Origin of the sequence: Cellulosimicrobium protaetiae (assembly GCF_009708005.2) — a bacterium.
GTDB classification, from domain to species: Bacteria; Actinomycetota; Actinomycetes; order Actinomycetales; family Cellulomonadaceae; genus Cellulosimicrobium; species Cellulosimicrobium protaetiae.
Map to the genome: position 1 here is coordinate 3,904,872 of NZ_CP052757.1, position 230,686 is coordinate 4,135,557.

The 230,686-nt window shown below is 74.0% G+C and carries 181 protein-coding genes and 3 tRNA genes (2 of these 184 only partly in view); 75 read left to right on the top strand and 109 right to left on the bottom strand.

Annotated features, from left to right (window positions below):
• The 4 genes in view from FIC82_RS16880 to FIC82_RS16895 are tightly spaced (at most 48 nt apart) and all read left to right on the top strand, a layout consistent with a single transcriptional unit that may run on beyond the window.
• Positions 1–765: the 3' portion of an adenosine deaminase gene (locus FIC82_RS16880; RefSeq protein WP_168732028.1), read on the top strand. Its footprint begins 255 nt before the window's first position; 765 of the gene's 1,020 nt are visible here — the last part of the coding sequence; its start codon lies beyond the left edge, outside the window; it ends in the stop codon at positions 763–765.
• A 48-nt stretch (positions 766–813) separates the two neighbouring features.
• On the top strand, positions 814–1,110 hold the full coding sequence (locus tag FIC82_RS16885; protein WP_154799260.1) for a hypothetical protein: 297 nt from the start codon (positions 814–816) through the stop codon (positions 1,108–1,110).
• Positions 1,107–2,777 (top strand): sensor histidine kinase, encoded by a 1,671-nt coding sequence (locus FIC82_RS16890; RefSeq protein ID WP_253691238.1) that lies wholly within the window; start codon positions 1,107–1,109, stop codon positions 2,775–2,777. Before FIC82_RS16885 ends, FIC82_RS16890 begins: the two co-directional genes overlap by 4 nt.
• Positions 2,774–3,433, top strand: coding sequence for a response regulator transcription factor (locus FIC82_RS16895; protein WP_168732029.1), 660 nt, complete (start codon positions 2,774–2,776; stop codon positions 3,431–3,433). Before FIC82_RS16890 ends, FIC82_RS16895 begins: the two co-directional genes overlap by 4 nt.
• Positions 3,434–3,536: 103 nt before the next feature.
• On the opposite strand, the gene FIC82_RS16900 is transcribed toward FIC82_RS16895, so the two are convergent.
• Together FIC82_RS16900 and FIC82_RS16905 are read right to left on the bottom strand one after the other, a co-directional pair.
• Complete coding sequence (locus FIC82_RS16900) at positions 3,537–3,911, bottom strand: hypothetical protein (protein WP_154799261.1); 375 nt, start codon at positions 3,909–3,911, stop codon at positions 3,537–3,539.
• A gap of 64 nt (positions 3,912–3,975) precedes the next feature.
• The gene (locus FIC82_RS16905; protein ID WP_154799262.1) at positions 3,976–5,280 is read right to left on the bottom strand and encodes an aminoglycoside phosphotransferase family protein; all 1,305 of its coding nucleotides are present in this window, start codon (positions 5,278–5,280) and stop codon (positions 3,976–3,978) included.
• Between the two features lie 128 nt (positions 5,281–5,408).
• On the opposite strand from FIC82_RS16905, the gene FIC82_RS16910 reads away from it, so the two are divergent.
• From FIC82_RS16910 to FIC82_RS16920, 3 genes are all read left to right on the top strand, one after another.
• Positions 5,409–6,386, top strand: a complete 978-nt coding sequence (locus FIC82_RS16910) for a hypothetical protein (RefSeq protein WP_154799263.1) — start codon at positions 5,409–5,411, stop codon at positions 6,384–6,386.
• Positions 6,373–6,774, top strand: coding sequence for a GntR family transcriptional regulator (locus tag FIC82_RS16915; RefSeq protein ID WP_168732030.1), 402 nt, complete (start codon positions 6,373–6,375; stop codon positions 6,772–6,774). Before FIC82_RS16910 ends, FIC82_RS16915 begins: the two co-directional genes overlap by 14 nt.
• Positions 6,775–6,981: 207 nt before the next feature.
• Positions 6,982–7,992: a L,D-transpeptidase family protein gene (locus FIC82_RS16920; protein ID WP_253691239.1), complete on the top strand. Its 1,011-nt coding sequence runs from the start codon at positions 6,982–6,984 to the stop codon at positions 7,990–7,992.
• 80 nt (positions 7,993–8,072) lie between these two features.
• Here the strand turns inward: FIC82_RS16920 and FIC82_RS16925 are convergent, their stop codons facing one another.
• The 3 genes from FIC82_RS16925 to FIC82_RS16935 form a co-directional block, all read right to left on the bottom strand.
• Entirely contained in the window at positions 8,073–9,326 is a 1,254-nt protein-coding gene (locus tag FIC82_RS16925; protein ID WP_418884362.1) for a UDP-N-acetylmuramate dehydrogenase, read from the bottom strand.
• A gap of 67 nt (positions 9,327–9,393) precedes the next feature.
• Positions 9,394–10,704, bottom strand: a complete 1,311-nt coding sequence (locus tag FIC82_RS16930) for an MFS transporter (RefSeq protein WP_154799264.1) — start codon at positions 10,702–10,704, stop codon at positions 9,394–9,396.
• Complete coding sequence (locus FIC82_RS16935; protein ID WP_154799265.1) at positions 10,701–12,356, bottom strand: MFS transporter; 1,656 nt, start codon at positions 12,354–12,356, stop codon at positions 10,701–10,703. The genes FIC82_RS16930 and FIC82_RS16935 overlap by 4 nt, the downstream gene beginning before the upstream one ends.
• Before the next feature lie 72 nt (positions 12,357–12,428).
• Here FIC82_RS16935 and FIC82_RS16940 point away from each other — a divergent pair, with 72 nt between their 5' ends.
• Entirely contained in the window at positions 12,429–13,568 is a 1,140-nt protein-coding gene (locus FIC82_RS16940) for a LacI family DNA-binding transcriptional regulator (RefSeq protein ID WP_154799266.1), read from the top strand.
• Positions 13,569–13,590: 22 nt separating this feature from the next.
• Here FIC82_RS16940 and FIC82_RS16945 read toward each other — a convergent pair whose 3' ends face one another.
• The 7 genes from FIC82_RS16945 to FIC82_RS16975 all read right to left on the bottom strand — a co-directional run bounded on the left by FIC82_RS16945 (position 13,591) and on the right by FIC82_RS16975 (position 17,026).
• The gene (locus FIC82_RS16945; RefSeq protein ID WP_154799267.1) at positions 13,591–15,126 is read right to left on the bottom strand and encodes a Tat pathway signal sequence domain protein; all 1,536 of its coding nucleotides are present in this window, start codon (positions 15,124–15,126) and stop codon (positions 13,591–13,593) included.
• A 210-nt stretch (positions 15,127–15,336) separates the two neighbouring features.
• On the bottom strand, positions 15,337–15,783 hold the full coding sequence (locus FIC82_RS16950) for a MaoC family dehydratase (RefSeq protein ID WP_154799268.1): 447 nt from the start codon (positions 15,781–15,783) through the stop codon (positions 15,337–15,339).
• On the bottom strand, positions 15,780–16,241 hold the full coding sequence (locus FIC82_RS16955; RefSeq protein ID WP_154799269.1) for an FAS1-like dehydratase domain-containing protein: 462 nt from the start codon (positions 16,239–16,241) through the stop codon (positions 15,780–15,782). Before FIC82_RS16955 ends, FIC82_RS16950 begins: the two co-directional genes overlap by 4 nt.
• A 28-nt stretch (positions 16,242–16,269) precedes the next feature.
• Positions 16,270–16,440 carry a 50S ribosomal protein L33 gene (gene rpmG / locus FIC82_RS16960; RefSeq protein ID WP_021482899.1) on the bottom strand — a complete coding sequence of 57 codons (171 nt, stop codon included), beginning with the start codon at positions 16,438–16,440 and terminating at the stop codon, positions 16,270–16,272.
• Between the two features lie 85 nt (positions 16,441–16,525).
• A tRNA-Met gene (locus FIC82_RS16965) sits at positions 16,526–16,602 on the bottom strand.
• Between the two features lie 62 nt (positions 16,603–16,664).
• Positions 16,665–16,737 (bottom strand) — tRNA-Thr (locus FIC82_RS16970).
• A gap of 207 nt (positions 16,738–16,944) precedes the next feature.
• Positions 16,945–17,026: transfer RNA gene (locus FIC82_RS16975), tRNA-Tyr, on the bottom strand.
• Between the two features lie 130 nt (positions 17,027–17,156).
• Here FIC82_RS16975 and rarD point away from each other — a divergent pair.
• From rarD to FIC82_RS16990, 3 genes are read left to right on the top strand one after another with little or no spacing between them, the layout of a single operon-like run.
• Positions 17,157–18,182: an EamA family transporter RarD gene (rarD, locus tag FIC82_RS16980; protein WP_154799271.1), complete on the top strand. Its 1,026-nt coding sequence runs from the start codon at positions 17,157–17,159 to the stop codon at positions 18,180–18,182.
• Positions 18,183–18,239: 57 nt separating this feature from the next.
• Positions 18,240–18,734 (top strand): YajQ family cyclic di-GMP-binding protein, encoded by a 495-nt coding sequence (locus FIC82_RS16985; protein ID WP_154799272.1) that lies wholly within the window; start codon positions 18,240–18,242, stop codon positions 18,732–18,734.
• An 8-nt stretch (positions 18,735–18,742) separates the two neighbouring features.
• Positions 18,743–19,708 carry an HAD family hydrolase gene (locus tag FIC82_RS16990; RefSeq protein WP_154799273.1) on the top strand — a complete coding sequence of 322 codons (966 nt, stop codon included), beginning with the start codon at positions 18,743–18,745 and terminating at the stop codon, positions 19,706–19,708.
• Here the strand turns inward: FIC82_RS16990 and FIC82_RS16995 are convergent.
• The 32 genes from FIC82_RS16995 to FIC82_RS17150 all read right to left on the bottom strand — a co-directional run bounded on the left by FIC82_RS16995 (position 19,661) and on the right by FIC82_RS17150 (position 68,516).
• Entirely contained in the window at positions 19,661–21,418 is a 1,758-nt protein-coding gene (locus tag FIC82_RS16995) for an L-aspartate oxidase (protein WP_154799274.1), read from the bottom strand. The genes FIC82_RS16990 and FIC82_RS16995 overlap by 48 nt on opposite strands.
• A 260-nt stretch (positions 21,419–21,678) precedes the next feature.
• Complete coding sequence (gene htpX / locus FIC82_RS17000; protein ID WP_168732031.1) at positions 21,679–22,563, bottom strand: zinc metalloprotease HtpX; 885 nt, start codon at positions 22,561–22,563, stop codon at positions 21,679–21,681.
• Between the two features lie 250 nt (positions 22,564–22,813).
• The gene (locus tag FIC82_RS17005; RefSeq protein WP_253691240.1) at positions 22,814–24,226 is read right to left on the bottom strand and encodes an FAD-dependent oxidoreductase; all 1,413 of its coding nucleotides are present in this window, start codon (positions 24,224–24,226) and stop codon (positions 22,814–22,816) included.
• 215 nt (positions 24,227–24,441) lie between these two features.
• A complete protein-coding gene (locus tag FIC82_RS17010) occupies positions 24,442–24,915 on the bottom strand; it encodes an LpqN/LpqT family lipoprotein (protein WP_154799276.1) in 474 nt (157 codons plus the stop codon).
• Between the two features lie 173 nt (positions 24,916–25,088).
• Positions 25,089–25,361 (bottom strand): WXG100 family type VII secretion target, encoded by a 273-nt coding sequence (locus tag FIC82_RS17015; RefSeq protein ID WP_253691241.1) that lies wholly within the window; start codon positions 25,359–25,361, stop codon positions 25,089–25,091.
• A 135-nt stretch (positions 25,362–25,496) separates the two neighbouring features.
• Entirely contained in the window at positions 25,497–29,969 is a 4,473-nt protein-coding gene (locus FIC82_RS17020; RefSeq protein ID WP_168732032.1) for an FtsK/SpoIIIE domain-containing protein, read from the bottom strand.
• A 113-nt stretch (positions 29,970–30,082) separates the two neighbouring features.
• Positions 30,083–30,784 carry a hypothetical protein gene (locus FIC82_RS17025; RefSeq protein WP_168732033.1) on the bottom strand — a complete coding sequence of 234 codons (702 nt, stop codon included), beginning with the start codon at positions 30,782–30,784 and terminating at the stop codon, positions 30,083–30,085.
• Positions 30,781–32,592 (bottom strand): serine/threonine-protein kinase, encoded by a 1,812-nt coding sequence (locus FIC82_RS17030; protein ID WP_168732034.1) that lies wholly within the window; start codon positions 32,590–32,592, stop codon positions 30,781–30,783. Before FIC82_RS17030 ends, FIC82_RS17025 begins: the two co-directional genes overlap by 4 nt.
• On the bottom strand, positions 32,589–34,286 hold the full coding sequence (locus FIC82_RS21120; protein WP_253691242.1) for an FHA domain-containing protein: 1,698 nt from the start codon (positions 34,284–34,286) through the stop codon (positions 32,589–32,591). The genes FIC82_RS17030 and FIC82_RS21120 overlap by 4 nt, the downstream gene beginning before the upstream one ends.
• Complete coding sequence (locus FIC82_RS17040; protein ID WP_168732035.1) at positions 34,283–35,146, bottom strand: PP2C family protein-serine/threonine phosphatase; 864 nt, start codon at positions 35,144–35,146, stop codon at positions 34,283–34,285. The genes FIC82_RS21120 and FIC82_RS17040 overlap by 4 nt, the downstream gene beginning before the upstream one ends.
• Positions 35,143–36,753 (bottom strand): RDD family protein, encoded by a 1,611-nt coding sequence (locus FIC82_RS17045; RefSeq protein WP_154799277.1) that lies wholly within the window; start codon positions 36,751–36,753, stop codon positions 35,143–35,145. The genes FIC82_RS17040 and FIC82_RS17045 overlap by 4 nt, the downstream gene beginning before the upstream one ends.
• Positions 36,750–39,251 (bottom strand): transglutaminase-like domain-containing protein, encoded by a 2,502-nt coding sequence (locus FIC82_RS17050; RefSeq protein WP_154799278.1) that lies wholly within the window; start codon positions 39,249–39,251, stop codon positions 36,750–36,752. Before FIC82_RS17050 ends, FIC82_RS17045 begins: the two co-directional genes overlap by 4 nt.
• On the bottom strand, positions 39,251–40,591 hold the full coding sequence (locus tag FIC82_RS17055) for a DUF58 domain-containing protein (RefSeq protein ID WP_154799279.1): 1,341 nt from the start codon (positions 40,589–40,591) through the stop codon (positions 39,251–39,253). The genes FIC82_RS17050 and FIC82_RS17055 overlap by 1 nt, the downstream gene beginning before the upstream one ends.
• A 98-nt stretch (positions 40,592–40,689) precedes the next feature.
• Complete coding sequence (locus FIC82_RS17060; RefSeq protein WP_154799280.1) at positions 40,690–41,664, bottom strand: AAA family ATPase; 975 nt, start codon at positions 41,662–41,664, stop codon at positions 40,690–40,692.
• Positions 41,665–41,719: 55 nt separating this feature from the next.
• Positions 41,720–47,746 carry an Ig-like domain-containing protein gene (locus FIC82_RS17065; protein ID WP_253691243.1) on the bottom strand — a complete coding sequence of 2,009 codons (6,027 nt, stop codon included), beginning with the start codon at positions 47,744–47,746 and terminating at the stop codon, positions 41,720–41,722.
• A 355-nt stretch (positions 47,747–48,101) separates the two neighbouring features.
• Positions 48,102–49,148: a polyprenyl synthetase family protein gene (locus tag FIC82_RS17070; RefSeq protein ID WP_253691244.1), complete on the bottom strand. Its 1,047-nt coding sequence runs from the start codon at positions 49,146–49,148 to the stop codon at positions 48,102–48,104.
• The gene (gene nuoN, locus FIC82_RS17075; protein WP_168732036.1) at positions 49,145–50,917 is read right to left on the bottom strand and encodes an NADH-quinone oxidoreductase subunit NuoN; all 1,773 of its coding nucleotides are present in this window, start codon (positions 50,915–50,917) and stop codon (positions 49,145–49,147) included. Before nuoN ends, FIC82_RS17070 begins: the two co-directional genes overlap by 4 nt.
• Entirely contained in the window at positions 50,914–52,584 is a 1,671-nt protein-coding gene (locus FIC82_RS17080; protein ID WP_154799281.1) for an NADH-quinone oxidoreductase subunit M, read from the bottom strand. The genes nuoN and FIC82_RS17080 overlap by 4 nt, the downstream gene beginning before the upstream one ends.
• Before the next feature lie 13 nt (positions 52,585–52,597).
• On the bottom strand, positions 52,598–54,628 hold the full coding sequence (gene nuoL, locus FIC82_RS17085) for an NADH-quinone oxidoreductase subunit L (RefSeq protein ID WP_154799282.1): 2,031 nt from the start codon (positions 54,626–54,628) through the stop codon (positions 52,598–52,600).
• A 13-nt stretch (positions 54,629–54,641) separates the two neighbouring features.
• Complete coding sequence (gene nuoK / locus FIC82_RS17090) at positions 54,642–54,941, bottom strand: NADH-quinone oxidoreductase subunit NuoK (protein WP_047234414.1); 300 nt, start codon at positions 54,939–54,941, stop codon at positions 54,642–54,644.
• A complete protein-coding gene (locus FIC82_RS17095) occupies positions 54,941–55,879 on the bottom strand; it encodes an NADH-quinone oxidoreductase subunit J (RefSeq protein WP_168732037.1) in 939 nt (312 codons plus the stop codon). The genes nuoK and FIC82_RS17095 overlap by 1 nt, the downstream gene beginning before the upstream one ends.
• Positions 55,876–56,589, bottom strand: a complete 714-nt coding sequence (gene nuoI, locus FIC82_RS17100) for an NADH-quinone oxidoreductase subunit NuoI (protein ID WP_171445714.1) — start codon at positions 56,587–56,589, stop codon at positions 55,876–55,878. The genes FIC82_RS17095 and nuoI overlap by 4 nt, the downstream gene beginning before the upstream one ends.
• The gene (nuoH, locus tag FIC82_RS17105; RefSeq protein ID WP_154799283.1) at positions 56,582–57,994 is read right to left on the bottom strand and encodes an NADH-quinone oxidoreductase subunit NuoH; all 1,413 of its coding nucleotides are present in this window, start codon (positions 57,992–57,994) and stop codon (positions 56,582–56,584) included. The genes nuoI and nuoH overlap by 8 nt, the downstream gene beginning before the upstream one ends.
• Positions 57,991–60,669 carry an NADH-quinone oxidoreductase subunit G gene (locus FIC82_RS17110; RefSeq protein WP_154799284.1) on the bottom strand — a complete coding sequence of 893 codons (2,679 nt, stop codon included), beginning with the start codon at positions 60,667–60,669 and terminating at the stop codon, positions 57,991–57,993. The genes nuoH and FIC82_RS17110 overlap by 4 nt, the downstream gene beginning before the upstream one ends.
• Positions 60,669–62,036 (bottom strand): NADH-quinone oxidoreductase subunit NuoF, encoded by a 1,368-nt coding sequence (nuoF, locus tag FIC82_RS17115; protein WP_154799285.1) that lies wholly within the window; start codon positions 62,034–62,036, stop codon positions 60,669–60,671. The genes FIC82_RS17110 and nuoF overlap by 1 nt, the downstream gene beginning before the upstream one ends.
• A complete protein-coding gene (gene nuoE / locus FIC82_RS17120) occupies positions 62,033–62,914 on the bottom strand; it encodes an NADH-quinone oxidoreductase subunit NuoE (RefSeq protein ID WP_154799286.1) in 882 nt (293 codons plus the stop codon). The genes nuoF and nuoE overlap by 4 nt, the downstream gene beginning before the upstream one ends.
• Positions 62,911–64,302: an NADH-quinone oxidoreductase subunit D gene (locus FIC82_RS17125; protein WP_168732039.1), complete on the bottom strand. Its 1,392-nt coding sequence runs from the start codon at positions 64,300–64,302 to the stop codon at positions 62,911–62,913. The genes nuoE and FIC82_RS17125 overlap by 4 nt, the downstream gene beginning before the upstream one ends.
• Complete coding sequence (locus tag FIC82_RS17130) at positions 64,299–65,000, bottom strand: NADH-quinone oxidoreductase subunit C (protein WP_154800477.1); 702 nt, start codon at positions 64,998–65,000, stop codon at positions 64,299–64,301. The genes FIC82_RS17125 and FIC82_RS17130 overlap by 4 nt, the downstream gene beginning before the upstream one ends.
• 71 nt (positions 65,001–65,071) lie before the next feature.
• Positions 65,072–65,623 (bottom strand): NuoB/complex I 20 kDa subunit family protein, encoded by a 552-nt coding sequence (locus tag FIC82_RS17135; RefSeq protein ID WP_154799288.1) that lies wholly within the window; start codon positions 65,621–65,623, stop codon positions 65,072–65,074.
• A 56-nt stretch (positions 65,624–65,679) separates the two neighbouring features.
• Positions 65,680–66,042 (bottom strand): NADH-quinone oxidoreductase subunit A, encoded by a 363-nt coding sequence (locus FIC82_RS17140; RefSeq protein WP_047234407.1) that lies wholly within the window; start codon positions 66,040–66,042, stop codon positions 65,680–65,682.
• A gap of 106 nt (positions 66,043–66,148) precedes the next feature.
• Positions 66,149–67,450, bottom strand: a complete 1,302-nt coding sequence (locus FIC82_RS17145; protein WP_253691245.1) for a geranylgeranyl reductase family protein — start codon at positions 67,448–67,450, stop codon at positions 66,149–66,151.
• A gap of 370 nt (positions 67,451–67,820) precedes the next feature.
• Positions 67,821–68,516: a demethylmenaquinone methyltransferase gene (locus tag FIC82_RS17150; RefSeq protein WP_154799290.1), complete on the bottom strand. Its 696-nt coding sequence runs from the start codon at positions 68,514–68,516 to the stop codon at positions 67,821–67,823.
• A 98-nt stretch (positions 68,517–68,614) separates the two neighbouring features.
• On the opposite strand from FIC82_RS17150, the gene FIC82_RS17155 reads away from it, so the two are divergent.
• Positions 68,615–69,991 carry an isochorismate synthase gene (locus tag FIC82_RS17155; RefSeq protein ID WP_154799291.1) on the top strand — a complete coding sequence of 459 codons (1,377 nt, stop codon included), beginning with the start codon at positions 68,615–68,617 and terminating at the stop codon, positions 69,989–69,991.
• A 151-nt stretch (positions 69,992–70,142) separates the two neighbouring features.
• Positions 70,143–70,652 carry a GNAT family N-acetyltransferase gene (locus FIC82_RS17160; RefSeq protein WP_154799292.1) on the top strand — a complete coding sequence of 170 codons (510 nt, stop codon included), beginning with the start codon at positions 70,143–70,145 and terminating at the stop codon, positions 70,650–70,652.
• Positions 70,653–70,867: 215 nt separating this feature from the next.
• On the opposite strand, the gene FIC82_RS17165 is transcribed toward FIC82_RS17160, so the two are convergent.
• From FIC82_RS17165 to pdxR, 5 genes are all read right to left on the bottom strand, one after another.
• A complete protein-coding gene (locus FIC82_RS17165) occupies positions 70,868–72,532 on the bottom strand; it encodes a S1C family serine protease (protein WP_154799293.1) in 1,665 nt (554 codons plus the stop codon).
• A 157-nt stretch (positions 72,533–72,689) separates the two neighbouring features.
• Positions 72,690–74,567: a 2-succinyl-5-enolpyruvyl-6-hydroxy-3-cyclohexene-1-carboxylic-acid synthase gene (gene menD, locus FIC82_RS17170; protein ID WP_418884363.1), complete on the bottom strand. Its 1,878-nt coding sequence runs from the start codon at positions 74,565–74,567 to the stop codon at positions 72,690–72,692.
• A gap of 74 nt (positions 74,568–74,641) precedes the next feature.
• Entirely contained in the window at positions 74,642–75,646 is a 1,005-nt protein-coding gene (locus FIC82_RS17175; RefSeq protein WP_418884331.1) for an o-succinylbenzoate synthase, read from the bottom strand.
• A gap of 59 nt (positions 75,647–75,705) precedes the next feature.
• The gene (locus FIC82_RS17180) at positions 75,706–76,452 is read right to left on the bottom strand and encodes a TetR/AcrR family transcriptional regulator (protein ID WP_154799295.1); all 747 of its coding nucleotides are present in this window, start codon (positions 76,450–76,452) and stop codon (positions 75,706–75,708) included.
• 58 nt (positions 76,453–76,510) lie between these two features.
• Positions 76,511–77,929 (bottom strand): MocR-like pyridoxine biosynthesis transcription factor PdxR, encoded by a 1,419-nt coding sequence (gene pdxR, locus FIC82_RS17185; RefSeq protein WP_154799296.1) that lies wholly within the window; start codon positions 77,927–77,929, stop codon positions 76,511–76,513.
• A gap of 66 nt (positions 77,930–77,995) precedes the next feature.
• On the opposite strand from pdxR, the gene FIC82_RS17190 reads away from it, so the two are divergent.
• Positions 77,996–79,027, top strand: coding sequence for a DMT family transporter (locus FIC82_RS17190; RefSeq protein WP_216609924.1), 1,032 nt, complete (start codon positions 77,996–77,998; stop codon positions 79,025–79,027).
• 5 nt (positions 79,028–79,032) lie between these two features.
• Positions 79,033–80,061, top strand: a complete 1,029-nt coding sequence (locus FIC82_RS17195; protein WP_168732041.1) for a 1,4-dihydroxy-2-naphthoyl-CoA synthase — start codon at positions 79,033–79,035, stop codon at positions 80,059–80,061.
• Between the two features lie 79 nt (positions 80,062–80,140).
• Here FIC82_RS17195 and FIC82_RS17200 read toward each other — a convergent pair whose 3' ends face one another.
• Together FIC82_RS17200 and FIC82_RS17205 are read right to left on the bottom strand one after the other, a co-directional pair.
• Complete coding sequence (locus FIC82_RS17200) at positions 80,141–80,398, bottom strand: hypothetical protein (protein ID WP_154799297.1); 258 nt, start codon at positions 80,396–80,398, stop codon at positions 80,141–80,143.
• A gap of 152 nt (positions 80,399–80,550) precedes the next feature.
• Positions 80,551–81,606 (bottom strand): DUF3048 domain-containing protein, encoded by a 1,056-nt coding sequence (locus FIC82_RS17205; protein ID WP_168732042.1) that lies wholly within the window; start codon positions 81,604–81,606, stop codon positions 80,551–80,553.
• 98 nt (positions 81,607–81,704) lie between these two features.
• Here FIC82_RS17205 and FIC82_RS17210 point away from each other — a divergent pair, with 98 nt between their 5' ends.
• Both FIC82_RS17210 and FIC82_RS17215 read left to right on the top strand, forming a co-directional pair.
• Positions 81,705–82,946, top strand: coding sequence for an AMP-binding protein (locus FIC82_RS17210; RefSeq protein ID WP_253691246.1), 1,242 nt, complete (start codon positions 81,705–81,707; stop codon positions 82,944–82,946).
• A gap of 50 nt (positions 82,947–82,996) precedes the next feature.
• The gene (locus tag FIC82_RS17215) at positions 82,997–83,866 is read left to right on the top strand and encodes a 1,4-dihydroxy-2-naphthoate polyprenyltransferase (protein WP_154799299.1); all 870 of its coding nucleotides are present in this window, start codon (positions 82,997–82,999) and stop codon (positions 83,864–83,866) included.
• Between the two features lie 30 nt (positions 83,867–83,896).
• Here the strand turns inward: FIC82_RS17215 and FIC82_RS17220 are convergent, their stop codons facing one another.
• The gene (locus tag FIC82_RS17220; RefSeq protein ID WP_168732043.1) at positions 83,897–84,235 is read right to left on the bottom strand and encodes a DUF4229 domain-containing protein; all 339 of its coding nucleotides are present in this window, start codon (positions 84,233–84,235) and stop codon (positions 83,897–83,899) included.
• A gap of 31 nt (positions 84,236–84,266) precedes the next feature.
• Here FIC82_RS17220 and FIC82_RS17225 point away from each other — a divergent pair, with 31 nt between their 5' ends.
• Positions 84,267–84,731, top strand: a complete 465-nt coding sequence (locus FIC82_RS17225; RefSeq protein ID WP_154799301.1) for a PLD nuclease N-terminal domain-containing protein — start codon at positions 84,267–84,269, stop codon at positions 84,729–84,731.
• 43 nt (positions 84,732–84,774) lie between these two features.
• On the top strand, positions 84,775–85,203 hold the full coding sequence (locus FIC82_RS17230; protein WP_154799302.1) for an SRPBCC family protein: 429 nt from the start codon (positions 84,775–84,777) through the stop codon (positions 85,201–85,203).
• Between the two features lie 37 nt (positions 85,204–85,240).
• Here FIC82_RS17230 and ccsB read toward each other — a convergent pair whose 3' ends face one another.
• The 6 genes from ccsB to FIC82_RS17260 form a co-directional block, all read right to left on the bottom strand.
• Positions 85,241–86,281, bottom strand: coding sequence for a c-type cytochrome biogenesis protein CcsB (gene ccsB / locus FIC82_RS17235; RefSeq protein ID WP_154799303.1), 1,041 nt, complete (start codon positions 86,279–86,281; stop codon positions 85,241–85,243).
• A 3-nt stretch (positions 86,282–86,284) separates the two neighbouring features.
• Positions 86,285–88,213, bottom strand: coding sequence for a cytochrome c biogenesis protein ResB (gene resB / locus FIC82_RS17240; protein WP_154799304.1), 1,929 nt, complete (start codon positions 88,211–88,213; stop codon positions 86,285–86,287).
• 1 nt (position 88,214) lies between these two features.
• The gene (locus FIC82_RS17245; protein WP_154800481.1) at positions 88,215–88,970 is read right to left on the bottom strand and encodes a cytochrome c biogenesis CcdA family protein; all 756 of its coding nucleotides are present in this window, start codon (positions 88,968–88,970) and stop codon (positions 88,215–88,217) included.
• A gap of 110 nt (positions 88,971–89,080) precedes the next feature.
• A complete protein-coding gene (locus FIC82_RS17250; protein WP_168732044.1) occupies positions 89,081–89,713 on the bottom strand; it encodes a TlpA family protein disulfide reductase in 633 nt (210 codons plus the stop codon).
• Between the two features lie 127 nt (positions 89,714–89,840).
• Positions 89,841–90,512, bottom strand: a complete 672-nt coding sequence (locus tag FIC82_RS17255) for a histidine phosphatase family protein (protein ID WP_154799305.1) — start codon at positions 90,510–90,512, stop codon at positions 89,841–89,843.
• Positions 90,513–90,606: 94 nt separating this feature from the next.
• Positions 90,607–91,134 carry a MarR family winged helix-turn-helix transcriptional regulator gene (locus tag FIC82_RS17260; protein ID WP_154799306.1) on the bottom strand — a complete coding sequence of 176 codons (528 nt, stop codon included), beginning with the start codon at positions 91,132–91,134 and terminating at the stop codon, positions 90,607–90,609.
• 172 nt (positions 91,135–91,306) lie between these two features.
• Here FIC82_RS17260 and FIC82_RS17265 point away from each other — a divergent pair, with 172 nt between their 5' ends.
• Entirely contained in the window at positions 91,307–91,858 is a 552-nt protein-coding gene (locus FIC82_RS17265; RefSeq protein ID WP_154799307.1) for a YceI family protein, read from the top strand.
• Positions 91,859–92,018: 160 nt separating this feature from the next.
• Here the strand turns inward: FIC82_RS17265 and FIC82_RS17270 are convergent, their stop codons facing one another.
• Both FIC82_RS17270 and FIC82_RS17275 read right to left on the bottom strand, forming a co-directional pair.
• Positions 92,019–92,693 (bottom strand): redox-sensing transcriptional repressor Rex, encoded by a 675-nt coding sequence (locus FIC82_RS17270; RefSeq protein WP_253691247.1) that lies wholly within the window; start codon positions 92,691–92,693, stop codon positions 92,019–92,021.
• Positions 92,694–92,752: 59 nt separating this feature from the next.
• Complete coding sequence (locus FIC82_RS17275) at positions 92,753–93,046, bottom strand: glutaredoxin family protein (protein WP_168732045.1); 294 nt, start codon at positions 93,044–93,046, stop codon at positions 92,753–92,755.
• Positions 93,047–93,114: 68 nt separating this feature from the next.
• On the opposite strand from FIC82_RS17275, the gene FIC82_RS17280 reads away from it, so the two are divergent.
• Entirely contained in the window at positions 93,115–93,981 is an 867-nt protein-coding gene (locus tag FIC82_RS17280) for an HAD family hydrolase (RefSeq protein ID WP_154799308.1), read from the top strand.
• A 480-nt stretch (positions 93,982–94,461) separates the two neighbouring features.
• On the opposite strand, the gene FIC82_RS17285 is transcribed toward FIC82_RS17280, so the two are convergent.
• Both FIC82_RS17285 and FIC82_RS17290 read right to left on the bottom strand, forming a co-directional pair.
• A complete protein-coding gene (locus FIC82_RS17285) occupies positions 94,462–94,560 on the bottom strand; it encodes a 30S ribosomal protein bS22 (RefSeq protein WP_003792170.1) in 99 nt (32 codons plus the stop codon).
• Positions 94,561–94,794: 234 nt separating this feature from the next.
• A complete protein-coding gene (locus tag FIC82_RS17290) occupies positions 94,795–96,024 on the bottom strand; it encodes an acetoin utilization protein AcuC (protein ID WP_154799309.1) in 1,230 nt (409 codons plus the stop codon).
• 165 nt (positions 96,025–96,189) lie between these two features.
• Between FIC82_RS17290 and FIC82_RS17295 the strand changes: the two genes are divergently transcribed.
• Together FIC82_RS17295 and FIC82_RS17300 are read left to right on the top strand one after the other, a co-directional pair.
• Positions 96,190–97,566, top strand: a complete 1,377-nt coding sequence (locus FIC82_RS17295; protein ID WP_154799310.1) for a TrkH family potassium uptake protein — start codon at positions 96,190–96,192, stop codon at positions 97,564–97,566.
• Positions 97,567–97,724: 158 nt separating this feature from the next.
• The gene (locus FIC82_RS17300) at positions 97,725–98,429 is read left to right on the top strand and encodes a potassium channel family protein (RefSeq protein ID WP_168732339.1); all 705 of its coding nucleotides are present in this window, start codon (positions 97,725–97,727) and stop codon (positions 98,427–98,429) included.
• A 485-nt stretch (positions 98,430–98,914) separates the two neighbouring features.
• Here FIC82_RS17300 and FIC82_RS17305 read toward each other — a convergent pair whose 3' ends face one another.
• Positions 98,915–99,490 carry an ArsR/SmtB family transcription factor gene (locus tag FIC82_RS17305; RefSeq protein WP_154799311.1) on the bottom strand — a complete coding sequence of 192 codons (576 nt, stop codon included), beginning with the start codon at positions 99,488–99,490 and terminating at the stop codon, positions 98,915–98,917.
• A 77-nt stretch (positions 99,491–99,567) separates the two neighbouring features.
• Here FIC82_RS17305 and FIC82_RS17310 point away from each other — a divergent pair, with 77 nt between their 5' ends.
• Positions 99,568–100,887 (top strand): MFS transporter, encoded by a 1,320-nt coding sequence (locus FIC82_RS17310; RefSeq protein ID WP_154799312.1) that lies wholly within the window; start codon positions 99,568–99,570, stop codon positions 100,885–100,887.
• A gap of 30 nt (positions 100,888–100,917) precedes the next feature.
• On the opposite strand, the gene FIC82_RS17315 is transcribed toward FIC82_RS17310, so the two are convergent.
• Positions 100,918–101,541, bottom strand: a complete 624-nt coding sequence (locus FIC82_RS17315; RefSeq protein ID WP_154799313.1) for a hypothetical protein — start codon at positions 101,539–101,541, stop codon at positions 100,918–100,920.
• Positions 101,542–101,693: 152 nt separating this feature from the next.
• Positions 101,694–102,296 (bottom strand): TetR/AcrR family transcriptional regulator, encoded by a 603-nt coding sequence (locus FIC82_RS17320; RefSeq protein ID WP_168732046.1) that lies wholly within the window; start codon positions 102,294–102,296, stop codon positions 101,694–101,696.
• A 44-nt stretch (positions 102,297–102,340) separates the two neighbouring features.
• On the opposite strand from FIC82_RS17320, the gene FIC82_RS17325 reads away from it, so the two are divergent.
• The gene (locus tag FIC82_RS17325; RefSeq protein ID WP_154799315.1) at positions 102,341–103,255 is read left to right on the top strand and encodes an SDR family NAD(P)-dependent oxidoreductase; all 915 of its coding nucleotides are present in this window, start codon (positions 102,341–102,343) and stop codon (positions 103,253–103,255) included.
• Between the two features lie 170 nt (positions 103,256–103,425).
• Here FIC82_RS17325 and FIC82_RS20875 read toward each other — a convergent pair whose 3' ends face one another.
• The 17 genes from FIC82_RS20875 to FIC82_RS17415 form a co-directional block, all read right to left on the bottom strand.
• The gene (locus tag FIC82_RS20875; protein ID WP_154799316.1) at positions 103,426–105,999 is read right to left on the bottom strand and encodes an immunoglobulin-like domain-containing protein; all 2,574 of its coding nucleotides are present in this window, start codon (positions 105,997–105,999) and stop codon (positions 103,426–103,428) included.
• 116 nt (positions 106,000–106,115) lie between these two features.
• On the bottom strand, positions 106,116–111,053 hold the full coding sequence (locus FIC82_RS21125; protein WP_253691248.1) for a family 43 glycosylhydrolase: 4,938 nt from the start codon (positions 111,051–111,053) through the stop codon (positions 106,116–106,118).
• A gap of 358 nt (positions 111,054–111,411) precedes the next feature.
• Positions 111,412–113,829, bottom strand: a complete 2,418-nt coding sequence (locus tag FIC82_RS17345; RefSeq protein WP_154799317.1) for a family 43 glycosylhydrolase — start codon at positions 113,827–113,829, stop codon at positions 111,412–111,414.
• 121 nt (positions 113,830–113,950) lie between these two features.
• Positions 113,951–116,848 carry a beta-xylosidase family glycoside hydrolase gene (locus FIC82_RS17350; protein WP_154799318.1) on the bottom strand — a complete coding sequence of 966 codons (2,898 nt, stop codon included), beginning with the start codon at positions 116,846–116,848 and terminating at the stop codon, positions 113,951–113,953.
• Positions 116,849–117,002: 154 nt separating this feature from the next.
• Positions 117,003–121,181: a beta-L-arabinofuranosidase domain-containing protein gene (locus tag FIC82_RS17355; protein WP_154799319.1), complete on the bottom strand. Its 4,179-nt coding sequence runs from the start codon at positions 121,179–121,181 to the stop codon at positions 117,003–117,005.
• A 250-nt stretch (positions 121,182–121,431) separates the two neighbouring features.
• Positions 121,432–125,304: an alpha-L-arabinofuranosidase C-terminal domain-containing protein gene (locus tag FIC82_RS17360; protein WP_154799320.1), complete on the bottom strand. Its 3,873-nt coding sequence runs from the start codon at positions 125,302–125,304 to the stop codon at positions 121,432–121,434.
• A gap of 269 nt (positions 125,305–125,573) precedes the next feature.
• Positions 125,574–126,551, bottom strand: coding sequence for a galactofuranose ABC transporter, permease protein YjfF (gene yjfF, locus FIC82_RS17365; RefSeq protein WP_154799321.1), 978 nt, complete (start codon positions 126,549–126,551; stop codon positions 125,574–125,576).
• 80 nt (positions 126,552–126,631) lie between these two features.
• Positions 126,632–127,690 (bottom strand): ABC transporter permease, encoded by a 1,059-nt coding sequence (locus FIC82_RS17370; RefSeq protein WP_154799322.1) that lies wholly within the window; start codon positions 127,688–127,690, stop codon positions 126,632–126,634.
• Entirely contained in the window at positions 127,687–129,228 is a 1,542-nt protein-coding gene (locus tag FIC82_RS17375) for a sugar ABC transporter ATP-binding protein (protein ID WP_154799323.1), read from the bottom strand. Before FIC82_RS17375 ends, FIC82_RS17370 begins: the two co-directional genes overlap by 4 nt.
• 238 nt (positions 129,229–129,466) lie before the next feature.
• Positions 129,467–130,483, bottom strand: coding sequence for an ABC transporter substrate-binding protein (locus FIC82_RS17380; protein WP_154799324.1), 1,017 nt, complete (start codon positions 130,481–130,483; stop codon positions 129,467–129,469).
• 382 nt (positions 130,484–130,865) lie between these two features.
• Positions 130,866–132,374, bottom strand: coding sequence for an L-arabinose isomerase (araA, locus tag FIC82_RS17385; RefSeq protein ID WP_154799325.1), 1,509 nt, complete (start codon positions 132,372–132,374; stop codon positions 130,866–130,868).
• A 140-nt stretch (positions 132,375–132,514) separates the two neighbouring features.
• Positions 132,515–133,285, bottom strand: coding sequence for an L-ribulose-5-phosphate 4-epimerase (locus tag FIC82_RS17390; RefSeq protein ID WP_154799326.1), 771 nt, complete (start codon positions 133,283–133,285; stop codon positions 132,515–132,517).
• Positions 133,282–134,952 (bottom strand): xylulokinase, encoded by a 1,671-nt coding sequence (locus tag FIC82_RS17395; protein ID WP_154799327.1) that lies wholly within the window; start codon positions 134,950–134,952, stop codon positions 133,282–133,284. The genes FIC82_RS17390 and FIC82_RS17395 overlap by 4 nt, the downstream gene beginning before the upstream one ends.
• 117 nt (positions 134,953–135,069) lie before the next feature.
• Entirely contained in the window at positions 135,070–136,122 is a 1,053-nt protein-coding gene (locus FIC82_RS17400) for a LacI family DNA-binding transcriptional regulator (protein WP_154800484.1), read from the bottom strand.
• 35 nt (positions 136,123–136,157) lie between these two features.
• On the bottom strand, positions 136,158–137,036 hold the full coding sequence (proC, locus tag FIC82_RS17405) for a pyrroline-5-carboxylate reductase (protein WP_154799328.1): 879 nt from the start codon (positions 137,034–137,036) through the stop codon (positions 136,158–136,160).
• A gap of 148 nt (positions 137,037–137,184) precedes the next feature.
• Positions 137,185–137,922 carry a hypothetical protein gene (locus FIC82_RS17410; protein ID WP_154799329.1) on the bottom strand — a complete coding sequence of 246 codons (738 nt, stop codon included), beginning with the start codon at positions 137,920–137,922 and terminating at the stop codon, positions 137,185–137,187.
• 146 nt (positions 137,923–138,068) lie between these two features.
• Positions 138,069–138,593 (bottom strand): potassium channel family protein, encoded by a 525-nt coding sequence (locus FIC82_RS17415; RefSeq protein ID WP_154799330.1) that lies wholly within the window; start codon positions 138,591–138,593, stop codon positions 138,069–138,071.
• A gap of 75 nt (positions 138,594–138,668) precedes the next feature.
• On the opposite strand from FIC82_RS17415, the gene FIC82_RS17420 reads away from it, so the two are divergent.
• Positions 138,669–140,132: a DNA repair protein RadA gene (locus FIC82_RS17420; protein WP_168732047.1), complete on the top strand. Its 1,464-nt coding sequence runs from the start codon at positions 138,669–138,671 to the stop codon at positions 140,130–140,132.
• 42 nt (positions 140,133–140,174) lie between these two features.
• Here FIC82_RS17420 and FIC82_RS17425 read toward each other — a convergent pair whose 3' ends face one another.
• Together FIC82_RS17425 and FIC82_RS17430 are read right to left on the bottom strand one after the other, a co-directional pair.
• Positions 140,175–140,843: an NUDIX domain-containing protein gene (locus tag FIC82_RS17425; RefSeq protein ID WP_168732048.1), complete on the bottom strand. Its 669-nt coding sequence runs from the start codon at positions 140,841–140,843 to the stop codon at positions 140,175–140,177.
• Positions 140,840–141,229, bottom strand: a complete 390-nt coding sequence (locus FIC82_RS17430) for a DUF4406 domain-containing protein (protein ID WP_168732049.1) — start codon at positions 141,227–141,229, stop codon at positions 140,840–140,842. Before FIC82_RS17430 ends, FIC82_RS17425 begins: the two co-directional genes overlap by 4 nt.
• A gap of 51 nt (positions 141,230–141,280) precedes the next feature.
• Here FIC82_RS17430 and FIC82_RS17435 point away from each other — a divergent pair, with 51 nt between their 5' ends.
• Positions 141,281–142,033 carry a DeoR/GlpR family DNA-binding transcription regulator gene (locus FIC82_RS17435; RefSeq protein ID WP_154799331.1) on the top strand — a complete coding sequence of 251 codons (753 nt, stop codon included), beginning with the start codon at positions 141,281–141,283 and terminating at the stop codon, positions 142,031–142,033.
• On the opposite strand, the gene FIC82_RS17440 is transcribed toward FIC82_RS17435, so the two are convergent.
• Complete coding sequence (locus tag FIC82_RS17440) at positions 142,002–142,997, bottom strand: COX15/CtaA family protein (protein WP_253691249.1); 996 nt, start codon at positions 142,995–142,997, stop codon at positions 142,002–142,004. The genes FIC82_RS17435 and FIC82_RS17440 overlap by 32 nt on opposite strands.
• Positions 142,998–143,011: 14 nt before the next feature.
• A complete protein-coding gene (locus tag FIC82_RS17445; protein WP_154799332.1) occupies positions 143,012–143,854 on the bottom strand; it encodes an alpha/beta hydrolase in 843 nt (280 codons plus the stop codon).
• A gap of 63 nt (positions 143,855–143,917) precedes the next feature.
• Between FIC82_RS17445 and FIC82_RS17450 the strand changes: the two genes are divergently transcribed.
• The 3 genes from FIC82_RS17450 to FIC82_RS17460 all read left to right on the top strand — a co-directional run bounded on the left by FIC82_RS17450 (position 143,918) and on the right by FIC82_RS17460 (position 146,373).
• Positions 143,918–144,406: a MarR family winged helix-turn-helix transcriptional regulator gene (locus FIC82_RS17450; RefSeq protein ID WP_154799333.1), complete on the top strand. Its 489-nt coding sequence runs from the start codon at positions 143,918–143,920 to the stop codon at positions 144,404–144,406.
• Positions 144,407–144,526: 120 nt separating this feature from the next.
• Positions 144,527–145,612, top strand: a complete 1,086-nt coding sequence (gene disA, locus FIC82_RS17455) for a DNA integrity scanning diadenylate cyclase DisA (RefSeq protein ID WP_168732050.1) — start codon at positions 144,527–144,529, stop codon at positions 145,610–145,612.
• A gap of 38 nt (positions 145,613–145,650) precedes the next feature.
• Positions 145,651–146,373 carry a class I SAM-dependent methyltransferase gene (locus FIC82_RS17460; protein ID WP_168732051.1) on the top strand — a complete coding sequence of 241 codons (723 nt, stop codon included), beginning with the start codon at positions 145,651–145,653 and terminating at the stop codon, positions 146,371–146,373.
• Between the two features lie 72 nt (positions 146,374–146,445).
• On the opposite strand, the gene FIC82_RS17465 is transcribed toward FIC82_RS17460, so the two are convergent.
• Positions 146,446–147,264 (bottom strand): hypothetical protein, encoded by an 819-nt coding sequence (locus FIC82_RS17465; RefSeq protein ID WP_154799335.1) that lies wholly within the window; start codon positions 147,262–147,264, stop codon positions 146,446–146,448.
• 207 nt (positions 147,265–147,471) lie between these two features.
• On the opposite strand from FIC82_RS17465, the gene FIC82_RS17470 reads away from it, so the two are divergent.
• A complete protein-coding gene (locus tag FIC82_RS17470; RefSeq protein WP_154799336.1) occupies positions 147,472–148,401 on the top strand; it encodes an HhH-GPD family protein in 930 nt (309 codons plus the stop codon).
• Here FIC82_RS17470 and FIC82_RS17475 read toward each other — a convergent pair.
• A complete protein-coding gene (locus FIC82_RS17475; RefSeq protein ID WP_171445715.1) occupies positions 148,383–148,967 on the bottom strand; it encodes an amino-acid N-acetyltransferase in 585 nt (194 codons plus the stop codon). The two genes, FIC82_RS17470 and FIC82_RS17475, sit on opposite strands and share 19 nt — an antisense overlap.
• Positions 148,968–149,037: 70 nt before the next feature.
• Complete coding sequence (locus tag FIC82_RS17480; RefSeq protein WP_154799338.1) at positions 149,038–149,988, bottom strand: sugar-binding transcriptional regulator; 951 nt, start codon at positions 149,986–149,988, stop codon at positions 149,038–149,040.
• A gap of 230 nt (positions 149,989–150,218) precedes the next feature.
• Here FIC82_RS17480 and FIC82_RS17485 point away from each other — a divergent pair, with 230 nt between their 5' ends.
• The 6 genes from FIC82_RS17485 to FIC82_RS17510 all read left to right on the top strand — a co-directional run bounded on the left by FIC82_RS17485 (position 150,219) and on the right by FIC82_RS17510 (position 157,585).
• The gene (locus tag FIC82_RS17485; protein ID WP_154799339.1) at positions 150,219–151,967 is read left to right on the top strand and encodes a glycerol-3-phosphate dehydrogenase/oxidase; all 1,749 of its coding nucleotides are present in this window, start codon (positions 150,219–150,221) and stop codon (positions 151,965–151,967) included.
• Between the two features lie 177 nt (positions 151,968–152,144).
• Positions 152,145–152,906 (top strand): MIP/aquaporin family protein, encoded by a 762-nt coding sequence (locus FIC82_RS17490; RefSeq protein ID WP_154799340.1) that lies wholly within the window; start codon positions 152,145–152,147, stop codon positions 152,904–152,906.
• Positions 152,907–153,039: 133 nt separating this feature from the next.
• On the top strand, positions 153,040–154,557 hold the full coding sequence (gene glpK, locus FIC82_RS17495) for a glycerol kinase GlpK (RefSeq protein ID WP_154799341.1): 1,518 nt from the start codon (positions 153,040–153,042) through the stop codon (positions 154,555–154,557).
• Between the two features lie 162 nt (positions 154,558–154,719).
• Positions 154,720–155,229, top strand: coding sequence for a pyridoxamine 5'-phosphate oxidase family protein (locus FIC82_RS17500; RefSeq protein ID WP_154799342.1), 510 nt, complete (start codon positions 154,720–154,722; stop codon positions 155,227–155,229).
• A 67-nt stretch (positions 155,230–155,296) separates the two neighbouring features.
• The gene (locus FIC82_RS17505) at positions 155,297–156,262 is read left to right on the top strand and encodes an NAD(P)-dependent alcohol dehydrogenase (RefSeq protein WP_168732052.1); all 966 of its coding nucleotides are present in this window, start codon (positions 155,297–155,299) and stop codon (positions 156,260–156,262) included.
• 18 nt (positions 156,263–156,280) lie between these two features.
• A complete protein-coding gene (locus FIC82_RS17510) occupies positions 156,281–157,585 on the top strand; it encodes an alpha/beta fold hydrolase (protein ID WP_168732341.1) in 1,305 nt (434 codons plus the stop codon).
• A 51-nt stretch (positions 157,586–157,636) separates the two neighbouring features.
• Here FIC82_RS17510 and FIC82_RS17515 read toward each other — a convergent pair whose 3' ends face one another.
• Positions 157,637–159,157: an XRE family transcriptional regulator gene (locus tag FIC82_RS17515; protein WP_154799343.1), complete on the bottom strand. Its 1,521-nt coding sequence runs from the start codon at positions 159,155–159,157 to the stop codon at positions 157,637–157,639.
• 115 nt (positions 159,158–159,272) lie between these two features.
• Here FIC82_RS17515 and FIC82_RS17520 point away from each other — a divergent pair, with 115 nt between their 5' ends.
• The gene (locus FIC82_RS17520; RefSeq protein WP_154799344.1) at positions 159,273–161,237 is read left to right on the top strand and encodes a phosphoenolpyruvate carboxykinase (GTP); all 1,965 of its coding nucleotides are present in this window, start codon (positions 159,273–159,275) and stop codon (positions 161,235–161,237) included.
• A 100-nt stretch (positions 161,238–161,337) separates the two neighbouring features.
• Here FIC82_RS17520 and trpS read toward each other — a convergent pair whose 3' ends face one another.
• Together trpS and FIC82_RS20890 are read right to left on the bottom strand one after the other, a co-directional pair.
• Positions 161,338–162,483 (bottom strand): tryptophan--tRNA ligase, encoded by a 1,146-nt coding sequence (trpS, locus tag FIC82_RS17525; RefSeq protein ID WP_154799345.1) that lies wholly within the window; start codon positions 162,481–162,483, stop codon positions 161,338–161,340.
• Between the two features lie 145 nt (positions 162,484–162,628).
• Positions 162,629–162,898 (bottom strand): hypothetical protein, encoded by a 270-nt coding sequence (locus tag FIC82_RS20890; protein WP_216609925.1) that lies wholly within the window; start codon positions 162,896–162,898, stop codon positions 162,629–162,631.
• Between the two features lie 136 nt (positions 162,899–163,034).
• Between FIC82_RS20890 and FIC82_RS17530 the strand changes: the two genes are divergently transcribed.
• On the top strand, positions 163,035–163,913 hold the full coding sequence (locus FIC82_RS17530) for an SMP-30/gluconolactonase/LRE family protein (RefSeq protein WP_336240099.1): 879 nt from the start codon (positions 163,035–163,037) through the stop codon (positions 163,911–163,913).
• Between the two features lie 33 nt (positions 163,914–163,946).
• Here FIC82_RS17530 and FIC82_RS17535 read toward each other — a convergent pair whose 3' ends face one another.
• Positions 163,947–164,801 (bottom strand): fumarylacetoacetate hydrolase family protein, encoded by an 855-nt coding sequence (locus FIC82_RS17535; protein ID WP_168732053.1) that lies wholly within the window; start codon positions 164,799–164,801, stop codon positions 163,947–163,949.
• Between the two features lie 80 nt (positions 164,802–164,881).
• Entirely contained in the window at positions 164,882–165,886 is a 1,005-nt protein-coding gene (locus FIC82_RS17540; RefSeq protein ID WP_154799347.1) for a C-terminal binding protein, read from the bottom strand.
• A 70-nt stretch (positions 165,887–165,956) separates the two neighbouring features.
• On the opposite strand from FIC82_RS17540, the gene FIC82_RS17545 reads away from it, so the two are divergent.
• The 3 genes from FIC82_RS17545 to FIC82_RS17555 all read left to right on the top strand — a co-directional run bounded on the left by FIC82_RS17545 (position 165,957) and on the right by FIC82_RS17555 (position 167,749).
• The gene (locus tag FIC82_RS17545; protein WP_154799348.1) at positions 165,957–166,769 is read left to right on the top strand and encodes an SDR family NAD(P)-dependent oxidoreductase; all 813 of its coding nucleotides are present in this window, start codon (positions 165,957–165,959) and stop codon (positions 166,767–166,769) included.
• A 42-nt stretch (positions 166,770–166,811) separates the two neighbouring features.
• Positions 166,812–167,144, top strand: a complete 333-nt coding sequence (locus FIC82_RS17550) for a nuclear transport factor 2 family protein (RefSeq protein WP_154799349.1) — start codon at positions 166,812–166,814, stop codon at positions 167,142–167,144.
• 119 nt (positions 167,145–167,263) lie between these two features.
• Positions 167,264–167,749, top strand: a complete 486-nt coding sequence (locus FIC82_RS17555) for a GNAT family N-acetyltransferase (protein WP_154799350.1) — start codon at positions 167,264–167,266, stop codon at positions 167,747–167,749.
• Between the two features lie 27 nt (positions 167,750–167,776).
• Here the strand turns inward: FIC82_RS17555 and FIC82_RS17560 are convergent, their stop codons facing one another.
• The 4 genes from FIC82_RS17560 to FIC82_RS17575 are packed head-to-tail and all read right to left on the bottom strand — an operon-like array spanning position 167,777 to position 172,351.
• On the bottom strand, positions 167,777–168,616 hold the full coding sequence (locus FIC82_RS17560) for an SDR family NAD(P)-dependent oxidoreductase (protein WP_168732054.1): 840 nt from the start codon (positions 168,614–168,616) through the stop codon (positions 167,777–167,779).
• Positions 168,613–169,935, bottom strand: coding sequence for an enolase C-terminal domain-like protein (locus FIC82_RS17565; protein WP_253691250.1), 1,323 nt, complete (start codon positions 169,933–169,935; stop codon positions 168,613–168,615). The genes FIC82_RS17560 and FIC82_RS17565 overlap by 4 nt, the downstream gene beginning before the upstream one ends.
• Positions 169,932–170,729, bottom strand: a complete 798-nt coding sequence (locus FIC82_RS17570) for an SDR family NAD(P)-dependent oxidoreductase (RefSeq protein WP_053369887.1) — start codon at positions 170,727–170,729, stop codon at positions 169,932–169,934. The genes FIC82_RS17565 and FIC82_RS17570 overlap by 4 nt, the downstream gene beginning before the upstream one ends.
• Entirely contained in the window at positions 170,726–172,351 is a 1,626-nt protein-coding gene (locus FIC82_RS17575) for a hypothetical protein (RefSeq protein ID WP_154799351.1), read from the bottom strand. Before FIC82_RS17575 ends, FIC82_RS17570 begins: the two co-directional genes overlap by 4 nt.
• A 150-nt stretch (positions 172,352–172,501) precedes the next feature.
• Between FIC82_RS17575 and FIC82_RS17580 the strand changes: the two genes are divergently transcribed.
• From FIC82_RS17580 to FIC82_RS17645, 14 genes are all read left to right on the top strand, one after another.
• Complete coding sequence (locus tag FIC82_RS17580) at positions 172,502–173,188, top strand: GntR family transcriptional regulator (protein WP_053369535.1); 687 nt, start codon at positions 172,502–172,504, stop codon at positions 173,186–173,188.
• 111 nt (positions 173,189–173,299) lie between these two features.
• Positions 173,300–174,049 (top strand): SDR family oxidoreductase, encoded by a 750-nt coding sequence (locus FIC82_RS17585; RefSeq protein ID WP_053369534.1) that lies wholly within the window; start codon positions 173,300–173,302, stop codon positions 174,047–174,049.
• 154 nt (positions 174,050–174,203) lie between these two features.
• Positions 174,204–175,301: a GNAT family N-acetyltransferase gene (locus tag FIC82_RS17590; protein ID WP_154799352.1), complete on the top strand. Its 1,098-nt coding sequence runs from the start codon at positions 174,204–174,206 to the stop codon at positions 175,299–175,301.
• A gap of 112 nt (positions 175,302–175,413) precedes the next feature.
• Positions 175,414–175,932 carry a hypothetical protein gene (locus FIC82_RS17595; RefSeq protein WP_154799353.1) on the top strand — a complete coding sequence of 173 codons (519 nt, stop codon included), beginning with the start codon at positions 175,414–175,416 and terminating at the stop codon, positions 175,930–175,932.
• 127 nt (positions 175,933–176,059) lie between these two features.
• Positions 176,060–176,314 (top strand): hypothetical protein, encoded by a 255-nt coding sequence (locus FIC82_RS17600; protein WP_053369531.1) that lies wholly within the window; start codon positions 176,060–176,062, stop codon positions 176,312–176,314.
• 477 nt (positions 176,315–176,791) lie between these two features.
• On the top strand, positions 176,792–178,957 hold the full coding sequence (locus FIC82_RS17605) for a peptidase C14 (RefSeq protein WP_253691251.1): 2,166 nt from the start codon (positions 176,792–176,794) through the stop codon (positions 178,955–178,957).
• Between the two features lie 85 nt (positions 178,958–179,042).
• The gene (locus FIC82_RS17610) at positions 179,043–181,259 is read left to right on the top strand and encodes a peptidase C14 (RefSeq protein WP_216609926.1); all 2,217 of its coding nucleotides are present in this window, start codon (positions 179,043–179,045) and stop codon (positions 181,257–181,259) included.
• Between the two features lie 267 nt (positions 181,260–181,526).
• Complete coding sequence (locus FIC82_RS17615) at positions 181,527–182,912, top strand: Gfo/Idh/MocA family protein (RefSeq protein ID WP_168732055.1); 1,386 nt, start codon at positions 181,527–181,529, stop codon at positions 182,910–182,912.
• Between the two features lie 113 nt (positions 182,913–183,025).
• Complete coding sequence (locus FIC82_RS17620; protein ID WP_087471177.1) at positions 183,026–184,300, top strand: ABC transporter substrate-binding protein; 1,275 nt, start codon at positions 183,026–183,028, stop codon at positions 184,298–184,300.
• Positions 184,301–184,376: 76 nt separating this feature from the next.
• The gene (locus FIC82_RS17625) at positions 184,377–185,330 is read left to right on the top strand and encodes a carbohydrate ABC transporter permease (protein WP_082140951.1); all 954 of its coding nucleotides are present in this window, start codon (positions 184,377–184,379) and stop codon (positions 185,328–185,330) included.
• Entirely contained in the window at positions 185,327–186,241 is a 915-nt protein-coding gene (locus FIC82_RS17630; RefSeq protein WP_253691252.1) for a carbohydrate ABC transporter permease, read from the top strand. Before FIC82_RS17625 ends, FIC82_RS17630 begins: the two co-directional genes overlap by 4 nt.
• 8 nt (positions 186,242–186,249) lie before the next feature.
• Positions 186,250–187,308, top strand: a complete 1,059-nt coding sequence (locus tag FIC82_RS17635) for an NAD-dependent epimerase/dehydratase family protein (RefSeq protein WP_216609927.1) — start codon at positions 186,250–186,252, stop codon at positions 187,306–187,308.
• Complete coding sequence (locus FIC82_RS17640; protein ID WP_154799355.1) at positions 187,308–188,492, top strand: dihydrodipicolinate synthase family protein; 1,185 nt, start codon at positions 187,308–187,310, stop codon at positions 188,490–188,492. The genes FIC82_RS17635 and FIC82_RS17640 overlap by 1 nt, the downstream gene beginning before the upstream one ends.
• Entirely contained in the window at positions 188,489–189,553 is a 1,065-nt protein-coding gene (locus tag FIC82_RS17645) for a hydroxyacid dehydrogenase (protein WP_154799356.1), read from the top strand. Before FIC82_RS17640 ends, FIC82_RS17645 begins: the two co-directional genes overlap by 4 nt.
• Positions 189,554–189,631: 78 nt before the next feature.
• Here the strand turns inward: FIC82_RS17645 and FIC82_RS17650 are convergent, their stop codons facing one another.
• On the bottom strand, positions 189,632–190,657 hold the full coding sequence (locus tag FIC82_RS17650) for a DMT family transporter (RefSeq protein ID WP_253691253.1): 1,026 nt from the start codon (positions 190,655–190,657) through the stop codon (positions 189,632–189,634).
• 82 nt (positions 190,658–190,739) lie between these two features.
• On the opposite strand from FIC82_RS17650, the gene FIC82_RS17655 reads away from it, so the two are divergent.
• From FIC82_RS17655 to FIC82_RS17665, 3 genes are read left to right on the top strand one after another with little or no spacing between them, the layout of a single operon-like run.
• On the top strand, positions 190,740–191,657 hold the full coding sequence (locus FIC82_RS17655; RefSeq protein WP_154799357.1) for a LysR family transcriptional regulator: 918 nt from the start codon (positions 190,740–190,742) through the stop codon (positions 191,655–191,657).
• A gap of 47 nt (positions 191,658–191,704) precedes the next feature.
• The gene (locus FIC82_RS17660) at positions 191,705–192,124 is read left to right on the top strand and encodes a YciI family protein (RefSeq protein ID WP_154799358.1); all 420 of its coding nucleotides are present in this window, start codon (positions 191,705–191,707) and stop codon (positions 192,122–192,124) included.
• Positions 192,121–193,467, top strand: coding sequence for an RNA polymerase sigma factor (locus tag FIC82_RS17665; protein WP_418884332.1), 1,347 nt, complete (start codon positions 192,121–192,123; stop codon positions 193,465–193,467). The genes FIC82_RS17660 and FIC82_RS17665 overlap by 4 nt, the downstream gene beginning before the upstream one ends.
• A gap of 4 nt (positions 193,468–193,471) precedes the next feature.
• Here the strand turns inward: FIC82_RS17665 and FIC82_RS17670 are convergent, their stop codons facing one another.
• Both FIC82_RS17670 and rraA read right to left on the bottom strand, forming a co-directional pair.
• On the bottom strand, positions 193,472–193,867 hold the full coding sequence (locus FIC82_RS17670; protein WP_168732057.1) for a YybH family protein: 396 nt from the start codon (positions 193,865–193,867) through the stop codon (positions 193,472–193,474).
• On the bottom strand, positions 193,864–194,358 hold the full coding sequence (gene rraA / locus FIC82_RS17675; RefSeq protein WP_168732058.1) for a ribonuclease E activity regulator RraA: 495 nt from the start codon (positions 194,356–194,358) through the stop codon (positions 193,864–193,866). Before rraA ends, FIC82_RS17670 begins: the two co-directional genes overlap by 4 nt.
• Positions 194,359–194,574: 216 nt before the next feature.
• Between rraA and FIC82_RS17680 the strand changes: the two genes are divergently transcribed.
• Positions 194,575–195,036, top strand: coding sequence for a tRNA (cytidine(34)-2'-O)-methyltransferase (locus FIC82_RS17680; protein ID WP_154800497.1), 462 nt, complete (start codon positions 194,575–194,577; stop codon positions 195,034–195,036).
• A gap of 119 nt (positions 195,037–195,155) precedes the next feature.
• On the top strand, positions 195,156–195,488 hold the full coding sequence (locus tag FIC82_RS17685; protein ID WP_154799359.1) for a hypothetical protein: 333 nt from the start codon (positions 195,156–195,158) through the stop codon (positions 195,486–195,488).
• Between the two features lie 96 nt (positions 195,489–195,584).
• Here FIC82_RS17685 and FIC82_RS17690 read toward each other — a convergent pair whose 3' ends face one another.
• Both FIC82_RS17690 and xylA read right to left on the bottom strand, forming a co-directional pair.
• Complete coding sequence (locus FIC82_RS17690; protein WP_168732060.1) at positions 195,585–197,180, bottom strand: xylulokinase; 1,596 nt, start codon at positions 197,178–197,180, stop codon at positions 195,585–195,587.
• 1 nt (position 197,181) lies between these two features.
• Positions 197,182–198,372 (bottom strand): xylose isomerase, encoded by a 1,191-nt coding sequence (gene xylA / locus FIC82_RS17695; protein WP_171445716.1) that lies wholly within the window; start codon positions 198,370–198,372, stop codon positions 197,182–197,184.
• A 102-nt stretch (positions 198,373–198,474) separates the two neighbouring features.
• Here xylA and FIC82_RS17700 point away from each other — a divergent pair, with 102 nt between their 5' ends.
• On the top strand, positions 198,475–199,716 hold the full coding sequence (locus FIC82_RS17700; protein WP_253691254.1) for an ROK family transcriptional regulator: 1,242 nt from the start codon (positions 198,475–198,477) through the stop codon (positions 199,714–199,716).
• Positions 199,717–200,635: 919 nt separating this feature from the next.
• On the opposite strand, the gene FIC82_RS17705 is transcribed toward FIC82_RS17700, so the two are convergent.
• On the bottom strand, positions 200,636–201,709 hold the full coding sequence (locus FIC82_RS17705) for a LacI family DNA-binding transcriptional regulator (protein WP_154799361.1): 1,074 nt from the start codon (positions 201,707–201,709) through the stop codon (positions 200,636–200,638).
• A 175-nt stretch (positions 201,710–201,884) separates the two neighbouring features.
• Here FIC82_RS17705 and FIC82_RS17710 point away from each other — a divergent pair, with 175 nt between their 5' ends.
• From FIC82_RS17710 to FIC82_RS17740, 7 genes are all read left to right on the top strand, one after another.
• Positions 201,885–202,823 (top strand): carbohydrate ABC transporter permease, encoded by a 939-nt coding sequence (locus FIC82_RS17710; RefSeq protein WP_053369523.1) that lies wholly within the window; start codon positions 201,885–201,887, stop codon positions 202,821–202,823.
• A 2-nt stretch (positions 202,824–202,825) separates the two neighbouring features.
• Positions 202,826–203,794: a carbohydrate ABC transporter permease gene (locus FIC82_RS17715; protein WP_418884333.1), complete on the top strand. Its 969-nt coding sequence runs from the start codon at positions 202,826–202,828 to the stop codon at positions 203,792–203,794.
• Positions 203,795–203,874: 80 nt separating this feature from the next.
• Positions 203,875–205,215, top strand: a complete 1,341-nt coding sequence (locus FIC82_RS17720) for an ABC transporter substrate-binding protein (RefSeq protein ID WP_154799362.1) — start codon at positions 203,875–203,877, stop codon at positions 205,213–205,215.
• A 138-nt stretch (positions 205,216–205,353) separates the two neighbouring features.
• Entirely contained in the window at positions 205,354–207,510 is a 2,157-nt protein-coding gene (locus FIC82_RS17725; protein ID WP_154799363.1) for a beta-galactosidase, read from the top strand.
• Positions 207,511–207,704: 194 nt separating this feature from the next.
• A complete protein-coding gene (locus FIC82_RS17730; protein ID WP_253691255.1) occupies positions 207,705–211,325 on the top strand; it encodes an Ig-like domain-containing protein in 3,621 nt (1,206 codons plus the stop codon).
• A gap of 181 nt (positions 211,326–211,506) precedes the next feature.
• A complete protein-coding gene (locus tag FIC82_RS17735; protein ID WP_253691256.1) occupies positions 211,507–211,839 on the top strand; it encodes an STAS domain-containing protein in 333 nt (110 codons plus the stop codon).
• The gene (locus FIC82_RS17740) at positions 211,836–212,309 is read left to right on the top strand and encodes an ATP-binding protein (protein WP_216609928.1); all 474 of its coding nucleotides are present in this window, start codon (positions 211,836–211,838) and stop codon (positions 212,307–212,309) included. The genes FIC82_RS17735 and FIC82_RS17740 overlap by 4 nt, the downstream gene beginning before the upstream one ends.
• A gap of 45 nt (positions 212,310–212,354) precedes the next feature.
• Here FIC82_RS17740 and FIC82_RS17745 read toward each other — a convergent pair whose 3' ends face one another.
• Positions 212,355–214,637, bottom strand: a complete 2,283-nt coding sequence (locus tag FIC82_RS17745) for a SpoIIE family protein phosphatase (RefSeq protein ID WP_253691257.1) — start codon at positions 214,635–214,637, stop codon at positions 212,355–212,357.
• 259 nt (positions 214,638–214,896) lie between these two features.
• On the opposite strand from FIC82_RS17745, the gene FIC82_RS17750 reads away from it, so the two are divergent.
• The 3 genes from FIC82_RS17750 to FIC82_RS17760 all read left to right on the top strand — a co-directional run bounded on the left by FIC82_RS17750 (position 214,897) and on the right by FIC82_RS17760 (position 217,619).
• Positions 214,897–215,694 (top strand): ABC transporter ATP-binding protein, encoded by a 798-nt coding sequence (locus tag FIC82_RS17750; RefSeq protein ID WP_154799364.1) that lies wholly within the window; start codon positions 214,897–214,899, stop codon positions 215,692–215,694.
• Between the two features lie 127 nt (positions 215,695–215,821).
• Positions 215,822–216,259 carry a YciI family protein gene (locus FIC82_RS17755; RefSeq protein ID WP_154799365.1) on the top strand — a complete coding sequence of 146 codons (438 nt, stop codon included), beginning with the start codon at positions 215,822–215,824 and terminating at the stop codon, positions 216,257–216,259.
• 25 nt (positions 216,260–216,284) lie between these two features.
• Positions 216,285–217,619: an RNA polymerase sigma factor gene (locus FIC82_RS17760; protein ID WP_154799366.1), complete on the top strand. Its 1,335-nt coding sequence runs from the start codon at positions 216,285–216,287 to the stop codon at positions 217,617–217,619.
• A gap of 1,088 nt (positions 217,620–218,707) precedes the next feature.
• On the opposite strand, the gene FIC82_RS17765 is transcribed toward FIC82_RS17760, so the two are convergent.
• Positions 218,708–219,757, bottom strand: coding sequence for an aldo/keto reductase (locus FIC82_RS17765; RefSeq protein WP_154799367.1), 1,050 nt, complete (start codon positions 219,755–219,757; stop codon positions 218,708–218,710).
• Positions 219,758–219,789: 32 nt separating this feature from the next.
• Positions 219,790–220,836 carry a LacI family DNA-binding transcriptional regulator gene (locus tag FIC82_RS17770; RefSeq protein WP_171445717.1) on the bottom strand — a complete coding sequence of 349 codons (1,047 nt, stop codon included), beginning with the start codon at positions 220,834–220,836 and terminating at the stop codon, positions 219,790–219,792.
• Positions 220,837–221,158: 322 nt separating this feature from the next.
• Between FIC82_RS17770 and FIC82_RS17775 the strand changes: the two genes are divergently transcribed.
• The 3 genes from FIC82_RS17775 to FIC82_RS17785 all read left to right on the top strand — a co-directional run bounded on the left by FIC82_RS17775 (position 221,159) and on the right by FIC82_RS17785 (position 227,737).
• Complete coding sequence (locus tag FIC82_RS17775) at positions 221,159–223,441, top strand: discoidin domain-containing protein (protein ID WP_154799368.1); 2,283 nt, start codon at positions 221,159–221,161, stop codon at positions 223,439–223,441.
• Positions 223,442–223,588: 147 nt separating this feature from the next.
• A complete protein-coding gene (locus tag FIC82_RS17780) occupies positions 223,589–224,998 on the top strand; it encodes a DUF1996 domain-containing protein (RefSeq protein ID WP_154799369.1) in 1,410 nt (469 codons plus the stop codon).
• Positions 224,999–225,100: 102 nt separating this feature from the next.
• Positions 225,101–227,737, top strand: a complete 2,637-nt coding sequence (locus tag FIC82_RS17785) for a discoidin domain-containing protein (RefSeq protein WP_154799370.1) — start codon at positions 225,101–225,103, stop codon at positions 227,735–227,737.
• 781 nt (positions 227,738–228,518) lie between these two features.
• Here FIC82_RS17785 and FIC82_RS17790 read toward each other — a convergent pair.
• Positions 228,519–229,544 carry a beta-ketoacyl-ACP synthase 3 gene (locus FIC82_RS17790; protein WP_154799371.1) on the bottom strand — a complete coding sequence of 342 codons (1,026 nt, stop codon included), beginning with the start codon at positions 229,542–229,544 and terminating at the stop codon, positions 228,519–228,521.
• 52 nt (positions 229,545–229,596) lie between these two features.
• Positions 229,597–230,686: the 3' portion of a UxaA family hydrolase gene (locus FIC82_RS17795; protein ID WP_168732061.1), read on the bottom strand. The gene runs 461 nt beyond the window's last position; only the last 1,090 of its 1,551 coding nucleotides appear in the window; the start codon falls outside the window, past its right edge — the gene reads right to left on this strand; its stop codon occupies positions 229,597–229,599.

Below are 230,686 nucleotides of genomic sequence, written 5' to 3' on the forward strand. Positions count from 1 at the left end.
GACGCCGCGGAGGGGTCGGGCCGGCTCGAGATCCAGGTGGACCCGACGTCGTACGCGCCGTTCGTCGGCGGCATCACCCCGGCGGTGGAGATCGTGCTCGACGCGGCGCGGTCCGCGAGCGCCGCGACGGGGACGGAGGTCGCGGTGGTCGTCGCGGCGTCGCGCATGCGGCACCCGCTCGACGCGCGCACGCTCGCGCGGCTCGCGGCGCAGTACGCGGGCGAGGGTGCGGGCGAGGTCGTCGGGTTCGGCCTGAGCAACGACGAGCGCCGCGGGGACACGGCGGAGTTCGCGCGCGCGTTCGCCATCGCGCGGCGGGCGGGGCTCGCGTCCGTGCCGCACGGGGGCGAGCTGCTGGGGCCGGCGCACGTGCACGAGGTCGTGCGCGAGCTCGTCCCGGACCGCCTCGGCCACGGCGTACGGTCCGCGGAGGACCGGCGCGTGCTGGACGACGTCGTGGACCGCGGGATCGCGCTCGAGGTGTGCCCCGCGTCGAACGTCTCGCTCGGCGTCTACGAGGACGCGGGTCAGGTGCCGCTCGGGGCGCTGGTCGACGCCGGGGCCCGCGTCGCGCTCGGCGCCGACGACCCTCTGCTCTTCGGCTCGCGGCTCGTCGCGCAGTACGAGACGGCGCGGCACGAGCACGGCTTCTCCGACGACGAGCTCGCCGGGCTCGCGCGGTCGTCGATCCGGGCGAGCCGCGCGTCGTCGGGCACGAGGCAGCGCCTGCTGGCCGGCGTCGACGACTGGCTCGCGGCCGGCTGACACCCGTTCTCTCATGTGCGTCTCATCCGCCTCTCGGATACTGAGGGCATGACTCGCCGGACCGTCGCGTGGCTCGTGGGAGCGCTCGTGCTCGTGCTCGGGGGCGCCGCGGCGGCCGGCGCGATCGCGTCGCGCCCGGCGGACCGCGAGGTCGGGGGCGCCGTGGTCGTGACCCCGGCCCCCGCGACCCCCTCGGAACCGGGGACGCCGACGGCCACCCCCGATCCCTCGCAGCCGACCGGCCCGCCCGACGACGACGATGACGACGACGACCGCGTCTCCCCCGCCCCGCCGTCGAGCGACGACGACGATGACGACGGGGACGACGACGGGGACGACGGATGAGCGGCTCGCAGCGCCGCGCCGGGCTGACCGTCCGCACGCGCATGCTCGCCGCGTTCCTCGGCCTGTCCGCCCTGGCGCTCGCCCTCGCCGGAAGCGCCGCCTGGTTCCTGCAGCGCGGGCAGATCGACGACCGCATCGACGAGAGCCTGACCCGCAGCGCGAACGAGCTCGCGACGCTCGCGTCGTCGGGCGTCAACCCCGTCTCGGGCGAGCCGTTCACGTCGCCCGAGGACGTCGTCGTCGCGTCCATGCAGCTGACCGTGCCCGCCCACCACGAGGGCGTCCTCGGGCTGCGTCAGGGCCGCACCCCGCTCGTCTCGCAGCAGGACGTCCGGCTGCGGCTGGAGGACGACGCCGAGCTCGTGGCCGCGGTGTCGCCGCTCGTGGGCGGCGACGACGTCGTGCTGCGCTCGCCGCGGACCGCGACGGCCGACTACCGCGTGCTCGTCGCGCCCGTCCGGTCGGTCGGCGGCGGCCCGGCGGCCCCCGCCCAGGAGCCCGCCGCCCTCGTCCTCGCCTACGACCGCTCGGCCGAGCACGCCGAGTTCGCGCAGGTCTTCCGGACGTACGCCGTCGTGGCGCTCGGCGCGCTCGTGCTCATCGGGGTGGTCGGGTGGGTCGTCGCCGGCCGCCTGCTCCAGCCGATCCGGACCCTGTCGCGCACGGCGCAGCGCATCGGCGAGACGGACCTGTCCGCCCGCATCCCCGTCACCGGCAACGACGACCTGTCCGACCTGTCGCGCACGGTCAACGGCATGCTCGACCGGCTCGAGGGGTCGTTCGACTCCCAGCGGCGGCTGCTGGACGACGTCGGGCACGAGCTGCGGACGCCGCTCACGGTCGTCCGGGGGCACCTCGAGCTCATGGACCCGCACGACGCCACGGATGCGTCCGAGACGCGCGACCTCGCGCTCGACGAGCTCGACCGCATGAACCGTCTCGTCGACGACCTCGTGACCCTCGCGACCGTCGGGCGACCCGACTTCGTCCGTCCCCTGGACACGGACCTCGGCCGGCTGCTCGACGACGTGCACGACAAGGTCCGGACGCTCGGCGACCGGCGCTGGCTCGTCGACGCGCGCGCCGACGTCGCCGTGCGCGCCGACGCGCAGCGCCTCACCCAGGCGCTCCTGCAGCTCGCGGCGAACGCCGTGAAGTTCTCGACGCCCGGGTCCGTCGTCGCGCTCGGCTCCGCGGTGTCCGACGACGGCGCGCGCGTGCGCGTGTGGGTCCGCGACGAGGGGGTCGGGATCGCGCCCGAGCAGCAGGGGCGGATCTTCGACCGGTTCGCCCAGGCGACGACGCCGGGCGCGGCCCACCCCGAGGGCGCCGGGCTCGGGCTCGCGATCGTCGCGGCGATCGCCGAGGGCCACGGGGGCCGGGTGCACGTCGCGTCGACTCCCGGCGTCGGGTCGACGTTCACGCTCGACCTCCCGCTCGTCCCCGTCGAGGCGCTGTCCGGGCGCCCGGACGCGGCCGACGACGCACCCGGCGGGGACGCACCGGGGTGGGTGGCGCCGACGGCGCCGACCGTGCCCAGCGTGCCGTCCGCCGCCACCCCGCACCTGCCCCCGCCGCCACCCGGCGACGACCCGGGCCCGCCGCCGACCGGACCGACCGCCGGCAGGCCCCCGCACACCGACCCCGACGGAAGGACCACCCGGTGAGCCAGATCCTCGTCGCGGAGGACGAGACCCGCATCGCCTCGTTCGTGGCCAAGGGCCTGCGCTCCGCAGGCTACGCGAGCACGACCGTGGCGACCGGGCGCGAAGCGTTCGACCTCGCCAGCACCGGCGACTTCGCGCTGCTCGTGCTCGACCTCGGCCTGCCCGACCAGGACGGCTTCACCGTGCTCCGCCGGCTGCGGGAGACGGGCAACGCCATCCCGGTCATCATCCTCACCGCGCGCACCTCGGTCACCGACACCGTCGCCGGGCTCGAGGGCGGCGCCGACGACTACATGGCCAAGCCGTTCCGCTTCGAGGAGCTCCTCGCGCGCATCCGCCTGCGCCTGCGCGGCGAACCCGCGGGCGAGGTCACCGTGCTCACGCACGGCGCCCTGAGCCTGGACCTGCGCACCCGCCGAGCCCGCACCACCGACCGCGAGGTCGACCTCTCGGCGCGCGAGTTCGCGCTCGCCGAGGCGTTCCTGCGCAACCCCGGGCAGGTGCTCAGCCGCGAGCAGCTCCTGTCGCGCGTGTGGGGGTACGACTTCGACCCCGGCTCGAACGTCGTCGACGTGTACGTGCGCTACCTGCGCAACAAGCTCGGGGCGGAGCACTTCATGACCGTGCGCGGCATGGGCTACCGGCTCGCCGGGTAGCGGCGCCGACCAGCCCCGCCGCGCGAGACCCCCGCACGGACGGCGACGCCCGGCCGCCCCACGACAGGTGGGGCGGCCGGGCGTCGCTGTCCCGGTGGGTCGGTCAGTCCGCCGACTGCGGCGACGGCGGCGTGACCGGGCTCGGCGGGGTGTTCGGCGTCTGCGGCGTGTTCGCCGAGCTCGCCGTGTTCGCCGTCGGCGGGGTGTTGGGGGTGTTCGGCGTCTGGGTCGTCACCGCCGACCCCGACGTCTCGGCCGTGACGGTGGTGATCGACGACCCGTTCTGGACGTCCGTCGGGCTCGGGGTGCTCGAGGCGGGGGCCGACGTCGGCGAGCCCGACGACGTGCTCACCTCGACCGACGGGGACACCGTGGCCGGCTCGGGGGCGTCGAACGCGCCCTGCGCCGAGGCGACCGTGGCCCCGATCCCGACGGCGCCGAGCGCCCCGGTGACGATCCACACGCTGCGTGCCTTCATGGTCCTGCTCCTTCGTCCGGTGGTGCGCACGACCCCTCGGCCGTGCATGGCTCGAGCCTCCCGCTCACGCGTGAGACGTCGAGGAGGTCCCGATGAGAGTGCTCTCAGAGAGCGGCGCGGCCGCGAGCAGCCGCTCCGCGACGCCCAACCAGGCGTCGCCGAGGTCGCGCGTCGTCGCACCCGACGCGAGCGACAGCACGACACCTGCCGCGCGCGCCCGCAGCGCACCCGGGTCGACGCGCTCGTCGAACACCGCGAGGCACCGCTGGACGAGCGCGCCCACGCCGCCGTAGACCGTCGGCGCGAGCGACGGGAGGACGGCGAGGTGCGCGACGAGGCACGCGAGGTCGTCCACGCGGTGCCCCGGGCCGAGCGTGTCGACGTCGAGAAGCGTCCCGACCCCCGTCCGGCCCGCGTCGAGCAGGACGTTCGCCTCGTAGAAGTCGCCGTGGGTCGCGACGACCGGTCCCGGGTCGCGCGTCGCGACCGCCTCGCGGACGGCGCCCACCACCCGGGCCACGCGCGCCGCGTCGAGCGCGTGCACCGCGAGCGCGGCCTCCCCGTAGTGCTCGACGCGCTCGGCCCAGCCCGGGCGGCGGCGCAGCGTCGTCGCCCGCAGCGGGAGCGCGTCGAGAGCGCGCACGAGGGCGTGCGGGTCGATCGCCGTGGGCTGCCCGGCGGGTCCGGCGGCAGCGAGGTGCTGGGCCAGCGACACGCCGTGCGCCTCCTCGAGGACGACGACGCCGTCGTCGCCCCAGTCGAGGCAGCGCGGGGCGCGCACCGGGGTCTCGCGCAGGAGGTCGTGGCGCCGCACGAGCGAGCGCACCCGGTCGGGCCGCACGACCTTCACGTAGAAAGTGCGGATCGACGTCCGGGCACGGACCACCGCGCGGCGCAGCGGGCGGTAGGCGACCATCTCGGCCGCCTCCACGGCCTCGCCGGGCTTGAGCACGTCGGCCGCGGCGAGCCGGCGGGTGAGCGCGTCGCGGTCGCACGCGGCGGCGAGGCCGGGCAGCAGCGGGTCGGCGGGGTGCCGCCACACGTGGACGACGCGCGGGCCGTCCGCGAGGCGGACCACGCCCGGGCCTGCGGCGTCGGGCGACAGGGGCGCCGTCGTCGCGAGCAGGTACTCGGCGGCGTCGACGGCGCCGGGCCCCGCGCCGGGGCGGGGCGCGAGCGCCCGGCGCGCGACGACGTCGTACCCGACCGTGACCTCGGCGCCGGGGCGCGCGTGCACCTGGTGGACGCGCCACGTGTCGAGGCTCGCGCCGTCGGCACCGAGCGCCACGGCGAGCAGCTCCCCCGCCTCGGGAGCGGTGAGCAGGTCGAGCCAGGCGCGCTGGTCGGGCGCGGGAGGGGCGAGCGTCATGGCGCCAGGGAACCTCGCTCGCGTGGCTCGGTTGTGAGACCGGGATGAGAGAGCTCTCATCCGGTCGGACGGTCCGGGGAGCGGGGGTCTTGACGGGGGCGAGGACCGCATGCCAATGTATCGATGTGTTGATACAAACGTCGGAGGAACCGCAGGGCGTCGACCTCTTCCTCCCTGCGGCCTACGACCTCGTGTGGACCGGCGCGGTCCTCGCCGTGCTCGTGGCGCTGGGCGCCGCCGTCGTGCTCGCCGTGCGGGCAGCGACCCGCACCCCCTCGCTCCACGGGCTCGCCGGGGACGACCCGGTGCGCCGCGCCGCCCGGCGCCACGCGACGACCGTGAGCGTCGCGGCGGCGACGGCCGCGGTCCTCGCCGGCGCCGTCGTCGCGCAGGCCGTCACGACCGCCGTCGGGGGCCTCGCGGAGGGCGTGCTCGTCGGCCTCTCCCCCGCGGTCGTCGGGCTGACGTTCCTCGGCGCGCACGCCGTGGGGGAACGCACCTGGCCCCGGCAACGGACCGCCGTCCGCGCGGCCACGCTCCGGCCCAGGACCGTCGACGACGTCGCGCCCCGGGGCCTGCGGCGCCTCACCTGGTCGCTCGGTGCGCTCGTCGTGCTGCTCGCCGGCGTCGGCGCGCTGACCGCCGGCGACGACGGCAGGTCGGTGACGCGCGTCCTCGGGGACACCACCTCGACGGCGAGCCCCTACCCCGGCGAGTTCTACGGCGTCTGGCTCGCGCTCGCGGCCGTGCTGCTCGTCGCGGGCGCCGAGGGCGTGCTGCGGCTCGTCGCGCGCCGCCCCGCCGTCGCCCAGGTCGACGAGACGTGGGACGTCGCCCTGCGGCGCGCGTCCGCGCACCGCGTGCTGCGCGGCGCCCAGCTCGCGCTCGGCCTCACCGCCGCCGGGACGGTCGGCGTCGGCGCGAACGCCGCGGCCCGGGCGGGCTACCCGGGTGCCGTCGTCCTCGTGGTCGCCGCGGTGGGCCTGGCGCTGGCAGCCGTCGCGGTCGTCGTGCAGCCCGCCCCGGAACCGGACGACCGGGCCGACGAACGGGCGGACGGGCGGACGGGCGTGCCGACGGCAGGGGCGGGCCGTGCCGCCCGCTGAGCTGCGCGTCGAGATCGACCTGCGGTCGGGGCTCGCGCCGTACGAGCAGATCCGGTCGCAGGTCGTCGCGCACGTCGCGGCCGGTCGGCTGGTCGTCGGCGACCGGCTCCCGACCATCCGCGCCCTCGCCACGGACCTCGGGCTCGCGCCCGGGACCGTGGCCCGCGCGTACCGCGAGCTCGAGGCGGCCGGGGTCGTCACGACGCGGCGCCGCGCCGGGACGGTCGTCGCCGACGGGGTCTCCCCCGGCGACGTCGCGGCGCGCCACGCCGCGCACGAGCTCGTCCGCGCGGGCCGGGAGGCGGGGCTGTCCGACGACGCGATCCTCGACGTCGTGCGCGGGGCGCTCCTCCACGATCCCCCCGGCGCCGCACCGACCGCGCGCTGAGGCCGACCCTGCCATGCCGGGCCCCGCTCCCCGACCGGCGCGGGCCACCCAACGGTCCGAGGCCGCCGAGCGTTCTCACGGACGACGGGTCACGTCACGACAGGGTCACGATCCGCCACCGGGCGCCGACACGAGCCTTCCGGGACCGGGACGCGGCGCATGATGATTCTCCGCGGTGGACGCCGCGGAGGCGCAAAGGGGGATCAGGTGGAGGACGGAGCCAACCGGGCGGGCGCGCGGGCGCGCGCGACTGCGGGGACGCGCACAGGGATCGCGTCGCACGACGCGCCGGCGGCGCGGTCGCAGAGCCGTGGTCCGGCACGGCACGGTGCACGGGCGGCGTCGCGCGCCGTCGTGACCGCGCTCGTCGCCGCGCTCGTGCTGGCGGGCTGCCAGGCCGGGCTGCCCGACCTCGAGCCTGGCCGGACGCCGTCCGCCACCGCCGACGGTCCCGCGACCACGGAGCCCGCGAGCCCGAGCCCGACGACGACCACGCCCGAGCCGGCCGAGCCACCGGCGGCCGAGCCGACCCCCGCCGAGACCCCGGCCCCCGAGCCGAGCACGCCGCCACCCGCACCGGAGCCGACCCCCGAGCCGCCGCCCGCTCCCGTCGAGCCCGCGGAGCTCGCCCGCGGCGCGACCGGGGAGCGTGTCGTCGCGCTCCAGCAGCGCCTCGCCGACCTCGGCTACTTCATCGGCGCGCCGGACGGCGACTTCGGCGGCGGCACGCAGCAGGCCGTGTGGGCGTTCCAGAAGGCCGCCGGCCTCTCGCGCGACGGCGTCGTCGGCCCCGCGACGCAGGCCGCGCTCGACCAGGGGGTCACGCCGCAGCCGCGCAGCGGGTCGGGCAAGGTCATCGAGATCGACCTCGACCGCCAGCTCCTCCTCGCCGTCGAGGACGGCCGGGTCGTCACGGTGGTCAACGCGTCGTCGGGCAACGGGGAGTCGTACGAGGCGAAGGGCCGGATCTACCGCGCGAGCACGCCGCGCGGCACGTTCCAGGTCGGCCGGCAGGTGGACGGCAACCACTCGTCCAGCCTCGAGCTCGGCGACATGTGGCGCCCCAAGTTCTTCACCGGAGGCATCGCGGTGCACGGGTCGGGCTCGATCCCGCCGTGGCCCGCCTCGCACGGCTGCGTGCGCGTCGCGAACTCCGCGATGAACTGGCTCTGGGACTCCTGGCACGCCGACCCAGGCACCACGGTCCTCGTCTACTGACCCACCACGCGCTGAGTGCGTGAAATAGTCGCGCCGACGGGGCCCGGACGCGACTATTTCACGCACTCAGCGGGGGAGCGTCAGAGGGAGACGCCGACGAGGACGGGCTCGGGGACGAGCTCGACGCCGAACGCGTCGACGACACCGTCGCGCACCGCGCGCGCCAGCTCGACCAGGTCGCCCGCGCTCGCGCCACCACGGTTCGTGAGCGCGAGCGTGTGCCGCGTCGACAGCCGCGCGAGGCTCGACGGACCGTGCACCCCGAAGCCCTTGGTGAACCCCGCGTGCTCGATCAGCCACGCCGCCGACGTCTTGACGAGGGTCGGGTCGATCTCGCCCAGGCTCGGGCCGGTCGTGCGGGCCGGCGTCGCCGAGCGCACCGGGTAGCGCGGCGCCTCCGCCGGGAGGAGGTCGGCCTGGTCCGCCGGGACGACGGGGTTGGTGAAGAACGACCCGGCGCTCCAGCGGTCGTGGTCGGGGGCGCCCTCCCCCGGCGTGGCGTCGGGCGAGCCGGGCTCACCGTCCGGGCCCACGCCGTCGAGCAGCATGCCCTTGCGCGCGCGGAGCGTGAGGACCGCGTCGCGCACGTCGGCGCTCGGGGCGCGGTCGCCGACCTGGACGCCGAGCGTGCGCGCGAGCTCCGGGTAGCCCACCGGCGCGGAGAGCGACCCGAGACGCGCCTGGAAGCCCACGTCGAGCACCACGTACCGCGGCGACGGGTACCACGGTCCGCCCCCCTCGTCGTCGTCCCCGGCTTGAACCGCCGCCGTCGCGTGCATGGTGCGCTTGAGCAGCGACGTGCGGTAGCCGAACGCGAGCTCGCCCAGCGCGAGCGTGCGCACGCGGGACCGCAGGCGGTCCCAGACGCGCACGGTCGAGACCACGCCCGCGACCTCCTGGCCGTACGCGCCGATGTTCTGGACGGGGGCGGCGCCGACCGTGCCTGGGATGCCCGAGAGCGCCTCGACGCCCACCCACTCCTCGGCGACGGCCCGCGCGACGAGCTCGTCCCAGTCCTGACCCGCCGGGGCGTGGAAGCTCGCGCCACCGCACGAGTCCTCCGCGTCCACCGTGATCCCGCGCCGCAGGTCGCGCACGACGACGCCGCCGAACCCCTCGTCGCCGACGAGCAGGTTCGACCCGCCGCCGATCACGAGGAGCGGTTCCCCGGCGTCGTCCGCGGCGCGCACCGTGTCGATCAGCTCGGCCTCGCTGTGCGCCTCGACGTACCGGTCCGCCGCGCCGCCCACGCGCAGCGTCGTCAGCTCGGCGAGGGACGGCGTGCCGACGGCCTCGGGGCGCAGCCCCGGCGCGGTCCGGACGATCTCGGGCAGGTCGCGCTCGACGGGGGCGGTGGGTTCGCAGGTCACCGCCCCAGCGTAGTTCGCCGCCGACCCGGGGTCAGTGGTCGGGCGTCTCCTGGGGGCGCTGGGCCGCCTGCTGGCCGGCCGAGCCGGCGGCGGTCGGCAGGGGGCGCGTCACACCGACCACGAGCAGCCCGACGACCACCGGGGCCGCGATCACGAGGAGCGCGGCGCGGTAGCCGACGTGCTCGGCGAGGAACCCGATGAGCGGCGGGCCCATGAAGAACGCGGAGTACCCGATCGTCGCGACGACGCTCACGCGCGCGGCCGCGCGCGCCGGGTCGTCGGAGGCCGCGCTCATCCCGACGGGGAAGCCGAGCGCGGCACCCATGCCCCACGCGACGACGCCGACCAGCGCGAGCCAGATGTTCGGCGAGAGCGTGAACAGCAGCAGCCCCACGAGCGCGAGCGCCCCTGATGCCCGCAGAACCACGACGCGCCCGTACCGGTCCAGCAGCCCCGTGCCGAGCAGGCGCATCCCGGTCATGGCCGTGAGGAACACGGCGAGACCGACGGCGCCCATCGCGTCGGACGTCTCGAACCCGTCGACGACGGCGAGGCCGACCCAGTCGTTCGCGGCGCCCTCGGTGAGCGCGGCGGCGAGCACGACGAGCCCGATGAGCAGCGTCCGCGGCTCCGTCCACGCGCTCAGGGCGCCGCGCGCGTTCTGCGACGCCGTGAGCGGAGCCCCGCTGCCGGCCGCGGCGGCGGGGTCCGCGCCCGCGGCGTCCTGGGACGCGTCGACGGCGACGTGGTCCACCTGACCGGCGGGGAGGAAGAACCGGACGCACCACAGGACGCCGAGGAGGCTCAGGACCACGGCGGCCGTGAGGTGCGCCTGGACCGGGACGTGCAGCGCGGCCATGAGGGCGCCGACGCCCGCGCCGGCCATCGTGCCGAAGGAGAAGCCGGCGTGGAAGCGCGGCATGATCGCCTTGCCGAGCCGTTGCTCGACCGCGGCCCCCTCGAGGTTCATCGCGGCGTCCCACACGCCGGTGCCGATCCCGGCGAGGAAGAGGCCGACGCGCACGACGACGTCCTCCCCCGTCGCCACCCCGGTGACGGCGGTGACGAGCCCGACGACGTTCGCGACCGCGAACAGCGTGACGGCCCTCGACGCGCCGAGCCGCTGGACGACCATGCCGGAGAGCGGGAGCGCGAGCAGCGACCCGACGGCCATGAAGAGCAGCAGGAGGCCCATCTGCGCCTCGGTGAAGCCGAGCGAGTCGCGGACCGCGGGCAGGCGGGACGCCCAGGTCGCGAAGTTGAACCCGTTGAGGAAGAAGACGGCGAAGACCGACCAGGTGGCGAGGGCGACGACGCGCTGGTCGGTGCGGGCGGGGGTCATGCGGAGGTCTCCTCGCGACGGTGCGACGGGCGGGTACGGGCACGGCGTGCGGCGCCGCGGTGGGTGCCGACGGCCGCCGAGGTGCGGGCCGAGGTCCGCCGCCGGAGCGGGCCGCGCGCGCGACGTGCGTCGTCACGACCGTCCGGGCCCGCTCCGTCCGAGGCCTCGCTCGGGTCGTCGGACGGGGCGTCGGCCGGGTGGTCGACGGCGGTCGGGGCGCCCACCGGTCCATCCTGCACCCCGGGCGCGCCCTCGTCGGCCGGACCCGACGCCGGGCGGGGCGCCCGTGCCCCGGGCGCGGCCGGGGTGCGCAGGGGCGCGACCTGGCGCGCGAGGAGGACGCTGACGACCATCGCGACCACGATGAGCACGAGCGCGTGGCGCGCGCCCATCGCCTCGGCGGCGAGACCGAGCAGCGGCGGGGCGGCGAGCGACGCCATCGACGCGAACGCCGAGACGACGGACACGCGGCTCGCGGCGCGCAGCGGCTCGTCGGACGCGGCGGCGATGCCGACGGGCACCGCGAGCGCCGCGCCGAAGCCCCAGAGCACGACCCCGACCCCGGCGAGCGGGAGCGTGGGCGCGAACCCGAAGAGCAGCAGCCCGGCGATCGAGGCGACGCCCGAGGCGCGGAGCACGGTGACGCGCCCGAAGCGGTCGATGAGGCGGGTGCCCGCGAGGCGCATGACGGTCATGGCCGCGACGAACGTGCCGAACACGACCGCGCCGACGGCCTCGGTCTGCGCGAACCCGTCGACGACGGCGAGCGAGAGCCAGTCGTTGGCAGAACCCTCGGACAGCGCGGCGGACAGGATGACGAGGCCGATGAGCAGCGTGCGCGGCTCGCGCCACGCCGAGAGCGCAGCCCCGAGCCGGGCTCCGCGGCGCGCGAGCCGGGCACGGAGCCCGGCCGTCTCGACGTCGACGACCGCGTCGCCGAGCGCCTCGACCGGGGCCGGCGAGACGGCACCCGGCGCAGGGGTCCGGGCGGGAAGGGTGTCGTGGACCGTGGCGGGGATCGCGGCGAGTCGCCAGACGGTCGCGATCGTGCCGGTCGCGACGAACTGGACGAGGACCGGGACCTGCGCGTGGGCGCACGCGGCTCCGACGAGCGAGCCGACGACGGCGCCGATGGAGAACGCGGCGTGGAACTGGGGCAGGATCGTGCGCCCGACGCGCCGTTCGATGCCCGCGCTCTCGACGTTCATCGGGACGTTGCCGAGGGAGAACGCCATGCCGTTGACGAAGATGCCCGCCGCGAGCAGGGCCACGGATCCGGTGGCGGGGCCGAGGCCGAGCAGCAGGAACGCCACCCCGAACAGCACCGCGGACACGCCGAACGCGACCCGACCGCCGAAGCGCGTGACGAAGGGCCCCGCGGCGGTGACCGTCGCGAGCGCGCCGACGGCCCCGGCGAGGAGCACGACGCCGAGGTCGGCGGGGGTGAGCCCGAGGGCGTCGCGCACCGAGGGGATGCGCGCGAGCCAGCTCGACATCATCACGCCGTTGAGCGCGAAGACGCCCAGCAGGACCCAGCGGGCCCGGGTCAGGGCGCGGGGGTCGGACAGGAGGTCGGTCGGTGACGGCGCAGCACCTCCTCGAATCGATTCGATCCGACGGACGAGGGTGCGCTTCGAATCGATTCGAGGCATGGTCACCAGTGTGCGGGTACGCTGGCCGCGCGTCAATCGAGAATCCCGCGCGCGCGGGAGGCAGGGAGCGTGATGAGCGACACCCCCGGGAACCGGGAGCCCGCGGCGGGACAGCCGGCCCACCGCCCCACGCTCGCGAAGGTCGCCGAGCTCGCGGGCGTCTCCGTCTCGACCGCGTCGCTCGCCTTCTCCGGCGCGGGGCCGATCACCCCGGAGACGCGGGCGCGCGTGCTCGACGCCGCGAAGGAGCTCGGGTACACCGGCCCCAACCCGCTCGGCCGCCAGCTCCGGTCCGGCCGGTCTGGCGTCGTCGGCGTCGTCGTCGGCGACCAGCTCCGCCGCGCGTTCCGGGACCCCGTCGCCGTCCAGGTGCTCGACGGCCTCGTCTCGACCCTCGGCGAGAACGGGCTCGGGGTGCTCCTCATCCCCGGCATCCCGTCCGACGACCCGGCCCGCGCCGTCGACCCCCTCGTCGAGAGCGCCGCGATGGACGTCGCCGTGCTCGTCTGGGGCGTGGGTTCGGACGACGCGACGCTCGCCGCCCTCCAGCGCCGCGGCGTGCCGGTCGTCATCGGGGAGGGGCGCGCCGTCGAGGGCACCCCGCTCGTCGCGATCCGCGACCGCGCCGGGACGGCCGACGTCGTGCGGCACCTCGTCGACCTCGGCCACACGCGCGTCGCGGAGGTCTCGCTCCCCCTCGACAACTCCGACCGCAGCGGCCCGATCGACGCGCAGCGGCTCGCCCAGGTGGACCGCACGCCGACGGCCAACCGGCTCGCGGGCGTGCGCGACGTCGTCGAGCCCGTCGCGAGCTGGGAGACCGAGGCGTCGCTCGTCGAGCACGGCCGCTCCGCCACGCTCGCCCTGCTGGGCAGCACCGCCGCGGACGGGACGACCGAGGCCGCCGACCCCGCGACGCGCCCGACCGCCGTGATCGCCCACTCCGACCTGCTCGCCGCGGGCGCGCTGCTCGCCGCGCGCGAGCTCGGCCTGCGCGTGCCCGACGACGTCTCGGTCGCCGGGTTCGACGGGCTCGACCTCCCGTGGCTCGCTCCCGACGTCCTCACGAGCGTCCACCAGCCGCTCGCCCGCAAGGGCTCCGAGCTGGGCCTCGCCGTGATCCGCCAGCTCGCGGGCGAGGCGCCGACGACGGTCGAGCTCGACGTGGAGCTGGTGGTGGGGACGACGACCGGCCCCGCCCCCACCACCTGACCCCGGACACCCAGGACCCGGGTCAGCCCAGCCGGCCGGGCTGCAACGGGTTCGCCCCCGCCGCGGCCATGAGGTACCACGACGTCGCGCCGACGTGCTGCACCTGGAAGTACCCGAACCCGAAGCCCGAGTCGATCAGGCTCGACGCCGCGACGACGCCCGACCGCTCCGGCAGCACGGCGCCACCGATCGTCTGACCTGCGCCGACCCCTTCTTGCGCGCCCTGCACCTCGCGCAGCAGGCCCTCGGCGCGGACCCGGTCGTCGTCCCGCTCGCAGCCCCGGCGCCCGCGCCGCCGGTCGTCGCGGTTCCCGCGCCCTCGTGCCCCGCGGTCCGCGAGCGCCGACGCGAGCTGCGCCGTCCCCTCGAGCCACACCCCCTGCTGGTGCACCGGCAGCCCGTTGTACGACGCGGTCGACGTGAGGCTCGCGCTCGAGAACGTCACGCCCTCGACGACCGTGCCCGCGGGGAGCTGCGACAGCCCCTCACCTGCGACGTCGCGCGCGGCCAGCGCGTCGTCCGCCCAGTCGAGCGCGCGGGCGTAGCGCCGCTCGCGCAGCGCGAGCCACCCCCACGTCTGCGGGTCCAGCGGGAGCGGGTCCCGGTTGATCTCGGTGCCGTCGTTCGTGCCGGTGTACAGGTAGCCGCCGTCGGGCTCCCACATGCGGTCGACGAACGCGCGCGCGTGCTCGGCGGCACGGCTCCAGCGTCGGTCGCGCGTCGCGGACCCGAGCTGGCGGAAGAACGCGACGCAGTCGACGTTGTGCTCGGTCGAGCCGTTGGGTATCGGGGCGTTCGCGCCGTCCACCCCGAACGAGAACCCGCCGAGGGGCGCCTGCGACCACGTGTTCGCGACGATCCACTCGCCGATCCGCCGCGCGGCGGCCAGGTAGCGCCGCTCGCGCGTCACCGCGTGGAGGTGCAGCAGGGCGATGCCCGGCCAGGCCATGTCTCCCACCGCCGTCCCGAGGAAGCCGAACTGCCACCCGACGTTCGCCGTGCCGTCGGGCAGGACGAGACCGTGCTCCTGCGGCGTGCCGTCGTAGAAGGTGTACGGCCCGACGTTGTACGCCTGGCGCAGCCGGCCGTCGTCGTGGTCGGGGTCGTTCTCGAGGGCGAACACGAGCCCGTCGCCGAGCGCCCGCGCGCGATCGAGGTGGCGCCGGCCCGCGGTGAGCGTCGCGAGCACCGCGAGGGCGTTGTCGTAGACGAACGCCGTCGAGAACAGGCCGAGCTGGTCGGCGTACGACTGGGCGAGGCGCGGGCCGGGGTTGACGTCGGGGTAGGCGTCGGTCGCCGCGGCGAGGAAGCCGTGGGCGCGCTGGACCGACGCCGCGCGGCCCCGCGCAGGGCCGCCGGCCGTCTGCCCGACGGCGCCCCTCACCGCGGGCAAGGTCGCGCCCGGTCGTGCTGCCGCCGGGCTCGCCGTGAGCCCGGCGAGCGCGAGCGCCCCGCCGAGCGCGAGGACCGTGCGCCGGTCGACGCCGCGAGCGAGCGCGGGGGCGTTCTCGCGACGGCCGGGTGCATGGGGTGCGGGTGGGCCGGCGTGCTGGGTCATGAGCGTCTCCTTCGACGTCGTCAGTGCGGCACGACGCACGCTAGTGGGAGCGTTCCCACGACGGAAGGGGGCATGCCGAGCTGAACCGTGCCGAATCTCCCGCCGCGCGTGCGTGCCGCACGTCTCGACCGGGACGACGAGGGCGCCGCACCCGGGGGTGCGGCGCCCTCGTGACGTCAGAAGTGCGTGGTCACCCAGGGCGACCGCGGTTCAGAGGCGGACGACCGCCTGCGTCTTGCCGAGCACGCGCGCGCCCTCGAAGGTGACCGTGAGGTCGACGCGGACGGTGCCGGCGTCGGCGTCGATCGTACCGACGGTCCCGGTGACCTCGAGCGTCGCGACGCCGGGGTTCGGCACCGGCACGGGGCGCGTGAAGCGCGTCTGGTAGTCGACGACGGCGCCCGGGTCGCCGGCCCAGTCCTCGACCAGCGCCACGGCGGCGCCCATGGTGAACATGCCGTGCGCGATGACGCCCGGCAGGCCGACCTCGGCCGCGAAGGCGTCGTTCCAGTGGATGGGGTTGAAGTCGCCGCTCGCGCCGGCGTATCGCACGAGGCGGGCGCGGTCGACCTCGACCGTGCGCGTACCGATCACGTCGCCGACGGTCAGATCGGTGAGAGCCGGGCGCGTGGGCGTCGGGGTCGCGTCGGTGCTCATGCGCCCTCCCCGCGGACGGCGAGGGTGGAGGTGACGGTCGAGACCGGCTCGGTGCCGCCGTCGGGCAGGGCCGCGGCGATCTCGCAGCGCGTGGTGACCATCGCGAGGCCGGCCCGCTCGACGATCGAGTCCACGTGCAGCACGGTCACGAGCTCGTCGCCCGCGACGATCGGCCGGTGGTGCGTGAAGCGCTCGTCCGCGTGGACGACGCGCGAGAAGTCGATGCCCGCCTCCGGGTCCTCGATGAGCTGCCCCTCCGCCCGCTGGGCGACGACGACCGCGAAGGTCGGAGGTGCGACGAGGTCCGGATAGCCCGCACCCCGCGCCGCCACGAGGTCGTGGTGCACGGGGTGGGTGGCGCCGACGGCGCCGGAGAACTCCCGCAGCTTCTCGCGTCCCACCGAGTACGGCGCGTTGGCGGGGTACTCGCGGCCGACGTAGGCCAGGTTGACGCTCACTGCGGGGCGCGGGCGCGGAGCCGGAGGCTCAGCGGGTCTCGCGGTGCGCGGTGTGCTTGCCGCAGCGCGGGCAGAACTTCGCGAGCTCCAGGCGGTCCGGGTCGTTGCGACGGTTCTTCTTCGTGATGTAGTTGCGCTCCTTGCAGTCCACGCAGGCCAGCGTGATCTTGGGGCGAACGTCAGCGCTCTTGCTTGCCACGGTTGTGAGCCACCTCTCGCGCCTCCGGAGGGCGCATGTGCTGTGCAGGTCGCACGACGCCGGCCGCCGTGCGAGTTGTCGAAAGTGGTAGCGGAGGCGGGGATCGAACCCGCGACCTCACGATTATGAGTCGTGCGCTCTAACCATCTGAGCTACCCCGCCGCGTGACTGAACGCGAGGCCGTCTCGCCAGTATTCCAGCAAGACGACCCCGCGTCACCACAGAGCCCCGAAAGGGAATCGAACCCTTGACCTTCTCCTTACCATGGAGACGCTCTGCCGACTGAGCTATCGGGGCAGCGCGGAAAACTTTACACGGAACACGGCGCCGAACGAAATCGGCGCCGTTCCGCCGTTCCTGGGCCTTCCATCACCGCTCCGCGCCGGCGTCGCGCACCCGTCCGACGACGTCGGGGGTTGCGCGCGACGCGGAGAGGCGTGGTGACGACGGACCCGAGCAGACGACGACGGGGCGCCACCCGCAGGTGACGCCCCGTCGCTCCGGTGGCAGGTGAGGGATTCGAACCCCCGAAGGCTGAGCCGTCTGATTTACAGTCAGATCCCTTTGGCCGCTCGGGCAACCTGCCGTGTGGAGTTGTCGCTCGCCGGGACGGACTGCACGTGGTGCAGCCCCTGCCGTGCGGGCGAGCCAACGATACAGCCCCGCCGGACCAGGTGCGAAATCCGGGTCCCGGCGACCGTCCGTACAGTGGTGCGGTGACCCACCCCTCCCCCGCGCCGGACCACCTCCCCGGCACCGGGAACCCCGGCCCCGCGCCCACCGGCGCACCGTCCTCGCCCGCCCCGGCCGCGCCGTCGGGCAGCCCGCGCGGCGCACCCGCCCCGACCGACCGCTGGGGGCTCCTGCTCGGCGCCGGAGCGTTCTTCCTCTGGGGCGCGATGCCCCTGTACTTCCCGCTCCTCGAACCCGCCGAGCCGCTCGAGATCATCGCGCACCGCGTCGTCTGGAGCCTGCTCTTCTGCCTCGTGCTCCTCGCCGCGACGCGCCAGCTCGGCGGGTTCGTCACCGCGCTGCGCACCCCCCGCACGCTCGGCGTCCTCGCCGTCGCGGCCGTCCTCATCGTCACCAACTGGACCGTCTACGTGTACGGGGTCCTCAGCGGGCACGTGCTCGACGCCGCGCTGGGGTACTTCATCAACCCGCTCGTCACGGTCCTGCTCGCCGTCGCGGTGCTGCGCGAGCGGCTGCGCCCCGCGCAGTGGGTGGCCGTCGGCATCGGCGTCGCCGCCGTCGTCGTCATCAGCACGGGCGCGGGCGGGCTGCCGTGGATCGCGCTCGTGCTCGCAGCGTCGTTCGGCCTCTACGGCCTCGTGAAGAACCGCGTGGGACGCACCGTCGAGGCCCTCCCCGGCCTCGCCGTGGAGACCGCCGTGCTCACGCCGCTGGCCCTCGGGTACCTGGTGTGGCTCTCCGCCACGGGGGTGGGCACGTTCGGCGCCGAGGGCGTCGGCCACGCGCTCCTGCTCGCGTCCGCCGGGATTGTGACGGCCCTGCCGCTGCTCCTGTTCAGCGCCGCCGCGCGCCGGCTCCCGCTGAGCGTCGTCGGCCTCCTGCAGTACCTGGGCCCCGCGCTCCAGTTCCTCTTCGGACTCCTCGTCTTCCACGAGCCCATGTCACCGACCCGCTGGGCGGGCTTCGGGCTCGTGTGGCTCGCGCTCGTCGTGCTCTCGGTCGACGGCCTGCAGGCGGCCCGTGCGACGCGCCTGGCGACCCGTGCCTGACCCTGCTCGACTACGGTAAGACCCGGCACCCGTTCCCGGCCCCGAGAGGACCCACCCATGGCCGACTCCTCGTTCGACATCGTCAGCAAGGTCGACCGCCAGGAGGTCGACAACGCGCTGAACCAGGCCGCCAAGGAGGTCTCGCAGCGCTACGACTTCCGCAACGTCGGCGCCTCGATCGGCTGGAGCGGCGAGAGCATCCTCATGGTCGCGAACTCGGCCGAGCGCGTGCTCGCCATCCTCGACGTCCTCGAGACCAAGCTCGTCAAGCGCGGCATCTCCCTGAAGTCGCTCGACACGGGTGACAAGGAGCCCAAGGCGTCGGGCAAGGAGTACCGCCTCGCGGCCACCCTCAAGGAGGGCCTGTCGAGCGAGAACGCGAAGAAGATCACCAAGATCATCCGTGACGAGGCGCCCAAGGCCGTCAAGACGCAGATCACGGGCGACGAGGTCCGCGTGACGAGCAAGTCCCGCGACGACCTCCAGACCGTCATCGCGCTGCTCAAGGGCGCCGACCTCGACGTCGCGCTGCAGTTCACGAACTACCGGTAGCCCTCGCCATGACCCTGCCCGACGGCGGCCCGCGCCCGGTCGCGCCGGGTCGTCCAGCCGCGCCGTCGAGCGGGCTCCCGCGCGTCGTCGCGACCGACCTCGACGGCACGCTCCTGCGCTCCGACGGGACCGTCTCGGAACGCACCCGCTCCGCCCTGCGCGCGGCAGAGCGTGCCGGCATCGAGGTGGTGTTCGTCACCGCGCGGCCGCCGCGCTGGCTCGACCAGCTCGCGGACGTCGTGGGCGGGCACGGGCACGTCATCTGCCTCGGCGGCGCGGCGGTGTGGGACCTCGCCACCGCGAGCCCGCTCGACGTGTGCGGCTTCACCGCGGACGAGGCGGCCTCGCTGGTCGCCGACCTGCGCGCCGCGGTGCCGGGCGTCGCGCTCGCGTTCGAGAGAGTCGACGGGCCGACGTTCGACCCAGGCTTCCGCTCGACGCCGGACGACGACGCGGACGTCGTCGCCGTGGTCGAGTCGACCCTCGCCGCGCCCGGCGCCGCCCCCGGGACCGACCCCCGGCAGCCCGTCGGCAAGATCCTCGCGCGCGACCCCGGGGTGCCGGTCGAGGACGCTCCCGCGACGCAGCCCGTCGTCGTCGCGGACGGGCAGACGAGGGCGCAGGAGACGTTCTTCGCCCGCGTCCGCGAGACCGTCGGCGACCGGGCTCACCTCGCGTACTCCGGCGCGGCGGGCCTCGCCGAGCTGCTGGCGCCCGCGGTGACCAAGGACGCCGCGCTCGCGCGCTGGTGCGCGCGACTCGGCGTGGGGCCGCGCGACGTCTGGGCGTTCGGCGACATGCCCAACGACGTGCCGATGCTGCGCTGGGCGGGCCGCTCGTTCGCCGTCGCCAACGCCCACCCCGACGTGCTCGCCGCGGCGACGGACGTCACCGCGGCGAACGACGACGACGGCGTCGCGCGCGCCCTACTCGACGAGCTTGCCCACCACGGAGTCGTCGTGGCGCACGAGTGACGCGATCTCGGCGGGCACGGGCGGGATCTCCTCGGTCGTGACCCCGGTGCCGGGCGACCACACGAGGTTCGCCTGCAGCGCCGGGTCGGTCTCCGGGAAGTCGGAGCGGTTGTGGCACCCGCGCGTCTCGCGGCGCGCGAGCGCCGAGTCGAGCGTCGCACGCGCGGCGAGCAGCGAGCCCTTGAGGTCGAACACGTGCGCGAGGTCGTCGTACCCGGCGATGTCCGGGTGCGCGACGACGGCCCGCGCCCGCTCCTCGACCTCCCCCAGGCGCCGCAGACCCTCCGTGAGGCCCTCGGCGGACCGGACCACGCCCGCGTGCTCGGTCATCACGTCGCGCACGGCGCGCTGCAGGCGCCGGGCGTTCTCCTGCGCCGCCGGTTCCGAGCCGACGGCGGTGCCCAGCCCGAGCGCGAGGTCCACCTCGTGCGCGGCCTCGGCGACGGCGTCACGGTCGCGCCGGGGCGCGTCCGACCCGACGGCGAAGTCCGCGGCGGCCGCGCCCGTCAGGCGCCCGTACACGAGCAGCTCGATGAGCGAGTTGCCACCGAGACGGTTGGCCCCGTGCAGCCCGCTGGCGGCCTCGCCGATGACGTAGAGGCCCTCGACGTCAGTCGCGTGGTCGGCCGCGGCGACCCGCACCCCGCCCATCGAGTAGTGGGCGGTCGGGGCGACCTCCATCGGCGTCGTCGTGATGTCGAGCATCTGGAGGTCGAGCATCATGCGGTAGACGCGCGGGAGCCGCTCCAGCACCTGCTCGCGCGGCAGGTGGGAGACGTCCAGGTACACGCCGCCCTTCGCGGTCCCCCGGCCCTCGGCGATCTCGGTGAAGTTCGCGAGCGCGACGCGGTCGCGCGTCGAGAGCTCGAGCCGCTCCGGGTCGTAGCGCTCCATGAAGCGCTCGCCGAGCGCGTTGCGCAGGACGCCGCCCTCGCCGCGCGCCGCCTCGGAGACCAGGGTCCCCGCCGCGTCGTCGGGCTCGAGGATGCCCGAGGGGTGGAACTGGACGAGCTCCGCGTCGCGCAGGCTCGCGCCCGCGTCGACGGCGAGGCGCCACGAGTCGCCCGTGTTCTCGTCCCGGCGGGACGACGTCCGGCGCCAGATCCGGGTGTGCCCGCCCGCGGCGAGGATCACCGCGTCGGCGTGGATCGTCACGCGCGTGCCGTCGGTGACGTCGAACCCGTACGCGCCGAACACGCGCCCGCCCGCCGTGAGCAGCCGCGTCACGTAGACCGTGTCGAGCACCGGCACGTGCAGCTCGCTCGCGCGTCGCACGAGCGTGCGCTGGATCTCGAGGCCCGTGTAGTCCCCCGCGAAGGCGGTGCGGCGGTACGTGTGCGCGCCGAAGAAGCGCTGGCTGATGCGCCCGTCCGCCTCGCGCGCGAACGGCATGCCCCACCGCGCGAGGTCCTCGATGCCGCGCGCCGCGTTCTGCGTGACGACCTGCACGACCTCCGGGTCGGCCAGGAGGTACGACTCCGTGATCGTGTCGGCCGCGTGCTGCTGCCACGAGTCCTGCGGGTCCATCGTCGCGAGCGCCGCGTTGATGCCGCCCGCGGCGAGGCTCGTGTGGGCGTCGTGGCGGCGGCGCTTGCCGACCGCGAGGACGTCCACGCCCCGCTCCGCGAGCTCGATCGAGGCGCGCAGCCCCGCGCCCCCCGTTCCGATGACCAGGACGTTCGTCGCGAGACGTCGATGACTCGACTGCATGGGGAGACCTCCGTCGGAGCACCGCGGGTCCCCGCGGTGCTCCGACCGCGGAGACGGGTCCGAGCGGGTCGGACCCACCTCTCACGCTAGGACGGCGGGACCGTCTCCGGACCGGGTCGTGAGGTGGCTCACGCGGCCGGTACGTCACGCTCCTCGGTCACGCCCCTGGGTCACGCTGGCGGGTCACGCTGGCGGGTCACACCGCTGGGTCACACCGACGGGCCGCACGGGTGGGTCGCACGGGTGGGTCGGACGGCGGCTCAGTGGTACGTGATGCCGCCGTACCCCGGCCCGTGGCCGGCCATCGACTCGAGGCGCTCGATGCGGTCCGCCATGGGCGGGTGCGTCGCGAACATCTTGGCGACCCCCGCCCCCCGGAACGGGTTGGCGATCATGAGGTGCGAAACGTCCACGAGGTCGCGGTTCTGCGGGAGCGGGGCCCGCTGGGTCCCCGCGTCGAGCTTGCGCAGCGCGGACGCGAGGGCGAGCGGGTCGCCCGTGAGCTTCGCGCCGTCCTCGTCGGCGTCGTACTCCCGGGTGCGGGAGATCGCGAGCTGGATCAGCATCGCCGCGACCGGCGCGAGGATCACCATGGCGATCGCGGCGAGCGGGTTGCCGCCGCGGTCACGGTCGCCGCCGAAGATCAGCAGGAACTGCGCGAGCGACGTGATCACGCCCGCCAGGGCTCCCGCGACCGACGACGTGAGGATGTCGCGGTTGTACACGTGCATGAGCTCGTGCCCGAGGACGCCGCGCAGCTCGCGCTCGTCGAGGAGGCGCAGGATGCCCTCCGTGCAGCACACGGCCGCGTTCTTGGGGTTGCGGCCCGTCGCGAACGCGTTGGGCGCCTGCGTGGGCGAGACGTAGAGGCGGGGCATCGGCTGGCGCGCCTCGGTCGAGAGCTCGCGCACGATCCGGTACATGGCGGGCTGCTCGAGCTCGCTCACGGGACGCGCGTGCATCGCGCGGATCGCGATCTTGTCGGAGTTCCAGTACCCGTAGGCCGTCGTCACGAGCCCGAGGCCCACGAACAGCCACAGCAGGTTCGCGCGGGCGCCGAACAGCGCCCAGAGCCCGAGGACGATGGCCCACATGACGCCGAACAGGCCGGCCGTCTTGAGACCGTTGAAGTGCTGTCGCCCCACGCTGTGCTCCCTTCCGCGCCACGGACGTCCGCGTGGTGCGGCGGGCGCCCGACGAGCGTCGGCCCCGCCGACGCCCACCTCGTGAACGCCCGAGGCGACCGTCCCGTTCCCGCGCGCGCCCCGCCGTCGGGCGGGCGCCACGACGACCCGCAGGCGCGCCCGCGGACGACGACGGCGCCCCACCCGGAGGAGGGGCGCCGTCGTCGTTCGGTGCTCGTGCGTGCTCGGGCGGGCGCGACGGCCCGCGAGGTCAGCCGACCTGCGACTCGCCGCGCGCGACGCGGATCATGTCCTCGCGCGGAACGACCTTGACGCGCTCACGACCGTGCGGCTCGCCGAGCGAGCGCTCGTACGCGTCGAGCAGCTCCCAGCCGGACCACTCGACGTGGTCGACGCCGCGCTCGCGGAGGAACTCCACGACAGCCTCGGGGTCGCCGAGCGGGGCGACGCGGCCGGCCGTGAGGTCGGCGGCCGCGACGTCGCCGCCGTCGCCCGCGCCCGTCACGTCCTCCACGAGGTGGCGGATCGTCTCGGATGCGTCCGACTTGGTGTGGCCGATGAGCCCGACCGGGCCGCGCTTGATCCAGCCGGTCGCGTACACGCCGGGGATGTGCTCGCCGTCGATGTCGATGACGCGACCCTCGCGGTTCGGGATGACGCCCTTGAGCTCGTCGAACGGGATCTCCGGCAGCGGCGAGCCGAAGTAGCCCACCGCGCGGTAGACGGCCTGGACGGGCCACTCCTGGAACTCGCCCGTGCCGGAGACCGTGCCGTCGCCGTTGAGCCGCGTGCGCTCGGTGCGCAGCGCCTCGACCTTGCCGTCGCCGAGGACCGCGGCCGGGGCGTGCAGGAAGTGCAGGTGGAGGCGGCGCGACGCCGTGTTCTCGCCCGGGTCCTTGAGCGTCCAGTCCGTGAGGGTCTTGACGACCTGCTTCGTCTGGTTCGAGGAGTTGATGGCCGCCATGGAGCCCTCGTCGAACTCGAAGTCCTCGGGGTACACGATGACGTCCACGTCCGGCACGTGACCCAGCTCGCGCAGCTCGAGGGGCGAGAACTTGGCCTGCGCCGGGCCACGGCGGGCGAAGACGTGCACGTCCGTGACGGGCGAGGCCTTGAGGCCCTCGTAGACGTTCTGCGGGACCTCGGTCGGCAGCAGGTCGTCCGCGTGCTTCGCGAGCACGCGAGCCACGTCGAGCGCGACGTTGCCCGCGCCGAGGACCGCGACCTGCTGCGCCTCGAGCGGCCACGTGCGCGGGACGTCGGGGTGGCCGTCGTACCAGGACACGAAGTCCGCGGCGCCGTACGAGCCCGGCAGGTCGATGCCCTCGATCGGCAGCGCCGCGTCCCGGATCGAGCCGGTCGAGAAGATCACCGCGTCGTAGTACTGGCGCAGGTCGTCCAGCTTGAGGTCGACGCCGTAGTCCACGTTCGCGAGGAGGCGGATGTCGCCGCGGCTCAGCACCTTGTGGAGCGCGACGATGATCTGCTTGATGCGCGGGTGGTCCGGCGCGACGCCGTAGCGCACGAGGCCGAACGGCGCGGGCAGGCGCTCGAACAGGTCGATGCTCACGTCGAGGTCGGTCTTGGACAGGATGTCCGCGGCGTAGATCCCGGCGGGACCAGCGCCGACGATCGCGACGCGCAGTGGACGGATGCTGCTCACAGGACAGGGCGCCTTCCGGTCGAGGACGGGGGTCTCTCCCGCGCGGCCGACGGGCCGTTCCGCGTCGACCGGTGGGTACCGGTCGCAGGAGACCTCTCGATTGTACGACTGGGGTGAGGGTTGCCTCACTCGGACCCTCTCCTCCATGACCAGGGTCTCACCGGTCTCGCCTGGTGGATACCCCGTCTTGTGATCCGGGCGAATGTAACGCCGCGTCAGCGGTCGAGCCGCAGGCTCTCCTGGACCGCGCGGATCTCCGCCGCGGCCCACGGGTGCTGGAGGAGGGTGCACGTCCCGGTCGTCTGGACGAGGTCCGCCACCGGCCCGCGCGGGACGACGACCGTCCGCACCGACTGGACCAGGACGGCACCGCCCCCGCCCTTGAACGACGCCTCGACCCAGCGGCCCGGTAGCCCGTCCACGTCGACGTCTCCCTCGTCGAGCCGGCGCATCCGCGGCAGCGGCTTGAGCTTGCGCAGCACCTCCGCGTGCGCGTCGTCCAGCGTCTGCTCGGCGCGGATGCGCGAGACGACGACGATGACGTTCGGGTTGAACTCCCCCTCCTCGACCTCGCGCCCGAGCGCGAGCGGCAGGGCGACGTGCGGCAGCGGGACCCAGCGGTCCGGCGCCTCCACCCGCACCCCCACCGGCGCGGGGAAGTCGTCGCTCGGGTAGCGCAGCTCGGTCATCCGTCAGGTCCTCTCGGTCGCTCTCGGGGGGGCGCTCCGGCAGCACGGGGCGCGCCAGCAGTCTCGCAGACCGGCAGGCCCGAGACCGCCCGGCCGTGCCGCGGCCCGGACCCGGACACACCGAGGGCGCGGGACCCGTCCCGGGTCCCGCGCCCTCGGTGGAGCTCAGCGGATCAGCCGTTCGAGGCCTGCTCCTGCTGCTGCGCGTTCTGCGTGGCCTTCTGGCCCGCGTCCGTCAGCGTCTGCGCGACGTTGTTGAGCTGCGTCTGCGCGGCCGGCCAGTCGCTGCCCTTGAACTGCTGGGCGTCGGGGCCCTCCCACGGCACGCCCTGGATCTGCGAGTTCAGGTTCTGCATGGTCGTGCGGATCTCGTCCGCCTTCTGCTGCAGCGTCTGACCGAGCCCACGCAGCTCCTCGACGTTCGCGCCCCACATGCCACCAGCCATGGTGTTCTCCTTCTGTGTCTCGACCCCCACCCTGCGTGGACGTCGTCCCGTTGTCGATGGCCCTACTCAACCATCGGCCCGCGAGGCCCGTCGATGGGGAGGTGTCCCCATGACGTCCCCGCGGGCGTCACGTCGCTACCGCGGGAGCGCGACGTGCAGCTTGCGTGCCCTCCCCGAGACCACGAGGAAGCCTCGTCCGGGCGGGAAGTCCGCCCGCCGGATCCGGCCGAGACCGGTCCCGAGCAGCGTGTCGCCGTCGAGGTCGCCCGGGGTGAGGAGCAGACCCGAGCGGCCGGCCTTGAACGGCTGCGCGAGCGCCCACGCCTGGCCCCAGGTCGACGACTCGGCCTCGCCCACGACGAGCTGCTCCGCGCGCGTCGCGGCCCGCACGAACGCCACCAGCGGCTGCTCGGCGGGCGTCCCCGTGAACTCCGTGACCGACTCGACGAGCACCGTGAGCGCGCCCGGACGCAGCGACCCGCCGTCGAGCGCCTGCGTGAGCGACTCGAGGAGCGTCACGACCTCCTCCGGCGACGTCGCCGCGGTGTCCCAGGCGTCGAGCGCCGAGATGCTCGTGCGCCGCGGCGACAGGTACACGACCCGACCCGCGCGCGCCCGCCGCACCGCCTGGGCGATCGTGACGAGCGCCGTCGTGCGACCGCCCCCGGGCGGGCCCGAGAGCATGAACGTCCCGCGCGCCGGCAGCGCCACGGGGGCGATGTCGAGGTCGTCCAGGCCGATCGTCGGCCGCCCGCCCGTGACCTCGGGCAGCGTGTCGAGCGCGAAGCCGTCGGGGAGCCGGTCGACGCCGGGCGCCTGCGGGATGCCGAGGCGCGTCATCGCGTCGCGCAGCTTGCCGAGCTCGCGGGCCTGGAGCGCGACGTTCGGGTCGCCGCCCAGGACCGCGATCTGGACCTCGTTCTTGTCGAGCACGCCGCGGCCCGGCGGGGACGTGAGCGACAGGACGTCTTTCGGCACGCCGAGCGTCAGGTAGTCGTCCTCGCTCGCGAGGCGCAGGACGAGCCGCTTCTGGATCGTCGAGCCCAGCGACGTCGGGACCGACGCCGCGCGGTCGCCCGCGACGACGACGTGGACGCCGACCTGGCGGCCGTCCGTCGCGATCGCGGTGAACGCGCCCCAGACCGGGAACGCGTGCGCCGGGCGGAACTCGTAGGACTCGCGGAACGCGCCGATCCCGTCGACGAGCAGCAGGATGCGGGGCTCGTCGGGCGCGTTCGCGAGGCGGCGGTACTCGTCGAGGCTGCCCGCGCGGACCGCGGCGTACCGGGCGGACCGCTCGTCGACGAGGTCGCGGAGCGTGCGCAGGATGCGCTGCACCCGCTCCTCGTCGTCGCCCGAGATGACGGCGCCGACGTGCGGCAGGTCCTCGAGCATGCGCAGACCGCTCGCCCCGGCGTCGATCGCGTAGACCTGGACGGGGCCGCCGCGCGCGGTGATCGCCGCGGACACCGCGATCGTGCGCAGGGTCGCGCTCTTGCCCGAGCCTCCCGTGCCGTAGATCGCCATGTTGCCGTCGCGGTCGGGCTCGTAGAAGACCGTGGGCTGCGCCTGCGACGTCGGGTCGTCCTCGACGCCGAGGAGCAGCATCGTGTCCGTGCGCGGGTTGGGCAGACGCGCGAGGTCGTACGTCGGGGCGAGCTCGGCCAGCCACGGCTTGCGCGGCACCGGGACCGCGGCCTCCGTCGCGGCCCGCGAGATCGTCGCGACGACGCGCGCGATGTCGTTGGGGCCGGGGTCGGTGACCTCCGCGACCTCGGGCTCGGGCAGCTCCCAGCGGATGTCGGAGCCGAACGCCATCTCCTGGATGTCGATGCGCGACCGCTCGGGCTCCGCCGTCGTCCAGCCGCCCGCGTAGCCGGTCTGGAACGGGGTGATCCGGCCCGGCCCGGTCTTGACCGCACCGCGGCCCGGGATCGACGGGTCGAAGTGCGCGGCCATCGGGATGCCGAGGATGTCGGTCGAGTCGTCCTCGTCCGCCATGCGCAGCGCGACGCGCAGGTTCGTGTTGGCGCGCAGGTTGTCCTTGATGACGCCCGCGGGCCGCTGGGTCGCGAGGATGAGGTGCAGGCCGAGCGACCGGCCGCGCTGGGCGACGTCCACGACGCCGTCGACGAACTCGGGGACCTCGTTGACCAGGGCCGCGAACTCGTCGACGACGATGAGCAGGCTCGGCGGGGCGTCCGGGTCCCCGGTGCGCTCCAGCGAGGCCAGGTCCTTGGCCTTCTTCCGGTTGAGCAGGTGCTCGCGGTAGCGCAGCTCGGCGCGCAGCGACGTCAGGGCGCGACGGACGAGGTGCGGCGAGAGGTCCGTGACGAGGCCGACGGTGTGCGGCAGGTTGACGCAGTCGGCGAACGCCGCGCCGCCCTTGTAGTCGACGAAGAGGAACGTCACGCGGTCCGGGCTGTGCGCGGCCGCCATGCCGAGCACCCACGACTGGAGGAACTCCGACTTGCCGGCACCCGTCGTCCCGCCGACGAGCGCGTGCGGCCCCTGGGTGCGCAGGTCGAGGTAGAGAGGCTCGGTGCCCGAGTGCCCGACGAGACCGCGCAGGTTCGTCGGCGCCTTGCGGCGCACGGGCGGGGACCCGTCGCGCGGGGTGAGGGAGCCGTTCTCGCGCCACGCGTCGATGAGTCGGCCCGGGTCCTCCGCGAGCGCCGTCCCGGCGAGCGTGAGGTAGGAGACCGACCGGGGGAGGTCGGAGTCGTCGTCGACCGGGGCGCCGACGTCGACCACGGGCGCGAGGATCCGCGCGACCTCGTGCGCCGTCGCGAGGTCCACCGTCTCGCACGCGACCGGGAACGTCAGGCGGCCCACGCGGACCTCCCCGCTCGTCGCGCCCGCGGTCCCGCCCGGCGCGGCGTCGGCCGCGTCCACGAGGACGAACGTGCGGCACGCGGCCGGGAGCTGCTCGACCGAGGGCGCGACCCACACGACGTGCACGCCGGCGTCCGCGCCGCGCTCCACGAGGCGCGTGAGGCGCGAACGGTCCACCGGGGCGTCGTCCTCCACGAGCACGACGACGGTCGGCAGCACCGGCTTGGGCGTGTCCTCGCCCTCCTCGGGGTCGATCGGCCCGCGCAGCTCGGCGTGCGTGTCGAGGTCCGCCCCCCGCAGCTCGACGAGGTCCTCGAGCTGCGACAGGAGCGCCTGCGCGGCGCCCGGGTTGTCGGCGAGGTGGTCGCCGCCCAGGGGGCTGTGCGGCGAACCCGTGTGCGGGAGCCACTCGAGCCACTCCCAGTCGGCGCGCGAGCGCTGCGACGTCACCGCCGCGAGCACGAGCTCCGACGGCGAGTGCAGGCCCGCGAGCTGGACGAGGATCCCCCGCGCGACGGCGTCGACGGCGGCCCCCGCGCCGGCGACCCCGACCGCGCCGTCGGTGCGCAGCCGGGCCACGACCGGCACGCCGGAGATCGTCGTGCACTGCGCGTGCAGCTTCTCCAGCTCGTTCCAGTACTCCGGCTGGGTGTTGTTCTCGCCCGGTTGCTCGAGCTGGGTGCGCGACGGCACCGACCCGAGGCCGATCCGGACCGAGAGGAACGCCTCGTGCTCGGGGCGGTGCGTCCACATGAGCCCGCCGAGGCGCCGGACGGCGTCGACCGTGTCGGCCACCGACGGCGCCTCCGAGAGGCGCACCGCGCGCTCGACCGCGTGCGTGCGGTCGATCGTCTCGCGCATCGCCGCGACCGCTGCCTCGAACTGCTCGCGCTGCGCCTTGAGCTTGCGCTTGGCCTGCACCTTCTGGTCGAGGTAGTTGCCGAGCATGAGGATCGGGCTGAGCCCGATGAAGACGATCGACAGGACGTTCTTCGTGACCGAGTAGAGGATCACGCCCATGAGCAGCGGCGCGACCATCGCGAGGTACGGGAAGCGCTGCGGCTCCGGCGGCTGCGGCGGCTTGGGGGCCTTGAGCTTGCGCTCCGGGAAGCGCGCGACGACCCGCGGCGACCTGTTGAACTCCACCACGGGGCTCGTCGGCGCGAGGCTCGTCGTGCGGTGCAGCGCCACCACGGACACGACGGAGCTCCCGATCGTCACCGTGTCCGAGGACGTGAGCGTCGAGCGCATCATGCGCTGGCCGCCCATGACGAGACCGTTCGCCGAGTTCGTGTCCGTGATCTCGATCGTCTCGCCGACCGTGAGGCGCGCGTGCCGCTTGGAGATCTGCGGGTCGCTCAGCCGGATGTCCATGTTGCGGTCGCGGCCGAGGTAGCTCGTGCCCACGGGCAGCGGGAACTCCCGGCCCGCGTCCGGGCCCTCGAGCACGCGCAGCACGGCGACTGCCGCGCCGCGGTCCTGGCCCGGGGCGTCGAACTGCTCCGAGACGCGGACGATCGAGACGGTCGACCCCGACCGGAGACCCGCCTCGACGAGGTCGCTCGTCGGGGAGAGCACGCGCCCCTGCCCGCTCCCGGCCGGCGACGTGCCGACCTGGAGCGTCAGACGGTCGGGGACGGCCGTCCCGGAGCGCGTCGGGTCGCCCGCGAACAGCGCCTCGGCGACGTCGCGCACGGTGGCCGTCGCGTCGGCCGTGACGGCGACGTTGGTCGTGCTCGCGTCGGGTCGGTGCAGCGTGAGCTTGATTCGCACGAAGGTTCCTGTTCAGGTCCGGGGAGGGGGACGGGCAGGGCGGTGGCGGCACGGGCCGGACGGCACGGTCGACCCGGGCGCGTCGAGGGGCGCGCCCGAGGGACCCGGCGTCGTCAGCCGTCGTCGGTGAGGTCGAGCAGGGGCAGGTCGGCCGTGGTGACGAGCCGGGACGCCACGGCGTACTCGACGAGGCGCGCGCGCCGGTTCGTCGCGAGCGCGCCGGGACCGCCGCGCAGTCCCTTGACCCCGATCCGGTCGAGCTTGTCGCACACGTTGTCGAGCTTGCGGTTGAAGCGCGTCGTCGCCCAGCCCAGCCGCGCGGCCGCCGCGGCCGACGACGGGATCTCCGACAGCCCCGTGCCGTCGCGACGCAGCATCGGCTCGGCGAGGGCCACGATGAGCTGCTTCTGGCTCGTCGTGAAGGTGATCATGCCGATCGTCGTCGCACCGCCCGAGTCCGTGTCCTCGGAGCGGATCTCCTGGTACGGCGCACCGTGGAGCTGCGCCGTGATCTCGTACGTCGTCGGGCCGGCGGTGAACACGATGGACGTCGTCGGGAAGACGATCGGAAGGCGGTTGCCCGGGGAGAGCCACGACTGCACGCCGCCGCCCGAGTCGCACACCGTCGCGGAGATGAGCGTCCCGACGTTGGCGAGCCACCAGATGCCGCCCTCGTGGGAGATGCGCAGGAAGCGGCGGTGCAGGTACGGGTTGTCCTCGATCGCGAGGTCGCCGTCCCGCCCGATGTCGAACGGGTCGCCGTCGGTGGACGGGCGGAACCACTCGCCGCAGAACTCGACCGCGAGCTCGCTCACGCGGCCTCCCCCGTCACGCAGGCCTTCTGCGGCGCCGCGGAGAACTTGCCGTCGCGGTCCACGATCACCTCGATGCAGACCTGCTCGCCCGGCTTGGCGCGGAGCTCGACGGTGGTCTCGTCGAAGTTGTCCTTGTACGGGGTGTTCTCGATCACGTCGAGCTTCTTCCAGGCGAACATGTCGCCCTCCTGCGCCTTGTCCGAGTCGTACGACCACGTGAAGGTCGCGACCTCGCGCGCGGGGTCGTACGTCCCCACGAGGTCGTTGACCGGCGGGACCAGGTCGCCCAGGTTGTCCGACGGCACGAAGTCGTCGTCCGTGGCGGCCGTCGCCTCGCCGCCCCCGCCGGTGTCCGTGTCGTCCACGGTGGCGTCCGGGCGCAGCAGGAAGAACCCGCCGACGGCGACCGCCACCCCGACGACGCCGGCGAGCGTCGCCCACAGCGCGCCACGGCCCGACCGTTCCTCCGACGGCGCGGCTGCCGGCTCGCCGTCGTCCGGCCCGGCGGGCCGGTGGACCGTGTCCTCGACCGGCGGCTGAGCCCAGACGCCCGGGCGCCCGGCGCCCGGGTACATCCGGGACGGGTCCGTGAGCTCCGCGACGGGCGCGTGCCCGCCCGGGCCGACGGCGGACGTCGGCGCGGTACCCGCGGTGTGCGCGGGCGCGCCCTGGTGCCAGGCCGCGGGCGCGTAGGGCTGCTGCGGGGCGCGCGGCCCCGGCTGCTGCTGCGGCGGGGCGGCCGGTCCGGGCGCGACGCTCTGGCCCGGCCACGGGGCGCCTGGCTGGCCCGGCCGCAGCGGCGTCGTGGGCTGGGTCGGCCGGCTCGGCGCGACGGGACCCGACGACGTCCCGCCCGGCCCCGACGGGTCGATCGAGACGACCTGGCGCAGGCGGGTGCCGGCGTCATCGTCCGGCTCCTCCTCCTGTACGTGCCCGGAGTCGTCGAGCAGGTCGATCGGCGTGACCGCGTACGACAGCTCGTTCTGCACCTGCTGGAGCGCCCGGGCGAACGCGAGGACCGTCGGGTAGCGCGACCCCGGGTTCTTCGCCATCGCCGTCGCGAGCACGCGTTCGAGCGACGCGGGGACGTCGGTGCGACCCGTCGGGGGCAGCGGCGAGGTCTCGATGCGCGAGATGAGGTTGGCGCTCGAGTTCGACCCGCCGGGGACCTCGAACGGGGTCCGCCCCGCGAGCAGCGTGTACGTCGTCGCGGCGAGGGCCCACACGTCGGTCGCGATGCCGCTGCGCGGCGGCTCGGCGAACGACTCTGGCGGCGACCACGGGATCGACATGCCCTCGGCGCGCGCGGCGTCGTCGACCGTGGAGGAGATGCCGAAGTCCGTGAGCGCCGGGTGGCCGTACTCGGTCACGAGGATGTTCGCCGGCTTGATGTCGCGGTGCAGGATGCCCGCGCGGTGCGCCGTCTCGACGGCGCCGGCGATCTGCACCGCCGTGCGCAGCGCCTCGGCGACCGACAGCCGCTCGGTGCGGTACCGCGCGCCCAGGTTGGGCCGCGAGCAGTACTCCATGGCGAGGTACGGGCGGCCGTCGTCGGCGATGTCCGCCTCGTACATCGTGACGATCGACGGGTGCGTCGAGAGCGTCGCCATGAGGTCGGCCTCGGCGTCGAACGCGGCGCGCTGCGAGTGGCTGGACCACTCGTGCAGCAGCACCTTGACCGCGACGCGGCGGCGGGGCCGCTGCTGCTGGTAGAGGAAGACGTCCGAGAACCCGCCCGAGCCGACCAGGGAGACGTACTCGAAGCCCGTGATCTCGGGCGGTGGGGACGGTGCGCGCTTGGTGCTCACCGGATCCCCTCGAAGACGAGGGTCACGCCGTCGCCGAGGTCGGCGACGTCGCCGTCGACGACGAGCACCGGCTCCGACGGGTGCAGGCGCCGCGGCGGCTGGCCCGCGCGCAGCAGCGTCGTGCCGTTCGTCGTCGCCATGTCGCTCACGAGCACGTGCCAGCCCTCGAGCGTGATCTCGACGTGCGAGCGCGAGATGTCCTGCTGCGGGCTGGGCACGGTGACCAGGCGCGGCAGCTCGGTCGCCTGCGTCCGGGGCGAGCGCGGACGCCGACCCACGACGACCGGGCGGTCGAGCTCGACGGTCTGCCCCGTCGAGACGACGAGCCGTCCGAGCGGCGGGCGGACCGCGAGCTCGGCGTCACCGTCCAGCGGACCGTCGCAGACCGCGCACACGTCGCGCGACGGCGGGTTCGCGTGCCCCTGGGCGCACGTCCGCGCGAGGATCTGCTGCTGTCCCGGCCCCGGCGGCGCGCTGAACGACGGGACCGGGGGCGGCGGCACGGGTGCTGCCTCGGGCTCCGCGTCCTGGGCGGCCGCGCGCAGGTCCGCGATCGCGGAAGACAGCACGGTGTGGCCGTCGTGGTCGAGGCCGGACGCCTGACCCGCCGAGGGCGCGTCCTGCTCGCCCTCGGGGTCGACGACCGTCGCCGCCCGGTGCGCCGCCGCGGGCGTGGCACCGGTCCACTCGCGCGGGACCCCGGCGATGAGCCCGTCGGCGGACGGGGGCGGTGCCGCAGGCTCGTCCGGGGTCGGTGGCACGGCAGGGACCGGCGGCAGGACCGGGACGGGGGCCCCGGGCACGTCGGGCTCCCCGTGCTCCTCGTCCTCCTCCGTCCGCACCGCGGCGTCCTCGACGGTCCGCAGGATCGTCGACCCCCACAGGTGGGCGTAGTCGTCGTCCGGCTCCTCGACGACCGGCGCGTCGTCCACCGGCTCCGGGGCGGCCGTGGGCGCCGGCGCCTGAGGTCCGTCGGCCTCAGGCTCCGGCGCGATGGTCTCCTCGGGGAGGCGGAGCGTCGCGCCGAGCGGCGCGGACCCCGGCTCGCCGACCGTCGTCGCCGCCGGCCCGTCCGCCCCGTCCGGTGCGGGCACCGCGAGGGCGGGTCCGGCGGCGAGGGCCCAGGCGGGGCGCTCCTCCGCCGATGGCGCGGCGCCGCCCTCGGCGGCGGTCTCGGCAGGGTGGTCTTCCGCCGCACGCGCGGGCCGCTCGACGAGCGGCCACGAGACGGCGCCCGCGAGGACGACGCCGGTGACCAGCGGGAGGGTCGTGACGCCCCCGAGCAGGGGCTCGCCCGCGGGCGGTTCGTCGAGCGGACCCGCGACGGCGCTGTCAGCACTCACGAGCAGCTCGACGACGTCGTCCAGGACGCGCTCCGACCACGTCGTGACGCCTTCGCCCTCGACCCGGACGCGCTCGCCCCCGTCGAGCTCGAGCGTCACCGTGACGCGACCGCGCGCGGCGACGTGGACCCGACGGTCCACGACGACGGCGACCACGAACGGCGGGACGGTCCGCAGGCTCGAGCCGAAGGCACCGGTCAGCACCTGGAGGACCTCGACGACCCCCGCGTCGGTGCCGAGCTGGTCCCACACCTGCTCGACGAGCGAGGCGTCCACCGGCCCCGGCAGCACGACGACCGTGCCGCCTCGCACGACGGCGCGTGCGGTTCCCGTGACGTAGCGCAGCGTCACGTCAGACCCCCGATCTGCAGACGAACATCCCTGGGCAGCGTGTCCTCGTCGACCTCGGCGACCGGGCGCGTGGCCCCGGCCTGGTCGCGCGGCGTCGTGCTCCCGCCGCTCGTGTCGTCGGACACGCCCGTCGCGTCGACGACGACGACTGTGATGTTATCCCGGCCACCGGCCGCGATGGCCTCGTGGACCAGCCGCTCGGCGGCCGCCTGCGGGTCCGGCGTCGCGAGCAAGAGCTCGGCGATGCGCTCGTCCGCGAGCTCGCCGGTCAACCCGTCGGAGCAGACGAGGACGCGGTCGTGCCGCTCGATCGGCAGGTACCAGAAGTCCACCTGGGGGGCGTTGCGCGAGCCGAGCGCGCGCGTCACGACGTGCCGACGCGGGTGGGTGAGGGCCTCCGCGGGCGTGAGAAGCCCGGCGTCGACCATCTCCTGGACCTCCGAGTGGTCCACGCTCACCTGCTCCAGCCGCCCACCGGCGAGGTGGTAGGTGCGCGAGTCGCCCACGTTGACGACGAGCCAGTACGGGTTGCCGTCCTGCTCGGAGACGACGACCCCGGTCACGGTCGTCCCCGCACCGCGGCCGGGCTCCGTGACGATCGCCTGGACGTTCTCCTGCGCGACCGCGATCCGCGCCCGCACCTCCTCCGGAGTGATCACGTCGAGCTCGGCGAGCGGGCGGAGCGCGTCCACGGCGGTGGAGCTCGCGACCTCCCCGGCCTCGTGCCCGCCCATGCCGTCGGCGACGAAGAAGACGGACCGGGAGACGAGGAAACGGTCCTCGTTGAGCAGCCGGCGCGCGCCCCGGTGCGACGCCGCGCCCCAGGCCAGGTGCACCTCGGCGGTCGGGTCGCTCGTCACGAGGCCCCCGGGTGGACGACGATGCGGCGGTCGCCGACGTGGATCGTCGCCCCGACGGGGACGCGCACGCGCGCTCCCGCCTCGGCGACGCGCGGCGGGGCGCCCGGCACGGACACGACCGTGCCGTTCGTCGAGCCGCGGTCGGTGAGCCACAGCCCGCTCGGGTCGACCCGGAGCTCGGCGTGGGTCTTGGAGACGGACCGCGTGGGGTCGTCCACCGCGACGAGGATCCACGGACCGTCGTCGGGCGCCTGAGGGTTGCGGCCGAGCAGCGTGGGCCGGTCGACGGCGCGACGCTCTCCCGACTCGAGCTCCAGGACGACCGCCACGTCGGGCGCGGGGTCCATCGCGCGGACGTCGCGCGCCGTCATCCGCGTGCTGTCCCACTCCGGCTCGGCGGGCTCGGCTGCGGGCGGCGCGGTCGCAGGGACGGGCGCCGGGGCCGGGGCTGGCGCCGGGGCTGCGGGTGCCGGGGCCGCGGGGGCCACCGCCGGCGCGGGGGCTCCCCCGGCGCCGGGGACGCCGGTGATGAGCCCGTCACCCGCGGGGGCGGGCGAGGACGGGAACGCCCAGGGGTCCGGGACGGACGGTGCCGACGTCGGGACGGGCGTGGGCGGGGCGAACGAGGCCGGGGCGCCCGGGACGGGCGGTGCGGCCGGTCCGGGCGCGACCGGGCCCGCGGGCGGGTACGGCGCGTACCCGGCCTGGGCCGCTGCGGGCGCGTAGCCGGGCTGGGCTGGTGCGTAGCCGGGCTGCGACGGCGCCGCGGGGTACCTGCCGGCGTGACCGGTGGGCGCTGGGGCGCCCGGCAGGAGCGACGCGACGCCCGCGTCGGCGGACGGTGCCGCGGTGATGCCGCGGACGTCGACGACGAGCGAGCGGCCCGCCTTGTCGTGCCAGCCCTGCGACCGACCCGACGAGTCGAAGCCGGGGCTGAGGAGCACCACGAGGATCCCCCCGGCGGGCACGACGCCCACGATGATCCACCGGAGCGCGGCCCGGCCGAAGCCGACCGGTCCGCGGGTCGCCGCGTCGACCGTGCGGATCCCGGTGGCGAGGTTGCCGAGCGTCTTGCCCGTCGAACCCTCCCAGAACCACACGCCGACCCACCACGCGAGGGCCAGCACGCCCGCCACCACGTAGACGACGAGCATCTTGCCGATCAGCGCAGCGGCCTCGTCCTGCGTCACGACCTGGACGTCGCCGAGCGGCGCGCCGACGATCGCGAGGCCCGCGACGACGACGACGAGCGCGAGGAGGCCCGGCACGGCGGCGTCGATCACGTACGCGAGGAAACGTCGGCCTCGCCCGGCGAACGGGGCGGACGCGAGCGAGGACGACGGCGGGGACGCGGGCTGGCCGAACGCCTTCTGCGTGGCCGCGTAGACCTCGGGCTCCGTCGTGGTGTCCGGTGCCGTGTGCGCGGGAGCCGCGTAGGGCAGGTCGGAGCCCGCGCGCGCGGCGACGGCCTGGACCCCGCCGAGCGGACCCGTCGGCGGAGCAGCGACCGGGCGCCCCGTCCGGGGGAAGGGCTGCCCGCACACCGCGCAGAACGCGGAGCCCGCGGACTGCGCGGACCCGCAGGCGGCGCACGTCACGTCGCTCATGACTGGTCTCCCTGTACTCTCCTCGGCCCCGACGACGACCCTGCCGCCGGGGGCACGGCGCCACCCTTCGTGCCGGCGCGGCGGCCGGGCAGCCACCGGCGCAGGCCCGAGGAACCGGAGGCCGCGCGGACGGACCGCAACGAGAGTGCGGCACGCACGCGAGCGCGACGGTTCACGGAGGAGCGTAGCCCCCCGACCACGGTGTCGACGTCCGCCCAGAAGGCCTCGATCTCCTGCTCGGTCGGCTCCCCGGCGCCGAACACGGTCGCGTCGGCGCGGTGCGCGAGCGGGATCGTGGCCGTCGCGCCGTACGCCTGGGACAGGAGCCCGGCCCCCTCGCGCCGGGTCGACCCCGCCGGGACGGGGGTGCCGAGGTCCGTGGCGGCGTCGAGCACCTCGCGCCAGCCGCCGCTCACCCGGTCGACGGGGCGCGCGGCCGCACGACGCCGGGCACGGCGGCGGGCCTTGTAGGCGAGCACCAGCACGACGGGGAGCGCGAGGAGCGCGAGCGGCACCACGACGGCGACACCGATGAGGACCGCCTGGCCCCAGTCGAAGCCGTCGCTCTCGGCCTCGTCCTTCTCCTCGTCGTCGATCTTCCCGGCCTCCGCCTCCGCGGGCTCCTCCGGCGGCTCCGGGTCCTCGAGGATCGGGGGCTTCGGCACCTGCAGGCTCTTGGGCTCGGGCTGGATCTTGTTGTCCTCGTCCGGGATCGCCGTGATCGGCACCCAGCCGTACCCGACGAAGGGCACCTCGGCCCACGCGTGCACGTCGGTCCCGGTCGCCGTGTACGGCTCGCCCGGCTCGAGCGGGTTCTTCTCCTCGTCGGGGTAGAACCCCATGACGACCCGCGCCGGGATGCCGGCCTGGTTGGCCATGAGGGCGAGGGCGACCGCGAACTGCTCGTCGTCGCCGACCATCTCCTCGTCGGCGAGCAGCGTGTCGATGCGCTCGGCCGAGTGACCGGGTCGCGACGGCGGCTGCGTGTCGAGACCGCTCGAGAAGACGCCGCTCGCGACGAGGCCGTCACGCAGCGCGAAGAGCTGGTCGACGGGCTCCGTCTCCTCGCCCATGAACTGCGCCGCCTTCCCGGCGAGGGCCGCCGGCAGCACGCCCTTGGGCGGCGTCGGGACCTCCACCGACTGGTCGACGGCCCCGGCGAGCAGGTCCTCCTCGCTGGGCTCGACGGTGACGAGCGTGTCGAGCGTGTACGAGTCGCCCGGGCGCAGCCCGGCGGTCGTGAGGGCCGTGCCCGTCGTCGAGTTGTAGTAGGTCGTCTCGCCGAGCTCGCGGGCCCGCTCCCCCCCGTAGGTGATGCCCGAGAGGTGGCCGACGTCGGGCACCCACACGCCCGTGTAGTCCCCGACCTGGACGTCGACCCGGGTCGGCGTCCCGGGCGCGACGGTCGCGATCTCCTCACCGGCACGCGTGTAGACGCCCGAGCCGGGCAGCCCGCTCGAGACGTCGTAGACGACGCCGTTGTACGTGTCGAGCGCCGCGAGGCGGACCTTCGCGCCCGCCGGGAGCCCGCGCACCGTGAAGAGCTCGTCCTCGCGCATGTCCTTCGCGTACTTGCGGAAGGCCGTCAGGGGGCTGACGTACTGGTGCAGGTCGAGCGGCGGGACGACGGTCTCGCGCAGCACCGTGCGCGGCGCGTCCGGCAGGAGCGCCGGGGCCGCGAAGACCGCGGCGACCGCGCCCACGACGAGCATCGCCGCACCGGTGCGCACCCGGTGCCACCAGAGGCGTCGGGTCGCCGCCCGGCTCGCCTCCGTCGTGATCTGGTGCGCCCCGAGCCGGGCGGCGGTGACCCGCCAGCCGGCCCACAGCAGGCCGACGCAGCCGACGACGAGGCCCTGCACGACGGGGACCGCCGCGATGACGGTGCCGAGGAGGATGACGCCGACGAACGCGGCCGCCACCGGGACGAGCGCCCAGGCGGCGCTGCGTGCGCGCCAGGCGATCGTGCCCGCGAGCAGCGCCGTCACGAGCATGAGCAGGTACGGCACGACCGCGAGCTCCGGGAAGGAGTGCAGCGGCGGGACCGTCGTGACGAACTCCTTCCAGCCCGTGACGGCCCCGTCGAGCAGGTCGGCGAGCGTCTGCAGGGACGGGACGACCCCGCCGATCGCGTCGGCGGGCAGCGCGAGCACGCCGCCGAGGAGCAGGTACGCGACGACGGCGACGGGGAGCACGACGAAGGCGGGCCAGCGGCGCCAGGCACCGAGCCAGGCGACGACGAGGCCGACGACGGCGCCGCCCACGGCGGGGACGAAGTAGCCGTTCGATCCCCAGACCGGGGCGAAGCCGACGGCCGTGGCGCCCAGGAGGAGGACGAGGGCGAGCGCGTCGACGGCGCCGAGCGCCGTGAGGGCGCGCGGGGTGTCGGCCCCGCGCAGCCGGGTCGTGTTGCGCTGGGACGTCCCGGAAGCCGGCGGCGGGGTGCCGACCGGGGTGGCGCGGCGCGAGCCGCGGGTCGTGGTGGAGGGGGCGCTCATCAGTCGTTCAGCCTCCGCAGGGCGAGGGGGAGCTCGCCGAGCTCGCCGATGGTGAGGACGACGAGCTCCGCGATGGCGTGCCGGCTGAGGGACGCACCGGGGACGCACTGGATCGCCATGACCCGCACGTCCTGCGGCAGGCGGGCCGACGCCGCGCGGAGCTCGGTCGGCGTGACCCGGCTGCCGACGATGAACGCCACCACGGACGCGTCGGAGATCGTCAGCCCGGCCACGCGCGCGACGTCGACGAGCGACGTGCGCTGCGCGCTCGTCTCGACCCGTGCGAGGTCGTCGAGGAGGCGCGTGCGGTGGTCGCCGCGCAGGTTCCCGTCGTTGACGAGGACCGTGACGCCGCGGTCCTCCTTGATCGCCTGGAGGCCGAGCGACCCGCACGCGCTCACCGCGAGCTCGAACTCGTCGTCGTGCGCGTAGTCCTCCGCGCGCGTGGAGAGGAGGACGGCGAGGTGCGACCGGCGCGTCTCCTCGAACTGGCGGACCATGAGCTGCCCGGTGCGGGCCGTCGTCTTCCAGTGGATGTGCCGGCGGTCGTCGCCCGGGACATAGTCGCGCAGCGCGTGGAACGACACGTCCGAGTTGGAGATGTCCGTCGTGACGCGGCCCTCGAGGTCCTTGAGGAACCCGGTGGACGAGCCGGAGAGGTTCTTCACGCGCGGGTGGACGAAGAGCTCCTCGGGCTCGGTCCAGACGACCTCGCGGCGCAGCAGCCCGAGCGGGTCGGCCCGCACCGAGCGGACCGGCCCGACCGAGATCACCGAGCGGCGGTGCGTCGGGACCGTGAAGATCTCCTCGTGGCTCGCCTGCGGGCGCAGGCGCGGGACCGGGAAGGTCGCCATGCCCTGCCCGACCGGCAGCTCCATGACCGACGGGAGGAGCGCACGGGCCGAGTCGTTGCGCACGTCGAGCCGGCCCACCGCGCGGTCGCCGACCGTCACGCGCTGCTGCGCGAGGTCGAGCACGACCGCGTAGCGGAACCGCCCGAGGACGAACGCGACGGCGGCGAGCAGAGAGACCGTGAGCAGGACCGCCACCACCAGCAGCTCGAGCCACGAGAAGGCCAGGCCGGCCCACCACGCGCCGACGGTCGCCACGAGCGCCGCCCAGCCGAAGGGGCTGACCGCCGAGGTGACCGGCTCGACGGTCCGGGTCACCGGCGCGAGCGCGCGACCGATCGGCGCGGCGACCCGGGCGAGGGGCGCCGCGAGAGATCGGAGCAGACCGGCGAGGGCCGACGACGGCGGTGGTCCGCCGGGGCTCCTGCCGCTCGGGCTGCCGGAGCGGACGCTCGGGCGGCCGGTCGAGGGGCCGTGTGAGGCGTTCATGCGATGAGCTCTCGATCGGTACGGGGGAGGACGGTCCGCCGGTCGGTAGGACGAGGGGCGGCACGGGGCGGGCGGCGTGGGGAGCGCCGCGCGTCCGGTCAGGCGGAGCGTCGCTCCTGCGGCGCCGCGACGTCGGCGAGGAGACGGCCGAGCACCGCCTCGTTCGTGGCGCCGGCGAACTCGGCCTCCGGGTCGAGGACGAGACGGTGCGCCCACGCCGGCTGCGCGAGCTCCTTGACGTCGTCGGGCAGCACGTAGTTGCGCCCGTGGGCGGCGGCCCAGACCTTCGCGCAGCGCACGAGAGCGAGCGCACCGCGGACCGAGACGCCGACGCGCACCTCCGGCGCGTTGCGCGTCTCCTCGGCGAGGCGGGAGACGTACTCGAGGACGGCACCGTCGACGTGGACCCGCGCGGCGAGCTCGGCCATCTCGGTCACGGCCTGCGTGGTGATGAGCGGCTGGAGCGTCTTGCTGCGGTCGCGCACGGCGGCGCCGGACAGGATCTCGACCGTCGACGCGTGGTCGGGGTACCCGATCGACGCCTTCATGAGGAAGCGGTCGAGCTGGGCCTCGGGGAGGCGGTAGGTGCCGGCCTGCTCGATCGGGTTCTGCGTCGCGATGACCATGAACGGGCGGCCGACCTCGTGGCCCACGCCGTCGACCGTGACCCGGCCCTCCTCCATGACCTCGAGGAGCGCCGACTGCGTCTTCGGGGACGCGCGGTTGATCTCGTCCGCCAGGACGATCGACGCGAAGATCGGGCCCTGGTGGAACTCGAACTTCCCGGTCTTCTGGTCGTAGATCGTCACGCCCGTGACGTCGGACGGGAGGAGGTCGGGCGTGAACTGGATGCGGTTGTTCGTGCCCTGGACGCTCGCCGCGAGGGCCCGCGCGAGCGACGTCTTGCCGGTGCCCGGCGCGTCCTCGAGGAGGATGTGGCCCTCGGAGAGCATGCACGTCAGGGTCAGGCGCACCACGTGCGCCTTGCCGAGGACGGCCTGGCCGACGTTGCCGACGAGGCGGTCGAAGGTCTGAGCGAACCAGGTGGCCTGCTCGGGGGTCATCGTGCTCATGGTGTTCCGTTTCTCGTGCGCGTGGTCGGTCGTGCGTCTCGGGGCGTGGGGGCCGCTACCAGGTGAACGCGGGTGTCTCGGTGCCGTCCTTGAAGACGATCTTGACCTGGTCGCCCGGTGCGCCGTAGTAGCACTGGACACGTTGGCGTCCGTTGCTCAGGTTGATCGTCCACCAGTAGGTCCCCTGCGCCTGGAAGCTGGCGCTGGGCGAGAAGTCGTGCCAGCCCCCGTCGGAGCCCCAGCACTGGTACTGCACCGTGCCGGTCGCCCCGTTGGGGTCGATCCCCAGCCACTGGCAGGAGCTGTGGCTGCACCCCTCGAGCCCCTGGGCGTTCGAGTGCTTGTAGACGGTCGGCACCGGGCGGGCGTCGGTCTTGGCGGAGTCGCACGCCTCGGCGGACGCGTTGCCCTCGCTGTCCTTCGCGACGGCGCACAGCCTGGCCGTCTCGCTGTAGCCGAGCCCGGTCGCGGTGTACGTCTTGGAGCCCGAGCCCGCGGACTCGGTGACGGTGAACGAGCCGGACTTCGCCCCGCTCACGCTGATGGTCACGTTGCGCCCGTTGGTCGAGCCCTTGACGGTGAACGTCACCTGCCCCTTGCCCCCGCTCGCCGAGACCGTGGGGCGCGGAGGCGGTCCGTACGGCGTCGCCGAGTTGGCCGACGACGCACCGCCGGCCTCGTTGGCCCCGTCGACGCCCGCGACGGCACGCACCTTGATCGAGTAGGCCTTTCCGTTGGTGAGCCCGCCGACGACCTTGTCGTCGGCCAGGCGCTGCCAGCCACCCCCGGCGTCGTACTGGTAGAAGATCTCGCTCGCCTTGACCCCGTTGCCGGAGGCCGCGCCGAACGACAGCTTCACCTGCCTGTTCGTCCCGGTCGCCGTCGCCCGGAGGTTCGACACCGTCCCGGGTGCGGCGAAGGCGCGGACCGGGTCGGAAGCGGGCGAGAACTCGGCGTCGCCGAACTTGTCGGTCGCCTTGTTGTGGGCCCGCACGCGGAACGTGTAGCCCGTCGTGTCTGCGGGGACTCCGAGGGTCGTCGACGTCGCGCCGCCGCCCGCCGTCGCGGTCTTCACGACGGAACCACCCTGGACCGCCTCGATCGTGTACTTCGAGATCGCCGCGCCGTTGTCGGACGGGGCGCCCCACGCGACCTGCATCTGCGACGTGCTGCCGATCGACGTGCGCTTGACGGTCGGCTTCGCCGGCGCGGCGGGCTTGCCCGCGGGCGTCTCCGCCGTCGAGTACTCGCCCCACTCCGAGGGGTCGGGGGCGAGGTTGTTCGCTCGGGCACGCACCTTGTACGCGACGCCGTTCTTCAGCCCGTCCCACGTCACGGACGTCCCGACGAGCGCGGTCTTCTGGACCGCTCCGCCCGGGGGCGCAGGAGAGATCTCCAGGTCGACGGTCTCGATCGCGGACCGGTCGGTGTAGGTCTTGTTCTCCCAGGTGACGATGAGGGACTGGTCGCCGAACTCGAGGGTGGGTGCGGCGGGCGGGTCGGGCTTCTCGTCGGGGCGTGCCTCGGCCGAGGGCGGGGAGGCGGGTCCGTCGCCGACCGCGTTGGTCGCGAACACGGTGAAGGTGTACTTCACGTTGTTGGTCAGGCCGTCGAGGGTGCAGGTGGTGGTGCCGCACTCCTTGGTGTAGCCGTTCTGGGAGCGGACGGTGTAGCCGGTGATGTCGGCGCCGTTGTTGTTCGGCGGGTCCCAGGACAGCACGACGGTCTTCGAGCGGACCTCGTCGACCTGCGGGGTGGCGGGCGCCTCGGGCTTGCCGAGCACCTTGAGCTGCACACGACCCTCGACCTCACGATCGGGGTCCTGGGTCGCGTCCTGCACCCGGTAGCGGACCACCATGACGCCCACGAAGTCGTCCTGGGGCGTGACCGAGACCTGGTCGCCCGCCACGTCGGCCGACCCCTGCCCGGTCTCGACGATCGCGTCCACGAGCCGGAGCGGGGTGTCGGGGAAGGGGTTGGAGTCGTTGGCGAGCACGTCGACCGTGGTGGCCTTGCCCTGGTGGGCGTCGTCGACGGTGTCCTGGTTGGCGCGGACGAGCGGGCGCGTGGAGGCCACGACGGTGAGGGTCGCGGTGCCCTCGACCGGGGGGTGCTCGCCGTCGGTGACGGTGATCGGGACCTGGACGACCGAGCCCTTGGGGACGTCCGGGGTGGCCTGGGCGTGCAGCGTGGTGCCCTCGAGGCTCACGGTGACGCCCTCGGCAGCACCGGACGTCCCGAACGTCAGGGGGTCGCCGTCGGCGTCCGTGGCGAACCGCGCGAGGTCGACCGAGGCCTCCTCGCCCGCCGCGACGTCGAGCGTCGGGGACCCGACGAGCTCGGGCGCGAGGTTCTCCGGCGGCAGGACCTGGACGGGGATGGTCAGGACGTTGGTCCGACCCTCGGGGTCGTCGGGGCCGGAGCCGTCGGTCACCTCAAACGACACCGACGCCGGGCCGGTGTACGCGGGGTCCGGCGTGTAGACGATCTCGGTGACGGACGGGATCTCGCGCGAGCCCTCCGTGACCTTGACGGTCTCCTCCGTCGTGAGGCGCGGGGTCTTCCCCTCGACCACGAGCACGTGCTCGGTGATGTCGATCGGCAGCGACTCGCCCGCCAGCACCTCGAGGCGGGTTCCCGGCCGGAGCGTCGGCTTCTGGTCGGTGAGGCCGGGGACCTTGACGAAGGCCTTGGCGGTGAGGCCGTCGACGTCGGTGACGGTGTAGGTCACGACCTGGCGGTTCTCGGTGAGGGTGACGACGAGCTCGCCGGTGTCGGTGACGGTGGTGGTGGTCGCGTCGGTGGTGACGGTGAGCTCGGTCGCGGCGCCGTCGGGGTCCTCGTCGTTGTCCAGGACGGGGACGGTGACCTCGGTCTTGCCGAGGATGTCCTCGACGGGCACGGTGTCGTCGCGCGCGACGGGGGGCAGCAGGGGGGCGTCGGCGGCGACGTTGACGGTGACGGCGCCGGTGGCGCGGGCGCCGTAGGTGTCCTGGACCTGGTAGTAGAAGGTGTAGGCGCCGTCCTGATCGGGGCTGGTCAGGACGATGCGGTCGGTCACGACCTCGGCGTCCAGGTCGTGGGTGTCCTCGATGCCGCCGGGGACCAGGCCGACCTGGTCGCCGTCGGGGTCGGTGTCGTTGGCCACGGCCGCGACCGAGACCGTGCGCCCGGGGCGCACCGTGATCTCGTCGTCCACCGCCACGGGCGGCTGGTTGCTCTCCCCCGGGCGCGCGATCCCCACGTGCACGGTGCCGGTCGCCGTCGCGCCCCGCGCATCCAGCACGGTGTACGTGAACGTGTCGAGTCCGGTCGCGTTCTTGGACGCCGCGTACTCCAGGAACCCGTCCTCCACCTTCGCGGTGCCCTTCGAGGGTGGCGACGCCACCCCGGTCACCTGCACCGAGTCGCCGTCCGGATCGATGCCGTCGACCGGCACGTCCACCCGCACGGTGGCGCCGGACAGCACCCTGGCCTCGATCTCGCGGGGTTGCGGGGGCGCGTTGTCCTCGCCGTCGCGGATGCGGATCGTGACCTGGGCGGAGTCCTCCTGCCCGTTGACGTCGCGCACCCGGTAGATCGCGTACGCCGTCCCGGCCTCGGGACCGGCCTTGAACCGCAGCGTGTCCTCCGAGACGAACGCCTCGCCCAGCGCCGGGTCGACGTCCTGCTCGAGCTCGGGCTGCAGGAACAGCTCCAGCCCGTCGGGGTGCGTGTCGTTCTTCAGCACCGGGACCGTCACCACGTCCCCGGCGTGCACCGTGACCTCGTCCGCCGCCGCCTGCGGCGGCTGCAACCGCGTCGGCGCCGGCACGGGGATCACCCGCACCTCACCCGTCGACGACTCCGTACCGTTCGACACGGTGTAGGTGATGGTGACGGGACCGTCGAGCTGACGCAGCTCCGTGATGCGGAGCATCTGGTGCGCGAGCACGGCGACGGACACCCCGGCGTCGTCGGGGACGCGCACGGACTGCACGACGAGCACCCCACCGGCGGGGTCGGTGTCGTTGGCCAGCACGTCCACGAGCGTGGACCCGCCCGCGGGGAGCAGCGCCGTGTCGGTCACCACGATCGGGGCACCCGCGGCCTCCGACGGCGGCAGCACGTCCACCCGCACCAGACCCGTCGTCGCGTTCGGACCGTCCGTGACCTGGTACGTCAGGTCGTACGACCGCGGCTCCATCGACAAGAACGTGAACGTGCCCGCGTCGTAGTTCGGCGTGATCTCCGCCGGCGCCGACTCCGACACCGACGCCAGACGCAGCTCGTCGTCGTTCGGGTCGGTGTCGTTGCGCAACGGCTCCACCGTCACCGGCTGCCCCGCCGGCACCACCACGTGGTCGTTCACCGCGACCGGCGGCTGCGGCCCGGGCACCACGTCCACGAGGAGCTTGCCCTCGAACACGCCGCCCTGACCGTCCGCCACGGTGACCGTGGCGGTCTTGCGGCCGGTGGAGCCGCCACCGTCGCGGAACTCGACCGTGCCGTCCGGGCGCGAGCGCACGTCGTCACCCGCGACGGTCGCCGCCGCCGAGGCGAGGTAGAGGTCGTCGCCGTCCGGGTCCTTGAAGTACGGCAGCACCTTGATCGAGGCCCGACCACCCTGAGCCACCCGCAGCACCGGGTCACCCGTCTGCTCCGGCGCCGCGTTCTCCCCCCACGGCGAGACCTTCAACGCCACCCCGGCCTCGGCCACGCCCCCGCGCCCGTCCGCCACCGCATACCGGAACGTGCCGGTGCCCTGCGCGTCCTCGGGCACCACGGCCTGCAACGCCGCACCACCCATGATCGCCTGCACCGTCGCGTTCGCCGGGGAGTCCCCCGCCAGCGACGCCGTCATCACGTCCCCGTCCGGGTCCACGTCGTTACCCAGCACCGGCAGGATCGTCGTGCGCCCCGGGCGCACCCCGAACGAGTCGTCCTTCGGCTGCGGCGGCTTGTTCGGCTGGGTCCGGTCCGCGATGAACTGGTCCACCTGCTCCGGGTTCGTCAGCTCCGCGTCCGACTCCTCGCCCTCGGCCTCCTCCGGCATCTGCACGTCCCAGTCGTCGACCTTCTGGTACTCGTCCGCCGCCATCCACAACGTCCCCGCCGACAGGTCGTTCAGCACGATCACCTGCCGGTTCACCCGATACTCCAGGCGCGCCTGCGGGTCGATCCCTTCCAGTCGGGTGTCGAGGTCGTGGCCGGTACCGTCGCAGTCACGGATGACCTGACCCGTCGAGGCCCACGCCCCGTACGTGCAGCCGCCCAGCTGGACCGGAGCCCCCGGGCGCCCCTCGGCCGGGCGCAGCAGGGCGTCGCCGCCTCCGAGCGGCTGCGTCACCAGTCCCCCGGTGGTCGCCACGACGACGTCGTCGGAGCCCGCCGACGGCTGCTGGAGCCGTGCCTCGGCGCCGTCGACCAGGGCCACCGTCTCGCCACCAGGAAGCACCAGCTGCGACGCCGACCGGTCGAGCACGACCGGCTTCTCGCCCACCGCCGTCACCTCGACCTCGGCGCCCATGCCGACGGGCAGGGCGGACGACGTGGGGTCACCCTCCGCCGTGCCCTTCGACGTCGTCGCCACGGTCCACAACGTCCCCGTCGACGGGATCGCCGCGAACACCGTCCCGTCGCGGGACACCGTGAGGTCGCCGCCACCCTCGACCTCGGCGGTGGGCTCCGTCTTCTCCGCGTCGAACGAGGTGGCGCCGTCGAACGGCAGCACCCACAACAGGCCCTCCTCGCCATCGAGGATCGCCGTCGTCGCACCACCCGAGACCACCTGCGCCCCCGCCGGGAGACGGATCTGCCCGTCCAGCTTGAGGTGCGCCACGCTCACCGGGGACGCCGTCCCCGTCCCCGCGTCGTCCAGCAGCACCCGGCCGGCGTCCTGCTGCACGTCGAACGACGCGCTGCCCGCGTTCAACGTCCCGTCCAGGGCCTGCGACTCCGAGTTGAACCGACCCAGCAACCCGGCCGACGACTTCGTCACCCACACACCCGAGTCGTTCAGGTCCACGTCCGCCGTGGCCTCGCCCTCGTACAGGAACGCCAGCCCCACCAACGCGGTCGAGAACACCGACACGGTGCTCACCGACGCGACGGTACGACGATGCTCGCGCAGGCGCGCCAGGAAACCCACAGGTCCTCCGAGAAGCCGGGTCGGGAGTCGACCGGTCCCCTACGACAGCCCCCTCGATCTCGCACTCACCAGGCGGCCCCACCGATCGCGTCACCGAGGATAACGGGAGAGCGGGTGAATTCCGACACGCGTCCCATGGGGAGCACTCCCCAGGGGGCGAGCACCGCGCCCGCGCCGTCGGGTGTGCACGACCTCGCGCGACGGCCGTCGCTCCAGGTCAGGTGGATGTCCGGGGCAACCGGTCCGCGAGGACCGGCCCGGCGGCGGCCGCCAGGCCCGGCCGGGGAGAATTCACCCCGGCCAGGACTCACGCGGCCCGGTCGGCCAGCGCCTCCGCGAACGACCGCAGCGCGTCGCTCACCGGCCCCGCCGGGAGCGCGTCGAGCTCGTCCACGGCGGAGCGCGCCCACCGGACGGCGAGCGCCCGCGTCTCGGCGAGCACCTCGTGCCGCCGCAGCGCCCCCACCGCCGCCGCGAGCGCCGCGTCGTCGGTCAGGTCCGCGTCGAGCAGGTCGACGAGCTCGACGTCGCCCTCGCTCGCCGTGCCGTTCGCGATCCGCGCGCGGAGCAGGAGGACGGGCATGGTCGGCACCTTCTCGCGGAGGTCCGTCCCGGGGGTCTTGCCGGACTCGTCGCCGGAGGACGCGAGGTCGAGGACGTCGTCGGCGAGCTGGAACGCGACGCCGAGCTTCTCGCCGTAGGCCGCGACCGTGCCGACGACCTCCGCCGGGCACCCGGCGAACATCGCGCCGAGCCGGGCGGACGTGGACAGGAGCGACGCCGTCTTGTCGGCCAGCACCTCGAGGTAGTGCTCGACGGGGTCGTCGCCCTCACCGGGTCCGATCGTCTCGTGGAGCTGCCCGAGGCACAGCCGCTCGAACGTGCGCGCCTGGATGAGCACGGCCTCGGGACCGAGCGCGGCGACGGTCGACGCAGCCCGCGCGAAGAGCAGGTCGCCGACCATGATCGCGACCGAGTTCCCCCACACCGCGTGCGCGGACGGTGCGCCGCGGCGCACCGGCGCGGAGTCCATGACGTCGTCGTGGTACAGCGACGCGAGGTGCGTGAGCTCGACCACGACCGCAGCCTCGACGACCTCGGGCCGCGTCCCGTCCCCGAGCTCGGCGGCGAGCAGGGTGAGCAGCGGGCGCAGGCGCTTGCCGCCCGCGTTGACGAGGTGCCGGGACGCGGTGTCGGCGAGCGGGTCCGCGTGCGCGACGGCGGCACGGAGCCGGGTCTCCACCTCCCCCAGCCGCTCGGTGAGCGCGGCGGAGAGCTCGGGGTCCGAGATCGGGATCGCGGTGGTCGTCACGGGCGCGGTCCGGTCGCGCGGCGTGGGAGGAACGGAGGTCACGGGACGAACTTAACCGCCTCGGCCGCCAGATCGAGAACCGGGGACGGGAACACACCGAGGAGGAGCACCCCCAGCGCGCACACGGCGATCGCGATCGTCGTCGGCCCGGTCGACCGGACGACGGTCACGCCCGGTCCGTCGAGCGGACGGTCGTCGTCGCCCGCCCCGTCCGCGGGGCCCCCGGTCGGGGCGGTGAAGAACATCAGGACGATGATGCGGACGTAGAAGAAGACCGCGACCGCGGAGGCGATCACACCGACCACCGCGAGCACCCACGTGGACCCGCCGCCCTGCCCGTCGGGCCCGGCGACGGCGGCGCCGAACGCCGTGAACTTCGCGACGAACCCGGCCGTCAGCGGGATGCCCGCCATGGAGAGGAGGAACAGCGAGAACACGCCCGCGAGCCACGGGCTGCGGCGCCCGAGGCCCGCCCACTGCGCGAGGTGCGTCGCCTCGCCGAGCACGGCGACCGGCTGCTCGGCCGCGCCGTCCGTGGCGTTGTCGGCGTCCGCGCCGTCCGACGTCCCCGCACCCACCGTGGCCGGCACGCGCTCGCGCACCGGGGCGGTCTCGCGGACGAGGGTCACGACCGCGAAGGCGCCCACCGTGGCGAGGCCGTAGACGAGCAGGTAGAAGACCGTCGCGCGCAGCGAGAGCTGGGAGAACCCGACGACGCCGACGAGGATGAAGCCCGCGTGCGCGATCGACGAGTAGGCGAGCAGGCGCTTGACGTCGGTCTGCACGGCACCGACGACGGTGCCGACGACCATCGTGAGCAGCGTGACGATCCACAGCGCGACGAACAGGTCCTCGCGCGTGGCGGGCGACGACTGCGCGAGCCCGAGGCTCACGACGTACAGCACGCGCAGGAGCGCGCCGAACGCGGCCGCCTTGGTGCACGCCGCCATGAACCCGGTGATCGGCGTCGGGGCGCCCTGGTACACGTCCGGGGTCCACGCGTGGAACGGGGCGGCACCGATCTTGAAGAGCAGCCCTGCGAGGATGAGCAGGACGCCGACGACGACGAGGCCCGGCATGGTCGCGAGCGGACCGGCGGGGTTCGCGAGCGACTGGTAGACCTCGACGAGGTCGACCGACCCCGCGAAGCCGTACACGAGCGCGACGCCGAACACGAAGAGGGCGGACGCGAACGCGCCGAGCAGGAAGTACTTGAACGACGCCTCCTGCGACAGCAGGCGACGGCGGCGGGACATCGCCGACAGCACGTACAGCGGGAGCGAGAGCACCTCGAGCGCGACGAACATCACGAGGAGGTTGCCCGTCGCGGGGAAGATCATCATGCCGCCGACGGCGAACAGCACGAGCGGGTAGACCTCGGTCTGCTCGAGGCCCTTGCGCCGCGTGAGGTCCTCGTACGGCGAGCCCGGGACGGCCGCGGCCGACGGCGCGAACGCGTCCTGCCCGGTCGACGTCTTGTCGGCGATCACGAGGATCGCGAGGAACGCGAGCAGGACGACGATCCCCTGGATCGCGAGGCCGAACGGATCGATGACCATCGACCCGCCGAGCACCCGCACCCCGTAGGCCCCGCCCTCGCTGCCCTGGACGGCAGGGTCGCGCCAGAGCACGACGACGAGCGCGAACGCCGCCGCGGTCGCGAGCAGCGCCAGGACGACCTGCGTCGTGCGCCGCACGCGCGCCGGGACGAACGCCTCGATGAGCACGCCGACGACGCCGGCACCCAGCACGACGAGGATCGGGGCGAGGTAGAGCCAGTCGACCGTGGGGGCCACGAAGGAGTCGTTCACGACTCGCTCCCTTCGTCGGTGCTACGAGTGACGGACGACCCCTGGCTCTCGAAGGCGACCCGCTCGGTCCCCTCGGCGAACGGGTCGGAGCGCGGCGGGTCCTCGACGCCGGCGACCGCGAGGTCGGACAGGGTGACCTCCGCGGGCTCGCGCACGAGGTCGAGCGCGGGCGCCGGGTAGAACCCGAGGACCAGGAGGACGACGATCAGCGGCGCGACGACCCACTTCTCGCGAGCGTCGAGGTCGGGGAGCTGGTCGAGCCCCTCCCGCGTGCCGCCCGTGAAGATCCGCTGGTAGGTCAGCAGCACGTAGAGCGCGGCGAGCACGACGCCGAGCACCGCCACGAGCGCCGCCCACGGGCTGCGGGCGAACGTGCCCACGAGCACCATGATCTCGCTGACGAACGTCGACAGGCCGGGCAGCGACAGCGCGGAGAGACCGGCCACCAGGAACGTCCCCGCGAGCACGGGGACGACCTTCTGGAGGCCGCCGTAGTCCGCGATGCGCTGCGAGCGCTCCGGGTGCCGGGCCACGAGGAAGCCCGCGAGGAGGAACAGCGCGCCGGTCGAGATGCCGTGGTTGACCATGTACAGCGACGAGCCGGACACGCTGAGCGACGTGAACGCGAAGATGCCGAGCACGATGAACCCGAAGTGCGACACGGACGTGTAGGCGATGAGCCGCATGAGGTCGGTCTGCCCGATCGCCATGAGCGCGCCGTAGAGGATCGAGACGACGGCGAGCACGACGACCACCGGCGCCGCCCACCTGCTCGCGTGGGGGAACAGCGGCAGGCACAGCGTGAGCATCCCGAACGTGCCGACCTTGTCCAGCACACCGACCAGCAGCGTCGACGTCCCCGCGGGCGCGTGCTGCGCCGCGTCGGGCAGCCACGTGTGCACGGGGAAGAGCGGCGCCTTGATGGCGAAGGCGAGGAAGAAGCCGAGGAAGAGCAGGCGTTCGGTCGTGACCGGCATCGGGTTCTCGGCGAAGTACCCCACGAGGTTCGCGGTGAGGAACGCGTCCTCGGGGCGCGCGCCCGTCGTCGGGTCGATCGGCACCTGCACGTAGAGCGCGATGACCGCCGCGAGCATGATCAGACCGCCCGCGAGCGAGAACAGCAGGAACTTCACCGCGGCGTAGCGCCGCCGCGCCCCGACGCCGAACCCGCCGATCATGAAGTAGACCGGGATGAGCATCGCCTCGAACAGCACGTAGAAGAGGAACACGTCGCGCGCGACGAACACCGCGACCATGAACGCCTCGAGCAGCAGCACGAGCGCGAGGTAGTGGCGCAGGCGGCGCACGTCGCCGTCCTGCTCCTTCCACGCGGCGAGCACGACGAGCGGGACGAGCAGGACCGAGAGCGCGACGAGGGCGAGCGCGACGCCGTCGGCGCCCACCGCGTAGCTCGCGCCGATCTGCGGGATCCAGCGGTACGTCTCGGCGAGCTGGTGCGTGCCGGCGGCGGACGTGTCGAACGCGGTGAAGGCGCCGACGAGCAGACCCAGCTCGACGAGCGCGGCGCCGAGGGCGATGCCGCGCACGGTGCGCAGCGCTCCCGCGCCGACGCCGCGCGTGCGGGCCGCGGCCGTGAGCCACACCGCCGCGGCACCCACGAGGGGCCAGGCGACGAGCAGGGACAGCCAGGGGACGGAGGTTGTCATGGGTGTCTCCCTCTCAGCTCGCGGAGCCGGTGGTCAGGGCGAGGACGACGGCGACGATCACCACGAGGCCGCCGAGCATCGTCGCGCCGTACGAGCGCACGTAGCCGTTCTGCCACCCGCGCAGCCACTCCCCGATCCGACCGACCATGCCGGCGAGGCCCATCCAGCCGCCGTCGACCATCTCCTTGTCGGCGTAGACGAGCGAGCGCGTGAGGTACTGGCCGGGCCGCATGAACACGGCCTCGTTGACGTCGTCCTGGTACAGGTCGCGCCGGGCGGCGCGTGTGAGCGCGGTGCCTCGCGGCGCACGGACCGGGACGCTCGACATCGCGTACTGGCGCCACGCGAGCGCTGCGCCGGCGAGGACGAGCAGGAGCGTCAAGGTGATGAGCGACCACACCGGGAGGACCGGCTCGTGGTGCTCCGCGTGCCCGGTGACCGGCTCGAGCCAGGTGACGAACCGCGAGCCCGCGGCGAGGATGCCGCCCAGCGCGACCGAGCCGACCGCGAGGACGATCATCGGCCACGTCATGAGGCGTGGGGACTCGTGCGGGTGCTGGACCGGGCCGTCCTGCGGGCCGAGCCCGTCGGCGGAGCCGCTGCCGTCGTTCCAGCGGCGGCGCCCGGAGAACGTCATGAAGAACAGGCGCGACATGTAGAACGCGGTGATCCCCGCGCCGAGCAGCGCGACGCCCCCGAACACCCAGGCGCGCCACGGCTCGCCGTCGACGGGGACGAACGCGGCCTCGATGATCTTGTCCTTGCTCCAGAAGCCGGAGAACGGCGGGATACCGAGGATCGCGAGCCAACCCATCATGAACGTGATCCACGTGACCTTCATGTACCGCGCGAGGCCGCCGAACCGGCGCATGTCGACCTGGTCCTCCATGCCGTGCATGACCGACCCCGCGCCGAGGAACATCCCGGCCTTGAAGAAGCCGTGGGTCACGAGGTGGAAGATCGCGAACGCGTACCCGATCGGGCCGAGGCCCGCCGCGAGGATCATGTACCCGATCTGGGACATGGTCGACGCTGCCAGCGCCTTCTTGATGTCGTCCTTCGCGCAGCCGACGATCGCCCCGAAGAGCAGGGTCACCGCGCCGACGATCACGACGACGAGCTGCGCGGTGGGCGCGCCTTCGAAGATCGGTGCCGACCGGACGACGAGGTAGACGCCCGCCGTGACCATGGTGGCCGCGTGGATGAGGGCGGAGACCGGCGTCGGGCCAGCCATCGCGTCCCCGAGCCAGGCCTGGAGCGGGAACTGCGCCGACTTGCCGCACGCGGCGAGCAGCAGCGCGATGCTCGTGGCGGTGAGGAGCGCGGTCGACGCCTCGGGCGCCTGCGCGAACACCGTGGTGAAGTCGACCGCGCCGAACGTCGCGAACATGAGCATGAGCGCGACGATCAGGCCGATGTCGCCCACGCGGTTCATGACGAACGCCTTCTTGGCCGCGACCGCGTACGCGCGGTGGTGGTTCCAGAACCCGATGAGCAGGTACGACGCCAGGCCCACGCCCTCCCAGCCGACGAACAGCAGGAGGAACGAGTCGGCGAGGACGAGCACGAGCATCGCCGCGATGAACAGGTTCAGGTAGGCGAAGAACCGGCGTCGGTCGCGGTCGTGCGCCATGTAGGCGACCGCGTAGACGTGGATGAGCGTGCCGACGAACGTCACGAGGAGCACGAACGTCAGGGACAGCGGGTCGATCCGCAGCCCGACGGCGAGGTCGAGACCGCCGGACACGATCCAGTCGAAAAGTCGGTAGTCCACGACCCGCTCGTCGACGGGCAGGCCCAGCATCGCGAGGAAGAGGACCAGGCCCACCACGAACGCGGCGCCCGACATGAGGACGCCGAACCACGCGCCCCAGCGGTCGCTGCGGCGCCCGGCGAGCAGGAGGACGGCCGCCCCGAGGAGCGGGAGCAGCACCAGGAACGGTGCCGCGAGGAACGCGCCCGGCACGGTCTCGGACGCGGGCACGACGTCGGTCGCGGCCAGCAGTCCGCTCGCCGTGGGCAGGGCGGGAAGGAGCGTCGTCATCGGTGCCGGCCCCTCAGCTCTTGAGCAGGTTGACGTCGTCGACCGAGGCGGACCGACGGGTGCGGAAGATGGACACGATGATCGCGAGGCCGACGACGACCTCCGCCGCCGCGACGACCATGACGAAGAACGCGAGCACCTGCCCGGTCACGTCGCCGTGCATCCGGGCGAAGGTCACGAACGCGAGGTTGGTCGCGTTGAGCATGAGCTCGATGCCCATGAACACGATGATCGCGTTGCGTCGCAGCAGCACGGTCGCGGCGCCGATCGAGAACAGGATCGCCGCGAGCACGAGGTAGTTGGTGAGCTCCATCAGTCCTCTCCTCGCTCGGTCCCGCGAGCGTCACCGGGGACCCGGGACCGGCCCGGGTCGTCGGGACCGGCGACCTCTCCCGCGGGCGCCTCGCCCTCGGGCTGGTCGGCGGTCGCGGTCTGCACCGTGCGCTCGTTCGCGTCCTGGGCCCGCAGCGCGGGCAGCGCCCGCAGCGGCTCGTGCTCGACGAGCACCTCGCGCTCGGCCTCGAGGATCGTCCCCGCCGACCGCTCCTGGCCGCGGATCCGCAGGATGCGCGAGACCGACTCCTCGATGGGCCGGCCCTGCGGGTCGAGCGCCGGGGTGTCCATGGCGTTGTTCTGCGCGTACACGCCAGGGGCGGCGAGCGGCGTGAGCCGACCGCCCGCGGGCAGCGCCGCGACCTTCGCGTCCGCCTGCTCGCGCTGACCCACCTTCGGGGTGAGCCTGCGCCGGTGCGTGAGCACGAGCGCCGAGACCGCGGCGGTGATGAGCAGGATGCCCACGACCTCCATCGCGAACACGTAGTCCGCGAAGAGCACGCGCGCGAGCGCGACCGGGTTGGTCGCCTCGTTCGCGAGCGCGAGCCCGACCGACGGCGGGAACGTGGCCTGCGCGACCACGCCGACCAGCACCGCCCCGAGCCCGATCCCGAGGAGCACGCCGACCCACCGCTGCCCGCGGATCGTCTCCACGAGCGAGTCCGACGCGTCGACCCCGACGAGCATGAGCACGAAGAGGAACAGCATCATCACGGCGCCCGTGTAGACGACGACCTGGACGACGCCGAGGAACGACGCCTCCTGCGCGATGTAGAGGATCGCGAGGTCGACCATGACGAACATGACCGCGATGGCGGCGTGCACCGCCTTGCGCGCGAAGAGCAGCGAGAGCGCCGCGAGCACCATGAGGGGGGCGAGGACCCAGAACAGGACCGCCTCGCCGCCGCTCGCGGTCACCGGGCGGCCTTTCGGGCCCGACCCGAGGGAGCGACCCGCCGGACCTCCGGCGGCGGCCCCGTGGGCTCGGGCGGGAGGGTCGGGTCGTCCGGCCGGTGCTCGCGCACCCAGTCCACCTGCTCGGCCACCGGGCCGCTCACCTCTCCGCGGTAGTACTCGGTGTCCGAGGTCCCGGGCACCATCGGGTGCGGCGCGGCGAGCATCCGCTCCTGGAGCGGCGCGAGCAGGTCCTGCTTCTCCCAGATCATGCCCTCGCGCGTCGGGCCGGCGAGCTCGTACTCGTTGGTCATCGTCAGCGCGCGCGTGGGGCACGCCTCGATGCACAGCCCGCAGAAGATGCAGCGCAGGTAGTTGATCTGGTAGACGCGGCCGTACCGCTCGCCCGGCGACATGTGGCCGCCGTCCGGCAGGTCCGCGTTGTCCGCGCCCTCGACGTAGATCGCGTCCGCGGGGCACGCCCACGCGCACAGCTCGCACCCGATGCACTTCTCGAGCCCGTCGGGGTACCGGTTGAGCTGGTGCCGCCCGTGGTACCGCGGCTTCGTCGGCACCTTCTGGCGCGGGTACTGCTCCGTGACCGTCGGGCGGAACATCGAGGAGAAGGTCACGCCGAACCCGGCGACGGGCGCGAGCGCCTCGCGCAGCCCCTTCGCCTGGGGTCGCCGGACCTCGTACTCGCCGGGCCGGGACGGCTTCTGCTCGTCAGCCACGGTCGACCTCCTTGTCGTGCGGTGTGTCTCGAGGGGCACCGGCGCCCGGCGAGGCGGACGCCCCGGGCGAGCGCGCGTCGTCGGGCACGAGGGCGCGACGGCGGGGCGAGGGCGGGAGCGACTGGCCCGGCAGCGGCGGGACGGGGAACCCGCCCGCGAACGCGTCGAACGGCTCGGGACCCGCGCCCGCGGGCGCGCGGGTGCCGGGCGGGGCCTTCTTCTCGGGCCAGAACCAGACGACCACCACGACCACCAGGGCCAGCGCGACGGCGATGCCGACGAAGACGCGCAGGTCGACGTCGAGGAACTGGCGCACGGCCTGGGCGACCGCGAGGAGCACGAGCCACGCGAGCGCGAACGGGATGAGGACCTTCCAGCCGAACTTCATGAACTGGTCGTAGCGCAGGCGCAGCAGCGTGCCGCGGACCCACACGAAGAAGAACATGACGGCCCAGACCTTGACGAGGAACCAGAGGATGGGCCACCAGCCCTCGTTGAACATCCCGTCGTTGATCGCCGAGAGCGGCCACGGGGCCCGCCAGCCGCCGAGGAACAGCGTCGTCGCGACCGCGGAGACGTTGAGCATGTTGATGTACTCCGCGAGGAAGAACCACGCGAACTTCATCGACGAGTACTCGGTCATGTACCCCGACACGAGCTCGCCCTCGGCCTCGGGGAGGTCGAACGGGAGGCGGTTCGTCTCGCCGACCATCGAGATGACGTAGATGACGAACGCCGGCAGGAGCGGCAGGAACCACCAGAGCTGCGTCTGCGAGTCGACGATGCGCGAGGTCGACATCGACCCCGCCATGAGGAAGACGGAGACCAGCGACAGGCCCATCGCGAGCTCGTAGCTGATGACCTGGGCCGTCGAGCGGACCGACCCGAGCAGCGGGTACGTCGAGCCGGACGACCAGCCGCCGAGCACGATCCCGTACACGCCGAGCGACGCGCACGCGAGGATGTACAGCGTCGCGACCGGGAAGTCGGTGAGCTGGGCGGGCGTCACGTAGTCCGTGAACGGGATCTGCACCTCGGGCCCGAACGGGATGACCGCGAACACGAGCAGCGCGCAGAAGACGGAGATCATCGGCGCGAGCAGGTAGACGAACTTGTCCGCCGCCTTGACCGTGATGTCCTCCTTGAGCAGGAGCTTCATCGCGTCGGCGAGCGACTGGAGCAGGCCGAACGGCCCGTGCCAGTTGGGGCCGGGGCGCACCTGCATGCGCGCCACGACCTTGCGCTCGAACCAGATCGCGATCAGCACGCTCGTCAGCAGGAAGACGAGGATGAGGACGGCCTTGACGAGGTACGTCCAGCCGTTGTCCTGCGAGAAGTTCGCCGTGATCCCGGGCACGCCGGGCGTCTCGGCGGCGAGCGCGTGGATCGCGTGGACGCCGCTCATGCGTCCTCCCCTCCGTCGGTGCTGCCGGGCTCGAGCCGGACGACGTCGCCCGGGACGGCGCCGAGCGCCGCGTGCACGGACGACCCCGGCGACCGCAGCGGCAACCACACCACGTGGTCGACCATGTCCGTGACGACGACGGGGAGCGTGACCGATCCCCGGTCGGTCGAGACGCGCACGAGCTCGCCGTCGAACACGTCGACCGCGGCGGCCGTCGTCGCGGACAGCCGCGCCACCGGGCGCTTGGCCGTCCCCGCGAGGTAGCGCTCGCCGTCCTGGCCGCGCGCGTCGTCGAGCAGGAGGCGCCAGCTCGCGAGGACCGCGGTCCCCGGCGCGACGGCGGGAGGCTCCGTGGTCTCGACGTCCGGCGCGGCGGCGCGCTCGCCGTCCCACGCGCCGTCGCCCACGAGCTGGTCGAGCTCGGCGCGCACCGCGTCCACGGTGCCGAGGCCGAGGCTGACGCCCGCCGCGTCGGCGAGCGCGTCGAGCACGCGGTGGTCCGTCATCGCCGTGGACGCGAGCGCCGCCGGGAACGGGCGCACGCGCCCCTCCCAGCTCACGAACGCGCCCTCGCGCTCCACGGGCGGCGCGACCGGGAGCACGACGTCGGCCAGCTCGGTCGCCGCCGAACGCCGCACCTCGAGCGAGACGACGACGTCCGCGGCCTCGAGCGCGCGGCGGGCGTGCGCGGGGTCGGGCAGGTCGTCGAGCTCGAGCCCGCCGACGAGCGCACCCGCGAGCTGGCCGACGGACAGGGCGTCGAGCATCTCCCCCACGTCGCGGCCCGCCGTCGCGGGGAGACCGGTCGGCTGGTCGTCCGTGGCGGGAACGCCCCAGACGGTCGCGACGTCGACCCGGGCCGCGGCGTCCGCGACCGGGCGTCCGCCCGGCAGGAGGTTCGGCAGGGTGCCGGCCTCGACGCCGCCGCGCTCGCCGGCGCGGCGCGGGACCCACGCGAGGCGTGCGCCCGTCGCGGCGACCGCGCGCAGCAGCGCGCTGTACCCGCCGCGTGTCGCCGCGAGGCGCTCGCCGACGAGGATCACGGCGCCCGGCGCCCGGAGCGCGTCGCTGACCTCGGCGAGGAGGTCGGTGCCCTCGGCCTCGTCGAGCGTACGGACCTGGTCGCCCGCCGCGATGCCGTCGAGCCACTCCGCCTCGGTGCCCGGCGCGGCCGGGAGCAGCGTGCCGTGCATGCGCTGCACGCCGCGCGACGCGAACGGCGCGACCGAGAACACCCGCACCCCGTGCCTCACCGCGCCCTTGCGCAGGCGCAGGAACGTCACGCCCGCCTCCTCCTCGGCCTCCAGGCCGACGAGCAGGACCGCGGGCGCCTTCTCGAGGTCGGGGAACGTCACCCCCACCGGGTATCCGGCGACGGCGTGCGCGAGGAAGTCCGCCTCCTCCGCGCTGTGGGAGCGGGCGCGGTGGTCGACGTCGTTCGTACGCAGCCAGGTGCGCGCGAGCTTCGCGTACGCGTACGCGTCCTCGACGGTGAGGCGTCCGCCCGGCAGGACGGCGACACCCCCGGCGTCGCGCGCCCGCGTCAGGGCGTCCGCCGCGACCTCGAGCGCCTCGGCCCAGGAGGCGGGGCGCAGCTCGCCCCGAGTCACCGTGCCGTCGGGGGCGACCTCGCGGTCGCGTACGAGCGGGTGCGTGAGCCGGTCCGGAGCCGACTGCCACGTGAACGCGAAGCGGTCCCGGTCGGTGATCCACTCCTCGTTGACCAGCGGGTCCTCGCCCGCGAGGCGGCGCAGCACGACACCGCGGCGGTGGTCGACGCGGATCGCCGACCCGGACGAGTCGTGCTCCGCGACCGACGGCGTCGAGACCAGGTCGAACGGGCGCGACCGGAACCGGTACGCCGCGCCCGTGAGCGCGCCCACCGGGCAGATCTGCACCGTGTTGCCCGAGAAGTACGACGCGAACGGCAGCCCCGACTCGTCCTCGAGCGCCAGCCCGACCGGACGGTCGCCCGGCGCCTGGCCCGCGGGTGGCGCGAAGTCCAGCACCGCCTCGTCGAAGCGCCCGATCTGCTGCGCGGCCCCGCGCTTCTGCAGGTCGATGAACGCGTCGCCCGCGATCTCGGCGGAGAAGCGCGTGCACCGCTGGCACAGGACGCAGCGCTCGCGGTCGAGCAGGATCGTCGTCGAGACGGCGATCGGCTTGGGGAACGTGCGCTTGACGTCCACGAAACGGCTCGTCGCGCGGCCGTTGCTCATCGCCTGGTTCTGCAGCGGGCACTCGCCGCCCTTGTCGCACACCGGGCAGTCGAGCGGGTGGTTGATGAGCAGCAGCTCCATGATCCCGTGCTGCGCCTTGTCGGCGACCGGGCTCGTGCGCTGCGTCTTGACCACCATGCCGGGCGTCGCCTCGAGCGTGCACGACGCCTGGGGCTTCGGCATGGGCCGGACGTTGCCCTCACGGTCCGGCGTCGCCACCTCGACGAGGCACTGACGGCACGCACCCGCCGGCTCCAGCAGCGGGTGGTCGCAGAACCGCGGGATCTGGATCCCGATCTGCTCGGCCGCGCGGATCACGAGCGTGCCCTTCGGCACGGACATCTCGACGTCGTCGATCGTGAACGTCACGTGGTCCGCGGGGACCGGGGGCTTGGCCGCGCCGCCCGCGGGTGCGGCCGCTGAGCCGGTGCCCGGGGCGGGGGTCGTGGTCGTCATCAGTGCACTCCTGCCGTCAGGACGCGGGCCGGGCGGGGCGTGTGGTCGAAGAGCGCCGAGGCCGCCGGGTCGAACGGGCACCCGTGCCCGGTGATGTGCGCCTCGTACTCGTCGCGGAACAGCTCGATGCTGCTCGTCACGGGCGACGTCGCGCCGTCGCCGAGCGCGCAGAACGCGCGGCCCAGGATGTTGTCGCACGTGTCGAGCAGCAGGTCGAGGTCGGCCTCCGTGCCCTGGCCCGCCTCGATGCGCGCCAGCACCTGCTTCATCCAGTACGTGCCCTCGCGGCACGGCGTGCACTTGCCGCACGACTCGTGCGCGTAGAAGTCCGTCCACCGGCTCACGGCCCGCACGACGCACGTCGTCTCGTCGAACAGCTGCAGCGCGCGCGTGCCGAGCATCGACCCCGCCGCCGCGACCGACTCGTAGTCGAGGGGCGTGTCGAGGTGGGCGTCGGTGAACAGCGGGGTCGACGACCCGCCCGGCGTCCAGAACTTCAGCGCCTTGCCGCCGCGCATCCCGCCCGCGAGGTCGAGCAGCTCGCGCAGCGTCGTGCCGAGCGGCGCCTCGTACTGCCCGGGCCGCGTCACGTGGCCCGAGAGCGAGAACAGACCGAACCCGGCCGAGCGCTCCGTACCCATCGACGTGAACCAGTTGGCGCCACGTTCGACGATCGACGGCACGCTCGCGATGGACTCCACGTTGTTGACGACGGTCGGGCGCGCGTACAGGCCCGCGACCGCCGGGAACGGCGGCTTGAGCCGCGGCTGCCCGCGACGCCCCTCGAGCGAGTCCAGCAGCGCCGTCTCCTCGCCGCAGATGTACGCGCCCGCCCCGGCGTGCACCGTGACGTCGAGGTCGAAGCCCGAGCCCTGGACGTCCTTGCCCAGGTACCCGGCCTCGTACGCCTCCTCGACCGCGCGCAGCAGGCGGCGGTACACGTGCAGCACCTCGCCGCGCACGTAGATGAACGCGTGGTCGCACCCGATCGCGTACGACGTGATCGCCACGCCCTCCACGAGCGCCTGCGGGCTCGCGAGCATGAGCGGGATGTCCTTGCACGTGCCCGGCTCGGACTCGTCCGCGTTGACGACGAGGTACCGGGGGCCGCCGTCGGGCGCGGGCAGGAAGCCCCACTTCATGCCCGTCGGGAAGCCCGCGCCGCCGCGGCCACGCAGGCCCGACGCCTTGACCGTCGCGACGACGTCCGCGGGGTCCTGGGCGAGCGCCGCACGCAGGCCTGCGTAGCCGCCGCGGTCCACGTACGACGCCAGCGACCAGGACCGGTCCGCGTCCCACGTGTCCGACAGGACGGGGGTCAGCGGGTCCGGGGTCGGCCGGGCCACGGTGCCCTGCTGCTCGCTCATGCGTCCGCTCCCTTCGACGGGTCGGGCTTGGTGCCGGGAGACTCGGCCTTGCCGCCGGGGTCGACGTCGGCGTCGGTCGTGGGCTTCCGCTCGGCGCTCGACTGCTCGCCGCCGGTGACGGGCTTCTCCGGTGCGCCCGCGCCCGCCTCGGCGTCCGGCACGCCCGCCGACCCGGTGGGGGCGGTCCAGCCGTGCTCGCGGGCGAGGCGCAGGCCGGCGAGGGTGGGCTCGCCGGCGCCGACGCCCTCGTCGGCGCGGCCGTCGGGGAAGCCCGCGAGGACGCGGCTCATCTGCTTGAAGGTGCACACGCTCGCGGCACCGCGCGTCGGGGCGACGGCCTCGCCCGCGCGGAGGCGGTCGACGACGTCGGTCGCCGAGCCGGGCGTCTGGTTGTCGAAGAACTCCCAGTTGACCATCATGACCGGCGCGTAGTCGCAGGCCGCGTTGCACTCGACGCGCTCGAGCGTGATCGCGCCGTCGTCGGTCGTCTCGTCGTGCCCGACGCCGAGGTGGTCCGAGAGCTCGTCGAAGATCGCGTCACCGCCCATGATCGCGCACAGCGTGTTGGTGCAGACGCCCACGGTGTACGTCCCGTTGGGGTGGCGCTTGTACTGGGTGTAGAACGTCGCGACGGCCGAGACCTCGGCCGCCGTAAGGCCGAGCTGCTCCGCGCAGAACAGGATGCCGTCGCGCGAGACGTAGCCGTCCTCGGACTGCACGAGGTGCAGCATCGGCAGCAGGGCCGAGCGGGACTCGGGGTACCGGGCGACGATCTGCGCGGCGTCGGCGGCGAGCCGCGCCGTCGTCTCCGCGTCGTACCCGGGTCGCGGCGCGCCGGCGGGCGTGCCGTTCGTCGCAGGTCCGGCGTCGATGGTCATCGGTCCACCCCTCCCAGCACGGGGTCCAGGGAGGCGACGGCGACCACGACGTCGGCCACCTGGCCGCCCTCGCACATCGCCGCCACGGCCTGGAGGTTGTTGAACGACGGGTCGCGGAAGTGCGCCCGGTAGGGGCGCGTGCCGCCGTCGGACACGACGTGCACCCCGAGCTCGCCGCGCGGGTGCTCCACGGTCTGCCACGCCTGCCCGACCGGGACGCGGAAGCCCTCGGTGACGAGCTTGAAGTGGTGGATCAGGGCCTCCATGGAGGTGCCCATGATCTCCTTGATGTGCTCGAGCGAGTTGCCCTGGCCGTCGCCGCCGATCGCGAGCTGCGCGGGCCACGCGATCTTGCGGTCGCCCACCATGACGGGCTGCCCGGCCGTCCGCTCGAGGCGCTCGAGGCACTGCTCGACGATGTGCAGCGACTGGTAGCACTCCTCGATCCGCAGCACGACGCGGTCGTAGCAGTCGGCACCCGTCGCGGTCGGGACGTCGAAGTCGTACGTCTCGTAGCCGCAGTACGGGTCCGACTTGCGCACGTCGTACGGGTGGCCGGTCGAGCGGAGCACCGGCCCGGTGATCCCGAGCGCCATGCAGCCCGCGAGGTTGAGGTGCCCGACGCCGACGAGGCGGCCCTTGAAGATCGGGTTGGCGAGCATGAGGTCGCCGAGCTGGCCGAGGTAGCGGCGGATGAGCGGGTCGGCCGCGCGCACCTGCGCGACGAGGTCGGGCGGCACGTCCTGCGCGACGCCGCCCGGGCGGACGTACGCGTTGTTCATGCGCAGTCCCGTGACGGCCTCGAAGATGCGCAGGATCTCCTCGCGCGCGGTGAACGCGATGGTCATGACGGTCGTCGCGCCCATCTCGTTGCCGCCCGTGCCCAGGCACACGAGGTGGGACGCGATGCGGTTGAGCTCCATCATGAGCACCCGGATGACGCTCGCGCGCTCCGGGACGTCGTCCGTGATGCCGAGCAGCTTCTCGACCGCGAGGCAGTACGCCGTCTCCTGGAACAGCGGCGCGAGGTAGTCCATGCGGGTGCAGAACGTGACGCCCTGCGTCCACGTCCGGAACTCCATGTTCTTCTCGATGCCGGTGTGCAGGTAGCCGATGCCGCAGCGCGCCTCGGTGACCGTCTCGCCGTCGATCTCGAGCATGAGGCGGAGCACGCCGTGCGTCGACGGGTGCTGCGGGCCCATGTTGACGACGATGCGCTCCTCGCCGAGCGCGGCCGCGGCGACGGCGCTCTCGGTGATGTCGGCCCAGTCGCCGCCCGACGCCTCGAAGCTCGGGACGCCCTCGTCGAAGTCGCCGACGGGCGGCCGGGTCGACCGCGGTGCGGAGTGCGGGGCGGCGCCGGGCGCGCCGGTGGTGTGCGTGCTCACGAGTACGACCTCCTCGTGTCGGGCGGGGGCACGGTCGCGCCCTTGTACTCGACGGGGATCCCGCCGAGCGGGTAGTCCTTGCGCTGCGGGTGGCCGGGCCAGTCGTCGGGCATCTCGATGCGCGCGAGCGACGGGTGGCCGTCGAAGACGATGCCGAAGAAGTCCCAGGTCTCGCGCTCGTGCCAGTCGTTAGTCGGGTAGACGGACGTCGTGGTCGGTACGTGCGGGTCGGCGTCGGGCACCGACACCTCGAGGCGCAGGCGACGCCCGTGCGTGATCGACGTGAGGTGGTACACGGCGTGCAGCTCGCGGCCGACGTCGTGCGGGAAGTGCACGCCGCTGACGCCCAGGCTCAGCTCGAACCGCAGGTCCTGGTCGTCGCGCAGCGCGCGGCACACGTCGACGAGGTGGTCGCGGTGCACGTGGATCGTCAGCTCGGCGTGCGCGCCGGGCGGGTCGACGACGACGCGTTCCACCGCGGCCTCGAACCGCGTGCCCTGCTCCGCCAGCACCTCGGCCAGGACGTCGACGACCTCGTCGAACCACCCGCCGTAGGGGCGCGGGCTCGCGCCGGGCATCGCGACGGGCTGGACGAGCCCGCCGTACCCCGACGTGTCGCCCGAGCCGTGGACGCCGAACATGCCCTCGCGCACCTCGACGACCTCGAGCGTGCGGGGTGCACCCGCCCCGGTCACCAGGTCGCCGGAGCGCGGGCCGGGGACCTCCTCGGGCTGCGGCACCGGGGTCCCGCCGCCCGTCTTCTCGTCCGTCACCGCAGCAGACCCTTCATCTGGAACGTGGGCGTCGCCTCGAGCGCGGCCGCCTCGGCGGCGCGGGCCGCCTCCTTGCGGTTGACGCCGAGCGGCTCGTGCTGGATCTGGTCGTGCAGCGCGAGGATCGCGTGGATGAGCATCTCCGGCCGCGGCGGGCAGCCCGGCAGGTAGATGTCCACGGGCACGATGTGGTCGACGCCCTGCACGATCGCGTAGTTGTTGAACATGCCGCCGCTGGACGCGCACACGCCCATCGACAGCACCCACTTGGGTTCGCTCATCTGGTCGTAGACCTGCCGCACGACCGGCGCCATCTTCTGGCTCACCCGCCCGGCCACGATCATGAGGTCCGCCTGGCGCGGCGAGGCCCGGAAGACCTCCATGCCGAAGCGCGACAGGTCGAACCGCGACGCGCCGGCGGCCATCATCTCGATGGCGCAGCACGCGAGCCCGAACGTGACCGGCCACAGCGACGCCTTGCGCAGGTACCCCGCGAGGTCCTCGATCGTGGTGAGCAAGAAGCCCGAGGGAGCCTCCTCGATCCCCATGGTTCTCTCCTAGTTCTCTCGCCGGTGCCCGCTGGCGCGGACGGTCGGTCGCGCGCTCAGTCCCACTCCAGACCACCCCGGCGCCACTCGTAGACGAACGGGACGGTGATGAGCGCGAGGAACGCGAGCATCGCGACGAGGCCGAAGGTCGCGAGCGTCGCGAAGTCGACCGCCCACGGGTAGAGGAAGACGACCTCGATGTCGAAGACGATGAACGTCATGGCGACGAGGTAGTACTTGATCGGGAAGCGCCCGCCGCCGATCGCGTGGGGCGTGGGCTCGATGCCGCACTCGTAGGCGTCGAGCTTGGCGCGGTTGTAGCGCTTGGGGCCGATGACCGCGCTCGCGGCCACGCCGCCGAGAGCCAGCACGGCGGCCACGCCCATGAGGACGAGAAGCGGAACGTACGGGTTGGTCATCGCGTACTCCTCGAGTGGGGGCTCGGGACGGGAACGCCCGAGCGGTGCCCGGGAAGACCTGTGGGTGGTGCGAGTGCCCGCGTCGTTGCGGGCCCACCTCGGGGGCTCATGACGAGGGCACCACCCTCGTCAGCCCCGCGATGACGCGGTCGACCCAGTCGCCGCCGCGGGGCTCGTAGCAGTCGGACAGGAGCTTGAGGACGAACCGCATGACCACCGGCCGCGGGAGCCCGTAGCGCGTGCAGATCCGCATGATCTCGGGGTGCTCGATGAGCTTCACGAAGTACCGGCCGAGCGTGTAGTAGCCGCCCAGCTCGCGGCGCATGATCCGCGGGTACGTCTGCAGCGCGCGCTCGCGACCGCCGTCGGTGAGCCGCACGCGCGACTGGGCGACGACGTCGGCCGCCGCCCGCCCGGCCTGCATCGCATAGGCGATGCCCTCGCCGTTGAACGGGCTGACCATGCCGCCCGAGTCGCCCACGAGCAGCACGCCGCGCGTGTAGAGCGGGGACCGGTTGAAGCCCATGGGGAGCGCCGCGCCGCGCACGGGGGCGAGCCGGTTCTCCTCGGTGAACTCCCACTCCGCGGGCGCGTTGCGCATCCACGTGGCGAAGAGGTCCTTGTAGTCGACGTTCGCGGCGGACTGGCGCGCCGGGGTCGAGCTCACCGAGCCGAGCCCGACGTTCGCCGTCCCGTCCCCGAGCGAGAAGATCCAGCCGTAGCCCGGCAGCAGGTTCGACTCGCGCGGCTTGCCGTCCCACAGCTCGAGGTGCGACTCCATCCACGGGTCGTCGTGGCGCGGGGTGCGGAAGTACGTGCGGACGGCGACGCCGATCGGGCGGTCCTCGCGCCGCGCGAGGCCGAGCGCGAGCGCGAAGCGCGACGAGACGCCGTCGGCGGCGATGACGACGGGCGCGCGGTAGGTGACCTCGTCGCCCGCGCGCCGGCCCTTGTCGTCCACGGGGCGAGCGGTGACGCCGACGACGCGGCCGGTGCGCTCGTCGAGCACCGGGCCGGCGACCGCGGTGCGCTCCAGGAGCTTGGCCCCCGTGCGCTGCGCGTGCTCGGCGAGCGTGCGGTCGAACGAGTGGCGGGCACGGGCCATGCCGTAGCTCGGGTACGACGCGAGGTCGGGCCACGCGAGCTCCCACGAGCGGCCGCTCGCGACGACGCGCAGGCCCTGGTTGCGGATCCAGCCGTCCTCGGCGCGCGTCGGGACGCCCATGCGGACGAGCTCGGCGACCGCGCGCGGGGTGAGGCCGTCGCCGCAGATCTTGTCGCGCGGGAACGACGACTTCTCCAGGAGGAGGACGCTCAGCCCGGCGGCGGCGCAGTAGTGGGCCGCCGCGGAGCCGGCCGGGCCCGCGCCCACGACGATGACGTCGGCGTCGTCGAGCCTCGCGCCCACCGTGCTCACCTCACCGTCCGGTCGTCGGAAACCCACCGTCGCCCGGGTCCGGGCGCGGCGCACCGCCAGTCCTTGTGAAGTCGGTCACAATGGACATCGCCACTCTAGTCACTCCGGACGCGCGATGTGTAGCAAGGTGAACCTTCCTTGGAGATCCTGTGACGAAGGTCCTGGTGCGCGGCGACTCCCGGCCCTGGGGCTCGGGACTCGCGGGCAAGGGCGCCGGTGCGGCGATGACCTAGCCTCCCCGCCGTCCCGGCAGCTGCGGGCGCGACGACGGGACGCGGCGCACGGGTCGGTGGCAGCCGCGGGAAGCCCTTCGACGGTCGAGGTCTGGGGCGGCGGCGGGGACGACCCGCCGCGCGACGCGCTACGCGGAGCGCGTGCCCCGGTGCAGCGCGACGATCCCGCCGGAGAGGTTGCGGTAGGCGACCTTCTCCCAGCCCGCGCGCAGCAGGAGCCGGCCGAGCCCGGCCTGGTCGGGCCAGGCCGCGATGGACTCCGCGAGGTACTGGTACGAGCCGCCCTCGCGCGTGACCGCGGCGGCGATGCGCGGCAGCGCCTGGACGAGGTACTCCTGGTAGAGGACGCGGAACGGCGCCCACGTCGGCGTCGAGAACTCGCAGATCACCACGCGCCCGCCCGGCCGCACGACACGCAGCATCTCGCGCAGCGCGCCCTCGGTGTCGACGACGTTGCGCAGCCCGAACGAGATCGTCACCGCGTCGAACGTGCCGTCCGCGAACGGCAGGCGCGTCGCGTCCCCCGCGACGAACGGGAGGTCGGGACGACGCTCCTTGCCGACCTGGAGCATGCCGAACGAGAAGTCGCACGGCACCACGCGCACCCCGTCGTCGGCGAACGGCTCGGACGACGTCCCGGTCCCGGCCGCGAGGTCGAGGACCTTCTCCCCCGGCAGCGCGCCGACCGCGCGCACCGTCGCCCGGCGCCAGGCACGGTCCTGGCCGAACGACATGATGTCGTTCGTCAGGTCGTAGCGCGAGGCGATCCCGTCGAACATCGACGCGACCTCGGAGGGCTTCTTGTCCAGGTTGGCGCGGGGCATGCCGCCCATGCTTCCACGTCCCCGTGCCGCCGGGCGCTCCCCGGGCCCGGCACCGCACCGCAGGGCGCACCGGCGGGCGCGGCTTACGCTGGGAGGCGATGACTGCAGAACCGTCGGCCACGGCCGCACAGCCCCGTCCCGGGCCGAGCATCGTCGTGCGGACCACCCGGATCCCCGACCTGCCCGGCGGCCTCGACGCCCTCGTGGACCTCCTGCCCGACGTGCGCCCGCTCGCGTGGGTGCGGCGCGGCGACGGGATCGTGGGCTGGGGCGAGGCGCTGCGTCTCGAGACGTGGGGCCCCGGCCGGTTCGCCGACGCCGAGTCCGCGTGGCACGAGACCCTCGCCCGCGCCGTCGTGCGCGACGAGGTCGGCCTGCCCGGGACGGGACCCGTCGCGTTCGGGTCGTTCGCGTTCGACGACTCCGCCCCCGGTGACGACTCCCACGACCCCGTCCGCGCGGGCGGGGTGCTCGTCGTCCCGCGCGTGGTCGTCGGCAGGCGCGACGGCCGCGCGTGGCTCACGACCGTCGACACGGCCGGGTCGCTCTCGTCCTCCCCGTCGGACGCCCTCCTGCGCACGCCGCGCGAGCCCGTGACCGCCCCGGGCGACGTCGCGTGGCACGACGGCGCCCTGGGCCCCGACGACTGGGCCGCCGTCGTGGCGGAGGGTGTCGAGCGCATCCGATCGGGCGCCCTCGAGAAGGTCGTCCTGGCGCGCGACGTCGTCGCGCACACGGCCGAGCCCGTCGACCCGCGCTGGCTGCTCGCGCGGCTGACGAGGGCGTACGAGGCGTGCTGGACGTTCTCCGTCGACGGCCTCGTCGGCGCGACGCCCGAGCTGCTGGTCCGCAGCGAGAAAGGGCTCGTCACGTCGCGCGTGCTCGCGGGGACGATCCGGCGCGGGGGCCTGTCCGACGACGAGGCGCTCCTGCGGTCGGCCCAGCTCGCCCGGTCCTCGAAGGACCTCGAGGAGCACGAGTACGCCGTGCGGTCGGTCGCGCAGGCGCTGGCACCGTTCTGCTCGTCCATGAACGTCCCCGACGCGCCGTTCGTGCTCCACCTGCCGAACGTCATGCACCTCGCGTCGGACGTGACCGCGGTCCTCGCCCGGGGCGCGGCGGCACCCGGCTCCTCGGGGGGCACGGCGGCGGGGCCCACGAGCCTCGCGCTCGCCGCGGCCCTGCACCCCTCGGCGGCCGTGTGCGGGACGCCGACGAGCGTCGCGCGCGACCTCGTCCGCGAGATCGAGGGCATGGACCGCGGCCGGTACGCGGGACCCGTCGGGTGGCTGGGAGCGGACGGCGACGGCGAGTGGGGCATCGCGCTGCGCTCGGCCGAGCTGTCGGCGACCGACCCGCGCTCGGTCCGCCTGTTCGCGGGGTGCGGGATCGTCGCGGCGTCCGACCCTGCCGCGGAGGTCGCCGAGTCCGAGGCGAAGCTGGAACCCATGCGCTACGCGCTCGGCGGGACCTGACCCCGGGCCCTCACCCGAGGCCTTCGCTCGGGGCTCGACGCGAGGCGAACTGCCGTGGTGGCCCCCGGTGCGAGGAACGTCACCCCCGCCGCCTTTCGACCGCGACCCGGACGGCCTGTCCCCGGACCCGCCCCGCTGCTAGGTTCGGGAGGTGTCCGACTCCTCCCTGTTTCCTGCCCCTCGTCCCGCTGCCGCGAGCCCGTCCGGCGTCCTCGTCCGCCGCGCGATCGTCGCCGACCGGGACGACGTGTGGCCGCTCGTCCTCGAGCTGCCGCGGCACGACCCGGAGCGCGAGGCGTTCGAGCGGTCCTTCGGCCCGCTGCTCGCCGCGCTCGACACGTACTTCGCGGTCGCCGAGCTGCCCGACCACGGCGTCGTCGGGTACCTGCTCGCCAACCGCCACCTGACGTTCGGCTCCAACGGGGTCGTCTGCCGGGTCGAGGAGGTGGCCGTCCTGCCGACGCACCGTCGGCAGGGGATCGGTCGTGCCCTGCTCGAGAGCGCGGAGGGCTGGGCGGCCGAGGTCGGCGCGCGGCGCGTGGGGCTCGCGACGGGGCTCTCCAAGGACTTCTACGTCTCCGGCGGCTACGCCGAGACGGCGAGCTTCTTCACCAAGCACGTTGAGGTGACGGCCGACGAGGACGCCGCGCCCGCCGACTGAGCCCGACGGGCACAGACGACGAGCGGCCGGCACGGGACTCCGTGCCGGCCGCTCGGTGCGTGACCGTGCCGCGGGGGGACGTCCGCAGGTCCGGTCACCCTCCCGCCGCGCTCAGGGGGCGCGGCGGGACGTGGCGCGGGTGCGGGTCGCGCGTGCCGGCACGACGACCCGCCCCCGCTGATCGGGGGACGCCCCTCGCGGGGCGCCCGTCGGGGTCAGCCCTGCCCGCCGAAGAACCAGTCGAACGGGTTCGGGACGTTGCCCGGGTCGGTCGGGTCGGGCTGCTGACCCTGCTCCCCGCCCTGCTCGCCCTGCTCGGGGAGCTGGCCCTGGTCGTCCTGCCCCGGGAGCTGGCCCTGACCGTCCTGACCGCCGCCCTGCGACCCCTGGCCGGTGGTCTCGTCGTCCGCCGGACGGGTCGCGAGGGTCACGTCGAGATCGAGCGCCTTCCCGTCGCGGACCACGGTGAGCGTGGACTCGGCTCCCGCGGCGCGCTCCCGCACGAAGGCGGTGAGCGACTCCGCGCCGCCGACCGCGTGGCCGTCGATCTCGACGATCACGTCACCGGCACGGATCCCGGCCTCCGCGGCCGGCGACCCGTCGGTCACCTCCTGGACCTCGGCGCCGCGGCGCGTCACGCCGTCGGCGGTCGCCGTGGCGTCCGCGAGGGTCACGCCGAGGAAGGCGTGCTCCGCGCTGCCGGTCTCGATGAGCTGCTGGCCGATCGACTTCGCCAGGTTCACCGGGATGGCGAACCCGAGCCCGATCGAGCCGGACTGCGTGCCGCCGCTGGACAGCGTCGCGATGGACGACGTGATGCCGATGACGCGTCCCTGCGCGTCGAACAGCGGACCGCCGGAGTTCCCGGGGTTGATCGCGGCGTCGATCTGGATCGCGTTGGTGACGACGGACGTGCCGCCCTCCTCGCCCGAGGCGGAGACGGGGCGGTCGACGGCCGAGACGATGCCGGTCGTGGCCGTGTTCGCGAGGCCGAGCGGGTTGCCGACCGCGAGCACCGACTCGCCGACGCTCACGTCGTCGGAGTCACCGAGCGTCGCGGGCTGGAGGTCGTCGGGCGCGTCGACGATCTGCACGACGGCGAGGTCGGTCGCCGGGTCGAGCCCGACGATCTTCGCCTCGAAGAGGCGCCCGTCGCTGAGCGTCACCTGGACCGTTCCGTTCTCGGCGCCGGAGACGACGTGGTTGTTCGTCACGACGTGACCCTGGTCGTCGATGATGACGCCCGAGCCCTCGGCCCCACCCTGCTGGGTCTGGACCTGGATCGCGACGACCGACGGAGCGACGGCCGTCGTCACGGCCTCCCAGTCGGGGTTCTGCGACGACGAGTCGGCGACGGGCGCGGCCGTGGCCTCCTGCTGCTGGCCGACGTCGGCGAGCGACGTGGAGTCCTGGTCGGCGCCGAACGCCCCGGTGAGACCGGCGGTGCCGACGCTCGCGAGGACGGCGGCAGCGGCGGCGGCGCTCACGACCGGGACCCAGGTGCGGCGGCGCCGCGGGGTGTCCCCCTCGCCCTGACCCACCGGGGCGGGCGGCGCGGGCGGCGGTCCGTAGGCGCGCGAGGGCGCGCCGGACGGGGTGCCCTGGGCCGCGCGTGCGTACGGGTTCGGCAGGGACGCCGGGGCGGCCTGCGCGGTCGGCGCGGGCTGCGGCGGCGCGAGGTGCTGGACGGGATGCGGCGCGGCGAGCGGCTGCGTCGGGCGCGCCTGGGGGTGCTCGACACGGGCCGGCTCCGGGCGCATCGGCTGCGTCGCGTCGACCGGACGCATCGGCTGCGTGGCGGTCTCGGCCACGGAGGCGGCGCGCTCGGCGGCACCGGGGGTCGCGGCGGGCACGGTCTCGTGGTTCGGGGTGTTCGTCATGGTGGGCCTCCTCGTTCTGCCCACTACTTCACACCCCCGCGCTTGAACGACGCTTGAACGTACCTGGGAGTTCGCTGCGAGTTCGAGCACGCGCCCGCCCCGTCACCCGCGAGAGGTGGAGATCCACCCCGAGATCAGGCGGACCAGGGGCGGATCCTCACGTCTCGGCCGCAGGGGCGGCCGCGAGCACGGCACGGACCTCCCCTGCGACGCGTGCGGCGAGCTCCAGACCGGACGCGCGGCGGTCCGCACGGGGGACGCGCACCTCGAGGACCTGGACGCCGTGGCTCGGGGCGGCCAGCGCGTGCCGCAGCGACGGGACGTCCTGCACGAGCTGGTGGTCCACGCCGTACCCGGCGCACAGCTGGGCGAGGTTCGCCCCGTGCGGCGTCGCGAACACGCGCTCGAACGTGCGCCCCGCGGCCTCCGACGTCTCCCCGAGGCCTCCCGGCTCGAGACCCGCGAAGATCGACCCGCCGTCGTCGTTCACGACGACGAGCTGCACGTCGACGTGCGGCTCGTGCGGGCCCCGCAGCAGGCCGCCCGCGTCGTGGAGGAACGTGAGGTCGCCGAGCAGCGCGCGCGTACGCCGGTGGGCACGGTCCGTGGCGACGGCCGCCCCGAGCGCGGTGGACACGGTCCCGTCGATCCCGGCCAGTCCGCGGTTCGCGAGGACGCGCGGCGGCTCGCCGTCGAGCCCGAGCACGAGACCCAGGTCGCGCACGGGGTTGGACGACCCGACGACGAGCAGGTCGCCGGGGTCGCACGCCTGCACCACGGCGCGCGCGACGCTCGGGCCGTCGGCCCGCGAGCCGTCGGTCGCCGCGGCGACGACCTCCGCCGCCGCGCCCGACGCCGCGCGCCAGCGCGCCGACCAGGCGGCGGCCGCCGGTCCGGATGCTGCGCCGGGCACCGTCCCGGGCACGCCACCGGACGGCTCCGCGGGAACGGGAGGCGGGTCCAGCCATCGGGCAGGCACCGCCGGCAGGACCGTCGCGGCGTTGCGCGCGGCGTCGGGCCACGGCCCGGCGCCGGGTACGACGACGGTCACCTCGACGTCCCAGCGGCCCAGCAGCCGCTGCACGGGGCGCGAGAGGGTCGGACGGCCGAGCACGACGACGTGCTCCACGTCGTCCGCGAGCGCGTCGACCCCGAGCACCAGCGGGTGCGCGACGACGAGGTCCGGCCCGCCCGCCGCACCCGACGACGGTTCCGCGAGGAGCGGCCAGCCCCGCGCCGCGGCGAGCTCGCGCGCGACCCGACCCGCGCCGTCGCCCGCGACCACGACCGTGCGGCCGACCGGGACGGGGAAGGGATCGGCGTCCGCCCGGCCGCCGGACGGGACGGTCCCGTGGACCGGCACGACCGCGGCGGGGCCCACCGAGACCGCCGGCTCGGCGGCACGGGAGGCGAGGACGGCAGCGTCGGCCACGGCGTCGGGGACGAGGGGCTCGCGGTAGGCGAGGTCGATGTGCACGGGGCCGGGGTACCCCGATCGCGCACCGGTCGCCTCCCCGAGCGCGCGCGTCGCGAGCGCGAGGAGGTCGGGCACCTCGCCTGGTCGGCCGTCGGGCGCGGGGACGTCCGCGGCGAAGCGCACAGCCGCCCCGAAGATCCCGGCCTGGTGCGTCGTCTGGTTCGCGCCCGTGCCCCGCAGCTCGTGCGGACGGTCCGCGGTGAGCAGGACGAGCGGGACGCCGGCGTGGTGGGCCTCGAGCACGGCGGGGTGCAGGTTCGCGACGGCCGTCCCGGAGGTCGTGACGACCGCGACCGGCCGGGGCAGCGGCACTCCCGCGTGCACGAGCGGCCCGGCGCCCCGCGACAGCCCGACGGCGAGGAAGCCCGCGGAGCGCTCGTCGACGCGCACGTGCAGCGTGAGGAGCCCGAGGTCGGAGGCCGCCGCGAGCGCGTACGCGAGGGGCGCGCTGCGCGAGCCGGGCGCGAGGACGACGTCGGCGACGCCCCCGGCCACCAGGCGGTGCACGAGCGCGAACGCGCTCCGCACGGACGGGGGCTGGTCCTGCAGACCGTGCAGCAGGGGGTCGACCACCGGCGACCCGCCGTCGGGACCGGGTCGGGCCTCGGGGCCGGGCGCTCCCGCGACGGCGCTCACCGGGCACCCCCGGCGCTCGCGAGCAGCGCGCCCACGCGGTCGAGGCGCGCGCGCCAGCGGCGGTCCACGTCGTCGTCGGGAGCGGCCGCCGCGAGCCCCGCGGCGGAGGGGACCGCGCGGACGACGGGCAGCGCGCCGTCGCGAGGGACGAGCGGGTGGTCGACGACGTCGGCGGCGAAGAGGTTCACCGTCGCGAGCCCGCACGCGTACGGGAGCTCCGGGAGCGCGGCGGCGAGCGCCACGCCCGCGGCGATGCCCACGGACGACTCGAGCGCGGACGAGACGACCACGGGGAGCCCGACCTGCTCGGCGAGGTCGAGGCACGCGCGCACGCCACCGAGCGGCTGGACCTTGAGCACGACGACGTCGGCGGCGTCGGCACGCACGACGGCGAGGGGGTCCGCGGCGCGCCGGATCGACTCGTCGGCGGCGACCGGGACGGCGGAGTCACCGCGTTGCCCGCGCCGCACGGCCGCGAGACCGACGACGTCCGCGCACGGCTGCTCGACGTACTCGAGCCCGCCCGCCGCGCGGTCGAGTGCGGGGAGCCGGCGCAGCGCCTCGTCGACGTCCCAGGCGCCGTTCGCGTCGACGCGCACGCGCCCGCCGGGCCCGAGCGCGTCGCGCACGGCCTCGAGGCGCGCGACCTCCACCGCCAGGGGTTCGAGCGAGCCGTCGGGGCCGCGCTGCGCGACCTTGACCTTGGCCGTGCGGCACCCGCCGGACGCGGCGACGAGGTCGCGCGCACGGTCGGGGCCGACCGCGGGGACGGTGACGTTCACCGGTACGCGGTCGCGCACCGCGTCGGGCCAGCCCTCGTCGGCCGCCTCCCGGGCGGCACGCAGCCAGGCCGCGGACTCGGCGTCGTCGTAGTCCCAGAACGGGGAGAACTCGCCCCACCCCGCGTCGCCCCGCAGCAGCACGCCGTCGCGCGCGTCGATCCCGCGGAACCTCGTGGTGAGTCGGGTGCGGTAGACGACGGTCTCGCGGGGGTCGGGCACGTCTCCCAGGCTAGGCCACCCCGCGTGCTCGCACGTCGTCCGGCGACCGGCGCGGGCCGTCAGCCGGCGCGCGACCGGTCCACGAGCTCCCCGACGAGCAGCACGGCGAGCGCGCGGACGTCGCGGCCCTCGCTGAGCGCGCTCACGGCGGCACCGTCCACGACGGCGACGAGCAGGCCGGGCGGGACGCCGTCGAGGCCCCGCACGGCGAGGAGCTGCCCGACGGCGTCGTCGAGCCCCTGACGCCCCTCCCCGTAGGCCCGCGCGAGCGCCGGGTAGCGCCCCGCGCCGACGAGGTGCTCGTAGAAGCCGCGCAGCTCGCTCTCGCCGCCGGGCGGGAGCACCGCGTCGACGAGGACGTGCGCATCCTGGCGCGCCCGGTCGCCGCCGCGCGCCGCGCGCTCGACCGCACCGCGCGCGTGCTCCGCCCAGCCCGCGACGACGACCTCGCCGGCCGCGCCGATGAGGTCGTCGAGCCCGGTGAAGTAGTAGGTCGTCGCGGCGAGCGGGACGCCGGCGCGCGACGCGACCGCACGGTGCGTCACCGCGGCGGGCCCCTCGTGGAGGATCAGGTCGGCCGCGGCGCGGACGATCGCGTCCCGGCGGGCGACACCCCGCGCCTGACGGCGCGGCGCGGGGCGCGGGTCGACGGTCTCGGTCGGCATCGGTGGCGGTGCCCTCCCTCGGAGGTGGAGCCCGACCGCCCCGGCCACGGTCGGAACGGGGAGCTCACCGGGAGGGACGGTCACAGGCTCGTCGAACAGGACGACGGCGAGGACGACGACGGGCGACGCGCCGATCCCCACCCGGACACCGTAGGCCACGGCGCCGGGCGGCGGTGCCCGGGCGCGTCCGCGTCGGCGCTCAGACCGAGCCGGTCGTCGCGGCCGCGCCGCGGAGCACGTCCACGACGCGCGGGACGTCGACCTCCCGCACGCGGGCCGTCCCGACCACGACGCCCGGCTCGCGCCGTCCCACGCCGGTCCCGCTCAACGGTTCGACCGGGACGCCCGCGGCCAGGAGCCCGTCGACCGCGGCGCGCTCGGCCGCCTCGCCGGGGAGCCGGACGACGAGGTGCAGCCCCGCGGCCACTCCCCCGACCTCGAGGCCGGGGACGGCCCGCCCGAGCGCGTCCAGGAGCACGCGCCGTCGCCGCTGGTACACGAGCCGGGCGCGCCGCAGGTGCCGCTGGTACGCACCCGACGCGAGGAGCTCGGCGAGCGCGGCCTGCTCGGGGACCGACGTGCCGAGGTCGGTGTGCCGCTTCGCGTCGACCAGCGGGCCCACGACGCGCGGCGGCGCCACGACCCAGCCGAGACGCAGCGCGGGCGAGAGCAGCTTGGACACCGACCCGAGCAGCACCACGCGCCCGGGGTCGAGGGCCTGCACCGAGGCGACCGGCTGCCGGTCGTAGCGCAGCTCGGCGTCGTAGTCGTCCTCGAGGACGAGCCGGTCCCCGGCCGCGGCCCAGGTCAGCAGCGACCGCCGGCGGGTGGGGCCGAGGACGACGCCGAGCGGGAACTGGTGGGCGGGCGTCACGAGGACGGCCCGCGCGTCGTCCGGCAGCAGGTCCGTGCGCAGCCCGGCGTCGTCCACCGGCACGCCGACCGTGCGCAGCCCGGCGTCGTGCAGCAGCTCGAGCGCGCCGCGCGACGACGGGTCCTCGACGGCCACCGCCACCCCGTCGGCGGGGGCCGGTCCCCCGACCCGTCCCGCGACCAGCAGCCGGGCGAGGAGGGAGAGCGCCTGCGCGACCCCGCTCACCACGACCACGTCGTCCGCCGTGACGTGTGCTCCCCGGGCGCGCCGCAGGTGCACCGCGAGCGCCTCGCGCAGGACCGGCAGCCCCTGCGGGTCCGGGTAGCCGAGGTCGGCGTCGGCGAGACCCCGCACGCCGTCGCGCACCGCGCGTGCCCAGGCCGTGCGCGGGAAGAGCGCGGGGTCGGGGGTGCCGACGCTGACCGGCCGCGGTGCCGACGCCGGTCGGGGCGCCGCCGACGGCGCGGCGGAGGCCGCGGGCAGCGCGGCGACCGCCACGCCGGACCGCAGCCGCGACACGAGCAGCCCCTCTCCGACGAGCACGTCGACGGCTGTCGTCACCGTGCCCCGCGACACCCCGAGCGCGGCCGCCGCGTCACGACCTGACGGGAGCACCGTCCCGGCCTCGAGGCGACCGTCCACCACGGCCCCGCGCAGACCGTCCTGGAGCCACCGGCCGACGTCGCGGTCCGGGCGCGGACCGAGGACGAGGAGCAGGGCGTCGGGATCGAGCCGGGTCGTCATCTGGCCCAGTGAACCAGGCGCGATGTGGCCCTGCACCCTGGTCCAGACCGTCCCTACGGTCGACGCATGACCCCTCCTCCGCACGGCCGTCGCCCCGTACCCGACCGCCTCGGCACCGTCCGGGCCGCGGACCTGCGCTGCGCCGCCGGCATGGTGATCGTCGGCTCGTCGTTCGTCGCGTCGGCAGCCCTCTCCGGCTTCCCGGTGCTCGGCGGGCAGGCCGCGCGCTACGCCGTCGCGGCGCTCGTGCTGCTCGCGGTGCTCGCCGTCCGGCGCGTGCCGTGGGCGGTGCCCGGGCTGCGCGCGCTGCTGCGCCTCCTCGCGCTCGCCGCGACCGGCCTCGTGGGGTTCAGCGTGCTCGTCGTCGAGAGCGCGGCTCGGGCCGACCCGTCGCTCGTCGGGGCGGTGGTGGGCGCCTCCCCGGTCGTGCTCGCGGCGGCGGCCGCACTGCGTGCGCGGCGGCTCGCGGTGCGGACGCTCGCGGCGGCGGTCGTGGTGACCGCCGGTGTCGTGGTCGTCGAGGGCGGCGGCGCGGGCGACCCGGTCGGCGTCGCGCTCGCGCTCGGGGCGCTCGCGTGCGAGGTGTGCTTCTCCCTGCTCGCCGTGCCGCTCCTGCCGACGCTCGGCGCCCTGCGCGTCTCGGCCTACGCGTGCGTCCTCGCGGTCCCGCAGCTCGCCCTGCTGGGCGCCGTCCGGCAGCAGGTCACGGGGGAGCCCTTCCTCGTGGCACCCGACGCCGTCGAGCTGGCCGCGCTCGCGTTCCTCGCCGTCGTGGTCACGGCCGTCGCGTTCCTGCTCTGGTACTCGGGCCTCGCCACGATCGGTCCCGCCCGAGCCGGGCTGTTCGCGGGCCTCCTGCCGGTCTCGGCCCTGGCTGCCTCCGTCGCCCTGGGGTTCGAGGCGCCCGACGCACGGTCGCTCGTCGGCACGCTCGTCGTCGGGGCGGGCCTCGTCCTCGGCCTCGCGGCGCCGTCGCGCGGTATCGCGCCGTCGCCCACGGGCGAGCCCGCTGGCGGATCCGGGGAGCGCGCCGGGGTGGTGCCCGAGCGGCGACGCCCCGCACCGGACGCGGGCCGCGCCCCGCAGCGGCTACCGTGACGACCGTGAGCAGCACCGAACCCACCCCCGCCGCCCCTGCCGACGACGCCCGCGCGCACGGGCCGCACGCGCTCCCGCGCCAGGTGTCCGAGACGTTCGACCCGAGCGCGTGGCGCGAGGTCTCCGGGTTCGAGGAGCTGACCGACGTCACGTACCACCGCGGCGTGGAGCGCGACGGGACCGGGACCGTCGTGCGCGACCTGCCCGTGGTCCGCGTCGCGTTCGACCGCCCGGAGGTGCGCAACGCGTTCCGCCCGCACACGGTCGACGAGCTCTACCGCGTGCTCGACCACGCCCGCATGACGTCCGACGTCGGGACGGTGCTCCTCACGGGCAACGGACCCTCGCCCAAGGACGGCGTGTGGGCGTTCTGCTCGGGCGGCGACCAGCGCATCCGTGGGCGCTCGGGCTACCAGTACACGACCGCGCCCGACGGCGGGGGCGACGTGCACACGCGCGACGCCGTGGACCCGGCGCGCGCGGGGCGCCTGCACATCCTCGAGGTGCAACGGCTGATCCGGACGATGCCCAAGGTCGTGGTCGCGGTCGTCAACGGGTGGGCGGCCGGCGGCGGGCACTCGCTGCACGTCGTCGCGGACCTGTCGATCGCGAGCCGCGAGCACGCGCGGTTCAAGCAGACCGACGCGGACGTCGGCTCGTTCGACGGCGGCTACGGCTCCGCGTACCTGGCGCGGCAGGTGGGGCAGAAGCGCGCGCGGGAGATCTTCTTCCTCGCGCGGGAGTACTCGGCGCAGGACGCGTACGAGTGGGGCGCGGTGAACGAGGTCGCGGACCACGCGGACCTGGAAGCGCTGGCGATCGAGTACGCGCGCACGATCGCGACGAAGTCGCCGCAGGCGGTCCGCATGCTCAAGTTCGCGTTCAACCTCGCGGACGACGGGCTCATGGGCCAGCAGGTGTTCGCGGGCGAGGCCACGCGGCTCGCGTACATGACCGACGAGGCCGTCGAGGGTCGCGACGCGTTCCTGGAGCGGCGCGACCCGGACTGGGGCCGGTTCGGCTACGCGTTCTGAACGGCCGTCGGCGACGTGCCGGCGGCCTGTCGGACGCTCGTCGCGCCGGGGCGCGACCACGTGCCGGCAGGGTCGGGGTTCAGGAGCCGGCGACGAGGCTCGTCAGCATCTCGACGAGGCCACGGCCGACGAACGCCGCCGCGACGGCGAGCCCGAACAGCAGCCCCACCGAGATGGCGACGGGCGCTGCCGACCGGGCGACACCCGGCTCGTCGTCGCGCGGCACGCGCGGTGCGTACGACGGCGGGAGCCCGCCCTCGTTCGGGCGCAGCGGGGTGCCCTCGGCCGGGGTGCCGGGCCGGGACGGGTGGACGGGGTGCGGGAGGACGGTTGCCATACCCCTACGGTGCCCGCCGGGGACCGCCCGTCGCGTCGGCCCGGCGGCTCGACCTGACGGGCGCCCGGTCCGCCTCGGGACGGAGCGGACGTACGCCTTCGGGATGAGCCCCGCGGCGGGGTCTCGGCTCGGGCTCAGCCGGGGGGAGGCGCTCAGCCGATCTCCCAGCTCCCGGACCCGACCGGGACGAGCTCGACCCAGGAGCGCCCCGGCTCGAGCTCGACCGGCGCGCCGTCCGCTCCCGTGAGCACGAGCGGCGCCTCGACCGCCTCCTTGGACCACGTGACCGTCACCTGCTTGCCGCCGCTCGCGACGACGCCCTCGCCGCTCCCCACGAGCTTCGTCTCCGGGACCGGGACGCCGGCGGGATCCTTGAACGGGGTGTTCTCCATCGTCGCGGACAGCAGCACGACGTTCGTCGCCGAGAGCCGCACCTCGTCCGCGGACACGGCGGGCGAGTCGCCCTCGCTGCGCACGTAGTGGCCCTCGTCGGCGTTCCACTCCCACACCGCGCGGCTCGCGTGCGTGAGGCGCACGTCGAGCCGCGTCGCCGCGTCGCCCGTCACGGTCGCCGTGCCCGTGCCCGGCTCCCGGGCGAACACGAGCTGGGCCGGCGGGGGCGAGGTGCGGTCGTCGTCGGCCTGGGCCCAGAACTCCTCCGGGCTCCCGTACACGTTGTGGGGTGCGCGGCGGGCCCGCGTCGTGGTGAACCCGTCGTCGCCGTGGTCCATCACGACGGACTGGACGCCCGCCGCACCCACGGCGTCGACGAAGGGCTCCTGACCCCCGGTGTACGCGAGGATGCCGTGCAGCGGCCCGACGATCGCCGGGTCCATCGGCCGCACGGAACGGACCGGCCCGACGCTCGGCGGAACCTGGGAGTGGTAGACCGCGACGAACCGCGTGATGCCGCCCTCCACGACCTCCTCCCACACGACGTCCGCCTGCTCGAGGCCCGTCTGCGGGCGTGCCTGCGGGGCGTTCTCGATCTTCACCGCGAGCGCCGGCCGGTCCGCGACCTCGTCCGTCTCGACCCCGGTGAGCGGCCACACGGTCGGCACCTCCGGCTCGGGCGGACCCGCCTTGTCGGCGGACACGTCGGCGTCGACCGTCACCGTCGTGGGCGCCGCAGGCTCCCCGCCGCACCCCGCGAGCAGGAGCACCACCGCGGCGAGCACGGCGCCCGCCCCTCGTCCCGTTCTCGTCACCCTCGACCCTCCCGTCGGCCCAGGGCGCGCGCCCTGCGACAGCCCCTCGACGGACCCGCATGTCCCGGTCACCCTACGGCCCGGCCTACGCTGATCCGGTGACCCGCGCCGTCGTCCCCGCCGATCTCGACGCGCTCGTCCGGGCCGTCGGGGCCGCGCTCGACGGCGACGGGCCCCCCGTCGCCCCCGTCCCGCTCGTGCGCCGGGCCACCGCGACGACCACGTTGCCGCCCGGCACCGCGCTCGTGCTGCGCACGTCGGGCTCGACCGGGGAGCCGCACGAGGTCGCCCTTGCGGCGACCGCGGTGCTGGCCTCGGGCGCCGCGACGCACGACCGGCTCGGGGGGCCGGGGCACTGGATCCTCGCCCTCCCGCCGACCCACGTGGCCGGGGTGCAGGTCGTGGCGCGCGCGCACGCGGCCGGGCGCGGACTCACGGTCGCTCCTCCGGACGCGCCGTTCACCCCCGCGGTCTTCGCGGCGCTCGTCGCCCGGACGCCGTCCGGCGAGCGCCGGTACGCCTCCCTCGTCCCCACGCAGCTCCACCGTCTCGTCGCCGCGGCCGACGCGGGCACCCCCGAGGGTGCCGCCGGCCTCGACGCGCTCTGCGCGCTCGACGCCGTCCTGGTCGGCGGCGCCGCGACGCCGCCCGCGCTCCTGCGGCGCGCCCGCGCCCTGGGCGCGCGGGTCGTGACGACCTACGGGATGACGGAGACCTCGGGCGGGTGCGTGTACGACGGCGCCCCCCTGTCCGGCGCGCGCGTCCGGGTCACGGACGTCGTCGAGATCGCCGGGCCGTTCCTCGCCGACGGGTACCTCGCGGACCCCGAGGCCACGGCGGACGCGTTCCGGACGGACGCGGACGGCACGCGCTGGTTCCGCACGAGCGACCTCGGCCGCCTCGACGGCCCCGCGGGGACTCTGACCGTGCTCGGCCGGGCGGACGACGTCGTCGTCACGGGCGGGGTCAACGTCGCGCCCGCCGCGGTGGAGGCCGTCGTCGCGGAGGTCGAGGGGGTGGGCGAGGCGTGCGTGGTCGGCGTGCCGCACCCGGAGTGGGGGCAGGAGGTCGTCGCGGTCGTCACTCCGGCCGGGCCTGCGCCCCGCGACCCCGGCCCCGACCCCGACCCCGACCCCGACCCCGACCCTTCGAGGGTGGGGACGGTCGCGGACGCCCCGGCCGCGCTCGTCGACGCGGTCCGTGCCCTCGTCGCGGATAGGCTGGAGCGGGCGGCCGCACCGCGGCGCGTGCTCGTCGTCGCGGAGCTCCCGCGGCGCGGACCCGGCAAGGTCGACCGCACCGCGGTGGCGCGGCTCGCCGTCGGGCACGCCCCCGGCTGATCCCACGGCCACCACCCACGGCACGACCCGCACGACCGAGACGGAGCACCATGGCCAGCACCACCGAGTGGGTCGCGGGCGCGCGCCCCCGCACCCTCCCCGCCGCCGCGACCCCCGTGATCGTCGGGTCCGGCGCCGCGGCCCAGGTGGACGGCTTCGCGTTCTGGCCGGCGCTGCTCGCGCTGGGCGTCGCGCTCGCGCTCCAGGTGGGCGTCAACTACGCCAACGACTACTCCGACGGCGTGCGGGGCACCGACCTCGACCGTGTCGGCCCGATGCGTCTCACGGCCACCGGCGCCGCCCGGCCGGGCCAGGTGCGCGCGGCCGCGTTCGGCGCGTTCGGCGTCGCTGCCGTGCTCGGGCTCGTGCTGTGCGCGGTGACGGGGCACTGGTGGCTGCTCGCGGTCGGCGCCCTCGCGATCCTCGCGGGCTGGTACTACACGGGCGGGCGCAACCCCTACGGCTACCGCGGGCTCGGCGAGGTCGGGGTGTTCGTGTTCTTCGGGCTCGTGGCCACGCTCGGCACCACGTACACGCAGGCGGGGGTGGTGACGTGGCCGTCCGCTGTCGGGGCCGTCGCCGTCGGGCTGCTCGCGTGCGCGATCCTCATGGTCAACAACATCCGCGACATCCCCACCGACGTCGTCGCGGGCAAGCGCACGCTCGCCGTGCGCCTCGGCGACTTCCGTGCCCGGCGCGCCTACGTCGCGATGATCTGGGTCCCGCTGCTGCTGGCGGTGGTGTGCGCGTTCGCGTCGCCCTGGGCGCTCGGGGTCCTGCTGCTCCTGCTCCCGGCCGTCCTGCTCACCGTCCCGGTCGTCGCGGGCGCGCGCGGGCCGCTGCTCGTCCCGGTCCTGGCGGGGACGGGGCTGTTCGAGCTCGCGTACGGCGTCCTGCTGGGGGTCGGGCTCGCGCTCTGACCGAGACCGCGAAGGAGTGCGGGCGGCGCCTCAACGGGCCGACGACGTCCCGGGCCGCTCGGTGGGCGCGTCGGCCACGGTCGGCCCCGAGGGCCGCGCCGCAGCGTCGAGGGCCGCGTCCTCGGCCGCCGCGTCGTCCTCGATCTCGCGCGAGAACCGCTCCCCCGTCCGGGCCCGGTGCTCGGCCCGGGCGGCGAGGTAGCGCGAGGCCGCCTCGCGAGGTCCGCGCAGGGTCAGGTACGACAGCATGAGCGCGACGACCGCGGCGAGGAGCACGAGCAACCAGCCCCGCAGGCCGGCGAACCAGAGTGCGCCCAGCGCGACGGCGAAAAGCAGCAGGCGCAGGACGGAGTAGACGACGACAGGCACCCCTCCAGGGTACGGCCCGTAGGCTGGAGCCATGCTTCGCGTGCTGCTCCCCCTCCTCGCCGTCGGCCTCGCGGTCTACGCGCTCGTCGACCTCGCCTCCAGCGACGAGGAGGAACGCGGCGGCATCCCGAAGGGGCTGTGGATCGTGCTGATCATCCTGCTGCCCTTCCTCGGCCCGATCGCGTGGATCCTCGTCAAGCGTTCCTCACGTCGCGGAGCACGGTCGACCGGGGGACGCCCGGTCGGCGGACGGGGCGCCGGTGGCGCGCGACGGCGTCGCGACGCACCCCTCGCACCCGACGACGACCCCGAGTTCCTCTGGCGGCTCGAGCAGCAGCAGCGCCGCCAGGCGCGCGACGAGGCGCGCCCGCCCACCGCGGACGACGCGCCCTCGGCCGACCGCGACGCGGCCGACGACGGCCGGACCGAGGGCGACGGCGACGCGCCGCGCCCCGGGGCGAGCAACGGGTCCGACGACGGCGACGACGCCCGCTGACCGTCGGGCCGCGCCCGGGCGCACGCGGCCCTAGGCTCGGCGCATGCCCGGTCTGCAGCGCGCCGTCACCGTCGCGGCCCCGCCCGAGCGGGTCTGGGAGGTCGTCACCGACGTCGAGCGCTGGCCCGAGCGCATCCCGACCGTCGAGGCCGCCGAGCGCCTCGACGCCGGGCCGCTGGCCGTCGGGTCCCGGGCACGGTTGCGCCAGCCCCGGCTCCCCGAGGGGGTGTGGACGGTCACCAGCCTGGTCGACGGCGCGTCGTACACGTGGGAGTCGCGCTCCTCGGGCGTCACCGTGACCGCCGGGCACGTCGTCGCACCGCACCGCGAGGGGTGCCGGCTCACGCTCACCCTGACCGTGTCCGGCCCGATGGCGTGGCTCGGCTGGCTCATGTCGCGATCGCTCACCGCGCGGTACGTCGAGACGGAGGCCGCGTCGGTCAAGCGGGTCGCCGAGTCCATGACGCCGTAGTCGCTCGCGCGGCGACGGACGTCCGGCCGAGTCCGGGTCAGTCGCCCGGGTTGAGACCCGAGTACGAGTGCTTGCCGTCGAACAGCAGGTTCACGCCCGTGAAGTTGAACAGCACGCACGCGTAGCCGACGATCACGAAGTACGCCGCCCGGCGCCCGGACCAGCCCCGGGTCGTGCGCGCGTGCAGGTACGCGGCGTACACGATCCAGACGACGAAGCTCCAGACCTCCTTGGGGTCCCAGCCCCAGTAGCGGCCCCACGCGTGCTCGGCCCAGATCGCGCCGCCGATGATGGTGAACGTCCAGAGCACGAACGCGACGGCGTTCAGGCGGAAGCTCAGCGCCTCGAGCTGGAGCGGCCTCGGCGTCGAGTCGAGCCAGCGCCAGCCGCGCGCGCCGAGGAACGCGTTCCCGGAGTCGCGCGAGTCGCGCAGGAGCTGGAGCACCGACGTGACGAACGCGACCGTGAAGATGCCCGTCGCGATGATCGCGACCCCGACGTGGATGACGAGCCAGTAGGACTGGAGCGCGGGCTGCACCCCGGTCGCGACGACGAAGAACGCGTTCTGCGCGAGCACGAGGAAGAGCACCGCGAGGCCCGTGACGAACGACCCGAGGAAGCGCACGTCGCGCTTGAGGGAGACGCCGAGGAACACCGCGAGGGCCACGAAGGCGCCGACCAGCGTGAACTCGTACATGTTGGCCCACGGCGTGCGACCCGCGGCGATCCCGCGCGTGACGATCGCGACGAGCAGCAGTGCCGTCCCGAGCCACGTGAGCGAGATCCCGATGTTCGCGGCCTTGCGCGACGGCTCGGGCACGACGACGGGCTCGCCGGCGGGGTCGGCGTCGGCCCCGGCCGCGTCCGGGCCGTACGGCGAGGCGGACGACGAGCCCGCGCTCGCGAGCACCTCTGCGCGGTCCGCGCCCTGCACCTTGGCGTCGGCGCGCGCGTCAGCCCGCTCGAGGTCGGCCCGTCCGGCGAGGCGAGAGAGGTCGATCGCGAACGCGACGAGCGCGACGGTCAGGGCGGTCGCCGCGGCCCAGACGAGGTCCTGGCTCAGCTCGGCTACGGTCATCGGTCAGCCTTTCGTGCGCGGTCGCGCGGTCGGGTCCTGGGCGGTGCGCGCGGTCGGACGGGTGCCGTCGGCGGTGGCGCGCCCCGGCGACGAGGTGAGGTCACCCTCACCCGATGGTGCCACGCCCGGGAGCGCGGCGAGAAGCGAGTCCACCTCGCCCTGGAGCCCGGCGTCGTCCCCGCGGGCGAGACCCGCGACGGCGACGACGGTGCGCTCGCGCGGCGCGTCGTCCCCGGCACCGGGCACCTCCTCGCGCCAGGCGCGCACCCACACGCGGCGGCGCGGCGTGAACAGCGACACGGCGAGCCCGCCGAGCGCCCCGAGGGCGAACACGAGCACCCACGTGAGCGACGGGTCGTGCCGCAGGTCGAGGGCGACGTAGCGCGGCAACGAGTCGAACGTGATCGTGCCGAGGCCGTCGGGCAGGTCGACCGTCTCGCCCGGGGCGACGAGCAGCCTCACGCGCTCGCCGTCCTCGTCGACCGACGGCGTGAGGTCGTCGGTGTCGAGGCGGTACACGTTCTGCGGCAGTCCCTCGTCGAGGCCGAGGTCGCCCCGGTAGACCTCGAGCACGAGCAGCGGGTTGATCGGCTGCGGGTAGACCGACTCCGCGGTCTGCCCGTCCTCGCTGATCTCCGCCGTCGGGAGGAAGTACCCGACGAGGCCGATCTGGTCGAGTCCGGCCGACACGTCGGGCACCTTGATGACACCGCGCGACGTGTACATCGTGTCCTCGGGCAGGAACGGGACGCGGCCCGAGAAGGCGACCTCGCCGTCGGCGTCGTGCACCGTCACCTCGGGCGCGAACCCGTTGCCCTGGAGGTAGATCTTGGCGCCGCCCGCCGTGAGCGGGTGGTTGACCTTGATCGTCTCCTCGTGCGTCGTCCCGTCGGGGTCGCGCACCGTGACCGTCGCCGTGAAGTCGCGCGACTGCGCGAACGCGGCCGCGTCCGCCGCGAACTCCGACTCGAAAGCGTCGAGGGTCATCGAGAACGGGACGAGCGACGACGGGCGGAACCACGCGCCGTTCTCGAACGTGTCGTAGTCCACGACGGCGTTCGCGAACCCGCGGCCCTCGGTGACGATCGCCTGGCCGCGGTAGTGCAGCAGCTGCCCCGTCGCGACGGCGACCAGGAGGCCCACGAGCGACAGGTGGAAGAGCAGGTTGCCCGTCTCGCGCACGTAGCCACGCTCCGCGGACACCGTCCGCGCGGCAGGCCGGGCCGCGGCTCGACCACGCGCGGGGACGGCCTCCTCCGTGCCCGCGTCGACGCGGAACGTCGGCAGCCACCGCAGGCGACCCCGCAGGTGCGTGCTGGCGGCCGCCACGACCTCGTCCGGGGACGCGTCGGTGACCGCGCGCCCCTGCGCGGGGAAGCGGTCGAACCGCCGCGGCGTGCGCGGCGGGCGCGAGCGCAGCGCCTGCCAGTGCGCCTTCGTGCGCGGCAGGATGCACCCGACGAGCGAGACGAAGAGCAGGATGTAGATCGCCGAGAACCAGACCGACGAGTAGACGTCGAAGAACCCGAGCCGGTCGAGCCACTCCCCCGTCGTCGGGTTCTCCTGCAGGTAGCGCAGCACGGCGGCCGGGTCCTGGGGGCGCTGGGGCAGCACCGAACCGGGGACGGCCGCGACCGCGAGCAGCATGAGGAGCATGAGCGCGACGCGCATGCTCGTGAGCTGGCGCCACGTCCAGCGCAGCGTGCCGCGCCAGCCCAGTGCCGGCAGCGCCGGGGCGCCGCCCGCCCCGCCGTCGCCCGCGCCGTCGTCCGACCCGCCCGACGGCGTCCGGCCGCCCGGCGAGGGTGCGGCACCTGACCCGGGGGACGCGACGTCGCCCTCGCCCGAGACGAACGCGTCGTGGATGCCCTCGGGGCGGTAGCCCGCCGCCCGTCCGGCCTGCTGCCCGGCCTCGCCGGTCCGCTCGGTCATCTCACACCACCGTCACGTATCCGCCGATCCAGCCCTGCAGCGACGTCGTCCACGTCGTCCACAGGCCCGTGACCAGCGCGAGGCCGATGAGCACCAGCAGGCCGCCACCGATCCGCATGATCGCGAGGCGGTGCCGGCGGAGGAAACCGAGCATGCGCTGCGAGCTCTGCAGCCCGAGCGCGATGAGGAGGAACGGCACGCCGAGCCCGACGCAGTACGCGACCCCGAGGAGCGCGCCGCGGCCCGCCGACGCCTCGCTCAGCGAGAGCGCCTGCACGGCGACGAGCGTCGGGCCGAGGCACGGCGTCCAGCCGAGACCGAACACGATGCCGAGCAGCGGCGCGCCCCAGAGCCCGGCCTGCGGGCTCAGGTGCAGGCGCCGCTCGCGCTGGAGGAACGGCACGGCGCCCATGAACGCGAGGCCCATGAGGATCACGACCACGCCGAGCACGCGCGTGATGACGTCCTCCCAGCGCACCAGGTGGACGCCGACGGCTCCGGCGGCGAACATGAGCGCGACGAAGACGAGCGTGAACCCGGCGACGAACAGCCCGACCCCCGCCAGGACCCGGCCGCGGCTCGGCGCCGCGACCCGGGTGGCCGTCGTCGTCCCGCCGGGCGTGCCGCGGCCGCTGCCGACGTTCGCCGCGGCCATGCCCGAGACGTAGCCGACGTACCCGGGCACGAGCGGCAGCACGCACGGGGACGCGAACGACACGAGCCCGGCGAGGACCGCCACCGGGACGGCGAGCAGCATCGAGCCGCTCCAGACCGTCGTGGCGAACGTGTCGCCGACGCTCGTCGCGGCGGCTGTGGGGAGTGCCGTCGCGGGGAGCGCGGCGGCGAGGGACGCGAGGGTGACCACGGTCAGCCGGCCGCCTCGTCCTCGGCGAGCACGTCGTCGACGAGCGCCGTGAGGGTCGAGCCCTCCACGAGACCGATGACGCGCGCGGCGACGCGCCCCTCACGGTCGAGGACGACCGTCGACGGGACGGCCTGGAGCGGCACCGTGCCGGAGAGCTGCGCGACGACCTCCCCGCTGCGGTCGTCGATCGACGGGTAGGGCACCTCGAACCGGCGCTGGAACGCCTGCGCGGCACCCGCCTCGTCGGTCGTGTTGATGCCGAGCACCTGCACGCCGTCGTCGGCGCGGTCGTTCGCGAGCTCGACGAGGTCCGGGGCCTCGGCACGGCACGGCGCGCACGCCGCGTACCAGGTGTTGAGCACGACGACGTCGCCGGCCCAGGCGCTCGTGTCGACCTGCTCGCCCTCGTAGTCGGTGCCGGTGAGCGCCACGACGTCGCCGCGGTCGCCGACGTCCCAGGTGCGCACGGAGCCGTCACCCGACACGAACCCCTGCCCGACGACGTCGGTGGTCGCGCCGGATTCCTGGGCGCACGCCGCGAGGCCGAGCGTCGCGGCGAGCACGGCGCCCACCGCGAGCGTGCGGCGGAGAGGCGGGAGTGCGCGCGCGTCACGCGCGCGCGAGGTGGCGGTCACTGCGGCATCACGGGAGGCACCCTGCCCGGGGTTCCTGGACGCCACCTGTGAGACGTGACCTCGGCCACACCCGAACCGGACGGTTCGGGCGCCGGGTCCAGGGCGACGGCTCGGGACATGACCGACGTCACGCCCCCGCGACGGTCGCGGCGCCCGGGAGCAGGTCGGCGACCGGCTCGGAGTAGTGCAGTCCGACGAGACGGTCGTCCTCGAAGTGCAGCGACGTGAGCGACGCGAGCGAGCACTGCCGCTTGCGAGGGTCGTGCCACAGGCGGCGGTTCTCGAAGCTCAGGCGCGTGAGCCACACGGGGAGCTGGTGGCTGACCAGGAGCGCCTCGTGGCCCGCCGCCTTGTCCCGGGCGTCCGCGACGGCGGCGCGCATCCGCGCGACCTGCTCGGTGTACGGCTCACCCCACGACGGCCGGAACGGGTTCCACAGGAACCGCCAGTGCTGCGGGTGGCGCAGCGAGCCGTCCCCGACGCCGAAGGTCATGCCCTCGAAGTGGTTCGCGGCCTCGATGAGCCGGTCGTCGGTGCCGAGCTCGAGGCCGAACGCCTCGGCGGCGGGCGTGGCCGTCTCCTGGGCGCGCTGGAGCGGCGACGCGACGACGACGGCGAGGTCGGCGCGCGGGCGCGACGTCCCGTCGGGGCCGGGTTCTCCCGCGAGGTGCGCGGCGACGCGTCGGGCCATCTCGTGGCCCCGCTCCGAGAGGTGGTAGCCGGGGATGCGGCCGTAGAGGACGCCGTCGGGGTTGTGGACCTCGCCGTGGCGCAGGAGGTGGACGATGGTGGAGACCATGCGCACCAGTGTCCCGCACTCGGCGCCCCGACCGGCACCCGTGCGTCCGGGCGCGCGTGCCGTGCCGGCGCGCGAGGGGGCGTCCGGGCGGGCGTCAGGACTCGCGGTCGACCTTGCAGGCCTCCGCGACGGCTGCCATCGCCTCGCCGAGCGCCCGGAACTGCTCCGGCGTCAGCACGTCGACCATGAACCGGCGCACCGCGGCGACGTGCGCCGGCGCGGACGCCACGAGGACGCGGTAGCCCTCGGTCGTCATCTCGCAGTTGACGCCGCGGCGGTCGCCCGTGCTCGCGGAGCGCCGGACCAGGCCCCGCGCCTCCATGCGCGCGACGGTGTGGGTCACGCGGCTGCGCGACCGGGCGAGACCGTCGGCGAGCGCCGACATGCGCAGCGTGTGGTCGGGGCTCTCCGAGAGCCGCACGAGGAGCTCGTACTCGTTGAGCGAGACCTCCGACCGCTCCTCGTGGTCACGCCCGAGCGCCTCGATGAAGCGCACCGTCCCGTCGAGGTAGGCGCGCCACTGCTGCTGCTGCTCGGTGTCGAGCCAGCGGGGCTCGGCGCTCGCACCCGCGGTGGCGCGTCGGGTGCTCGTCGCCTGGGCGTCGACGTCGTTGCTGGTCATAGGTCCTCTGGCGGTGCGAGCGGGCACGGACGGGGGCGGCGGGGCGTCGCGGGACATTCTCCCACCCCTTGGGGGAATAGACGGGGCGGACCCTGCTGTTGATACGCTCGTCCGAAGTTGAACCTTCAACCAACTCCGGTCCTCCCGGACCACGACCACCACAGGAGCACCCATGGCCACGCCGCTGCCCGCCGGGCTCAACGCCGGTACCTACGCCCTCGACTCGACCCACTCGCAGGCGGCCTTCACGGTCCGCCACGCCGGCATCTCCAAGGTGCGCGGCACGCTCGCCATCACGGCCGGCACCATCACCGTGGGCGACGACCTCGAGTCGACCTCCGTGACCGCCGAGCTCGACGCCGCGTCGGTGAGCACGGGCGACGCGAACCGCGACAACCACCTGCGCAGCGCGGACTTCTGGGACGCCGAGAACAAGCCGACGTGGACCTTCGCGTCGACCGGCATCGCCGGCGACGGCGACGACTTCGTCATCACGGGCGACCTGACGATCAACGGCGTCACCAAGGCGGTCGAGCTCGAGGCCGAGTTCGCAGGCACCGCGACCGACCCGTTCGGCAACGCGCGCGCCGGGTTCGAGGCGAAGACCGAGATCTCCCGCAAGGAGTTCGACCTCACCTGGAACGCCGCTCTCGAGACCGGCGGCGTGCTCGTCGGCGACAAGATCAAGATCGCCCTCGACGTCTCCGCGATCAAGCAGGCCTGACGACCCGCTCCGGGGAGCACTCCCGGACGACCGGCGCCCCCGGCAGGGCTCCGGCAAGGGGCCGCGTGCACGAGCACGCGGCCCCTTCGCCGTCCCCGGCCGATCGCCCCGCGGGACGCCGCCTCGACGCGAGCGGGCCGTGCGCGTGACCGTGCGCCGGTCAGCGGTCCTGCGCCTCCGCGAGCGCGCGGGCCTGGGAGTGGAACGCGAGGATCTGCAGCTCGCTGCCGACGTCGACGCCGCGCACGTCGACGTCCGCCGGGACCTGCAGCGCGCGCGGTGCGAAGTTGAGGATCTCGCGCACGCCGGCCGCGACGACGCGGTCCGCCACGGACTGCGCGTGCGCCGCCGGCGTCGCGAGGACCACGATCGAGACCTTCTCGCGCTCGACGACCTCCTCCAGCGCGTCGACGTGCTCGACGACGATGCCCGCGGCGCGCGTGCCGACGACGTCGGGCGACGCGTCGAGGAGCGCCGCCACGTGGAAGCCCCGCTGCTCGTACCCCGAGTAGTTCGCGAGCGCGTGCCCCAGGTTGCCGATCCCGACGATCGCGATGCGGTGCTCGTCCACGAGTCCCAGCGCCTCGGTGATGTACTGCGCGAGCGAGTCCACGTCGTAGCCGACGCCGCGCGTGCCGAACGAGCCCAGGAAGGACAGGTCCTTGCGCAGCTGCGCCGGACCGACCCCGGAGAGCTCCGCGAGCTCGACCGAGGACGTCGTCGAGACGCCCCGCGCCACCAGGTCCCGCAACGCCCGCAGGTAGGACGGGAGCCGCGCCACCGTCGCGCTCGGGATCCCCGGCGCCGTCACCTCACCGACCACCTGCTCAGCCACACGTCACCCCGTCGTCCCTGGGACCGTCCTCGTCGACGGTCGCGCTCCACCGGGAGGAATCATCCCAGGTCCGCGCGCCCGGCAGAAATCCGGCCGACCGCGCGCGCGAGCCGCCGGGCGTCGACCCGCCAGAAGCCCTGCTGCACCCCGCCGACCGTGACGACCGGCAGGTACTCGCCGTACTGCTCGCGCAGCACCGGGTCGACCCCCGGGGCGTCGACGTCCACCTCCGTCCACGCGACCCCCGCCTCGGCGCACACGGCCTCGACCACGGCGCGCGCGTCGTCGCACAGGTGGCACCCCGCACGGCCGTAGAGGACGACGGGGGAGGTCGGGGCGGCAGACGTGCTCACCGTCCCAGGGTACGAGGCCGCGCGGGACCCCTCGTGGAGGCGACCCGGGGAACGCCTAGAGTGGGGTCATGGCGACGTCTCCCGGCCCGGGTCCCGACCCGACCGCCCCCGAGGACGCGCCCGCCGGACGCACGCCCACGGTGCCCTCGCACCGCACCGCCGCGTTCTTCGACGTCGACAACACGATCATCCGCGGCGCGTCGTCGTTCCACCTCGCGCGCGCCCTGTACCAGCGGCAGTTCTTCTCGACGCTCGACATCGTGCGCTTCGCCGTGCACCAGGCGCGCTACCTGCTGTTCGGCGAGAACAAGCAGCAGATCGACCGCATCCGGTCGCGCGCCCTCGCGCTCATCGCCGGGCGCTCCGTCGCCGAGGTCACCGCGATCGGCGAGGAGGTCTACGACACCGTCCTGTCGCTGCGCATCTACCCCGGCACGCGCCGCCTGCTCGACGAGCACCTGGCCGCGGGCCACCAGGTGTGGCTCGTCTCCGCGACCCCGGTCGAGATCGGCGAGCTCATCGCCCGGCGCCTCGGCACCACCGGCGCGCTGGGCACCGTCGCGGAGCACGAGGACGGCTTCTACACGGGCCGCCTCGTGGGCGACATGATGCACGGCCGCGCCAAGGCGGCCGGGGTGCGCGCCCTCGCCGAGCGCGAGGACATCGACCTCGCGGCGTCCTACGCCTACGGGGACTCGCTCAACGACGTCTCGATGATGGAGACCGTCGGCCACCCGTGCCCCATCAATCCCGACGCGCGCCTGCGCCGCTACGCGCAGGACGTCGGCTGGCCCATCCGCGAGTTCCGCGGGCGGCGGCGGCGCGTCGCCCGCAGCAGCGTCCGCACCGCGAGCTGGGCCGGAGCGGCCTGGGCCGCGGCCCTCGTCCTGCGGTCCGTCCGCCGCGCCGTCGACCGCCGCGTCTCCCGCCTCTGACCCTCCGCCACGAGGGCCCTGCTCCCGCGAAGTAGAACCCTGGTTGCGCGAGATAGAACCCTGGTCTGCCGAGGTAAAACCGTGGTTGCGCGAGGTAGAACCGTGGTTCTTGTGCCCGACGGCGGTCTGGTCACCTGGGGTGGTCGGGGCGGGTGGTGGTGCCGCGTCTACCATCCGCCGCTCGTTCCTCGCGGCTCCCGCCAGGCCCGCCACGACGCGGCACCACCACCCACCCCGCCCGGCTTCGTCTCGCCCTGGTCTTCGACCGCCCGGGCGACAGCCCCTCCCGCGGCACGACCACGGTTCTACCTCGCGCGACCAGAGTTCTACCTCGGCTGACCACGGTTCTACCTCGCGGGACCGCGGTTCTCCCTCGGCGGGGCAAGGGTCTCCCTCGACCGGGTCCGGAGACGCGTCGAGCCCGGCCCCTCGGGAGGGGCCGGGCTCGACAGCGGGTCGCGCGTCAGGACGCGCGCGACGTCACTTCTTGTTGCGACGCTGGTGACGCGTCTTGCGAAGCAGCTTGCGGTGCTTCTTCTTGGCCATGCGCTTGCGGCGCTTCTTGATGACGGAGCCCATACGGTCCTCGCAATGCTCGAGCGGCGTGTCGGTCGGCGACCGGTCGACCGGCCGCGTGTGGTCCACGGTTGATCGGGGCGCCCCGGCGACCACCAGGGCGCCGCGAGCCGACCAACACGAGAGAAATCCGCCCCCTAGACTACCCGCTCGCGCTCGTGCCCCGGTACGCCGCCGGTCCTTCGTGCCCGGTACGAGCACCTCGTCGGCCCCGCAGGGCGTGCACGGGCGCCTCCCTCAGTCGAAGTGCGGGTCGAGGCCGAGCAGCGGGAAGACGGCCCGGCGCGTGGCCGCGACGGCGCGGTCGACGTCGTCGTCCGGGTCGTAGCCGTTGCTCCAGCGCCGGACGTCGACGGGCGGGCCGAACGCGAGCGGGGCGTCGAACCCCGCGACCTCGGCGACGCGGGCGCGCCACTCCTCGGGCAGCGGCTCCCCCGCCGTCACGGGCCGGTGCACGACCTCCCCGACGACCGCCGACCACACGAGCGGCACGACGCGCGCGATGGCGTAGCCCCCGCCGCCGAGCGCGAGCCAGCGGCCGCCGGAGAGCTCGTGCGCGAGGTCGTGCACCCAGCCCAGGGCGGTGCGTTGCGCGTCGACGGACACGTCGAGGTCGGACAGCGGGTCCTCGCCGTGCGCGTCGCACCCGTGCTGGGTGACGAGGACCTCGGGACGGAACGCCCGCAGCACGGGCGGCACGACGGCGTCGACCGCACGCAGCCAGCGCGGACCGTCGGTGCGGCGCGGGAGCGCGACGTTGACGGCCGTCCCCTCCGCACCCGCACCCCCGACGTCGGTCGCGTGCCCCGTCCCGGGGAACAGCGTCGCGCCGCTCTGGTGGACCGACACCGTGAGGACGCGCGGGTCGTCCCAGAACGCCTCCTCGACGCCGTCGCCGTGGTGCGCGTCGAGGTCCACGTACGCGACGCGGGCGGCACCGTCGTCGAGCAGGCGGCGGATCGCCACCGCGGCGTCGTTGTAGACGCAGAACCCCGACGCCGCGCCGGCCTTCGCGTGGTGCATGCCGCCCGCGACGTTCACCGCGTGCTCGACGTGCCCCGCGGCGATCAGGCCCGCCGCCTCGTACGACCCCGCGACGATCCGGGCCGCGGCCTCGTGCATCCCCGGGAAGACCGGGTCGTCCTCGGTGCCGAGCCCCCGGTGCGGGTCCGGCGTGCCGTGCGCCGAGGCGGCGCGCACGGCCGCGACGTACTCGGCGTCGTGCACGAGCCGCAGGACGTCGTCCGCCGCGGGCTCGGGGCGCAGGAGCCGAGCCGTCGCGGCGCCGTCGAGCAGGCCCAGGGCCCGCACGAGCCCCATCGTCAGGTCCAGCCGCGCCGGGGCCATGGGGTGGCCGGGCCCGAAGTCGTAGCCGAGCAGCTCGGGGCTCCACACGACGCAGGCCGCGGGGGCCGCCGCGTCCCCCGGGGTCGGGGCGGGCGACGACGTGGGGTCGGTCGTGGGCATGGCTCACGGTAACGCCCGACGGCGGACGCCCGCCCCGGCGGACCGGCCGCCGGACCCGGTGCGGCACCGCGCCGCCGGAACCGGCATGATGTCCCGGCGCCGGAGCGGCGACATGACGGGTCACCGGGCCCGTGGCAGAGTGGCGCGAGTGGCGAGGGAGGGTCCATGGCGACGAGCATGACCGGGCGCCTGTTCCAGGGACGCGAGATCGTCGACCGTCTCGCCCGGCAGTCGCCCGCACGCCTCGCGGTCACCGTCTTCGCCGCCGTCATCGCGCTCTTCACCGCCCTGCTCATGGCCCCCTGGGCGACGGCGAGCGGCCGCGCCGCCCCGTTCGTCGACGCGCTGTTCACCGCGACGTCCGCGGTGTGCGTCACGGGTCTCGTCGTCGTCCCGACGGGGACGTACTGGTCGACGTACGGGCAGGTCGTCATCCTGCTCGGCATCAAGATCGGCGGCCTCGGCGTCATGACGCTCGCGTCGATCCTCGGCATGGCCGTGTCGCGGCGGATCGGCCTCACGCAGAAGCTCCTCACCGCGTCGGAGACGAAGACGACGCGGCTCGGCGAGGTCGGCTCGCTCGTCCGCGTCGTCATCATCACGTCGACATCGCTCGAGCTCCTCATCGCGCTGCTCCTGCTGCCCCGCTTCATCGTGCTCGAGGAGACGTTCGGCGAGGCTGCGTGGCACGGCATCTTCTACGGCATCTCGGCGTTCAACAACGCCGGGTTCATCCCGACCGAGCAGGGCCTCGCACCGTACGTCGGCGACTGGATGCTGTGCCTGCCCATCATCCTCGGAGTGTTCATCGGCTCCCTCGGGTTCCCCGTGATCCTCAACGTCATGCGCAACCGCCGGCGCGCGGCGAAGTGGAGCCTGCACACGAAGCTCACGCTCACGACGAGCGCGGCCCTCGTCGTCGTCGGTACGGTGCTCTTCGCCGCGCTCGAGTGGCGGAACTCGGGCACGCTCGGCCCCCTCTCCTTCGGCGAGAAGATCCTCGCGTCGCTGTTCGCCGGGGTCATGCCGCGGTCGGGCGGGTTCTCGACCGTCGACACCGGGCAGATGCACGAGGCGAGCTGGCTCATCACCGACGCCCTCATGTTCGTCGGCGGCGGCTCCGCGTCGACCGCGGGCGGCATCAAGGTGACGACGCTCGCCGTCATGCTCATCGCCATCGTCTCCGAGGCGCGCGGCGACCGGGACATGGAGGCGTTCGGTCGCCGCATCCCGCGCGAGACCCTCCGCCTCGCCGTCGCGGTGTCGTTCGTCGGCGCCACCGCCGTGCTCCTGTCCAGCCTGCTGCTGCTCGAGATCACCGGGGAGACGCTCGACGTCATCCTCTTCGAGACGATCTCCGCGTTCGCGACGGTCGGGCTCTCCACCGGCATCACGCCCGACCTCCCCGACGCCGGCAAGTACGTGCTCGTCGCGCTCATGTTCGTCGGCCGCACCGGGACCATGACGTTCGCCGCCGCGCTCGCGCTGCGCGACCGCCGTCGCATCGTGCGCTACCCCGAGGAGCGCCCCATCATCGGGTGAGGGCACCGCCCGACGCCGCACCGCCGTCGGCCACCCGCCCTCCCGACCACACGAAAGGCCCCACCGTGACCGACCCCTTCTCCCGCGGCGACGACAGGACCGCCGGGGCCCCGGCGACCGGGAAGGGCGCGCTCCCCGCCGACCCGGTCGCTCGCCGCATCGTCGAGCGCGGTCGCGCCGAACGGTCCCGCCGCGACGAGGCGAAGGCCCCGCGCAAGGACGCCGGCGTGCTCGTCATCGGGCTCGGCCGCTTCGGGACGGCGATCGCCGCGACGCTCGACCGGCTCGGCCAGGACGTGCTAGCCGTCGAGCGCGACCCCGACCTCGTCGCCCAGTGGAGCGGCCAGCTCCCCCTCGTGGAGGCCGACGCGTCCAACCCCGTCGCGCTCGAGCAGCTCGGCGCGCGCGACTTCCCCGTCGCCGTCGTCGGGGTCGGCACCTCGCTCGAGGCGAGCGTCCTCATCACCGGCAACCTGGTCGACATGGGCACGCCGCAGATCTGGGCCAAGGCCGTCTCCGCCGAGCACGGGCGCATCCTGCAGCGCATCGGCGCGCACCACGTCGTGTTCCCCGAAGCCGACGCCGGGTCGCGCGTCGCGCACCTCGTCTCCGGCAAGCTGCTCGACTACATCGAGGTCGAGGACGGGTTCACGATCGTCAAGATGCGCCCGCCCAAGGAGGTCCAGGGGTTCACCCTCACGCAGTCGAAGGTCCGCGAGCGCTACGGCGTCACGGTGATCGGCGTGAAGTCACCGGGCGAGGACTTCCTCTACGCGACCCCGGAGACCCGCATCAGCGCCAACGACCTCCTCATCGTCTCCGGCCATGCCGACCTCCTGGAGCGCTTCGCGGCCCGACCCTGAGCGGGTCGGATCGGTCTCTGCCTCGTGGTGGGGTCCGTGGTCGGGTCGGGTCGGTCGGGTCGGGTCGGGTCGGGTCGGGTCGGGTCTACGGCCCGCGTGGTCGGGTCCGCGGTGGGGCCGGGTCTACGGCCCGCGTGGTCGGGTCCGCGGTGGGGCCGGGTCTACGGCCCGCGTGGTCGGGTCCGCGGTGGGGCCGGGTCTACGGCCCGCGTGGTCGGGTCCGCGGTGGGGCCGGACCGTGTGCTCGGACTGGCGCGCCGTCGCCCTGGTCTGTCGCGTGGCAGTTCTAGGAGCGCGCCTCTGACGTCCTTCGCACACGGTCCGACCCCACCGCTCGTCCTGGCCGTCGCCGCACGACCCGCGGCCCCGGTTCGGCGGTGGCGTCCGGTCGGGCCGTGGGGTTCGACGTGTCGCCTCGGCCGTGACCGTTGCGGGCATCTCGGCACCGCGCCCCGCCGCGGGCAGGAGACCGCGACGACGCCGGGTCAGGACGGGGGGCGGTGGAGGACGAACAGGCCGCGGTGGAGGGGGCGGTCGAGGCGCTGGTCGTCGGTCGCGACGTACTCGTCGAGGACGGCGAGGATGCGCCGGTCGAGCTCGGCGACGTCGTCGTCGGAGAGGTGGAGGCGGAACGCGGCGGACGTCGTGACGGCGTCGGGGCCGGCGGCGAGGGCGTCGTCGAGCGCGGCGGCGACGGGGCCGAACCGGACGTCGGGGGCGGTGCCGCGCAGGGGGTCGTCGAGCCACCAGGTCGCGCCGGTGGCGCGGTAGGGGCGTTCGAGCGCTCCCCCGGCACCCGTGCGCACGTCGGCGGGCTCGAGCAGGCCCGCGCGGACGAGGAGGCGCACGTGGTGGAGGGCCGTGCCGGGTGCGACGCCGAGGTGGTCGGCGAGCTCCTTGTTCGTCATCTCGCGCGTTCCGCACTGGCGGACGATGCGCTGCCGGAGCGGGTGGGCGAGGGCCTTGGCCTCGAGCGCGGTGGGCGGACGCCGTCCAGGCACCGCGGGCGGCGTCGCGCCGGGGGCCGGTGCGGGGTCCTGCGGCGTGGGCTCGGTGCTCATGGCACCCATCGTACGACGATCGATCGAGATCCACAGATCGATTGGGATTTCTCAATCACTGTGCCATGCTGGGCGGCATGACCGCCGCACCCCGCCGACGACGCCCGGCCGGCACGCCCCTGGGAGCACCGTTCCGGCGCCTCTGGTCGGCGTCCACGGTGTCCAACCTCGCGGACGGCGTGCTCAAGGTCGCGCTGCCGCTCGTCGCGGTCCGGTACACCGACTCGCCCGCGCTCGTCGCCGGGCTGACGTTCGCACTCACCCTGCCCTGGCTCCTCTTCGCGCTCCCCGCCGGCGCGCTCGCGGACCGGCTCGACCGGCGCCACGCGATGATCGGCGCCAACGTGGCGCGCGCCCTGCTCGTGGTCGCGCTCGCCGTCGTCGCGCTCGTGCCCGACGCCGGGAGCATCGTCGCGCTCTACGTCGTCGCGTTCGGCGTCGGCGTCACGGAGACGCTCTACGACACCTCGGCCCAGTCGATCCTGCCCCAGGTCGTGCCGCGCACCGCGCTCCCCCGGGCGAACGGTCGCCTGTACGCGGCGGAGCTCACCGCGAACCAGTTCGTCGGGCCGCCGCTCGGCGGGCTGCTCGTCGCGGCCGGGGCGGCGGTCGCGTTCGGGCTCCCCGGCGCGCTGTGGGCGCTCGCGGTCGGCCTGCTGGTCGGCATGCCGGGCTCGTACCGGCCCGAGCGCACGACCCGCACGACGCTCCGCGCCGACATCGCCGAGGGCCTGCGCTTCCTGTGGCACGACCGGCTCCTGCGCACGCTCGCCCTCATGGTCGGTGGCAGCAACTTCGCGAGCAACGCCGCGTTCGCGATCTTCGTGCTCTACGCGGTCGGCCCCGACTCGCCCCTCGGGCTGTCCGAGCCCGCGTACGGCGTGCTGCTCACGGCGACGGCGGTCGGCGCGTTCGCCGGGTCGTTCGTCGCCGAGCGCGTCGTGGCCCTCGTGGGCCGGGCACGTTCCCTGACCCTCACCGTGCTCGGCACGACCGCGCTGATCGGCGTCCCCGCGGTGACGACGAGCCCCTGGGTGATCGGCGCCGTCTACGCCGTGGGCGGTGCGGGGATCGCGGTGTGGAACGTCGTCACCCTGTCGCTGCGGCAGCGGATCACGCCCGACGCCCTGCTCGGGCGCCTCAACTCCTGCTATCGCCTGGTCGCGTGGGGGACGATGCCGCTCGGCGCGGCGGTCGGCGGGCTGCTCGGCGAGACCTTCGGGCTGCGTACCGTGTTCGTCGTCATGGCGGCGGTGTCGGCGGCGACCCTGCTGGGTCTGCTCGTGGTCGACGACCGTTCCATGGACGCCGCGGAGCGCGCCGCCGACGAGCAGGACCGCGTCGGCGTCCGCACGGAGGACGGCGCCGAGGCCACCCCGGCGGACCCGGAGGGCTGAACACCCGCGACGACCCGGCCGGGGGCCGGCTCAGGACGTGGCCCGGCCCCGGTCCGCCCGACGGCGCAGCACCGCCCCGGCGGCGACGGCCAGCCCGGCGAGCACGGCGGCCCCGACGAGCCCGGTGCCCGTCGTGGCGAGCCCGCCCGGGCGTGGGGTGGCGGAGGTCCCGCCGCCCGTCGTCCCGCCCGTGCCGGTGGACGGCGTGCCACCGGGCTCGCCGGTCGCGGCGAGGACCGTGAAGGGCTCGGACAGCACGTCGGCCTCCCCCGGCGCGACGAGCCGGACGTGGTGCTCGCCCGGCGCCGTCCCGACCGGGATCGTCGTCGCGAGCTCGAACGCGCCGTCGCCGTCGGTCGTGACCGTGCCGAGGAGCACCGGGTCGCTCTCGAGCCAGACCTCGTAGGTGGTGCGCGGGGCGAGGCCGGTGCCGCGGACGACGAGCTCGCCACCGGCGACGAACGGGCCCTCACCGACCACGACGACACGCGGCCCGGCGGGCACCTCGCGCTCGGTGATCTCGACGCTCACACGGACGCCGTCGGACGGGTCGGGCGTCGTGCCGACGGACGGTGCGGCGGCCGCGGCACCGACGGGGACGAGGAGCGACCCGGCGAGCACGAGGGCGGCGAGCAGCCTGCGGGTGGTCGTCACGCGGTGAACCTCTTCGTCCGGCCCGGGGCGGGCGTCGCAGGGTCCCCCCGAACCCGGTTGGACGATCGTCCAGCCGCGCCCATCTTGCCATCCTGGACGCCGGAACTGAACAGCCGTCCAGCATGTTCACCCCGTCGCCGGACGGCTCGGCGTCACTCCTGGGCCGCGAGGTACCCGAGCACCCGGTCCAGCGCCTCGGGCAGCTCCGCACGTCCGGCCACCCACTCCGAGGAGGCCAGGTAGAACGCCGCGAGCCCCGACTCGGCCCAGACCGCGAGCTCGAGCTCGGGGGCGGCCGGCCTCGCAGAGCGCAACGCGTCGACCACGAGCTCGCGCATCCGCGCCCGCTTCGCGAGCTCACGCTCGACGAGCTCGGCCGACCCGGCGATCACCTGCGCGCGCGCGGCCGCCTCCTCGCGGCTCGTCGGCCAGCGTGCCGCCAGGCCGCGGAGGGCGTGCACGAGGACGCCGCGCACGCTCGCCCCCGGCGGTGCCGCGGCCACGACCTCCTCGACGAGCCCGACGATCTCGCCCTCGTGCCCGAAGACGAGGTCGGACTTCACGGTGACGTACCGGTGCACGGTGCGGCGCGCCACCCCGGCGGCGTCGGCGATCTCGGCGACCGTCACGTCGTCGTACCCGCGCGCGAGGAAGAGCCGCCACGCCGTCTCGGTCACGTGCGCCCGGCTGTGCGCGAGCTTGCGCGCGCGCAGCGACTGGTCCTGGTCACCGAGGTTCGGTGCGGTCTCCACCATGGCACCCATTGTGACACCGCGTGTCATGTGTCACGCTGTGCCACATGACACACAGTGACACCAAGGGTGACGGCAACAGTCCACCTCCCCCGCTCCCCGTGCTCGTCACGGGCGGCACGAACGGCGTCGGGCTCCGCACCGCTCGACGCCTCGTCCGGTCCGGCCGTCCCGTCGTCGTCACGGGCACGCGCGAGCGCACCGTGGCCGAGGCGTCCCGTGCGACCGGCGCGACCGGCGTCGTCCTCGACCTCGCGTCCCCGACGTCCGTCGACGACGCGGCGGACGAGATCCTCGCCCGCACCGGCGGCAGGATCGGCGCCGTGCTCCTCAACGCCGGCACCCAGGTCTCCGCCCCGACCACCACCGCCGACGGGGTCGAGCTGACGATCGCCGTGAACCACGTCGGCCACGTCCAGCTCTGGGAGTCGCTCCGAGCACGCGCGCGAGTCGACCGCCTCGTCCTCACCACGTCCGGCACGCACGACCCCGCGCAGCGCACCGGCATGCCCGAGCCGCTACCCGCCGTCCTCGAGGATCTCGTCCGGCCCCCTGGACCCGGCGTGGCCGCGTCGTTGCGCCGGTACCCGACCTCGAAGCTCGCGAACGTCCTCACCGCGTACGAGATCGCGCGCCGGGAACCCGCGACGACGGTCGTCGCCTACGACCCCGGGCTCATGCCGGGAACGGGTCTCGTCCGCCACCAGCCGACCTGGTTCCGCGTCGTGTGGCGCGGGCTCGGCCCGCTGCTCACGCTGCACCCCCGCGTCACGACCCCGGGCGCGTCCGCCCGTCATCTCGCTGCGCTCGCCGACGGCAGCCTCCGCGTCCCCTCGGGCTCGTACGTGAGTCGCGGCCGTCCCGCGCGGTCGTCCGACGCCAGCCACGACGAGGACGTCGCACGCCGGCTCTACGACGACACGCTCGCGCTCGTCGCACGTCGGCTCGCGGCCTCCCGCTGACGTCGCCCGGCCCCGGGGCGCCGGCACCTCCGGGCGGCACCTCCGAGCGGCGCTGCCGGAACGCCCGGTCCGCACCGTGGTCGCGGTGCGGACCGGGCCCGGCCCCCCGACGACGCCGGCACGTCGCCCGGGAGTCCCCGCCGAGCGGCAGGGGCCGCTCGGCGGGGTGGTCAGCCGCAGTCGAGCGCGTCGACCGCCACGTCGCGCGTGGTGGTGACCGCGGCGCCGTCGAGCGTGGCCATACCGGTCACGGTCGCGGTCCCGGCCGGGACCGCCGTCGCGCGGGCGGCGAACGACTGGTACGCGTTCCTGCCCGGCGCGACGTCGGCGAACGCCTTCTCGCCGTACGGCGTCGTGAGCGTCACGGTGACGGGGACGTCCTCGCCGTTCGTGGCGCGGACCGCGACGTACGCCTTGCCCGCGAGGCAGCGCGAGGTCGCCTCGACCGCCAGGTCGAGCTCGGGCGCGGGCGGCTGCTCCCCGTACGCCGCGAGGAGCGCGGCGTGCTCGGCGGCCGTGATGGGCAGGACGGTGCCGTGGCGCGGACTGCTCGGCAGGTGGGCGTCGACCGACGTCCACACGCCCGAGTCGAGGTCGGTGGACTCGAGCGGCAGATAGCCCTGCCCGCCGTGGTAGCTCGGCTGGTCGACGAAGAGGTACCACTTCTCCTCGGTGTTCGACTTGAACACGGTCGGTCCCTCGCCCGCGGTCAGCGTGCCGCCCCACGGGTTGGGCTGGCCGTAGCCGATCTTCTCGGCGACGAGGTCCCAGTCGGTCGAACGCAGGTCGGTCGACCTCTCGAGGCGCGGGATCATGTACGCCTCGTCCTTGGTGAACCGGTAGTACGTGCCCTCGTGCTCGACGATCGACGAGTCGATCATCCCGAGCCCGTTGCCGCGCTTCTCGTCGATCCACACCTGCGGCTCGGAGAACGTCACGAAGTCCCGCGTGGTCGCGTACATCATGCGCTGGTAGGAGTCGGCGATGCGGCGACCGTCGGTCGAGGTGGTCGGGTAGAGCGCGGAGGCCCAGTAGACGATGTACTCGCCGCGCTGCGCGTCCCAGAACGCCTCGGGCGCCCACGTGTTGCCCGCGTACGCGCTCGACACCGTGACCATGCGCTGGTCGGACCAGTGCACCAGGTCGGTCGACTCCCAGATCATCAGGGCGCGCGACCCGCGCTCCTGCGCGTTGCCGAAGTTGTTGCCTCCGTAGATGCGCAGGTCGGTCGCGAGGAGGAAGAACCGGTCGCCCTCGGGCGAGCGGATGATGAACGGGTCGCGCAGGCCCTTCTCGCCGAGCGTCGACGTGAGCACGGGCTCGCCGTCGTTCAGCTCGACCCAGTCGAGCGGGTCGTTCCCGTCGCTCGCGCTGAAGTAGACCGACTCGCCGTCCGCGGTGCTCTCGCCCTCGAAGTACGGGAAGAAGTAGCCCTCGTAGTCGGCCTCGGCGGGCAGCGGCCGGACCGTGGCGTCGTACGTGTGCGTCGCGGTAGCGCCTTCCTTGGTCGCGGTCGCGGTGAGCTGCACGACGGCGGCCGGCTCGCCGTGGGCGGGCCGCGTCACCTCGCCCGTGGCCGAGACGGTCGCTGGGTCGGAGCTCGCCCAGGCGAGGGTCGAGCCGTTGGCGCCGCCGGTGGGCAGCGTGAGGTTGCCGCGGACGTCGTCGAGGTGCGGCACGACGACGTGGCTCGCGTCCCACGCGACGGCCTCGGCGGGCGCGAGGTGCGCGAGGACCGTGACGTCGAGCTGCGCGGTGCGCGCGACGGCGCCGCGCGTGACGAGCGCGGTGAGCGTCACGGTCGCGTCGTCCTCGCCCGCGGCGGGCCGGGTGACCTTCCCCGCGGCGCTGACGACACCCGCGTCGGACGACGTCCACGTGACGAGAGACCCCTGCGCGCCCGTGGTGGGCAGCACGAGGTCCGCGGTGACCGCGCTCGTGTCGCCGAGGTCGAGCGCGGCGAGGTCGGCGTCCGCGGCGGCCGTGGAGGTCCCGGCGGCGAGCTCGCCCGCCTCCGCCGCGGTGAGCGCGCGGTCGTAGAGGCGGAAGTCGCGCACCTGGCCCTTGAGGTAGCGGTCGCCGGAGTAGAGGGAGCGGCCGACGTAGTTCGCGGTCGTCTGCCCGCCGCCGATCTGGCCGGGGTCGGTCGTGACGTTCGTGGCCTGCTTGACCTGCACGCCGTCCTCGTAGAGCGTCGCGGTCGTGCCGGTGAGCGTGTAGGTGAGGGTCTTCCAGACGCCGCGCTGCAGGTTGGAGCCCTTGGTCACCGTCTGCTCGGTGGACCAGTTCCCCGTCGCGATCGACGTGCGGTACGCGTTGCCGGTCGTGAACAGGTAGCCGTTGCCGTTCGAGCCGCTCGTGTTCCCGAGCCCGTAGACGAAGTACGGCGTGCCCTGGTCCTGGCTCACGAGCACGTCGAGGCTCACGGTGACGTCCGTGAGCCCGGCGAGCAGGTGGTCGGGCAGGTCGACGTAGTCGTCCGTGCCGTCCAGCGTCGTGCCGTCGGCCGTCGCCGTGCCGCCCACCAGGGTGGCCGGGCCGAACGACGAGCCCTCGGCGACGTTCGCCGTCGTGCCGCCGGTCGTTCTCGCGGCGTCGAGCGGGTACCACGCGACGAGCCCCTCGTCGGTGGGCCCGCCGACGTCTGCGGCCGCTGGTGCGGCGACCGCGGCGGCGAGCGTGGAGACGGCGAGCGCCCCCACCAGCCCGGCGGCGAGCGCCGAGCGTCCTCGGTGTGTCGACATCATGTCGTCCTCTCTTCGTCGAGATGCAGGTCGTGCCGCGAGATAGAACCCGCGGTCGCGAGGTAGAGCTCCGGGAGCTCTACCTCGCGACCTGCGGCTCTACCTCGGCGGGGTCGTCAGCCGCAGGTGTCGGCGTCGTAGGTGACGTCGTAGGGCGTGGTGACCGGGGCGCCGTCGAGCACGGCCGTGCCGGTGACCGTCACCGTGCCGGCCGGGACCGACGTCGCGCGGGTCGCGAACGACTGGTACGCGTTCGCCCCCGGGGCCACGGCCGCGAACGTCTTCGTGCCGTACGGGGTCGTGAGGGTGACGTCGGCGGGCACGTCGCCCGCGTTGGTCGCCCGGACCGCGACGTAGACCTTGCCCGCGAGGCAGCGCGGGGTGGCCTCGACGGTCAGCTCCACCCGGGGCGTGGGGGCCACGTCGACCGGGTCCACACTCTCGAGCGTCGGCACGACCTCCTGGATGAGGCCGTCGTCGCCGAACGTCAGGCGGTCGATCGTCGTCTCGCGGTGGGTCCCGTCGCCACCGGGGATCGCGAACCGGTGGTACGCGATGTACCAGTCGTCCGTGCCCTCGACGTTGAGGATCGAGCTGTGCCCGGTCCCGAGGATGCCCTGCGAGGCGTCCTTCTCGAGGATCACGCCGCGGTACGTCCACGGGCCGTCGATGCTGTCCGACGTCGCGTAGCCGACGCGGTAGTTCTCCGACCCCGTGTCGTCGATCGAGTACGTGAGGTGGTAGACGCCGTCCCGGTAGTTGAGGAACAGGCCCTCGCGGAAGTCGGTCAGGCCGGGGATGCGCCGGAGCGTGTCCTGCTTGATCGACGTCATGTCGTCGTTCAGCTCCGCCATGACCGGGCCGTTCGACGGGCCGCCGTTGCCCCACAGGAGCCAGAACTTGCCGGTCTCCGGGTCACGGAACGCGGCGGGGTCGATCGCCTGGCCGGACGTGACCGCCTCGCCGTTGGTGATCATCGCCGTCGGCTGCGCCATGAACGGGCCCTCGGGGCTGTCGGCCACCGCGACGCCGATCGTCTTGCGGTTGTACGTCGGGTTGTGGCCGGAGAAGTAGAAGTAGTACTTCCCGTCCCGCTCGATGATGGTGGGCGCCCACGCGTTGCCGGTCGCCCAGGGGACGTTCCCGTTCGTGCCGTCGAGCGTGAGGAACGGCTGCTCCGAGCGCTCCCACGTCACGAGGTCGGTGGACTTCCAGACGTAGAAGTCCTTGCCGCCCCAGCCCGGCGTGCCGTCGGTCGTGGCATAGAGGTAGAACGTGTCGCCGAACTGCGCGATGTTCGGGTCCGCGTACGTCCCGGGGAGCACCGGGCTGCCCATCTGCTTGGCCTGGACCGTCCACGTGCGCGACGACCCGTCCGGCCCGGTCACGGTGTACTCCACGGGCTGCGTGAAGTCCTGCACCGAGCCGTTCCCGGGCGTGACCGTCGCGCGCGGCGAGACCGTGAGGACCGGCGCGAGCGCGGAGACGTCCGTGCCCGGCTCGACGGCGAGCGTCACGGTCGAGCTCGCCCCGTCGACGATCGCCGGGACCTTGAGCGCGTCGAGCTCGGCTCCCGTGACGGCCGTGTGGTCGGCCCCGACCTGGTAGACCTCGTCCGCCGTGAGCGCGCGGTCGTAGATCCGGAAGTCGCGCACCGAGCCCTTGAGGTAGCGGTCGCCCGAGTACAGCGAGCGGCCGAGGTAGTTGGCGAGCGTCGAGCCGTCGCCGATGTCCTTCGGGTCGATCGTGACGCCGGTCTGGCGGCCCACCTCGACGCCGTCCTCGTAGAGCACGGCGGTCGTGCCGGACAGCGTGTACGTGAGGTGCTTCCACACCCCGCGCTGCAGGTTCGCGTTCTTGGTGACGGTCTGCTCGGTCGTCCAGTTCCCCGTCGCGATCGACGTGCGGTACGCGTTGCCCGTGGTGAACAGGTACCCGTTGCCCGCCGTGCCGCTCGTGTTGCCGAGGCCGTAGACGAAGTACGGCGTCGCCTGGTCGGTCGCGACCTTGACGTCGAGCCCGACCGTGACGTCGGTCAGCCCAGCGAGCAGGTGGTCGGGCAGGTCGACGTAGTCGTTCGTCCCGTCGAGCGTCACACCCTCGCCGGTCCCGGAGAACGCCGCACCGTTGGTCAGCGTCGCGGGCCCGAACGACGACCCCGGCGCGGTGTTCGCCGCCGACGTCCCGCTCGTCTCGTCGAGCGCGTACCGCACGACCAGGCCCGGGATCTCGGTGGTCACCTCGACCGCGACGTACGCCGTGTGCGACCCGTCGGCCGTGGTCGCGGTGACCATCGCGTGGCCCTCGCCGACGCCGGTGACGACGCCGTCGGCCGAGACCGTGGCGACGCCCGCGTCGTCCGACGCCCACCTGATCGCGCGCGCCGTCGCGTTGGCGGGCGTCACCGTCGCGCTGAGCTGCCGCGTCCCGCCGACGCCCACCTGGAGCGACTCGGGGGTGACGCTCAGTCCCTCGACAGGGACGACGTCGTCGGTCACCGTGACGACCGCGCGGGCGCGGACGCTCACGCCGCCGCCGAGGGACCCGGCGACCTCGAACGACCCCGCCTGCGCGTACGACGCCGGGTCGACCGCGTCCCACGTGACGTCGGCCGGGCCGGTGGAGCCGTCGGCGTAGTGCGCGGTGACGGAGGCGGGAAGCACGGGCGCGGAGCCCGTCTGCACCGTGACCGCGACGTCCTCGACGGACTCGACGAACGCGTCGGGCTGGTACGTGCTGAGCAGGCGGTCGTACTCGGCCTGCGTGACCGGGAGCACCGTGCCGTGGCGCGGGCGCGACGGCATCTGGTAGTCGGTGGACATGGTCCACTCGGCCGCGTCGAGCGAGGTCGACTCGAACGGCACGTAGCCGCGGCCGCCGAACTCGTCGATGAAGAGGTACCACTTCTCCTCGGTGTTCGACTTGAAGATCGTCGGGCCCTCGCCCTGGTTGATCCCGCCGCCGAGCGAGTTCGCCTTGCCGATGCAGTCGGTGATGAAGTCGTAGTCCGTCGAGCGCAGCTCAGCGGCCTTCTCCGCGAGGATGAACTTGGAGCACGGCGTGGACGACGTGTTGTTCCGCTCGTCCTTGGTGAAGCGGTAGTACTGGCCGTCGTGCTGCGTCACGGTCGAGTCGATGACCGAGTAGCCCGGGTCGACCCACACCTGCGCCTCGCTGAACGTCACGAAGTCGCGCGTCGTGGCATACATCATGCGGTTGTAGGTGTTGCCGGTGTGGTTCGGGTCGTCCTCGGCGTAGAGCTTGGACGCCCAGAAGACGACGTACGCGCCGATGCTCTCGTCGTAGTACGCCTCGGGCGCCCACGTGTTGCCCGCGGTGTCGGGCGAGACCTTGACCAGGCGCTGGTCCGTCCAGTTCACGAGGTCCGTGGACTCCCACACCATGATCGACTTCGACCCCTGCCGCTGCGCCGCGTCCCAGCCGTTGCCGTCGTAGATCCGCAGGTCGGTCGCGATCTGGTAGAACTTGTCGCCCTCTGGCGAGCGGATGATGAACGGGTCCCGCAGGCCCTTCTCCCCGAGCTCCGACGTCAGCACCGGCTGGTTGTCGTTGAGGTTCTGGTACTTCAGCGGGTCGTTGCCCTGGCTGAGGCCGAAGTAGACCTGCTCGCCCGTCGCGGTGCCCTCGCCCACGAAGTAGGAGAAGAGGTAGCCCGCGAGGTCCTCCTGCGCGGGCAGAGCGGGGACGTGCGCCGCGAGCTCGCGCGTGGCGCTCGCTGCGCCCACGGTCACCGTCGCCGTGAGCGTCACGGTCTCGGCGTCCTCGCCGTGCGCGGGCCGCGTGACCTCGCCCGTCGGGCTGATCGTGCCCGACGACGACGCCCACGCCACGCTCGCGCCGTGCAGCCCCGCGGTGGGCAGGGTGAGGTTGCCGCGCACGTCGTCGAGGTTCGTCACCTCGAGCGCCGCGGCCGCGGCGTCGGCCTTGGCCTGGTCGCCGTCGCCCGGCAGGACCGTGACGTCGAACGTCCGCGTCTCGGTCGCGCCGCGCAGCGCCACCGTCGCGGTGAGCGTCGCGGTCGCGGGCTCGTCGCCCGCGGGGCGCGTGACGGCACCGCTCGCGGAGACGACGGCGTCGTCCGAGCTGGCCCAGGTCACCGCCGAGCCGCCGACGCCCTTCGCCGGGAGCGCGAGGTCGGTGACGACGGCGGTCGTGTCGCCGAGGTCCAGGGCGGCGGCGTCGGCCGCCACGGCGTCCTGTGCCGAAGCCGCCGCGACGTCGGCGACCTCCTGCGCGGTCAGCGCGCGGTCGTAGAGCCGGAAGTCCTTCATGCGGCCCTTGAAGAGGTTGTCGGCGGCGTAGGCCGACTTCCCGAGCGCGTTCGCGGTCGTCGTGCCGCCGCCGATCGCACCGGGCGTGATGGTCACGGCCGTGTTCTGCCCGACCTGCGCGCCGTCCTCGTACAGCCGCGCGGTGCCGCCGCCGAGCGTGTACGTGATCGTCTTCCAGACGCCGCGCTGCAGCGCGGCGGCGGGGGCCTTGGCGGTGTTCTGCTCGCGACCCCACGCGAGGTCGGAGATCGACGCACGGTAGTTCGCGTTGCCCGTCGAGAACAGGTACCCGTCCCCGGACTGCGGGGTGCCGACCGCGGGGTTGCCGAGGGTGTAGAAGAAGTAGTTGCCGGTCAGCGACGCGTCGACCCACACGTCCGCGCTCACCGTCACGGCGTCGTAGCCGGCCAGGAGGTCGTCGGGCAGGTCGACGTGGTTGGACCCGCCGAACATCAGGCCCTGGCCGGGCTGCCAGCCGCCGCCGGAGCCGGTGAGGGTCCCGTCCAGGCCGTTGCCGGAGGCGTCGTGCGCGACGGTGCCCGCGGTCTCGTCGAGCGGGAGCCAGAGCCGGAGCCCCTCCGCGCTCGGCTCGGCCGCAGCCGGGACCGGCGCGGGTTCCGTGGGCATCGGGCCGGCGGCCGCCGCGCCCACGGGCGCGAGCGGTGCGACCAGCGCGAGCCCGAGGAGCGCCGCGAGCGAGCGGCGTCGGCGTCGGGCGCGGGGCTCCGCGGGCGTCGGGGGTGGTTCGTGGCGTGAGGTCATCGGTGACTCCTCGTCGTCGTGCCCGGCGGCAGCGCCGGTCGCACGTCCGCCGTCGGACGCGCGTGTGAACGCTAACATGTGAGCGCAAACATAGCGAGGGTCGAAGGCGACCCACTCCGCCGAAACCGTTATCGAGTTTCCGCGGTGTCCGGGCCGGCACGTCCCGGCACCTGGACACTCCCGCGGGTCTGCCCGACCACCGATGCGCTTCCGATCGAGCGATGCGCGCAGACGTGCATCGCTCGATCGGAAGCGCATCACTCGACGCACAGAGGGGCATCCAGCGGCAGAGCGGGCCGGCGTCCGCGACGCCGACCCGCTCACGGGACGTCCGGGCGCGACGTGCGCCCGTCCGCCCTCAGCCCCCGCAGGCGAGCGCGTCGAACGCGATCTCGTACGGCGTGCTGACGTCGGCGCCGTCGACCGGCGCCGTGCCGGTGACGGTCGCGACCCCGGCCGCGAGCGACGTGGACCGGGCCGCGAACGACTGGTACGCGCTCGCACCCGGCGCGACGTCGCTCACGACGCGCGTCCCGAACGGCGTCGCGAGCGTGACGTCGACCGGGACGTCGCCCGGGTTCGTCGCACGCACCGCCACGTAGGCCTTGCCCGCGAGGCAGCGTGCGGACGCGGTGACGTCGAGCTCGACGACCGGGCCGGCGGCGTCGGCCGCGAACTCCCACGTGTCCACCTCGACGAGGTCGACGCCCGCGGGGCCGGCGAACGTGAAGTACACGTCGTGGACGCCGCTCACGCCCTCGAGGGCGGCGGTCACGTCCGCCCACTCGCCGACGGGGGTGTCGAGGTCGAGCGTCCCGACGACGGCACCCTCGCGGTCGTCGAGGCGCACCTCGACGGTCGCGCCGTCGACGAGCGGCTTGACGCGCGCCGTGACGCTCGCGGCACCGTCGCCGAAGTCGACCGACGACAGCGCCGACCAGTCGCCGGCGTCGACGTCGCGGACGACGAGGTTCGGCGCCTGGGCGCCGAACTGCGCCGAGCCGCCGTCGACCTTCGCCGTGGTGAGCCCCTGCTGCCAGGCGAAGGTCTCGGCCTCGAGCACCTGGAACGGGTCGAGGTCCTTGACCTGGTCCACGCCCGCGTAGTCGCCCACGACCTGCTGGACCGTGCCGTCCGCGTTGAACGTCAGCTCCTGGATGTGCGGGCTGCGGTAGCCCTGCGTGGTGCTGCCGTTGATGCGCTTGTTGAGCGTGGGCGCGTGGTACGTGAAGTAGTACTTGCCGTCCAGCTCGAACACCGACTGGTGGTTGTTGCCGCCGGTGCCCGCGCCGAAGAACTGCGACTGGTTCGGGAACATCACGCCGGCGTAGGTTTCCTTGGGGAACGACATCGGGTCGTCGGAGATCATGTAGCCGATCTGCCCGCCGCCCGGGTACCCCGGGAGCGTGGCCTGGTTGCCGCCGAAGTCGTTGCCGCCGAAGTGCGACGAGTACGACAGGTAGTACTTGCCCTCGCGCTCGAAGACCTGCGCCGCCTCGAACGCCACGGGCGCGTCCACGACGGCCGCGGTCCCCTGCGTCGAGACCATGTCGTCGCCGAGCTCGATGACGCGGATGTTCTTCGGGTTGTTGAACCGCTCCGCCGCGGGCATCGACGTCGACGCCGGGCCGCCGCCGAAGTAGAGGTATGCGCCGTCGTCGGTGACGAGCGGCGCCGGGTCGAACTTCCAGGCCACGGCCTCGGCGCCCGGGGTGCGCCCGTCGATGAGCGTGCTGTCGCGCTCGCTCGTCCACGGTCCGAGCGGCGAGGTGCCCGTGATGACGTTCGACGACCCGCCGCCGTTGGCGTAGTAGAGGAAGTACTTGTCGACGCCGTCGACCGTCTTCTTCGCCATGCCCGGCGCCCACGAGTTGTTCGTGAAGGGCGCGACGCCCTGCGGCCCCGCGACCTGGATCTCGCCGTGGTCCGTCCAGTTCACGAGGTCCTCGGACGAGATGAGCGTGATCTGGTTGATGCTGCCGTAGTTGATCTGCGGCGAGACGCCCGTCACCGGGTCGGGCGCGTAGCCCTGGGTGTCGTTCGTCATGTACATGTACACGCGACCGTCCTCGACGAACCCGAACCCGTCGGCCCCGAACTTGTGGGAGATGAGCGGGTTGTGCTCGCCGGGCACCTTGCCGAGCACCTCGATCGTCTTCGAGGGCGGTCCGGGTGGGGCCGCGCCGACGACGGAGACGTCGTCGAGCACGAAGTCCATGAGGTGCGTCGCCGGGTCGGCGGACGGGTTGCTCGTCCACGGCGTCTCGAAGAACAGCCGCGCGGTGCCGACGTTCTGGTCGGCCGGGATCGTGAACCGGCCGTCGAACGTCGCCCACTGGCCCTTGGTCGCGGTGACGCTCACCAGGTTGGTGTACGACCCGCCGCCGTAGTGCATCGTGGCGAAGAACTGCTTGGTGGCCGGGGCCGCGGCGGCGTCGTACCGGATCCTCGCGGTGAGCTCGTACGTCTCGCCCGCGCGGACCTTGCCGCTGAGGTCCTGCATCGGACCGGAGCCGGTCGTCGCACGCTCGGTGGTCAGGGCTGCGGCCGCGCCCGCGAACGCCTGGTCGGTGGTCGACAGCACGGCCTTGTCGGTCGCGTTGCCGTTGTTGACGAACCAGCCGGTCGTGCCGTCCTCGAAGCCGCCGTTGACGACCAGCTCCTCGTCCGCGGCGTACGACGGCAGCGCGGCGAGCGACGCGGAGAGCAGCGTCGCGAGCGCGGCCCCGGCGACGGCGCCGCGCAGGCGACGTCGTCTGCGGTGGTGCGTGTCCATGGATCCTCCTCGATCGATGTGGGTGTCCTGCGCGTCCGCGCGTCTCGCGCGGACGGTCGTGCCGACGGCGGGGTCGCGCCGTCGTCCTGCGCCCTCCTCTCGTCCGGGACCGGCGGCTTGGTCAGCCGCCGTACGCGACCGTGCGGGTCGCGGTCGACCCGTCGGTCGAGCGGGTGACCGAGACCGTCACCTCGCCCGCCGGGACGCTCGTGAGGCGGCTCGCGAAGGCCTGGTACGCGTTGCGGCCCGGCTCGACGTCGGCGAACGACCGGCTGCCGTACGGCGTGGTGACGACGACGTCCACGGGCACGTCCTCGGCGTTCGTCACGCGCACGGCGACGTAGTCCTTCCCCGCCAGGGCGCGCACGCTCGCCTCGACCGTGAAATCGACCTCGGCGGCGTCGGCCCGCACGAGGGACGCGACGGCGAGCGCGAGCGCCCGCGCGGGTGCGTCCGCCTCGTTCTGCGTCGACGGCGCGGTCGTGGCCCGTGCCGACGCGAGCCCCTTCGCGACGGCGGACCACGACTCGACCGTGTAGTCCGCCGGCTCGAGCCCCTCGGCCTCGGCGACGACGGCGTCGAGCGCGGAGCGGTCGGCGCCGCCGTCGGCGTCAAGCACGTCGCTGAGGAGGAAGTGGTCGAAGTCCACGTGCCCGCCGGTCCGCTCCTTGGCGTAGGAGAAGAGGCCGAACCGGTAGCCCATGAAGTGGGAGAGGCTCCAGTCCATGACGAGCGGCCCCTGACGTGCACCGAGCGGCTGCCAGGTCCGCCCGTCGAGGCTGTACGAGTACTGCACCCAGAGCTGGCCGTTCGGCGAGGCGAAGTCCGCGTCCGCCTTGAGGTGCACGTCCGTCCGCTCGCCCAGCGGGACCTGCGACCCGGGGACGAACGACTCGACCGCCTCGCGGTCGATCGTGTCGGTGAACGGCTGGAGCCGGGTGACCAGACCGAGCGTGCGCTCGCCGTCGACCTGCTGGACGCCCGCGTACGCGAAGCTGCGCCCGTAGACGGCGAGGCCGGCGACGTCGCCGTCGAGCATGCCGGAGACGTCGAGCCTCGTCTGGGCCGACGACGTCGGGCCGAACGTGCGCTGACCGAGGGTGTTGCGCGCCTCCTCGAGATACGTGAGGTCGCGTCCGGGCGCCTTCGTGTACTCCGCCTCGCCGGTCACGACGTGCCCGTTGGTCAGGCGCAGCCAGCCCTCGCGCTCGGTGAGCGACCAGTACCGGTTGTCCGGCGCGTGGTTCCACTGCCACGCGAGGTCGAGGTCCGAGCCGTTGTACGACACCTCCTCGAGCGTGGGTGTCTCGACGTCCGGCGCGCGGCCGACCACGGAGACGTCGTCGAGCAGGTACTCGACGCTCGACGACGGCGGCTGCGGGTTGCCCCACGGCGTCTCGACCGCGAGCTTGAAGGTCCGGACGTCCGCGTCCTGCGGGACGGTGTAGGTGCCCCGCACGGTCGTCCACTCCCCCGGCGTGGCGTTCGCCCACGCGAGCGTGGTGACGCCCGCGCCCCAGTCCCCGACGAGGTTGAAGCGGACCTGCGCGGGCCCGGAGGCGTAGCGGACCCGGGCCGAGACCTCGTAGGTCGCGCCCGCCTGGATCTTCCCGCCGAGCTGCTGGTTCGGCCCGGAGCCGTTGAGCGTCCGGCCCGCGACGCGCAGCGCGCCCGTGCCCGACGCGGCGCCGCTCGTCTCGCGCGACAGCGTCGCGCCGAACTGCGCAGCCCAGGGCGCGGTCCCGGCGTCCTCGAACCCGGGGTTGGCGACGATCTCGACGCCGAGCAGCGACTCGTCGTACGTCGGCGCCTCGGGGACCTCCCAGACGGTGTCGCTGAACGCGCGGTGCTCGGCGTCGTTCGCGAAGTCGTCGGAGGCGACGATGCTCTTCAGCCGCTCCCGGCGCTCGGTCGCCGGGTCCAGCACGATCGGCTTGGCGAACGTGTCGCCGACGCGGACGGCGCCGTCGTCGCCGAACGTGGGCCAGCCGTCCTCCCACGTCGCGGGGATGAGCGCGGGGATGCGGCCGAGCGGGTAGGTGTCGCGGAAGAACATCCCCCACCACGCGTAGCCGCCCGCGCCGTCGGGCACCTCGACCAGCCCGCCCTGGGCGAAGCCGTCGGAGTTCAGCGCGCTGCGCGCCTCGTACGGGTTCGACCCGTCGGCGGTCTCGTAGCGACCCAGCAGGTGCGGGGAGCGGAACAGCACCTCCTGCCGGTTCTGGCCGCTGGGCCAGGTGATGATCGCGACGTAGTACTCGCCGTCGATGTAGTGCACCTGCGCGCCCTCGAACAGCCCGCCGACGAACGGCTCGCCCGCGTAGTCCACGGCGCGGAAGATGTTCGGGAAGTCCGCCTCGATCGCGGTGAGGTCGTCGTTCAGCCGGACGGCGCTCGTCGCGCCCGAGCCGTAGAAGATGTAGGGCGTCCCCCCGTCGGCCTCGTCGAAGAACAGCGACGGGTCGTGGAACCCCCGGCCGAGCGCCGTGCGCTCCCACGCGCCGTGCTCGACGTCGTCCGTGCGGAAGAGGTACGACCCCCCGAGGTCGTTGGTGTTGAACACCACGTAGAACGTGCCGTCGCGGTAGCGCAGCGAGGACGCCCACTGCCCGTTGCCGTAGCCGTTCTTCCCGTTGCGCAGCGACGACACGTCGCCGACGCCGAGCCGGTCGTAGACGTAGCCGACGATCTCCCAGCTCACGAGGTCGTACGACTTCATGATCGGCGCACCCGGGGCGAGGTGCATCGTCGTGCTGATCATGTAGTAGAGGTCGCGGCCCTCGTCGTTCTCGGCCGCGGGGACGCGCGTGACGCTGATGTCCGGGACGTCGCTGCGCAGGAGCGGGACGTCGTACGTCCCGTCGCCGCGGTCGGTCGTGGTGAGGCCGGTGAGGGCGCTCGCCGTCGGGGGCTCGCCGTCGGCCGTCGCGGTGGCGTGCGCCGCGGGCAGGCTCGCCCCGAGCGCCAGCACACCCGCCACGACCGCCGCCGCGGCTCGTCGTCTCCGATGTCTGCTCATGTTCTTCCTCCTCGTCGAGGTCCTGCCGTCGTGGGCTTCATCTGGGGGATATCGATGTCGGTACCGATATCGACGGACACCGCGTCGCTGCCGTGCGGCGTCCCCGCGGCCCGTCGGACCGACCGCGAGGACGCCCGTGCGGCGCGCGGGTCGCTCAGCCGCAGGTGCGCGGCTCGATGTCGACGTCGTAGGTGGTGGTGGCGTGGTCGCCGTCGAGCACCGCCGTCGCGGAGACCGTCGCGGTGCCGGCGGGGACCGTCGTCGCGCGCGACGCGAACGACTGGTACGCGTTCGCGCCCGGGGCGACGGCAGTGGACGACCTCTCCCCGTACGGCGTCGTCAGGGTGACGTCCACGGGGGTGACGCCCGTGTTCGTCGCCCGGACCGCCACGTAGGCCTTGCCGGCGAGGCAGCGCGACGAGACCTCGACGTCGAGCGGGACGACGGCCGTCGTCCCCGGCACGATCTCGACCCGGTAGGTCGTGGCCGTCTCGTGGTCCTGCGCGACGCCGACGACCTCCACGGTCCGCCCCGACCCGTCCGCCGGGAGCGGCACGACGCGATCCTGCGTGTCGTCGACCAGCACGCCGTCGACGCGCACGAGACCGCTCGGCACGTGGGGGTCGGCGTCGAGCACGACGCTCGTCGTGCCCGCGGACACGGTGAGCGTGTAGTCGGTGACGGCCGGGTTGAACGCGGGTGCGAGCGCGCCCGTGTCGAACGCGAGCGCCGCGAGCCCGGGCGTCGCGTCGTACGACGCCGCGCGGTCGACCCGGACGCCGAACACGCCTCCGGCCCAGCCGCCCGTCGCCTGGAAGCGCACGGTGACCACGGGGATGCGCGCGCCGTCCTCGTCGAGCACGTACTCGCCCGCGCTGTCGACCTTCCAGCGCGTGCCGTCGCCGATCTCGAGGTACTTCGCCGGGAGCTGCGTCGTGTCGACGTAGAACCCCTGCTCGTCCTTGGTCGGCGCGTTCGCGACCGTGGTGATCGTCTTCAGCCTCTCGTCGTTGACGTACACGTCGAACACGCGGCCCTGGTCGCCCGAGTAGAGGGTGACGCCCAGGTGGTTCGAGGCCGACGCCGGGTCGACCATGAGGTCGTAGCTGAACCAGCCCGTGCCGTTCGCGTGGCGGAACTGACGGCCGGAGAACGTCCCGACCGACGACCCGCTCTGCTTGAGGTTCTTCGCGTTCTCGAAGTTGTTGTTGTCGAAGCTCGTGAGGCTGTCGACGGTGCGGTCGGCGTCGCGCAGCTCCTGCTTGGCGCGCAGGATGCGCTCCTGCGACGCGGCCGAGTCCGGCTCGTCGAGGTGGAGGTACAGCCCGTACGTCACGTCCCAGTTGGTGTGGTGGGGCGTGAAGACGAGGTCGCCGCCGTCGGCGGTGTTCCGCAGCTCGAGCTGCACCCGGCCCTCGGCGTCGTCCTCGACCCGCACGAGGTTCTCGGCGATGCGCTCCTTCCACTCGTCGGCGCCCATGTTCGCCGCCGTGATGGTCGTCTGCGCGTCGGCGTCGCGCGTGGCGGAGCGGACGAGGATGCCCGTGCCCTGCCACGCCGGCTCGGGGACCTCGCCGAGGTTCGCGGAGAGGACGACCGGCCCGTACCGGAAGGCCACGAAGTACGGGTTGTCCGGGGTGTCGACGACGGACGCCGCCATCGGCATCGTGTACCGGACGACGTCGCCCGCGGCGACGGGCAGCACGACGTACCCGCGCGACACGACCGGCTCGACGGCGGCGCCGTTCACCTCGACCGCGGGCTCGCCCGCGATCCACGACGGCACGCGCAGGCGCAGCGTCGCGTCCTGCGCGACCGCCCCGCCGTCGAGCGCGTCGACGCGGAAGGTCACGGTGTCCTCGTTCGGCAGGTTCGCCTCCTGCGTGAGCCGCAGGTTCTGCTCGCCGTGCTCGACCGTCGAGGAGAAGAACAGGTTGACCCACACCGAGCCCTGGCCGGTGAAGTACATCGAGTCGCCGAGCTTGGAGAAGTTCTCCATGCCCGTGCCGGTGCAGCACCAGAACTCGGTGAACGGCAGGTTGTAGACGCGGTGGTAGCCCGACGCCATGGGGTTGAAGTACGTCGTCGTCCCGGTCTCCGGGTTCTGCGACGCGAGGATCGTGTTGATGAACGCGTTCTCGTAGTAGTCCGCGTACCGCACGTCCTTGCTGAGCTTGAACAGCTCGCGCGCGAGCTTGAGCATGTTGTACTCGTTGCACGTCTCTGCCGTCTCGGCGTTGCGCGCGGTGCCCTGCTCGTCGGCGCGCTCGTGCAGCGACCCGGGCGCGTGGAAGTGCTCCGCCTGGCTGTTCGCACCGGTGACGTACGTGTGGTCGCGCACGACGATGTCGAAGAAGTTCTCCGCCGCCGCGAGGTACATCGGCAGCTCCTCCTTCTCCGCCGGCGTGAGCAGCGCGTAGTACTCCGGGTTCTGCGTGAACACCCGGTAGCGCTTGAGCGCCCCGAGCAGCTTGGGGATCTGCGTGTTGGCGTGCTTGCCTGGCAGCACGTCCTGGCCCGCGGCGAGCTGGCGGAAGAACGCGACCTCGTCGAACGCCTCGGCGGCCTCCTTGATGCGCACGTCGCCCGTGAGGTCGAACAGCTCGTACAGCGCCTCGTTCATGCCGCCGTACTCGGTGCGCAGCATGACGTCGGTGCTCGGCAGCTTCGCCACGCGCCCCTGCACGTAGAGCCCGAAGTCGGTCGCGACGGCGAGCGCCTGGTCCCCGACGGGGCCGTCGACGTACTCGGCGACGTCGAGCAGCCCGGCGAGCACCTTGTGCAGGTTGTACCAGGGCACGATGACGTTCTCGTCCGACGTCCCGGTGCCCTGCACCTGGTCGAGGATCGACTCGCGGAACGCGGAGACGTATCCGGCCGAGCCGGGGTGCGCGGCGGCGTACGCGTCCTGCACGCGGGCGAGCCCTCCGACGCCCTCCTCGATCTCGGTGAACAGCGCGTCCTTCGTCGCCTCGTCCGGCGTCGAGGACCAGGACATCGCGAGCGCCGAGAGGTAGTGCCCGAACGCGTGCCCGCGGAAGTTCACGGCGTTGCTGCGCTCCCAGCCGCCGTACCCGGCGGAGGTGGTCGGGGTGAGCCCGCCGACCTTGTAGAACTCGTAGAGGAACGTCTCGGAGTCGAGGCTCAGCAGGTACTCGTGCTCCTTCGCCGCGGCGTTCTGGAGGAAGTCGTCGGAGAGCAGCACGGACGGCAGCGCGGTCTCCTCGAGCGGCGTCTCGTCGACGAGGGCGGGCACGACGACCTCGAGGTCGCGCGTCACCGGCTCCCCGTCGAGGTACCGCACCGTCGCCGTGAGCGTGACGTGCGCGTCGTCCTCCCCGATCGCCGGCCGAACCACGGTCCCGTCGGTCGCGACGACCTCGGGATGCGACGACCGCCACGTCACGGTCGAGCCGCGCGATCCCGTCGTCGGCAGCACGAGCGCGACGGTCGCGCGCTCGGGCAGCGACAGCGCGTCGGCGTCGTCCTGGGCGATCGCGTCGCGGTCCACCGTGCGCCCGCTCTCCTCGTAGAGCCCGACCACGTCGCCCAGGTCCGCGACGGCGTCGTACAGGCGGTAGTCGTCGAGGGCGGCCTTGAGGTAGGCGCCGTTGTACTGCGGACCGTTGAACCCGATCGTCTTGGGCAGGGCCGGGTCGGAGCCGAGCACGCCCGTCGCGTCGCCGGCGACCGCGTTGGCCACCGTGGACGGGACCTTCTCGCCGTTGCGGTAGAACGCGACGTCCTTCGTCGCGCGGTCGTACGTGACGACGACGTGCGTCCACTCGTCCGCGGGGAAGAACGCCGCGCGGTCGGAGCTCGCGACCCGCACCTTGTACGGCTGGCCCGACGCCGGGCCCACCGACAGCGCGAGCGGCACCGTGTCCGACTCGGACGAGAGGTACCAGCCGTCGGAGTTGTAGGCCCGCTTGTTCCAGGTGATGACGTGCTCGCCGGACAGCTTCCCGCTGGGCTCCACCCAGAACGAGAGCGTGAGGTCCTCGGGCTGCAGCGCGGCCGACGACCCGAGGTCGAGGTACGTGCTCCCGGCGAGGCGAAGCGCCTGCCCCCCGGCGTCGACGCCCTCGACGTACGAGTAGCCCGTGGGCGCGGTCCCGTTGTGGCCCTTCAACGTCACCGGGTCGTCGAGCGGGCCGGCGTCACTGACGTCGCCCTCGAACCCGAGGTCGAGGACCGGGTCGGGCAGGGCGTCGGCCGCGACGGCGGACGGCGCCCAGGTGGTCAGGGCGAGCGCGGCGGCGGCCGCCACGGCGGCCAGCCGGGTCGCGCCGCCGGGTCGACGGCGGGCGCCGTCGGTCGGTCGGGGGTGCATCGTTGCTCCTCAAGGTCGCGCGCGGGCGCCGTCGCCCGGGCGTCAGGACGTGCCGTGTCGTGCAGCTCGTCGCGCGACGACGTCGTCGCGCGGTCGTGCGAGGCGGCCCGCGCACGACGCGCGGGCCGCGCCCTCGTGGCCCGCCGGACCGGCCACGAGGGAAGCAGGCTCTCGCGAGGGAGATCCCGCGGTCGCGAGGTAGAGCCCGGGGGCTTCTACCTCGCGACCTGCGGTTCTACCTCGGCATCGTTCAGCCGCAGTCGAGCGCGTCGTAGGCGACGTCGACGGTCGAGGTGACCTGCTCGCCGTCGAGCGTCGCCGTGCCCGTCACCGTCGCGACGGCCGCCGGGGCCGACGTCGCGCGTGCCGCGAACGACTGGTACGCGTTCTTGCCCGGCGCCACCTCCGCGAACGCCTTCTGCCCGAACGGCGTCGCGAGCGTCACCGAGACCGGGACGTCCTCGCCGTTCGTCGCGCGCACGGCGACGTACGCCTTGCCCGCGAGGCAGCGCGGCGAGGCCTCGACCGCGAGGTCGAGCTCGGGTGCCGCGTCGGACGCGTGCAGCCGGACGAACGTGATCGAGTGCGCGGGGAACTCGTAGGAGAACTCCTCCCCCACGCCCGTCAGCGTCCGCTCGACCGGGACGACCCGCTCGGGGTCGGCCTTGGTGTTGGTGTCCGACGGCGCGCCCACCATCTCCGTGACCGTCGCCTCGGACGCGATGCCCTCAGCACCCTCGACGTGCACCTGCGTGCGCGCCGCGGTCGCGGTAGGGTTGACGACCTTGACGACGACGTCGCCCGTGTCGTCGTCGCGCGTGACGACCTGGTAGAGCGACTTGGTCGACGGCTGCTCGTAGGACATCTGGAGCTCGCCGTCGAGGTAGAGCTCGATGGTCGAGCCCTCGACGACGACCTTGACGTGGTACGGCTGGCCGGCCTCGATGCTGTGGTTCTCGACCGCCTTCACCTCGTTGGCGCTCCCGCCCGACGCGCGCTGGAGCGCCTGGCGGGTGTTGTTCCACCCGCCGAGGTTCCACCAGTAGTAGTCGTTCGGGCCGCCGGCGGCGAAGCCGACGAGGAAGCCCTCGGCGCCGGACGTCTTGCGCGCGTCGAGCTCGAGCGTGTAGCTCGACCAGTCCTTCGCGTACGCGCCGGCCACGATCGACCGGGCGTCGGTGACGTTCGTCGCCGACTGCACGTAGGCGCCGTCCTGCGCGGCCCACGTCCCGGTCTGGGGCTCCCACTGCGACGCACCGGACTCGAAGTCGTCCGAGAAGAGCACGTCGCCGCTCGCGTTGTCGGTCACGCGCACGTTGTCGTACTGCGCGGCCGTGTTCCACGTCGAGAGGAAGACGCCCCCGTCGAGCGTCGCGTCGGCCGGCGCCGGGCCGGAGTGCGTGCTGGGCACGACCTCGTCCCCCGCGTTCGCCGAGAACAGCTGCTGGACGTAGTAGTTCACCGAGCCCCACGACTCGTCGTTGTCGAACCAGATCGCGTCGGGCGACCACTGGACGTACGACTCGTTCGCGAGCAGCGGCGCGTACGACGCGAGCCGCACGACGTCGGAGTTGCGCTCCAGGCCGGTCATGAACGCGGCCTCCGACAGCGCGTTGGCGAACGTGTTGCCGCGCGACGCGTACTCGCCGAGGAACACGTGCGGCCCCTCGCGGTCGTAGGAGTCGTAGCGCTCGTCGTTCTCGAGGAACCACTGCGGGTCGTTGTAGTAGTGCTCGTCGACGAGGTCGACGTCCTGCTCGCGGTTGAACTCCCAGAGCTCGTCGAAGCGCTGGCCCGTGTCGTCCGGACCGGAGTTCGAGATGATCTGGATGTCCGGGTAGGCGGCCGCGATCGCGTCGCGGAACGCCGGGAAGTTGGCCTCGAACGTCTTGGTGTTCTCCTCGTTGCCGAGGCCGATGTACTTCAGGCCGAACGGCTCGGGGTGCCCGAGCCCGGCGCGCACGGCGCCCCACTCGGTCGTCACGTCGCCGTTGGCGAACTCGATGAGGTCGACCGTGTCGTCCACCCACCACTGGATCTGCGCGGGGTCCTTCATCTCGGGGATGGTGCTGCCGCAGCCGTTGGCTCCGACCGACACCACGGGCAGCGGCGTCGCGCCGAGGTCCTCGGCGAAGAGGAAGTACTCGAGGTACCCGATGCCGTACGACTGGTTGTAGCCCCAGAAGTTCCAGTTGGTCGCGCGCTCCTCGACCGGGCCGATCGTCTCCTTCCACTGGTACGTGCGGCGACGGTCGGTGAAGTTCGACTCCTCGTAGGTGCGGAACGTGCCGACGTTCGTCACGCAGCCGCCGGGGAAGCGCAGGAACTGCGGGTCGAGCGCATCGATCTTCTCGGCGAGGTCCTTGCGGAGGACGGACGTCCCGTTGACCGGGCCGACCCACGTGTCCTGCGGGAAGAGCGACACCTGGTCGAGCGCGAGCGTGCCCGCGGCGCCCGAGAACAGCGCGAGGCGCCCGGCGTTCGTCGTACCGGTCGCGGTGAGCGTGACGTCGTACTTCTTCCACGCGTTCGAGCCGTCGACGGCCACCTGTCCGGTCGCGTAGGCCGTGGTCCCGGCGTTGTCCTCGACGCGCACCGTGACCGACTGCGCCGTCGCCGACCGTGCCCAGACGGAGAAGTCGTACGACTCCCCCTCCTCGACGAACAGGCCCGTGTTGTACCCGGCGTTGCGCACCCCGGCACCGGCGGCGGTCGTCGTGAGGTTGAGGTAGGTGCGGTTCGTCGCGTTGAGCCGCCCGGCGTCGTTCACGACCTGCGTCGTGGCCGTCGCGCCGCCCCGGTTCGCCGCGCTCCACGCGGTGAGGCCGTTGAACGACCCGTTGTCCTGGTTGGTGAACTCGAACGACCGGTTGCGCACGAGCTCGGCGTACAGGCCGCCGTCGGCCGCGTAGTTGATGTCCTCGTAGAAGATGCCGTAGAGCTCGTCGCTCATCTCGGTGCGCTCGCCGGCGAGGTCCACCGTGATCTCGTGGTCGGCGCTGGTGGCGGGCGTGATCGTGAGCTTCGTGGCCGCGTCGCGCGGGCCGAGGACGAGCGCGCCGTCGGACGCGCGCACGCCGGCGTACTGCTCGGGGTCGGCCGCGCTGCGCAGCCAGACCTTGCCGCCGCCGGCGTCGGTGAGCCGCAGCGCCGTGGCGTCCTCGCCCGCGGCCCCGAGGGAGAGCCGGGACGCGCCCGAGACCACGACGGGCCGGTCGTCGACGGCGAGCGTCACCGGGGACGTGCCCTCGGCGCCGTCGACCGCGGTCGCGTCGAGCGCGACCGTCGTCGCCGGGCGCTCGTCGTCGAGGGCGAGGCCGTCGTCGGTCGCCACGAGGTACCGGGCGTCGCCCGGGCCCGTGAGCGTGAACGCGCCGTCGGGCACCTGGTCCGCGCCCTCGGCGGTCTGGAGCGCGACGTAGTCGAACGCCGCGGTGTGCGACGCGCCGTTCTGCGCGGCGAGCGCGTAGAGGCCGACCTGCGTGGTCGGGAAGTCGACGGTCACGGAGCCCGCGGGCTGCCAGGCGGTGCCGTCCCAGTAGGAGGTCGCGATGACGTCGCCCGTGCGCTGCATGCGCAGCGTCTCGCCGGTCGACGCCGGACGGTCGGTGAAGCTCGCGGCGGAGAAGACGCCACCGCTCTCCACGTCGTTCTCGATCGCCCGGCCGGACGGCGAGAGGCTGCCCACGAACGTCAGGCCGGACCGGACGTAGTTGTCCATGTCCTGCCACGCGATGAGCCCCGCGCCCTGGTACACCGTGGCGACGGGCGCCTCGAGGTGCGTCACGACCGTGAAGTCGCCGGCCGGCACGTCGAGCAGGACGACGTTCTTGGCGCTGTTCGCGTCCTGGTACGTGTCGCCCGGCTGCGACGTGAGGCGCAGCGCGCCGCCGGAGACCGCGAGCGCCTCGGGCACGGGGTTGACGACGGTCCAGTCCGCGTCGAGCGCGGCCCCGTCGAACGCGTCGACCCGGGCGCCATCGGGCAGGTCGGGCTCCGCGGCGGAGGCGGGCACCGACGTCGCGAGCGCGACCGTGCCGACCAGGCCGGACACGAGCGCCAGCGCGACCGCGCGTCGGCGGCCGGCCGTTCGGGGCCGTGGCGGGTGAAGGGACGTATCCATGGGCTTCCTCTCTTCGTCGAGAGACACGCACCGTTGCGTGTGAGCGTTAACAGGATCATGGCCGAGCCTAGTGTGAACGCTCACATCCGACAAGGGTCATGTCGTGACACACCGTCGGCCCGGCGAGCGCCCGGCCGACCCAGGGGTGCCGGCCCCCGTCCAGCTCCGGTGATCTCGGGCGAGGCGCCCGGGCAGACGTCCGCGGTGCCGGGCCCGGCCTGCCACGGCGTCGCGAGGACGCCGCGCAGACCGGGCCGGGCACCGGCGGCTCACCTCCGCCTGACGACCAGCACGCGCTGCAGGATCACGAAGACCAGGAGCAGCACGCCGATGACGATCTTGGTCCACCACGAGCTCAGCGTGCCCTCGAAGGTGATGATCGTCTGGATGAGGCCGAGCACGAGGACGCCGAGCACGGACCCGAGCACGAAGCCCGTCCCGCCCGTGAGCAGCGTGCCGCCGATGACGACCGCGGCGATCGCGTCCAGCTCCATGCCCACGCCCGTGAGCGAGTAGCCGGACCGCGAGAACATCGCGAACAGCAGGCCACCGATGCCGGCGCACGTGCCGCTCACCACGTACACGAGCACCTTGGTGCGCGCGACGGGCAGGCCCATGAGCATCGCCGACTGCTCGCCGCCACCGATCGCGTACACGGTGCGGCCGAACTGCGTGTAGTGCAGCACGTAGAACGCGATCGCGACGACGACGAGGGCGATGAGGACCGCCGTCGTGACGCGCCACCCGTCGCCGAACTCCTGGCTCCAGCCCGCGAGAGCCACGAACGACTCGTCCGTGATCGGGATCGACTGGAGCGAGATCACGTAGCACAGGCCGCGCGCGAGGAACATCGCGGCGAGCGTCGCGATGAACGGTTGGATGTCGAAGACGTGCACCATCAACCCGACCGCGAGGCCGAGGACCGTCCCGATCAGGACGGAGACGACGAGCACGACGGCGACGGGCCATCCGCTCTGGAGCAGGGACGCCGTCGTGATGCCGGAGAGCGCCACGACCGCGCCGACCGACAGGTCGATGCCTCCCGTGAGGATGACGAAGGTCATCCCGACCGCGAGCACGATGAGGAACGAGTTGTTGATGAACAGGTTCGAGATGACGCGGGCCGAGAGGAAGTTCTCGTACCTGCTGCCGCCCACCACGAGCATGAGCGCGAGCACCGCGAACGTGCCCAGGACCGGGAGGTAGCGCCGGTCGAGGCGGACACGGCTCGTGAGTCGCTCGGTCATGGACGGGCCTCCGGGAGCGGCGGACGAGGCACCCCGGGGATCGGGGGGCGAGGTCGGGGCAGGGGTCTGCACGGCGGACATCAGGCGCTCACCTCCGCGGCCGCGGCGGCCGTCGGGGCCGCGCGACGTCGTCGGGCGGCGATCAGGTCGCGCACCTTCGGGGACTGCGCGAGGCAGACCGCGATGACGACGATCGCCTTGAACAGGGGCGTGACGGACGGCGAGATGCCGAGCATGGTCACCGTGAGCGTGAGCGTCTGGATGATGAGGACGCCGACGAGCGTGCCCGAGAGCGAGAACTTCCCGCCCGCGAGCGACGTGCCGCCGATGACGACGGCGAGGATCGCGTCGAGCTCGATGAAGAGGCCCGCGTTGTTCGCGTCGGCAGCCATGGTGCTCGACGAGATCATGAGGCCTGCCAGACCCGCGAACAGCGCGCACACCGCGTACACGGTCCAGATGATGCTGCGCGCCTTGACGCCCGCGAGGCGGCTCGCCTCGGGGTTGATGCCGACCGACTCGATGAGCATGCCGAGCGCGGTGCGGCGCGTGAGCAGCGCGACCGCCGCGAAGACGAGGCCCGCGAGCACGACCGCGACCGGGATCCCGAGCCAGAAGCCGGAGCCGATCGCCTTGAACGGCGCGCTGTTGACCGTCGTGATCTGGCCGCCCGTGATGAGCATCGCGACGCCGCGCCCCGCGGTCATGAGCACGAGCGTCGCGATGATGGGCTGGATCCCGAGGACCGAGACCAGGAAGCCGTTCCACACGCCGAGGACGAAGGACAGCGCGAGCGCGATGCCCGCGGCGACCAGCACGGTCGTCAGGCTGTCCGGCGAGGGCGACGACGCGATGAAGCTCAGGGCCACGGCGCCGGAGATCGCGACGACCGCACCGACCGACAGGTCGATGCCCCGCGTCGCGATGACGAGCGTCATGCCGAGCGCGACGAGCAGCAGCGGCGCGCCGTTCTTCAGCAGGTTGACGAGCGAGCCGAACAGGTGCCCGTCCTGGATCCGGATCGACAGGAAGCTCGGCCGGTTGACCGTGTTGACCGCCAGCAGCACGACCAGCGCGACGATCGGCCAGAAGAGCCGGTGCTGGACGGCGCGCTGCCAGGCGGGTGCCGTGGTGCTCATGACTCCTGCCCTCCGCTCGCGATGAGCTCGACGACGTCCTCGACCGTGACGTCCTCGTCGTTGGTGATCTCGGCGACCTTGACGCGGTCGCGCATGACGGCGATGCGGTGGCTGAGCCGCAGCACCTCCTCGAGCTCGGCCGAGATGAACACGACCGACATGCCCTCGCCCGCGAGCTGGGCGACGAGCTTCTGGATCTCGGCCTTGGCGCCGACGTCGATGCCGCGCGTCGGCTCGTCGAGGATGAGCAGCTTGGGTGCCGTCGCGAGCCAGCGCGCGAGGAGCACCTTCTGCTGGTTGCCGCCCGAGAGGTTCTTGATGAGGGCGTCCGGGTTGCCGGGGCGGATCGCGAGCGCCTTGATGTACGTCTCGACGATCTCGTCGACCTGCTTCCTCGGCAGTCGTCGTGCCCAGCCGCGCTCCGCCTGGAGCCCGAGCACGATGTTCTCGCGGATCGTCAGGTCGCCCACGATGCCCTCGGCCTTGCGGTGCTCCGAGGAGAACGCGATCTTGTGCTGCATCGCGCTGCGCGGCGTGCGCAGGCGCGCGGGCGCACCTCCGACGCGCACCTGGCCGCTGTCCGCGCGGTCCGCTCCCGCGAGCAGGCGCGCGAGCTCGGTGCGTCCGGAGCCGAGCAGGCCGGCGAGCCCGACGACCTCGCCCGGGTACACGTCGAGGTCGAACGGCTGCACCGAGCCCTTGCGGCCGACGCCGAGGGCCTGGACGAACGGGGTCGTCCCGTCGCGGTCGGCGACCGAGCGCTTGGGCGCCTCCTCCAGCTCCTCGAGGACCTCGAGCGAGGTGCCGATCATCTTGGAGACGAGCTCGAGACGCGGGAGCTCGGCGGTGACGTACTCACCGACGAGCCTGCCGTTGCGCAGGACCGTCATGCGGTCCGAGATGTCGTAGACCTGCTCGAGGAAGTGCGAGACGAAGAGGATCGCGACGCCCTCGTCGCGCAGCCGCCGTACGACGGCGAAGAGCTGGGCGACCTCGTCCGCGTCGAGGCTCGAGGTCGGCTCGTCGAGGATGAGCACCTTGCACTCGACGACGAGCGCGCGGCAGATCGCGACGAGCTGCTGCACGGCGAGCGAGTGGGCCGCGAGGGACGAGGCCGGGTCGATGTCGAGGTTGAGGCGGGCGAGCATCTCGCCGGCGCGGCGACGCGTCGCGCGCCAGTCGATCGCGCCGAGGCGGCGCGGCTCGTGGCCGAGCATGATGTTCTCGGCGACCGAGAGGTTCTCGCAGAGGTTGACCTCCTGGTACACCGGCGAGACGCCGGCGGCCTGGGCCTCGCCCGGGCCCGAGAACGTGTGCTCGGCGCCGTCGACCACGATGCGACCTGAGTCGATCGAGTAGACGCCGGTGAGCGCCTTGATGAGCGTCGACTTGCCGGCGCCGTTCTCGCCCATGAGGGCGTGGACCTCTCCGGGCCGGAGCGTGAGGTCGACTCCGTCGAGCGCCTTGACGCCCGGGAACTCGATCGAGATCCCGGTCATCTCGACGACGGGCCGACCGTCGGGGACGGCGGTAGTCATGGGTGACCTTCCGTGCAGCGGTGGCGGCGGGGCTGCCGGGCCCCGGGGCGCCTGAGGACGCCGGCGACGTCGGCATGCCGGCGGTGGTGCGTCGGCCGCGCGCCGGGGAGACGTGCTCTCCCGGCGCGCGACCCGTCCGTGGTGGCGGGGCCGGTCGGCGTCGACCGGCCCCGCCGGGGCGGTGCCGAGCAGGTCTCGGATCGCTCCGAGCGGTCCGCTCGGTGCTCGCCGACGCTTCTCAGTACTCGCGCGTCGGGAGCGCCTCGATGGCCTGCTCCTGCGTGAAGGACTCGTCCTTCACGACGATGCGCTTCTCGACCTCTTCGCCCGCGACGACCTTCTTGATGATGTCCGCCAGGTCCGGGCCGAGGAGCGGGTTGCACTCGACGATGAAGTTGATCTTGCCGTCGGCGAGCGCCTGCATGCCGTCCTTGACCGCGTCGACGGTGACGATCTTGATGTCCTCGCCCGGGACGAGACCCGCGGCCTCGATGGCCTCGATGGCGCCGAGGCCCATGTCGTCGTTGTGCGCGTAGACGAGGTCGATGTCGTCGTGCGCCTGGAGGAAGCCCTCCATGACGGTCTTGCCCTCGGCGCGCGTGAAGTTGCCCGTCTGGGAGTCGATGATCGTGACGTTCGGGTTGTCCTTCGTCGCGTCCTCGAAACCGGTCTTGCGGTCGATCGCGGGGGCGGCGCCCGTGGTGCCCTGGAGCTCGACGACGTTGATCGGCTCGGTGGCGACGTTCTCGGAGACCCACTCGCCGGCCATCTCGCCCTCGAGGACGAAGTCGGAGCCGATGAACGACTCGTAGAGGGTGTCGTCCTCGGAGTCGACCGCGCGGTCCGTGAGGATCACGGGGATGTCGGCCTGCTTGGCCTCCTCGAGCACCGCGTCCCAGCCGGACTCGACGACCGGGGAGAACGCGATGACGTCGACGCCCTGCGCGATGTAGGAGCGGATCGCCTGGATCTGGTTCTCCTGCTTCTGCTGCGCGTCGGAGAACTTGAGGTCGAAGCCGTTCTCGGCCGTGAGCGTGTCCTGGATGGACTTGGTGTTGGCCGCGCGCCAGCCGGACTCGGCGCCGACCTGCGAGAAGCCGACGACGATCGCGTCGCCACCGCCCGCCTCTCCGCCCTCGTCGTTGCCGCTCTCGTCCGTGCTGCCGCCCCCGCTGCTGCACGCCGCGAGCGCGAGGACCGCCACGCCGGCGAGGACACCCGTCAGACGCGTGCGCGCCTTGGTCGTGCTGAACATGCTCTCCTCCTTGAGATGCGACCTCGGCGCCGTGCCGAGGGTCGTCGGGTCGTGCCAGCCCACCATCGGGCTGTTGACTCTTGTTGATACATGTTTGCTTGTGTCAATGTCTAGCGGTGTCAGCACCCCTCCCGCAAGCCCCGACCCGGCTTTCCGCATAACCGTTCGGTAACCGTTGTGGTTGCCGCCCGACACTGCGACGTGCCGTCCGCGCGGAGCCTGCCGAAGCGCCGAGCCCCAGACCTGCGAATGTGATCGCTCACACCCTCCTGAGAGACGATGTTAGCGCTCACACGCGCGGAGGGGAAGCCGCCACCCGTCACGGTTCGGTCACGGCCGCGAAGCCACGCCCGGACCTGCGCAGACGGCTCCCCCGAGCGCGTCAGAGGCCCTGCGCGACGCGGTAGAACACCTGGTTCCACCGCACCTGGTCGCGGAAGCCCCGGCGCGTCGTGCTCTCGTCGATGACCAGCAGCTCGGTGCGCGCGATGTCGGCGAACACCTCGAACGCGTCGATGCCGGCCGCGGTGGAGAGCACCGTGTGGTGCGCGCCGCCCGCGGTGAGCCACGCCTCGGCGGACGTCGCGAAGTCGGGGCGCGGCTCCCACACCGCCCGCGCGACCGGCAGGTGCGGCAGGGGGGCCGAGGGCGCGACGACGTCGACCACGTTGGCCGTGAGGCGGAACCGGTCGCGCATGTCCGCGAGGGACACGACGACGCCGACGCCCGGGTCGGCGTCGAACACCATGCGGACGGGGTCCTCCTTGCCGCCGATCCCGAGCGGGTGGATCTCGACCCGGGGCTTCGACGTCGTGAGCGACGGGCAGATCTCGAGCATGTGCGCGCCGAGGATCTTCTCGCTGCCCGGCGTGAGGTCGTAGGTGTAGTCCTCCATGAGCGAGGCACCGCCCGGGAGGCCCTCGCCCATGACCTTCGCGGCGCGCACGAGGACGGCGGTCTTCCAGTCGCCCTCGGCGCCGAAGCCGTAGCCCTTGGCCATGAGGCGCTGGACCGCGATGCCGGGGAGCTGGCGCAGGTCGCCGAGGTCCTCGAAGTTCGTCGTGAACGCCTTGGCGCCCACCGACTCGAGGAACGTCTCGAGCGCGATCTCCTGGCGTGCGGCGTACCGCAGCGACGCGTGCCGGTCGCCGTCCTTGCGCAGCTCGGGGACCACGTCGTAGAGGTCCTCGTACTCCGCGACGAGCGCGTCGACGTCCGCCTCGGAGACCTCCTCGACCGCGCGCACGAGGTCGTTCACGCCCCACGTGTTCACGCTCACACCGAAGCGCAGCTCGGCCTCGGTCTTGTCGCCCTCGGTCACCGCGACGTTGCGCATGTTGTCGCCGAAGCGGGCCAGGCGCAGCTCGTGCGTCGCCGCCCAGCCGGCGGCGCCGCGCACCCACGAGCCGACGCGCGCCGTGACGGCCGGGTTCGACACGTGCCCGACGACGGTCGTGCGCGCGACGCCCAGGCGCGTCGCGACGTACGCGTACTCACGGTCGCCGTGCGCGGCCTGGTTGAGGTTCATGAAGTCGAAGTCGATCGTGTCCCACGGCAGCTCGACGTTCGCCTGCGTGTGCAGGTGCAGCAGCGGCTTGCGGAGCTGGTCGAGGCCTCCGATCCACATCTTCGCGGGGCTGAACGTGTGCATCCACGTCACGACGCCCAGCACGCGGTCGTCCGCGTTCGCGTCGAGCATCGCGCGCCGGATCGAGACGGCGTCCTTGAGGACGGGCTTCCAGACCACGTTCGCCGGGACGTCGGGGGACGCGTCGAGGGCGCGCGCGACCTCCTGGGACTGCTCGGCGACCTGCCGCAGCGTCTCCTCTCCGTACAGGTCCTGGCTCCCGGTGAGGAACCAGATCTCGCGGTCCGCGTAGGGCTTGCTCATGTCGGTCCACATCTCTCGTGTCGTGGGGCGGTCCCGCACCGCTGCGGTCCCGTCCCTGCTGGTCGTGCTGCGGTCGTGCCGATGTGTCGACCGGTGGCCGGTGGCGGCCGGTCGGCCGCGGGGCCGGCGCGGCCCGCAGGTCAGGGGCGGTCGGGCGCGGGCTGCTGCCCGTAGACGTTCTGGTAGCGCGCGTAGAGGGAGTCGACGTCGTCCTGCGGGATGCGCGTGGGCTCGCCGAGCTGTCGGCTGACGTGCACGGTCCGCGCGACCTCCTCGCACATCACGGCCGCCTTGACCGCCGCGCGCGCGTCCTTGCCGATCGTGAACGGCCCGTGGTTGCGCATGAGGACCGCGGGGCTCCGGGAGTCCCGCAGCGTCTCGACGATGCCGCGCCCGATCGAGTCGTCGCCGATGAGCGCGAACGGGCCGACGGGGATGTCGCCGCCGAACTCGTCGGCCATCATCGTCAGGACGCACGGGACCGGCTCCCCGCGCGCGGCCCACGCCGTCGCGTACGTCGAGTGCGTGTGCACCACGCCGCCCACGTCCGGCAGGTGCCGGTAGACGTAGGCGTGCGCCGCCGTGTCGGACGACGGCGACCGGTCGCCCTCGACGAGCGCCGCGTCGAGGTCGCACACGACCATCGCGGCGGGCGTGATGTCGTCGTACGCCACGCCCGACGGCTTGATGACGAGCAGGTCGCGGGAGCCGTCGGGGTACGTCGCGTCGCGCACGCGCTCGGACACGTTGCCCGCGGTCCAGACGACGAGCTCCCACCGCGGGAGCTCGGCGTGCAGCGCGGCGACGCGCTCCTTGGCGGCGTCGACGGCGTCGCGCAGGTGCGCGGGCACCGCCGCCGTCGCGGCACCGGGTGCGGCAGCCACGTCCGCGGCAGGGGTGGGCGTGCTCATGCGGGGTCCTCTCCATCGGTACGGGCGGGCAGCGCTGTCACGGCGGCACGCTCGACGGCGAGCCCCGCGGCGTAGCGCTCGAGGTAGGCCGCGAAGCCGGCGACGTCGTCGGGGTCGGGGTCGACGGTCTCGATCGCCGCCGACGCGAACACGTGGTCGCGCAGGTACGCGCCGAGGTCGTGGGCGGCGCCGTCGGTCGACCCGGACGCGGTGCCCGCCGACGCCCGGTCGCGCGCGAAGCCGGCCAGGACCGCGATGCCCCACGCACCGCCCTCCCCCGCCGTGCGCCCGACGCTCACCGGCGCGTCGATCGCGGCGGCGAGCAGCCGCTGCGCGACGCCCGCCGTGCGGAACATGCCGCCGTGCGCGAGCATCCCGTCGAGCCGGACGCCCTCGCCCGCCAGCACTCGCATCCCGAGCGCGAGGGTCCCGAACGCGCCGTAGACCTGGGTGCGGGCGAAGTTGGCGAGCGTGAGACGGCTGCCGGGCGTGCGCACGACGAGCGGCCGGCCCTCGTCCAGGCCCGTGATCGGCTCGCCGGCGAGGTAGTTGTAGGCGAGCAGGCCGCCGCCGTCGGCGTCGCCGTCCAGCGCGGCGTGGAAGAGCGCGCCGAAGACCTCGTCCTGCCCCGCGGCGGCGCCCACGGCCGCGGCGAGCTCCCCCAGGAGCCCGGCCCACGCGTCGAGCTCGCTCGCGCCGTTGTTGCAGTGGACCATCGCCACGAGGTCGCCCGCGGGCGTCGTCACGAGGTCGAGCTCGTGGTGCACACCGGCCAGCGGGCCCTCCAGCACGACCATCGCGAAGATGCTCGTGCCCGCGCTGACGTTGCCCGTGCGCGGCGCGACGGCGTTCGTCGCGACCATGCCCGTGCCGGCGTCGCCCTCGGGCGGGCAGAGCAGGACGCCGGGGGTCAGCGCGCCCGAGGGGTCGAGCCAGGCCGCGCCCTCCTCCGTGAGCCGGCCCGCGTCGTCGCCGGCGACGAGCACGTCCGGCAGGAGCTCGGCGAGCTTCGGCCCGTCGCGGTGAGCCGCGGCGCGCTCGTCGACGCGCGCGAGGAGCGCGTGGTCGTAGTCGCGCGTCGCGGGGTCGACCGGGAACATGCCGGACGCGTCGCCCACCCCGAGCACGTGGCGGCCGGTGAGCCGCCGGTGGACGTACCCGGCGAGCGTCGTGAGCGAGGCGACCTCCACCGCGTGCGGCTCGGCGTCGAGGATGGCCTGGTACCAGTGCGCGACCGACCAGCGCAGCGGGACGTTGTACCCGAGCAGGTCGGTGAGCTCGGCCGCCGCCGGGCCCGTCGAGGTGTTGCGCCACGTGCGGAACGGGACGAGCAGCTCGCCGGCGGCGTCGAACGCGAGGTAGCCGTGCATCATCGCCGAGACGCCCAGGGCGCCGTAGGTCGTGGGTCGCACGCCGTACCGCTCCTCGGCGTCGTCGACGAGGCGCGCGTAGCAGTCGCGCAGCCCGGCCTCGACGGCGTCGAGCGAGTACGTCCACGTGCCGTCCTCGTACGCGTTCTCCCACGCGTGGCTCCCGCTCGCGAGCGGCGTCCCCTCGGCGTCCACGAGGCACGCCTTGATCCGCGTCGACCCGAGCTCGATCCCGAGCGCGGTCTCCCCCGCCACGACGGCCGCCCGACGGCGGCCGACCTCGTCCTGCTGCACCATTGCTGCTTCTCCTCGTCGCGGCGTCGCGCCTCGGTCGTTGCGTGTCCCTCGAATGTTAGCGCTCACAACCGGCGAGGCCAACTCCCTCCCGGACTGCTGCCCACCGGGGGTGCGGCGTCAGCCGCGCGGTGCCGCCGTGCTCTCCCGGACCATGAGCTCCGGCGCGATCGAGACCGGCCGGACCGTCGCGCCGGCGAGCGCGTCGATCATCATCGCCATGCACCGTCGCCCCAGCGACCCGAACGGCTGCCGCACGGTCGTCAGCGGCGGGATGAAGTGCCCTGCGCCGGCGACGTCGTCGAACCCGACCACCGACACGTCCGTCGGGACGCGCACGCCCCGCTCCCAGAAGGCCCGGAGCAGGCCGAGCGCGAGCTGGTCGTTGCCCGCGAAGACGGCGGTCGGCCCGTCGCCCCCACGCACGGCGTCGGCGAGCTCCTTGCCGACGGCGTAGCCGCGGTCCGACGACCAGTCCCCGCGCACGGGCTCGGGCACCGGTGCGCCGTGCTCCTCGAGCGCCGCGCGCCAGCCCGTCTCGCGCTCGCGCGCGTCGAACCAGTCGAGCGGGCCGGAGAGGTGGAGCACCGTCCGGTGCCCGAGCCCGAGCAGGTGCTCGGTCGCGACCCGGGCTCCCAGCCGCTGGTCCACGGCGATCGAGAGGATCGCCCCCGGCGCGCCCAGCGCTCCGGAGGCCGGCCGGACGACGTCCGCCGCCTCGCCCTCCCCCGGCAGGTCGCGCGCCGCGATCATGATGACGGGCACCGGGGCCCGGAAGGAGTCGACCGCGGCCGCGACGTCCGTCTGCGGCGCGATGACGACGATGCCCTCGACGCCCTGGTCCATGAAGTGCTCCAGCACACGGTGCATCGTGTCGGCGTCGTAGCGCCGGATCGTCGCGACGCTCACGAAGTACCCCTGCTCGCGAGCGGCCTCCTCGACGGCGATCAGGGTCGAGGTCGGTCCGTACAGCGCCGACCCCGTCGTCACGACCCCGATCGTCCCCGAGCGCATCGTCACGAGCGCACGGGCCGCGCTGTTGCGCCGGTAGCCCAGGGTGGCGATCGCGTCGAGGACGCGCTCGCGCGTCTCGGGCCGCACGCTCGGGTGGTCGTTGAGCACGCGCGAGACCGTCTGGTGGGACACCCCCGCGAGCCGCGCGACGTCCGACATCGCGGGCGGGCGCGTGCGCGGGGACGACGCGTCGCTCACCGCTCGTCCCCCGACCCCGGACGCGGGCCGGCCGCGAGCGCGGCGGCGAGCTCGACCGACCGGTCGCGCGCGGCCTCGGCCGCGTCGAGGAACGCCGCTCGCACGCCACCTGCGTCGAGGCGGCGCAGCGCGGCGACGGTCGTCCCGCCGGGTGAGGACACCTTCTCGCGGGCGATCGCGGGGTGCTCCCCCGTCTCGCGCAGCATCGTCGCCGCACCGTGCACGGTCGCGGTCGCGAGCTCGAGCGCCGTCGCACGGGTCAGGCCGAGCAGCACCCCCGCCTCGGCGAGCGCGTCGATCACGTAGAACACGTACGCCGGCCCCGACCCCGAGAGCGCCCCGACCGCGTCCTGGTCCTTCTCGGCGACGCGCACGACGAGACCCGTCGCGCCGAGCACCCGCTCGACGAGCGCGACGTCGTCGTCGGTCGCGGCAGCGCCGCCGCTCACGGCGCTGACCCCGGCCCCCACGACCGACGGCGTGTTCGGCATGACGCGCACGACGGCGGTGCCCGCGGGCAGTCGGTCCTCGTAGAACGTCGTCGGGAGCCCGACCACGACGCTCACGACCACCGTCCCGTCACCGAGCGCGTCGTGCACCTCGTCCAGCAGCGCGGCGACGTCCTTCGGCTTGACCGCGACGACGACGATCCCGGCGCCGCGGACGGCCGCCACGTTGTCCCGGGTCGTGCGGACGCCGTGCCGTGCGGTGAGCTCGTCGCCCCGTTCGGGCCGGCGGACGGTGGCGACGACGTCGTCGGGCCGCCAGCCGGAGGCGAGCGCTCCCGCGAGGACGGTCTCGCCCATGGTGCCCGTGCCGAGGACGGCGAGCGCGGGCACCTCGGCGGGCACGGGCGGGGTCGGCAGGTCGGTCATGGGCGATCAGCTCCCGGTGGTCGGTGAGGGCATTCTTGCGCACCCGGGGCGGCGCGAGGTCTCGGGACGTCCTCCCCGGACGCCCGGAGCGGTACGCCCGGCCACCCCGGCAGGGTCGCGGCCACCCCGGGCAGGCGGCCGGGCCCCGTCAGAGGGGGTACGCCTCGTACACGTCCGCGACGGCGTCGGCGGGCCCGGACGCCTGGAGGACGGCGGTCCCGTTGCGCCACGTGACGGTCGCCTGCCCGTCGGCGGCGGGCGAGACGGCGTACGTCCCGGCGACCTCCCCGCCGACCTCGACGTCGCCCGAGTCGGTGGGCTCGCCGGCGGCGGCCACGAGGTCGGCCGCCGCGGCCTCCGCCTCGGCGGTCGTCGGCCACTGCCCCGCGACCACGGTGACCGTCGTGGCGTCGGCACCCTCGCCGTCGGCGTACACGAGCTCGTACGCCTCGAGGGCGCGGGCCGCGGTCCACGCGTCCGTGGCCGAGTCGCTGCGCAGCACCAGGTCGAGCACCGTGTCCGGGAGCGCCAGGGCGAAGGCCGTCGTCCCGGTGCGGGCGGCGGGCTCGAGCGTGGGGGTGGGCGCGTCCGCCGTGACGGTGACCGTCGGCGCGGGGTCGGCCGCCGCGTCCGAGCGGGCGAAGCCGGGCCAGACCCAGGCGACGAGAGCGGCGACCAGGCCGACGACGAGGACCATGCCGACCAGCACGACGAGCCGCCGACGCCGGTACACGGCCGCCGACGACGGGCGGGAGTGGCGCCGGTCGCTCGCCCCGACGGCGTCCGCGGGGCGCCGCGGTGGGCCGGCCGGGGCCCCGGTCGATCCACGAGTGCGTGCCGGGGTGGCGGAACGTCCCGTCGTGCTCCCGCCGGGCGACTGGCTCATCGCGCCTACCTCCGCTGCTCGCTCTCCCGGGCCCCGGACCCTCCCGGACCGTGACCCCGCGGCCCAGCGTAGGACGCGCGGACGCCGGTCCCCTGCTCCCGGCACGGGGTGTCGGCGCGAGGCGTGCGGGTTTCACCTCCCGCGCGTCACGTCTCGTGCGCGTCGGCCACCCGCCGGTGGCGCTCCGCCCGGGCACGGGCACGCGACGTCGCGATCGAGACGAGCACGCCCACGACGACCAGGTCGAGCGCGATCTGCACCATGACCACGACCTTCGCGGCCTCACCGACCGGGTGGACGTCGCCGTAGCCGACCGTCCCGAGCGTCACGACGGCGAAGTACAGGGCGTCGGTCCTGTTCTCGATGCCCTCGAACTGGTCCGCCATGAGGTAGTAGGCGAGCGCGAAGAACGTGACCACGGGGAGCAGGAGTCCCATCACGGACTGCACCCGCACGCTCGGCGTCTCCCACGCACGGAGCTGGCGTCGCACCTGCAGCGCGAGCAGCGCGCACAGCAGCACGACCCCCGCCCCGAACACGACGACCTGGACGACCGGCTTGGCGTCGTCCGCGGGCAGGGGCACGCAGTAGTAGACGATGAGGCACGCGGTGACGGACGCCGCCGTGAGGACGAGGGTCCACCACGGGCTGTCGTGCGGGAGCCGGCTCATGCGCCCAGCATCCCGCCCGGGGGCGTTCTCGTCGCGGCAGGTGCTGGTGTCGGGGGTGGTGGCTAGGTTGGGCGGGTGACGTCGTCGACCACCGCGGCCCGCTCCGCGGCCACCAAGCGATCCCGCCCCGCCTACCGCTGCAGCGAGTGCGGCTGGACGACCGCCAAGTGGGTGGGCCGCTGCGGGGAGTGCCAGGAGTGGGGGACCGTCACGGAGGACGCCCCCGCGGCGTCCGGCCCGCGCACGGCGGCGGTCGCGCCGACCCGCTCCCCCGCCCGGCCGATCGGGGAGATCAGCGTCGAGGCCGCGCGCGCCACGCCCACCGGCGTCTCCGAGTTCGACCGCGTCCTCGGCGGCGGCATCGTCCCCGGTGCGGTCGTCCTGCTGGCCGGGGAGCCCGGCGTGGGGAAGTCGACGCTCCTGCTCGCCGTCGCGAGCAACGTCGCCGCGGGCGGCTCGGACCTGCCGACGGCCCGACCCCCCGGCGAGAGCCGGCCCGCCGAGGCGGCGCGCGCGACGCCGGCCCCGCGGCGCGTCCTGTACGTCACCGGCGAGGAGTCCGCGGGACAGGTACGGCTCCGCGCGGAGCGCGTCGGGGCGCTCGCCCCCGGGCTCCTCCTCGCGTCCGAGACGGACCTCGCGACCGTGCTCGGGCACATCGAGGCGACGGAGCCCGACCTGCTCGTCGTGGACTCCGTGCAGACGATCGCGTCCGCGCAGGTCGAGGGGGCACCCGGCGGCGTGAGCCAGGTGCGCGAGGTCGCGGCGTCGCTCATCGCCGCGGCGAAGGCCCGCGACCTCCCGGTGATCCTCGTCGGGCACGTGACCAAGGACGGCTCGGTCGCCGGGCCGCGCACGCTCGAGCACCTGGTCGACGTCGTGTGCCAGTTCGAGGGCGACCGGCACTCGCGCCTGCGCCTCGTCCGGGCGGTGAAGAACCGCTACGGGCCGACGGACGAGGTCGGGTGCTTCGACCTCACGGAGAACGGCATCGTGGGCCTCGCCGACCCGAGCGGGCTGTTCCTCTCGCACACCGGCGCCGGGTCGCCCGGCACGTGCGTCACCGTGACGCTCGAGGGGCGGCGCCCGCTCGCGCTCGAGATCCAGTCGCTCGTCGTGCCCTCCTCGCTGACCAACCCGCGCCGGACCACGAGCGGCGTGGACTCCAGCCGGCTCGCGATGATCCTCGCCGTCATGCACCGGCACGCGGGCGTGCGGCTCGTCGACCAGGACGTGTACGCGTCGACCGTGGGCGGCGCGAAGGTCACCGAGCCGGCCGCCGACCTCTCGATCGCGCTCGCCGTGCTCTCCGCGCGCGAGGACGAGGCGCTGCCCCAGGGCACCGTCGCGTTCGGCGAGGTCGGGCTCGCGGGCGACATCCGTCCCGTCACGGGCCTGGACCGCCGTCTGGCCGAGGCCGCGCGCCTCGGCTTCACGCGCGCCGTCGTGCCGCGGGGATCGTTCCCACGGCCCGTCGAGGGCATGACGATCCTCCCGGCGCGCCACCTCGGCGAGGCCGTCGAGCTCGCACGGACCTGACGACGCCGGCCGCGACCGGTCCCCGTGCGTCCTGGGCGTGGGTCATCCGCCCGGTCGTCGATCAGCGGCGAGCGCCCACCACTGCAGCAGCATGATGGTCTTGCCGTCGACGATGCGGCCGTCGGCGATCATCGCCAGGGCGTCGTCGAACGCGAGCTCGACGACCTCGATGTCCTCGCCCTCCGCCGCCACGCCTCCGCCCGTGCCCGTGCGGTCCCGCGAAGTGTAGGGCGCCGCGAAGAAGTGCACCTTCTCGGTGACGGATCCCGGGCTCATGTAGGCGGTGAAGACACGCGCGACCGGCCCGACGGTCACGCCCAGCTCCTCGGCGACCTCGCGCCGGATCGCGGTCTCGGGGTCGTCGTCGTCCAGCAGTCCGGCGGCGGTCTCGAGGAGCATGCCGTCCTCGTGGTCGTTGACGTACGCCGGGAACCGGAACTGCCGCGTGAGCAGGACGGTCGACCGCGCCGCGTCGTGGAGCAGGATCGTCGCCCCGTCCCCACGGTCGTACGTCTCGCGCTGGAGCGTCTGCCAGCACCCGTCCCGGCGCCGGAGGTCGAAGGTCGTGCGGCGCAGCACGTGCCACCCCTGCGACGTGAGCTCGACGTCACGGACGACGACGTCGGAGTTCCGTCGCAACGCGCGGCCGGCCCTGTCGAGGCCCGTCCGGCCGCGGTGGTCGGGGACGTCGACCCCGGGGACCCCGCTCACCGGGCGCTCGCTCGAGGTGTCTCGACGCGGCGGGGCAGCTCGGAGACGTCGTGGAAGACGGGGAGGCCACGGGCCGTGGCGATCGCGACGTCCTGGTCGGCCCCCGCCGACTCGCCAGGCAGGCGCAGCACGGCGTCGCAGTGCTCCAGGAGTCGCTCTGCTGTCGGGTACAGCACGTCGGCCGCGAGGTCGTCGTCGACCGTGGCGCCCGCCGAGCGCAGGACGGGGAGCGCGACCCACTCGCCGATCATGGGGACGTGCCCCGCTTCGAAGACGGGCCAGGCGGCCTCCTCGAGGCGGTGCAGGTTGGCCTCCATGGCGGCATGGTCGCCGGCGGTCCCCGAGCGGTACGGGCCGGCGATGAGGACGAGCAGAGGTCGGTTCATGCCTCTAGAATAGGCATAAACGTGCATCATCGAGAATCAACGAGGAGAACCATGCTGGCCGCCGAGAGACGAGACCTCCTGCTCGCGACCCTCCGCCGCGACGGCAAGATCGTCGCGAAGACCGCGGCGGCGGAGCTCGGGCTCTCGGAGGACAGCATCCGCCGGGACCTGCGCGAGCTGGCCGCCGAGGGGCTCTGCCAGCGCGTGTACGGCGGGGCGCTGCCGGTCTCGCCCGCGGTCGCCGACTACGCGGGACGCCGGCAGGTCGCCGTCGAGGGCAAGGAGCGGGTCGCGTCCGCCGCGGTCCGCCTGATCGACCCCGGGAGCACCGTCATCCTCGACGGCGGGACGACGGCCCTCGCCGTCGCGGCGGCACTGCCGCCGGACCTGCGGTGCACGGTGGTGACCCACAGCCCGACGGTCGCGACGGCGCTCGTCGAGCACCCGGTCGCCGACGTGATCGTCCTCGGCGGCAGGCTCTTCAAGCACTCGGCGGTGACCAGCGGGGCCGCGACGGTCGAGGCCGCCCAGCACGTGTCGGCCGACCTGTTCCTGCTCGGCGTCACCGGCATCCACCCGGACGCCGGGCTCACCACGGGCGACCCGGACGAGGCGGCGACGAAGCGGGCCCTCGCCGCGCGCGCGGCGGAGACGTACGTGCTGGGCTCGTCGGAGAAGGTCGGGGCCGCGTCGCCGTTCCGCGTGGTCGGGTTCGCCGACGTCGCCGGCGTCGTCACCGACGCCGACCCCGCGTCGGACGTCGTGCGCGCGCTCAGCGAACGGACCCGCGTGCTCCCCGCCTGACGCCCTCAGAACGTGCAGGAACGTGCAGGCTGCGAGCTGGCCCGTATCCCGCGACGCACAGGGCGACGACCGTCGTCGCGGCCGCGAGCAGCGTGGCGAGCACCATGTGGGCACCGACCGCCAGGACGGGCAGCCCGTGGCGCGCCTGGTAGAGGCCCAGCAGCACCTGGACGCCCTCCAGCGCGAGGAGCGCGAGGAGCCAGGCCCGGACCGGCATGCGCCGCGCCCACGCCACGACGGTGAGCGCGGCGGTGACGGCCACGAGCACGTAGCTCGGCCAGGCGTGCACGTGCTGCAGGAGCGTGGCGTCGAACCCGTTGCGGCCCGCCTGTGCGTCTCCCGAGTGCGGCCCCGCGCCCGTGGTGAGGACGCCGAGGAGGATCGTCACGACCGCCGTCGTCACGAGCACGACGGTCGCCACCCGGAACGCCGCGGGTGCGCGCCCGGACCCGCCGTCCGCGGGGACGACCCGGAGGCGGACGAGGAACGCCGCGCACACGCACGCGAGCGCGACCGAGGCGACGTAGTGGAACCCGACGACGAAGGGGTTGAGCCCCGTGAGCACGGTCACCCCGCCCACGAGCGCCTGGGCCACGACGCCCAGCACGACCGTGCCCGCGAGCAGCGCGAGGTCCCGGCGCTCGTGCCGCACCCGGACGACCAGGAGCAGCACGACCACGGCGGCGACGCCGACGACCCCCGCCAGCGTGCGGTTGCCGAACTCGATGAGCCCGTGGATGCCCATCTCCGGGGTGCTCACGAGCGAGTCGGCCGTGCACAGGGGCCACGTCGGGCAACCCAGGCCCGACGACGTCAGCCGGACGGCTCCGCCGGTCGCCACGAGGAGCACCTGGACGGCGAACGAGGCCCACGCCGCCACGACGACCCGTCGGTCAAGGCGGTCGGGCAGGCGTCGCCACCACCGCCGCAGCACGGGCTCCGCGCCGTCCGCCCGGTCGGCCACCCGCTGATCCACGCTCACCGGCCCACCGACCCCAGGAACGGCACGAGCGCCTCGGTGATGCGCTCCCGCGCGTCGTCGTCCGAGATCGAGGGGGTCCCGTCGCCCGGCTGCGCCCCGTAGTCGCCGAACTGGGCGTGCGTCGCGCCGTCGATGCGCACGCGCTCGGCGTCGGGTGGCAGGAGCGCCCGCGAGGACGTGATCGACTCTTCGTCGACGAGGCCGTCCTGCGTGCCCGTCACGGTGAGGGCAGCCAGGTCGGAGCGGCCGGAGAGGTCGCCGAGCGAGCAGTACGACGCGAGGAGGACGAGGGCGCGCACCTCCTCCGACGCGGCGTACGTGCACGCCCGGACGCCACCCATGCTGTGCCCACCGACGGCCCAGGCGTCGACCTCGGGGGCGAGCGCAGCGAACACCTCGAACGGTCGGCGCTCCAGCAGCGCGAGGTGGAGGAACGGCTCGACGAGGACGACCGTCGTGCCCTGCGCGGCGACCTCCCGGAACGTCGCCGCGTACGCCTGCGGCTCGACCTTGGCCCCCGCGAGGAACACGAGGCCGCTGCCGTCCCCCTCCCCCGCGGGCCGGAGCACGACGACGTCGCCGCGGTCGTCGAGGCGGACGCGCGGGTCCTCCTGCACGGCGGCGAGACCCGCCGGCTCGGCGGGGAAGGTGTCGTCGGCCCACACGAGGAAGGCGGCGACCGCGACGACGAGCAGGCCGAGCAGCGCGAGCGCGACCGTCACGAGCACGCAGCGCACCCGGGACCGCCGGGGTCCGGGTCGCGTGGCGGCGGGACGGTCCGGCGGAGCGGCGCCGTCGTCGGGAGCGTGCTGCGCCGGGGGCGCGAGCGGGGAGGACATCGGGCGGCTCCGGGAAGAGTAGATGGTACGGCTACCGTAGCATTCCGGGAGTAGGCTATTTTGATGAGCCAGCACCCCGACGCCGGGCCGGCGCTGTCGGTCCACCTGCTCCGGGACCTCCAGGACGCGATCGGCGAGGCCACCTCCGCCCTGGCGCACCGGCTGCGGATGAGCGCCACGGACGCCGCCGCGCTCGAGCACGTCGCGCTGGCGGACGAGGCGCTGGGGCCCGGGGAGCTCGGCGCACGGCTCGCCGTCACCCGCTCGTCCGCCACCGAGGTCGTGGACCGGCTCGCGCGCGCCGGGCACGTCGAGCGCGTCCGGGACGAGGCGGACCGGCGCCGGTACCGCCTCGAGCCCACCGCGACCGCCCGGTCGCGCGTCCGCGCCGAGCTCGACCCGCTCCGACGTTCCCTGGACTCCGCCGCCGACGGCTTCTCGCCCGCGCAGCAGCAGGTGATCGCCACGTACCTGCGCGCGGTGACCTCCGCCTACCGCTCCTACGCGGCCACGCCGGACGACGCCCCGGGGTCCCCCCGCTCCCGCCGGTGACCTCCGGACGGCGTGGGCGGGAAGGCGCCCGTCCGCTTCGAGACCGGATCGTGACCGGATCGTGGCCCGCTGCCGCGGGTCCACCGGGGTGGAAAGGGGCTCACAGCGTAGGATTCCTCCGTGGCCAACTCCCCCGCGCACCCCGACGAGATGCTCCGGGAGACCCTTGCTGCCGTGGCACCCGGGACCGAGCTCCGTGACGGTCTGGAACGCATCTTGCGCGGCCGGACCGGAGCGCTGATCGTCCTGGGCCTGGACAAGGTCGTCGAGGAGATGTGCTCGGGCGGCTTCGTGCTCGACGTCGGCTTCTCCGCGACGCGGCTGCGCGAGCTGTCGAAGATGGACGGCGCGGTCGTGCTGGACCGCGACGCGAACCGCATCCTGCGCGCGGCCGTCCAGCTCCTGCCGGACCCGACCATCGAGACGACGGAGTCCGGGACGCGGCACCGCACCGCGGAGCGCGTCGCCAAGCAGAGCGGCTTCCCCGTCATCTCGGTGAGCCAGTCGATGCGGATCGTCGCCCTCTACGTCGGCGGCCAGCGTCACGTGCTCGAGGACTCCGACACGATCCTGTCGCGCGCCAACCAGGCGCTCGCGACGCTCGAGCGCTACCGCTCGCGACTCGACGAGGTGTCCGGCACGCTGTCCGCGCTCGAGATCGAGGACCTCGTCACCGTGCGCGACGTCTGCGCCGTCGTGCAGCGCCTGGAGATGGTCGCGCGCATCTCCGAGGAGATCGCGGGGTACGTCATCGAGCTCGGCACCGACGGCCGCCTCCTCGCGCTCCAGCTCGACGAGCTCATCGGCGGCATCGGCTCGGACCGTGAGTTCGTCATCCGCGACTACGTCGACCTGGGTCGCAAGGACCGCTCCCTCGCCGAGGTCCAGAAGGCCCTGGGCGGCCTGGACTCGACCCAGCTCCTCGACCTCGGCCAGATCGGCCGTGTGCTCGACCTCCCGGGCGGCGGCGACGCGCTCGACGCCGCGGTCGCGCCGCACGGGTACCGCCTCCTGTCGAAGGTGCCGCGCCTGCCCGCGACGATCATCGACCGGCTCGTCGCGCACTTCGGCGGGTTGCAGAAGCTCCTCGCCGCGAGCATCGACGACCTCATGACGGTCGACGGGGTCGGCGAGCAGCGTGCCCGCGCGGTGCGTGAGGGCCTCTCGCGCCTCGCGGAGTCGAGCATCCTCGAGCGCTACGTCTGACCCGACCGTCCGACCGGCGCACCGCGCGGAGGGGGACCGTGGACCACGTCGACGAGTGGTCGGCACTGGCCGACGCCTGGGCGCGCTGGTGGGCGCCCGCCGCGGAACCGGCACAGCGGGCGATCCTCGACGCCGCGAGCGTCGGGCCCGGCTCCCGCGTGCTCGACGTCGGGTGCGGCACCGGCGAGCTCGTCGCCCTGGCCCTCTCCCGCGGCGCGGACGCGGCAGGCTGCGACGCCGCGGCCGGGATGATCGACGTCGCGCGCCGGGTCGGCCCCGACGCGGACCTGCGCGTCGCCCAGGCCGAGCACCTCCCCTGGCCCGACGACGCGTTCGACCTCGTCACGCTCGTCAACGCGCTCGCGTTCACCGACGTCGCCAGGACCCTGAGCGAGGCCCGACGCGTCGCCGGCCTGGTCGCCGTCGCGACGTGGGCTGAGGACTCCCGCAACGACCTCACCGTGCTCGAGCGGGCCGTCGCCGGCGAGGACCACGAGCCGAGCGACGAGAGCCGCGAGGAGGGGCACCTCGGCATGCTCCTCACCGAGCACGGCTTCACCGTCGTCACGGAAGGGGTGGCGGACGCACCGATGCGGCTCGCCGACGCGGACGAGGTCGTCGCCGCGATCATGTTCGGCGAGTCGGACGACCTGCGCACCGAGCTCCGCCCCGACGTCCTCGCCGCCGCACGGCCCTTCCGCCGCTCCGACGGCTCCTACCTCCTCCGCAACGCCTTCCGCTGGGCCCTCGCCCGGCGCTGATCGCCCGACAGCCGGCGGGGAGCGCGAGCGTCGGCGGGCCCCGACGGCGGCACCGCCGCCGCCCAGGGGGCGTCACGCACCGCCGGCGCCGGCATCGGCCGCTGGGGCGGTCCCCTGCGCAGGGGCCGTGCCCTCCGCGGGAGGGGTCTCGCCCTCGGCGGGAGGGGTCTCGCCCTCCGCCGGCGGCGACCCGTCCGGTGCGCTGTCCGTCGGCGTCTCCGTCGGCTCGGGCGACGGCGGGGGCGGCGCCAGCAGGGTGAAGGTGACGGGCTCGCTCGTCGCGCCGTCGACCCCGGCGACGCTCACGACCGCCGTGTACGTGCCGGGACCGACCTCCGGCTGGTCGGGAGCGCAGCCCTCGACCGAGCGGCGGCGGTCCCAGCGGACCAGCCGGGACGGGTCCTCGTCGCCGGTGCTCATGAGCAGCAGGCGGTCCGTCGTGCCGCAGTGCGCGGACGACCAGACGAGCTCGTCGCCCGCGTAGACGAGCACCTGGCGCCCCGCGTCCGACCCGTCGACGAGGCAGGGCCGGCCGCCCGACTGCCGGAGCGTGACGTCGAGCTGGACGGCGCGGCCGGGCTCGTACTCCGTGGCGCTCGCCGTCACGCCGAGCTCGAGGGACGCGGCGGTGCAGTCCAGCGGCGGTCCCACGGCCTCGGGCGTCGGGGGCGCCGACCTGCCCTCCTGCGCCTGCTCGTCGCCCGTGAGGAGGGGCTGCACCGCGCGCACGACGACCTGCCCGAGCAGGACGAGCCCGACCACCAGACCGACGAGCAGCGCGAGCGCGACGAGCCGACGGCGCAGCAGCGCCCCGCGCGTGGGACGGCTGCCGGGCCCGGGTCGCGGGCCGGCGCTCGGCCTCGGGGAGCGGTCGGTCCGCGGCGTGCTCACGGGGTCCTCCGTCGTGCAGGTGCTGGTCCCGACCACGGTATCGGCGACCGGCGCCCCTCCCGGTCCGCCGCGCCGACGACCGGCCGACAACGGACCGACGACGGTCCGACGACGCGCAGGGTCGGGGCAGAATGTGTCCTGCCCCGACCCTGACGTCCCGGAACCTGACGTCCCGGAGCCGACGAGCGGAGAGGAAGGAGCGCCACCATGACCGGCCCGGCCGCGCGCGCAGCCCGCCCGACCACCGCCGCCACGGCGCGCGACCCGCACGCCGACCTGCGCGACGCCGTCGGGCGGTGGTTCGGCGACACCGCGCGGGACCTGCCGTGGCGGGCGCCGGACCGCACCCCGTGGGGCGTGCTCGTGAGCGAGGTGATGCTCCAGCAGACGCCGGTCGTCCGCGTCGAGCCGGCGTGGCGCGCGTGGATGGAGCGCTGGCCCGAGCCTGCCGACCTCGCCGCCGCGTCGACGGCCGACGTGCTGCGCGCGTGGGGCCGCCTCGGCTACCCGCGCCGGGCGTTGCGGCTCCAGGAGTGCGCCCGCACGATCGTCGCGCGGCACGACGGCGTGGTCCCGCTCGGCGAGGAGGCGCTGCGCGCCCTGCCCGGCGTCGGCGAGTACACCGCCGCCGCGGTGACGGCGTTCGCCCATGCGCAGCGCGCCGTGGTCGTCGACACGAACGTGCGCCGGGTCCTGGCCCGCGCCGTCGGCGGGGTCGCGCTGCCCGCGCCGTCGTACACGGCGGCGGAACGTGCGACCGCGGCGGCCGTCGCGCCCACCGACGACGCGGGCGCCGTGCTGTGGGCCGCCGCCTCGATGGAGCTCGGCGCCCTCGTGTGCACGGCGCGCTCCCCGCGGTGCGGGGCCTGCCCGGTGCGCGACGCGTGCGCGTGGCGTCGTGCCGGGCGGCCCGGTGACGAGCACGCGGCCCGACGTCGCACGCAGGCCTGGGCGGGCACCGACCGGCAGGTGCGGGGCAGGGTCATGGCGGCGCTGCGCGAGGCGCCCGGCCCCGTGGCAGGGGACACCGTCCGCGCGGTGTGGCACGACGCGGCCCAGCTCGACCGGTGCGTCGCGAGCCTCGTCGAGGACGGGCTCGTGGAGCAGGTGGGCGGTCGCTACCGGTTGCCCGACTGATCCTGGGAGGGCGGTCCGTCGAGGTCGAGCAGCATGCGCGTGTTGCCCAGCGTGTTGGGCTTCACGCGCGCGAGGTCGAGGAACTCCGCGACGCCGTCGTCGTGGGAGCGCAGGAGCTCGGCGTACACCTCGTGCGAGACGGGCGTCCCCTCGATCGGGTGGAACCCGTGGGCGCGGAAGAAGTCCACCTCGAACGTCAGGCAGAACACGCGGCGCAGGCCGAGCGCGCGCGCCCGGGCCAGGAGCTCGACGACGAGCGCGTGCCCCACGCGGTGCCCGCGCCAGGCCGGGTCCACCGCGAGCGTGCGGATCTCGGCGAGGTCGTCCCACATGACGTGCAGCGCGCCGCACCCGACGACGCGCGGGGCGCCCGCGCCGTCGGGCCCGTCGCCACCCGCCGGGTCGTCGACCTCCGCGACGACGAACTCCTGCACGGCCTCGTAGTAGCCCACCATCTCCTTGGCGAGGAGGATCCGCGCCTCCGCGTAGGGCTGCACGAGCGCGCGCACGGCGCGGACGTCCGCGGGCAGGGCGGGTCGGACGTGGACGGTGGAGGTCGTGGGCACCGCGTCACTGTACGCGGATCGGGCAGTTCCTGCATAATCATGCAGTGAGACGCATAGATCCGCAGGGACGTCAGGCGCCCGCGACGAGGTGCGCCGCCGTGATCTCGTCCACGACGAGGTCCGTCACGACGCCGGCCCGCAGCGCAGCGCGCAGCGGCGCCACCTTGTTGTCACCCGCGACCGCGCACACGCGCCGCGGGACGCGACGCAGCTCCTCCGGCGCCGGCCCCGTCGCCCGCTCGTTGAGCGCGATGTCCCGGTAGGTGCCGTCCGCGCGGAGGAACACCGTGCACACGTCCCCGACGACCCCCTCGTCGTCGAGGACCGCGATGTCGTCCGGCTCGAGGTACCCCGCCGAGTACACGTGGGACGGCACCCCGCCCGCGACGGCACCCACCGAGAACAGGGCGATGTCCGCGCGGTGCTGGACGTCGAGCACGCGCCGCACCGACCGCTCTCGCCACATCGCCCGCTTCGTCTCGGCGTAGTCGAAGAACGCCGGAACTGGGAAATGGTGCACGTGGGCGTCGAACGCGGAGCCGAAGCCCGCGATGAGGTCGCCCGCGTAGTGCACGCCCGAGGTGCGCGTGTTGGCGGCACCGTTGAGCTGCACGACCGCGCTCCCCCGCGTCGGCTTCTGCGGCAGGTGCCGCGAGATCGCCGAGAGCGTCGTGCCCCACGCGATGCCGAGGATCATGTCCGAGTCGAACCACGTCGACAGCAGGCGGGCCGTCGTGAGGGCGACCTGCTCGAGCCGCTCGACCTGCGGCGCCTGGTCCGGGACCGGCACGACGTACGCGTCGATCCCCCACGTGCTCGCGAGGTGCTGCCCCAGCCCCGGGCCGCGGCTCCGCGCCGGCCGCAGCGAGATCTCCACCAGCCCCGTGTCCCGTGCCCGCTTCACGAGCCGCGACACCGTGGACCGCGACGTGTGCAGGTGCTTGGCGATGGCCTCCATCTTCATGTCCTGCAGGTAGTACATCGACGCCGCCCGCAGGACGTCCTGCTCCCGATCCACCATGACGCTCTCCCTCCGCTCGACCTCCATTCTGCACGTTTGTGCACCCCGGTTGCGCGTCTGTTCGCCGCGTGGTGGTCTGGAGGGCGTGCCGTCGCGCCGGGACCCCGGCGTGCGCACGACGGTTACCGCTCGCGCACCCTGGTCGGGCGTGGGACCGTCGCTGTGAGCGCACCGTGGGCGCATCGTCCCGCGGCGTGCCCGCAGCACCGAGGGACGAGAGAGGAAGACGGATGGCATCCACGAGACTCACCGCGGAGTCGCGCCGGCAGGCGCTCGCCGCGCTCGAGGCCAGCACGAGCGCCGACGCGGAGCTCGACGTCCTCGTGATCGGCGGCGGCGTGACCGGCGCGGGGATCGCGCTGGACGCCGTGACCCGAGGGCTCTCGACGGCGATCGTCGAGGCGCAGGACTGGGCAGCAGGGACGTCGAGCCGGTCGAGCAAGCTCGTCCACGGCGGCCTGCGCTACCTCCAGATGCTCGACTTCCACCTCGTCAAGGAGGCGCTCACCGAGCGCGACCTCCTGCTCAAGGACATCGCCCCGCACCTCGTGCGGCCCGTCCCCTTCCTCTACCCCCTCGAGCACCGCGTGTGGGAGCGTGCCTACGTCGGCGCGGGCATCGCGCTCTACGACACGCTCGCGAGCGTCGCTCCCGGCAAGCGGGCGATGCCGCTGCACCGGCACCTGTCCCGCAGCGGCATGGAGAAGAAGTTCCCCGACCTCGCGCACGACGCCGCGGTCGGCGCCGTCCAGTACTGGGACGCGTCCGTCGACGACGCCCGGCTGGTCACCACGCTCGTCCGGACCGCCGCGTCCTACGGCGCGCACGCCGCGGCGCGCACGCAGGTCGTCTCGCTCACCAAGGGCTCGACGGGCGCTGTGAACGGTGCCGTCCTGGCAGACCTCGAGACCGGGCGGGAGATCACCGTGCGGGCGCGCGCCGTCATCAACGCGACGGGCGTGTGGACCGAGGACACCGAGGCGCTCGCGGGCAGCGAGGGCGGGCTCCGCGTGCTGGCGTCCAAGGGGATCCACATCGTCGTCCCGCGCGAGCGCATCAAGGGCAAGGTCGGCCTGATCCTCCAGACCGAGAAGTCGGTGCTCTTCGTCATCCCGTGGTCGCGCTACTGGGTGATCGGCACCACCGACACCCCGTGGGAGCAGGACCTCCAGCACCCCGTCGCGACCTCGGCCGACATCGACTACGTGCTCGAGCACGCGAACGCGGTGCTCGCGCACCCGCTCACGCGCGACGACATCATCGGCACGTGGGCCGGCCTCCGACCTCTCCTGCAGCCCGGCACCAAGGAGGGCACGAGCTCCGCGAAGGTGTCGCGCGAGCACACCGTGGCGTCCCCCACGCCGGGTCTCACGGTCATCGCCGGCGGCAAGCTCACGACGTACCGGGTGATGGCCAAGGACGCGGTCGACTTCGCGATCGGCCAGCGCGCGAGCGCCCTGCCCTCGATCACGCACAAGATCCCGCTGCTCGGCGCCGTCGGGCTCGACGCCGTCCGACGTCAGGCGCGGCCGTGGGCCTCGCGCTACGGCTGGACGCCCGCGCTCGTCGACCACCTGCTCCACCGCTACGGGTCCAACCTGCGCGAGATCGTCGAGCTGTGCGAGGCACGGCCGGACCTCGCGAGGCCGCTCGAGCACGCACCCGCGTACCTGCGGGCCGAGATCGCGTACGGCGTCTCGCACGAGGGCGCGCTGCACCTCGAGGACCTGCTGCTGCACCGCACCCGGCTCAACTACGAGGTCGCCGACCGCGGCCTCGCCGCGCTGCCCGAGATCGCCGACCTCGTCGGCGAGCTCCTCGGGTGGGACGACGCGACCCGCGCCGCCGAGATCACCAGCTACACCGACCGCGCGAACGCGGAGGCCGCCGCCGAGCAGGAGCCCGACGACGCGTCCGCCGAGCGCACCCGGCTCGAGGTCGACGACGTGTCGCCCCTCCAGCCGCTGCGCACCACCTGACAGCAGAACACCGCTCGCGAACGAGCACGGGCGCCGTCCGGCAGGGGACGGCGCCCGGCTCACCTCGCACCACGACCTCACGGGGCGCACGCCGTCGGCGGACCGACCCGAGGACCCGGCGCTCAGGCGCGCCGGGACGGTTGAGACAGAGAAGTCCACCACGAAAGAGAGAGCACGATGGATCAACTCCTCATGAACGCCTTCTGGTCCGAGATCCTCGGCACGGCGACCCTGATCCTCCTCGGTGCGGGCGTCGTCGCGAACGTCATCCTGCCGAAGACGAAGGGCTTCAACGGCGGCTGGCTCCTCATCAACTTCGGATGGGGCCTCGCGGTCTTCGCCGGTGTGTACGTCGCCTTCAAGTCGGGCGCGCACCTCAACCCCGCCGTGACGATCGGCCTCTTCACGGCGCAGGAGCCCTTCTACTCGGTCACCGGTCCGGAGGGCGTGCTCACGGCGAGCATCGAGCCGACGGTCGGCAACATGTTCATGTACTTCGGTGCGCAGATGATCGGTGCCTTCGTCGGCGCCGTCCTCGCGTTCCTCGCGTACAAGAAGCACTTCGACGAGGACGCCCCGGGCGCGACCAAGCTCGCCGTCTTCTCGACCGGTCCGGAGATCCGCTCCTACGGGTGGAACTTCGTCACCGAGGTCCTGGCGACCTTCGTGCTCGTGTTCTTCGTCGTGGCGTCCGGCAAGACGCCGTCCGGCCTCGGGCCGCTCGCCGTCGCGCTCATCGTGGTCGGCATCGGCGCGAGCCTCGGTGGTCCCACCGGGTACGCCATCAACCCTGCCCGTGACCTCGGTCCCCGCATCGCGCACGCGCTGCTGCCGATCAAGGGCAAGGGCTCGAGCGACTGGGCCTACTCCTGGGTCCCCGTCGCGGGTCCGCTGGTCGGCGGTGTCCTCGCCGGCCTCCTCGGGGCCGCCTGGGTCTGACCGGCCCGGACGACCTGCACTCTCCCCCGCGTGACCGGGGAGCCGGGGGCCTCCCCGGTCACGCGACCTGCCGCCGTCGGGCGGCGGGGCACCCACCACGCACACCACACCGACGTGAAGGACTGAACGCACCATGGCCGACTACGTTCTCGCCATCGACCAGGGGACCACGAGCTCCCGGGCCATCGTCTTCAACCACTCCGGGGAGATCGTCTCCACCGGGCAGCTCGAGCACGACCAGATCTTCCCGCGCGCAGGGTGGGTGGAGCACAACCCGGAGCAGATCTGGAACAACGTCCGCGAGGCCGTGGGCCTCGCGCTGACCCGCGCCAACGTCACGCACCAGGACATCGCGGCGGTCGGCATCACCAACCAGCGCGAGACGGCCGTCGTGTGGGACAAGACCACGGGCAAGCCGGTCTACAACGCGATCGTCTGGCAGGACACGCGCACGCAGAAGATCGTCGACGAGCTGGGCGGCTCCGACGGCCCCGAGAAGTACAAGGCGATCGTCGGGCTCCCGCTCGCGACCTACTTCTCCGGCCCCAAGGTCAAGTGGATCCTCGACAACGTCGAGGGCGCGCGCGAGAAGGCCGAGGCGGGCGACCTGCTGTTCGGCAACACCGACACGTGGACGCTGTGGAACCTCACGGGTGGCGTCAACGGCGGCGTGCACGTCACCGACGTGACCAACGCGTCGCGCACCATGCTCATGGACCTCGACACGCTCTCCTGGCGCGAGGACATCGCCGCCGACATGGGCATCCCGCTGTCCATGCTCCCCGAGATCAAGTCCTCCTCCGAGGTCTACGGGCACGGCCGCCAGCAGGGCCTCCTGCCGGGCGTGCCGATCGCGGGCATCCTCGGCGACCAGCAGGCCGCCACGTTCGGCCAGGCGTGCTTCGAGGTCGGGCAGGCCAAGAACACCTACGGCACGGGCAACTTCATGCTGCTCAACACGGGCACCGAGAAGGTCATGAGCCAGAACGGGCTGCTCACGACCGTCTGCTACAAGATCGGCGACCAGCCTGCCCGGTACGCGCTCGAGGGATCGATCGCCGTCACCGGCTCGCTCATCCAGTGGCTGCGCGACAACCTCGGCATGTTCGAGGACGCGCCCGACGTCGAGTGGCTCGCCGGCAAGGTCGAGGACAACGGCGGCGCCTACTTCGTGCCCGCCTTCTCCGGCCTCTTCGCCCCGTACTGGCGCTCCGACGCACGTGGCGCGCTCGTCGGCCTCACGCGGTACGTCAACCGCAACCACATCGCGCGCGCCGCGCTCGAGGCGACCGCGTACCAGACGCGCGAGGTGCTCGACGCGATGAACGCCGACTCCGGCGTCGACCTCACCGAGCTGCGCGTCGACGGCGGCATGGTCGCCAACGAGCTGCTCATGCAGTTCCAGGCCGACCAGCTCGGCGTCGACGTCGTGCGCCCCAAGGTCGCCGAGACCACGGCGCTCGGCGCCGCGTACGCCGCGGGCATCGCCGTCGGGTTCTGGAAGGGCGAGCAGGACGTCATCGACAACTGGGCCGAGGACAAGCGCTGGAGCCCGTCGATGGAGTCCGGCGAGCGCGAGCGCCTGTACCGGAACTGGAAGAAGGCCGTGACGAAGACGTTCGAGTGGGTGGACGAGGACGTCGAGCAGTAGGCCCGTCGCCGCTTCCTTCGCGGGACGCGGCACGTGCGGAGGGGCGGGGCGCCGGGTGCGCCCCGCCCCTCCGTCGTCCCCGGCCCGGCGGGCGAGCCACCGGGCACCTGCCTAGCGTCGGAGGAGGTCGCGACACGGCGGCCTGCCACGACGGGAGACGTCATGACCGACACGCACCACGAGCTGCCGCACGCCGGGTCCGACGAGGTCGAGAAGGTCCGCGAGCTCGTCAAGGACGAGCGGATCGCCATGCTCACGACCATCGCGGAGGACGGGGGCCTCGTCAGCCGGCCCATGGGCGTGCAGGCCGTCGACTTCGACGGCGACCTGTGGTTCTTCGCCGCGACGGACTCCCACAAGGTCGCGGAGATCGCGCGCGACTCCGCCGCCAACGCCGCGTTCTCCGGGACGAGCTCGTGGGTGTCGCTCTCCGGGCGCGCCACGCTCGTGCACGACCCGGACAAGATCCGCGAGCTCTGGAACGCCGTCGCCGACGCGTGGTTCCCCGACGGTCCGGACACTCCCGGCGTCGTGCTCATCCGGCTGCACGCCGAGTCCGCCGAGTACTGGGACTCCCCCGGCGGCCGCGTCGCGACGCTCTTCAGCCTCGTCAAGGCGAAGGTCACCGGGCGCCCGTACGAGGGCGGGGAGAACGAGACCGTCGAGCTCTGAGGGCTGCGCGCCGCCGACCTGCGCCGCCGGGGTCGCTCCCGCCCGGACGAGTCCCTACGGTGGTCAGGTGCGCGCGTGGGTCTACGAGCGGTACGGCGGCGTCGACGAGCTCCGGCTCCGTGACCTGCCGACCCCTGCGGCAGGGACGGGAGAGGTGCTCGTCGAGGTCGTCGCGGCGTCCGTGAACCTGTCGGACTGGGAGGCGCTGCGAGGCAGCCCGGGCTACGCCCGCCTCGACGGTCTCCGCGCGCCGCGCACCCACGTCCTGGGGTCCGACGTCGCCGGTCGCGTGGTCGCGGTCGGCGACGGCGTCACACGCTTCCGCCCGGGGGACGACGTCTACGGCGACAACCTCCCGCGCCGCGGCGGGTTCGCCCAGTACGTGGTGATGCCGGAGCAGGCGGTGGCGCGCAAGCCCCCGGGGCTGACCTTCGCCCAGGCGTCCACGATCCCGCAGGCGGGCGGCATCGCGCTGCAGGCCCTCGCGCGGGCGCATCCGGAGGCGCGGGTGCTCGTCAACGGCGCCGGAGGAGGGTCCGGGAGCTTCATGGTCCAGCTCGCGGTCGCGCGGGGGCTGCGCGTCACCGCGGTGGACGACGCGGGCAAGCTCGACTTCCTCAGGCGGCTGGGCGCGCACGAGGTGATCGACTACCGGCGGACCGACTTCACGCGGACCGGCCCGTACGACCTCGTCGTCGACCTCGTCGCCCAGCGGTCGGTCTTCGCCTACCGGCGCGCGCTCGCCCGCCACGGTCGGTGCCTGATGGTCGGGGGCACGCTGCGGACGCTGCTCCGCATGCTCACCGTCGGGCCCGTCCTGGGCGCGCTGACCGGTGCGCGGCTCGGCGTCCTCCTCGTGCGGCAGGGTCCGCGCCACTTCGCGCCCCTCGCCGACCTGTGCGTCGCCGGCGACGTCGAGATCCACGTCGACCGCACGTTCGCCTTCGCGGACGTGCCCGCCGCGCTCACGCTGCACGGTGAGGGGCGCGCGCTGGGGAAGGTCGTCGTCGCCGTGCGCGACACCCCTGGTTAGGGTGAGCGCGTGAGCGTCGTGCGCGAGACCAGCTACACCGTCCCCGGGATCCACGTCACCGACCGCGAGCTCGAGGTGCCGCTCGTCTGGGGCGACGACGGCGACCCGCGCCGCCTGACCGTGTTCGTGCGCGAGCTCGTCGACCCGGTGCGGCGTTCCGACGACCTGCCGCTGCTCGTCTTCCTCCAGGGCGGCCCCGGCGGCAAGGGACCGCGCCCCACCGGCCCAGACGGCTGGGTCGGCACCGCCCTGGAGACGCACCGCGTGGTGCTGCTGGACCAGCGCGGGACCGGGCGCTCCTCGGCGGTGCGGGGCGCGGCGCTCGCGGCCCGCGGGACGGGCGCCGCCCAGGCCGACCACCTGGCGCACTTCCGTGCGGACGCGATCGTCGCCGACGCGGAGCACGTGCGGCGCACCGTCTACGGCGGGCGGCGCTGGTCGTCGCTCGGCCAGTCGTACGGCGGCTTCCTCACGATGACCTACCTGTCCCGAGCACCCGAGGCGCTCACCGCGTGCTACGTCACCGGCGGGTTGCCGGGGCTGACGGCGGACGCGCGCGAGGTCTACCGGCGTACCCAGCCGCGCGTCGTCGCGAAGAACGCCGCGTACCGCGAGCGCTACCCCGACGACGCGGCCCGCCTCGCGCGCGTGGCGGACCGGGTCGCGGCGGGCGACGTGCGGCTGCCCGACGGCGACGCGCTGACCGTGCGCCGGCTCCAGACGCTCGGCATGGACCTCGGGATGAAGCCCGGGCCCGAGCGCATCCACTGGGTCCTCGACGAGGCGTTCGACGCCGACGCGCCCGGCGAGCTCACCGACACGTTCCTCGCGGAGGTTGCCGCGGCGACGTCGTTCCGCACGAACCCGCTCTACGCCGTCCTGCATGAGTCGATCTACGCGCAGTCCGGCACCGGGCCCACCGGCTGGGCCGCCGAGGCCGTGCGCGCCGAGGACCCGGCGTTCGACCCGGCGGCGCGGCCGCTGCTGCTGACCGGCGAGATGATCTACCCCTGGATGTTCGACGAGGTCGCCGCGCTGCGCCCCTTCCGCGCGGCGGCGGAGGCGCTCGCCGCCCGCGAGAGCTGGCCGGACCTGTACGACCTCGACGTGCTGGCCCGCAACGAGGTGCCGGTCGAGGCGGCGGTGTACTTCGACGACATGTTCGTCGACGCCGGCCTGTCGCTCGAGACGGCGACCCGCGTGGGAAACGTCCGCACCTGGGTGACGAACGAGCACGAGCACGACGGCCTGCGCACCGGCGACGTCTTCTCCCGCCTGCGCGACCGCCTGGCCGCCCGCGGCGGCCCCCTCCCCACCCGCTGAGTGCATGAAATAGTCGCGTCCGCGGGCCGCGGACGCGACTATTTCATGCACTCAGCGGGGGCCCGGTGACGGGGCGTGCTTGGCGAGGAACGCGTAGACCTCCGTGGCGTCGACGCCCGGGAAGGCGCCGGACGGGAGCGCGGAGAGCACGTGCTGGTGCATGCGGGCGCTGGGCCAGGAGGCGTCCTCCCAGCGCGTCGCCGCGTCGGCCGCGGGGCGACGGCAGCACGACTCGTCCGGGCACGACGACTGGCGCCGCACGGCCGTGTCGCGGCCGCGGAACCACTTGGCCGACGCGAACGGCACGCCGACGGCGATCGAGAACTGGCCGGTCGTCGTCGTGCCGGTCTGGGTCGAGCACCAGAACGTCCCCGCCGGGGTGTCGGTGTACTGGTACGACTCCTGCGCCCGGTCGCGGCGCGTGAACGCCTCCCGGACGGCCCACTTCCGGCAGACCATCTGGCCCTCGATCGCGCCCGTCACGTCGGCGGGCAGGGGCAGGCCGTCGTTCTCGTACCCGCGGAACAGCGCGCCGTCGTCGCCCACGCGCAGGAAGTGCAGCGGGATGCCGAGGTGCACGGTCGCGAGGTTGGTGAAGCGCTGTGCGGCGGCCTCGTGCGTCACGCCGAACGCGTCGCGGAGGTCCTCGACCGCGAGGTCCTTCTCGCGCTTGCGCCGCTCGAGGAACTCGACGGCGGCGGACTGCGGGATGAGGCAGCACGCCGCGAAGTAGGTGATCTCGACGCGCTGGCGCAGGAACTCCGCATACGAACGCGGCCGCTCGTGCCCGAGCACGCGGTGCGCGATCGCCTGGAGCGCGAGCGAGCGCAGGCCGTGCCCGCCGGGGATGGACGCGGGCGGCAGGTAGATGCGCCCGTTCTCCAGGTCGGTGACGGTGCGCGTCGAGTGCGGCAGGTCGTCGACGTGCCAGATCGTGAAGCCGAGCTGCTCGGCCATGCGCGCGACGGTGCGGTGCGTGAGCGCGCCGACCGTGTACCCGGCCTTGCGCGCCATCTCCTCCGCGAGCTCCTCGATGCCCGGGTAGTAGTTGTCGCGCGCCTGCCGTTCGAGCCGCAGCTCGGTGTTGGCGCGGCGCGCCTCCTCGGGGGTCGCGACGGCCTCGGTCGCACGGCGCTGGAGCTCGGTGTGCAGGCCGACGAGGTTCTCCAGGACCGGCAGGGGGAGCTTCTGGCTCGCCTTCACGGACGGCAGACCCAGCCCGGCGAACAACGGCCCCCGCTGCGCGCGGTCGAGCGCGATCTCCAGCGCGGCCCGGCGCGACGGCGGCTCGTCCGTGAGCAGGTCGGTCAGCGGCACGTCGAGCGCCTGCGCGAGATGCTGGAGGAGCGACAGCCGCGGCTCGCGGCGCCCGTTCTCGATCATCGACAGCAGGCTCGGGGCGGTGCCGACCGCCTCACCGAGCGCGTCGAGCGTGAGGCCGCGGGTCGTGCGGAAGTGGCGCAGACGGCGACCGAGCGTGAGGAGGTCCGCCTGCGGCTCGGGCTGCGGCGGCTCGCCCGGTCCGGACCCGGGACGACCGTCAGGGCGACCGGACGACGTCGTGCTGACCATGGCTTGACAGTACGTCAAGATCAGGTGATCTTCACAGCGATCTGGTTGGAAATCTCTACGGGCGCGGCGCGAGGGTGGAAGGAGCACGAGGCCACCGCCGACCGAGGAGCACCCGATGACCGTTGCCGCCCGCACTGCTGCGAACCCGACGACCCGCCGCCGCACGCGGTCCGCCGCGCTGCTCGACGACGTCGAGACCGACGTCGCGGGCCTGTCGGCGACGTTCGGCTCGGCGTCCGGCGCGCGCCTCGGTTCCCCGAGCCACGACCCGCGCCCTCGCGACGCCCGCGCGTGGGTGCGCGAGATCGCGAACCTCACCGAGCCGGACGCGATCGTGTGGTGCGACGGCTCCGCGGAGGAGAAGCAGCGGCTCACCGACCTCCTCGTCGACGGCGGGACGCTGCTCCCCCTCGACCCCGAGCTGCGTCCGGGCAGCTACCTCGCGCGGTCCGACCCGAGCGACGTCGCGCGCGTCGAGTCGCGCACGTTCATCTGCTCGCGCGACGAGGTCGACGCCGGCCCGACGAACAACTGGCGCGAGCCCGAGGCGATGCGCGCCGAGCTCCGCACCGTGTTCGAGGGCTCCATGCGCGGCCGCACGATGTACGTCGTGCCGTTCTCGATGGGACCGGTGGGCGGCCCCCTCTCCCAGGTGGGCATCGAGGTCACCGACTCGCCGTACGTCGTCGTGAGCATGGGGATCATGACGCGCGTCGGCCAGGAGGTCATGGACCTCATCGACGCCGGCGCCCCGTTCGTGCCGGCCGTCCACTCGGTGGGCGCGCCCCTCGTGGACGACACGGGCGCCGTCGCCGAGGACGTCCCGTGGCCGTGCAACGACACCAAGTACATCGTCCACTTCCCCGAGACGCGGGAGATCTGGTCGTACGGCTCCGGGTACGGCGGCAACGCCCTGCTCGGGAAGAAGTGCTTCGCGCTGCGCATCGCGTCCGCCATGGCGCGCGACGAGGGCTGGCTCGCCGAGCACATGCTCCTCATCCGCGCGACGTCGCCCGAGGGCCGCGCGTACCACCTCGCCGCAGCCTTCCCGTCCGCGTGCGGCAAGACGAACCTCGCGATGCTGCGCCCGACGATCCCCGGCTGGACCGTCGAGACCATCGGCGACGACATCGCGTGGCTGCGCCGCGGCCCCGACGGCCGCCTGCGCGCCATCAACCCCGAGGCCGGGTTCTTCGGGGTTGCGCCCGGGACCGGCGTCGACACCAACCCCGCCGCCGTCGAGACGTTCGCGCGGGACACGATCTTCACGAACGTCGCGCTCACCGACGACGGCGACGTGTGGTGGGAGGGCCTGACCCCCGAGCCGCCCGCGCACCTGACCGACTGGACCGGCCAGGACTGGACGCCCGACTCCGGCCGACCCGCCGCGCACCCCAACTCGCGGTTCACCGTCTCCGCCGCGCAGTGCCCGACGATCGCCGACTCGTGGGAGGACCCCGACGGCGTCCCGATCGACGCGATCGTCTTCGGCGGCCGCCGCGCGACCAACGTCCCGCTCGTCGCGCAGGCGTACGGCTGGGAGCACGGCGTCTTCATGGGCGCCACCATCTCCTCCGAGCAGACCGCGGCCGCCGAGGGCACCGTCGGCGCGCTGCGCCGCGACCCGTTCGCGATGCTGCCCTTCTGCGGCTACAACATGGCCGACCACTGGGCGCACTGGCTGCGCGTCGGCGCGTCGCTCGACCCCGACAAGCGCCCCAAGATCTTCCAGGTCAACTGGTTCCGCAAGGACGCCGACGGCCGCTTCCTGTGGCCGGGGTTCGGTGAGAACTCGCGCGTCCTCGCGTGGATCGCGGCGCAGGTGGACCGCTCGCGCGGCGTGCGCACCGACTGCGGCGCAGTCAAGAGCCCCGTCGGCCTGCTCCCCGCGCCGGGCGCTCTCGAGCTCGGCGGCCTGCACATGGACGACGGCGACCTCGACGCGCTGTTCGAGGTCTCGCCCGAGCAGTGGCTCGCCGAGGCCGAGCTGACCGCCGAGTTCTTCGACACGTTCGGCAACCGCGTCCCCGACGAGCTGTGGGCGCAGCTCGCGCGCCTGCGCGACCGCCTCGGCGCCTAGCCCACCGGGCACCGCCCGGACGATGCGCTCCGGCGCGAGCCCTGCGCTCCCCCGTGCAGCACTCGCGCCGAAGCGCATCGTTCGGCAGGACGGGCTCGTGTCAGTACCTCGTGCCCATGAGGTCGCGGACGTCGGCGAGGGTGCGGTCGGCGATCGCGTTCGCGCGGGCGTTGCCCTCGCGGAGCACGTCGAGCGGATCGGGGCCGTCGCCGGCGGCGAGGGCGCGCCGTCGGGTGCGCAGGGGGCGCAGGTGCTCGATCAGCGCCTCGGTCACGACCTGCTTGAGCCGGCCCGCGCCCGCCGCGCCGACCTCGTCCGCGAGCGCCTCGGGCGTCGTCCCGGCGGCGAACGCGCCGAGCGTCAGGAGGTTCGCCACCTCCGGGCGCCGCTCGGGCTCGTAGGTGACGTGCCGCTCGGAGTCGGTGCGGTGGCGCCGGACGAAGCGCGCGGTGGCGTCCTCGTCGTCGCGCAGCTCGAGCGCGTTGCCCGCGGACTTGCTCATCTTGCGCCCGTCGGTGCCGAGCACGGTCGGCGCGGGCGCGAGCAGCACGTCGGGCTCGGGGAAGTACGGCTGCGCGGCGGCGTAGCGCTGGTTGAAGCGCCGGGCGATCGTGCGGGTGATCTCCACGTGCGGGAGCTGGTCCTGCCCGCCGGGCACGAGGTTGCCGTGACAGAACAGGATGTCGGCCGCCTGGTGCACGGGGTAGGTGAACAGCAGGCCGCTCATGGGCCGACCCTGCCGGGCCGCCGCGGCGACCGCCTCGGCCTTCACCGTCGGGTTGCGCTCGATCTCGGCCGTCGTGACGAGGCTGAGGAACGGCAGCAGGAGCTGGTTGAGCGCGGGCACCGCGGAGTGCGTGAAGATCGTCGTGCGGGCGGGGTCGACCCCCGCCGCGAGGTAGTCGAGGACGACCTCCCGCACGGTCGCGGGCAGGTCGCCGGCGTCGTCGCGGTCGGTGATGACCTGGTAGTCGGCGACGACGAGCACGACCTCGACGCCGTCGTCCTGGAGCCGCACGCGGTTCGCCAGGGTCGCGACGTAGTGGCCGAGGTGCAGCGCGCCGGTGGGGCGGTCGCCGGTGAGGACGCGGAACCCTGACGGGTCGGTCGCGAGGCGGGCCTCGATCTGGGCGGACCGCTCGCGGGCGGTCGCGACGGACGCCGTCGAGGCCGGCAGGGCGGGCGACGGCGCCGCGGTGGCGTCGTCGGGGAGGGCCGCCCCGGTCGGGGCGAGGGTGGTGGTCATGGGGGCTCTCCTTCGGTGGGGAGCCGCGCGCCGCGTCCTGGTCGGGAGGGCCCGGACATGACGACGTCCCGGCTGCGGCGCGCAGCTCGGGACGTGGGCAGGACTGGTCACGGCTGCGGGGGCAGCCACCACCAGCTCTGCGTGATCATGCGTCCACCCTACTCCGGCTCTCCTGCAGCTTCCCCGGCGTCGTGCGCCGACCGAGAACGCCCACGAGCCCGAGGAGGGCCACCACGCCACCGATCACCACCGTGCTCAACACGCACAGGGCCATGACGCGCACCTGGGACCGGGACACACCGTCCTCGGCGAGCGGGTTGTCGGCGATCACGCCCATCGTGTACCCCACCACGAGCCCGACGACCCCGAGCGCGACACCCGCGACCATCAGCACGACCGCGACCCACCGGTTCATTCGTCCCCCTCGTCCCAGTTCCCGGGCGAGAGCACTCGACCCGGACCATCTCGACGTCCGAGTGTGGCAGACGTCCCGCACCTCGTCTCCGGCCTCGGTGTCCGGCCTCGCCGCGCGCGTCGGGGAGGATGGTCCGGTGCCCCAGATCACCGTGGAGAACGTCACCGGACCCGTCGCGCACCACGGGGAGGGGCCGGTGTGGTCGCCGTCGTGGGGCGGGCTGCGCTGGCTCGACATGCTCGCGGGCGACCTGCTCACGCTGCGCGCGGACGGCGCCGTCGACCGCCTCCACGTGGGCGACCACGCGGCCGTGGTGCGGCCGCGGACCGGCGGCGGGTTCGTCGTCGGGCTCGCGCGCGGGCTCGTGGTCGCGGACTCCGACGACTCGCCCGTGCGCCCGCTCCCGGCGCTCTTCGACGACCCGACGGTCCGCCTCAACGAGGGCGCGGCCGGGCCCGACGGCGCGTTCTACGCGGGCGGCATGGCCGACGGCGCACGCCCGGGCGCGAGCGCGCTGTTCCGCGTCGAGGCGGACGGGACGTCGCGCGTCGTCGTCGAGGACGTGACGTGCGCGAACGGGCTCGCCTTCTCCCCCGACGGGTCGCGCGCCTACTGGACGGACTCGCTCACGCACCGCGTCGACGTCCTCGACGTCGTGCCCGCTGAGGAGGACCCGCGGGGGCTCGTGCGGCGGCGCCCGTTCGTGACGGTCGACCCGTCCGACGGCCTGCCCGACGGGATCGCGGTCGACGCCGAGGGCGGTGTCTGGGTCGCGCTCTGGGGCGGCGCCGCCGTCCGCCGCTACTCCCCCGACGGCACGCTCGACGCCGTCGTCCCGCTCCCGGTGTCGCAGGTCAGCGCGTGCGCGTTCGGCGGCGACGGGCTCGACGAGCTGTACGTCACGACGTCGCGCCAGGGCTTCGGGACGCCCGACCCGGACGAGGCCGCGTCGGGGTCGCTGTACGTCGCGCGACCCGGAGTGCGTGGCCTGCCCACGCTACCGTTCTCCGGCTGAGCGGGAGGGGGCCGGGCAGGCGGCCGTCGAGGCTCAGCGGACGGCGTCGCGCACGCGCTGCTCGGCGCGGCCCAGGCCGTCGATCTCCAGCGTGACGACGTCGCCGTCGTGCAGGTACGGGAAGCGGCCCGAGAGCGCGACGCCCTGGGGCGTGCCGGTGTTGATGAGGTCGCCGGGCTCGAGGACCATGTACTGCGACAGGTGGTGCACGAGGTACGCGACGTCGAAGATCATGTCGGCCGTCGTCGAGTCCTGGCGGGCCTCGCCGTTGACCCAGGACCGGAGCCCGAGGTTCTGGACGTCCACCTCGTCGGCGGGCACGAGCCACGGGCCGAGCGGGTTGAACGTCTCGCAGCTCTTGCCCTTGGACCACTGCCCGCCGGAGACCTTCATCTGGTAGTCGCGCTCGGAGACGTCATGGGAGAGGACGTAGCCCGCGACGTGGTCCATCGCCTCTTCGGGTGACGACAGGTAGCGCGCCCGGCGTCCGATCACGACGCCAAGCTCGACCTCCCAGTCGACGGTCGTCGCGCCGGGCGGCACGAGGACGTCGTCGTTCGGGCCGACGACGGTGTTCGAGTGCTTCCAGAAGACGATCGGGACGTCGGGCGGCGTCGAGCCGGACTCGGCGGCGTGCTCGGCGTAGTTCATCCCGATGCACACGACGGCCGTGGGCCGCGCGACGGGCGGGCCGACGCGCAGCTCGTCGGCGCCGTCGAGCACGGGGAGCGCACCCGCGGCGAGCGCCGCGCGGACCCGGCCGACGCCGTCGGCCGCGAGGAACGCGCCGTCGATCTCGGCGGTGAGCGGTTCGAGCGAGTAGACGACCCCGTCCTCGCGGACGGCGGGACGCTCCTGGCCGAGGGGGCCGAGTCGGACGAGGTGCACGGGTGGGTCTCCTAGATCTGGGGCGGGCGGACCGACCGCGGCGTGCTGCGGACGCCGCGGCGAGAGCAGTGTGCGCGTTCTCAGGCGAGGGCGCGCGCGTGGTCCGGGTTCACGATCGACGGCACGGGGCGGCCCGCGAGGAAGTCGACGGCGTTGCGCGCGGTGTGCACGGGGAGGTCCTGCATGGCCTCGGGCGAGAACCACGCGGCGTGCGGGGTGAGCAGCACGTTGTCCAGGGTGCGCAGGCGCGAGTCCGCGGGCAGCGGCTCGGTCGCGTAGACGTCGAGCGCGGCGGAGCCGACGTGGCCGGACGCGAGCGCGTCGGCGAGCGCGTCCTCGTCGATGAGCGGCCCGCGGCACGTGTTGACCACGCGCACGCCGGGCTTCGCGGCCGCGAGGGTGCGGGCGTCGAGCAGGTGGCGCGTCGTGTCCGTGAGCGGCGCGTGGAGCGTGATGACGTCGGCGCGCGCGACGGCCTCGTCGATCCCCACGGCCTCGTGCCCGTCGGACGCCACGGCCTGCGGGTCGACGAACGGGTCGTGCACGAGCACGCGGTAGCCGAGCGCGCGGGCGGAGCGCGCGACCTCGGAGCCGATCCGCCCGTACCCGATCACGGCGACGGAGGTGCTCGACAGGCGCGCGGCGTGCTGGGCCGTCGGGGCCCACGTGCCGGCGCGCAGCGCGCGGTCGTAGGCGACGAGGCCGCGGTCGAGCGTGAGGATCATCGCGACCGTGTGGCTCGCGACCTCCTCGATGCAGTAGGTCGGGGTGTTGGCGACGGCGACGCCGCGCTCGGTGGCGGCCGCGACGTCGACCATGTCGTAGCCGATGCCCATGCGCGAGACCATGCGCACCCCGCCCGGCCCGGCGACGGCGTCGAGCACGCGGGCCGTGATCGGAGCCCACTGCACGACGAGCGCGGCGGGTGCCGACCCGCTCTCGGCGGCCTCCTCGACGGCGGCGATCACCTCGTCCTCGGTGCGCGCCGCGGCACGCACGGCCCGCAGCCCGGCGGCGGTCAGGGTGTCCTCGCACGCGGTCCCGGGCAGGTCGCAGTCGGTGATGACGACGGTGTCGGCTGTCATGCGATGGATGCTATAGCAAATAGCACCTTCGACCAACCCTCGGGCCGGTCGGATGCTATAGCGTGGGCTCATGACCCTTGCCCCGGACGGCGCCCGCCGCCGCCTCGCCCTCGTCACCGGCGCCAGCTCCGGCATCGGTGCCGCCACCGCCCTCCAGCTCGCGCGCGACGGGCACGACGTCTGGCTCACGTACACCGGCGGCGAGGCCGGCGCGCGCGCCACCGCCGCCCGCTGCGAGGAGGAGGGCGCCGCGACGCGCGTCTCGCGCCTCGACCTGCGTGACACCGCGTCAGTCGAGGCGCTCGTCGCCGAGGTCACCGACGCCTGGGGACGCCTCGACGTGCTCGTCAACAACGGCGGCGTGTGCCCCTACCGCGCGCTCGACGACATCGAGCTCGACGAGTGGGATTTGGTCATGGAGACCAACGCGCGCGGCACGTTCGTGCTGTCGCGCGCCGCGCTCCCGCTGCTGCGCGCGGGTCGTCCGTCGCCCACCGGCGCCACGGTCACGCCCGACGAGCGGGCCGCGCGCGACCGCGCGATCGTCAACCTCTCGTCCATCGCGGGCGAGCAGGGCGCGCTCAAGACCGGCGTGCACTACGCCGCGAGCAAGGCCGCGATCCTCGCGATCACGCGTTCGTTCGCGCGCATCCTCGCGAGCGAGGGCATCCGCGTGAACGCCGTGACGCCCGGCCCCGTGACGAGCGCCATCACCGACCAGCTCACCCCCGACGCGCGCGCCGGGCTCACCGCGTCCATCCCCCTCGGGGACTTCGGCACGCCCGACGACGTCGCCTGGGTCGTCGCGTCGCTCGCCTCCCCGCGCGCCGGGTTCGTCACGGGCGCGACGTACGACGTCAACGGCGGCGTCCGGATCGACTGACGCCCCGCACACCGCGCCCACCCCCTGCCCGAGGAGGCACCCATGAGCACGTCCCCGTCCGCCGTCGTCACCGCCCAGGTCGACGCCTTCAACGTCCGCGACCTCGACGGCTTCTGCGCGACCTACGCGCGCGACGCCGTCGTCAGCGGCGTGACGCCCGAGCCGATCGTCGGCCGCGAGGCCCTGCGCGCGTTCTACGCGAGCCGGTTCGAGGACACGGCGCTGCACTGCGTCATCGACGCGTCCGTGACGTTCGGCGACCGCTGGCTCGTCGCGCGCGAGCTCGTCACGACGTCGAACGGCACCGGCGAGACCGTCGCGACGTTCGAGGTCCGCGACGGCCTCATCACCCGCGCGAGCATGGTCAAGGGCTGACGGCGACCGCGCACGGAGCGCGGCGCTCGACCCCTCGCCGCCGCGTCCTCCCGGTGCACGGCCGGAGCCGTCCATGAGAATCCGCGGGACCGCGGCGAGACGCGCGTTACGGTTCGCCCATGACCGACGTCGTCACCGACCGCCTCGCGCTCCGCGCCTACGCCCCCGAGGACGAGGACCACTTCGTCGGGATCCTCGGCGACCCCCGGGTCACCCGCTGGATGGGCGTTCCCACCCGACCGCTCCGCGAGGTGTTCCGCTCGGTCGTCACCGCGGAGCCCGCCTGGGACATCTGGGCGATCTGGGCGGGCGACGTCTACGTCGGCCACGGCGAGCTCAAGCCGAGCCCCGACCCGCACGTCGACGGCCACGAGCTGGTCTACGCCCTCGTTCCCGACGCGTGGGGTCGTGGCTTCGGCACCGAGATCGCGGCGGGCATCACGAAGCACGGGCTGGAGACCCTCGGGCTGGGCGCCGTCCATGCGACCGTCGCGCCGGAGAACGGGGCGTCCCTGCGCCTCCTGCGCCGGCTCGGTTACGTCGACGCCGGGTCCTGGGTCGACGACGACGGCGACGAGACGCTGTGGCTGGTCAGGAGAGGCTAGAGCTCGACGGTTCCCCGTGCGCGGAGTTCAGGTGAGGCCGTAGCGCGCGTCGAGGTCGGGGTCGTGGGGCGGGTTGCCGAAGGACGCGGTCCAGGCGCCGTCGGCGGCGATCGACTGGCCGGAGACGTAGCCCGCCTCGTCGGACAGCAGGAACGCGACGAGCGCGGCGATCTCCTCGGACTCGGCGATGCGGCCGAGCGGCGGGCCTTCGGCGAGCGCGCGCTCCTCGGCGGCCGGGTCGGCCGCGCGGGCGATCTGGGCGTCGAGGTGCGGGGTGCGCACCCCGCCCGGCGCGACGGTGTTGGCGCGGATGCCGTACCGCCCGTACGTCACGGCGACGGAGCGCGCGAGCGCGTCGATGCCGCCCTTGGTCAGCTCGTAGGCGGCGTGGTCAGCGAACGCCGCACGGCCGTGGATCGAGCCGATGTTGACGATCGACCCGCCGCTCACCTGGTCGGTGAACGCCTCGACGGCGGCGGCGCAGCCCCAGAGGTAGCCGAGACCGTTGATCTCGACGACGTCGCGCGCGTCCTGCTCGACCTGCGCGGCGCGCTCCGGGTCGGCGAGCGCGTGCAGCGGCGTGCGGACGGTGATGCCCGCGTTGTTGACCCACCCGGCGAGCGGCGCGAGGTCGCGCGCGGCCCGCGCGGCCTCGCGGTGGGCCTCGCGGTCGCGCGAGTCCCCCAGCACGACGGCGGCGCACACCCCCTCCTCGACCGTCCTTGAGCCCGGGGTGCGCTCCAGCCCGACGACGGTCCACCCGTCCGCAGTGAGGCGCGCCGCCACGGCGCGGCCGATGCCCTTGCCGCTGCCGGTGACGACGACGCTGCGGTGCTTGTTCGCGGGTCCGGCTGCGGGTCCGGTCACGAGGGTGCCTCCAGGTCGAAGCGGTCGGGGTCGAGCGTGAAGCCCAGGCCGGGCGCGTCGGGCGGGGTGGCGTGGCCGCCGTCGAACACGGCACCGCCGCGCACGAGCAGCGGCGCGGGGTCGTAGGGGTTGCCCTCGGGCGAGCGGTCGAACGTCTCGACGCCGATGCCCGCCGCGCCGCCGAGGTGCACGCTCACCTCCGGGTACACGTGGCTCGAGACCACCATGCCGCGCGCGGCCCACGCGCGCACGAGCGGGTCGGCGACCGTGATGCCGCCGATCGCGACGACGTCGACGCGCGGCACGTCGAGCGCGCCCAGCATCGCCAGGTGCGCGAAGACCTCGGGGTCGGTCACCTCGTCACCGACGGAGAGCGGCAGCCCGGACGCGTCGCGCACGCGCGCGGCGCCGACCGCGTCCTCGGGGAGCAGGGGGTCCTCGAGCCACGCGAGCGCGGGCGCGGTCTCGCCGGACTGCCCCGCCGCGCCCGCGACGCCCCACGCGTCGAGGTCCGCGAGCGCCTCGTCCGCGTCGCGCCAGCCGAAGCCCACGTCGACGACGACGCCGCTGCGCCCCGCGACGGTCGGCCGGCCCGTGACGTCGGGCAGCTCGGCGCGCAGGATCGCGAGCAGGTCATGCATCAGCGCCCGGTCGGGCGAGCGCGAGATCTTCAGCAGCGGCCACCCCGAGCGCGCGTGCGCGAGCACCTCGTCCGCGACGTCGCGCGCGCTCCGGCCCGGCGTCGGATACGCCGCGACGAGGATCGCGGGGCGTGGCACAGCGACGGCCGCCCCGGATGAGACGACGCCGGGACGCCCTGCGACGGCACGTGACGGAACGTCCGTGTCGTCGCCGACACCGGGCTCTGCGAACCCGGCGAGGTCCGCGCCGTCGTCGAGCAGGGACCAGACGGGGCGCCCGGCGAGCCGGCCCGCGAGGTCCCACAGCGCGACGTCGACCAGGCCGATCGCGCGCCGCACGAGGCCCACGCGGCCGACGATCGCAGACCCGCGCAGGGCCGCGTCCCAGGCGGCGCCGACGCTCTCGCGCGCGGTGACGCCGTCGGACGCGACGACCTCGCGGCCCAGGACGTGCGGAGCGACGAGCCGGTCCACGAGCTCGGCCATGGGCGCCTCGCGCGTGAGCGCGTACGACTCGCCGGCGACAGTCCGGCCGTCGTCCGTCTCGGCGACGACGCGCACGCCGACGTACTCGCGCCGCTCGACGGTCATCGCGCCCAGACGCAGCGGCTGCGGCAGCGGGACGACCGTCGTCGCGGTCCGGACGGCGACGACGCGCGCGGCGGGCCCCACGCTCACTCCGGCTTCTTCGCGAGCGGCACGCCGTAGTCGACGAGGAACCCGCCGTCGACGTAGACGGTCTGGCCGACCATGTACGCGGCCTGGTCGGACACGAGCCAGCTCACCGCGTTGCCGATCTCCTCCGGCTGGGCGAGCCGGCGCGCGGGGATGCGCGCGAGGATCGTCTCCTCCGAGAGCGTGCCCTGCGCGACGCCCTGGCGGAACACGCCCGTGTCGATGTACCCGGGGGCGACGGCGTTGACCCGCACGCCGCGCGCGGCCCACTCGGCGCCCGCGGTCGCGGTGAGCCCGATGACGGCGGCCTTGGTGGTGGAGTAGGGCGCCCGTCCCGCGGAGCCGCGGGCCGAGACGGACGAGATGTTGACGACGGCACCACGACCCGCCGCGAGCATGTGGCGACCCGCGGCCTGGAGGCACGCGAAGACACCGTGCAGGTTGACGTCCACGACGGCCGACCACTCGTCCCAGGTGAGGTCCTCGAGCGCGCGGTGGCGCTGGATGCCCGCGTTGTTGACGAGCGCGTCGATCCCGCCGAACGCGTCCGCGAGGTCGTCGAACGCGGCGCGCACGGCGGCGTGGTCCGTGACGTCGAGCGGGGCCCACACGAGCCCGGGCGCGTCGGGGACGGCGCCGAGGTCGAGCGCGGGGAGGTCGTGCTGCACGACGTCCGCGCACACGACGCGGAACCCGTCGGCCGCGAGGCGCTCGGCGACGGCGCGGCCGATGCCGGCCGCTCCCCCGGTGACGACGGCGAGCGGGACGGGCGGGGCGTCGGGGGCGGGGGTGGTCACTGGTCCTCCTCGGGGACGGGACGGATCGGGGTCGCGGGTGCGGCGTGCGGTGGTGCGACCGCGCCGGGGGGCCAGGCCGCGGTGGCGGCGAGCACGTCGTCGACGACGGCGCACGCGTGCCGCTCCAGGCGTTCGAGCGAGCCCGGCGCGAGCGGCGACTGCCAGGCCTGGTAGGCGCCGACGTCGTACGCCTCGCGCGTGGGCAGGTAGACGAAGCCGGGGCCGTTGGTGAGGTTCGCGACGACGACGGGCCGCGTCCCGGCGTGGGCGCGCACCGTGCGCTGGAGGCGCGAGTACGCCTCGCCGGGGTGCGCGACGAGCAGCGCCTCGCCCACGCGCCACACCCACGTGGGGTGCGGCACCGTCGGGCCGGTGACGTAGCCGTCGCGCAGGTTCCGCGCGCGGCGCAGGCGCTCCTCGCGCGAGCGCGGGTCGATGCCGGCCCACTCGGCCTCGAGCTCGTCCCACGTCGGGAGGTCGCGCAGGTCGAGCGTGACGGGCTCCTCCACCGCGGCGAGCGTGCGGGCGTCGGGGCGGGCATCGGTGCCGGTGAGCGCGGCCGACGGCACGGGCTCCCAGACGGCGAGCGGCGCGCCGGACTCGACGACGTGGGTCAGCTCCAGCTCCGTGCCCGGCGGCGGGAGCTCGGCGAGCGCCGCGAGCACGGCGTGGCCGAGCGACGTGCCGTGGCGGTCCGCGACGGCGGTGTCGCCCGTGTACTGCTCGCGCGGGGCGAGCTCGCCCGACGCGCCCTGGAGGAACGCGACGGGGGCGGCCGTCTCGCGCTCGACGAGGTCGCGCATGGCGCCCACGTAGTCGGGCGAGACGAGCCGGTTCTGCCACGCGAGCGTCGTCGGGTGGCACGCGTAGTTGACGATCGTGGCGAGGGTGACGGGGTCGCCCTCGGGCGCGACGCCGTCGGGCCGGGTGTCCGGGGCGCCGAGGGCGGGGCGCGTCGTGAGGCGCCCGACGACGACCGTGTCGTCCGCGAGGTCGGCGCCGGGCGAGCGCGGGGTGCCGGCGTCGGGGTTGAAGCCGACGAGCGGGCGCGGGGCGCTTCCCGTGGCGGTCCCCGCGTCCCCGTCGGCGCACCCGTCGAGCAGCGCCTCGCGGTTGGACGCGAGGCCGCAGCGCCCGGTCGTCCACTCGAGGGTCGCGGGTCGGAGCGACGCGATCGCCGCCACGGCGGCGTCGGCCGCGGCGCGCGCGAGGTCGCGCAGGTACGCGACGCCGCGGTCGCCGCCCGGGAGGTCGGCGTCGCCCGAGCACAGGACGGGTCCGGCGTGCGTGTGGGAGAGCGAGACGACCAGGCGCTCGACGGGCAGGCCGGTCGCGTCGAGGACGGTCGTGCGCAGCGTCGCCTCGTCGTCGACCCGGCGCCACCACGTGCCGTCGACCGTCACGAGGACGAGCGGGTCGGAGGCGCCGCCGGCCGGGGTGCGCTCCTCGGCGAGCGCGACCGCCGTGAGCGTCATGGCGCGGTGCGCACCCTCGGAGACGTCCCAGTCCGCCGGGCCCCAGTTGCGCGCCCGGATGCCCGGGGCGGGTGTCACGTCGCGGACGGCGACGCCCGCCAGGCCGACGAACGCGGGGACGGGGGCCCGCGTGTGCAGGGCGACCATCGCACCTCCTCTGGGCTCGGGAGTGCCGATGCTATAGCATGTTGCTCGGTCGACACGTCCGACCAGGGACGGCGCCGTGGCCGCTATCCTTCGGGGCGTCCGACCGACGACGATCCGAGCCCGCCGCCCCCACGACACCACGGAGAAGCCATGGCGCTCAAGAGCGTGCCGGACCAGAACGTCGCCGACCGGGTGACGGTCGAGCTGCGCGAGGCGATCTTCAGCGGCGACCTCGCGCCGGGCGAGCGGCTCGTCGAGCGCAAGCTCGCCGAGCGCCTCGGCACGAGCCACATCCCCGTCCGCGAGGCGCTCACGCGGCTCACGCAGGAGGGCCTCGTCGAGCGACTCCCGCACCGCGGCGCGCGGGTCGCCGCCCTCACGAGCCGCGACCTCGAGGAGATCTCGAGCCTGCGCACGCTGCTGGAGCAGTTCGCCGTCGTGCGGGTCCAGGACGCGTGGGACCCCGCCAAGGAGGCGAGGCTGCGCAAGACCGTGCAGCAGATGGTCCAGGCGGCGGAGAAGGGCAGCAACGCGCGCGTCTTCGAGCTCGACCGGCGCTTCCACGAGCAGCTCTGGGAGATGGCCGACCACCGCATGCTCATGACGCTCAACGCGCAGCTCCGCAGCCGCATCACCGGCTTCCTGCGCGCCGCGAACGCCGCGCTCGAGCCCGAGGCGCGCGTCGCGCACGCCCGCACCCACGAGCTCATCGTCGACGCCATCGCGGGCGGCGACCCGGGGGCGGCGCAGCGCGTCATGGCCGAGCACATCGGCGAGGCCGCAGCCCGCCTCGCGAGCCACACCGAGGACGAGGCGGAGCCCGCCGTCGGGGCCTGAGCCCGCGCCGCCCGCCGGTGGCGCCTCGCGCCCGGCCGTCACAGCCCGGCGCGACTCCCGGTCGACCTGAGGAGGATGCACCCGCATCCACCGATCTCAGGGAGGCACCACATGGCTCGCATCATCGTCGTCGGCGGCACCGGGCACGTCGGCTCGCGCGTCGTCGAGAAGCTCACCGCGCACGGGCACGACGCCGTCGCCGCATCACGCCGCACGGGCGTCGACGCGTACACCGGCGCAGGGCTGACGGAGGCGCTGGCCGGCGCCGACGTCGTCGTCGACACCACCCAGGCGCCGTCGTACGTCCCCGACGAGGTCCGGGAGTACTTCGCCACGTCGACCGCGAACCTCGTCGCGGCGGAGAAGGCGGCGGGCGTCCGCCACCACGTCGCGCTCACCATCGTGGGCACCGACCGCCCGCAGGGCATCGGCTACTTCCACGGCAAGGCCGAGCAGGAGCGCGTCGTCCGCGAGTCGGGAGTGCCGTACTCGCTCGTCCACGCGACCCAGTTCTTCGAGTTCACCCCCGCGATCATCGGCACGGCGGCGCACGGGGACACCGTGCGGGTGTCGTCGGCGTCGATCCAGCCGATCGCCGCCGAGGACGTCGCGACCGCCGTCGCGCGGATCGCCGTCGGAGAGCCCGTGGGCGACGTCGAGATCGCCGGCCCGGAGGTCCTCGCGATCGGCGACCTCGTGCGCCGGACGCTCGCGGCGCAGGGCGACGGGCGCGAGGTCGTCACGGCGGACGACGCGCCGTACTTCGGGGCGCTGATCGAGGACCGCACGCTCGTGGCCGTGGACGGTGCGCAGATCTTCGGGACGCGCCTGGAGGACTGGCTCGCCGCGCAGGCAGCCTGACGGTGCACCCCGGGTGGCGGCACGCCGCCGCCCGGGGTGTCGTGCGTGCCCAGCCCGGCCCGCACGGTCCGTCGCGTCGCACGCCGACGGTCGTCCCGCGACCCTACTTTTGCTATAGCATCCCGTCAACACCGGCTCGCGACCCTGGACGGCCATGCACCTGCGCACCGCCACGCCCGACGACGTCCCCTCCCTCTACGCGCTGTGGGACCGCGCGTTCGACGCGCCGCTCATGGTGCCGGTCTACGAGACCGACGACGGTCGGCTCGACCGCACGCACGTCGCCGTCGACCCGCTCCACGGCGGGGTGGTCGGCTCGGTGTACTGGACGCCGCGCGAGGTCGGCGGGCCGGACGGCGGCACGCTGCGGGCCGGCGGCGTCGCCAACGTCGCGACCGCCCCCGAAGCCCGCGGCCGGGGCCTCGTCCGGACGCTGCTCTCCCGGGCCGTCGAGCAGATGGAGCGGGCCGGCACGCACGTCGCGCTGCTGTTCACCGGCACCCCCGACGTCTACCGGTCGAGCGGCTTCGAGACGTTCGACGTGCCGCTCCGGCGCGGCGTTCCACGGACGCTCGGCGACGCCGCGACCCACACGGTGGACGACCTCGCCGCCGAGTCGTTCCGCCCCCACACCCCCCGCGACGCGCCGTCCGGGCCGGGGGCTCCGCCGTCGGGCTCGGAGGACGACGCACCCCTGACCGTCCGCACCGACCGCCTGCCCGGCGTCCCACGGCCGGCATGGTCCGTCGCGCTCGGGTGGGAGCAGCTCGCCGCGCCGCACGACAGGTTCGACGCCGCGGGCGGCGGACCACGCCCCCTCACCACCCGGCGCACCGCCGAGCACTGGGAGCGCCGCATCCCGCTCTGGTACTCCGGCGCCGAGGTGTTCACCGCGCGGGCTGCCGACGGGGAGGTGGTGGGCTACCTCGCCCACGAACCCGGGCCGGGCGTCCTGAAGGTCCGTGAGCTCGGCGTCGACCCGACGGCGGAGCGCGCCGGCGAGGTCGTCGACGTTCTTGCGCGCACGACGCTCCAGCGGGCGCGCCTCCACCGCTCCCCCGTCGTCGAGGTTCGCCTGCCCGCGCACCCGCTCACCGAGCGCTTCACCGCGGCAGTCCTCGACGCGCCGACGCCGGCGACGGACACGACCGGGATGCTCCGTACGGTCCGCGCGGGGGCCGACGTCGTCGCCCGTCTGCGGGAGGCCGCCGCAGCCGGGATGGGCTTTCATTGGCCGGGCGACTACCTCTGATCCTGGGGCCGCCGCAGGGGTGTCACGGATCCGGGCTGAAGACCGGTCGACCGCGACGCCCTGTCCGGACCGCCGGTTCGCCGTCCGCACGCTCGCCGCTATGTTCTCGGTCATGCCTTCCGTTCGAGCCCGCCAGGCGATCGCCACCTCGATCGCCGTGGTCGTGTACGTGCTCTTGGCGTGCGCGGCAGTCGTCGCCGTGTGGTCCGGGATCTCGGGCACCGTCAACAGCTGGCAGGCGCAGCACGACGGCGAGGTCGGCACGTTCACCCCGGTCGAGCAGCACTGCAGCTCGAACCGTGGCACCCCGTCCTGCCGCTGGACCGGCACGTGGGAGCCCGAGGCCAGGGACCGCGTCATCAAGGACGTGCTCCTCGACGAGAGCCTCGGGACCGCAGAAGGCGACCCGCCTCCTGGTCCGGTCCATCCCACCCTCCACCACGACGCCTTGTCAGACCCGCAGGTCGTCTATCGGCCAGGTGATCGCACCTGGCTCCTGACCCCGGCTGTGACCACGGTCTTCCTCGGAGGCAGCGCCTACCTCGCCTGGAAGACGCACAGGTGGTCGCGCCGGGCGGCGGCAGCTGCGGCTCGACGAACCGAGCCGGGCAGGCACCGCACCGCCGCCTGACCCACCCGGGCGGCGTCCTCGAGGGAAGACGAGCGCCCCGGGCCGATGGTCAAGCGCCTGCCGGTCACCTGGCCTCCGTGCTCGTGGGGCACAGGTGTCGAGCGACGGCCGTGCCACACTTCCGGCCATGGCCGATCGCGAACCCGACGAACCGTCGGGATGGTACGAGAGCTGGTTGCGGGACGTGGCCGGTGGGGCGCCGGTCCGCACAGGGCCGCTCTTCCTCGGCTGGGTGGGGGTCGTCTCCGTCGTCGCGGCGGTCGTGTACCTGACGGGAGGCCGGAGCGAGCCGGCATACATGGCTCCGATCGGAGTCGTCTCCATCCTCTACTGGTCCCTCGCGGTGCCCGCCTACGTGGCCAAGCGCTACCGCGGCCGATGAGCGATCACGGGTCGGGTCGGGCAGCGGCTCGCAGGTCGGCGCGTCGCCACCCTGGCCCTGAACCGCGATCACACGAGCGGTCCGCGCAGGTCGCGTCGCATTTTGCTATGGCATTCAGGGGCCGCTCACACTCTCTCTGACCTGCATCGACACGCATCAGCCATCTCTTGACGATGCCATAGCATTTGGCTACTCTCCGAGAGTCCGGTTCACCGTCGCAACGACGCGCACGAACCCGCTGACCCCGACCCAGCACCGGAACCGCACGACCCCCGCAGCACCGCTCCCCCGGAACACCCCGCAGCCCCGGGCCGCCGGAGCCTTCGCGTCGCCCGCCCGCACGGCGTCCTCCCGACGTCCCGAAGGGTGCCCGAGTTGTCCACTCCCCGATCCCAGACCCGCCCCGCGTCCCCGACCCTCGGCCAACCCGAGCCGGCGGTCGACGCCCCGCCCCCGTCGCGGCGCAGCCTGCTGCGCGTGGCCGGTATCGCCTCCCTCGCCGCAGGCGCCGTCGCCCTCGGCACCGGCAGCGCCCACGCCACGCCCCTCGCCGGCGCACCGCTCGGCGCCAAGAACGACGACAAGCCCGACGCCGAGGTCCTCGTCGCCGCCACCGTCGCCGAGCTCACCGGTTGGAAGGCCAAGAAGCTCGACGACGGCACCGTCGCCCAGCTCCTCGGCCACGCCACCCCCGGCGACGGCGCCGAGCGCCTCCTGCGCTACGACGCCAAGTCCACCGCGACCACCAACGGCGGCACCGTCCTCGCCCCGAGCGACGCGGGAGCCAAGGGCCGCTGGCACACCCTGCACACCGGCACCGCCGACTTCCGCTGGTTCGGCCTCTTCGGCCCGGAGAACCCCGCCGACGCCGCGCTCGACGCCCTCGTCGACGACCCGAGCATCACCCGCATCGAGGCCCACACCGACCTCAACTTCACCCGCCGCCACACGTTCACGCGCTCGAACCTCGAGCTCGACTTCGGCGGCAACACGGTCACGAGCGAGGGCATCGAGCGCAACGCGCACGACAACCCGTTCGGCGCGGTCCTGTTCTTCCAGGGGCGGGTGACCGACGAGACGCAGCAGCGCACGCTCGCCGCCACCCTCCCCGACCTCGCCGACGTCTTCGAGGTCGCGGACGCGGGCGCGTTCGCCGTCGGGCAGTGGTGGGCGCTGCGCTCGGACGAGCGGCCCGGGGGCGGGGGCGACGAGCGCGAGCTCCAGCGCCTCGTCCAGGTCACGCAGGTGCTCGACGCGACGCACGTGCGCGTCGACTACAAGAACGGCTGGGAGCTGCCCGCCGGGCGCGTGCTCACCTGGACGCGCGTCGAGCCCGTCGAGCAGGTGCACGTGCGCGCGATGACGTTCCACGGCTCCGGTCCGTTCGACGGCCCCGCGAACGGCGAGCTGCCCGACGACCGCGAGATGACAGGCTCCCACCCCGTCGCGTTCGAGTACGCGGTGCGCTGCGACGTCTCGGACGTCCACGGCCACCGCACGTGGTGGCCCGTGATCATGCGGCGCTGGAACACCCACTTCGTGACCGAGCGGTGCTCGGTCGCCAACCCGCCGACGGTCTTCTACGGCGGCGCCGGCTACCTCACCCAGCAGATCTACTGCCTGTACGGGCGGGTCTCCGACTGCACGAGCCACAACGCGCGGCACCTCAACGACCTCACCGCGTCGGCGTACTGCCTCGTGGAGAACTGCCACGGCGACGGCGACGACCAGGGCGGCAACCCGTTCACGACCCACGGGCAGTACGAGCACGACCTCGTGTTCGTCGGCAACAGCGGGCTCATGGACATCGCCAACTCGGGCGGCCAGTGGGGCACGGCGGCCAAGCGCATCACGGTCAAGCACCACACGTGCTCGTGGTTCGTCGCGGGCACCAAGATCACGGACCTCACGCTCGAGGACGTGCACGTCGTCGCACGGTCGACGTTCGACCCGCAGGCGACGCTCACGATCAACGCCGACGGCGCACAGGTGCGCGGCTGCACGGCCGGCTTCTTCGCCGTCGGGCAGCGGTCGTCGCTGTCGCGGCGCCCGACGGTCGTCGAGGACTGCGCGTTCGCGCTGCCCGCGGGGTCGGTGCTGCACCAGACGCCGGTGACGAACGCCGTGCACTTCGTCCGCACCCGGATCACGGGCGTGGACGGCACGATCCTGCGCGGTGCCGGTCCCGTGACGTTCACCGACTGCGAGCTCGTCGGCGGCACGGACGACGCGCCCGCCGCCCCGGTCGACCTCGGCTCGGCGGACGTCACCGTCACGGGCGGGTCGTGGCGGGGCGTGGGCGTGCGGCTCAGCGGCGCGCGCGACCAGCGGCTCGTGCTCGACGGCGTGCGCGCGTCGGGCACGACGACGGCCGGCGCCCTCGTCTCGCGCGGCACCGGCGCGGGTGCCGTGGACGTCACGCTCCGCGGCGCCGACCTGCGGGCCGCCGACGGCACCGCGCACGTCGCGCTGCGCCCCGGCGACCGCTACGCCGCGACCGGGTCGCGGTTCACGGGCGGTCGCCTCGACCTGCCCGACGGCGTGCGCGTCCTCCATGCCCGCAACGTCGAGACCGGCGTCGACCGCACCGGGCTCCCGACGTCCGGCGACGGCGTGCTCGTCGACGCGAACCTCGTCGTGTGACCCAACCGGGCGACCACCCGGGCACCCGAACCTTCCTCCCCACCGACACCCGCGCCGTCGTGCACGGGCCGACGAAAGGACACCCATGACCCTCGACACCACGACCGAGCCGACGACGGCGGCGCCGGGCGAGGCCGCCCAGCCGCCCTCGCGGCGCAACCTGCTGCGCGTCGCCGGCATCGCCTCCCTCGCCGCGGGCGCCGTCGCCCTCGGCAGCGGCAGCGCCCACGCGGCGCCCCTCGCCGGAGCGCTCCCTACGGGCAAGAACGACAAGCCCGACGCCGAGGTCCTCGTCGCCGCCACCGTCGCCGAGCTCACGGGCTGGAAGGCCAAGAAGCTCGACGACGGCACCGTCGCCCAGCTCCTCGGCCACGCCACCCCCGGCGACGGCGCCGAGCGCCTCCTGCGCTACGACGCCAAGTCCACCGCGACCACCAACGGCGGCACCGTCCTCGCCCCGAGCGACGCGGGAGCCAAGGGCCGCTGGCACACGCTGCACACCGGCACCGCCGACTTCCGCTGGTTCGGCCTCTTCGGCCCCGACGACCCCGCGGACGACGCGCTCGACGCCCTCGTCGACGACCCCAGCATCACCCGCATCGAGGCCCACACCGACCTCAACTTCACCCGCCGCCACACCTTCACCCGCTCGAACCTCGAGCTCGACTTCGGCAACCACCTCATGACGACCGAGGGCATCGAGGACGCCGGGCAGGACGACCCCTTCGCGGCCGTGCTGTTCTTCCGCGGGAAGGTCACGGACGACGTCCGGACGAACACCCTCACGGCGACGATGCCGGAGCTGCGCGACGACTACGAGGTCGCGGACTCGTCGCAGTTCGAGGTGGGTCAGTGGTACGCGGTCGAGGTCAACGCGCTCACCGGCCGGTGGGAGCGCGAGCTCCAGCGCCTCGTCCAGATCACGCAGATCGTGGACGCCACCCACGTGCGCGTCAACTACAAGGCGGGCTGGTCGCTCGCGAAGGGCCGCACGCTCACATGGACGCGCGTGGAGCCCGTCGAGCAGGTGCACGTGCGCAACCTCGTGTTCCGCGGACGACCTGACGGCGACCAGTACACCGGTTCGCACCCGATCGCCTACGAGTACGCGGTCCGCTGCGACGTGGAGAACGTGCACGGCGTCGCGACGTTCTGGCCGCTCGTCATGCGCCGGTGGAGCACGTTCTTCCGCACGGCGGGCTGCTCGCTGACCAACCCGGCGTCGGTCACGTGGGGCGGCGCGGGCTACCTGACGCAGCAGATCTACTGCAACTACGGGCACGTGGTCGACTGCCACACGACCAACGCGCGGCACCTCAACGACTGGACCGCGTCGTCGTACGGGCTGGTGGAGAACTGCCACGGCGACGGCGACGACCAGGGCCCGTTCGTCACGCACGGCCAGTACGAGCACGACCTCACCTACGTGGGGAACTCGGGCCTCATGACGTTCGCCAACTCGGGCGCGGCCTGGGGCGGCGCGGCCAAGCGCATCACGGTGACGCGGCACGTGTGCTCGTGGTTCGTCGCGCGCGTCAAGGTCACCGACCTCACGCTCGAGGACGTGCAGGTCATCCGCAAGGACGGCCTCGCGGGGTCGGGGATGCTGTGGGTCAACGCCGACGGCGTGCAGCTCCGCGGCTGCCAGGCCGACGACACGCTGATCATCTCCCAGGCCTCGGCGCTGTCGAAGCGGCCCAACGTCATCGAGGGGTCGCGGTTCGCGGTCCTGCCGGACACCGCGATCACCCAGGCGAACGTCACGAACCCGGTGCACCTCGTCCGCACGACCCTGAACGGGCTGAAGAACGCCTCGTTCGCAGGGAAGGGCCAGGTCGTGCTCGACGCGTGCACGCTCGAGGCGGCCGAGGGCGAGGGGACCGTGACGGCGAGCGGCGACCTCACGGTGCGCGGCGGCGTCGTGCGCAACGTCGCCCTCGTCGCGGCGGGCGCCACGGAGCAGACGATCCGGCTCGACGGCGGCGCCCGGCTGGAGGGCAAGCCTGCGGGCGGCAGCTTCCTGCGCCGGGCGAAGGCGGACAAGCCGGTCACGTGGGCGCTCGACGGCGTCCGGAGCACCGCGCCGTCGGGTGACACTGGACACGTGAACCTAGACGCCGGTATCAACAAGTGGTCTGCCACGGGCTCGACCTTCGCGGGCGGCAGCCTCGCGCTCGCGCCGTCCGCGCTGGGCGGCGACTCGTACGCCCTGCACAGCGGCAACGTCGAGCAGGGCGTCACCCGCACGGCGTTCCCCGAGGACGGCGACCGCGTCGTCACGACGGGCAACCTCGTCGTCTGACACCAGCCCGACGGCACCACCCGCCGAACCCGGGATCGCTCCCCAGGACGCCTTCACCCTGGGGAGCGATCCCGGGTTCGGCGGGCGGGGGGAGCCGCGGCGCGAAAGGTCACAACTCCGCATCGCGTCGTGCGCGAGTTAACACGAGCGCCGATCTGGCGTAACATCGGCATGGCAGGCTTGCTATAGCAAATAGCAAACGAGGCCTGCCAGGGCCGGGAGACCCCCGCCCCGCAGGACCATCGCAACGGAGCAAGGACCGCACACGTGACCCCGAACCCCCAGCCTGTCACCGTCGCCCTCGTCGGCGCCGGCAACCGTGGTCAGACGTACGCGCGCTGGATCGCCGAGCACCCCGACCGTGCCCGTCTCGTCGCCGTCGCCGACCCCCGGCCCCACCAGCGCGGGCTCGTCGTCGACCAGGCCGTCGCGGCGCAGGCCGGCCTCTCCGCAGCCCACGCCCTCGCCTCGGGCACCGAGTCGGGCGCGACGCTCGCTGTCGAACCGCGAGTCGAGCTCGCGCAGGTCGCGGAGTTCGCCGGCTGGCAGGACCTCGTCGCCGCGGGCGAGGCCGACCGGGCCGCAGGGGGCACGGGCCGGCTCGCGGACATGGTCATCGTCGCGACGCAGGACCGCGAGCACCGCGACCCCGTCGTCGCGCTCGCGCCGCAGGGGTACGCGATCCTCGTCGAGAAGCCGCTCGCGCCGAGCCCGGAGGAGTGCCGGGACGTCGTGGACGCGGTCGAGGCGTCGGGCGTGCTCTTCGGCGTGTGCCACGTGATGCGCTACATGCCGTACACGGACCTCGTGAAGTCGGTCGTCGACTCAGGCGTCCTGGGCGAGATCGTCAACGTCCAGCACCTCGAGCCCGTCGGCTGGTGGCACGACGCCCACTCGTACGTCCGCGGGCCGTGGCGCTCGGAGAAGACGTCGAGCCCGATGCTGCTCGCGAAGTCGAGCCACGACCTCGACTGGATCCGCTACGTCACCGGCAAGCGGATCACGACGGTCGCGAGCTTCGGCTCCCTCAAGCACTTCCGGCCCGAGGAGCGCCCCGCGGGCGCGGCGGACCGCTGCCTGGACTGCCCGCTCGAGCCCACGTGCCCGTACTCGGCGCCGCGCCTCTACCTCACGACGCTGCGCGAGCAGGGCCCGATCTGGCCCGTCTCCGTCATCACGGACGCGACCGACGAGGCGGGCGTCGTCGAGGCCCTGCGCACGACCGACTACGGCCGCTGCGTCTACGGCTCCGACAACGACGTCGTCGACCACCAGGTCGTCGCGATGGAGCTCGAGGGCGGCGGCGCGGCGACGTTCACCATGACCGCGTTCTCCGAGCAGGACCACCGCAAGACCCAGATCTTCGGCACCCACGGGTGCCTCGACGGCGACGGCGAGAAGGTCCGCGTGACCGACTTCCGCGACGGCAGCGTCACCGTGCACGACGGCGGCCACCACGGCGCCACGAACGCCGCCGACGACCACGGCGGCGGCGACTCGGGGGTGATGGACGCGTTCGTGCGCGCCGTCGCGACGGGGGACCCGAGCCACGTCCGGTCGGGCGCCGTCGAGTCCCTCCAGAGCCACCTCGCCGTGTTCGCGGCCGAGGAGTCGCGCCACCGGCGCACCGTCGTCGACGTCCCGGCCCGCTGACGCGTCCGGCGCGACGACCGCACCACCCCGCACCTCCACAGCACCACACCGCACAGCACCACCCCACCCCCCACCCGCCCACCCTGGCGGGACCTCACCAAGGAGACACGTCGATGACCCTGCGCACGACGAAGCGCCTCTGGACCGCCGCTCTCGCGGTCGGCACGCTCGGCGCGCTGAGCGCCTGCGCCGGCGGTGCCGGCGCCGGCAGCTCCACCCCCACCCCCGAGGACGGCGCCGCGTCCGGCTCCGTCACCATGTGGACCTACCCCGTCATCGCCGACGAGGCCGCCCACAAGGCCTTCTGGGACGAGCAGATCGCCGCCTTCCAGGAGGAGAACCCCGACGTCGACGTCAAGGTCGAGATCTACCCGTGGGCCGGTCGCGACGAGACCCTCGCGACGGCCATCGCGGGCAACAAGGGCCCCGACGTCGTCTACCTCATCCCGGACCAGATCCCCAAGTACGGCAAGTCGCTGGCCGCGGTCGACAACTACGTCACCGACCAGGTGGGCGACCTGCGCGAGAACGCGTCGAAGGCCGTCACGGTCGACGGCGCGATGCTCGGCTCGCCGCTGATCATGAACAGCAAGCCGCTCGTGTGCAACGCCGCGGCGTTCGAGGCCGTCGGCGAGGCCGGCAACTACCCGGAGACGTGGGACGACCTCATGGCGCTCGCGCCGACGTTCCAGGCCGCCGGCTACGACGTCACCAACTACTGGGGCTCGGTCGACGCGACGCTCAACGAGTCCTTCTACCCGCTGTTGTGGCAGGCAGGCGGGTCCGTCTTCTCCGAGGACGGCTCGTCGGTCGCGTTCGACTCGCCCGAGGGCATCGAGGCGCTCCAGTTCGCGGTCGACCTCGCCGAGGGCGGGTACATCGAGAAGGACCTGCTGACGACGATCCCCGCGTTCGAGCAGACCAACACCGCCAAGGGCAAGATCGCGTGCACCTGGCAGCAGGGCCCGGCCGACGTCGCCGGCTTCTGGGGCGAGGAGAACGTCGTCGTGCTCCCGCCGCTCAAGCAGGCCGAGGCGGTCGCGTTCGGCACGGTCGGCTCGCTGTCCGTGCTGAAGACGGCGGAGAACCTCGACGCCGCGGGCAAGTGGGCCGCGTTCGCGACGTCCCCCGCGGTGAGCACCGAGTACGCGAAGGCGGCGGGCTGGTTCTCGCCGTACGAGAGCGAGTCAGGCCTCTACGCCGACGACCCGGTGCTCTCGGCGCTCGAGGACACCCTCCAGTACACGACCGCGGGCGAGGTCAACGAGAAGTCCCGTGAGGTCATGGGCGTCCTCGCCCCGGAGATCCAGGCCGCGCTCATCGGCGAGAAGACGCCGGAGCAGGCTCTGAAGGACGCAGCCGCGGCGGCAGACCCGCTGCTCGGCTGACCGACGTCGCGGCGCGGGCGGCCCTCCCCCTGGCCGCCCGCGCCGCGGCACCCCTCGCGGTACGAGAGGAGAACCCATGACCGCGACCGCCCCCACCTCGGACGGGCTCACCGCCGACGGGGCCGACCGGCGCCCGGCGCCGAAGCCCCCGCGCGGCGGCACCCGCCGCGTCCTGGAGCGCCGTGAGGCGAGGATCGGCCTGCTGTTCGCCCTCCCCGCGTTCCTGCTGTTCCTGCTGTTCCGGTTCGGCCCCGCCATCGCGGGCGTCGCGCTGAGCTTCTTCGACTACACCATCGGCGTCGGCGCCGAGTGGACGGGCGTCGAGAACTTCCGGCGCATGGTCGACGACCCGATCTTCTGGTCCGCGCTGCGCGTCACGGTCGTGCTGAGCCTGCTCATCGTCCCGGTGTCGCTCGCGATCTCGACGTTCATGGCGCTCATGGTGCGCCGCTCGTTCCGCGGCTCCGGCTTCTACCGGTCGGTGTTCTTCCTGCCCGTCGTCACGAGCCTCGTGCTCGCCGCGACCGTGTTCACGTGGGTGTTCTCCACGAACGGCCCGTGGTCCAAGCTCATGGGCGCGCTCGGGTTCTCGACCGACTCCTGGCTCGGCGACACGCTGCTCGTGCTCCCCGCGCTCGCCATGGTGGCGATCTGGTCGCGCTTCGGGTACGGGATGCTCATCCTCCTCGCCCGCATGCAGGACCTGCCGCGCGAGCTCGAGGAGGCCGCCGCGATCGACGGCGCCGGACCGTGGAAGCGGTTCTGGTTCATCATCGCGCCCCAGCTCAAGCCGACCTTGTTCTTCCTCGCCGTCATCGAGACGACGGCGTCGTTCCAGATCTTCGACCTCGTCTACGTGATGACCGCCGGCGGACCGGCCCGGGCGAGCTACAACCTCGTCTTCTACATCTACGACCAGGGCTTCAAGTACTTCGACCTCGGCTACGCGAGCGCGCTCGGCGTCGCGCTGTTCGTCGTCACGCTCGTCGTCGCCCTCATCCAGCGCTACGCCATCGGGAGGGACAAGTGACCGCCGTCGACCCCACCACCACCGGGCGGGTGCTCGAGGGCGCCGCGATGCCCGTGCGCCCCACCGCGACCCGGCGCGGCCGCAAGGGCGCGAGCGACCTGTCGCTGCGCGGCAAGGTGCTGCGCTACGTCGTGCTCTCGCTCGCCGCCGTCGTGACGATCTTCCCGTTCTACGCGATGGTCGTGCTGTCGCTGAAGCCGGCCGCCGCGATCGACTTCCCCGCGTCGCTCCTGCCGACGAACCTCACGACCGAGGCCTACGACCGCGTGCTCGGCGCGGGCAACATCGGCACCTGGCTCGTCAACACGCTCGTGTACTCGGTCGTGTCCGTCGTCGCGGTGCTGCTGCTCGCGTCGATGGCCGGCTACGCGTTCGCGAAGAAGAAGTTCCCCGGGCGCGAGGCGATGTTCTGGTCGTTCCTCGCGATGGTCATGGTCCCGTACCACGTGACGCTCATCCCGACGTTCATCCTCATCGCGCAGGCGGGCGGGCTCGACACGTACTGGGGCCTGATCCTGCCGACGCTCGCGAACGCGCAGGCCGTGTTCCTCATGCGGCAGTTCATCCTCGACCTGCCCGACGAGCTGTTCGAGGCCGCGAAGCTCGACGGCGCCTCGGAGTGGCGCATCTTCCTGCGCATCGTGCTGCCGCTGTGCAAGCCGATCCTCGCGACGCTCGGCACGTTCGTCTTCCTGTGGCACTGGAACGACTTCCTGTGGCCGCTCATCATCGGCCAGGGCACCGACCACTGGACGCTGACCGTCGGCATCGCCTCGCTCCAGCAGCAGGACGTGCCGCTCAACATGGTGCTCGCGGGCGCCACCATCTCGTTCGTTCCGATCTTCGCCTCGTACCTCGTGGCCCAGCGCTTCTTCGTCGAGGGCGTCACCTCGTCCGGCATCAAGGGATGACTCACCACATGACCACGCAGACCAGCACCACCGCCCTGAAGGCCCCGACGTCCGTCGCGGAGCTCGAGGAGCTGCTCACGACGCCGTCGCCCGCCCTCGTGGAGGACCTGGCTGCCCGCTCGGGCGACCTCGTCATCCTCGGCGCGGGCGGCAAGATGGGCCCGAGCCTGACCGTCCTCGCGCGCCGGGCACTGGACGCGGCCGGGCGCACGAGCGACGCCGTGCACGCCGTCTCGCGGTGGTCCGACGCCGCGCAGGCCGACCGCCTGCGCGACGCCGGGGTGAACGTCGTCGCGGCCGACCTGCTCGCGCCCGGCGCCGACCTCGCCGCCCTGCCCGACGGCGCCGACGTCGTCTACATGGTCGGCGCCAAGTTCGGCACCTCGTCCGCGCCGTCGCTCGCGTGGGCCGCGAACGCGGCGCTCGTGCACGACGTCGCGCGCCGCTACGCCGACTCGACCATCGCGGCGTTCTCCACCGGCAACGTCTACCCGCTCGTGCCCGTCGAGTCCGGCGGCTGCTCCGAGGAGCACCCCGTCGGGCCGGTCGGCGAGTACGCGATGAGCTGCCTCGGGCGCGAGCGCGTGCTCCAGCACGCCGCGCTCTCGCGCGGGACGAAGGTCGTGACGATCCGCCTCAACTACGCGGTCGACCTGCGGTACGGCGTCCTGTTCGACGTCGCGTCGCCCATCCTCGCGGGCGAGCCCGTGGACCTCACGACCGGGCACGTCAACGTCGTGTGGCAGGGGTACGCGAACGAGGTCGCGCTGCGCTCGCTGGGCCTCGCCTCGTCTCCCGCGACGGCGATCAACCTCACGGGCCCGGAGACGGCCTCCGTCGAGCGGCTCGCGACGCTGCTCGGGCGGGGCCTCGACCGCGAGGTGTCGTTCACGGGCGAGCCCGCCCCGACGGCCCTGCTCAACGACGCGACGCGCTGCCACGAGCTGTTCGGCTACCCGCAGGTGCCGCTGCGCACGCTCGTGGACTGGCAGGCGAAGTGGCTCGCGGCCGGACTGCCGACGAGCGGCAAGCCGACGAAGTTCGCCGTGCGCGACGGGGCGTTCTGATGACGGCCACCCCCGCCGCGGCACCGGTGGCGAGCCCGCGCCTCGCCGACGACGTCGCCGCGCTCCTGCGCACGGGGACCGTCATCCCGGCCCAGCCCCTCGCGCTCGACGCCGACCGTCGTCTCGACGAGCGCCGCCAGCGCGCGCTCACGCGGTACTACCACGCGGCGGGCGCGGGCGGCGTGGCCGTCGGCGTCCACACGACGCAGTTCGAGATCCGCGAGCACGGGCTCCTGCGGCCCGTGCTCGAGCTCGCGGCCGAGGTGTCGCGCGCGACGATCGCGGGCGACGCGCCGGCGGGCTCGCTGCACGCCGGTCCCCGCCCGCTCGTCCAGGTCGCGGGCGCGGCCGGCGACGTGCGCCAGGCCGTCGCGGAGGCCGAGCTCGCGGCGGAGCTCGGGTACGACGCCGTCCTGCTGGCCCCGCGCGTGCCCGGCCTCTCCGGCTCGCGCGAGGAGGTCGAGCGCGTGCTGCTCGACCGCGCCCGCGCCGTGGGCGAGGTGCTGCCCGTCATCGGGTTCTACCTCCAGGAGGCGATCGGCGGGCCGCGCCTGTCCGTGGGCTTCTGGCGCGAGTACGCGTCGATCGAGGCGGTCGTCGCGATCAAGGCCGCGCCGTTCCACCGCTACCGGACGATCGACGTGCTGCGCGGCGTCGCCGCGTCGGGTCGTGGCGACGAGATCGCGCTGTACACGGGCAACGACGACGCGATCGTCGCGGACCTCACGCAGTGCCTCGACGTCCCGGTGACGGACGCCGAGGGGCGGGCCGCGACGTTCACCGCGCGGTTCGTGGGCGGCCTGCTCGGGCAGTGGGCGGTGTGGACCCGGGGCGCGGTCGAGACGCTGGCCCTCGCGCACGCCGCGCACGGCATCGGCCCCGACGGCGAGGCCACCGTGCCCGACGCCGCCGCCCTCGCGACGCTCACCGCGCGCGCGGCCGGCCTCACCGACGCGAACGCGGCCGTCTTCGACGCGGCGCACGACTTCGCGGGCGTCATCGCGGGCGTGCACGAGGTGCTGCGCCGACAGGGCCTGCTCGACGGCATCTGGTGCCTCGACCCGGACGAGACCCTCTCCCCCGGGCAGGCTGACGAGCTCACGCGCGTGACGTCGTCTTACCCGTGGCTCGCGGCCGCGGACGACGCGCTCGTCGCGGAGCACCTCGAGGACTGGCTGCGATGACCCTCGCGCCCGGCACGGAGACCGGCGCGGAGACCGGCCCGGGTACCGGGGCGGCCCGTGCGGTCGTCGCGGTCGCGCCGTGGCTGCGCGCCGAGCTGTTCGCCCCGGACGCCTGGGAGCGCCTGGCCGGGGCGGGACCGTTCGACGTCGTCGACGACCCGCGGGCGCTCGGCGCCGCCCTCGACCGGCTGGGCCCCGCGGTGCGCGAGAGCGTCGACGCGCTCGTCATCTCCTGGGGGACGCCGCCGCTGGACGCCGACCTCCTGGACCGGCTCCCCGGGCTGCGGCTCGTCGCGCACACCGGCGCCTCGGTCAAGCCGTTCGTCACGCCGGACCTGTGGGCACGCGGGGTCCGCGTGACGCAGGCGGGCCAGGCGATGGCGCGCCCGGTCGCGGAGGTCTCCGTGACGTTCGCGCTCGCCCTGCTGCACCAGGTCCCCGCGTTCCACAACGCCCTGCACGACGGCGTCCCGTGGGCCGGCGCCGAGGCGGCACCCCCGCGGTACGAGATCGCGGGCACGCGCGTCGGTGTCGTCGGGGCGTCGCGCACCGGGCGCGCGGCGATCGCGATGCTGCGCGCGCTCGGCGCGGAGGTCGTCGTCGCCGACCCGACCCTCTCCCCCGCCGAGGCGACAGCGCTCGGCGCGACGCTCGTCGGGCTCGACGAGCTCCTCGCTACGAGTCGCGTCACGATGCTGCACGCGCCCGTGCTGCCCGAGACCCACCACCTGCTGAGCGCGCGCGAGCTCGCGCTCCTGCCCGACCACGCGGGGCTCGTGAACACCGCGCGGTCGTGGCTCACGGACGAGGACGCGCTCGTCCGCGAGCTCGCGACCGGGCGGATCAGCGCCGCCCTCGACGTCTACGACGCCGAGCCGCTGCCCGAGGACCACCCGCTGCGCCGACTGCGGAACGTGCTCCTCACGCCGCACCACGCCGCCGCGACCGTGCAGGGCCGGCTCGCCCAGGGCGCGATCGTCGTCGACGAGCTCGAGCGCTTCCGCGCGGGCGAGCCGCTCGTGCACGAGGTGCGCGAGGCCGACCTCGACCGCATGGGCTGAGCCCGCGGCGGGCCGGGTCGGGGCGTGTCGCGCCGGGCGGGCTGGGTACGTCGGGCCGGGTCGTACGGCCGGACCGGGTCAGGCTCGCGCGGCCGGCACCGGGGGCACCGGGGCGACGCGCCGCCGCGGGAGGGTCGCGACCGCGACCCCGGCGAGGCACAGCGCGCCGCCCGCGAAGGTGACCGGCGCCGGGACCTCCGCGAGCACGAGCCAGGAGAGCACCACCACGAGCGGCGGGACGAGATACGTCGTCGCCGCGGCACGGCCCGCGCTGAGGCGCGAGAGCGCATAGCCCCACGTCGTGAACGCGACGGCCGTCGGGCCGAGCCCGAGCAGCACGACCGCCCACGTCGACGACGGCGGCGCCGCGGCGGCGTCGGCCGCGAGCGCCGGGGCGAACGGCACGAGGGCGACCGTGCCGGCGAGGCACCCGACCCACGTCATCGTCAGCGCGTCGACCCGCGCGAGGAGCCGCTTCTGCGACGTCGCGCCGCCCGCGTAGAGGACGGCCGCCGTGAGCCCGAGGGCGACGCCGAGCACGTCGCGCTCGCCGGACGACGTCGCCGCCGCGATGACCGCGACCCCGGCGAACGCCGCCGCCATGCCGACGAGCAGGCGCCGCGGGAAGCCCTCCCCGAGCAGGACGCCCGCGAGGACCGCGACGAGCACGGGCGCGACGTTGACGAGCAGCGCCGTCGTCCCGGCGTCGAGGTGCTGCTCGGCGGCGTTGAGCGCGAGGTTGTAGAGGCTGAACCACCCCACGCCCCACGCGAGGACGGCGACGAGGAGGCGACCGCGCGGGAGGACGGGTCGCGTACCGCTGCGCAGCCACCGGACGGCGAGGATCGCCGTGACGCCGACGCTGCCGGCGAGCTGGCGGCCGAGCGCGAGGGACCCGGGCTCGTAGTCGTGGCCTGCGGCCCGGACGCCGATGAACGCCGACGCCCACAGCAGGACGGTCACGGCGACGGCGAGGACGACGGGCAGCGCGGCACGACGGGCCGACCCGGGAGCGGGGGGCGGACCGGACCGGGCGGTGGTCGCCGCAGCGGCGGGCCGGGGGGCGTCGACGGGCGTGGTCGTCGGGGTCTCGGGTGCGGTCACGCGTCGATCGTCGCCCCCACCGACTGTTCAGCACCAGCGAGATTTCCTACCTCTCGATTCAGTCTCGCTGTATCGTGGAGGAATGCTGGACGTCCATCGCCTGCGCGTCTTCCGCTCCGTCGTCGCGAGCGGGTCGGTCCAGGCCGCCGCGGCCGCGCTCGGGTACACGCCGTCGGCCGTGAGCCAGCACGTCGCCGCGCTCCAGCGCGAGACCGGCCTCACGCTGCTCGAACGAGCCGGCCGCGGCGTACGCCCCACCGCGTCGGGGCTCGCGCTCGCCGCCCAGGCCGACGGCGTCCTCGCGCGCCTCGGCGAGGCGGAGGCCGTCGTCGCGGACCTGCGCGCCGGCCGCACCGGCTCGCTCTCGCTCGCCTACTTCGCGTCGGTGGGCGCCGCGTGGCTGCCGCAGGTCGTGCGCCGGCTCACGGCGGACTTCCCCGGCGTCCGGCTCGACCTGGAGCTGCGCGAGACCATCCCCGACGACGCCGACGCGCGCGCGGACGTGCAGCTCGTCGTCGCCCCGCGCGGGTTCGACCCGGGTGGCGGCTTCCGGGCGCACCACCTGCTCGACGACCCGTACGTCGTCGTGCTGCGCGACGACCACCACCTGGCGCACCGCGACGAGGTCGAGCTCGCCGAGCTGCGCGACGAGCGCTGGGTGGACAACGACTTCGCGCGCGGCTGGTGCCGCCGCAACCTCGTCGAGGCGTGCACGGCCGCCGGGTTCAGCCCGCCGTTCCACGTCGAGGCGCACGACTACCCCACGGCGATCGCGTTCGTCGGCGCCGGGGTCGGGGTCACGGTCCTGCCCGCGCTCGGCGCCGCCCACCTCCCACCCGGGCTCGTCGCCGTCCCCGTGGTCCGGCCCGCACCCGTGCGCTCGATCCACGCCGTGCTGCGCGAGGCCGTGGTCGGCACGCCTCCGGCACGGGCCGTGCTCGGCACGCTCCGCGAGGTCGCGGGCGCGCGTGTCGATCTCGCCGGCTCCCGTTCGACCTGAGGATGAGAGGGTCGGGAGGTCCGGCCCGCCGACACCAGGAGACGACGATGAAGTACATGCTCATCATGCGCGGCACCGACGAGAGCCAGGCCTCGTTCGAGGACGTCTCGTTCGACGAGATGCTCGAGACCATCGGCCGGTTCAACGACGAGCTGATCCGGGCGGGCGTCCTGCTCGCGGCCGAGGGGCTGGACGACGCCGGGCAGGGCGTGGTCGTCGACCTCTCGTCCGACGTGCCCGTCGTGACCGACGGCCCGTACGGGGAGACCAAGGAGCTGTTCGGCGGCTACTACGTCCTCGACGTCGCGTCGAAGGAGGAGGCGGTCGAGTGGGCCAAGCGGCTCCCCTACTCCGGCCCCGGGGCCAAGGTCGAGGTCCGCCGCGTCACGACGATCGACGAGTTCCCGCAGGACAACGAGTGGATCCGCAAGGAGCGGGCGTGGCGCGAGGCGACCGGCCAGCTGTGACGGCGCCCGACGCGAGCGCCGGCCCGGGTATCGGCCCGGGTCAGCAGGCCGACCCGGGCCGGCGCGCCGTCGAGGCCGTGTGGCGCATCGAGTCGGCGCGGATCGTCGGGGCGCTCGCCCGGTACACGGGCGACTTCACCCTCGCCGAGGACGTCGCCCAGGAGGCGCTCGCCGAGGCGCTCGTCGCGTGGCCTCGCGACGGCGTGCCGCGCCACCCCTCGGGGTGGCTCCTCACCGTCGGACGGCGCCGCGCGATCGACGCGTTCCGCCGACGTGCGGCCCTCGACGAGCGGTACGCGGCCCTCGCCCACGGCCTGGGCGAGGGCGCCGTCGCGACCGGCGGACCGCCGTCGGACCCCGCGGACGCGACGGGCGCGGACCTCCTGTGGGACCCCGACCAGGTCGACGACGACGTGCTCGCCCTCATGTTCGTCGCGTGCCACCCGGTGCTCTCGCCCGAGGCGCGCGTCGCGCTCACGCTGCGCGTCGTCGGCGGGCTGTCGAGCGACGAGGTCGCGCGCGCGTTCCTCGTGCCCACGGCGACGGTCCAGGCCCGCATCACGCGCGCCAAGAAGACGCTCACCGCGGCCGGCGTGCCGTTCGGCGTGCCCCCGGCCGACGAACGGCGCGAACGTCTGGGCTCCGTCCTCCACGTGCTCTACGTGATCTTCACGGAGGGGTCCACGGCCACGACGGGCGAGGAGTGGCTCCGCCCCGACCTCGCGCACGAGGCGCTCCGGCTCGCGCGCGTGCTCGCGGGGCTGGTCCCGGACGAGCACGAGGCCCACTCGCTCGTCGCGCTGCTCGAGCTCACCGCCGCCCGGTTCCCCGCCCGCACCACCCCCGACGGCGACCCCGTGCTCCTCGCCGACCAGGACCGACGGCGCTGGGACCGGTCCGCCGTCCGGCGCGGCCGCGCGGCGCTCTCCCGCGCCGACGCGGTCGGGCCGCCCGGCCACGGCCGCGGCGCGTACGGGCTCCAGGCGGCGATCGCCGAGTGCCACGCGGTCGCGCCGTCGGTCGAGGAGACGGACTGGGACCGCGTCGTGCTCCTCTACGAGGCGCTGGGCCGGCTCGCACCGTCGCCCGTCGTCGAGCTCAACCGCGCCGTGGCGGTCGCGATGGCGGCGGGCCCGGCGGAGGGGCTGCTGATCGTCGACGAGCTCGTCGCGACGGACCGCCTTCCCGGGTTCCACCTCCTGCCGAGCGTGCGCGCCGAGCTGCTCGGCCGCCTCGGCCGCGTCGCCGAGGCGCGCGCGGAGTACGCGCTCGCGGTGCGGCTGTGCCCGAGCGCGCGCGAGCAGGAGCTGCTGCGCCGCAAGGCGGCCGCGCTCGACGCATGACGCGCTACGACCCGTCGGCCGCCGTGTACGACCTGCCGGGCCAGTACGGCCACTCCTCGAAGTGCGCCACGCGCCCGTCGGGCGCGAACCGGAGCACCCACAGGTCGCGGTAGTCCTGCTCGTCCGGCGCGAGGTACCGGACCTCGAGGCGCACGACGGCGTCGGGCCACTCGACCGCGACCGGTTCCGCCGTCACCGTGAAGGTCGCGCCCTCGTCCGCGCGCCAGAACCCGCGGATCGCGTCGTGCCCGTGCAGCGGCGCGTCGTCGTAGGGCGAGCGCAGGTACGTCGCGTCCGGGGTGAACAGCCTCTCGACGGCGGTCGTGTCGCTCGCGCGCCAGGCCCCCTCGTACGCGCCGACCCACGCCACGACACGTTCGCGCGCCTCGTGCGGGCTCACGGCAGCACCACCACGCCGTCGTCGTCGCTCACGACGGTCGCGCCCGGCATGAACGTCGCGCCCCCGAACGTCACCGGCACGTCGCGCTCGCCCGCGCCGTCCTTCGCGCTCTTGCGCGGGTTGGAACCGAGCGCCTTGATCCCGAGCGGGAGCGTGCGCAGCACGGCAGTGTCGCGCACCCCGCCGTGGATCACGACACCGGCCCAGCCGTTCTCCACCGCGCTCGCCGCGATGAGGTCGCCCATGAGGGCCGTGCGGACCGAGCCGCCGCCGTCGACGACCAGCACGCGCCCCTCCCCCGGCTCGGCGAGCCTCGCCTTGACGAGCGCGTTGTCCTCGAAGCAGCGGATCGTCGCGGCCGGGCCCGCGAACGCGGCGACGCCCCCGTACTGCCGGAGCTGGACGTCGCACGACTGCAACGCCTCGCCGTGCTCGTCGGCGAGGTCCGCGGTCGCGGGGACGGGCTGGACCATCTGTGCGGTCTCGGACATCGGTCTACCTCCTGGTACCTCGTCGACGGCTCTCCGACGCTACCGTTCCGCCGGTCGAGTGCGGGTATCTGTCGTCCAGCAGGCTTCGCCACGACGGGTACCCCGCACTCAGCGGCTCTCGGGGCTGCGAGAATCGGGGGCGTGAGCGAAAGCCCCGACCCCGGCACCGACTGGCGACCGCACGTCGCCGACCCGGCCGCACGACCGCCGTCGACCCTGCCCCACGTGGTGTTCTTCGAGCCGCGCATCCCCGGCAACACGGGCAACGCGATCCGCCTCGCCGCGGTGACCGGAGCGCGCCTGCACCTCGTGGAGCCGCTCGGGTTCGACCTGGACGAGCCCAAGCTGCGCCGCGCGGGACTCGACTACCACGACCTCGCGAGCGTCGAGGTGCACGCGGACCTCGACGCCGCGCTCGCGACCCTCCCGGGCCGCGTGTTCGCGTTCACGACGCGCGCGACGACGTCGTTCACCGACGTGACCTACCGGCCCGACGACGTCCTGCTGTTCGGCCCCGAGCCGACGGGCCTGCCCGACGACGTGCTCGCCCACCGGCGGATCACGGACCAGCTCAAGATCCCCATGCTGCCCGGGCGCCGGTCGCTCAACCTCACCAATGCGGCGTCGATCGCCGTCTACGAGGCGTGGCGGCAGACGGGCTTCGCCGGGGGCGCGTGAGGGAGACCGCGTACCGGGTACGGGTCACGAGCCGGGTTTTCCCGGATGCCGGGGTGCGGCGCGACGGGGTGGACTGGGGCCGGGCCGGGCAGGCCCACCACCTCGAGCGAAGGAGCTCCATGCGAACCACACGCCAGCGCGCCCTGGTCGTCTCCGCCCTCGTCGCCGCGGCCGTCGCCGTGGCACCGTCCGCCGGCGCGGCGACGTACGACGGCGGTCCCTGCACCTTCGACGTGACCCGGACCGGGAACGTCTTCACCGTCAGCGCGGGCACGTGCGACTGGGTGCTGCTCGAGGTCTACGGCAGCGCGTACGGGATGAACCTCAACCGCTCGGTCTCGACGACGTCGGTCGCGTCGGTGGAGATCGCCGGGCCGGTCTGGGGCGTCACCGGCGCCGCCGCGGTGGGGCGCAAGGCCGGCGTGACGGGCCCCGTCGTCCGCGTCCTCTGACCACCTTCCCTGCCCCCGCTGAGTGCATGAAATAGTCGCGTCCGAGGGCCTCGGGCGCGACTATTTCATGCACTCAGCGAGGGCGGGGTGGTCCGGTCAGACGAGGTCGCGGACCGCCGCGTACTGCTCGCGGATCGCCGGGACCGGGTCGGCCTCGACCACCGTGGCCGACGACGCGGCCCAGGTGGGCGGGGCGACGTCCGCCCCGGAGCCACCCGTCGCGTGCGCGGCGAGGACCCAGGCCGCCTGGCGCGCGGCGCCGTCGGCCACGTACTCGCCGGGCTCCGGGACCGTCACTGGCAGGCCGAGGACCTGCGGCGCGATGCGCCGGACCGCCTCGGACTGCGCCCCACCGCCGATGAGCTGCACGCGATCGACGCGGACGCCGAGCGCCCGCAGCGCGTCGAGCCCGTCCGCGAGGCCGCACAGCATGCCCTCGACGTACGCGCGCGCGAGGTGCTCCGGCGTCGACGTGCCGAGCCGGATGCCGTGCAGCGTGCCCGAGGCGTCGGGGCGGTTGGGCATGCGCTCGCCCTCCAGGTACGGCACGAGCACGAGCCCGTCCGCGCCGGGCGGCGCCGCGAGCGCGAGGCGAGAGAGGCCCGCGTGGTCGACGCCGAGGACGGCGCGCGCCGCGTCGAGCACCCGGCTCGCGTTGAGCGTCACCGCGAGCAGCAGGTACCGGCCCGTCGCGTCCGAGAACCCGTTGACGAGGCCGGAGCCGTCCGCCGTGCGGTCGTCGGTCACGGCGGACACGACGCCCGACGTCCCGATCGACACCGCGACGTCGCCCGCGACCATGCCGAGACCGAGCGCGGCACCGGCGTTGTCGCCCGCGCCGGGGCCGAGCAGCGTGCCGCCCTCGACCGCCGCACCGGCGACCGAGGCGTGCGCGACGCCCGCCACGGCCGAGGGTGCGACGACGCGCGGCAGCACGACGTCCGTCCGGCCGAACGCGAGCTCGAGCAGGTCGAGGCGGTACGCGCCCCGGCCGTCGTCCCCGTCGCCCCGGGTCGCGTCGTAGTACCCCGTGCCCGACGCGTCGGACGCGTCGGTGACGAGCGCGTCGAGGTCCGGGCCGAGCGGCGCGGACTCGTCGCCCGCGGGGCCGTACCCCGCGATGCGCCACGTGAGCCAGTCGTGCGGCAGCGCGACGGCCGCGACGCGCGCCGCGTTCTCCGGCTCCGCGTCGCGCAGCCAGCGCAGCTTCGTCACCGTGAGCGACGCGACCGGTACGGACCCGATCGCGTCCGCCCATGCCTGCGCGCCCGCCTCGGTCGCGGACTCGACCCGGTCGTGGGCGTCGGGGACGCCCTCGGCGAGCCGGGCCTCGCCGAGCTCGCGGATCAGGTCGCGCGCCGCGGGGGCCGAGCGTGTGTCGTTCCACAGGAGCGCGTCGCGCACGACGTTCCCCTCCGCGTCGAGCGCGACGAGCCCGTGCTGCTGGCCGCCGACGGCGAGCGCCGCGACGTCGTCGAGCCCGCCCGCCGCGGACGCGGCCTCGCGGAACGCGTCCCACCACGCGTCGGGGTGCACCTCGGTGCCGTCGGGGTGCTTGGCCGAGCCGGTGCGGACGAGCGCGCCGGTCGCGGCGTCGCGCACGACGACCTTGCAGGACTGCGTGGACGTGTCGACGCCGGCGACGAGCGTGCGCTCGTCGCCGGCGTCGGACGTCCTGGCGTCGGTCGTCACCTCAGCCGATCAGGTGCTCGAGCGCGAGCTGGTTGAGGCGCACGAAGCCGAAGTCGCGGTTCGCCGCGGCGTCGACGTCGAACTCCTCGTACGCGGTGCGGTCCGCGAGCAGGTCGGCCACGGACTCGCCCTCGCCCAGCGTGGACTGGCCGAGCTCGAACACGCCGGAGTGCGCGAACGCCTCCTGGACGCGGGAGTCGGCGCGGTACGCCGCGGCCTTGCGCGCGAGCAGGCGGTAGGTCTCCATGTTGGCGCGCGCGGAGTCCCACACGCCGACCTCGTTCTCGGTGCGCGACGGCTTGTAGTCGAAGTGGCGCGGACCCGTGTACGTGGGTCCGCCGTTCGGGAAGCCGTTCTCGAGCAGGTCGACCGTGAAGAAGGCCGAGAGCAGGTCGCCGTGGCCGAACACGAGGTCCTGGTCGAACTTGATCGAACGCTGGCCGTTGAGGTCGATGTGGAAGAGCTTGCCCGCCCACAGCGCCTGCGCGAGGCCGTGCGTGTAGTTGAGGCCAGCCATCTGCTCGTGACCCGTCTCCGGGTTGAGGCCCACGATGTCGCCGTTGTCGAGCTTCGCGATGAGGCCGAGCGCGTGGCCGATGGTCGGCAGGAAGATGTCGCCGCGGGGCTCGTTCGGCTTGGGCTCGAGCGCGATCTTGAGGTCGTAGCCCTTCTCCTTGATGTACGCCGCGGTGAGGTCGAGGCCCTCGGCGTAGCGCTCGTGCGCGGAGTGCAGGTCCTTGGCGCCGTCGTACTCGGTGCCCTCGCGGCCACCCCACATGACGAACGTCTTGGCGCCCAGCTCGGCCGTCAGGTCGACGTTGCGCAGCACCTTGCGCAGCGCGTAGCGGCGCACACCGCGGTCGTTCGACGTGAGGCCGCCGTCCTTGAACACCGGGTGGCTGAACAGGTTGGTCGTCACCATCTCGATGACCAGGCCCGTGTCCTGCGCCGCCTGGCGCACGGAGTCGAGGCGCTTGGTGCGCTCGGCGTCGTCGGCGCCGAACGGCACGACGTCGTCGTCGTGGAACGTGAAGCCCCACGCACCGAGGTCGGCCAGGCGGCGCACGGACTCGGCCGGGTCGAGCGCGGGACGGCTCGCGCTGCCGAACTGGTCCTGCGCGGTCCAGCCCACGGTCCACAGACCGAAGGAGAAGTTGATGTCTGTGTCGTGTCGGGTGGTCTCGTCGGCCACGGTGGTCTCCTCGTCGAGAGGGCCGTGGCGCGGTCCTCGCGCCGACGGCCTATTTTTGTCTTACGGATGAACTTATCCGCCCGGGTCGGTAAGGTCAAGACCGTGAACCGCAGCGTCGCGACCCGCACGGGTCCCCCAGCAGCCCGGCAGGCCACGCTGCGCGAGCACAACCTCGCCCTCGTCGCCCGCGCGGTCTTCGAGTCCGCCCAGCCGTGCTCGCGCGCCGACATCGCCGCCGCCAGCGGCCTCACGCGCGCGACCGTGTCGACCCTGGTGGACCGGCTCGTCGCCGCGGCCATCGTCGCCGAGCTCCCCCCGGCGACCCCGCAGCGCGCCGGACGGCCCGCGGTCCCCCTCGCGCCCGCGCCACGCTCGCTCGTCGGGCTCGGCCTCGAGGTCAACGTCGACTACCTCGGCGGCCGCGTGCTCGACCTCACCGGCACCGTCGTCGCCGAGCACGTCGACCCGGACGACCTGCACGACAGCGACCCCGCCGAGGTCCTCGCCCGGCTCGGGCGCATCGCGCAGGACCTCCTCGCGACCGTCCGCGCCGACGGCATGACCGTCGCGGGCGCCCGGCTCGCCCTCCCCGGCCTCGTCGACACGCGCGCGGGCCGGCTCGAGGTCGCGCCCAACCTCGGCTGGTCCCACCTCGATCCCGTCCGCCTCCTCGGCCTCGGCCCGGACGTCCCCGTCGAGATCGGCAACGAGGCCAAGCTCGCCGCACTCGCCCAGGCGAGCCGCGGCGTCGTGCCCGACGACGCGTCGGACCCTGCCTCCGACCCGGCGCCCTCGACGTACCTCTACGTGTCGGGCGACGTCGGCATCGGGTCCGCGATCGTCGTCGACCGCCGGCTCTTCCGCGGCCGCCACGGCTGGACGGGCGAGGTCGGGCACGTCGTCGTGGACCCGCGCGGCCCGCGCTGCCGCTGCGGCGCGACCGGCTGCCTCGAGCAGTACGCGGGCAAGGACGCGCTCCTGCGCGGGGCGGGACTGCCCGTCGACGCCCCTACCGAGACGCTCGTCGCCGCGCTCGACGCCGCGGAGCCCGCCGCGCTCGCCGTCGTCGAGCAGGCCGGGACCGCGCTCGGCAGCGCGCTCGCCGACTACGTGAACCTCGTCGACATCGACACCGTCCTGCTCGGCGGCATCTACCCCGCGCTCCTGCCGTACCTGCGCACCGCGGCCCTCGCCGAGCTGCGCACACGCGTCCTGGCCGCCCCGTGGACGGACGTCGTCCTGCTCCCCGCCCCGGTCGGCGACCACGCCGCCCTCACCGGCGGCGCGCGCGAGGTCCTGCGCGGCGTCGTCGAGGACCCGAGCGCCTGGGTCGCCGAGGACTGACCTCCGCCGAGGTAGAACCGTGGTCGGCCGAGGTAGAACCGTGGTCGGGTCTTCAGGCCCGCAGGGTCGGGTCCGCGGTGAGGGTGGTCTCGGCGCTCGGGGCTGCCGCGCCGTCACCCTGGCCGTTCGGCCGTGGGTTCTGGGAGCGCGGCTCTGACGCCCCTTCGCATCCGACCTCACCCCCACCGCTCGACCGTCACCGCGCCCTCGCCTCGTGGTCACCCCGTGCACCGCCAGGGAGACGAGATGCGGCCCGGCCCGCCGGACCGGCCGAGGCAGAACTCTTGTCACGCGAGGCAGAAGCCCGGTCCGCCGAAGTAGAACCCTGGTCCGTCGAGATAGAACCCTGGTTGGCCGAGGTAGAAGCCTGGTTGGCCGAGGTAGAACCCTGGTCATGAGGTAGAACGGCGGTTGGCCGAAGGCGACCATGGTCGGCCCCCAGTCGGGCCGGTCGCCGTCGGACATCGGTGACCCCGACAGACCCCACCACTTGCGCGGCGCGACGGCGCGACGGCGCGACGGCGGACCCGCGCGACGGCAGGACCGCGGACGACGCGGCGACCACGGCACGACCCGGACAGCGGCACCGAACCAACCCGACCCCGCGCGCAGTCGCCCGAGGCGAGCGACGACCAGGGCGAGACGACGCCGGGCGGGGTGGGTGGTGGTGCCGCGTCGTGGCTGGGCCTGGCGGGAGCCGCGAGGAACGAGCGGCGGATGGTAGACGCGGCACCACCACCCACCCCGACCACCCAACCCAGCCACGCGCCGTCGGGCACAAGAACCACGGTTCTACCTCGACCAACCACGGTTCTACCTCGGCCAACCAGAGTTCTACCTCGGCCAACCAGAGTTCTACTTCGGCGGACTGCGGCTCTACCTCGCGAGACCGGGGTTCTTCCTTGCGCGGACCGGGGTTCTACGTCCGTTGCGGGGGCGGGGCCGTGCTGGCGCGGGGGACGAGGCGGGTGGGGACCAGGCGGGTGCCGGTCTCGTGGACGCCCTCGCGGACCTGGCGGAGCACCTGCTCGACGAGCCGGCGACCGACCTCGGCGAAGTCCTGGTGGACGGTCGTGAGCGGGGGCAGGAACTCGGACGACTCGGGCAGGTCGTCGAACCCGACGACGCTCACGTCCTGCGGGACGCGCTTGCCGGAGTCGTGCAGGGCGCGCACGAGCCCGAGGGCCATCTGGTCGTTGGCGACGAAGACCGCGGTGACGTCGCCGCGCTGCGCGAGGCGCAGCCCGGCCTCGTAGCCGGACGACGGCGACCAGTCGCCCCGCTCGATGGGCGGCACGTCGCGCCCGGCCTCCTCGAGCGTCGCGCGCCAGGCGGAGGTGCGACGCTCGGCCGCGAACGAGAGCGCCGGTCCGGCGAGGTGGTGCACCGTCTCGTGGCCGAGGTCGAGCAGGTGCTGCACGGCCTGGCGCGTGCCGTCGGCCTGGTCGGTGTCCACGACCGCGTAGCTCTCGCCGGCGTCGGAGTCCGCGACGACGACCTGGACGCCGGGCGGGAGGCTGACCCGCGCGACGTCGAGGAGGTGGACCTCCATGAGCAGGATGATCGCGTCGACGGCGAGCTCCCCGAGGCGCGTGAACGCGCCGTGCACGCCGTCCTGCGTGGGCGCGGCGACGGGGATGACGGTGATGGCGTAACCCTCGGCGGCGGCGGACGTCGCGATGGCCTCGAGCGTACGGACATTGCCCGTGGTCGCGAGCGAGAAGAGGATCACGCCGATGGTGCGGAAGGAGCCGCTCTTGAGCGCGCGGGCGGCGCTGTTGGGGCGGTAGCCGAGCTCGGTCATCGCCTCGAGCACGCGCGAGCGCGTCGCCTCGACGACGCCCGGGTGCCCGTTGGAGACGCGGGAGACGGTCTGCGCGGAGACCCCGGCGACGCGCGCGACGTCGGCCATCGAGACGCGCCGTGCCGTGCGGACGGCAGCTCCCCCGGTGCGCGTCAGGGCGGGGGTCTCGTCGTCGAGCCCGTCGGTCATGGCGTCCTCGTCCTCGTGGTGTCGGCACAGTACCTGGGCCGGACCGACATCGTGGCCGGTCACGGACCAGCGTAGGCGATGTTTGCGTAAACACCGAACCTCGTGCCATGCTCATGTTTACGCAAACACCGGCGACGACCGACGTCGCCGTCCCCCGATGACGAGGACCCCCAGCATGACGACGACGTCCCCACCCGTGGCAGGGCACCGGCCACCGGTCGGCGCTCCTTCGTCCCTCCCGGCACGGCGCCGACGGCGCTCGTGGACCGGCTGGGGCTTCGTGGGTCCGTTCATGGCGGTCTTCGCGCTCGTGTTCCTCGCGCCGATCGCCTACTCGATCTACCTCAGCCTGTTCCGCACCCAGATGGTCGGCGGCACCCAGTTCGTCGGGTTCGAGAACTACGCGCGAGCGTTCTCCGACCCGCAGTTCTGGTCGGGCGTGTCGCGCGTCGGGCTGTTCCTCGTGGTCCAGGTGCCGATCATGCTGGGCATCGCCCTGCTCGTCGCCCTGGCGATCGACTCGGGCCGGCTCTACGGCCGCAACTTCTTCCGGATCTCGATCTTCCTCCCCTACGCCGTCCCGGCCGTCGTCGCGACGCTCATGTGGGGGTTCATGTACGGGACGCGGTTCGGCCTCGTCGCGAACATCAACGACGCGCTGGGGACGTCGATCGCCAACCCGCTGTCCCCGGACTGGGTGCTGCTGTCCATCGGCAACATCGTGACCTGGGAGTTCGTGGGCTACAACATGCTCATCTTCTACTCGGCGCTGCGCGTCGTGCCCACGTCGCTCTACGAGGCGGCCGAGCTCGACGGCGCGTCCCAGTGGCAGGTCGTGCGGGCCATCAAGATCCCCGCGATCCGCGGTTCGCTCGTCATCGCCACGATCTTCTCGATCATCGGCTCGTTCCAGCTCTTCAACGAGCCGAGCATCCTGCAGAGCCTCGCGCCGAACGCCATCACGACGTACTTCACCCCGAACCTGTACGCGTACTCGCTGTCGTTCTCCGGCCAGCAGTACAACTACTCGGCGACCGTCGCCATCATCATGGGCGTCCTCACGATGATCGTGGCCTACGTCGTCCAGCTGCGCGGCATGCGCAAGGAGGCCTGACGATGACCGCCACGACCCCCTCGACCCCGGCGGTCCCCGCCGGCTCCCGCACGATGACGGGCACCACGACGCGCGCCACGACGCGCAAGCCCGTCCGCCTGCGCTCGCGCGCCCCGCACAGCGTCGCCCGCCCGCGCCGCAGCGTCCTCATGACCGTCCTCACCGGGATCGTCCTGCTCTACGCGCTCGTGCCGCTGTTCTGGCTCGTCGTCAACGCGTCCAAGACGCAGTCGAGCCTGTTCAGCTCGTTCGGGCTCTGGTTCAGCGGCGACTTCGCGCTGTTCGACAACATCGCGCGCACGCTCACCTACGACGGCGGCATCTTCGGCCGCTGGTTCGCCAACACGCTGCTGTACGTCGTGCTCGGCGCCGGCGGCGCGACGTTCCTCGCCGTGCTCGGCGGGTACGCGCTCGCCAAGTTCGACTTCCCGGGCAAGCGCGGCGTCTTCGCGACGGTCATCGGCGCGGTCGCCGTGCCCGGCACCGCGCTCGCCGTCCCGACGTTCCTCATGTTCAGCCAGATGGGGCTCACCAACACCCCGTGGGCCGTCATCATCCCGTCGCTCATCTCGCCGTTCGGCCTCTACCTCATGTGGGTGTTCGCCGCGGAGTCGATCCCGACGGAGCTGCTCGAGGCGGCGCGCGTGGACGGGTCGAGCGAGGGCCGCACGTTCTTCCAGGTCTCCCTGCCGCTGCTCGCGCCCGGGATCGTCACGGTCCTGCTCTTCACCATGGTCGCGACCTGGAACAACTACTTCCTGCCGCTGATCATGCTCAAGGACCCCGACTGGTACCCCCTGACGCTCGGCCTCAACGCGTGGAACGCGCAGGCCGCGACCGCGGGCGGCGAGGCGATCTTCGACCTCGTGATCACCGGCTCGCTGCTGACGATCCTCCCGCTCGTCGCCGCCTTCCTCCTCCTCCAGCGCTACTGGCAGTCCGGCCTCGCGGCCGGCTCCGTCAAGGAGTGACGCGCCCCGCGCCGTCTCCCGCACCACCCCCGACACCCACCCCGCCCGATCCGTCTGACGACGAAGTGAGAGGAACCCTCATGTCCATCCGCACCACCCGCGCCCTGCGCGCCGTCGCCGCCACCGGCGTCGTCGCCCTCGCCCTGGCCGCCTGCAGCTCCGGCGGCGGCAACGACTCCGGCGCGGACGCCGGCTCGGCCGACGACGTCGCCGCGGCGCTCGAGGAAGGCGGCAGCCTCACGGTGTGGGCCTGGGAGCCCACGCTCGAGCAGGTCGTCACCGACTTCGAGGCCGAGTACCCGAACGTCGACGTCGAGCTCGTCAACGCTGGCACCGGCAACGACCAGTACACGGCGCTCCAGAACGCGATCGCCGCCGGCAAGGGCGTGCCCGACGTCGCGCAGGTCGAGTACTACGCGCTCCCCCAGTTCGCCCTCTCGGAGGCGCTCGCCGACCTCTCGTCGCTCGGCGCGGACCAGCTCGACGGCACGTTCACGCCCGGCCCGTGGAACGCCGTCCAGCAGGGTGAGGGCATCTTCGGCCTGCCCATGGACTCCGGCCCGATGGCCCTCTTCTACAACGAGGAGCTCTTCACGCAGCACGGCGTCGAGGTGCCGACGACGTGGGACGGCTTCGTCGAGGCGGCCCGTGCGCTGCACGCGGCGGACCCGAGCGTGTACATCACGAACGACACGGGCGACGCGGGCTTCACGACGTCGCTCATCTGGCAGGCCGGTGGCCAGCCGTTCCAGGTCGACGGTACGGACGTGACGATCGACCTCGCGGACGAGGGCAGCACGCAGTTCGCGGAGACCTGGCAGACGCTCATCGACGAGGACCTGCTCGCGCCGGTCAGCTCGTGGAGCGACGAGTGGTACCAGGGCCTCGGCAACGGCACGATCGCGACGCTCGCGATCGGCGCGTGGATGCCCGCGAACCTCGAGTCGGGTGTGCCCGACGGCGCCGGCAAGTGGCGCGTCGCCCCGCTCCCGCAGTGGGAGGAGGGCGCGTCGGCCAGCTCCGAGAACGGCGGCTCCGCGCTGTCCGTGACGGCCGCGAGCTCGCAGCAGGCGCTCGCCTACGGCTTCCTCGAGTACGCGAACGCTGGCGACGGCGTGCAGGCGCGCGTCGACGGCGGCGCGTTCCCGGCCACGACGGCCGAGCTGGAGTCGGACGAGTTCCAGGGCTACGAGTCCGAGTACTTCGGCGGCCAGAAGATCAACGAGGTCCTCGCGCAGTCGGCCTCCGACGTCGTCGAGGGCTGGTCGTACCTGCCGTTCCAGGTGTACGCGAACTCGATCTTCAACGACACCGTCGGCCAGGCGTACGTCTCGGGCACGACGCTCACCGACGGCCTCAAGGCCTGGCAGGACGCGTCCGTGAAGTACGGCACCGAGCAGGGCTTCACCGTCAACGAGTGACCTGATCCCCGCCGGGCGCCTGCCGGGGCGCCCGGCCGCCCCCACGGTCGCGTGGTCGTGCCTCCCGGCACGACCACGCGGCCTCCACCGGCGGCGCACCGCGTCGTCCACCGCTCTGCGAGCATCTGAGGAGCCTGCATGTCCACCCCCACCCCGTTCCGCTGGCTGCGCCGTCCCGGGCCGCACACGCCGCCGGGAACGACGGCCACGACCGTCGGAGCGACCGACGCATACGCGCCGTCGGGCCTGTCCTACGGCGCGGACTACAACCCGGACCAGTGGCCGCGCGAGGTCTGGGACGAGGACGTGCGCCTCATGCGCGAGGCGGGCGTGACGGTGGTCTCGCTCGCGATCTTCTCGTGGGCGCGGATCCAGCCGACGGAGCACACGTGGGACTTCGCGTGGCTCGACGAGATCATGGACCTGCTCCACGCGAACGGCATCACCGTCGACCTCGCGACGGCGACGGCCTCGCCGCCGCCGTGGCTCACGACCAAGCACCCGGAGATCCTGCCGCAGACGCGTACCGGCGAGACGCTGTGGCCCGGCGCGCGCCAGCAGTGGCGCCCGACGTCGCCGATCTTCCGGTCGCACGCGCTGCACCTCGTGGAGCGCATGGCCGAGCGGTACGGGGACCACCCGGCGCTCGTGGCCTGGCACGTCTCCAACGAGCTGGGCTGCCACAACGTCGACGACTTCTCCGACGACGCCGCCGCAGCCTTCCGCGCGTGGCTGCGCGAGCGCTACACGACCCTCGACGCGCTGAACGACGCGTGGGGCACGGCGTTCTGGTCGCAGCGGTACAGCGCGTGGGAGCAGATCCTGCCGCCGCGCCTCGCGGCGTCGCACCCGAACCCGACGCAGCAGCTCGACTTCAAGCGTTTCTCGTCCGACGCGCTGCGGCAATACCTGCGCGCGGAGGCCGAGATCCTGCGCCGCATCACGCCCGACGTCCCTGTGACCACGAACTTCATGGTCATGGGCGAGACGAAGGGCATGGACTACGCCGCCTGGGCGGACGAGCTCGACTTCGTGTCCAACGACCACTACGTGCTCCCCGGACCGCAGGCCCTGGACGAGCTGTCGTTCTCCGCGAACCTCACGGGCGGCATCGCCCGGCACAAGCCGTGGTTCCTCATGGAGCACTCGACGAGCGCGGTGAACTGGCAGCCCGTCAACGTCGCGAAGAAGCCGGGCGAGCTCGCGCGCGACTCGCTCACGCACGTCGCGCACGGCGCCGACGCGGTCTGCTACTTCCAGTGGCGCCAGTCCGCGGCGGGCGCCGAGAAGTACCACTCGGGGATGCTCCCGCACGCGGGCGAGCGCTCGCGGCTCTTCCGCGACGTCGTCGCGCTCGGCGCGACGCTGCGCGACCTCGCGCCCGTCGCGGGGAGCGAGCAGAAACCCGCGCGCGCCGCGATCGTCTTCGACTGGGACTCGTGGTGGACGAGCGAGCTCGACTCCCACCCCACGGACCGGCTGCGCTACCGGCAGGAGGCGCTCGACTGGTACTCGGCGTTCCTCGCGCTCGGCGTGCGCGCCGACGTCGTGCCGACGGCCACGGACCTCGCGGGGTACGACGTCGTCGTGGCGCCCGTGCTGCACGTCGTCCCGGCCGACCTGCGCGACCGTCTCACGGCGTTCGTCGAGGGCGGCGGCCACCTCGTGACGACGTACTTCTCGGGCGTCGTCGACCAGGACGACCACGCGTGGCTCGGCGGCTACCCGGGCGCGCTGCGTGACCTGCTCGGCATCCGCGTCGAGGAGTTCGCGCCGCTGCTGGACGGCGAGAGCGCGACGGTCGAGCTCGCGGGCGAGCAGCTCGAGGGCACGCTGTGGACCGAGCCGGTCGACGTCGTCGACCCCGACGTCGAGGTGCTGGGCTGGTACAAGACCGGCGAGCAGTCCGGGCGCGCCGCGGTGACGCGCCGCACGGTCCGGGGCGGGGAGAGCGCCGGCTCCGCCGCATACGTCTCCACGCGGTTCGGCCGCCTCGGCCTCGTCCCCGTGCTCGCGCGCCTGCTCGACGACGCGGGCGTGCGCAGCGAGCTGCCCGCGGGCGTGCGCGGCGACGTCGAGCTCGCCGTGCGTACGGACGGGACCGACGACTTCTGGTTCCTCGTCAACCGCACGGCACGCCCGGTCGAGGTGCCCGACGTCGCGGGCGACGTCCTCGCCGGCCGTCGCCTCGCGCCGTCGGCCGCGACGGGCACGACGGCGACAGGCGCGCTCCTGCTGGAGCCACGCGGCGTCGCGGTCGTCCGCCGCCCGACCGAGACGACCCCGCCGAAGTAGAACCGTGGTCCGCCGAGGTGACGCCCCGGTCGTCCACCTCGGCGCTTCCTCGGCGGACCACGGTTCTACCTCGCGCGACCAGCGTTCTATCTCGCGTGACCACGGTTCTACCTCGGCATGACGATCCCCGCGGGAACGACCCGCACCCGGTGCACCCCGCCGGTTCGCAGCGACGCGAAGGAGGTGGCTCAGGGATGAGCCTGACCGACACCGACACGACCATGCGGGGTGGACCACCCGGTCCGCACCGCACGAGCAGCCCGGGCGGGCGGGCCGCCCACGGGACGGGCGCGCGACTGGTGGCCGGCCTCGGTGCCGGCGCGCTGGTCGCGGGCTGCGCGCTCGCGGCCCTGCCCGCGCACGCCTCGCCGCTCGGCGCGACAGCCGCCTCGACGGGCTCCACGGCGAGCAGCGCGACGGCGGCCGCGGCCGACGTCGCGGGCGTCACCGTGACGCCCGACCCGTCGTACGCGGGCGCGCCGTTCGAGGGCTGGGGGACGAGCCTCGTGTGGTTCGCCAACGCCACGGGCGGCTACCCGGACGAGATCCGCGACAGGCTCGCGGACATGGTCTTCGGCGACGAGGGCCTCAACCTCAACATCGCGCGCTACAACGTCGGCGGCGGCAACGCGCCCGACGTGCCGGACTACCTGCGCGCCGGCGGCGCCGTCGACGGCTGGTGGAAGGCGCCCGAGGGCACGACGCGCACCGACGTCGACTGGTGGGACCCCGAGAACCCGGACCACTGGGACGCCGACGCCGACGCGACGCAGCGCTGGTGGGTCGACCGCATCAAGGACGACGTCACGCACTGGGAGACGTTCAGCAACTCACCGCCCTGGTTCATGACCGTGAGCGGGTACGTCTCGGGCGGGTTCGACGCGAACGCGGACCAGCTCAAGACGGAGAGCATCGACGACTTCGCGGCCTACATGGTCGGCGTGACCGAGCGCCTCGAGGACGCGCACGGCATCGAGGTCGACACGATCGACCCGTTCAACGAGCCCAACACCAACTACTGGGGCACCCAGCTCGGCGGCGACGGAAACCCGACCGGGGGCCGCCAGGAGGGCGCCCACATGGGCCCCGAGCTCCAGGCGAAGGTCGTCCCGGCGCTCGCCGCGGCGCTCGACGGATCTTCGACCGACGCCGTGATCTCGGCGATGGACGAGACCAACCCGGGCCGGTTCGCGACCAACTGGTACGCCTACCCCGACGCCGTCCGCGACCAGGTGTCCCAGCTCAACGTCCACACGTACGGCACGGGCCAGCGCACGACAGTCCGCGACATCGCCAAGGGCGAGGACAAGCCGCTGTGGATGAGCGAGGTCGGCGGCAACTGGAGCTCGACCGGCCAGGACTTCGAGACCATGGAGTCCGGCCTGGGCAGCGCGCAGCACATGGTGGACGACCTGCGCGAGCTCGAGCCGAGCGCGTGGGTGTTCTGGCAGCCGGTCGAGGACTACGCGAACATGGCGCCCGGCGGCGAGAGCGCGAACGGCATGAACTGGGGCGAGATCCAGATCCCGTTCGACTGCACGGCCGAGGACACGCTCGAGACGTGCCCGATCTACACGAACACGAAGTACTGGGCGACCCAGAACTTCACGCACTACATCGAGCCGGGCGACTCGCTGATCCGCTCGGACGACGCCAGCAGCACGGCCGCGGTGTCGGCGGACGGCACGTCGGCGACCGTCGTGCACGTCAACGCCACCAAGGCCGAGCGCGCCGTGACGCTCGACCTGTCGAAGTTCGGTGCGGTCGGGTCCGATGCGACCGTCACCCCCGTGGTCACGAGCACGGCCGGCTACCTCGTCGAGGGCGAGCCGGTGGCCGTCACGACGGACGAGAACGGTCCGAGCGTGACGCTCGTCGTGCCGGCCGAGTCCGTGACGACGTTCGTCGTCGACGGCGTCTCGGGTGTCGCGGACGACGCGGCCCTCGTCCAGGACGGGCACGCGTACCGTCTCGACGGCGTCCAGGCGGACCGCTCGCTCGCGCCGTCGGCGTCGGGCACGGGCGTCGTGATCCGCACCGACGCGCCGGTCGCGGAGCAGGCGTGGGAGCTCACGGCGCTCGGCGCCTCCGAGGGCTCCGGCACGCACCGCACGCGCTACGCCGTGACGAACGCGGCGACGGGCCGCCAGCTCGCCGTCGCGGCCGACACGTCCGCCGTCCTCCAGGACGCCCCGGCCGACGTCGCCGACACCCCGCTCGCCGCGCAGTGGATCCTCTCGACGACCGGCGACGGCACCTTCACGCTCGTCAACGCGTCCTCGAAGACCCTCCTCGAGGTCGGCGGCCAGGCGACGGCCGACGGGTCCCCCGTGGGCACGTACCTCGCGAACTCCGGCGTGAACCAGCGCTGGCGGATCGTCGACGAGACCGTCCTCGGCACGGAGCCGGTCGAGGCGTTCACGACGCCCGGCACCGCGCCCGAGCTGCCCGCGACCGTCACGCCGGTCTACCGCGACGGCGCGCGCGGGTCGCTCCCCGTGACGTGGGACGTCCCGGGCGACGACGCGTGGGCCGAGCCCGGCACCGTCGAGGTCGCGGGCACGGTGGTCGCCCCGACAGGCGGCACCGTCGCGGCGACCGCGACGGTCGTCGTCGACGAGCTGACGTCGACCCTCCCCGCGCGGGCCAAGGCGTACGCGGGCGGCACGCCGAGCCTGCCCGCGACCGTCACGGCGGTCGCCGCGGGCGGCGCGCAGGTCCAGCGTCCGGTGGTCTGGGACGCGGCTCCCGCGGGCGCGTACGACGCCGTCGGGGTCGTCGCGCTCACGGGCACGGCCGACGCCGGGGCGGGCGCCACGCTCCCCGCCACCGTCCGGGTCCAGGTGACCGAGGCCGCGTCCGCCAACGGCGCGCTCGCCGGGGGCACGACCGCGAGCGCGACCTTCACCGAGCCGGGCTACGGCGTCGGAGGCGTCGTCAACGGCGCCCTCACGGACAAGGCGTGGTCGAACTGGGTCTCGGGCACCAAGCGGGCGTCCGACACGCTCACCGTCACGCTCCCGGCCGACCGCGACGTGACCGGCGTGGTCACGCGGTTCTGGAAGGACGGGTCCAGCGCGAGCTGGGCGCAGTCCGTCCGCCTGCAGGCGCTCGTCGACGGCACGTGGACCGACGTCGGCACGCCCGTCACGGTCGACGCGTCGCCCGATGGCCCGGCGCCCGCGGTCGAGGTCCCCGCCGACGTGCGGACGTCGTCCGTGCGCGTCGTCCTCACGGCACGGGCGAACACCCACATGGTCGTCTCCGAGATCGAGGTCCTGGCCAAGGTTCCGGGCACCGGGACCGACACGACGGCGTCGGGCATCACGGTGGACGGCGAGCCCCTCGCCGGGTTCGACCCCGCGGTCACGTCCTACGACGTGGCGGCCGACGGCGAGGTCCCCGAGGTCGCGGCGGCGGCCACCGACCCGTACGCGAGCGTCCAGGTCGAGCCGGCCGACGCCGTCCCCGGCACGACGACCGTGCGCGTCACCGCCGAGGACGGGACGGAGCAGGCGTACGCCCTGCGCTGGTCGGCCGACGCGGGCGCCGCGCCGGTCACCGCCGTCGCCGAGACGCGGTGCCTCGCGGGCAAGGTCTACGTCGCGGTCCGTGCCACGAACGACGGCGGTGCGCCGCTCGACGTGACGCTCACGACGCCGTACGGAACGCGGACGGTCGCCGCGGTGGCGCCGGGCGCGAGCGCGTACCAGTCGTTCGCGTCGCGCTCGGCGTCCGTCCCCGCAGGGACGGCCGTCGTGAGCGTCGACGGGTACGGGCCGCTCGAGGTCGCGTTCGACGCGCGTACCTGCTGAGCCGACCCGTGACCACGGACCCGGCCGACGTCCCCGACGTCGGCCGGGCCCGTGGTCGTGCGACGGGTCGGGCGGATCCTGATCGGCGCCACGCGGTGGATCGCAGAGCGAGCGTCGTCGGGTCCGCGTACCGTGTCCCGGGTGCCCGGCACCCTGCCGGGACGAGGAGGAGCACACCACGGTGACCCCGACGACGAGCGGTGACGTCCTGACGACGCACGGCGGCACGCGCTGGACGATGCAGGGCGAGATCGACGCCGCCGTCCAGGCCCGGCGCGAGGACGAGCTCCTGCGCCTCGCGCAGTCGGCGGACGCGCGCATCCACATCGACCTCGGCGAGGTGACCTTCATGGACTCGGGCGGCCTGCGCCTGCTCTACCACGCCGCCACCGCGGGCTCCGGTGCGCCCGTGCTGGAGCGCGTCCCCCGCCGGGTCCGCGACCTGCTGGAGCTCAGCGGGGTCGCCGACCTCTTCGAGCTCTCGGACGACGAGCCGGGCGAGGACGGATCGTGAGCGTCGAGCACGCCGCGGTCCCTGTCGGCTTCGTCGAGATCGGCGCGTGGGCGCTGCACGGCCTCGGCGACCTCGCCACGCTGCGCGAGGGGCTGCACCGCATGCTCACGGGCGGGCCGCTCCCCCCTGACCGCGCGCTCGAGGCGACGCCGGAACGCGTCGTGCTCGTGGCCAGCGAGCTCGCCACCAACGCGCTGCGCCACGGCCTGCCGCCTACGCGCGTCCGTCTGCTGAGCGACGGGCGCGAGCTCGTCGTCGACGTGGTCGACCACTCTCCCGACGTCCCCGTGGTCGCCGGGCGCCGCTCGCCGGGCGCCGGCGGGTTCGGGCTCGTGCTCGCGCAGCGCGCCGCGACCGCCGTCGGCTGGTTCCGGGCCGGGACGGGCGAGAAGCACGTCTGGGCGCGGTTCGACGTCCCGGTCTTCCGCGCCGGGGCCTCGGTCCGCAGCGCCCTGCTCCCCGTGGGCTGAGCCCGTCCGCGGCCTGCCCGCCTCCCTGACCGGTCGCCTCGGGCGTCAGGCGTCGCGGCGCGCGAGGAGCAACGTCGCGTCGTCCGCAGAGCGCGGGTCGCGTGCCGCGGTGACGATGCTGTCGACGTCCACGTCCGGGCCCGCCGCGAAGACCGCCGCGAGACGGTCCAGGCCGTCGCGGATCGACTCGCGCCGGCGCTCGATCAGGCCGTCGCTGTAGAGCACGAGCGCACCCCCGCGAGGGACCTGCACGTGGTGCGCCGGAGGGACGCGGTCGACGAGCCCGAGGGGTGGCACGCTCGCGCTCTCGGTCCAGCAGGTGCTGCCGTCGGGGCCCACGACCAGGAGCGGCGGGTGGCCCACGGACACGTGCTCCACGACGCCGCTCACGGGGTCCAGGAGCGCGACGGCGAGCGTCGCGACCTCGCCCGGCAGCGTCCACCGCGCGACCTCGCCCAGTCGCTCCACCGCCTCGACCGCCGAGCCCGTGCTCACGAGCGCCGCGCGCAGCGTCGTGCCGAGCTGGCCCATCGTCGCGGCGGCCTGGAGCCCGTGCCCGGTGACGTCGCCGACCACGAGCGCGAGCCGTCCGGAGGGGAGCATGAGCGCGTCGTACCAGTCGCCGCCGACCAGGCCGGTGCCCGCGGACTCGTACCGCGACTGCAGCGTCCAGCCAGGCACGTCGGGCAGGAGCGCCGGCAGGAGGCTGCGCTGCAGCTCCTCGGTCGCGCGCACGGCCTTGCGCCCGCGCACGTACAGCGCCTCGACGAGGTGGCCGCGCAGCGACGTCGCGACGTCGGTCTGGTCCGACGTCCACGGCGCGCTGTGGCCGCGCACCACCTCGCGCCAGCGCTCGAACGACTTGCGCGGGCTGAGCCGGACCGTGTCCCCCTCGCGGAGCGCGATCGCCTTGTTGTACGGGTCGCCACCCCAGTCGACGTGGCGCAGCACCTCGTCGCGCAACCACACGACGACCTGTCCCTCGGGCAGGACGATGCCCATCACCCCGGCGACGTCGGGCACGAGTGCGGCGACCTCGGGAGCGTCGCGGCCGAGCGCCTCCGTCACGACGAGGTCCTCGTCGTGACCGAGGACCCAGGCCACGAGCGCGCGGCACGCGGCCTCGTCGGGCGCGCTGCCGACCTTGATGAGGTCGCCCTCGGCGACGACGACCGCGCCGTCGGCCCGCACGAGCCGGCGCAGCCACCCCGAACGGGTGAGCGCGGTGCCGATCGGGACGCTCTCGTCGCGGCTGTCGGCGGCGAGGTGGGCGAGCACGCCCTCCGCACGCCGCACCTCGGCCTCGCGCTCGTCCTCGGCCTGGGCGACGAGACGGACGGACAGCGCCGACCCGAGGAACTCCGCGGCGGTCCGCACCTCGTACGGGGGCTCGTGCGGTCCCGCGTAGTGGTGGCACGCGATGAGCCCCCACAGCTTCCCCTCGCGCAGCAGCGAGATCGACATCGACGCGCGCACGCCCATGTTGCGCAGGTACTCCAGGTGGATCGGCGAGACGCTGCGCAGCGTGGAGTACGTGAGGTCGAGCGGTGCTCCCGTGGTCGGCAGGAGCGTCGGCACGATCGGCTGCGGCGCGTAGTCCACGTCCGCGATGAGCCGGATCCAGTTCTTCTCGTACAGCGCGCGGGCCTGCGGCGGGATGTCCGACGCCGGGTAGTGCAGGCCCAGGAACGCGTTGAGGTCCTCGCGACGCGCCTCGGCGACGACCTCGCCGTTGTACGCGGCGTCGAAGCGGTAGATCATCACGCGGTCGAACCCGGTGAGGTCGCGCACGTGCCGGACCGCGTCGTCGTACAGCTCGCCGAGGGTCGCGGCGCGCTCGAGGTCGCGCAGCGCGTGCCGCACGGCCAGGTACGTGTTGGGGAACGTCAGGGGGCGCGCCCCGGCCGCGGTCTCGAGCTCGACGACCAGCACCGGCTCGGTCTCCGGCCCGTCCGGGGGCAGCGGGGGCCGGTGGAGCACGGCGTCCACGGCGAGGGGCGACCCGTCCCAGCGGTCGAGGGTCAGCGAGACGGGGTTGCGCGTCGCGAGGTCGCCGACGTTCGCGGCGTGGGCGAGCACCTGGTGCGCCGGGCCCTCGCCGAGCGCGTCGCCGAGCGGCCGTCCCACGAGCTCCTCGGCCGGGACGCCCAGGTGCACCGCGGCGTTCGCCGACGCCTGGAGCAGCGCGCCGTCCGACTCCCGTACGACGAGCAGCACGCCGCGCGGCTGGATCATGCCGGGCACGTGGATGGGCTCGCGCGCGCAGTTGTCGAGGTCTACCGCCTCGCCTGGTGCGAGCAGCTCCGGCTCGTCGGCCGTCCTGGTCACGTGGTCCTCCGTCTGAGTCGCCGCCCGCGAACGGGACCTGCGGTGCGAGTCGACGGACCACCTGGGCTCGAGGATCCGGGTCGAGTGCCCCAGGCTACCGCGCCGGCCTCCTCGGCCGGGACCGGTCGACCGCAGCGGGGTCGACCGGGCCGCCCGAGGCCGGCGTGAGCGACGCCACGGAACTCCGCGGTAGCGTCGTTCGTCGGACGAGCGGGACCCCGGACCGTCCGCCCGGCCCCCGACGACCAGAAGGTGACCCATGAGCACGACCACGACCCCCCTCCTGCGCGCTGCCGGCCTCTCCGCCGGGTACGCCGGCCCCGACGTCGTGCACGGCATCGACCTCGACGTCACGCCCGGCTCCCCGCCGGTGGGGATCGTCGGCGAGTCGGGCGCGGGCAAGTCGACGGTCGTGCGCGCGCTCGTCGGGCTCGTCAAGCCCACCGCCGGACACGTCACGTACGCCGGCCGGACCGTCACCAAGCTCTCGCGCCGCGACAAGAAGCAGTTCACCGCCGACGTCCGCCGCGTCTCGCAGGACGGCCTCGCCGGGATCGGGATCGACCCGCGCTGGACCGTCGACCGCACCCTCTCCGCCGCGCTCAAGGACGCCCGCCGGGCCGGGCGCCCGAGCGGCCGGTCCGTCGAGGACCTGCTCGGCGACGTCGCGCTCGAGCCCCGGTACGCACCGCGGACGATCCACTCGCTCTCGGGCGGCGAGAAGCAGCGCGTCGCGCTCGCCGTCGCGCTCGCGACCCGGCCCCGGGCCCTGCTGCTCGACGAGCCGCTCACCGCCGTCGACCCCGCGATGCGTGGCGACGTCGTCCGACGCCTCGGCGACGCGACGGCCGAGCTCGGCACCGCGGTGCTGCTCGTCTCGCACGACCTGGAGCTCGTCGAGCGTCTGTGCCCCACCGTGCACGTGCTCGCCGACGGGTCGTTCATCGCCTCCGGGGCGCTGCGCGACGTCTTCGCCGGCACCGCCCAGGGCGCCGACCACCCGGCCGTGCGGGGTCTCGCGGAGGCCGCCCCGCTCGCCGTCCAGCGCTTCCGCTGACCCCCGGGGGGCTCCCGGAGAAAATCGGCGGCGGCGCGTGTCGAAAACCGGGGTGCGCCGTCCGACGTCCTGGTGAACCGGCCTTCACGACACTACGGTCGAGAGGGCACTCACCGAGGAGGCAGACATGCGAGTCGTGGTCATGATCAAGGGCGCCGGGGCCGACGAGGACAAGATCGCCCCCACCCAGGAGATGCTCGCCCAGATGGGCGCGTACAACGAGGAGCTCGTCAAGGCGGGCATCATGCTCGACGGCCAGGGCCTGCAGCCCACGGCCAAGGGCGCGCGCGTCGTGTTCCGCGGCGGCGAGACGTCGGTCGTCGACGGGCCTTTCACCGAGTCCAAGGAGATCGTCGCCGGGTACTGGATCTGGCAGGTCTCCTCGCTCGAGGAGGCCGTCGAGTGGGCTCGCAAGTGCCCCAGCGACCCGAGCATGGGGCTCGAGGAGGTCCTGGAGATCCGGCCGATCTTCGAGGTCGAGGACTTCGGTGCCGAGTACACGCCCGAGCAGCGCGAGAAGGACGAGCGCCTCGCCGAGCAGATCCGCGCGCAGCAGGGCTCCTGAGCCCCGGGCGGCCAGGGGCACGACGATGACCGACGTCTCCCGCACCGTCGAGGCCGTGTGGCGCATCGAGTCGCCGCGCCTCGTCGCGGGCCTGGCCCGGACCCTGCGGGACGTCGGCCTCGCCGAGGAGGTCGCCCAGGAGGCGTTCGTCGCGGCGCTCGAGCAGTGGCCCGAACAGGGCGTGCCCGACAACCCGGGCGCGTGGTTGACGACCGTCGCGCGCCGTCGCGCCGTCGACCTGGTCCGCCGCGAGCGCACGCGCGACGAGAAGTACGCGCGGCTCGCGGCGGACCTCGCCGCGCCGGGCGCGGGGCCCGGCGGCGGGACGGCGGCGGTCGCGCACCCCGGTGGCGGCGCGGCGCTCGTGGGGTCGGTCCCCGCACCCGACGGGATCGTCGACGATCCCGTCGGCGACGACCTGCTCGCGCTCGTCCTCGTCGCGTGCCACCCCGTCCTGCCGCGCGAGTCCCGCGTCGCGCTCACCCTTCGCCTCGTCGCCGGCCTCACGACGGACGAGATCGCGCGCGCGTACCTCGTCCCGTCAGCGACCGTCGGCCAGCGCGTCTCACGCGCGAAGCGGACGCTCGCCGAGGCGAACGTCCGCTTCGACGTCCCGCAGGCCGACGAGCTCGCAGCCCGGGTCCCCGCCGTGCTCGAGGTGGTGTACCTCGTCTTCACCGAGGGGTACGCGGCGACGTCGGGCGACACGTGGGTGCGGCGCGGGCTCGCCGACGACGCCATGCGGCTGGGGCGAGTCCTGGCGGGGCTGCTGCCCGGCGAGCCCGAGGTGCACGGGCTGGTCGCGCTCATGGAGCTCCAGGCGTCGCGGTTCGCCGCCCGTACCGGTCCCGACGGCGAGCCCGTGCTCCTCCAGGACCAGGACCGTAGCCGCTGGGACCGGCTCCTCGTCCGCCGCGGTCTCGCCGCGCTCGACCGCGCGCTCGCGCTCGGCACCCGCACCGGGAAGGCGCTCGGTCCCTACTCGCTCCAGGCCGCGATCGCTGCGCGCCACACGCGCGCCGCGACCTGGGCGGACACCGACTGGGAAGCGATCGTCGCGCTGTACGACGCCCTGGCGTCCGTCGCCCCGTCGCCGGTCGTCGAGCTCAACCGTGCCGTGGCCGTGGGGTTCGCGGACGGCCCCGAGGCCGCGCTCGTCGTGCTCGACGCCGTCGCGGACGACCCGCGCCTCGCGCGCCACCACCTGTACGGCGCGGTACGCGGCGACCTCCTGACCCGGCTCGGCCGCCACGCCGAGGCCGCCGACGTCCTCGAACGCGCCGCCGCCCTGGCCCCGACCCGCCACGAACGCCAGCTCCTGCTGGAGCGGTCCGCCGCCGCGTCGTCCGCTGCCCCCTGACCTCTCCCACCACCCCTGCCCACACACCGCCCCCGCCCGGTGGCCCCACTCCGCCGAGGTAGAACCCTGGTCGGCCGAGATAGAACCCTGGTCGCGCGACGTAGAACCCTGGTCGGCCGAGATAGAACCCTGGTTGCTTCCTGCCCGACGGCGTGTGGTCCCCTTGGGTGGTCGGGGTGGGTGGTGGTGCCGCGTCTACCATCCGCCGCTCGTTCCTCGCGGCTCCCGCCAGGCCCGCCACGACGCGGCACCACCACCCACCCCGACCGGCGTCGTCTCGCCCTGGTCCGTCCTCACCGCGGGCGACTGCCCGCGGTGTCGGCCTGTCGCGCGGCTCACCTTCGCGGCCTTCCTGCTCCCCGTCGCAACATCGGCGCTCACGGCCGCACCTTGGTGCCTGGCCCAGCCGGCGAGCAGGTGATCCGGGCACGTCCCGTCCGCGCGATGCGCCCGGACTGCCTGCCCGATCCGCCCCGACGCGCTCGTCGACCGGTCGGGTCACCCGGTCATCTCGTCGACCCGGGGCGCCTCGCCGCTCGGGGCCAGCCCCGCGCGACCCGACCACCTCCGGAGAGCCGGCCACCTCGGACGGTGACTGGCCGGAACGGTGACCCGACCGCGACAGGCGACCGAACGACGTCAGGCATGACCACGGTTCTCTCTCGGGCAGCCAAGGTTCTGTCTCGCGTACCGGGGTTCTACCTCGGCAAACTGCGGTTCTACCTCGGCGGACCACGGTTCTACGTCGGCCGACCTCGGTTCTGCTTCGGCGGACGGCGACTCGAGGTCGACGAGCCCGGAGACCGGGGCCGCACCCCGCCGAGGGTGGCGAACGCAGGAGCGACCACGCGCTCAAGCCGGAGTTGGGCTGAGCGGTGGGGGTGGGCTCGGATGCGAAGGGGCGTCAAAGCCGCGCTCCTCAAACCCACGGCCGAAGAACCCGAGGCGACGGCGCGGCAGCCCCGAGCACCGAGTCCACCCCCACCGCGGGCCCGGCCCCGCGAGCCTGAGACCCGACCACGGTTCTACTTCGCGCGACCACGGTTCTATCTCGCGCGACCAGGGTTCTACCTCGGCGGGCCGGGGTTCTACCTCGCGAGGACGGACTCGATCGCGGCCGACTCGTCGGGGGTGAGCGGGGGTGCCGAGAGGGCGGCGACGTTGTTCTCGAGCTGGCGGACGCTGCTCGCGCCGACGAGCGCCGACGTGACACGGTCGTCGCGCAGGACCCAGGTGAGGGCGAGCTGGGCGAGGGTCTGACCCCGTCCACCCGCGATCTCGTTCAGCGCCCGAGCCCTCTCGAGGTACGTGTCGTCGAGGTTCTGCTCGGACAGGAACGGGGAGTCGGGGCGTGCGGCGCGCGACCCCTCGGGCGCGGAGCCGGAGAGGTAGCGGTCGGTGAGCAGGCCTTGCTGGAGCGGCGAGAACACGATGGTGCCGACGCCGAGGTCGCCCACGACGTCGAGCAACGACTCGCTCTGGACGCCGTCGTACCGGTCCTCGTGCGCCGGGTCCTCGACGTGACGGTTCAGCATCGAGTAGCTGGGCTGGTGGATGAGCAGCGGGGTGCCGAGGTCGGCGAGGATCGCGGCGGCCTCGCGCGTGCGGGACGGCGAGTAGTTCGAGACGCCGACGTAGAGCGCCTTGCCCTGCTGGACGGCGTCGTGCAGCGCCCGCATGGACTCCTCGAGCGGCGTGCTCGGGTCCGGGCGGTGGTGGTAGAAGACGTCGACGTAGTCGAGGCCCGTGCGCGTCAGCGACTGGTCGAGCGACGACAGGAGGTACTTGCGCGAGCCGCCGTCGCCGTACGGGCCGGGCCACATGTCGTACCCGGCCTTGGAGGAGATGACGAGCTCGTCGCGGTACGCGCCGAGGTCCTGGGCGAGGTGGCGGCCGAAGTTCTCCTCGGCGGTGCCGTACGGCGGGCCGTAGTTGTTGGCGAGGTCGAAGTGGGTGATCCCGAGGTCGAAGGCCCGGCGCAGGACGGCGCGCTGCGTCTCGAACGGGTTCACGTCGCCGAAGTTGTGCCACAGGCCGAGCGAGATCGCGGGCAGGTCGAGGCCGCTGCGCCCCGTCCGGCGGTAGGTCATGGTGTCGTAACGGTCGTCGGCGGCGACGTAGCGCGGGGCGAGAGGCATGTGCCCATTCTGCCTCCCCGCCGGCAGGGATTTCAGGCAGAGTCGCGCACGACCAGCACGGGGTCGAAGATCGTCGACGTGACCCGGGTCTCGCCGGTCTCGACCTGCTCCCGCAGCAGACGCGCCATCTCGGCCGCCATCTCCTCCACGGGCTGGCGCACCGTCGTGAGGGCAGGGCGCGCGAGCGTGCCGGCGGGGCTGTCGTCGAATCCGACGACAGCCACCTCGTCGGGCACCCGGCGCCCCTGCTCTCGCAGCGCGTGGATCGCACCCTGCGCCATCACGTCGTTCGAGACGAAGACGCCGTCCAGACCGGGGGTCGTGCGCAGCAGCTCGAGCATCGCGGCCTCGCCGCTCTCGACCGTGAAGTTGCCCTCGACGCTCGGCACGTAGGCGTGGCCGCGCCGGGCCATCGCGTCCCGGAAGCCGTCGAGGCGGTCCCGGGCGGCGAGCACGTCGAGGGGGCCCGAGACGACGCCCACCGACCGGCAGCCGCGGTCCAGCAGGTGGTGTGCGGCGAGGCGCGCGCCGTCGGCGTTCGCGACGTCGACGTAGCTCACCGGGAGGGGCCGCGGGGGCCGGGCGAAGAGCACCGTGGGTCTGCCCGTGGCCAGGAGCTGCTCGGGCAGCGGGTCGTCGGCGTGGGTGGAGACCAGGAGCGCGCCGTCGGCGTTGCCGAACCGCAGGTACGACACGACCTGCCGCCTGGCCTCGTCGCCGTCGGCAAGCATGAGCACCGGGTGGACGTCGTGGGGCCGCAGGGCCCGCACGAAAGACCCCACGACGCGGCCGAAGAACGGGTCGGCGAGAAGCCGCGGGAGGTGCAGGCCGTCGTCCGGGCCCGGCTCGGCACCGGAGACCACGACGGCGACCGTCCCGGTGCGGCGCGTGACGAGCGAGCGGGCGGCCCGGTTCGGCACGTAGCCGGTCGTCGCCACGGCCTCCAGGACGACCTCCTGGACCGCGGGCGCGACCTTGCGCTTGCCGTTGACGACGCGCGAGACCGTCGCGCGCGACACGCCTGCCACCCGGGCGACGTCGTCGAGCGTCGGCGCCCGGTGCTGCACGTCCTCGCTCACGCGACCGACGATAGCAGGGGTAAGAGCGCTTTCCCGGTCGACCACGGGTCACGGCGGCCCTCTCCGTCGACCCGACATTCTTACTAACCAGTTTGTCAGAGTTAGTGTCCTTTTTGATATGTTTTATTGCGGTATTCCCAGGCGATCAGACGTCGCTCGCGCTTGACAGCCCTCGCGAGCGGGTGAAAACTCGGGCCTCGGGTAAGAGCGCTCTCCCGGCTCACACCTCAGCCGCGGCGCCGCGGCTGAGGGCACGGCTCGACGACGAACTGTGCCCCGGGTCGACGCAGACCTGGGGCGGACGGAGAGGTAGACGAACACGATGCGCACCACATCCCCCACCGCCCCCGGGCGACCCCGCAGACATCGAGCGGCTCGCACCGCGCTCGCAGCACTGGCTTCCGGCGCGCTCGCGGGAGCGGCGCTGGTCGTGCCCGCGACGTCCGCGAGCGCCGAGCCGGTGCTCCTGTCCCAGGGCAAGCCCGCCACCGCGTCGTCCGTCCAGGACGACTGGGCCGGGTACGCCGCGGGCAACGCCGTCGACGGCGACCTCGGCACGCGCTGGTCCAGCGCCTGGAGCGACCCCCAGTGGCTCCAGGTAGACCTGCAGCAGGACGCGAGCGTCGACCGGGTCGAGCTGGTCTGGGAGGGCGCCTACTCCTCCGCGTACCAGGTCCAGGTCTCGGACGACGCGTCGGCGTGGCGGACGCTCTACTCCACGGCCCAGGGCGACGGCGGCACGGACGTGCTCGACGTCGACGGCGAGGGTCGGTACGTGCGCGTCCTGTCGACCGCGCGACCGGGCGGCTACGGCCACTCGCTGTACGAGTTCCGCGTCTTCGGCGAGGCGGGCGGTTCTGGGCCGACCGACCCCACGGACCCGACCGACCCCGGCGACCCGACCGACCCCTTCCCCGACTACGTGCACCCCGGCCACCCGACGGTCCCGGTCAAGGACTCGGGCCCGAGCGTCGTGAAGGTCGTCGGCGGGAACGGCGACTGGGACCTCCAGGTGGACGGACAGCCGTACACCGTGCGCGGGTTCACGTGGGGCGGCACGAGCGAGGCCGAGTACGACCCGCGCATGCAGGGGCTCGCCGACATCAACGGCAACACGACCCGCACGTGGGGCACGGGCGCCGACTCGCGCGCGATCCTCGACGCCGCGGCCGAGCACGACGTGCGCGTCATCGCGGGCTTCTGGCTCATGCCCGGCGGTGGCCCCGGCTCCGGCGGCTGCATCGACTACCGCACCGACACGGCCTACAAGAACGACACCAAGGCCGACATCCTGCGCTGGGTCGAGGAGTACAAGAACCACCCGGCCGTGCTCATGTGGAACATCGGCAACGAGGCGATCCTCGGGCTGCAGAACTGCTACTCGGGGACCGAGCTCGAGGAGATCCGCAACGCCTACGCGTCGTACGTCAACGAGGTGAGCGTCGCGATCCACGCGATCGACGCCAACCACCCGACCTCGAACACCGACGCGTGGACCGGCGCGTGGCCGTACATCCGGGACAACGCGCCCGACCTCGACCTGCTCTCGATCAACGCCTACGGCGACGTGTGCAGCATCGCCGAGGCGTGGGAGGCCGGGAACTACGGCAAGCCGTACGTCCTCACCGAGGGCGGCGCGGCCGGCGAGTGGGAGGTTCCGGACGACGCGAACGGCGTCCCGGACGAGCCCACCGACATCGAGAAGAGCCGGGCGCTGCCGCTGTCGTGGAAGTGCCTCATGGAGCACGAGGGCAAGGCGCTCGGCGCGACGTTCTTCCACTACGGCGTCGAGGGCGACTTCGGTGGCGTGTGGTTCAACATCACGCCCGGCAACAACAAGCGCCTCGGCTACCACGCGATCGCCAGGACGTGGGGCGTCGACCTCGCGGGCGTGAACACGGCCCCGCGCATCACCGGCATGTCGATCCCCGGCGCGACGTCGGTCACGGCCGGCTCGACCGTGACCATCGACATGGACGTGACGGACCCCGACGGTGACCCGATCAACTACGTCGCGTTCTTCAACAGCGCCTACATCGACGGCTCGTGGGGCCTCGCCTGGACCGAGCTGACGCAGAACGGCGACGGGACGCTCGCCGTGCGGGCCCCGCAGCGCCTCGGGGTGTGGAAGGTCTACGTCTGGGCCGAGGACGGCCAGGGCAACGTCGGTGTCGAGACGCGGTCGATCCGTGTCGTGGCGCCGCCCGTCGACGGGACGAACATCGCGCAGGGCAGGACCACGACCGCGTCGAGCTTCGACCCCTGGAACGGGAACTGGTCGCCGGGCCAGGCGACCGACGGCGACCAGGGCACGCGCTGGGCGAGCAGCTGGAACGACGACGAGTGGCTGACGGTCGACCTCGGCTCGGTCCAGTCGTTCCAGCACGTCCAGCTCGTCTGGGAGACGGCGTTCGGCAAGGGGTACGAGATCCAGACCTCGAACGACGGGCAGTCCTGGGCCACGGTCCGCACGGTCACCGACGGCGACGGCGGCGTCGACAGCCTCGACGTCGCGGGCACCGGCCGCTACGTGCGGCTCAAGCTGAACGAGCGCGGCACCGAGTGGGGCTACTCGCTCTTCGAGCTCGGCGTCTACCAGCGCTGACAGAGACGTCCGGGTGGGGGCGGCGGCAACCGCCCCCACCCGGCACGGCGCCCGGTGACAGACGCCGGGCGTGCCCATCATCCGCGCAGCGTCGCGCGCTCCTGCCCGAGAGGCTCCGCAGCGCGCGACGACCTCGAAGGAGGAAGCATGCACGGCACGACACGCACCACCACGCTATCGCCTCCCCGGCACGGCAGACGCCGCGCCGGGACGCGCCGACGCCGGATCGCCGCGACGATGACCGGCGTCCTCGTCGCGTCGACCTCGGTGGTCGTCACGACGAGCGCCACGGCCGCCCAGGACACCCTGCTCTCCCAGGGTGCGCTCACGGCGGCGTCGAGCTCGGAGTCCGGCGGCCTGGGTCCCCGGTTCGCGGTCGACGGCGACCGGTCCACCCGCTGGGCGAGCCAGCCGAGCGACGACCAGTGGATCCGCGTCGACCTCGGCGAGGCGCACGACCTCGACCGCGTCGTCCTCGACTGGGAGGCCGCGTACGGCAAGGACTTCACGCTCCAGGTGTCCTCGGACGGGCAGTCGTGGAGCACGGTCGCGACCGTGACCGACGGAGCGGGCGGCGTGCAGTCGTTCGACGTCGACACGACGGGACGCTACGTCCAGCTCGTCGCGACCGAGCGCGGCACCCAGTACGGGTATTCGCTCTTCGAGCTCCAGGTGTTCGGCGACGGCGACGCGCCCGACCCCGAGGAGCCTCCGGAGTGGGACGACGAGGTCACGCACCACGAGTTCCAGGCGAACTGCTCGTTCTCGCACTTTCTGCCGGACGACCCGATCGTCCTCCCGGGGCAGCCCGGGCGGTCGCACCTGCACACGTTCGTCGGCAACCGCGTGACGGACGCGTTCACCGTGCCGGAGGACCTGTTCGAGAACACCGACTCGACGTGCACGGTCCCGCAGGACCACTCGTCGTACTGGTTCCCCGCGATCGAGAAGAACGGGGTACCGATCGAGCCCGACATCCCCATGACGATCTACTACAAGTCGGGGATCGACGACTACACCAAGGTCAAGCCCTTCCCGCCCGGCCTGCGGTTCGTCGCGGGCGACATGATGGCGACCTACGACGAGTTCCGGACGGCGCCGGGCGCCGTCGAGGGCTGGGAGTGCGGCGACATCTCGAAGAGCTGGGACATCCCGGCCCACTGCCCCGAAGGCACGCAGCTCAACATCCGCTACCAGGCACCCAGCTGCTGGGACGGCATGCACCTGTCGCCCGACGCGTCCGCGCACATGGGCCACGGCGCGCACATGGCGTACCCCGTGGACGGGCAGTGCCCGATGACGCACCCGATCGCGGTCCCGATGATCGAGTTCAAGATCGCGTGGCCGGTGAGCGGCGACATGTCCGACGTGCGGCTCGTCAGCGGCTCCGACCAGTCGTGGCACTACGACTTCATCAACGGCTGGGAGCCCGGGGTGCTGGAGCGCCTCGTGGAGCACTGCATCAACGGCGGGCTCCAGTGCAACCCGCGCGGGTACGACCTCTACAAGCCGCACCGCGGCACCGTCCTCGACGAGAACTACCAGCTCGTCGGCTGACACCCCACCGCCCGACGGGCGCGGCGTCGTCGAGCACGACGGCGCCGCGCCCGGGCACGGTCGTGCCCGTGGCACGGCCCCCGACCCGAAGAAGGCAGGACCATGCATCTCCGACCCACGGCCAGGCTCCGCCTGGCCTCCCTCGCCGCCGGGGTGACCGCGGCGTGCGTCGCGGCACCGCTCGTGGCGGCCGCGGCTCCCGTCGCCGCCGCGGCGGACCCCGTCAACCTCTCGCAGGGCAAGCCCGCGACCGCGTCGAGCGTCCAGGGCGACTACGTCGCCACGCGGGCCGTCGACGGCGACCTGAACACCCGCTGGAGCAGCGAGTTCGCCGAGGGCCAGTGGCTCCAGGTCGACCTCGGCCAGGTCTCGACGCTCACGTCCGTCGCCCTGAGCTGGGAGGGCGCGTACGGCAAGGGCTTCCGCATCGAGGCGTCCGACGACGGCACCACCTGGCGCACCCTGCGCACCGTGACCGACGGCACGGGAGGGCAGCAGACGCTGCCCGTGTCCGGGACCGGGCGCTACGTGCGCGTGCTCGGCACCGAGCGAGGCACCGGCTACGGCTACTCGCTCTGGGAGCTCCAGGTGTTCGGCACGCCCGGGACCGACGGCGGCCCGGTCGACCCGGGCGGTCCCGACGATCCGGGCGACCCGACCGGTGACGACTGCACGACGAACGCCGCGCTCGGGAAGGCGGCGACGGCGTCGTCCGCCGAGGGCGCGTACGCCGCGGGCCTCGCGGTGGACGGCAAGGCCGACACGCGCTGGAGCAGCGAGTTCTCCGACACGCAGTGGCTGCAGGTCGACCTGGGCTCGATCCAGCCCGTGTGCGGCATCGAGATCGACTGGGAGGGTGCGTACGGCAAGGGGTTCCGCGTCGAGACGTCCGACGACGGCGACCTGTGGCGCACGCTGCGCACGGTCACCGACGGGACTGGCGGCAAGCAGGTTCTCGACGTCACAGGCTCGGGGCGCTACGTCCGGCTCGTCGGGACCGAGCGCGGAACCGGCTGGGGCTACTCGATCTGGGAGCTGCGCGTGCTGACAGGCGACGGGACCGGGAACCCCGGCACGGGCGAGCCGATCGAGGGCGGCGGTGACCTCGGGCCGAACGTGCACGTGTTCGGCCCCGGCACCCCGGTCGCCGAGATCCAGGCCGCCGTCGACGCGGCGTACGCGGCGCAGGAGGAGAGCCAGTTCGGCCTGCGCCGCGACCAGTTCCTGTTCGAGCCCGGCACGTACCCGGTGCACGTCAACGTCGGCTTCAACACCGCGGTCAACGGTCTCGGCCAGGACCCGGACGACGTGAACATCACCGGTGGCGTCTGGGCCGACGCCGAGTGGTTCGAGGGGAACGCGACGCAGAACTTCTGGCGCTCCATCGAGAACCTCGCCGTCACCCCGACCGGCGGCGACATGCGCTGGGCCGTCTCGCAGGCCGCGCCCATGCGTCGCATCCACGTCCGGGGCAACCTCATGCTGCACTCGTCGCGCTACGGGTGGGCGTCGGGCGGCTTCACGGCCGACTCGATCGTCGACGGCCAGGTGCGTGGCTACACCCAGCAGCAGTGGTACACCCGCGACTCGACGCTCACGGGCGGGTGGGACGGCACGCTGTGGAACATGGTGTTCTCCGGCACCGAGAACGCCCCGCCGACGACGTTCCCCGAGCCCGCCGTCACGACGCTCGACACCACCGGCACGGTCCGCGAGAAGCCGTACCTCTACCTCGACGGCGACGACTACGCGGTCTTCGTCCCGTCGCTGCGCGAGGGCACGCGCGGCGCGACGTGGAAGAACGGCTCCACCCCCGGCACGTCGATCCCGCTCGACGAGTTCTACGTCGCGCAGCCGGGCGACGCCGCCGACCACATCAACGCCGCGCTCGACCAGGGGCTGAACCTCCTGCTCACACCCGGCGTCTACCACCTCGACGAGACGATCGAGGTGAACCGCGCGGACACGGTCGTGCTCGGCCTCGGCTACGCGACCATCGTGCCCACCGCCGGGCAGACGGCGCTCCAGGTCGGCGACGTCGACGGCGTCCGGGTCGCGAGCGTCCTGTTCGACGCCGGGGCGGCCGAGTCCCCGAGCATGCTCACCGTGGGCACCGAGGGCTCGACCGCGGACCACTCGGACGACCCGATCTCGATCCACGACGTGTTCGTGCGTGTGGGCGGCGCGCACGCGGGGAAGGTGGACAGCGCGATCGTCATCAACGCGGACGACACGATCATCGACCACATCTGGTCCTGGCGCGGGGACCACGGTGAAGGCATCGGCTGGGACGTCAACACGGCGGACTACGGTCTGGTCGTCAACGGTGACGACGTCGACGGCTACGGCCTCTTCGTCGAGCACTACCAGAAGTACAACACCCTGTGGAACGGCGAGCGCGGGCGCACGATCTTCTACCAGAACGAGCTCCCGTACGACCCGCCGAACCAGGCCGCGTGGAACCACGACGGCATCCGCGGGTGGGCCGCGTACAAGGTCGCGGACGACGTGAAGTTCCACGAGGCGTGGGGCCTGGGCTCGTACTGCGTGTTCACGTCCGACGCGTCGATCGTCTCCGACAACGGGTTCGAGGTCCCGGTCACCCCTGGCGTCAAGATGCACTCGCTCCTGACCGTCTCGCTCGGCGGGGTGGGCACGTACGAGCACGTCATCAACGGCGTCGGCCCCCGCGCGAGCGGCGTCGAGACGATCCCCGCGAAGGTCGTCAGCTACCCGTAGGCCGTTGCGTCGGGTGGTGGCTGGTCACCCCCGGCCCGACACCTCCACGGAGGCCCGTCGTCCGGTCACCTCCGGCCCGACACCTCCGCGGAGGGCGGGGCGGGTCTACCATCCGCCGCTCGTTCCTCGCGGCTCCCGCCAGGCCCGCCACGACCCGCCCCGCCCTCCGCTCCGGCGTCGGACCTCGTCCTGGCCCTCGCCTCGGGCGTCGGTCCAGGACGTAGGTCGTCGGGCGTCGGGCAGCCACGGCACGGCCGTCGCCCGCGACCCGGCGCGGTATCCGGAGCGGTGGCCGGATCGACGGCGACGCACCCCGACCATCACTGCTGAACTTCGGCGACTGACGCCTGACGAGATGCGAGTTGTTGCCCCTCCCCGGACCAAGATGGGGGCCACAACTCGCATCTCGCGTCTCGGCGTCGGGGCCGCCGGTCCGGCGGCGAGCCGCGCGCCGGCCTCGCGCAGCGCGAGAGGCGTCCGCCGACCACCCAGTCGAGTCGCCCGGCGCCCGGTACCACCACGACGACGTCCCGCAACGCGCGCGTCCGCGGTCACCCCGGTGAGACGGACGGGGAGGTCGGGTGGAGCGAGGGGCGGGGCGGGTCGTGGTGGGACTGGCGGGAGCCGCGAGGGACGAGCGGCGGATGGTAGACCCGCCCCGCCCCTCGCTTCACCCGACCGGACGCGACCCGAACCACCCGACCGGACGCGACCCGAAGCACCCGACCGGACACGACCCCAACCACCCGACCCACGGAACCGGCCAGGCGCCAAACCCACGTCAGCGCGCGGGCGTCTCCACGACCTGGCCCGCCCAGGCGAACCCACCGCCGAAGCCGAAGAGCAGTGCCGGGACGCCCGCGGGGATCTTGCCGGCGTGCCACCACTTGGAGAGGCCCAGCGGGATGGACGCGGCGGACGTGTTGCCCGACTCGACGATGTCGGTGACGACGATCTTGGAGTCGAGCCCGAGCGACTTCGCGAGGGGCTCGATGATGCGCAGGTTCGCCTGGTGCGCGACGAGCACCTCGATCTCGTCGAGCGACACGCCGGAGCGCTCCACGACGGAGCGCGCGCGGTCGGCGGCGCGCGTGATGGCCCACTTGAAGACGGCGCGGCCGTCCTGGGCGAACGTGTCGGCGGGCGACTCGATGAGCACGGCGGGCGTGAGGTCGGGCTCGGAGCCCCAGGTCACGGGCCCGACGCCGGGCTCGTCCGTCGCGCGCAGCACGGCCGCGCCCGCCCCGTCGGCCGTGAGGATGCACGTGCTGCGGTCGGTCCAGTCGGTGAACGCGGTGAGCTTCTCCGCGCCGATCACGACGGCCGTGCGCGCCGAGCCGGCACGGATCGCCTGGTCCGCGAGCCCGACGGAGTGGGCGAACCCGGAGCACGCGACGTTGACGTCGAGCACGGCGGGCCCGACGACGCCGCGCAGGTCGAGCTCGGACGCCTCCTCGGGCGTCGACCGACCGGGCATGACGCCGGTGCGCAGGTGGTAGGCGACGCGACCCGCCGTGTTGGGCGAGCGGTCGGTCGCGGTCGCCGTCGCGACGATCACGAGGTCGATCTCGGCGGGGTCCACTCCCGCGTCGTCGAGCGCGTGGCGCGCTGCTGCGGTCGCCATGTCGGCGACCGTCGTGTCGTCGTCGGCGACGTGCCGCGTGACGATCCCCGTCCGCGAGCGGATCCACTCGTCGTCGGTCTCGACGAGCTGCGCGATGTCGTCGTTCGTCAGCGTCTTCTCGGGCTGGAAGTGACCGAGGCCGACGATGCGCGACCCGGCCGCGCCGGTGGCGGGAGTGAGCATGAGGTCGATCATGTCACGCACCCGGGCGCACCCTGACCGAGGCGTCCGGGGGTCAGGTGACCGTGCCGAGCTGCCACGGGACGAACTCCTCGCCGCCGAGGTCGAGCTCCTCGCTCGCCGTCTCCTCGCCCGAGGCGACGGCGAGGATGCGCGCGAAGATCTCGTCGCCCACCTCCTCGAGGGTCGCGACGCCGTCGACGATCCTCCCGCAGTCGATGTCCACGTCGTCGCCCATGCGGGCGTACAGCTCGCTGTTGGTCCCGAGCTTGATGCTCGGGGTGGGCTTGCAGCCGAACACCGACCCGCGGCCCGTCGTGAAGCACACGACGGTCGCGCCGCCCGCGACGAGGCCCGTGACGGAGACGGGGTCGTAGCCGGGGGTGTCCATGAAGACGAAGCCCGGGGTGTCGAGCGGCTCGGCGTACTCGTGCACCGCGGCGAGGTCGGCCTGCCCGCCCTTCGCGACGGCGCCGAGCGACTTCTCGAGGATCGTCGTCAGGCCGCCGGCCTTGTTGCCGGGCGACGGGTTGTTGTCGAGCGTGCCGCCGCCCGCGGCGGCGTAGCCCTGCCACCACTCGAGCCGGTCGAGCAGGCGCTGCCCGACCTCGGGCGTCACGGCGCGGCGCGTGAGCAGGTGCTCGGCACCGAACACCTCGGGCGTCTCCGCGAGCGCCGACGTGCCGCCGTACGCGACGAGGCGGTCGGACGCGATCCCGAGCGCGGGGTTCGCGGTGATGCCGGAGTAGCCGTCGGAGCCGCCGCAGTTGAGCCCGAGCACGAGCTCGGCGACGTCGCGGTCGGTGCGCTCCCAGCGCGCGTCGATCTCCTCCACCATCTCGCGCACCGCCTCGACGCCGGCGCGCACGGTCGCCCGCACGCCGCCGGTCTCCTGGATGGTCAGGGTGCGCACGACCGTGTCCGGCGACAGGTCGGCCCCGGCGAGCACGGTGTCGACGGCGATCATCTCGCAGCCGAGGCCGAGCACGAGGACGCCCGTGACGTTGGGGTGGGCCGCATACCCGCGCAGCGTGCGCAGGAGCACCTGCGCGCCCTCGCTCGTCGGCACGAGGCCGCAGCCCGACTGGTGCGTGAGGGCGACGACGCCGTGGACGTCGTCGTAGGCGTCGAGCGCGACGCCGCGG

What these genes read in the sequence shown, in the direction of transcription:
- FIC82_RS16885 (WP_154799260.1), top strand. Translation starts at nt 814, where the DNA reads ATGACTCGCCGGACCGTCGCGTGGCTCGTGGGAGCGCTCGTGCTCGTG.
- FIC82_RS16890 (WP_253691238.1), top strand. Translation starts at nt 1,107, where the DNA reads ATGAGCGGCTCGCAGCGCCGCGCCGGGCTGACCGTCCGCACGCGCATG.
- FIC82_RS16900 (WP_154799261.1), bottom strand. Translation starts at nt 3,911, where the DNA reads ATGAAGGCACGCAGCGTGTGGATCGTCACCGGGGCGCTCGGCGCCGTC.
- FIC82_RS16905 (WP_154799262.1), bottom strand. Translation starts at nt 5,280, where the DNA reads ATGACGCTCGCCCCTCCCGCGCCCGACCAGCGCGCCTGGCTCGACCTG.
- FIC82_RS16930 (WP_154799264.1), bottom strand. Translation starts at nt 10,704, where the DNA reads ATGACCCCCGCCCGCACCGACCAGCGCGTCGTCGCCCTCGCCACCTGG.
- FIC82_RS16935 (WP_154799265.1), bottom strand. Translation starts at nt 12,356, where the DNA reads ATGCCTCGAATCGATTCGAAGCGCACCCTCGTCCGTCGGATCGAATCG.
- FIC82_RS16940 (WP_154799266.1), top strand. Translation starts at nt 12,429, where the DNA reads ATGAGCGACACCCCCGGGAACCGGGAGCCCGCGGCGGGACAGCCGGCC.
- FIC82_RS16945 (WP_154799267.1), bottom strand. Translation starts at nt 15,126, where the DNA reads ATGACCCAGCACGCCGGCCCACCCGCACCCCATGCACCCGGCCGTCGC.
- FIC82_RS16950 (WP_154799268.1), bottom strand. Translation starts at nt 15,783, where the DNA reads ATGAGCACCGACGCGACCCCGACGCCCACGCGCCCGGCTCTCACCGAT.
- FIC82_RS16985 (WP_154799272.1), top strand. Translation starts at nt 18,240, where the DNA reads ATGGCCGACTCCTCGTTCGACATCGTCAGCAAGGTCGACCGCCAGGAG.
- FIC82_RS16990 (WP_154799273.1), top strand. Translation starts at nt 18,743, where the DNA reads ATGACCCTGCCCGACGGCGGCCCGCGCCCGGTCGCGCCGGGTCGTCCA.
- FIC82_RS16995 (WP_154799274.1), bottom strand. Translation starts at nt 21,418, where the DNA reads ATGCAGTCGAGTCATCGACGTCTCGCGACGAACGTCCTGGTCATCGGA.
- FIC82_RS17010 (WP_154799276.1), bottom strand. Translation starts at nt 24,915, where the DNA reads ATGACCGAGCTGCGCTACCCGAGCGACGACTTCCCCGCGCCGGTGGGG.
- FIC82_RS17015 (WP_253691241.1), bottom strand. Translation starts at nt 25,361, where the DNA reads ATGGCTGGTGGCATGTGGGGCGCGAACGTCGAGGAGCTGCGTGGGCTC.
- FIC82_RS17045 (WP_154799277.1), bottom strand. Translation starts at nt 36,753, where the DNA reads ATGAGCGACGTGACGTGCGCCGCCTGCGGGTCCGCGCAGTCCGCGGGC.
- FIC82_RS17050 (WP_154799278.1), bottom strand. Translation starts at nt 39,251, where the DNA reads ATGAGCGCCCCCTCCACCACGACCCGCGGCTCGCGCCGCGCCACCCCG.
- FIC82_RS17055 (WP_154799279.1), bottom strand. Translation starts at nt 40,591, where the DNA reads ATGAACGCCTCACACGGCCCCTCGACCGGCCGCCCGAGCGTCCGCTCC.
- FIC82_RS17060 (WP_154799280.1), bottom strand. Translation starts at nt 41,664, where the DNA reads ATGAGCACGATGACCCCCGAGCAGGCCACCTGGTTCGCTCAGACCTTC.
- FIC82_RS17080 (WP_154799281.1), bottom strand. Translation starts at nt 52,584, where the DNA reads ATGACAACCTCCGTCCCCTGGCTGTCCCTGCTCGTCGCCTGGCCCCTC.
- nuoL (WP_154799282.1), bottom strand. Translation starts at nt 54,628, where the DNA reads ATGACGACGCTCCTTCCCGCCCTGCCCACGGCGAGCGGACTGCTGGCC.
- nuoK (WP_047234414.1), bottom strand. Translation starts at nt 54,941, where the DNA reads ATGGAGCTCACCAACTACCTCGTGCTCGCGGCGATCCTGTTCTCGATC.
- nuoH (WP_154799283.1), bottom strand. Translation starts at nt 57,994, where the DNA reads ATGAGCGGCGTCCACGCGATCCACGCGCTCGCCGCCGAGACGCCCGGC.
- FIC82_RS17110 (WP_154799284.1), bottom strand. Translation starts at nt 60,669, where the DNA reads ATGACGACCACGACCCCCGCCCCGGGCACCGGCTCAGCGGCCGCACCC.
- nuoF (WP_154799285.1), bottom strand. Translation starts at nt 62,036, where the DNA reads ATGAGCGAGCAGCAGGGCACCGTGGCCCGGCCGACCCCGGACCCGCTG.
- nuoE (WP_154799286.1), bottom strand. Translation starts at nt 62,914, where the DNA reads ATGACCATCGACGCCGGACCTGCGACGAACGGCACGCCCGCCGGCGCG.
- FIC82_RS17135 (WP_154799288.1), bottom strand. Translation starts at nt 65,623, where the DNA reads ATGGGGATCGAGGAGGCTCCCTCGGGCTTCTTGCTCACCACGATCGAG.
- FIC82_RS17140 (WP_047234407.1), bottom strand. Translation starts at nt 66,042, where the DNA reads ATGACCAACCCGTACGTTCCGCTTCTCGTCCTCATGGGCGTGGCCGCC.
- FIC82_RS17150 (WP_154799290.1), bottom strand. Translation starts at nt 68,516, where the DNA reads ATGCCCCGCGCCAACCTGGACAAGAAGCCCTCCGAGGTCGCGTCGATG.
- FIC82_RS17155 (WP_154799291.1), top strand. Translation starts at nt 68,615, where the DNA reads ATGACTGCAGAACCGTCGGCCACGGCCGCACAGCCCCGTCCCGGGCCG.
- FIC82_RS17165 (WP_154799293.1), bottom strand. Translation starts at nt 72,532, where the DNA reads ATGACGAACACCCCGAACCACGAGACCGTGCCCGCCGCGACCCCCGGT.
- pdxR (WP_154799296.1), bottom strand. Translation starts at nt 77,929, where the DNA reads ATGACGACCCGGCTCGATCCCGACGCCCTGCTCCTCGTCCTCGGTCCG.
- FIC82_RS17190 (WP_216609924.1), top strand. Translation starts at nt 77,996, where the DNA reads ATGACCCCTCCTCCGCACGGCCGTCGCCCCGTACCCGACCGCCTCGGC.
- FIC82_RS17200 (WP_154799297.1), bottom strand. Translation starts at nt 80,398, where the DNA reads ATGGCAACCGTCCTCCCGCACCCCGTCCACCCGTCCCGGCCCGGCACC.
- FIC82_RS17215 (WP_154799299.1), top strand. Translation starts at nt 82,997, where the DNA reads ATGGCCAGCACCACCGAGTGGGTCGCGGGCGCGCGCCCCCGCACCCTC.
- FIC82_RS17225 (WP_154799301.1), top strand. Translation starts at nt 84,267, where the DNA reads ATGCTTCGCGTGCTGCTCCCCCTCCTCGCCGTCGGCCTCGCGGTCTAC.
- FIC82_RS17230 (WP_154799302.1), top strand. Translation starts at nt 84,775, where the DNA reads ATGCCCGGTCTGCAGCGCGCCGTCACCGTCGCGGCCCCGCCCGAGCGG.
- ccsB (WP_154799303.1), bottom strand. Translation starts at nt 86,281, where the DNA reads ATGACCGTAGCCGAGCTGAGCCAGGACCTCGTCTGGGCCGCGGCGACC.
- resB (WP_154799304.1), bottom strand. Translation starts at nt 88,213, where the DNA reads ATGACCGAGCGGACCGGCGAGGCCGGGCAGCAGGCCGGACGGGCGGCG.
- FIC82_RS17245 (WP_154800481.1), bottom strand. Translation starts at nt 88,970, where the DNA reads ATGCTGCTCGCCGTCCCGGTGGCGGTCCTCGCCGGGCTCGTGTCGTTC.
- FIC82_RS17255 (WP_154799305.1), bottom strand. Translation starts at nt 90,512, where the DNA reads ATGGTCTCCACCATCGTCCACCTCCTGCGCCACGGCGAGGTCCACAAC.
- FIC82_RS17260 (WP_154799306.1), bottom strand. Translation starts at nt 91,134, where the DNA reads ATGACCAGCAACGACGTCGACGCCCAGGCGACGAGCACCCGACGCGCC.
- FIC82_RS17265 (WP_154799307.1), top strand. Translation starts at nt 91,307, where the DNA reads ATGGCCACGCCGCTGCCCGCCGGGCTCAACGCCGGTACCTACGCCCTC.
- FIC82_RS17280 (WP_154799308.1), top strand. Translation starts at nt 93,115, where the DNA reads ATGGCGACGTCTCCCGGCCCGGGTCCCGACCCGACCGCCCCCGAGGAC.
- FIC82_RS17285 (WP_003792170.1), bottom strand. Translation starts at nt 94,560, where the DNA reads ATGGGCTCCGTCATCAAGAAGCGCCGCAAGCGCATGGCCAAGAAGAAG.
- FIC82_RS17290 (WP_154799309.1), bottom strand. Translation starts at nt 96,024, where the DNA reads ATGCCCACGACCGACCCCACGTCGTCGCCCGCCCCGACCCCGGGGGAC.
- FIC82_RS17295 (WP_154799310.1), top strand. Translation starts at nt 96,190, where the DNA reads ATGGCGACGAGCATGACCGGGCGCCTGTTCCAGGGACGCGAGATCGTC.
- FIC82_RS17305 (WP_154799311.1), bottom strand. Translation starts at nt 99,490, where the DNA reads ATGAGCACCGAGCCCACGCCGCAGGACCCCGCACCGGCCCCCGGCGCG.
- FIC82_RS17310 (WP_154799312.1), top strand. Translation starts at nt 99,568, where the DNA reads ATGACCGCCGCACCCCGCCGACGACGCCCGGCCGGCACGCCCCTGGGA.
- FIC82_RS17320 (WP_168732046.1), bottom strand. Translation starts at nt 102,296, where the DNA reads ATGGTGGAGACCGCACCGAACCTCGGTGACCAGGACCAGTCGCTGCGC.
- FIC82_RS17325 (WP_154799315.1), top strand. Translation starts at nt 102,341, where the DNA reads ATGACACACAGTGACACCAAGGGTGACGGCAACAGTCCACCTCCCCCG.
- FIC82_RS20875 (WP_154799316.1), bottom strand. Translation starts at nt 105,999, where the DNA reads ATGTCGACACACCGAGGACGCTCGGCGCTCGCCGCCGGGCTGGTGGGG.
- FIC82_RS21125 (WP_253691248.1), bottom strand. Translation starts at nt 111,053, where the DNA reads ATGACCTCACGCCACGAACCACCCCCGACGCCCGCGGAGCCCCGCGCC.
- FIC82_RS17345 (WP_154799317.1), bottom strand. Translation starts at nt 113,829, where the DNA reads ATGGACACGCACCACCGCAGACGACGTCGCCTGCGCGGCGCCGTCGCC.
- FIC82_RS17350 (WP_154799318.1), bottom strand. Translation starts at nt 116,848, where the DNA reads ATGAGCAGACATCGGAGACGACGAGCCGCGGCGGCGGTCGTGGCGGGT.
- FIC82_RS17355 (WP_154799319.1), bottom strand. Translation starts at nt 121,181, where the DNA reads ATGCACCCCCGACCGACCGACGGCGCCCGCCGTCGACCCGGCGGCGCG.
- FIC82_RS17360 (WP_154799320.1), bottom strand. Translation starts at nt 125,304, where the DNA reads ATGGATACGTCCCTTCACCCGCCACGGCCCCGAACGGCCGGCCGCCGA.
- yjfF (WP_154799321.1), bottom strand. Translation starts at nt 126,551, where the DNA reads ATGACCGAGCGACTCACGAGCCGTGTCCGCCTCGACCGGCGCTACCTC.
- FIC82_RS17370 (WP_154799322.1), bottom strand. Translation starts at nt 127,690, where the DNA reads ATGAGCACCACGGCACCCGCCTGGCAGCGCGCCGTCCAGCACCGGCTC.
- FIC82_RS17375 (WP_154799323.1), bottom strand. Translation starts at nt 129,228, where the DNA reads ATGACTACCGCCGTCCCCGACGGTCGGCCCGTCGTCGAGATGACCGGG.
- FIC82_RS17380 (WP_154799324.1), bottom strand. Translation starts at nt 130,483, where the DNA reads ATGTTCAGCACGACCAAGGCGCGCACGCGTCTGACGGGTGTCCTCGCC.
- araA (WP_154799325.1), bottom strand. Translation starts at nt 132,374, where the DNA reads ATGAGCAAGCCCTACGCGGACCGCGAGATCTGGTTCCTCACCGGGAGC.
- FIC82_RS17390 (WP_154799326.1), bottom strand. Translation starts at nt 133,285, where the DNA reads ATGAGCACGCCCACCCCTGCCGCGGACGTGGCTGCCGCACCCGGTGCC.
- FIC82_RS17395 (WP_154799327.1), bottom strand. Translation starts at nt 134,952, where the DNA reads ATGGTGCAGCAGGACGAGGTCGGCCGCCGTCGGGCGGCCGTCGTGGCG.
- FIC82_RS17400 (WP_154800484.1), bottom strand. Translation starts at nt 136,122, where the DNA reads ATGTCGGACGTCGCGCGGCTCGCGGGGGTGTCCCACCAGACGGTCTCG.
- proC (WP_154799328.1), bottom strand. Translation starts at nt 137,036, where the DNA reads ATGACCGACCTGCCGACCCCGCCCGTGCCCGCCGAGGTGCCCGCGCTC.
- FIC82_RS17410 (WP_154799329.1), bottom strand. Translation starts at nt 137,922, where the DNA reads ATGAGCCAGTCGCCCGGCGGGAGCACGACGGGACGTTCCGCCACCCCG.
- FIC82_RS17415 (WP_154799330.1), bottom strand. Translation starts at nt 138,593, where the DNA reads ATGAGCCGGCTCCCGCACGACAGCCCGTGGTGGACCCTCGTCCTCACG.
- FIC82_RS17430 (WP_168732049.1), bottom strand. Translation starts at nt 141,229, where the DNA reads ATGAACCGACCTCTGCTCGTCCTCATCGCCGGCCCGTACCGCTCGGGG.
- FIC82_RS17435 (WP_154799331.1), top strand. Translation starts at nt 141,281, where the DNA reads ATGCTGGCCGCCGAGAGACGAGACCTCCTGCTCGCGACCCTCCGCCGC.
- FIC82_RS17445 (WP_154799332.1), bottom strand. Translation starts at nt 143,854, where the DNA reads ATGTCCTCCCCGCTCGCGCCCCCGGCGCAGCACGCTCCCGACGACGGC.
- FIC82_RS17450 (WP_154799333.1), top strand. Translation starts at nt 143,918, where the DNA reads ATGAGCCAGCACCCCGACGCCGGGCCGGCGCTGTCGGTCCACCTGCTC.
- FIC82_RS17470 (WP_154799336.1), top strand. Translation starts at nt 147,472, where the DNA reads ATGACCGGCCCGGCCGCGCGCGCAGCCCGCCCGACCACCGCCGCCACG.
- FIC82_RS17480 (WP_154799338.1), bottom strand. Translation starts at nt 149,988, where the DNA reads ATGGTGGATCGGGAGCAGGACGTCCTGCGGGCGGCGTCGATGTACTAC.
- FIC82_RS17485 (WP_154799339.1), top strand. Translation starts at nt 150,219, where the DNA reads ATGGCATCCACGAGACTCACCGCGGAGTCGCGCCGGCAGGCGCTCGCC.
- FIC82_RS17490 (WP_154799340.1), top strand. Translation starts at nt 152,145, where the DNA reads ATGGATCAACTCCTCATGAACGCCTTCTGGTCCGAGATCCTCGGCACG.
- glpK (WP_154799341.1), top strand. Translation starts at nt 153,040, where the DNA reads ATGGCCGACTACGTTCTCGCCATCGACCAGGGGACCACGAGCTCCCGG.
- FIC82_RS17500 (WP_154799342.1), top strand. Translation starts at nt 154,720, where the DNA reads ATGACCGACACGCACCACGAGCTGCCGCACGCCGGGTCCGACGAGGTC.
- FIC82_RS17515 (WP_154799343.1), bottom strand. Translation starts at nt 159,157, where the DNA reads ATGGTCAGCACGACGTCGTCCGGTCGCCCTGACGGTCGTCCCGGGTCC.
- FIC82_RS17520 (WP_154799344.1), top strand. Translation starts at nt 159,273, where the DNA reads ATGACCGTTGCCGCCCGCACTGCTGCGAACCCGACGACCCGCCGCCGC.
- trpS (WP_154799345.1), bottom strand. Translation starts at nt 162,483, where the DNA reads ATGACCACCACCCTCGCCCCGACCGGGGCGGCCCTCCCCGACGACGCC.
- FIC82_RS20890 (WP_216609925.1), bottom strand. Translation starts at nt 162,898, where the DNA reads ATGAACCGGTGGGTCGCGGTCGTGCTGATGGTCGCGGGTGTCGCGCTC.
- FIC82_RS17540 (WP_154799347.1), bottom strand. Translation starts at nt 165,886, where the DNA reads ATGACAGCCGACACCGTCGTCATCACCGACTGCGACCTGCCCGGGACC.
- FIC82_RS17545 (WP_154799348.1), top strand. Translation starts at nt 165,957, where the DNA reads ATGACCCTTGCCCCGGACGGCGCCCGCCGCCGCCTCGCCCTCGTCACC.
- FIC82_RS17550 (WP_154799349.1), top strand. Translation starts at nt 166,812, where the DNA reads ATGAGCACGTCCCCGTCCGCCGTCGTCACCGCCCAGGTCGACGCCTTC.
- FIC82_RS17555 (WP_154799350.1), top strand. Translation starts at nt 167,264, where the DNA reads ATGACCGACGTCGTCACCGACCGCCTCGCGCTCCGCGCCTACGCCCCC.
- FIC82_RS17575 (WP_154799351.1), bottom strand. Translation starts at nt 172,351, where the DNA reads ATGGTCGCCCTGCACACGCGGGCCCCCGTCCCCGCGTTCGTCGGCCTG.
- FIC82_RS17580 (WP_053369535.1), top strand. Translation starts at nt 172,502, where the DNA reads ATGGCGCTCAAGAGCGTGCCGGACCAGAACGTCGCCGACCGGGTGACG.
- FIC82_RS17585 (WP_053369534.1), top strand. Translation starts at nt 173,300, where the DNA reads ATGGCTCGCATCATCGTCGTCGGCGGCACCGGGCACGTCGGCTCGCGC.
- FIC82_RS17590 (WP_154799352.1), top strand. Translation starts at nt 174,204, where the DNA reads ATGCACCTGCGCACCGCCACGCCCGACGACGTCCCCTCCCTCTACGCG.
- FIC82_RS17595 (WP_154799353.1), top strand. Translation starts at nt 175,414, where the DNA reads ATGCCTTCCGTTCGAGCCCGCCAGGCGATCGCCACCTCGATCGCCGTG.
- FIC82_RS17600 (WP_053369531.1), top strand. Translation starts at nt 176,060, where the DNA reads ATGGCCGATCGCGAACCCGACGAACCGTCGGGATGGTACGAGAGCTGG.
- FIC82_RS17610 (WP_216609926.1), top strand. Translation starts at nt 179,043, where the DNA reads ATGACCCTCGACACCACGACCGAGCCGACGACGGCGGCGCCGGGCGAG.
- FIC82_RS17620 (WP_087471177.1), top strand. Translation starts at nt 183,026, where the DNA reads ATGACCCTGCGCACGACGAAGCGCCTCTGGACCGCCGCTCTCGCGGTC.
- FIC82_RS17625 (WP_082140951.1), top strand. Translation starts at nt 184,377, where the DNA reads ATGACCGCGACCGCCCCCACCTCGGACGGGCTCACCGCCGACGGGGCC.
- FIC82_RS17635 (WP_216609927.1), top strand. Translation starts at nt 186,250, where the DNA reads ATGACCACGCAGACCAGCACCACCGCCCTGAAGGCCCCGACGTCCGTC.
- FIC82_RS17640 (WP_154799355.1), top strand. Translation starts at nt 187,308, where the DNA reads ATGACGGCCACCCCCGCCGCGGCACCGGTGGCGAGCCCGCGCCTCGCC.
- FIC82_RS17645 (WP_154799356.1), top strand. Translation starts at nt 188,489, where the DNA reads ATGACCCTCGCGCCCGGCACGGAGACCGGCGCGGAGACCGGCCCGGGT.
- FIC82_RS17655 (WP_154799357.1), top strand. Translation starts at nt 190,740, where the DNA reads ATGCTGGACGTCCATCGCCTGCGCGTCTTCCGCTCCGTCGTCGCGAGC.
- FIC82_RS17660 (WP_154799358.1), top strand. Translation starts at nt 191,705, where the DNA reads ATGAAGTACATGCTCATCATGCGCGGCACCGACGAGAGCCAGGCCTCG.
- rraA (WP_168732058.1), bottom strand. Translation starts at nt 194,358, where the DNA reads ATGTCCGAGACCGCACAGATGGTCCAGCCCGTCCCCGCGACCGCGGAC.
- FIC82_RS17685 (WP_154799359.1), top strand. Translation starts at nt 195,156, where the DNA reads ATGCGAACCACACGCCAGCGCGCCCTGGTCGTCTCCGCCCTCGTCGCC.
- FIC82_RS17705 (WP_154799361.1), bottom strand. Translation starts at nt 201,709, where the DNA reads ATGACCGACGGGCTCGACGACGAGACCCCCGCCCTGACGCGCACCGGG.
- FIC82_RS17710 (WP_053369523.1), top strand. Translation starts at nt 201,885, where the DNA reads ATGACGACGACGTCCCCACCCGTGGCAGGGCACCGGCCACCGGTCGGC.
- FIC82_RS17715 (WP_418884333.1), top strand. Translation starts at nt 202,826, where the DNA reads ATGACCGCCACGACCCCCTCGACCCCGGCGGTCCCCGCCGGCTCCCGC.
- FIC82_RS17720 (WP_154799362.1), top strand. Translation starts at nt 203,875, where the DNA reads ATGTCCATCCGCACCACCCGCGCCCTGCGCGCCGTCGCCGCCACCGGC.
- FIC82_RS17725 (WP_154799363.1), top strand. Translation starts at nt 205,354, where the DNA reads ATGTCCACCCCCACCCCGTTCCGCTGGCTGCGCCGTCCCGGGCCGCAC.
- FIC82_RS17730 (WP_253691255.1), top strand. Translation starts at nt 207,705, where the DNA reads ATGAGCCTGACCGACACCGACACGACCATGCGGGGTGGACCACCCGGT.
- FIC82_RS17750 (WP_154799364.1), top strand. Translation starts at nt 214,897, where the DNA reads ATGAGCACGACCACGACCCCCCTCCTGCGCGCTGCCGGCCTCTCCGCC.
- FIC82_RS17755 (WP_154799365.1), top strand. Translation starts at nt 215,822, where the DNA reads ATGCGAGTCGTGGTCATGATCAAGGGCGCCGGGGCCGACGAGGACAAG.
- FIC82_RS17760 (WP_154799366.1), top strand. Translation starts at nt 216,285, where the DNA reads ATGACCGACGTCTCCCGCACCGTCGAGGCCGTGTGGCGCATCGAGTCG.
- FIC82_RS17765 (WP_154799367.1), bottom strand. Translation starts at nt 219,757, where the DNA reads ATGCCTCTCGCCCCGCGCTACGTCGCCGCCGACGACCGTTACGACACC.
- FIC82_RS17775 (WP_154799368.1), top strand. Translation starts at nt 221,159, where the DNA reads ATGCGCACCACATCCCCCACCGCCCCCGGGCGACCCCGCAGACATCGA.
- FIC82_RS17780 (WP_154799369.1), top strand. Translation starts at nt 223,589, where the DNA reads ATGCACGGCACGACACGCACCACCACGCTATCGCCTCCCCGGCACGGC.
- FIC82_RS17785 (WP_154799370.1), top strand. Translation starts at nt 225,101, where the DNA reads ATGCATCTCCGACCCACGGCCAGGCTCCGCCTGGCCTCCCTCGCCGCC.
- FIC82_RS17790 (WP_154799371.1), bottom strand. Translation starts at nt 229,544, where the DNA reads ATGCTCACTCCCGCCACCGGCGCGGCCGGGTCGCGCATCGTCGGCCTC.